The sequence below is a fragment of the Roseivirga sp. 4D4 genome (genome assembly GCF_001747095.1).
In the GTDB taxonomy this organism is placed as follows: Bacteria; Bacteroidota; Bacteroidia; order Cytophagales; family Cyclobacteriaceae; genus Roseivirga.
The window spans coordinates 1371447-1602132 of the sequence record NZ_MDGP01000001.1 but is presented as its reverse complement, the minus strand read 5'-3'; the positions used below and the strand labels follow the sequence as shown (position 1 = coordinate 1602132).

General features: G+C 41.8%; 209 protein-coding genes and 1 tRNA gene (2 of these 210 only partly in view). 76 read left to right on the top strand and 134 right to left on the bottom strand.

Annotated features, from left to right (window positions below):
- From BFP97_RS06985 to BFP97_RS06955, 7 genes are all read right to left on the bottom strand, one after another.
- On the bottom strand, window positions 1-500 hold the 5' portion of the coding sequence (locus tag BFP97_RS06985; RefSeq protein WP_069841725.1) for a LytR/AlgR family response regulator transcription factor. 232 nt of this gene lie to the left of the window's left edge; the window shows 500 of its 732 coding nt (coding positions 1-500); the start codon lies at window positions 498-500; its stop codon lies off the left edge, out of view.
- Window positions 497-2389 carry a histidine kinase gene (locus BFP97_RS06980; protein WP_069841724.1) on the bottom strand — a complete coding sequence of 631 codons (1893 nt, stop codon included), beginning with the start codon at window positions 2387-2389 and terminating at the stop codon, window positions 497-499. Before BFP97_RS06980 ends, BFP97_RS06985 begins: the two co-directional genes overlap by 4 nt.
- 176 nt (window positions 2390-2565) lie before the next feature.
- Window positions 2566-6513, bottom strand: coding sequence for a T9SS type A sorting domain-containing protein (locus BFP97_RS06975; protein ID WP_069841723.1), 3948 nt, complete (start codon window positions 6511-6513; stop codon window positions 2566-2568).
- A 2-nt stretch (window positions 6514-6515) separates the two neighbouring features.
- Window positions 6516-6950 carry a hypothetical protein gene (locus BFP97_RS06970; RefSeq protein ID WP_139135216.1) on the bottom strand — a complete coding sequence of 145 codons (435 nt, stop codon included), beginning with the start codon at window positions 6948-6950 and terminating at the stop codon, window positions 6516-6518.
- A 112-nt stretch (window positions 6951-7062) separates the two neighbouring features.
- A complete protein-coding gene (locus BFP97_RS06965; protein WP_069841721.1) occupies window positions 7063-7800 on the bottom strand; it encodes a LytR/AlgR family response regulator transcription factor in 738 nt (245 codons plus the stop codon).
- Window positions 7797-9821, bottom strand: a complete 2025-nt coding sequence (locus BFP97_RS06960) for a histidine kinase (RefSeq protein WP_069841720.1) — start codon at window positions 9819-9821, stop codon at window positions 7797-7799. The genes BFP97_RS06965 and BFP97_RS06960 overlap by 4 nt, the downstream gene beginning before the upstream one ends.
- Window positions 9822-9861: 40 nt before the next feature.
- The gene (locus BFP97_RS06955) at window positions 9862-10245 is read right to left on the bottom strand and encodes a tetratricopeptide repeat protein (RefSeq protein WP_255399387.1); all 384 of its coding nucleotides are present in this window, start codon (window positions 10243-10245) and stop codon (window positions 9862-9864) included.
- Window positions 10246-10344: 99 nt separating this feature from the next.
- Between BFP97_RS06955 and BFP97_RS06950 the strand changes: the two genes are divergently transcribed.
- The 4 genes from BFP97_RS06950 (at window position 10345) to BFP97_RS06935 (ending at window position 14081) form a co-directional block, all read left to right on the top strand.
- Window positions 10345-11082, top strand: coding sequence for an electron transfer flavoprotein subunit beta/FixA family protein (locus tag BFP97_RS06950; protein WP_069841719.1), 738 nt, complete (start codon window positions 10345-10347; stop codon window positions 11080-11082).
- 5 nt (window positions 11083-11087) lie between these two features.
- Window positions 11088-12038: an electron transfer flavoprotein subunit alpha/FixB family protein gene (locus tag BFP97_RS06945; RefSeq protein ID WP_069841718.1), complete on the top strand. Its 951-nt coding sequence runs from the start codon at window positions 11088-11090 to the stop codon at window positions 12036-12038.
- 16 nt (window positions 12039-12054) lie between these two features.
- A complete protein-coding gene (locus BFP97_RS06940; RefSeq protein WP_069841717.1) occupies window positions 12055-12642 on the top strand; it encodes a bifunctional nuclease family protein in 588 nt (195 codons plus the stop codon).
- Window positions 12643-12773: 131 nt separating this feature from the next.
- Window positions 12774-14081, top strand: coding sequence for a NupC/NupG family nucleoside CNT transporter (locus BFP97_RS06935; protein ID WP_069841716.1), 1308 nt, complete (start codon window positions 12774-12776; stop codon window positions 14079-14081).
- 398 nt (window positions 14082-14479) lie between these two features.
- On the opposite strand, the gene BFP97_RS06930 is transcribed toward BFP97_RS06935, so the two are convergent.
- From BFP97_RS06930 to BFP97_RS06900, 7 genes are all read right to left on the bottom strand, one after another.
- The gene (locus BFP97_RS06930) at window positions 14480-15034 is read right to left on the bottom strand and encodes a DUF1572 family protein (RefSeq protein WP_069841715.1); all 555 of its coding nucleotides are present in this window, start codon (window positions 15032-15034) and stop codon (window positions 14480-14482) included.
- A gap of 56 nt (window positions 15035-15090) precedes the next feature.
- Window positions 15091-15612 (bottom strand): GNAT family N-acetyltransferase, encoded by a 522-nt coding sequence (locus BFP97_RS06925; RefSeq protein ID WP_069841714.1) that lies wholly within the window; start codon window positions 15610-15612, stop codon window positions 15091-15093.
- Window positions 15597-16100: a GNAT family N-acetyltransferase gene (locus BFP97_RS06920; RefSeq protein ID WP_069841713.1), complete on the bottom strand. Its 504-nt coding sequence runs from the start codon at window positions 16098-16100 to the stop codon at window positions 15597-15599. The genes BFP97_RS06925 and BFP97_RS06920 overlap by 16 nt, the downstream gene beginning before the upstream one ends.
- A 111-nt stretch (window positions 16101-16211) precedes the next feature.
- Window positions 16212-18374 (bottom strand): xanthine dehydrogenase family protein molybdopterin-binding subunit, encoded by a 2163-nt coding sequence (locus BFP97_RS06915; protein ID WP_069841712.1) that lies wholly within the window; start codon window positions 18372-18374, stop codon window positions 16212-16214.
- 17 nt (window positions 18375-18391) lie between these two features.
- The gene (locus BFP97_RS06910) at window positions 18392-18850 is read right to left on the bottom strand and encodes a (2Fe-2S)-binding protein (RefSeq protein ID WP_069841711.1); all 459 of its coding nucleotides are present in this window, start codon (window positions 18848-18850) and stop codon (window positions 18392-18394) included.
- 111 nt (window positions 18851-18961) lie between these two features.
- Window positions 18962-21130, bottom strand: a complete 2169-nt coding sequence (locus tag BFP97_RS06905) for a xanthine dehydrogenase family protein molybdopterin-binding subunit (protein WP_069841710.1) — start codon at window positions 21128-21130, stop codon at window positions 18962-18964.
- Window positions 21127-21594: a (2Fe-2S)-binding protein gene (locus tag BFP97_RS06900; protein ID WP_069841709.1), complete on the bottom strand. Its 468-nt coding sequence runs from the start codon at window positions 21592-21594 to the stop codon at window positions 21127-21129. The genes BFP97_RS06905 and BFP97_RS06900 overlap by 4 nt, the downstream gene beginning before the upstream one ends.
- Before the next feature lie 302 nt (window positions 21595-21896).
- On the opposite strand from BFP97_RS06900, the gene BFP97_RS06895 reads away from it, so the two are divergent.
- Window positions 21897-22502, top strand: a complete 606-nt coding sequence (locus tag BFP97_RS06895; RefSeq protein ID WP_069841708.1) for a hypothetical protein — start codon at window positions 21897-21899, stop codon at window positions 22500-22502.
- 80 nt (window positions 22503-22582) lie between these two features.
- Here the strand turns inward: BFP97_RS06895 and BFP97_RS06890 are convergent, their stop codons facing one another.
- Both BFP97_RS06890 and pckA read right to left on the bottom strand, forming a co-directional pair.
- Window positions 22583-23659 carry a serine hydrolase domain-containing protein gene (locus BFP97_RS06890; protein ID WP_069841707.1) on the bottom strand — a complete coding sequence of 359 codons (1077 nt, stop codon included), beginning with the start codon at window positions 23657-23659 and terminating at the stop codon, window positions 22583-22585.
- Window positions 23660-23750: 91 nt separating this feature from the next.
- Window positions 23751-25367 (bottom strand): phosphoenolpyruvate carboxykinase (ATP), encoded by a 1617-nt coding sequence (gene pckA, locus BFP97_RS06885; RefSeq protein ID WP_069841706.1) that lies wholly within the window; start codon window positions 25365-25367, stop codon window positions 23751-23753.
- 222 nt (window positions 25368-25589) lie between these two features.
- Here pckA and BFP97_RS06880 point away from each other — a divergent pair, with 222 nt between their 5' ends.
- On the top strand, window positions 25590-27128 hold the full coding sequence (locus BFP97_RS06880; protein ID WP_069841705.1) for a peptide MFS transporter: 1539 nt from the start codon (window positions 25590-25592) through the stop codon (window positions 27126-27128).
- 57 nt (window positions 27129-27185) lie between these two features.
- Window positions 27186-30035: a M16 family metallopeptidase gene (locus BFP97_RS06875; protein WP_069841704.1), complete on the top strand. Its 2850-nt coding sequence runs from the start codon at window positions 27186-27188 to the stop codon at window positions 30033-30035.
- A 63-nt stretch (window positions 30036-30098) separates the two neighbouring features.
- Here the strand turns inward: BFP97_RS06875 and BFP97_RS06870 are convergent, their stop codons facing one another.
- The 4 genes from BFP97_RS06870 to BFP97_RS06855 form a co-directional block, all read right to left on the bottom strand.
- Window positions 30099-30683: a uracil-DNA glycosylase family protein gene (locus BFP97_RS06870; protein WP_069841703.1), complete on the bottom strand. Its 585-nt coding sequence runs from the start codon at window positions 30681-30683 to the stop codon at window positions 30099-30101.
- Window positions 30680-31987 carry an MFS transporter gene (locus BFP97_RS06865; protein WP_069841702.1) on the bottom strand — a complete coding sequence of 436 codons (1308 nt, stop codon included), beginning with the start codon at window positions 31985-31987 and terminating at the stop codon, window positions 30680-30682. The genes BFP97_RS06870 and BFP97_RS06865 overlap by 4 nt, the downstream gene beginning before the upstream one ends.
- Complete coding sequence (locus BFP97_RS06860; protein ID WP_069841701.1) at window positions 31987-32541, bottom strand: GNAT family N-acetyltransferase; 555 nt, start codon at window positions 32539-32541, stop codon at window positions 31987-31989. The genes BFP97_RS06865 and BFP97_RS06860 overlap by 1 nt, the downstream gene beginning before the upstream one ends.
- Before the next feature lie 314 nt (window positions 32542-32855).
- A complete protein-coding gene (locus BFP97_RS06855; RefSeq protein ID WP_069841700.1) occupies window positions 32856-34202 on the bottom strand; it encodes a hypothetical protein in 1347 nt (448 codons plus the stop codon).
- 146 nt (window positions 34203-34348) lie between these two features.
- Between BFP97_RS06855 and BFP97_RS06850 the strand changes: the two genes are divergently transcribed.
- Entirely contained in the window at window positions 34349-34960 is a 612-nt protein-coding gene (locus tag BFP97_RS06850; RefSeq protein WP_069841699.1) for a trimeric intracellular cation channel family protein, read from the top strand.
- Window positions 34961-34964: 4 nt separating this feature from the next.
- On the opposite strand, the gene BFP97_RS06845 is transcribed toward BFP97_RS06850, so the two are convergent.
- The 10 genes from BFP97_RS06845 to miaB form a co-directional block, all read right to left on the bottom strand.
- Complete coding sequence (locus BFP97_RS06845; RefSeq protein WP_069841698.1) at window positions 34965-36608, bottom strand: AMP-binding protein; 1644 nt, start codon at window positions 36606-36608, stop codon at window positions 34965-34967.
- Window positions 36609-36672: 64 nt separating this feature from the next.
- Window positions 36673-37683: a hypothetical protein gene (locus BFP97_RS06840; RefSeq protein ID WP_069841697.1), complete on the bottom strand. Its 1011-nt coding sequence runs from the start codon at window positions 37681-37683 to the stop codon at window positions 36673-36675.
- Window positions 37684-37765: 82 nt separating this feature from the next.
- Window positions 37766-38338 (bottom strand): hypothetical protein, encoded by a 573-nt coding sequence (locus BFP97_RS06835; RefSeq protein WP_069841696.1) that lies wholly within the window; start codon window positions 38336-38338, stop codon window positions 37766-37768.
- 90 nt (window positions 38339-38428) lie between these two features.
- Window positions 38429-40066 carry a chaperonin GroEL gene (groL, locus tag BFP97_RS06830; protein ID WP_069841695.1) on the bottom strand — a complete coding sequence of 546 codons (1638 nt, stop codon included), beginning with the start codon at window positions 40064-40066 and terminating at the stop codon, window positions 38429-38431.
- Window positions 40067-40097: 31 nt separating this feature from the next.
- Window positions 40098-40382: a co-chaperone GroES gene (gene groES, locus BFP97_RS06825; protein WP_069841694.1), complete on the bottom strand. Its 285-nt coding sequence runs from the start codon at window positions 40380-40382 to the stop codon at window positions 40098-40100.
- 219 nt (window positions 40383-40601) lie between these two features.
- On the bottom strand, window positions 40602-40958 hold the full coding sequence (secG, locus tag BFP97_RS06820) for a preprotein translocase subunit SecG (RefSeq protein ID WP_069841693.1): 357 nt from the start codon (window positions 40956-40958) through the stop codon (window positions 40602-40604).
- Complete coding sequence (locus tag BFP97_RS06815) at window positions 40951-41634, bottom strand: hypothetical protein (RefSeq protein ID WP_069841692.1); 684 nt, start codon at window positions 41632-41634, stop codon at window positions 40951-40953. Before BFP97_RS06815 ends, secG begins: the two co-directional genes overlap by 8 nt.
- Before the next feature lie 35 nt (window positions 41635-41669).
- Window positions 41670-42197 (bottom strand): LPS assembly lipoprotein LptE, encoded by a 528-nt coding sequence (gene lptE / locus BFP97_RS06810; protein WP_069841691.1) that lies wholly within the window; start codon window positions 42195-42197, stop codon window positions 41670-41672.
- On the bottom strand, window positions 42184-43452 hold the full coding sequence (locus BFP97_RS06805) for a sigma-54 interaction domain-containing protein (protein ID WP_069841690.1): 1269 nt from the start codon (window positions 43450-43452) through the stop codon (window positions 42184-42186). The genes lptE and BFP97_RS06805 overlap by 14 nt, the downstream gene beginning before the upstream one ends.
- Before the next feature lie 11 nt (window positions 43453-43463).
- On the bottom strand, window positions 43464-44933 hold the full coding sequence (miaB, locus tag BFP97_RS06800) for a tRNA (N6-isopentenyl adenosine(37)-C2)-methylthiotransferase MiaB (RefSeq protein ID WP_069841689.1): 1470 nt from the start codon (window positions 44931-44933) through the stop codon (window positions 43464-43466).
- A 176-nt stretch (window positions 44934-45109) separates the two neighbouring features.
- On the opposite strand from miaB, the gene BFP97_RS06795 reads away from it, so the two are divergent.
- Both BFP97_RS06795 and BFP97_RS06790 read left to right on the top strand, forming a co-directional pair.
- The gene (locus BFP97_RS06795; protein ID WP_069841688.1) at window positions 45110-46702 is read left to right on the top strand and encodes a hypothetical protein; all 1593 of its coding nucleotides are present in this window, start codon (window positions 45110-45112) and stop codon (window positions 46700-46702) included.
- A gap of 99 nt (window positions 46703-46801) precedes the next feature.
- Complete coding sequence (locus tag BFP97_RS06790; protein ID WP_069841687.1) at window positions 46802-47611, top strand: FKBP-type peptidyl-prolyl cis-trans isomerase; 810 nt, start codon at window positions 46802-46804, stop codon at window positions 47609-47611.
- Here BFP97_RS06790 and BFP97_RS06785 read toward each other — a convergent pair.
- Both BFP97_RS06785 and BFP97_RS06780 read right to left on the bottom strand, forming a co-directional pair.
- Window positions 47589-48908, bottom strand: coding sequence for an anthranilate synthase component I family protein (locus BFP97_RS06785; RefSeq protein ID WP_069841686.1), 1320 nt, complete (start codon window positions 48906-48908; stop codon window positions 47589-47591). The genes BFP97_RS06790 and BFP97_RS06785 overlap by 23 nt on opposite strands.
- A gap of 87 nt (window positions 48909-48995) precedes the next feature.
- Complete coding sequence (locus BFP97_RS06780; protein WP_069841685.1) at window positions 48996-49739, bottom strand: YceI family protein; 744 nt, start codon at window positions 49737-49739, stop codon at window positions 48996-48998.
- Window positions 49740-49877: 138 nt separating this feature from the next.
- On the opposite strand from BFP97_RS06780, the gene BFP97_RS06775 reads away from it, so the two are divergent.
- The 8 genes from BFP97_RS06775 to BFP97_RS06740 all read left to right on the top strand — a co-directional run bounded on the left by BFP97_RS06775 (window position 49878) and on the right by BFP97_RS06740 (window position 56601).
- Window positions 49878-50390, top strand: a complete 513-nt coding sequence (locus tag BFP97_RS06775) for a gamma carbonic anhydrase family protein (RefSeq protein ID WP_069841684.1) — start codon at window positions 49878-49880, stop codon at window positions 50388-50390.
- 31 nt (window positions 50391-50421) lie between these two features.
- Complete coding sequence (locus BFP97_RS06770) at window positions 50422-50934, top strand: DinB family protein (protein ID WP_069841683.1); 513 nt, start codon at window positions 50422-50424, stop codon at window positions 50932-50934.
- Window positions 50934-51455, top strand: a complete 522-nt coding sequence (locus BFP97_RS06765; protein ID WP_069841682.1) for an acyl-CoA thioesterase — start codon at window positions 50934-50936, stop codon at window positions 51453-51455. Before BFP97_RS06770 ends, BFP97_RS06765 begins: the two co-directional genes overlap by 1 nt.
- A 48-nt stretch (window positions 51456-51503) precedes the next feature.
- Entirely contained in the window at window positions 51504-52055 is a 552-nt protein-coding gene (locus BFP97_RS06760) for a hypothetical protein (protein ID WP_069841681.1), read from the top strand.
- Between the two features lie 66 nt (window positions 52056-52121).
- Window positions 52122-53261 (top strand): serine hydrolase domain-containing protein, encoded by a 1140-nt coding sequence (locus tag BFP97_RS06755; protein WP_069841680.1) that lies wholly within the window; start codon window positions 52122-52124, stop codon window positions 53259-53261.
- Between the two features lie 42 nt (window positions 53262-53303).
- A complete protein-coding gene (locus BFP97_RS06750; RefSeq protein WP_069841679.1) occupies window positions 53304-54206 on the top strand; it encodes a histone deacetylase in 903 nt (300 codons plus the stop codon).
- Between the two features lie 170 nt (window positions 54207-54376).
- Window positions 54377-56083 carry an OmpA family protein gene (locus BFP97_RS06745; protein WP_069841678.1) on the top strand — a complete coding sequence of 569 codons (1707 nt, stop codon included), beginning with the start codon at window positions 54377-54379 and terminating at the stop codon, window positions 56081-56083.
- An 8-nt stretch (window positions 56084-56091) separates the two neighbouring features.
- Window positions 56092-56601, top strand: a complete 510-nt coding sequence (locus tag BFP97_RS06740; RefSeq protein WP_139135215.1) for a hypothetical protein — start codon at window positions 56092-56094, stop codon at window positions 56599-56601.
- Here BFP97_RS06740 and BFP97_RS06735 read toward each other — a convergent pair.
- The 4 genes from BFP97_RS06735 to BFP97_RS06720 are packed head-to-tail and all read right to left on the bottom strand — an operon-like array spanning window position 56598 to window position 62178.
- A complete protein-coding gene (locus tag BFP97_RS06735; protein ID WP_069844230.1) occupies window positions 56598-56999 on the bottom strand; it encodes an acyl-CoA thioesterase in 402 nt (133 codons plus the stop codon). The two genes, BFP97_RS06740 and BFP97_RS06735, sit on opposite strands and share 4 nt — an antisense overlap.
- Window positions 57000-57004: 5 nt before the next feature.
- Window positions 57005-58006, bottom strand: coding sequence for a hypothetical protein (locus BFP97_RS06730; protein WP_069841676.1), 1002 nt, complete (start codon window positions 58004-58006; stop codon window positions 57005-57007).
- Window positions 58007-58056: 50 nt separating this feature from the next.
- Window positions 58057-59760: a gamma-glutamyltransferase gene (ggt, locus tag BFP97_RS06725; RefSeq protein WP_139135214.1), complete on the bottom strand. Its 1704-nt coding sequence runs from the start codon at window positions 59758-59760 to the stop codon at window positions 58057-58059.
- 21 nt (window positions 59761-59781) lie between these two features.
- Window positions 59782-62178 carry a prolyl oligopeptidase family serine peptidase gene (locus BFP97_RS06720; RefSeq protein ID WP_069841675.1) on the bottom strand — a complete coding sequence of 799 codons (2397 nt, stop codon included), beginning with the start codon at window positions 62176-62178 and terminating at the stop codon, window positions 59782-59784.
- A 245-nt stretch (window positions 62179-62423) separates the two neighbouring features.
- Here BFP97_RS06720 and BFP97_RS06715 point away from each other — a divergent pair, with 245 nt between their 5' ends.
- Window positions 62424-62804 carry a response regulator gene (locus tag BFP97_RS06715; RefSeq protein WP_069841674.1) on the top strand — a complete coding sequence of 127 codons (381 nt, stop codon included), beginning with the start codon at window positions 62424-62426 and terminating at the stop codon, window positions 62802-62804.
- Here BFP97_RS06715 and BFP97_RS06710 read toward each other — a convergent pair.
- Complete coding sequence (locus BFP97_RS06710) at window positions 62801-64162, bottom strand: sigma-54-dependent transcriptional regulator (RefSeq protein WP_069841673.1); 1362 nt, start codon at window positions 64160-64162, stop codon at window positions 62801-62803. The genes BFP97_RS06715 and BFP97_RS06710 overlap by 4 nt on opposite strands.
- A 104-nt stretch (window positions 64163-64266) precedes the next feature.
- Here BFP97_RS06710 and BFP97_RS06705 point away from each other — a divergent pair, with 104 nt between their 5' ends.
- A complete protein-coding gene (locus BFP97_RS06705; RefSeq protein ID WP_069841672.1) occupies window positions 64267-65298 on the top strand; it encodes a formimidoylglutamase in 1032 nt (343 codons plus the stop codon).
- A 30-nt stretch (window positions 65299-65328) separates the two neighbouring features.
- Here the strand turns inward: BFP97_RS06705 and BFP97_RS06700 are convergent, their stop codons facing one another.
- Window positions 65329-65760, bottom strand: a complete 432-nt coding sequence (locus BFP97_RS06700; protein ID WP_069841671.1) for a peptidylprolyl isomerase — start codon at window positions 65758-65760, stop codon at window positions 65329-65331.
- A 42-nt stretch (window positions 65761-65802) separates the two neighbouring features.
- On the opposite strand from BFP97_RS06700, the gene BFP97_RS06695 reads away from it, so the two are divergent.
- Complete coding sequence (locus tag BFP97_RS06695) at window positions 65803-66252, top strand: DUF4442 domain-containing protein (protein ID WP_069841670.1); 450 nt, start codon at window positions 65803-65805, stop codon at window positions 66250-66252.
- Between the two features lie 6 nt (window positions 66253-66258).
- Here the strand turns inward: BFP97_RS06695 and BFP97_RS06690 are convergent, their stop codons facing one another.
- Both BFP97_RS06690 and dinB read right to left on the bottom strand, forming a co-directional pair.
- Entirely contained in the window at window positions 66259-66720 is a 462-nt protein-coding gene (locus BFP97_RS06690) for a MaoC family dehydratase (protein WP_069841669.1), read from the bottom strand.
- A gap of 31 nt (window positions 66721-66751) precedes the next feature.
- A complete protein-coding gene (gene dinB, locus BFP97_RS06685) occupies window positions 66752-67810 on the bottom strand; it encodes a DNA polymerase IV (protein ID WP_069841668.1) in 1059 nt (352 codons plus the stop codon).
- Between the two features lie 6 nt (window positions 67811-67816).
- Between dinB and BFP97_RS06680 the strand changes: the two genes are divergently transcribed.
- Both BFP97_RS06680 and BFP97_RS06675 read left to right on the top strand, forming a co-directional pair.
- Window positions 67817-68083, top strand: a complete 267-nt coding sequence (locus BFP97_RS06680; protein ID WP_255399382.1) for a hypothetical protein — start codon at window positions 67817-67819, stop codon at window positions 68081-68083.
- A gap of 32 nt (window positions 68084-68115) precedes the next feature.
- Window positions 68116-68589, top strand: a complete 474-nt coding sequence (locus tag BFP97_RS06675; RefSeq protein ID WP_069841667.1) for a DUF2452 domain-containing protein — start codon at window positions 68116-68118, stop codon at window positions 68587-68589.
- Window positions 68590-68724: 135 nt separating this feature from the next.
- On the opposite strand, the gene BFP97_RS06670 is transcribed toward BFP97_RS06675, so the two are convergent.
- Together BFP97_RS06670 and BFP97_RS06665 are read right to left on the bottom strand one after the other, a co-directional pair.
- Window positions 68725-69342, bottom strand: a complete 618-nt coding sequence (locus BFP97_RS06670) for a deoxynucleoside kinase (RefSeq protein WP_069841666.1) — start codon at window positions 69340-69342, stop codon at window positions 68725-68727.
- Window positions 69343-69531: 189 nt separating this feature from the next.
- Window positions 69532-71937 (bottom strand): TonB-dependent receptor domain-containing protein, encoded by a 2406-nt coding sequence (locus BFP97_RS06665; protein WP_069844227.1) that lies wholly within the window; start codon window positions 71935-71937, stop codon window positions 69532-69534.
- 168 nt (window positions 71938-72105) lie between these two features.
- On the opposite strand from BFP97_RS06665, the gene BFP97_RS06660 reads away from it, so the two are divergent.
- Window positions 72106-72990: a YheT family hydrolase gene (locus BFP97_RS06660; RefSeq protein WP_317039314.1), complete on the top strand. Its 885-nt coding sequence runs from the start codon at window positions 72106-72108 to the stop codon at window positions 72988-72990.
- Window positions 72991-73002: 12 nt separating this feature from the next.
- Here BFP97_RS06660 and BFP97_RS06655 read toward each other — a convergent pair whose 3' ends face one another.
- The 4 genes from BFP97_RS06655 to BFP97_RS06640 form a co-directional block, all read right to left on the bottom strand.
- Entirely contained in the window at window positions 73003-73842 is an 840-nt protein-coding gene (locus BFP97_RS06655; protein WP_069841664.1) for an endonuclease/exonuclease/phosphatase family protein, read from the bottom strand.
- A gap of 86 nt (window positions 73843-73928) precedes the next feature.
- A complete protein-coding gene (locus BFP97_RS06650) occupies window positions 73929-74456 on the bottom strand; it encodes an OmpH family outer membrane protein (RefSeq protein ID WP_069841663.1) in 528 nt (175 codons plus the stop codon).
- 85 nt (window positions 74457-74541) lie between these two features.
- The gene (gene lhgO / locus BFP97_RS06645) at window positions 74542-75738 is read right to left on the bottom strand and encodes an L-2-hydroxyglutarate oxidase (RefSeq protein WP_069841662.1); all 1197 of its coding nucleotides are present in this window, start codon (window positions 75736-75738) and stop codon (window positions 74542-74544) included.
- Between the two features lie 3 nt (window positions 75739-75741).
- Window positions 75742-76122 carry a DUF3127 domain-containing protein gene (locus tag BFP97_RS06640; RefSeq protein WP_069841661.1) on the bottom strand — a complete coding sequence of 127 codons (381 nt, stop codon included), beginning with the start codon at window positions 76120-76122 and terminating at the stop codon, window positions 75742-75744.
- Window positions 76123-76332: 210 nt separating this feature from the next.
- On the opposite strand from BFP97_RS06640, the gene BFP97_RS06635 reads away from it, so the two are divergent.
- The 5 genes from BFP97_RS06635 to BFP97_RS06615 all read left to right on the top strand — a co-directional run bounded on the left by BFP97_RS06635 (window position 76333) and on the right by BFP97_RS06615 (window position 89281).
- Window positions 76333-79533, top strand: coding sequence for a gliding motility-associated C-terminal domain-containing protein (locus BFP97_RS06635; protein ID WP_170827421.1), 3201 nt, complete (start codon window positions 76333-76335; stop codon window positions 79531-79533).
- Between the two features lie 119 nt (window positions 79534-79652).
- On the top strand, window positions 79653-82799 hold the full coding sequence (locus BFP97_RS06630; RefSeq protein ID WP_139135213.1) for a gliding motility-associated C-terminal domain-containing protein: 3147 nt from the start codon (window positions 79653-79655) through the stop codon (window positions 82797-82799).
- Window positions 82800-82857: 58 nt separating this feature from the next.
- Complete coding sequence (locus tag BFP97_RS06625) at window positions 82858-85992, top strand: UvrD-helicase domain-containing protein (RefSeq protein WP_069841658.1); 3135 nt, start codon at window positions 82858-82860, stop codon at window positions 85990-85992.
- Between the two features lie 98 nt (window positions 85993-86090).
- Window positions 86091-86450 (top strand): hypothetical protein, encoded by a 360-nt coding sequence (locus tag BFP97_RS06620; protein ID WP_139135212.1) that lies wholly within the window; start codon window positions 86091-86093, stop codon window positions 86448-86450.
- Window positions 86447-89281, top strand: a complete 2835-nt coding sequence (locus tag BFP97_RS06615; RefSeq protein ID WP_069841656.1) for a PD-(D/E)XK nuclease family protein — start codon at window positions 86447-86449, stop codon at window positions 89279-89281. Before BFP97_RS06620 ends, BFP97_RS06615 begins: the two co-directional genes overlap by 4 nt.
- 148 nt (window positions 89282-89429) lie before the next feature.
- Here the strand turns inward: BFP97_RS06615 and BFP97_RS06610 are convergent, their stop codons facing one another.
- A complete protein-coding gene (locus tag BFP97_RS06610; RefSeq protein ID WP_069841655.1) occupies window positions 89430-89819 on the bottom strand; it encodes an endonuclease domain-containing protein in 390 nt (129 codons plus the stop codon).
- 34 nt (window positions 89820-89853) lie between these two features.
- The gene (locus BFP97_RS06605) at window positions 89854-90249 is read right to left on the bottom strand and encodes a hypothetical protein (protein WP_069841654.1); all 396 of its coding nucleotides are present in this window, start codon (window positions 90247-90249) and stop codon (window positions 89854-89856) included.
- Between the two features lie 232 nt (window positions 90250-90481).
- Between BFP97_RS06605 and BFP97_RS06600 the strand changes: the two genes are divergently transcribed.
- From BFP97_RS06600 to BFP97_RS06585, 4 genes are all read left to right on the top strand, one after another.
- On the top strand, window positions 90482-91393 hold the full coding sequence (locus BFP97_RS06600; protein WP_069841653.1) for a hypothetical protein: 912 nt from the start codon (window positions 90482-90484) through the stop codon (window positions 91391-91393).
- A gap of 15 nt (window positions 91394-91408) precedes the next feature.
- Window positions 91409-92509, top strand: coding sequence for a hypothetical protein (locus BFP97_RS06595; protein ID WP_069841652.1), 1101 nt, complete (start codon window positions 91409-91411; stop codon window positions 92507-92509).
- A gap of 64 nt (window positions 92510-92573) precedes the next feature.
- A complete protein-coding gene (locus tag BFP97_RS06590; RefSeq protein WP_069841651.1) occupies window positions 92574-94283 on the top strand; it encodes a hypothetical protein in 1710 nt (569 codons plus the stop codon).
- Window positions 94280-95032: a hypothetical protein gene (locus tag BFP97_RS06585; RefSeq protein WP_069841650.1), complete on the top strand. Its 753-nt coding sequence runs from the start codon at window positions 94280-94282 to the stop codon at window positions 95030-95032. The genes BFP97_RS06590 and BFP97_RS06585 overlap by 4 nt, the downstream gene beginning before the upstream one ends.
- Here BFP97_RS06585 and BFP97_RS06580 read toward each other — a convergent pair.
- Entirely contained in the window at window positions 95029-95823 is a 795-nt protein-coding gene (locus tag BFP97_RS06580; protein WP_069841649.1) for a TlpA family protein disulfide reductase, read from the bottom strand. The genes BFP97_RS06585 and BFP97_RS06580 overlap by 4 nt on opposite strands.
- A gap of 83 nt (window positions 95824-95906) precedes the next feature.
- On the opposite strand from BFP97_RS06580, the gene BFP97_RS06575 reads away from it, so the two are divergent.
- Together BFP97_RS06575 and BFP97_RS06570 are read left to right on the top strand one after the other, a co-directional pair.
- Window positions 95907-96275, top strand: coding sequence for a hypothetical protein (locus BFP97_RS06575; RefSeq protein ID WP_069841648.1), 369 nt, complete (start codon window positions 95907-95909; stop codon window positions 96273-96275).
- Window positions 96276-96424: 149 nt separating this feature from the next.
- Window positions 96425-97828 carry an IPT/TIG domain-containing protein gene (locus BFP97_RS06570; RefSeq protein ID WP_083262459.1) on the top strand — a complete coding sequence of 468 codons (1404 nt, stop codon included), beginning with the start codon at window positions 96425-96427 and terminating at the stop codon, window positions 97826-97828.
- Window positions 97829-97918: 90 nt separating this feature from the next.
- Here BFP97_RS06570 and BFP97_RS06565 read toward each other — a convergent pair whose 3' ends face one another.
- Window positions 97919-99973 (bottom strand): S9 family peptidase, encoded by a 2055-nt coding sequence (locus tag BFP97_RS06565; RefSeq protein WP_069844226.1) that lies wholly within the window; start codon window positions 99971-99973, stop codon window positions 97919-97921.
- 365 nt (window positions 99974-100338) lie between these two features.
- On the opposite strand from BFP97_RS06565, the gene BFP97_RS06560 reads away from it, so the two are divergent.
- Window positions 100339-101310 (top strand): alkaline phosphatase family protein, encoded by a 972-nt coding sequence (locus BFP97_RS06560; protein WP_069841646.1) that lies wholly within the window; start codon window positions 100339-100341, stop codon window positions 101308-101310.
- Between the two features lie 114 nt (window positions 101311-101424).
- Here the strand turns inward: BFP97_RS06560 and BFP97_RS06555 are convergent, their stop codons facing one another.
- From BFP97_RS06555 to BFP97_RS06540, 4 genes are all read right to left on the bottom strand, one after another.
- Window positions 101425-102843, bottom strand: a complete 1419-nt coding sequence (locus tag BFP97_RS06555; protein ID WP_069841645.1) for a hypothetical protein — start codon at window positions 102841-102843, stop codon at window positions 101425-101427.
- A 189-nt stretch (window positions 102844-103032) separates the two neighbouring features.
- Window positions 103033-103695, bottom strand: coding sequence for a hypothetical protein (locus BFP97_RS06550; protein WP_139135211.1), 663 nt, complete (start codon window positions 103693-103695; stop codon window positions 103033-103035).
- A 78-nt stretch (window positions 103696-103773) separates the two neighbouring features.
- Window positions 103774-104754: a CBS domain-containing protein gene (locus BFP97_RS06545; protein ID WP_069841643.1), complete on the bottom strand. Its 981-nt coding sequence runs from the start codon at window positions 104752-104754 to the stop codon at window positions 103774-103776.
- 297 nt (window positions 104755-105051) lie between these two features.
- Window positions 105052-105498: an SPFH domain-containing protein gene (locus tag BFP97_RS06540; RefSeq protein ID WP_069841642.1), complete on the bottom strand. Its 447-nt coding sequence runs from the start codon at window positions 105496-105498 to the stop codon at window positions 105052-105054.
- Between the two features lie 142 nt (window positions 105499-105640).
- On the opposite strand from BFP97_RS06540, the gene BFP97_RS06535 reads away from it, so the two are divergent.
- From BFP97_RS06535 to BFP97_RS06485, 11 genes are all read left to right on the top strand, one after another.
- Window positions 105641-106030, top strand: a complete 390-nt coding sequence (locus tag BFP97_RS06535; protein ID WP_069841641.1) for a hypothetical protein — start codon at window positions 105641-105643, stop codon at window positions 106028-106030.
- A 131-nt stretch (window positions 106031-106161) separates the two neighbouring features.
- The gene (locus BFP97_RS06530) at window positions 106162-106674 is read left to right on the top strand and encodes an RNA polymerase sigma factor (protein ID WP_069841640.1); all 513 of its coding nucleotides are present in this window, start codon (window positions 106162-106164) and stop codon (window positions 106672-106674) included.
- Between the two features lie 43 nt (window positions 106675-106717).
- Window positions 106718-107635 carry a FecR family protein gene (locus BFP97_RS06525; RefSeq protein WP_069841639.1) on the top strand — a complete coding sequence of 306 codons (918 nt, stop codon included), beginning with the start codon at window positions 106718-106720 and terminating at the stop codon, window positions 107633-107635.
- Between the two features lie 20 nt (window positions 107636-107655).
- Window positions 107656-110184, top strand: a complete 2529-nt coding sequence (locus BFP97_RS06520) for a TonB-dependent receptor plug domain-containing protein (protein WP_083262458.1) — start codon at window positions 107656-107658, stop codon at window positions 110182-110184.
- 99 nt (window positions 110185-110283) lie between these two features.
- Window positions 110284-110619, top strand: coding sequence for a PadR family transcriptional regulator (locus BFP97_RS06515; protein ID WP_069841637.1), 336 nt, complete (start codon window positions 110284-110286; stop codon window positions 110617-110619).
- Window positions 110616-113243: an ABC transporter permease gene (locus tag BFP97_RS06510; protein WP_069841636.1), complete on the top strand. Its 2628-nt coding sequence runs from the start codon at window positions 110616-110618 to the stop codon at window positions 113241-113243. Before BFP97_RS06515 ends, BFP97_RS06510 begins: the two co-directional genes overlap by 4 nt.
- 94 nt (window positions 113244-113337) lie before the next feature.
- Complete coding sequence (locus tag BFP97_RS06505) at window positions 113338-114456, top strand: pyridoxal phosphate-dependent aminotransferase (protein ID WP_069841635.1); 1119 nt, start codon at window positions 113338-113340, stop codon at window positions 114454-114456.
- A 14-nt stretch (window positions 114457-114470) separates the two neighbouring features.
- A complete protein-coding gene (locus BFP97_RS06500) occupies window positions 114471-116717 on the top strand; it encodes a c-type cytochrome (protein ID WP_069841634.1) in 2247 nt (748 codons plus the stop codon).
- Entirely contained in the window at window positions 116707-117393 is a 687-nt protein-coding gene (locus tag BFP97_RS06495; protein ID WP_069841633.1) for a DUF1080 domain-containing protein, read from the top strand. The genes BFP97_RS06500 and BFP97_RS06495 overlap by 11 nt, the downstream gene beginning before the upstream one ends.
- Before the next feature lie 5 nt (window positions 117394-117398).
- Complete coding sequence (locus BFP97_RS06490; protein ID WP_170827420.1) at window positions 117399-118592, top strand: winged helix-turn-helix domain-containing protein; 1194 nt, start codon at window positions 117399-117401, stop codon at window positions 118590-118592.
- 92 nt (window positions 118593-118684) lie between these two features.
- Window positions 118685-121999, top strand: coding sequence for a WD40/YVTN/BNR-like repeat-containing protein (locus tag BFP97_RS06485; RefSeq protein ID WP_255399376.1), 3315 nt, complete (start codon window positions 118685-118687; stop codon window positions 121997-121999).
- Window positions 122000-122187: 188 nt separating this feature from the next.
- Here the strand turns inward: BFP97_RS06485 and BFP97_RS06480 are convergent, their stop codons facing one another.
- Window positions 122188-122931, bottom strand: a complete 744-nt coding sequence (locus BFP97_RS06480) for a sulfite exporter TauE/SafE family protein (protein ID WP_069841632.1) — start codon at window positions 122929-122931, stop codon at window positions 122188-122190.
- A 153-nt stretch (window positions 122932-123084) separates the two neighbouring features.
- On the opposite strand from BFP97_RS06480, the gene BFP97_RS06475 reads away from it, so the two are divergent.
- Complete coding sequence (locus BFP97_RS06475; RefSeq protein WP_069841631.1) at window positions 123085-124224, top strand: acyltransferase family protein; 1140 nt, start codon at window positions 123085-123087, stop codon at window positions 124222-124224.
- Here the strand turns inward: BFP97_RS06475 and BFP97_RS06470 are convergent.
- Window positions 124221-125105, bottom strand: a complete 885-nt coding sequence (locus tag BFP97_RS06470) for a LytTR family DNA-binding domain-containing protein (protein WP_069841630.1) — start codon at window positions 125103-125105, stop codon at window positions 124221-124223. The two genes, BFP97_RS06475 and BFP97_RS06470, sit on opposite strands and share 4 nt — an antisense overlap.
- Window positions 125106-125562: 457 nt before the next feature.
- Between BFP97_RS06470 and BFP97_RS06465 the strand changes: the two genes are divergently transcribed.
- Window positions 125563-126789, top strand: coding sequence for a site-specific integrase (locus BFP97_RS06465; protein ID WP_069841629.1), 1227 nt, complete (start codon window positions 125563-125565; stop codon window positions 126787-126789).
- 3 nt (window positions 126790-126792) lie between these two features.
- Here the strand turns inward: BFP97_RS06465 and BFP97_RS06460 are convergent, their stop codons facing one another.
- Window positions 126793-127626, bottom strand: a complete 834-nt coding sequence (locus BFP97_RS06460) for a GNAT family N-acetyltransferase (protein ID WP_069841628.1) — start codon at window positions 127624-127626, stop codon at window positions 126793-126795.
- A 107-nt stretch (window positions 127627-127733) separates the two neighbouring features.
- A complete protein-coding gene (locus tag BFP97_RS06455) occupies window positions 127734-129542 on the bottom strand; it encodes a hypothetical protein (protein ID WP_139135210.1) in 1809 nt (602 codons plus the stop codon).
- A 282-nt stretch (window positions 129543-129824) separates the two neighbouring features.
- Between BFP97_RS06455 and BFP97_RS06445 the strand changes: the two genes are divergently transcribed.
- Window positions 129825-130589, top strand: coding sequence for a hypothetical protein (locus BFP97_RS06445; protein ID WP_069841625.1), 765 nt, complete (start codon window positions 129825-129827; stop codon window positions 130587-130589).
- A 6-nt stretch (window positions 130590-130595) separates the two neighbouring features.
- On the opposite strand, the gene BFP97_RS06440 is transcribed toward BFP97_RS06445, so the two are convergent.
- Together BFP97_RS06440 and BFP97_RS06435 are read right to left on the bottom strand one after the other, a co-directional pair.
- On the bottom strand, window positions 130596-131894 hold the full coding sequence (locus BFP97_RS06440; RefSeq protein WP_139135209.1) for a site-specific integrase: 1299 nt from the start codon (window positions 131892-131894) through the stop codon (window positions 130596-130598).
- A 185-nt stretch (window positions 131895-132079) separates the two neighbouring features.
- Entirely contained in the window at window positions 132080-132307 is a 228-nt protein-coding gene (locus BFP97_RS06435) for a hypothetical protein (protein ID WP_069841623.1), read from the bottom strand.
- Between the two features lie 110 nt (window positions 132308-132417).
- Here BFP97_RS06435 and BFP97_RS06430 point away from each other — a divergent pair, with 110 nt between their 5' ends.
- Window positions 132418-132786, top strand: a complete 369-nt coding sequence (locus BFP97_RS06430; protein WP_069841622.1) for a hypothetical protein — start codon at window positions 132418-132420, stop codon at window positions 132784-132786.
- Window positions 132787-133252: 466 nt separating this feature from the next.
- Here BFP97_RS06430 and BFP97_RS06425 read toward each other — a convergent pair whose 3' ends face one another.
- The 9 genes from BFP97_RS06425 to BFP97_RS06385 form a co-directional block, all read right to left on the bottom strand.
- Window positions 133253-133723: a hypothetical protein gene (locus BFP97_RS06425; RefSeq protein WP_069841621.1), complete on the bottom strand. Its 471-nt coding sequence runs from the start codon at window positions 133721-133723 to the stop codon at window positions 133253-133255.
- Between the two features lie 18 nt (window positions 133724-133741).
- The gene (locus BFP97_RS06420) at window positions 133742-134068 is read right to left on the bottom strand and encodes a hypothetical protein (protein ID WP_069841620.1); all 327 of its coding nucleotides are present in this window, start codon (window positions 134066-134068) and stop codon (window positions 133742-133744) included.
- A gap of 21 nt (window positions 134069-134089) precedes the next feature.
- Window positions 134090-134836 (bottom strand): N-6 DNA methylase, encoded by a 747-nt coding sequence (locus BFP97_RS06415; protein ID WP_069841619.1) that lies wholly within the window; start codon window positions 134834-134836, stop codon window positions 134090-134092.
- The gene (locus tag BFP97_RS06410) at window positions 134820-135314 is read right to left on the bottom strand and encodes a JAB domain-containing protein (protein ID WP_069841618.1); all 495 of its coding nucleotides are present in this window, start codon (window positions 135312-135314) and stop codon (window positions 134820-134822) included. Before BFP97_RS06410 ends, BFP97_RS06415 begins: the two co-directional genes overlap by 17 nt.
- Before the next feature lie 60 nt (window positions 135315-135374).
- The gene (locus BFP97_RS06405; protein WP_170827419.1) at window positions 135375-135833 is read right to left on the bottom strand and encodes a single-stranded DNA-binding protein; all 459 of its coding nucleotides are present in this window, start codon (window positions 135831-135833) and stop codon (window positions 135375-135377) included.
- Between the two features lie 75 nt (window positions 135834-135908).
- On the bottom strand, window positions 135909-136268 hold the full coding sequence (locus BFP97_RS06400) for a hypothetical protein (protein ID WP_069841616.1): 360 nt from the start codon (window positions 136266-136268) through the stop codon (window positions 135909-135911).
- Window positions 136269-136549: 281 nt separating this feature from the next.
- Complete coding sequence (locus tag BFP97_RS06395) at window positions 136550-136897, bottom strand: hypothetical protein (protein ID WP_069841615.1); 348 nt, start codon at window positions 136895-136897, stop codon at window positions 136550-136552.
- A gap of 183 nt (window positions 136898-137080) precedes the next feature.
- Window positions 137081-137575: a JAB domain-containing protein gene (locus tag BFP97_RS06390; protein WP_069841614.1), complete on the bottom strand. Its 495-nt coding sequence runs from the start codon at window positions 137573-137575 to the stop codon at window positions 137081-137083.
- A gap of 161 nt (window positions 137576-137736) precedes the next feature.
- Window positions 137737-137967: a helix-turn-helix domain-containing protein gene (locus tag BFP97_RS06385; RefSeq protein ID WP_069841613.1), complete on the bottom strand. Its 231-nt coding sequence runs from the start codon at window positions 137965-137967 to the stop codon at window positions 137737-137739.
- Between the two features lie 201 nt (window positions 137968-138168).
- Here BFP97_RS06385 and BFP97_RS06380 point away from each other — a divergent pair, with 201 nt between their 5' ends.
- Window positions 138169-138741, top strand: coding sequence for a hypothetical protein (locus tag BFP97_RS06380; RefSeq protein WP_139135208.1), 573 nt, complete (start codon window positions 138169-138171; stop codon window positions 138739-138741).
- 2 nt (window positions 138742-138743) lie between these two features.
- Here BFP97_RS06380 and BFP97_RS06375 read toward each other — a convergent pair whose 3' ends face one another.
- Entirely contained in the window at window positions 138744-139583 is an 840-nt protein-coding gene (locus BFP97_RS06375) for a hypothetical protein (protein WP_069841611.1), read from the bottom strand.
- 203 nt (window positions 139584-139786) lie between these two features.
- Between BFP97_RS06375 and BFP97_RS06370 the strand changes: the two genes are divergently transcribed.
- Entirely contained in the window at window positions 139787-140488 is a 702-nt protein-coding gene (locus BFP97_RS06370; protein ID WP_139135207.1) for a hypothetical protein, read from the top strand.
- Window positions 140489-140526: 38 nt separating this feature from the next.
- On the opposite strand, the gene BFP97_RS06365 is transcribed toward BFP97_RS06370, so the two are convergent.
- Window positions 140527-140916 carry a helix-turn-helix domain-containing protein gene (locus BFP97_RS06365; RefSeq protein ID WP_069841609.1) on the bottom strand — a complete coding sequence of 130 codons (390 nt, stop codon included), beginning with the start codon at window positions 140914-140916 and terminating at the stop codon, window positions 140527-140529.
- Between the two features lie 148 nt (window positions 140917-141064).
- On the opposite strand from BFP97_RS06365, the gene BFP97_RS06360 reads away from it, so the two are divergent.
- The 3 genes from BFP97_RS06360 to BFP97_RS20875 all read left to right on the top strand — a co-directional run bounded on the left by BFP97_RS06360 (window position 141065) and on the right by BFP97_RS20875 (window position 146324).
- The gene (locus BFP97_RS06360) at window positions 141065-141706 is read left to right on the top strand and encodes a helix-turn-helix domain-containing protein (RefSeq protein WP_170827418.1); all 642 of its coding nucleotides are present in this window, start codon (window positions 141065-141067) and stop codon (window positions 141704-141706) included.
- Window positions 141707-141733: 27 nt separating this feature from the next.
- Window positions 141734-142645, top strand: coding sequence for a hypothetical protein (locus BFP97_RS06355; protein ID WP_139135206.1), 912 nt, complete (start codon window positions 141734-141736; stop codon window positions 142643-142645).
- A 382-nt stretch (window positions 142646-143027) separates the two neighbouring features.
- Window positions 143028-146324, top strand: a complete 3297-nt coding sequence (locus BFP97_RS20875) for a calcium-binding protein (protein ID WP_069841606.1) — start codon at window positions 143028-143030, stop codon at window positions 146322-146324.
- A gap of 199 nt (window positions 146325-146523) precedes the next feature.
- On the opposite strand, the gene BFP97_RS06345 is transcribed toward BFP97_RS20875, so the two are convergent.
- The 3 genes from BFP97_RS06345 to BFP97_RS06335 form a co-directional block, all read right to left on the bottom strand.
- Window positions 146524-146745: a hypothetical protein gene (locus BFP97_RS06345; protein WP_069841605.1), complete on the bottom strand. Its 222-nt coding sequence runs from the start codon at window positions 146743-146745 to the stop codon at window positions 146524-146526.
- 308 nt (window positions 146746-147053) lie between these two features.
- Window positions 147054-147404 (bottom strand): hypothetical protein, encoded by a 351-nt coding sequence (locus BFP97_RS06340; RefSeq protein ID WP_069841604.1) that lies wholly within the window; start codon window positions 147402-147404, stop codon window positions 147054-147056.
- A complete protein-coding gene (locus BFP97_RS06335; RefSeq protein WP_069841603.1) occupies window positions 147394-147747 on the bottom strand; it encodes a hypothetical protein in 354 nt (117 codons plus the stop codon). Before BFP97_RS06335 ends, BFP97_RS06340 begins: the two co-directional genes overlap by 11 nt.
- 97 nt (window positions 147748-147844) lie before the next feature.
- Between BFP97_RS06335 and BFP97_RS06330 the strand changes: the two genes are divergently transcribed.
- Complete coding sequence (locus tag BFP97_RS06330; RefSeq protein ID WP_069841602.1) at window positions 147845-148783, top strand: SOS response-associated peptidase; 939 nt, start codon at window positions 147845-147847, stop codon at window positions 148781-148783.
- 58 nt (window positions 148784-148841) lie between these two features.
- Here BFP97_RS06330 and BFP97_RS06325 read toward each other — a convergent pair whose 3' ends face one another.
- From BFP97_RS06325 to BFP97_RS06300, 6 genes are all read right to left on the bottom strand, one after another.
- Window positions 148842-149324: a hypothetical protein gene (locus BFP97_RS06325; RefSeq protein WP_069841601.1), complete on the bottom strand. Its 483-nt coding sequence runs from the start codon at window positions 149322-149324 to the stop codon at window positions 148842-148844.
- Window positions 149325-149336: 12 nt separating this feature from the next.
- Window positions 149337-149693, bottom strand: a complete 357-nt coding sequence (locus tag BFP97_RS06320) for a hypothetical protein (RefSeq protein ID WP_069841600.1) — start codon at window positions 149691-149693, stop codon at window positions 149337-149339.
- Window positions 149680-152454, bottom strand: coding sequence for a MobF family relaxase (mobF, locus tag BFP97_RS06315; RefSeq protein WP_069841599.1), 2775 nt, complete (start codon window positions 152452-152454; stop codon window positions 149680-149682). Before mobF ends, BFP97_RS06320 begins: the two co-directional genes overlap by 14 nt.
- Window positions 152447-152668, bottom strand: coding sequence for a hypothetical protein (locus BFP97_RS06310; RefSeq protein WP_170827417.1), 222 nt, complete (start codon window positions 152666-152668; stop codon window positions 152447-152449). Before BFP97_RS06310 ends, mobF begins: the two co-directional genes overlap by 8 nt.
- Before the next feature lie 142 nt (window positions 152669-152810).
- Window positions 152811-153536, bottom strand: coding sequence for a hypothetical protein (locus tag BFP97_RS06305; protein WP_069841597.1), 726 nt, complete (start codon window positions 153534-153536; stop codon window positions 152811-152813).
- A gap of 11 nt (window positions 153537-153547) precedes the next feature.
- Window positions 153548-155494, bottom strand: a complete 1947-nt coding sequence (locus BFP97_RS06300; protein WP_069841596.1) for a hypothetical protein — start codon at window positions 155492-155494, stop codon at window positions 153548-153550.
- A gap of 243 nt (window positions 155495-155737) precedes the next feature.
- Here BFP97_RS06300 and BFP97_RS06295 point away from each other — a divergent pair, with 243 nt between their 5' ends.
- Complete coding sequence (locus BFP97_RS06295; RefSeq protein WP_069841595.1) at window positions 155738-156292, top strand: recombinase family protein; 555 nt, start codon at window positions 155738-155740, stop codon at window positions 156290-156292.
- Between the two features lie 4 nt (window positions 156293-156296).
- On the opposite strand, the gene BFP97_RS06290 is transcribed toward BFP97_RS06295, so the two are convergent.
- The 7 genes from BFP97_RS06290 to BFP97_RS06260 all read right to left on the bottom strand — a co-directional run bounded on the left by BFP97_RS06290 (window position 156297) and on the right by BFP97_RS06260 (window position 160628).
- A complete protein-coding gene (locus BFP97_RS06290; RefSeq protein ID WP_069841594.1) occupies window positions 156297-156578 on the bottom strand; it encodes a hypothetical protein in 282 nt (93 codons plus the stop codon).
- A 617-nt stretch (window positions 156579-157195) separates the two neighbouring features.
- Window positions 157196-158746: a type IV secretory system conjugative DNA transfer family protein gene (locus BFP97_RS06285; protein WP_170827415.1), complete on the bottom strand. Its 1551-nt coding sequence runs from the start codon at window positions 158744-158746 to the stop codon at window positions 157196-157198.
- 22 nt (window positions 158747-158768) lie between these two features.
- The gene (locus BFP97_RS06280) at window positions 158769-159038 is read right to left on the bottom strand and encodes a hypothetical protein (RefSeq protein WP_069841592.1); all 270 of its coding nucleotides are present in this window, start codon (window positions 159036-159038) and stop codon (window positions 158769-158771) included.
- Between the two features lie 2 nt (window positions 159039-159040).
- The gene (locus tag BFP97_RS06275; RefSeq protein ID WP_069841591.1) at window positions 159041-159310 is read right to left on the bottom strand and encodes a helix-turn-helix domain-containing protein; all 270 of its coding nucleotides are present in this window, start codon (window positions 159308-159310) and stop codon (window positions 159041-159043) included.
- A gap of 149 nt (window positions 159311-159459) precedes the next feature.
- Window positions 159460-159533, bottom strand: a tRNA-Asp gene (locus tag BFP97_RS06270).
- 196 nt (window positions 159534-159729) lie between these two features.
- Complete coding sequence (locus BFP97_RS06265; protein ID WP_139135205.1) at window positions 159730-159948, bottom strand: hypothetical protein; 219 nt, start codon at window positions 159946-159948, stop codon at window positions 159730-159732.
- A gap of 59 nt (window positions 159949-160007) precedes the next feature.
- Entirely contained in the window at window positions 160008-160628 is a 621-nt protein-coding gene (locus tag BFP97_RS06260) for a DUF6134 family protein (protein WP_069841589.1), read from the bottom strand.
- Between BFP97_RS06260 and BFP97_RS06255 the strand changes: the two genes are divergently transcribed.
- Window positions 160629-160913: a GNAT family N-acetyltransferase gene (locus BFP97_RS06255; protein WP_069841588.1), complete on the top strand. Its 285-nt coding sequence runs from the start codon at window positions 160629-160631 to the stop codon at window positions 160911-160913.
- Between the two features lie 10 nt (window positions 160914-160923).
- Here BFP97_RS06255 and BFP97_RS06250 read toward each other — a convergent pair whose 3' ends face one another.
- From BFP97_RS06250 to BFP97_RS06230, 5 genes are all read right to left on the bottom strand, one after another.
- Window positions 160924-162333, bottom strand: a complete 1410-nt coding sequence (locus tag BFP97_RS06250; RefSeq protein WP_069841587.1) for a formylglycine-generating enzyme family protein — start codon at window positions 162331-162333, stop codon at window positions 160924-160926.
- On the bottom strand, window positions 162333-164963 hold the full coding sequence (locus BFP97_RS06245; protein WP_069841586.1) for an FtsX-like permease family protein: 2631 nt from the start codon (window positions 164961-164963) through the stop codon (window positions 162333-162335). Before BFP97_RS06245 ends, BFP97_RS06250 begins: the two co-directional genes overlap by 1 nt.
- Window positions 164963-165286, bottom strand: a complete 324-nt coding sequence (locus BFP97_RS06240) for a PadR family transcriptional regulator (RefSeq protein ID WP_069841585.1) — start codon at window positions 165284-165286, stop codon at window positions 164963-164965. The genes BFP97_RS06245 and BFP97_RS06240 overlap by 1 nt, the downstream gene beginning before the upstream one ends.
- Before the next feature lie 98 nt (window positions 165287-165384).
- The gene (locus BFP97_RS06235) at window positions 165385-165843 is read right to left on the bottom strand and encodes a CBS domain-containing protein (protein WP_069841584.1); all 459 of its coding nucleotides are present in this window, start codon (window positions 165841-165843) and stop codon (window positions 165385-165387) included.
- A 144-nt stretch (window positions 165844-165987) separates the two neighbouring features.
- A complete protein-coding gene (locus BFP97_RS06230; RefSeq protein WP_069841583.1) occupies window positions 165988-166506 on the bottom strand; it encodes a DUF1905 domain-containing protein in 519 nt (172 codons plus the stop codon).
- Window positions 166507-166678: 172 nt separating this feature from the next.
- On the opposite strand from BFP97_RS06230, the gene BFP97_RS06225 reads away from it, so the two are divergent.
- The 3 genes from BFP97_RS06225 (at window position 166679) to BFP97_RS06215 (ending at window position 172820) form a co-directional block, all read left to right on the top strand.
- Window positions 166679-169876: a carboxypeptidase regulatory-like domain-containing protein gene (locus BFP97_RS06225; protein ID WP_069841582.1), complete on the top strand. Its 3198-nt coding sequence runs from the start codon at window positions 166679-166681 to the stop codon at window positions 169874-169876.
- A gap of 276 nt (window positions 169877-170152) precedes the next feature.
- Window positions 170153-171304 (top strand): serine hydrolase domain-containing protein, encoded by a 1152-nt coding sequence (locus tag BFP97_RS06220; protein WP_069841581.1) that lies wholly within the window; start codon window positions 170153-170155, stop codon window positions 171302-171304.
- Between the two features lie 115 nt (window positions 171305-171419).
- Complete coding sequence (locus tag BFP97_RS06215; RefSeq protein WP_069841580.1) at window positions 171420-172820, top strand: TIGR00341 family protein; 1401 nt, start codon at window positions 171420-171422, stop codon at window positions 172818-172820.
- A gap of 3 nt (window positions 172821-172823) precedes the next feature.
- Here the strand turns inward: BFP97_RS06215 and BFP97_RS06210 are convergent, their stop codons facing one another.
- From BFP97_RS06210 to BFP97_RS06200, 3 genes are all read right to left on the bottom strand, one after another.
- Window positions 172824-173063, bottom strand: a complete 240-nt coding sequence (locus BFP97_RS06210) for a DUF3820 family protein (RefSeq protein ID WP_069841579.1) — start codon at window positions 173061-173063, stop codon at window positions 172824-172826.
- Window positions 173064-173092: 29 nt separating this feature from the next.
- Window positions 173093-175450 (bottom strand): ABC transporter permease, encoded by a 2358-nt coding sequence (locus tag BFP97_RS06205; protein WP_069841578.1) that lies wholly within the window; start codon window positions 175448-175450, stop codon window positions 173093-173095.
- A 70-nt stretch (window positions 175451-175520) separates the two neighbouring features.
- On the bottom strand, window positions 175521-176651 hold the full coding sequence (locus tag BFP97_RS06200) for a helix-turn-helix domain-containing protein (RefSeq protein WP_170827414.1): 1131 nt from the start codon (window positions 176649-176651) through the stop codon (window positions 175521-175523).
- 218 nt (window positions 176652-176869) lie between these two features.
- Here BFP97_RS06200 and BFP97_RS06195 point away from each other — a divergent pair, with 218 nt between their 5' ends.
- Both BFP97_RS06195 and BFP97_RS06190 read left to right on the top strand, forming a co-directional pair.
- Window positions 176870-177778 (top strand): SMP-30/gluconolactonase/LRE family protein, encoded by a 909-nt coding sequence (locus BFP97_RS06195; protein ID WP_069841576.1) that lies wholly within the window; start codon window positions 176870-176872, stop codon window positions 177776-177778.
- A gap of 79 nt (window positions 177779-177857) precedes the next feature.
- Window positions 177858-178781 carry an SRPBCC family protein gene (locus BFP97_RS06190; protein ID WP_069841575.1) on the top strand — a complete coding sequence of 308 codons (924 nt, stop codon included), beginning with the start codon at window positions 177858-177860 and terminating at the stop codon, window positions 178779-178781.
- A 1-nt stretch (window position 178782) separates the two neighbouring features.
- Here BFP97_RS06190 and BFP97_RS06185 read toward each other — a convergent pair whose 3' ends face one another.
- The 4 genes from BFP97_RS06185 to BFP97_RS06170 form a co-directional block, all read right to left on the bottom strand.
- Entirely contained in the window at window positions 178783-180102 is a 1320-nt protein-coding gene (locus BFP97_RS06185; RefSeq protein WP_069841574.1) for a TolC family protein, read from the bottom strand.
- A complete protein-coding gene (locus BFP97_RS06180) occupies window positions 180095-183283 on the bottom strand; it encodes an efflux RND transporter permease subunit (RefSeq protein WP_069841573.1) in 3189 nt (1062 codons plus the stop codon). Before BFP97_RS06180 ends, BFP97_RS06185 begins: the two co-directional genes overlap by 8 nt.
- Window positions 183284-183286: 3 nt before the next feature.
- Entirely contained in the window at window positions 183287-184417 is a 1131-nt protein-coding gene (locus BFP97_RS06175; protein WP_069841572.1) for an efflux RND transporter periplasmic adaptor subunit, read from the bottom strand.
- Window positions 184418-184600: 183 nt separating this feature from the next.
- Entirely contained in the window at window positions 184601-185020 is a 420-nt protein-coding gene (locus BFP97_RS06170) for a nuclear transport factor 2 family protein (protein ID WP_083262454.1), read from the bottom strand.
- Window positions 185021-185162: 142 nt separating this feature from the next.
- Here BFP97_RS06170 and BFP97_RS06165 point away from each other — a divergent pair, with 142 nt between their 5' ends.
- The gene (locus BFP97_RS06165) at window positions 185163-185390 is read left to right on the top strand and encodes a hypothetical protein (RefSeq protein WP_069841571.1); all 228 of its coding nucleotides are present in this window, start codon (window positions 185163-185165) and stop codon (window positions 185388-185390) included.
- A 6-nt stretch (window positions 185391-185396) separates the two neighbouring features.
- Here BFP97_RS06165 and BFP97_RS06160 read toward each other — a convergent pair whose 3' ends face one another.
- Window positions 185397-186095 carry a LytR/AlgR family response regulator transcription factor gene (locus BFP97_RS06160; protein ID WP_069841570.1) on the bottom strand — a complete coding sequence of 233 codons (699 nt, stop codon included), beginning with the start codon at window positions 186093-186095 and terminating at the stop codon, window positions 185397-185399.
- Window positions 186092-186892, bottom strand: coding sequence for a sensor histidine kinase (locus BFP97_RS06155; RefSeq protein WP_069841569.1), 801 nt, complete (start codon window positions 186890-186892; stop codon window positions 186092-186094). Before BFP97_RS06155 ends, BFP97_RS06160 begins: the two co-directional genes overlap by 4 nt.
- 207 nt (window positions 186893-187099) lie before the next feature.
- Here BFP97_RS06155 and BFP97_RS06150 point away from each other — a divergent pair, with 207 nt between their 5' ends.
- Window positions 187100-188212, top strand: coding sequence for a serine hydrolase domain-containing protein (locus BFP97_RS06150; RefSeq protein WP_069841568.1), 1113 nt, complete (start codon window positions 187100-187102; stop codon window positions 188210-188212).
- On the opposite strand, the gene BFP97_RS06145 is transcribed toward BFP97_RS06150, so the two are convergent.
- From BFP97_RS06145 to BFP97_RS06135, 3 genes are all read right to left on the bottom strand, one after another.
- On the bottom strand, window positions 188202-188597 hold the full coding sequence (locus BFP97_RS06145; RefSeq protein WP_069841567.1) for a hypothetical protein: 396 nt from the start codon (window positions 188595-188597) through the stop codon (window positions 188202-188204). The genes BFP97_RS06150 and BFP97_RS06145 overlap by 11 nt on opposite strands.
- A 5-nt stretch (window positions 188598-188602) precedes the next feature.
- Entirely contained in the window at window positions 188603-188854 is a 252-nt protein-coding gene (locus tag BFP97_RS06140; RefSeq protein ID WP_069841566.1) for a hypothetical protein, read from the bottom strand.
- Window positions 188855-189124: 270 nt separating this feature from the next.
- Entirely contained in the window at window positions 189125-189814 is a 690-nt protein-coding gene (locus tag BFP97_RS06135) for an SGNH/GDSL hydrolase family protein (protein ID WP_255399370.1), read from the bottom strand.
- A gap of 129 nt (window positions 189815-189943) precedes the next feature.
- On the opposite strand from BFP97_RS06135, the gene BFP97_RS06130 reads away from it, so the two are divergent.
- Window positions 189944-190450 carry a hypothetical protein gene (locus BFP97_RS06130; protein WP_139135204.1) on the top strand — a complete coding sequence of 169 codons (507 nt, stop codon included), beginning with the start codon at window positions 189944-189946 and terminating at the stop codon, window positions 190448-190450.
- 42 nt (window positions 190451-190492) lie between these two features.
- Here the strand turns inward: BFP97_RS06130 and BFP97_RS06125 are convergent, their stop codons facing one another.
- Window positions 190493-193675 (bottom strand): AsmA-like C-terminal region-containing protein, encoded by a 3183-nt coding sequence (locus BFP97_RS06125; RefSeq protein WP_069841563.1) that lies wholly within the window; start codon window positions 193673-193675, stop codon window positions 190493-190495.
- A 132-nt stretch (window positions 193676-193807) separates the two neighbouring features.
- Between BFP97_RS06125 and BFP97_RS06120 the strand changes: the two genes are divergently transcribed.
- Window positions 193808-194347 (top strand): hypothetical protein, encoded by a 540-nt coding sequence (locus BFP97_RS06120; RefSeq protein ID WP_069841562.1) that lies wholly within the window; start codon window positions 193808-193810, stop codon window positions 194345-194347.
- Window positions 194348-194382: 35 nt separating this feature from the next.
- Window positions 194383-195123 (top strand): hypothetical protein, encoded by a 741-nt coding sequence (locus tag BFP97_RS06115; protein ID WP_069841561.1) that lies wholly within the window; start codon window positions 194383-194385, stop codon window positions 195121-195123.
- A 302-nt stretch (window positions 195124-195425) separates the two neighbouring features.
- Here BFP97_RS06115 and BFP97_RS06110 read toward each other — a convergent pair whose 3' ends face one another.
- From BFP97_RS06110 to BFP97_RS06080, 7 genes are all read right to left on the bottom strand, one after another.
- Window positions 195426-196349: an alpha/beta fold hydrolase gene (locus BFP97_RS06110; protein WP_069841560.1), complete on the bottom strand. Its 924-nt coding sequence runs from the start codon at window positions 196347-196349 to the stop codon at window positions 195426-195428.
- 4 nt (window positions 196350-196353) lie between these two features.
- A complete protein-coding gene (locus BFP97_RS06105) occupies window positions 196354-196836 on the bottom strand; it encodes an ankyrin repeat domain-containing protein (protein ID WP_221406592.1) in 483 nt (160 codons plus the stop codon).
- 8 nt (window positions 196837-196844) lie between these two features.
- Entirely contained in the window at window positions 196845-198128 is a 1284-nt protein-coding gene (locus BFP97_RS06100; RefSeq protein ID WP_069841559.1) for a hypothetical protein, read from the bottom strand.
- A gap of 49 nt (window positions 198129-198177) precedes the next feature.
- Entirely contained in the window at window positions 198178-198579 is a 402-nt protein-coding gene (locus BFP97_RS06095; protein WP_069841558.1) for a VOC family protein, read from the bottom strand.
- A 202-nt stretch (window positions 198580-198781) separates the two neighbouring features.
- Entirely contained in the window at window positions 198782-199492 is a 711-nt protein-coding gene (locus tag BFP97_RS06090; RefSeq protein ID WP_069841557.1) for a CPBP family intramembrane glutamic endopeptidase, read from the bottom strand.
- A gap of 54 nt (window positions 199493-199546) precedes the next feature.
- On the bottom strand, window positions 199547-201787 hold the full coding sequence (locus BFP97_RS06085) for a DUF2911 domain-containing protein (protein WP_139135203.1): 2241 nt from the start codon (window positions 201785-201787) through the stop codon (window positions 199547-199549).
- A gap of 83 nt (window positions 201788-201870) precedes the next feature.
- Window positions 201871-202953 (bottom strand): helix-turn-helix domain-containing protein, encoded by a 1083-nt coding sequence (locus tag BFP97_RS06080; RefSeq protein WP_069841555.1) that lies wholly within the window; start codon window positions 202951-202953, stop codon window positions 201871-201873.
- Between the two features lie 296 nt (window positions 202954-203249).
- On the opposite strand from BFP97_RS06080, the gene BFP97_RS06075 reads away from it, so the two are divergent.
- Window positions 203250-203615 (top strand): DoxX family protein, encoded by a 366-nt coding sequence (locus BFP97_RS06075; RefSeq protein WP_069841554.1) that lies wholly within the window; start codon window positions 203250-203252, stop codon window positions 203613-203615.
- Between the two features lie 101 nt (window positions 203616-203716).
- On the opposite strand, the gene BFP97_RS06070 is transcribed toward BFP97_RS06075, so the two are convergent.
- From BFP97_RS06070 to BFP97_RS06060, 3 genes are all read right to left on the bottom strand, one after another.
- Window positions 203717-204175, bottom strand: coding sequence for a nuclear transport factor 2 family protein (locus tag BFP97_RS06070; protein ID WP_069841553.1), 459 nt, complete (start codon window positions 204173-204175; stop codon window positions 203717-203719).
- 77 nt (window positions 204176-204252) lie between these two features.
- A complete protein-coding gene (locus tag BFP97_RS06065) occupies window positions 204253-204801 on the bottom strand; it encodes a GNAT family N-acetyltransferase (protein ID WP_069841552.1) in 549 nt (182 codons plus the stop codon).
- A 218-nt stretch (window positions 204802-205019) separates the two neighbouring features.
- Complete coding sequence (locus BFP97_RS06060; protein ID WP_069841551.1) at window positions 205020-205841, bottom strand: alpha/beta fold hydrolase; 822 nt, start codon at window positions 205839-205841, stop codon at window positions 205020-205022.
- 193 nt (window positions 205842-206034) lie between these two features.
- On the opposite strand from BFP97_RS06060, the gene BFP97_RS06055 reads away from it, so the two are divergent.
- Window positions 206035-206508: a cupin domain-containing protein gene (locus tag BFP97_RS06055; RefSeq protein ID WP_069841550.1), complete on the top strand. Its 474-nt coding sequence runs from the start codon at window positions 206035-206037 to the stop codon at window positions 206506-206508.
- A gap of 2 nt (window positions 206509-206510) precedes the next feature.
- Here BFP97_RS06055 and mnmE read toward each other — a convergent pair whose 3' ends face one another.
- The 8 genes from mnmE to BFP97_RS20615 all read right to left on the bottom strand — a co-directional run bounded on the left by mnmE (window position 206511) and on the right by BFP97_RS20615 (window position 213839).
- Window positions 206511-207890: a tRNA uridine-5-carboxymethylaminomethyl(34) synthesis GTPase MnmE gene (gene mnmE / locus BFP97_RS06050; RefSeq protein ID WP_069841549.1), complete on the bottom strand. Its 1380-nt coding sequence runs from the start codon at window positions 207888-207890 to the stop codon at window positions 206511-206513.
- A gap of 50 nt (window positions 207891-207940) precedes the next feature.
- Window positions 207941-208840: a metal ABC transporter permease gene (locus BFP97_RS06045; protein ID WP_069841548.1), complete on the bottom strand. Its 900-nt coding sequence runs from the start codon at window positions 208838-208840 to the stop codon at window positions 207941-207943.
- A 117-nt stretch (window positions 208841-208957) separates the two neighbouring features.
- Window positions 208958-210244, bottom strand: coding sequence for a metal ABC transporter permease (locus BFP97_RS06040; protein WP_069841547.1), 1287 nt, complete (start codon window positions 210242-210244; stop codon window positions 208958-208960).
- On the bottom strand, window positions 210245-211036 hold the full coding sequence (locus BFP97_RS06035) for a metal ABC transporter ATP-binding protein (protein ID WP_069841546.1): 792 nt from the start codon (window positions 211034-211036) through the stop codon (window positions 210245-210247).
- On the bottom strand, window positions 211033-211416 hold the full coding sequence (locus tag BFP97_RS06030) for a four helix bundle protein (RefSeq protein WP_069841545.1): 384 nt from the start codon (window positions 211414-211416) through the stop codon (window positions 211033-211035). The genes BFP97_RS06035 and BFP97_RS06030 overlap by 4 nt, the downstream gene beginning before the upstream one ends.
- 44 nt (window positions 211417-211460) lie before the next feature.
- Window positions 211461-212372 (bottom strand): metal ABC transporter solute-binding protein, Zn/Mn family, encoded by a 912-nt coding sequence (locus BFP97_RS06025; RefSeq protein ID WP_069841544.1) that lies wholly within the window; start codon window positions 212370-212372, stop codon window positions 211461-211463.
- A complete protein-coding gene (locus tag BFP97_RS06020) occupies window positions 212369-213028 on the bottom strand; it encodes a metal-dependent transcriptional regulator (protein ID WP_069841543.1) in 660 nt (219 codons plus the stop codon). The genes BFP97_RS06025 and BFP97_RS06020 overlap by 4 nt, the downstream gene beginning before the upstream one ends.
- Window positions 213029-213179: 151 nt before the next feature.
- Window positions 213180-213839 carry a glycosyltransferase family 4 protein gene (locus BFP97_RS20615; RefSeq protein WP_139135202.1) on the bottom strand — a complete coding sequence of 220 codons (660 nt, stop codon included), beginning with the start codon at window positions 213837-213839 and terminating at the stop codon, window positions 213180-213182.
- Between the two features lie 495 nt (window positions 213840-214334).
- Here BFP97_RS20615 and BFP97_RS06010 point away from each other — a divergent pair, with 495 nt between their 5' ends.
- A complete protein-coding gene (locus tag BFP97_RS06010) occupies window positions 214335-215147 on the top strand; it encodes a 2,3,4,5-tetrahydropyridine-2,6-dicarboxylate N-succinyltransferase (RefSeq protein ID WP_069841541.1) in 813 nt (270 codons plus the stop codon).
- A gap of 27 nt (window positions 215148-215174) precedes the next feature.
- Here the strand turns inward: BFP97_RS06010 and BFP97_RS06005 are convergent, their stop codons facing one another.
- From BFP97_RS06005 to BFP97_RS05985, 5 genes are read right to left on the bottom strand one after another with little or no spacing between them, the layout of a single operon-like run.
- Window positions 215175-215957 (bottom strand): LytR/AlgR family response regulator transcription factor, encoded by a 783-nt coding sequence (locus tag BFP97_RS06005; protein WP_083262452.1) that lies wholly within the window; start codon window positions 215955-215957, stop codon window positions 215175-215177.
- A gap of 4 nt (window positions 215958-215961) precedes the next feature.
- Window positions 215962-217029: a sensor histidine kinase gene (locus BFP97_RS06000; RefSeq protein ID WP_139135201.1), complete on the bottom strand. Its 1068-nt coding sequence runs from the start codon at window positions 217027-217029 to the stop codon at window positions 215962-215964.
- Between the two features lie 53 nt (window positions 217030-217082).
- Window positions 217083-217913, bottom strand: coding sequence for a hypothetical protein (locus tag BFP97_RS05995; protein WP_069841538.1), 831 nt, complete (start codon window positions 217911-217913; stop codon window positions 217083-217085).
- 23 nt (window positions 217914-217936) lie between these two features.
- Window positions 217937-218476: a DinB family protein gene (locus BFP97_RS05990; RefSeq protein ID WP_069841537.1), complete on the bottom strand. Its 540-nt coding sequence runs from the start codon at window positions 218474-218476 to the stop codon at window positions 217937-217939.
- Between the two features lie 12 nt (window positions 218477-218488).
- Complete coding sequence (locus BFP97_RS05985; RefSeq protein WP_083262451.1) at window positions 218489-219178, bottom strand: prolyl oligopeptidase family serine peptidase; 690 nt, start codon at window positions 219176-219178, stop codon at window positions 218489-218491.
- A gap of 201 nt (window positions 219179-219379) precedes the next feature.
- Between BFP97_RS05985 and BFP97_RS05980 the strand changes: the two genes are divergently transcribed.
- Window positions 219380-219982: a tetratricopeptide repeat protein gene (locus BFP97_RS05980; RefSeq protein ID WP_170827413.1), complete on the top strand. Its 603-nt coding sequence runs from the start codon at window positions 219380-219382 to the stop codon at window positions 219980-219982.
- Between the two features lie 126 nt (window positions 219983-220108).
- The gene (locus tag BFP97_RS05975) at window positions 220109-220501 is read left to right on the top strand and encodes a hypothetical protein (RefSeq protein WP_069841535.1); all 393 of its coding nucleotides are present in this window, start codon (window positions 220109-220111) and stop codon (window positions 220499-220501) included.
- Between the two features lie 72 nt (window positions 220502-220573).
- Here the strand turns inward: BFP97_RS05975 and BFP97_RS05970 are convergent, their stop codons facing one another.
- Window positions 220574-221584, bottom strand: coding sequence for a DNA/RNA non-specific endonuclease (locus tag BFP97_RS05970; protein ID WP_069841534.1), 1011 nt, complete (start codon window positions 221582-221584; stop codon window positions 220574-220576).
- Window positions 221585-221678: 94 nt separating this feature from the next.
- Between BFP97_RS05970 and BFP97_RS05965 the strand changes: the two genes are divergently transcribed.
- Window positions 221679-225179: an amidohydrolase family protein gene (locus tag BFP97_RS05965; RefSeq protein WP_083262450.1), complete on the top strand. Its 3501-nt coding sequence runs from the start codon at window positions 221679-221681 to the stop codon at window positions 225177-225179.
- Window positions 225180-225246: 67 nt separating this feature from the next.
- Here the strand turns inward: BFP97_RS05965 and BFP97_RS05960 are convergent, their stop codons facing one another.
- Together BFP97_RS05960 and BFP97_RS05955 are read right to left on the bottom strand one after the other, a co-directional pair.
- Window positions 225247-226338, bottom strand: coding sequence for a hypothetical protein (locus tag BFP97_RS05960; protein ID WP_069841533.1), 1092 nt, complete (start codon window positions 226336-226338; stop codon window positions 225247-225249).
- 396 nt (window positions 226339-226734) lie between these two features.
- Window positions 226735-228030 (bottom strand): sulfatase-like hydrolase/transferase, encoded by a 1296-nt coding sequence (locus tag BFP97_RS05955; RefSeq protein WP_069841532.1) that lies wholly within the window; start codon window positions 228028-228030, stop codon window positions 226735-226737.
- A 124-nt stretch (window positions 228031-228154) separates the two neighbouring features.
- Here BFP97_RS05955 and BFP97_RS05950 point away from each other — a divergent pair, with 124 nt between their 5' ends.
- Complete coding sequence (locus BFP97_RS05950; RefSeq protein ID WP_139135200.1) at window positions 228155-229459, top strand: hypothetical protein; 1305 nt, start codon at window positions 228155-228157, stop codon at window positions 229457-229459.
- A gap of 6 nt (window positions 229460-229465) precedes the next feature.
- Here BFP97_RS05950 and BFP97_RS05945 read toward each other — a convergent pair whose 3' ends face one another.
- The 3 genes in view from BFP97_RS05945 to BFP97_RS05935 are tightly spaced (at most 55 nt apart) and all read right to left on the bottom strand, a layout consistent with a single transcriptional unit that may run on beyond the window.
- Complete coding sequence (locus BFP97_RS05945) at window positions 229466-229912, bottom strand: SRPBCC family protein (protein ID WP_069841530.1); 447 nt, start codon at window positions 229910-229912, stop codon at window positions 229466-229468.
- A gap of 2 nt (window positions 229913-229914) precedes the next feature.
- Window positions 229915-230367, bottom strand: a complete 453-nt coding sequence (locus BFP97_RS05940) for a hypothetical protein (protein WP_069841529.1) — start codon at window positions 230365-230367, stop codon at window positions 229915-229917.
- A gap of 55 nt (window positions 230368-230422) precedes the next feature.
- Window positions 230423-230686: the final stretch of a thioredoxin domain-containing protein gene (locus tag BFP97_RS05935; RefSeq protein ID WP_069841528.1), read on the bottom strand. It continues 1881 nt past the right edge of the window; only the last 264 of its 2145 coding nucleotides appear in the window; its start codon lies beyond the right edge, outside the window — the gene reads right to left on this strand; it ends in the stop codon at window positions 230423-230425.

Sequence of the window (230686 nt, the reverse complement as noted above, 5' to 3'; positions counted from 1 at the left end):
CTGCCCTCAGCACTTAACCAAAGAATCTCCTCTATATCAAGAGCGTAGACGTTGTTCAGGTCTCGAAGTACGATTCTTGATTTTCTTTGATTTTGGCCAACGTGAGACTGGAGGTTATCCAACTGTAGTTGAAATAAACCGCTTTTGTGCCTTTCTCGTGCTTTATCGATCGCTTCTTGAAGTCTTGTGGTTTCTACTGGTTTTACAATGTAGTCAACTGCACTAAAGTTGAAAGCTTCAAGAGCATGTTCATCATGTGCTGTGATGAAGATGGTATAGGGGCAATGTCCCTTGATTTTACTCAGCAAATCGAAACCAGTACCATCTTCCATTTGAATATCCAGAAAAATCAGATCTGGATTGAATTCTTTGATCATGTTCAATCCCTCTAGCACTCCGGTAGAAGTACCCAAAATCTCAACGTCCTTGGCTACATGACTGATCAGTTTTTTCAGACTTCGATGCACATACAGTTCATCGTCAATAATCAATGCTTTCATATCGCTGGAAGGTTAAGGGTTACTCGGGTACCAGAACGCTCAATGTTCAGTCTTGAAAGATCCAAGATTTCCATGGTGGCCATCTTCCCAGTCTGTTTAGCCCAAAACTTGAGTCTTCCTTTGGTCAATTCCAATGCTTTCGACTTACCCGTCCTCTCATTTTCTCTCCTTGTCCTTTCTATACCAAGTCCATTATCCTCTATCGCCAGACTCAACCCACTTGCGGTACACTTTATATCAATGGTTATCTTGTTTGATCCTAATCGATTCTTAAAACCATGTTCTAGGGAGTTCTCAACTAGCGGCTGTGTGATAAGAGGAGGAAGGGAGAAATCGGACAAGTTTATATTTTCTAATCCCTCAAATTGGTAATCAAATTTATCACCAAACCGAAGTTTTTGAAGATCGAGGTAATTACGGCAGAAATCCAACTCGTCTTGCAATGATATGCTATCCAGTTCAGTATAATTCAACATCTGACGAGTGAGGGTTGAAAATCTGGCCAGGTAATTTGAGGTCTTTATTGGGTCTTCCTCTTGTAGTATTAATTCCTGGATGGCCCCGAGTGCATTGAATATAAAGTGTGGGTTTAGTTGAGCACTGGCTAGTTTCTGGCGTGCCATCATTTCCTTATGGAGCGCCTTTATCGTGCGTTGGCGGTAAATAAAGTAAATGAGCAAGGAGATTAACACGGCACCCAATACAGCAAGGGTAATCAATAAATTTTTCCTGCGAATCGTATCAGTTTGACTTTGAGAAATTGCCTCTAACGTTTGAATCTGTTGATTTTTCAACTCTGTATCGAAACGAAATTGCTGTTGAGCGATCAGTTGGTCGTTCCTCCTTTGGTTTAAAAGGCTAAAGGCTTCTATATAGTCTTTGTATGCAGATAGGGCTTCGGTCCGCTTACCTTGTGCTTCGAGAATATCCGCTCGAATCTGGAGAAGGTCCACATTGAGTTCTTCTAAGGAGTTCTCCTCTAAGGTCTCGTCCACCATGGATAATGCCTCTTTGAATTTGTTTGACTTAAATAAGATGCGGGCCATCAAGTAGCGTTGGCCCCGTGCGTCTCGCTCCAACTTTAGGTTTTCGTAAATACTCTCTCCTAACTGAGCCTCCTCATAAGCCCTGTCCAAATCGCCAAGAGCACTATAGGACTGGGAAAGGATGTATGTAGATTTTGCGATGCCATATTGCAGATCGACTTCTTCAGACTTTTGCTTGACCATGGATGCATAGTAAATAGCAGAATCATATCGTTCTTGCTTCAGGTAAGAGAGTGATAAGTTGGAAAGTGGCGCTAACTCAAGGGAGATGGAGTTTTCAGCAAGAGCAATATCTATGGCTTTTTGATAATAGGATCTGGCCTCTTCATGAATGGAGGCTTCCATAAGAACCATACCAACGTTACTGTAGGCTTTGCTTAGTGAAGGTTTGTCCTGAGCATTGAGTGTGATAGATAGGACTTCTTGATAGCTCTGGAGTGATAGATCGTGGAGGCCAAGATACAAATAGCAGGTTCCAAGGCCTCTAAGACTCACACTAAGGTTAGTGGTGTCTCCACTATCTGCCAAGAGATCCTTAGCTTCTTCATAGTTAGTTATAGCTGAGTCGTATTGTTCTTTAAGTTCAAAAGCCGATGCTTTTGTGTTATAAGCTATTCCAAGGTATTGCGATTGACCGATTGATTCTGCCAGATCTAACATTTCCTCGGCAAAAACCATAGTGCTGTCAGCGGCTCTAAAATTATCTCTTACTCTTTTTTCAAGAAGTCGAAACGACTCGATGAGTTCTTTGCTAGACTCCGATACATTACGAGCTCCCTGATTTTGGCATGAGAATAAGAGTGCAAATAGGATCAGTAAGTGAAATGTTTTTAGCCTAGGCATGGGGCAATTTTACGAAAAGCCTTCAAAGAAGCCATTGATAAATTGCAATTAGCCTAGATTTAATCTGTAGTTATGGGTTAAGTCAAAAGAAAAACCACCCCGATATATTGGGGTGGCCTTTGCGTGAAAAGCTATTCCATCCGAATAGCCTACTTTTGGTTCCTCAACCGAGTCAGCTAATATTTCTTAATGAATTTTTTGAAGACTGAGGGTTTGCCATTGCCACTCTCAATCCTAAGAATGAAAACACCTTCATTGAATGCTGAGATATCTATCATAAATGGTTCATCAGATTTGTTTACCTGAAATCTTTCAGAAATTTGCCGGTTGACATCGGCTATAGTGATTCTATCACCTTTTTGGACATCCTTAATTTGAATCAGGTCTTTGGCTGGGTTAGGATAAATTCGAACTATTACCGATTGCACAGGCTCGTTAACTGATGTTACTATTAAAGATTGGTCAATAGTACTAACACAGGCATTTGCATCACGGACAGTTACGGTGTAATTACCATTAGCCAAACCACTAAATGTTCCGCTGGTCTGAAAGACCAAACCATCTAGCGAATATTCATACGGACCTGTACCACCTGTCGCAGAAGCGGAAATGGTATTGTCATCTAGCAGTGAAGCAGAAACTACAAGCGCATCAGGCTGGGAGACTGTAATCGCTGTGGTTATTGTGCAATTATTGGCATCCCTTGTGATTACGCTATAACTGCGTGCTGCCAACATGGTAAACTCCGGAGAGCTTTGAAAGCTTGATCCGTCCAATGAGTATTGATATGGTGAGGTGCCTCCCATTGATGTAAGCGTAATTGTGCCGTTGGCCTCATTGTGACAAATAGCATTGGTCGTACTAAAGCTGGTTGTTAATATATTAGGTTCAGTAATATTGACTGTCGTGGTTTCAATACATTCATTGGCATCTTTCAGAGTCAAAGTATAACTGCCAGGGCTTAACCCTTGAAATACCGTTGTTTGAAAATTTGTTCCATCAAGACTATACGAATAGGGTGCTGTACCACCAGAGCCTATTCCGGCAATTTGTCCATCACTAGCCCCATTACAACTGACGTCTACTTGTTCGAACTGTACTTGTAAAGGAGTCGGTTGATTTACTGTGGCGTTCAATTGGATTGAACATCCAAATTGGTCCATAGCAACAATGGTATAAGATCCTGCAACCAGATTTGTAAAACTACCTGAAGACTGAAAATTTGTGCCATCGATGGAATATGTGACACCACTCCATCCTCCAGAAGCATTTACTATAATCGCGCCATTAGACTCACCATGACAAGTGACGTCTGTCACTGTTTGTACAGAACCTGAAAATAGGGGCGGTTCTGTTATGCTGAAATCCCTTGTTGTGGTACAGCCATTTGCGTCCATAATGGTGATGGTATAATCCCCAGGCGATAGACTCCCGAAACTAGCAGGGTTTTGAAAGTTCGTGCCATCAATTGAATATTGATACGGACTCGTGCCTCCTTGTACTTGATCAATAGTGATTACTCCATTGGCATCTCCATTACACGTTATGGGTGTAATAGTTGATGATATAGAAAAAGGAGCTGGCTCACTTAATGTTATGTCTGCAGTATGGGTACAACCATTTGCATCTTGAATTGTAAAAGTGTGAGTTCCTGCCGCTAAGCCTGTGAAGGCCCCACTCGATTGTAAACTACCTCCATTTATTGCGTATTGGTATCCAGGAGTGCCACCTTGTCCTTGTATTGTAATGCCACCAGTCGATGCACCATTACAGTCGATGGGAGTGATCGCAGATTGTACTATGACCAGTGGAGATGGGTCGGTTAGTGTGATTTGCAAAGTGCTCGTACAATTGTTGGCATCTTTAACAGTAACTGAATAGTCGCCCGAGTTAAGGCTACCAAAGGTATTCGAATTTGAGAAATTAGTGCCATCAATACTGTAGGTGTATGGGCCAGTACCACCCGTGGCGAATACATCTATTAACCCATCTGAACTGCCCATACATTTTGGATCTATCTTAGTGTCTTCCAAAAGTGTTAGTGCCGTGGGTGCCCCAACCGTGACTTGCCCTGAAACAGTACAATCATTGGCATCCTTGACTGTAATATCATAATCACCAGTAGCCAGATTATCGAATACATTGGACGCCTGAAAATTTGTCCCATCGATGCTGTACATAAGCGTGCCGGTACCTCCAGTCACATTGATGGTAATTTGGCCGCTGGTACCATCGCTGCACACGTTATCAATGACAGAAGGTGCTCCGCTAAAAGGACTTGGCTCGTTTATAGTGAGGTTAATGTTGGCACTGCAACTGTCGGAGTCTTTGGCTATGATCGTGTAATTCCCAGCACTCAGATTATCAAAAGTAGGAGAGGTCTGAAAGGCGCTTCCATCGATACTGTAGGTGTAATTTCTGGTGTTATTGTCACTCGCTACCACGGTAGCAGAACCATTACTTTCTCCATTACATAGATTGTCCGTTGTGCTTACAGTAAGGGTAATCGGTGGAAGTATACTCATGATATTAGTGTTCACAATGGAGTCATTACCCGAAACGGAGCCTGCAGTAAAGAGGTCTTGGTAAGTGCCAATCTGGTTGTATGAATTACCACCGACTTGTACTGACTGTCCATCACAGAGATTGATCTCCTGATTGAAAACTGAGACACTGTTGATACTTGCAACGAACATGTCTCTGCCTCCTTGCGTGCTCAGTACAGTATTTCCTGGCCCAAATTCGACATCAATTCCACCTTCATGATATCCAGCTACATAAATATTCCCATTCTTTTCAGCTAGTCCTTCTGCGCGATCCAGTAGGCTATTTCCAATAAATCCGTCCGCCCATTGAAAGTTGAGCAAACTGTCATATTTGGCTACAAAGATATCTCGTTCGGCTGAGCTGAATGATACACTATGGGTGTCAGAACCCAGGTCAAAATCATTGTTGCTGTCTTGGCCATTACCAATGATAATATAGTTGTCATTGTCATCTACCGCATGTCTTACTCCAGTGAGTGTACCAGGAGCACCTATGTGATTCATGCTTATCGGCGAACCATTTGACGTGAATTTTACAATGAAAATATCAGTAGTTGAATTTTGAGTGTTGAGGATGGAACTAAAAGGATCCATTCTGACATCGAAAGTGACGTGACCTACACCTGAGACGTTTCCATGGCTATCTATCTCGATAGAATTTATTGTTGAAGGAGAGAAAAGAGAACCGGGCAGATCAGTACGTCTGGTTCTCCTGAACCATTTTAGACTACCTGCTGTATCAAGTTTGGTAATGAAGCCTTTGTTTATAGGATCAAAAGCGGCCGAGAGATTGATGCCTGTGTCAAAGTTTAGATTTTCTCTTAGTATTCCACCTAGATAAAGACCACCATCATTATCCAGCTCTATCTCTTCAATTCTGTTTGCTCCCCCATTTGTGGCTACAGTTTTGGCCCAGTCAATACCTCCAGTGTTATTGAACCTCGCTATGAAGAAGTCTTTGGCATTACCACGTTGTGTAGATTCACCAGCGGATAGGGCTGAACCGAGATTTATCGTATTGGTAAAAGAACCAGCAAGGTAGATAAAACCGTCTTTAGCCTTTATATCAAAGGTTTCCTGAACTCCGGTCCCCTCAATTACGCGACCACCTTGATAGCTACCGTTACTAGTGTCAAAGCCAGCGATGAAACTGGCCGTGGCAGTGTTAGATTCCGTATTCGTCAAAGTGATACTTCCTATGGTCGCTGACCCAATGAGCGTGCCGGTAACAATAATACTCCCACTGCCATTTAGGGCAAGATCAGTACCAGATTCGGCCTCTATTACGGTACTCCACTGGAATACACCGTTCTTATCATATTTGGTTAAATACACGGCCTTGCCACCAACTGGTGAGACATTATTGGTTGCAGTCGTAGGGTTCATATCTATTGTCCCTTCCAACGTACCAATGATATATACATTTTCACTGTCATCGACAGCTAGGTCGCTTACTTCATTTTCGTTTACATTTCCTAAGGATATTCCCCAGTTGAAATAGTTTTGACCCATTAAAGACTGTGTAGTACAGACTAGAAGGATCATATAGATTACTCTTATAATGTAGATATTCTTCATGTCTATTGTTTTGAAAGTGAAAAGGTGAAGTTTCCGGTGATTCCGTCTATGCCACTTCTGACGGAGTTAATTGAAAAGGAGAGAGACAATGTGGTGGCTGAGATTTCCACTATTCTTACCTCAACCCCGTCACTTCTTCTGATAACATCAAGATTAGTCTCATCTATAAATGAAAAAGTGCCTGAAGCTGGCCAGGGGTTACCTCCATTAACGGTGCTGAATGTTCTTTCCGAACTCAGTGTTAACTCAAAATCGCTGAATTGAGCAGTAACGTCAACCGCGTCATTAGTGACTCTTGTGGTTTCCCAAGTAGCCGTCAGTTCTTTTAATCTCTCTTCCTGAGGATTAGGATCATCTTTGCAACCGTAAAAAAGTAGGCCGCTAAACAAAAGTAGGATGCAGCACCAAAGGCGCTTCGTAAAAGTTATAGTCATCATTTCACACAATTTTATTGTGCTTAAGATGACCCATAAGGTTATGGGAAAATGGAATTATTGACGTTGCTACCCCGTTTGTTGATAAGCACCGTTCTTTTTTTGGTAAAGGAGCTTAAGTGCTAGAAAGAAGCTTAAGTAATTGTTCCTTCTTTATTGATATAGGCAGACGAGCGCCTCCCTTCAGGATAAGGTTTCCTTCCGCTTTATCGTACCTACTAACTTCAAGACCATTGATAATATAGGATCGATGTATTCTCAAAAATTGAAATTGAAGTAGCAATGATTCATATTCCTTTAAGTGCCTTGATACAATGATTTTGGAGTCATCTTTGAGATGAAAAGCAGTGTAGCTTCCTTCTGCACTGCAGTACTGAATATCGCTTGTGTCAACAAAGTGGATACTCTCTGCATCTCTTAGGACGATTCTCTTGCCCAACTTATTAGATCGCAATGATTCGTTCAATAACTCTAACTGTTCATGAACTATATTAAAGTCATATTGATTTTTTGCTCTATCAATCGCTTGTTTGAATAGGCTATGATCAAGGGGTTTGACAAGGTAATCGATGGCATTGAACTGAAATGCCTGAACAGCAAAGTGGTTATAAGCCGTGATAAAAATTACATTGGGGTAAGGAGTCCCTATTTTATTCAAAAGGTCAAAACCTGTTCCATCTTCCATTTCAATGTCCAAGAAGATTAGGTCTGGAGCTGCCTTTTTGATTAAAGCCACCCCTTCGTGAACACTAAATGCAGAACCTATGATTTCTATAGGGTAGGGCTCAAGCGCTAGGTAATTCTTAATAATGGCATGAGCATGCTGTTCATCATCAATGATAATCGCTTTCATAAACCGGGAAATGTTAGTGTGATTCTCGTTCCATGAGCTCCAGGAATAATATTAGAGAGATCAGAGATGTCCATAGAGGTTGTCATTCCTGTTTTTCGTTCCCAGAATTTAATCCGCCCTTTGGTCAAGCTCAGCGCTTTGGATTCTTTTAATTCACTCTTTAGGTGCAGGGTTGAATCAATGCCAACACCATTGTCTTCAATCACAAGCTGAATTCCCCTTTGAGTCTCAATAATGTTAATTGTAATCTTATTATTGTCTTTTGATCCTCTGAAACCATGTTCAAGGGAATTCTCCACGAATGGTTGTGTGATTAATGGTGGAATGTAAAAGTTACTTGTGAACAGGTCTTTTGGAGTATTGATTTCAAACTCAAACCGCTCTCCAAACCTCAGTTTTTGTAGAGAAAGGTAGTTCTCCAAAAAGGTCAATTCATCTTCTAGGCTAATGCTCTCCAATTCGGTAAACTCTAGCATTTTTCTCGTAAGTCTTGAAAATTTGGAGAGGTAATCTGCCGTTTCCAGTGGTTTGTGGTTTTCCAAGACGAGCTGTTGAATTGCACTCAACGAGTTAAAGAGAAAATGCGGGCTCAGTTGTGCATTTGATAGTTTTAGTTTGGCAAGTAGTTCATTACTCTTAGCATGATCGACTTTCTGTTTGTAGATAACATAGATCAGACTTATCAAAAGGGCAAAGGCAATTACCGAAATGAGTATTAGCTTATTCTTGCTCCGAATCTGGATGGTTTGATTATTTGCTAATTGTTCCAGGTTTGTGATTTTCTGATTTTTTATTTCGGTGTCAAACTGATACTGTATAGAGTTAATACTATGCAAGTTTTTTGAGCTGAAGATGCTGTCATCCAATACTTTAAATGCTTTGAAGTATTTATAGCTCGTTCGAAAATCTTCCTTTTGGGCGTATAGATCTGAAAGTAACTCTAGTATTACTGCTTCCTGATTTGGTAATACTTTTTCCTGTGTCTTAACTAGTGCTTCTTCTAATTTTTTTTGGGCTGCACTAAGGTTTTCATTTGCCATGTCAACATAAGATCGAGCTATTCTTAATTCTATATAATAGGCGTCATTCTTATCTTCGACTACAAGTGTTTCTGCAAGGTCTATGTAAAAGTTGGCACTGTCTAACTGTCCAAGCTTTGTAAAAACATTGCCAATTTGAAGTGAGATTTCTCTGAGACTGGTGTTTTTATCTCTTTTTGAGATTTTTATAGCTTGCCTGTAATAGTCTAAGGATTTATTGTAATCTAAATCCATGGCGCTTAACTCTGCTAGGCCTAGAAAAGACCAGGTTTTGAGTTGTGCATTATCAACCGAATCGGAATATGCCACCACCTTACCATAATGAATTTTAGCCTCTTCAAAACGGCCCATCGACCTGTTGGTTGAGGCGATGTTTAGTTTGGCATAGTTGGCAAGATTAATATGACCGTATTTGAGGGCCAAGGCATATGCATCAGTGAAAGCCTTCATTGACTTAACAAAGTCCGTTTTATTTCTGTAGATGACCCCAAGGCTATTATGGGACTTTACTAATTCTCTAAATTTTTTCTCGGAGTCTGGGAAACTATTGAGAATCTCTGTACTTCTATGTTCGTAAAGCAGTGCACTGTCATATTGCCCTCGGTTGACCATTAGCTTGCTTAATGAACTGTAGGCAAGCATTTCTCCCACCTTATAATCCACCTTTTTGGAGATTGACAAGGCTGTATCCAAGTATTGCTTCGAAACAATAGGAGACTCATATCGATAAATTGCTCCAAGCATATAATTGAAATAGGCTAACTCGTTTTGATTCCCAAGCTTCAAGGCCAAGTCCTTACCCGCGAAACCAAGCTTCTTGACAGTATCGGCCTTCCCAGAGTTCACAAGGTTTGAAATATCCCTATGCATTCTGGACAATAGTTCCTGCTCATCTATTTCTTGAGCATAGGATAGGTGACTGATAATCAGTAGGGTTAGTGCGGAGAGTATCCAGCGACATGTTTTTCCAAATTCCATCATGTATTGTCCCAATGACTTATCTAGAAGGAATCAATTATAGTTAATCCATTTCAAAGAGCAAATTCTGGTGTACAGAGTTGAGCTCTTGAAAGGTTTTAGAATTGTTTTGTGCTTTGGCCAAAGTCATACCCAGTTCATAGACTTTCAGTGCTTCTTCCTCTTCTTCAAAAGCTTCCAAGAGCTGGCCTGCTTGATAATAGGTGGGGAGATAATCGGCATGATGGGCCAGCAATTCTCGAAAAATTTTTAAGGCTTCTTCCGGTTTGTTAGATAGGTATTCACAGGCCAAACCATAATGATTAAAGGGATCATTTGGCTCTTCTTCGATGTACTTTTTCAGTAAGTCTATTCGGGTTTGATTCATTCGGCCTACTCCGTTTTTATTTACTTGTTTATTGGCTATCTTCGGGGCAAATTTAGGCATCTAGCTTGTCTTTATTCGTCATTTGTCTGATTAACTGCTTTCGAGCTAAACCAGAATGACAATCATACAGTTGATACTAAAATCATTAAACAAGTAAGCATGAACATATTAGTTTGTATCACACATGTTCCTGACACTACTTCACGCATTGCGTTTACCAATGACAACACCGAATTCGATAAGAATGGTGTACAGTTTATCATAGGTCCTTATGATGATTATGCATTGGCAAGAGCTGTTGAGTTGAAAGAGCAGAACGGAGGGAAAATTACAGTATTGAACGTTGGTGAAGCGGATAGCGATCCAACCATTAGAAAAGCTTTGGCAATTGGAGCTGATGAGGCCATTCGTGTGAATGCCTTTCCATCGGATTCATTCTTTGTGGCAAATCAGATTGCGGCTATTGCTAAAGAAGGAGATTATGATTTGATTTTGATGGGTCGTGAGTCTATCGATTTCAACGGAGGTATGGTGCATGGTATGGTTGGAGAGCTGTTGGGATTGCCTTCATTCTCACCAGTGATGCAACTTGAAGTTGAGGGAGGTAATGCAAAGATTACCAGAGAGATAGAAGGGGGTAAAGAGAAGTTAGAAGTCTCGCTACCATTTGTAGCAGGCTGTCAAGAGCCGATCGCTGAGTGGAAGATCCCTAATATGAGAGGAATTATGTCGGCTAGAACCAAACCATTGAATGTGGTTGAGCCTTCAGATGCAACTGTTCATAGCGCGATTTCTGCCTATGAGTTGCCACCAGCAAAAGGAGCGGTGAAAATGATTGATGCCGACAATGTAAGTGAGTTGGTTGACCTATTGAAAAACGAAGCCAAAGTAATCTAAGAGATATGTCAGTTTTAGTATTTATAGAAACAGAAGACGGTAAGATTAAAAAATCTTCAAGAGAAGCTATCTCTTATGGAGCAGCCTTAGGTGATGTTACAGCTTTGGCATTGGGTACAGTAAGTGCTGATGAACTAGCAACTGCAGGGCAGAATGGTGCATTGAAAGTATTACACGTTGCGGACGAAAGGTTAAATGCTGGGCTTATTCAGCCATACGCTGAGGCAATAGCAGCAGCTGCAAATGAAACAGGTGCTGATGTAGTTGTTACTGCTAAGTCTTCCTTGGCAGATGCTGTAGTTGGAAGAGTGTCTATGAAATTAGGTGCTTCTCTAGTATCAAATGTCGTTTCATTGCCTGATACTTCAAATGGTTTTCAGGTGAAGCGAAGCATTTACACAGGTAAAGCTTTCGCAAACGTGAGTATGACTACGGATAAGAAAGTTTTGGCCATTAAGAAGAATGCAGTAGAGATCAAAGAGGATGGCGGATCCGCTTCAGTCGAAGCCTTTAGTGTAAGCCTTGATGATAGCTTGTTTGGTGCAAAAATCACATCGACTGAAAAGGCAGAAGGTGATGTGTTACTTCCAGAAGCTGATATAGTAGTATCAGGAGGACGTGGTCTAAAAGGACCTGAAAACTGGGGGATTATTGAAGACCTCGCGGGTACTTTAGGTGCAGCGACTGGTTGTTCAAAACCAGTATCAGATATGGACTGGAGACCTCACCATGAGCACGTTGGTCAAACTGGTGTGAAGGTAAGTCCGACACTATATGTTGCTGTTGGTATTTCAGGCGCTATTCAGCACTTGGCAGGTGTCAATTCTTCTAAGTATATTGTCGTAATTAATAAAGACGAAGAAGCTCCTTTCTTCAAAGCTGCCGATTATGGTATTGTAGGAGACGCTTTTGATGTCTTACCTAAATTGAATGAGGCGCTGAAAGCGGCACAATAGCTTAGATTTTTTAGCATTGAGTAAGGTACAGATTGAAATTCTTGGGCTTTCTTCAAGCCAGTCCCAAACTACGGGCTCTTTTGCCCTGGTACTAGGTGAGGTCGAAGGAGAAAGAAGACTACCAATTATCATCGGTATGTTTGAGGCGCAAGCGATTGCCCTTGAAATTGAGAAAATAACACCAAATAGACCCATGACACACGACTTGTTTAAGTCGTTTGCTCATGGGTTTAACTTTGAAGTGACAGAGATCATTATCTCCGACCTCAAGGAAGGTGTTTTCTTTGCCAAAATTGTTTGTACGGATGGAATCAAGACAATTGAAGTAGATGCCAGACCGTCAGATGCAATCGCCATTGGTATTCGATTCGAAGTACCTTTTTATACCCATGAATCTGTTTTGGCTGAAGCGGGAATCATTTTGACAGATGAGGAAGAGCTGTTGGAAGAGGAGAGTGAAGAACCTATTCTTGTTTCTAAATCTGATGAAAGACTTCAGGACTTTTCATTAGAAAAGCTAAATGAGATGTTGGATGAGGCATTGAATGCTGAAGATTATGAACGTGCTGCCAAAATCAGAGACGAGATAAATAAGAGAAGTTAATCCTGAAAGGGTTGTAATAGAACGTCATCCTGAATTGATTTCAGGATCTACCGAATTTTGTAAATAAGATTCTGAAACGAGTTCAGAATGACGTCATTTTATTTAATACACCTTTCCATGCCCTAATAAAAATGGATATCATAAGAGCGATTATTGGCCTTTTAGTGTTGATCGGAATAGCCTATTTGCTATCCGGCAATAAAAAGGCCATCAGTTGGCGACTTGTTGGAGTAGGCATTGCTATGCAAGTAGTTATTGCCCTCTTGATTGCAGAAGTGCCCTTTGTCAAGAACATGTTCGACTTCGTCAGTCGGGGTTTTGTATCCTTTTTGAGCTTCGCGCTGAATGGAGCTGAGTTTCTTTATGGTGATTTGGCTAAGAACAGTGACGCTGTGGAGGGAGTAAGCCATAGCTTGGGTTTTCTTTTTGTCTTTCAGGCCCTTCCTACTGTGATTTTCTTTTCTGCGATCACAGCGGGTCTTTATTATTTGGGCATTCTTCAGAAAATCGTTTATGTTTTCGCCTGGGTAATGGCTAAGACGATGCGCTTATCAGGAGCGGAGTCAATGTCTGCTGCGGGTAATGTCTTCCTTGGACAGACGGAAGCCCCGCTGCTCGTCAAACCATTTATTGGTAAAATGACCAAGTCTGAGCTTCTCTGTCTGATGACAGGAGGGATGGCAACTATCGCAGGTTCTGTGCTTGGCGCTTATGTGTCTTTTCTTGGTGGAGGGGATCCAGAACAGCAGGCCAAGTTTGCTACCTATCTTCTGAGTGCTTCAATTATGAATGCACCTGCCGCCATTCTGATGGCTAAGATTTTCCTTCCAGAGCAGGAAGAGGTGGATGAAGAATTAAAAGTGAGCAAAGACCAGATTGGTGTTAATGTAATTGACGCATTGGCGGGTGGAGCGAGCGATGGTTTAAAGCTTGCAGCCAATATTGGTGCAATGCTATTGGCCTTTATTGCAGTGATCTATTCTGTAAACTGGATTCTAGTAGATGGTGTTGGTGAATGGACTGGCCTTAACAGTTTTGTAGTAGAGTCGACTAATGGCGTCTTCGATGGCTTTAGCCTTCAATATATTTTGGGACAGGGTTTTAGACTCTTTGCCTTTGCCATGGGAGTAGACTGGGCTGAGACATTGCAAGTAGGAAGTTTGATAGGGCAAAAGACTGTGATCAATGAATTTGTGGCTTACCTAAGCCTTGCAGAAATGAAAGAGGCAGGCGTCTTGAGTCAAAAGGCCATAGTGATTTCTACTTATGCACTTTGCGGTTTTGCGAACTTTTCATCCATTGCCATTCAAATAGGAGGGATTGGTAGTTTGGCGCCTTCGCGTCAGGGAGATCTTTCTAAACTGGGAATGCGTGCCTTAATGGCTGCAACACTGGCCACTATGATGACGGCTACGATTGCAGGGGCATTGTTTGGGTAATCTTCTCTACCTAGCGCTCAATTGTAGTGAGTGCTGTTTTTATCTTATAAATTATATCTAAGGTGGGTCCGCACTACAAGTGCGAACCAGGGGGAGGCGCAGCAGGGGGAGGATTAATAGTCCCAAGAAACCCCTTGGGTTTTATATACTGCCTAGCGCTCACCTGTCTGCCGTCAGGCAGACTTGTATTGAGTGCTGTTCTTATCTATCACTTGAAGTGTTTTAATTATATAACTAAGGTAGGTCCGCACTACAAGTGCGAACCAGGGGGGAGTACTTAAGAAGGTTAACCTCCTCCGTCCTTCGGACACCCTGCTTGCGGCAGGCAGGCTCCTCCAAGAGGAGGACAGTTTTAGCAATTAGTTCAGCTCACACGATGTAGTATTTCTCTGTCAAATCTACTTTATATCATCAGTAAAATGACCATCATGCTTGCCTTTGGCAAATTTGGCCTGATTGAATTCTTTCGATTTGCCTTTTGGGATTGTAAGACTATTCCAGTCTTTAGATAGCATTCTGCCTACGTAGACAATCTGCCCAATGTGATAGGCATAGTGAGCGAGTTGGCGCAGTGCTGCATCCATAATGCTATGTGCTTGATTGCGGATGTAGACTTTGGTGTCAAAGTTATCTTCATTGACTGAGTCCAAGGCGTTAAAGACACAAGCCCACCCTTCGTTCCATTTATCTAAGAGTTCTTCTTTGGTCTTAATGATAGATTCAAATTCTTGATCCCGATTACGCCATTCCTTCTCCCCATCACTTGTCAAAAAATCTGTCCAACGTGAGAGCATATTGCCCCAAAGATGATTGACAGTGACAGCTATTGAATTACTGTGTTCGTTGTACTCGAAAAAGAGATCATCATCGCTGATTTGGGCGAAGGTTTTTTCACCGAGTGATTTATAGTATTCGAACTGTTTCTTTACTGATTTTAGATTGGTGAGAGACATACTTATGATCGTAAAATGAGTTTTATCGATAAGTTAAATGATTCTTTTATAATAATTTAGACCAGGGACTTTCGCATGACTTTATTTTCATAAGTATTAGTTTCCATTGGGAATAGGGCATTACCAATCCACTGGAACCCATGTTTCTCGTAGAAGGAGATTGCTCTTTGATTTGAAACTAATACCCATAGCCAGATATGTTTTATTCCCCTTGAAACAATCAATTCTTCAACAGCCGCCATGAGCTTTGATCCGACACCTTTTCCACAGAACCAGTCAAGTATGTAAAGTTTATTTAGTTCAGGTGCTTCAAAGTCACCGACAGGACTCGTTTTGTCAAATTCAATTTCCGCTACACCAACAATGTTGTTGTTAAACTCAGCGACTATTATGCACTCAGAATCTTCTATGATAACCTTCTCAATTCTTTGGGGATCAAATTGTACTGTGATAAAGTTGGCAAACTCATCTGAGACTCCCTCAGTGCCGTATGTTTGAATGTATACGGTTTTATAGAGTATTGAGAGCTTCTTACTATCTGAGACTCTGGCCTGTCTAATGACTATTTTGTTTTCCATTTCGATTTTTGAAGTTTATAGACTGCGCAATGACTGCTATCAAAATCACGATGTTCCACAAATTCAAAGCCCATTCGCTCATAGAATCGAATGGCTTTAACATTTGTAACCAATGGATCAATTAGTATCCCTGTCACCTTGGGCGATGCAAAGCACCTTTCAATGGCTTGTCGCATCATTTCTGTCCCATAACCTTTACCCAGGTCATCAGCTTCACCAATCCAGATATCGATGGCTCTTAGGTTCTGATCTACATCGCCCCAGTAATGGGTATCCTCTAAATATGGGTCTATGATTTGAAGAAAGCCCAGAGGTCGTCCATCCAACTCGACCAAGAGTTGCTCTCTCCACGCTGGATATCTTCTGAGCTCATTGGCCCAATCCCAATCGTCATCCGGATCAGCATCAATTACATGTTGTTGCTGATCCCAGTGTAAAAGAATATCTAAATCCTCAATAGTAGCGGTTCGGAAGGTGATCTGATTCATGAAGATGGTTACTCAGTTTTTAGACCTGAAAAGTAAACAAATGGTTGGAAGCTCAATAATAAAAAAGACCAGCACAAGGCTGGTCTTTTTTATTCGATATTTAGAGGGTTTTTAGCCCATAGCAATGTCTTGCTTGGTAAATGGAATCTTGTAGACCCTTCTACCTGTGGCACCCGCAATGGCATTAGCTAATGCGCCACCTGCTGGTGGGAGAGAAGGCTCACCTAGTCCTGTTGGATCATTCAAGCTTTCTACAAAGTGGACATCCACTTTTGGAGCCTCTTTTGATCTGATCAATCTGAACTTGTCAAAATTCGCTGCCTGAGGAGCTCCATCCACAAAGGCAAAGTCTCCGTACATGGCATGGCCAATTCCATCAACTACACCACCTTGAATCTGGTTAATTGCCGCTTCAGGATTAATGATAATTCCACAGTCGACCGCAGCGGTCATTTTCGTGATTTTCGGTTGCCCATTTTCGGTGGTTACATCGGCTACTTCCGCCACGTAGGTATTATGTGAATAGTAGCAGCTAAAACCCTTGCTTACGCCAGCTTCAGGGTTGCTCCAATTGCCTTTTTCTGCTGCCAGTTTGATCACTCCAATCATTTTTTCAGGATCGTAGTCGATCTCACCCACTGGGTTAGACTTCGCTCTTTCCAGTATGTCTAATCGTACTTGTACGGCATCGAGGTTCATCTCTTTTGCGAGTTCATCGAAGAAGCTTTGTTCAGCGATCGCCAGGAAGTTGGTGATCGGTGCACGCCACGCCCCCGTAGTGATATTACTATTCAGGTTGTGAGATTCTATTTTATAGTTTTCGATTCCGCCAGCTGGGAACCAGTTTTCTCTTGTTGAATTACCCATTTGAATACCGGCACCGGTTAAGTAATAGCCTGTAATCTTACCGTCCTTGTAGGCAGCTCTAAACTTGTATTTTGAAGCCGGCCTGTAGGTACCGGCCATCATGTCATCCTCTCTGGAGAATTGTACCTTCACTGGCTTTCTGATCTTATCAGAAATAGCAGCGGCTTCTAGTGCAAAATCTCCGTAGAGCCTACGGCCAAAGCCTCCACCCATACGGGTCATTTCGCAGCTAATCGTAGCGCGATCTCTTTTTAGTATCCCAGCAACTCTTCCTTGTGTCCAGTCCGGTGTTTGGGTTGGACCTGCCAACTCAACCTTATCATCAGTTACATTGGCGAAGAAGTTCATGGGTTCTAAGGTGTTGTGGGGTAGGAAAGGTGCTTCATAAGTTCTTTCCAATGTTCCATCAGCATCTGCGAAAGCTTTCTTAATGTCGCCATCAGATCTTTTGAGCGATTCACTGTTGGATACATTCAGCAATCTGTTCAATTCACGATCGTGATTCGTAGTGCTTTCAAGCTTAGAAGATCTTTCCCATTCGGCCTGCAAGGCTTTTTTGCCTTTAAAGGCAGCCCAAGTATTTGTGGCGATAACAGCAATTTTTTCACCTCTAATTTCTCTTTGGTCTGGTCTTTCGTTGTCGTCAAAAGTGATCACATCTAAAACGCCATTGACTTTTCTGGCCTCACTATCGTCAAAAGACTTCAATTTAGTTCCGAAAGCCGGTGGTCTCATCACAGCAGCATAAACCATTCCTTCGGCAGTATAATCAACCCCGAAAAGTGGCTTGCCGGTAACAATATCATCCATATCGACATTGGTTTTGCTCTTACCAATGATTTTAAAATTCTTAGGGTCCTTTAATGGCACTTCCTCCGGAATGGTTTCTCCTACTGCCTTGGATGCTAACTCCCCATAAGAGAGTTTTTTCCTTCCGTTCATTACATAGCCATCCTTGGTCGTGAGTCCGGCTGCATCAACTCCCCACTCTTTGGCGGCTGTATTGATCATCAATTGCCTTGTGGTAGCACCAACCATTCTCAGACTGGCCCATCCTTGACGAATGGACTGGCTACCGCCCGCCACTTGCCTTTGAAAGGAGATGCTGTTCAATGGTGCTTGTTTTACGATTACATCTTCCCAGGCAATGTCTAGCTCTTCAGCTATGATCATCGGCATGGATGTTTTCACATTTTGACCAATCTCAGGGTTAGGAGACATTATGGTTACCTGACCATTGTCTGCAATGGAAAGGAAGGCATTCATATCGAACCACTCTTTTGGTGCGGCCTTTTCCGCTTCCATCGGGTTACAACCCCAAGAAAAGCCTATCATTAAGCCACCGCCCGCTAGCGCTGAGGCCTTCAAGAATGATCTTCTGTTGACTTGTGTTTTTACTATCGTCATCTCTTCAGTCTTTAAGGTTATAGTTGCTCAGCAGCCGTAGAAATGGCAGCCTTGATTTTATTGTAAGTCCCACATCGGCAAATGTTGCCATGTGTTGCATCTTCTATTTCCTGATAAGAAGGGTTAGAATTCTTGTTGAGCAGTGCAGCAGCGTTCATGATTTGACCTGCCTGGCAATAGCCACACTGTGGTACATCATGTTCTTTCCAAGCTTCTTGAAGAGGATGATCTCCTTTTTCGGAGAGCCCTTCGATGGTAGTGATATCACTTTCACCAACAGCCGAAACAGGAATCTGGCAAGACCTTACGGCATTACCATTAAGGTGAACCGTGCATGCACCACATTGGCCAATACCACAGCCGAACTTGGTGCCTTTCATATCGAGCTCATCTCTGAGTACCCAGAGCATTGGGGTATCAGCGTCTGCTTCTACAGCGCGAGCCTTTCCGTTGATTTTTATATTATATGATGCCATAATGGATTGATTCTGTTTTGAAGATTAATATACTGTTATTCGTTTCAACTTCATAGTTGAAATAGAGTAGTGGTTATATCACTAATTGATCTGTCATCTTTTAATTCTTGATTATACCAAATTGTGCTTTTTGAGTGGAAGCTCTCGCACTCTTTGCCCAGTAGCCTGATAAACAGCATTGATAAGCGCTGGAAAAAGAATCGGATACGATGGTTCTCCCAAACCTTGAGGAGCTTCTTCACTATTAATAAAATGAACATCCACCTCAGGTGATTCGGTCATTCTAAGCTTTTCATACCGATCGAAGTTCTGTCCAATGGGTGCACCATTCTGTAATTCTAACGACTCATAAAGTGCAGCGCTAATGGCATCCGTGATACCTCCTTGTACCTGCGCATTGGCCCCAACTGGATTGATTACCCTTCCGCAATCAACAGCAATATTCACTTTGTCTATCTTGATCTTACCATCCACAAGACTAACGTCAACAATGCAGGCTACATAGCTGCCAAAGACCATTTGCGCAGCAAAACCCTGATAAGAGCCCTCTCCCCAGCCGGATTTATCTCTGACGAGTTCAATTACATTTCTTAGGCGTACTGTATTATAGGTAGGTCCTCCATGATCGTCATATGGCATATCCCTGTCTTCTGTTCCTATTAGGTTTAGTTGGAATTCAATGGGATCTATTCCAGCCTTTTCAGCCAACTCGTCCATAAAACTCTGATAGGCATATGTGGTCGCATTGACCCCTGGGGTTCTTAAAGCCCCAACAGGAATATTAGACTTAAGGGGACTGTAGGTTACTTTGAAGTTTGGAACCATGCCTGCAGGTTGTTGGTCTGGAAAAGCTTCGGTTCCATGCGCAGGGGTAGACTGTCTATATAGGTAGCGGGATGTGGTACATATATTCACTTCCATGGCCTCAATACCCTTATCAGATAAAGCTGCTTTGAAATGGTAGGCACCCGCTGGGCGGTAATAGTCTGATAAGAAATCGGACTCTCTCGTCCATACTAGCTTGACGGGTTTTTGAATCTTTTGCGATATGATGACTGCCTCATTCGCATAATCATTCAATAATCGTCTGCCGAATCCTCCTCCAATTCGGGTGAACTTCATTTGGATTTGTTCTCGAGGAACGCCAGTAATATTACTTGCAGATGCTGCAGCGCTTCCCGGAGTCTGTGTCGGACCGATTAATATGACCTTATCTTTTTGAACATCGGCTATGAAATTCATGGGCTCCATTTGGCTGTGGCTGATAAAGGGTACATGATATTTTGCCTCTATCAACTCATCAGTATTTCTGAAAATATTGCTGACATTCCCTTCATCCTTCAAGGTTGTGCTTTTAGAAGATGCGCCTTGATCTAGTGCCCTTTTCAATTGTTCATTTGAGGCGATGAATCCCTTTGGCGAAGTCCATTCTGCTTTGACGAGCCCCTTTGCTTTAAAAGCTGCCCATTGGTTCTCTGCAACAATGGCTATGCCGCCAAGCCCATTTGCAGGGTTATCGGATTGATTGATTTCGAAAACATCAATGACTCCAGTCACCTTCTTTGCTTCTGAGGCGTCAATACTCACTGCCTTAGAACCGAAGACTTGTGGTTTCAATATGGTGGCATAAACCATTCCCTCAATTTCTTGGTCAATACCATATAAAGCTTGGCCAGTTACAATTTCCTTTAAGTCAACATCTGGCTGAGACTTTCCAATGATGTCAAATTGACTAGGGTCTTTTAGAGGTGGGTCTTCATTTAGTTCTAATTGAGCAGCTGCTTCAGCTAAGTGTCCATAGTGGAGACGTTTACTGGCATGCATGACAAAACCGTCCGCTGTTTTACAATCTGATGGCTGCACTTCCCACTGGTCAGCTGCTGCTCTGATGAGTACATCTTTTACGGCAGCTCCGGCTTTTCTGAGGTTTTCATAGTTCGTCTTGACACCTGTACTTCCACCGGCAAACTGGGAGCCCAGACGGCCGTCCAATTCTGCCTGTTCCACCTTGACCTTCTTCCATGGAATGTCTAACTCTTCCGCGAGTATCATGGGCAATGATGTTTTTACACCCTGCCCAATGTCCGGGTTCTTGGCTCTAAGGGTTACAGTTCCGTCTCCGTTGATTAGAATGAATGCGTTGATCTCGAGATTGACGAAATCAGGGTTTTCAGGTAGGCTGTCACACCCAGACAGATTAAAGCCCAGCATTAAACCGCCACCTGCGATTCCTGTTAGCTTAAGAAAGCCCCTGCGAGATGTTGTTAATTGCTCTTTCATTCCGTAACTCCTTCCTTAGCCGCTCTGTATATGGCCTTCTTAATTCGGGGATAGGTTCCACATCGACAAATGTTACCAGACATCCACTGGTGAATGTCTTCTTCGGAAGGGTTCTCTACTTTAGATAAAAAAGAAGCAGCAGACATTATTTGTCCGGCTTGACAATAGCCACACTGAGGTACATTTTCTTCCATCCATGCCAATTGAACCGGGTGATTTCCGTCTTCCGACAGCCCCTCGATGGTGATAATTTCAGCATTGCCGATAGAGGAAATGCGTAGTGAGCAAGATCTTGCCGCATTACCATTTAAGTGAACTGTACAAGCCCCACATTGACCAATACCACAGCCAAATTTGGTTCCCTTCATTTTGAGTTGATCTCTTAGAATCCAAAGTAGTGGAGTATCGGCTTCGGCTTCTACGGAGAGTGACTTGCCGTTAACCTTTATATCATATGATGGCATAGCAGAATAATTAGTAACTAATTTCAATAGAAGATAAGCCCTAATACGCCAAAATCATAGATGATAATCGTGAGTGGGGTTGATGTTTATATTTCATAGACGAAAAGCTCGGTTTTCTCGATGAAAGTATAGGGCAATAGAAAGTATGTAAAAACTGGTTTTCTATTATAAAACTTTGATCCACAGTCTTTACAAGTCACTTTTTTGACTGATGATATCAGAAAAATGCTTTGTACACCAGAATGCAAATAGTGTGTTTTTCATTCGTTAACTTGGTATCGATTTCACCTAAATACAATACTATGAATCAACCTAAGCATGCCAAGTGGGCAGGAGTTTTTGTACTACTCCTGTCGCTCAGTTTCACAGTATACGCACAAGAAAACAGACCCCTACGTAACATCCTTTCTGACATCATGTCTGAGTCAGAATCCTACGAAGAGTATAAGGTAATTAAGACTTCTAAGCTGTTGAATTTCAGGACGGCCATGATAGACAGTATTAGTGCCTATCAGCTGCAAATCAAGAACCTTGAGATGTCATCCATCGAAACAAAGGCCGAACTTAAGACTATTCAAACTGAGTTCGATCTGATCAAAGAGAAGCTGCAAATCAGCGAAGACCAAAACGCGAAGATTGGATTTTTAGGATTATCAGTGAAAAAAGGATTTTACAATGCCCTTGTATGGTCACTCATCGCCTTATTAGCCACTATTGTCGTGGTGGTTTATACACGTATCAAGCATGTATGTAGTGTGGTAAAACGCGTTAAATCAGCCTACTCGAAAATTGTAGAAGAGTATCGGCATCAGCGTTTTCAGGCTACTGAAAAGCAAATCACGCTTAGAAGAGAATTACAAACTGCTCTCAATAGACTTGAGTCTTTGGAGAGTGGGGTAGAACAATAAAAGTAAAGATCATTAGTAGTGTCGAAGATGCAGCTAATCCCTGCATCAAAAAAGCCTGTTCGGACGGAACGGGCTTTTTTTTAGAATATATCTATCAGTCTCTTCCACAATTCATCTTGATAAGTAAAAGGTACTAGGTCATTTTGAGGGTTATCACCCATTCGAATCATCACAACTCCCAGACTTGGGACAACATTAATAAGTTGTCCATTACGACCCATCGCAGCAAACATGTCAGGTGGCGCATTAGGGGTAATACTTCCATTAAAACTGGTTTGGAGACCAGGAATCTTAAAGGAGCTCTTACCGTTGAGCCAGGTAAGGTAGCCATAGGCTGGATTCAGAGACTGTGTGCTGTTCGTCATTGCCGAGAAATAGGCATCATTACTTAAAATGGGGTCATCTTGCCAAGTGCCTTTGTTCAGCAGGAGTAAACCAAACCTGGCCATACTTCGGGCATTGCTTACAAATATATTGTTGAAACCAAACTTGAGCCATGTGCCTTGCATGCCTACTTTGTCTAATACTCTATTGGCAGTAAAGTTATTGTAGCTCTCACCACTGACCGAGGCAATTACATCTCCCAGTTTTGTGTAAGGTCCATTGTGATATGCCCAGCGATTATTAGGTGTGGTAAGAAATTTTAGACAATCGGGATCTGTACAATTAGGGTCTGCGACACGGTCATCCAAGCCTGTAGTCATCGTTAGGTGATTAATGATTTGAATACTCGATTCTTGTTCTAGGGTAAGTGATGTCCAAGCCAGATCTAGATGATTGTTACTGGCTTCTCGGATACTGAGTAGGCCTTCTTCTTCTGCTATGCCTGTCAGTAGGGCCGTGAAGGTTTTTGCCGCTGAAAACCATGGGAGGTTATCAGTCGGGCTTGTATCCTGAAAGTACTCCTCGATTGCTATTTTTCCATCTTTAAGGAGAATAAATGCTTTTGTGTTTGTGGTCGCTAAATACTCGCTGAGTGTGGCAATAGCCTCTTCATTCCATGCCAGTTCAGCAGTATTTACCGTTTCCCAAGAGGTGGTGGCAGGAGGGAAGTATATCACAGGGTCATTACCCTCAGGGGCGTCATCCTTAGGATCACAGTTAGTCAAGAGTATCAGTGTTACGAGTGTGACTAACTGTTTTAGATAAGACCGCATGATGCTTTGACACTTAAAACGCCTTATTGTTTAAATGGCAATAAAAAAGGCCCGTTAACCGGGCCTTTTTCAATATTCATTCTAAAAGAGATTACTTATAATCTTCTCTGGGCTTTGGTGCACCTGCCATGATCTCCTCATTGGCATAAGACTCAAACTTACTAAAGTTGTTCTGGAACATTCTAGCCAACTTGTTTGACGTTTCGTAGAAACCATCATCATTCTTCCAAGTCTCTCTTGCGCTTAAGATTTCACTTGGAACATCTGGACAAGTCATTGGAATTTCAGCACCAAAAATTGAGTGTTTTCTGTAGCCAACGTTGTCCAATACACCTGAAAGTGCTGCAGAAATCATAGCTCTGGTATATCTCAGTTTAATTCTTGAACCAACGCCATAAGGGCCTCCTGTCCAGCCTGTGTTGATTAACCAGACATTAACTGAGTGTTCTTCCATTTTCTTACCCAACATTTCCGCATACTCGGTAGGGTGGAGTGGCATAAATGGCGCACCGAAACATGCTGAGAATACAGGTTGAGGCTCAGTGACACCAGCTTCAGTACCTGCTACTTTTGAGGTGTAGCCCGAAATGAAGTGATACATGGCCTGTCCTTTATTCAATCTCAAGATGGGAGGCATCACACCAAAGGCATCACAAGTCAGGAAGAAAATATTCTTCGGAATCCCGCCAATAGATGGTTCAGCAATATTGTTGATATGATGAAGCGGGTAGGAGACACGTGTGTTTTCCGTTACCTCAGTATTAGTATAGTCAACATTTCTGGTGCCCGGGTGGAACCTGGTGTTTTCTACAATTGCTCCATACTTTATAGCTCTATATATATCTGGTTCGTTTTCTTCCGTTAGGTCGATCGCTTTAGCATAACAACCACCTTCAAAGTTGAAAACGTTTTTAGATGTCCAGCCATGCTCGTCATCACCGATCAATAGTCTATTTGGGTCTGCTGAAAGAGTCGTTTTTCCAGTTCCTGAGAGACCAAAGAATACCGCAGTATCTCTTTTCTTAATGCCCATGTTAGATGAACAGTGCATTGGCAGTACACCATCTTCAGTCGGTAATAGGAAGTTCAGAACCGAGAAGATACCTTTTTTCATCTCACCAGAGTACTCAGTTCCTCCGATAAGGATCATTCTCTTGGTGAAGTTTACAATAGCAAAATTGTCTTGTCTGGTACCGTCCGTAGCAGGATCTGCTTTGAACTCTGGGCAACAAATGATCGTGAAATTAGGATCGAAGTCAGGAAGCTTATATGCCTCAGGTCGGATAAACATGTTATAGCAGAAGAGATTGTGCCATGCCATGGTGTTAACGACTCTTAATTTAAGTCGATGAGTTTTATCAGCTCCAGCGTAAGCATCTCTTACATAAACTTTGCGATCCTCAAGATGAGCAATCATCTTCTTGTATATCTTATCGAAAGACTCAGGAGAAATTCCAATATTGATATCACCCCACCAGACCTTTTCTTCTGTTGACTCATCTCTAACAATGAATCTGTCTTTAGGTGAACGTCCTGTGAATTTCCCAGTGTCGCACATCAGTGCGCCTGTATCTGTCAAATTTCCTTCACCGTTTTTGATGGCCTCTTCGATCAGTTCGGTAGGCCCAAGGTTCCAGTGTGCTTCTTTAACTTTGATTCCGGCTGTTTCAAGCCCAGCCTTATTGGATTTTATTCCAGTTTCTAGCATGATTTTTGGTTAATTTTCTCTCTTTGTGAAAACGATTGCAAAGGTAAGTATTGCGAATGTAAATACCTTTTAAATGAACCTGAAATAAGCCTTAATGTTCGACTTTTTGATCAGTGGAACCTATGTGTAAGGGAAGGATTGGACCATTTGTTGAAATACGATTTGTAAAATGCTTTCACTCATGTTAGATTCAAAGGTTATTCTAAAACGAAAAATTCAACTATGTCAGATCAGAAGACGATTTGGGGCCACCCTAGAGGGCTAGCCACGCTTTTCTTTACGGAAATGTGGGAGCGGTTTAGCTACTATGGTATGCGGGCTCTACTTATTTTATTTATGGCCACTGCCGTTACGGAAGGTGGTTTAGGTTTTGATGATAAAACCTCCGGAGCCATTTATGGCCTCTATACCATGGGTGTGTATTTGCTAGCACTACCTGGTGGTTGGTTAGCCGATCGTTTATTTGGTCTTAAAAAGTCAGTTTGGTATGGTGGTATCATTATAGCATTGGGCCACTTTACGATGGGAATACCTGGGATAATGCAGCTCTTTTCTGGTGCTGCTGAGAAAGCTGAGTTGACTGCCTTGGATACCAATGCTTTTTTCTTGGGACTGATTCTTATTGTTATCGGTACGGGTCTTCTAAAACCGAATATCAGCTCAATTGTCGGACAGCTTTATGCACCTGGAGATAGCAAGAGGGATGCAGGCTTTTCTATATTTTATATGGGTATCAACATAGGAGCCTTTGCAGCGCCATTGCTTACGAGTGCCGTTGCAGAAGTGAATTGGCATTTAGGTTTTGGTCTTGCCGGTTTTGGTATGGTCTTAGGCCTTATTCAATATAAATTGACTTCTAATAGCCTTTCTGATGTGGGAAATGCTCCTGTTATCGAAACACCGGAGGAGCAAGAATCGCAAAGTAGCCTGAAAAAAACGACTACTACTATTGTAGGTGTATTAGGCATTCTTCTCGTGTTAATGTTCGCTGGAGTAATTCCAGTAAATGCAAGTGCTATTGCCAATGTTTCAGGAGTTGTAATTGCTATCGTAGCCTTTTCTTATCTCGGTTACATTATTCTTTTGGGTAAACTGGAAGCCAGTGATCGTAAGAAGGTGATTGCAATGGGTGTTGTCTTTGTTTTCTCAGCTATCTTTTGGTCAGGCTTTGAACAGGCAGGATCTACTCTCAATTTATTCGCAGAGCGATTTACGGATAGATCCATCTTCGGCTGGGAGATGCCAGCAGGATGGTTCCAATCTGTTAACTCAACCTTCATTATCCTGTTTGCCCCATTCTTTGGTGCGATGTGGATTTGGTTGGCCAAAAGAAATCTTGAGCCAAGCTCACCTTTGAAATTCTTCTTCGGACTATTTGGTGTGGCGGCAGGCTTCTTCGTGATGTACTTTGCAGCAAAAATTGCTGCTTCAGGAGACATGGCAGCACCTACTTGGTTGATCTTTACTTACCTCTTCCATACTTGGGGAGAGTTGAGTTTAAGTCCGGTAGGCTTGAGTTTGACAACCAAATTGGCCCCTAAAGGCTATCAAGGGCAAATGATGGGAATCTGGTTCCTTTCTGTATCACTCGGTAACCTATTGGCCGGGCTGATCGCTGGAGAAGCAAGTGGGGGAGATGCCGAAGCATTGGCCAATATGCCTTCTCAGTATATGACCATTGTACTAACCACTTTTGGTGCAGCCTTGCTGTTATTGGCATTTAACAAACCATTGAGGAAACTCATGGGTGATGTACATTAAAGAATTGAAGCCCCGATTTGATCGGGGCTTTTTTATACCATTTAAACCCTAATCAATATGAAATACAATTTGAAGAAACTAGGCAGCTTACTCGTATTGTTTTTGTTTGTTACAACGGCCTGTGATGTATCGGTCAACTCATCATCTGATGATTTTAGTATCGATTATAAGAAGTACACCTTAGAAAATGGCCTTGAGGTAGTTTTGCATCAAGATACTTCAGATCCAATGGTGGCCGTAGCGGTACTCTACCATGTAGGTTCTAATCGTGAGAAGGTTGGTAAGACAGGTTTTGCCCATTTCTTTGAGCATATGTTGTTTCAGAATTCTGAAAATGTGGGGGCGGGTAACTTCATCAAAAACATGAATGACCTTGGTGGCTCTTTCAATGGAGGAACGTGGACCGATGGAACGGTTTATTTCGAAACAGTTCCTAGTGATGCGCTAGAACAAGTACTTTGGATGGAGTCTGACAGAATGGGCTTCTTTATCAATACTGTTTCAGAATGGGGGCTTGAAAACGAAAAGCAAGTTGTAAAGAACGAAAAAAGACAAGGTGTCGATAACAGACCCTATGGACACAAAGAGTATGTTCAACTAACCAATCTTTATCCTGAGGGGCATCCTTATAGCTGGGATGTTATCGGTAGTCTGGAAGATCTTCAAAACGCCACTATTGATGATGTTAGAGAGTTTTATGAAAAGTGGTATGGAGTGAACAATGCCACTCTTGTTATCGCTGGAGATATTGACGAAGCGGATGCCGAGGCTCTAGTAGAAAAGTACTTCGGGGAATTGGAGCCACGCGAAGAGGTTGAAGCAATTGAGCCCATGCCTGCTGTATTGAATGCCAATAAGCTACTTTTTCATGAAGATAAGTTCGCTAACCTACCTGATCTGGAAATGGTATGGCCAACAGTGGAAAAGTACCACCCAGATATGTGGGCGCTTGATCTTCTAGGTCAAATATTGACTGATGGAAAGAAGTCAGCCTTATATAAAGTGATCGTGGAAGAAAAGAAACTAGCGCCCTCTGTCTATACTTTTAATAGTTCTAATGAGATCGCTGGAACATTTAAGTTAGGTGCTCGAGCTTTCGATGGTACTAACCTCAATGATCTGAAAGCTGCTTTTGATGAAGCTTTTGAGCGGTTCGAAACAGAAGGATTCTCGGATGCTGATTTGGACAGGATTAAGATTGGCTTGGAAACTAACGTTTATAACTCTGCCTCAAGTGTATTCAATAAAGCATATCAGCTTGCTGATTATAATACTTTTGCTGGTGATCCAGGATACATAACAACAGACCTACAGAACAGCTTGGCTGTTACGCGTGAAGACATCATGCGTGTCTACAACCAATACATTAAGGATCAGAATTTCTTGGCGACCAGCTTTGTGCCAGTAGGACAAGGGGATTTAGTACTGGATGGTTCCGTAAAGGCATCTGTGGTGGAGGAGGCCATTGTTCAAGGTGCTGAAGGTAATCTTGACAAGTATGAAAAGGATGTTGAGTTTGTTAAAACGGCATCTAAAATAGATAGGAGTACCGCACCTCCATTGAAAGGAGAGTTGAGTTTTACTCCACCATCCATCTCGAAAGCAGCCTTAGCGAATGGGATGAACGTACTGCACATTTATCAAGATGAGCTTCCAATGGCACAATTCAGCATTCGTATCAAAGGAGGAATGCTACTGGATCAGCCAGAAAAAGTTGGAACCTCAGCATTATTGGATAACATGATGATGGAGGGTACAGCGAATAGAACTCCTCAAGAACTTCAAGAGGCAATTGGTCAATTGGGTGCAAGTGTCAGAGTATTCACATCTCAAGAGTATATGACCATTTCTGGGAACTGCTTGGCTAAGAACTATGATAAAGTACTGGCTTTGGTTCATGAGGTGATTACCCAGCCTCGTTGGGATGAAGCTGAATTCGAGAGAATCAAAAGCTCTGCATTGAATTCTATCCAACAACGCAATGCCAATCCCAATGCGATTGCTTCAAAAGTTTTTAATAAAGTATTGTATGGTGAAGACCATATCTTCGCAAACCCAGTTTCTGGTACTGCAAGTTCTGTGAGTGGAATTACATTGGAAGACTTAAAGGCATATTACAACACTAACTTTTCTCCGTCTATCGCTTCTTTTCATTTTGTAGGAGCTATTAGTGAAGAGGACGTGGTTGGGTCTCTAGATATTTTTAACGATTGGGAGCGCAAAGAAGTAAACTTTCCTTCATATGAGATCAAGGCGCCATCGTTAGATTCGCGCATTTACTTTGTGGATTACCCGGATGCAAAACAGTCGGTTATCAATATCGGGCGTGTGAGTATGGAGGGCGATAATAGTGACTATGCTGCGGCCACCATGGCTAACTACAAGTTGGGGTCAGGTTCTGGTTCCATACTCTTCAAGAAGCTCAGATTAGAAAAAGGGTATACCTACGGTGCCTTCTCTAACTATTCAAGAAAGCAGAATGGTACCGCGTTTACGGCAGCTTCGAGTGTAAGGAGTAATGTGACAAAAGAGTCAGTAGAACTCTTCAAAGAGATTTTGGACAACTACGGTACAGAGTTTTCTGAGGAGGATATGAACTCGACCAAGACTTCCATTTTAAGAAGTAATACGCAGTCTTATGAGACTTTGGGTAGTTTGGTAGGAATACTACAGAACATTTCTACTTATGACCTTCCTTTGGATTATGTGCAAAAGGACGAAGCTACACTTAAGTCAATGGACGTAGCTGAGGCCAAAAGACTAATTGCCGAATATATGAACCCTGATAAGTTAATCTATGTAGTAGTGGGAGATGGTAAAACACAGCTTAAAAGATTGAATAATGTAGGTCTTGGTAAACCAGTTTTGGTCAATAAAGACGATGAGAGCTTAGTAATCAAGAAATAGAATAATAGCAGTAAATGAAAAGCTCTTTCAGTATATGAAGGAGCTTTTTTTATGTCCTAATAATCAGTGGATAATCTCTTTGACGGTGTGCTGCAATTCCGGAACAACCAATTCTTCAAACCAAGGGTTCTTTCGCATCCAAATGCCATTTCGAGGTGAGGGGTGAACTAAACAGAAGTAGTTTGGTAAATAGACTTCAAAGTTCTTGACAGTTTCAGTCAAGGTTGATTCGATGCGGTTACCTAAATAATACTTCTGGGCATACTGACCGATCAGCAAGGTGAGTTTTATGTTTTTGAGGTGGTCAAAGATTTTTGTGTGCCATTCTGGAGCGCACTCTGGTCTTGGCGGGAGGTCTCCAGACTTACCTTTTCCAGGATAACAAAAACCCATTGGCACAATTCCAAATAGATCTGTATCGTAGAACTGATCGTCAGTCACTCCGAGCCACTTTCTTAAGTTTCTGCCAGATGCATCATCCCAGGGAATTCCTGAAGCATGCACTTTGGTTCCTGGTGCCTGGCCAATGACTAGAATTCGTGATTTCTCACTCAGCGAAACTACCGGATTAGGTTCATGTGGAAATTTGCCTTCACAAATGCGACAGGCTTTGATATCTGATAATAGGGTTTCGAAGGGTTGGCTCACTTAGGATCAACTTGATTTCGTTGCATCGTAAATAAACGAAATGATAAGAGAAAGATCAGGAATAAAAGAGCCGCAGCAGTGTAGAAGGTTATGTTGCCGACACTTCCATATAACCAACCGCCAATAAGCAGGCCTAAGATACTCGCTAGACTTCCTGCACTATTGGCTACACCCTGAACAGCACCTTGCTGCTCATTGCCGGCATATTTGGATAATAATGATAAGAAAGAGGGCCACATCAGACCATTACCCAAGGCAAAGAAGACCAGGGCACTGTAAGTCAATACCACATTAGAAGAACTTATCAGTAGAAAGTTTCCAACCAGCATAAGACTACCAATGGCGATGAGAAGTTCATCGGAGGCGTGTTTAGAAAGCCTACTGAGCAATGGGCCCTGAACTAAAATCAAGAGACCACTCATGATGGAGAAGAAGATGCCCAGTTCGAATGCTGTCCATTCTAACACCTTTAGGGCATGCATTGGAAACGATACATAGAAGAAACTAAAACCCAGAAATGTGATGAAGTAGATCAACAGCATAAAAGGAATATGCTTGACTTTTAACACTGCCTTCAACCCTTTGTCTGGACAGTCTTTTACTTCATAACAGTCTTTTTGCTCCGTAGCGAAAAGCTTGCTGAGTTTAAATTGTTTCAGATCAGGCTTAACCAAATCCGGTTTGGATTCTGGAAGTCTAAACCAAATTACATAGAGCGCGACCATGGAAATAAGCATGGCGGCACCCACAGGTAGGGCTTCTTCGAATTGTGTAGCCCCCAGGAGCCCTGCAATTGTAGGACCGAGAATGAATCCTAGGCTTGATGACATAGCCATTTTCCCGAAGTTGGCTTTTCTGGTTTCATCTGTGGAGACGTCAGATAGGTAAGCATTAGCCACGGAAATATTTCCTCCAGTAATACCGTCTAGCGCTCTAGCGGCAAAGAGAACAATAAGAGGGACTGTCAATGCAAAACTGCCGATAGTCGTGCTTTCGGCTTCCCATAATATGGTTTTGGGGGCAAAAAGAGCTACCATAAAAATTGCCCAGGCCAATAAGGTTCCTGCCTGGCTTAAAAACAGAATTCTCTTCCTTCCATACTTGTCTGACCATCTGCCCAACACAGGTGCACCGAAAAATTGGAAAGCGGGATATACGGAACCCATAATACCATAGATAAACTCATTTCCACCGAAATCATTGACCAGGAATACTAGAAAGGGCAAAACAATACTGTAACCCAGCGTTCCAATGAAGTTGACAGTTAATACCGGGAATAGTGTGGGCTTTGCATCTACAGACATCAAAGTAGGTGGTTTATGGACGACATGACTTTAATTTCTTCGGGTTCATTGCTGGCAGCATTTAATTCTAAATCCCACCAACTGGTACTGTGCCATTGTCCTAGTTTGAAACCTACATTTTGCATTTCTCCAATGTGCTTGAAACCCATGCTTGTATGGAACTTGATACTTGCATCATTGGGTATGGTGATCACGGCTATTGCTTTTCGAAAGCCCATGAACTTAAGTAGCTCAAGTAGTTTAGTATAGAGCTTACGAGCAATGCCTTGCCTTTGAAAGTTTGGGTGCACATAAACGGTTACTTCTTGATTCCACTGATAAGCCTGTCTTGATCTATGCGCTGTACCATAAGCATAACCAGCAATTTGCCCATTGACTTCGGCTACAAGCCAGGGCGATTTTGAGGAATACGCTTTGATCCGATCAGAGAAGTTTGAAACAGTGGGTACCTCTGTTTCAAAAGAGGTAGCGGTCTCTAGAACAATAGGTGCATATATTTTCAACAAGTCTGGTGCGTCCGATGGTTGCACAAATCGAATGTTGATTGAAGGCATAAACCAATTTAGAAAATTTCACTAAACGGGAACATCACTTTTGTAAAATGGATCGATATACTTTTTGATTTTCAGGTGTTTTCTAATTTTTTCAATAAGCGTAGTGATGTGTACGAACAGAGTTTGTCGTCTAGAGATCAATGATGGCTTCGCACAAAATGGACAAGTATGGAGACTATGATCTGATATATGTAGTTGATTTGGCCGGTACCGACTTTTTTTCCATTAGCATTGGGTACCTTTTCCATGAAACTTAAATGCGCTGTAGAAATAGATATTTTTTTATGAATTTTGGAGATCTAATAGGCTTCGATTTATTTATCTAAATCGTTCGGTACCGTATATAAATCTAAGCCATTTGGCGTGACATTTATATAATGATCATCATCTATCCAAAAAGTGTTATGCTTGCTTTCAGGTTCAGATAGTAGTAATTGTCCGGAAGGGTTACTCGCACTAAACCAATAAAACCCATCATTAGCACCATAAGAATTATCATGAAATTGTTGATAAATTATAATTGGCTTTTCAGCGGGATTTTTTCCATTAACCACTGACATCGATTTTCGTTGCTTTTCAGGTTCTTCAAGAATGATATTTCCATTTTCATATACTACTAATTTTTGAAAACTGAAAAAATCATCGTCTTCGAAAGAATAAAGTGTTCCTTGTACCTGCTCCTTCACATTATCATAGGCTATAATGTTAAAGTCTTGCTCACCGGCCAAGTCAAATTCTTGTAAACCAGAGTTTGGTAATACACGAGAATTACCTAGCCAAATGTGGTCTATTCTAGGTTCTCTCATTCTGAAAAAGTCAAAACTGACTTCAGTTAATTCATCGTTGGTTGTGTTGATATGGTATGAGGCAGGCTCAGTTTGCACAGGACGAGCCACTAGTATTCGGTCGTCAATTACTCTTGAAAAACGACCATAACTATAAGATACTTCCGTTATCCTTTTCTCTTCTTTGGTTAATAAATTTTTACGTACTAGGAGTGCTGAATCTGAGGTAAGAAATTTATCTCCATCATACTTTGTCACATAGTAATACTCATAGTTAGAAATAGCGCGAATGTCACTTGCTCTAAAGTTTTCTTCTAACAAATTATTTTCTCTAGTCCGCAAATTGTAACTATATAACCGAGCATTGGAAATACCATCAGAAGGATGAATCGAATAAAAAAAGGTAGACCCATCAGGAGAAAGGTCATATTCGTACAGAAAGTCATCGAACTCAATTAATCGCTCGCTTTGAATATCATTTACATACCGGTGGGTATAGTTAAGTACAGGTATTTGATAAATAGTATCATTATACTCTCTTCTTACCTCAAGTAATAGGTCAATTTCATTTTGAGGAAAGGCGTGTTCTATATTGATCGTTAGCAAAGACCTGTTAAGTGATTCTGGCGTAAAAACTGCTAACTCGGTGGTATCTTGTCCTGAAGTAATATAAACCTTTGCTGTCTGTTGTAAGTCGCTTTCATTCAAACGGATGTCGAGTTTGTCTTTTCCTTTTACTAATAGACGAAAAGGAATGCTTTCATCTATTTTGACAGGGTTCATGTCTTCTGTAATTGGCTCAATTTCCTGTTTCTGACAGGCCCAAAACAGACAAAGAAGTATACTCAGAAGAAAATAGGGTCTAATCTTTAGCATAATGATCTTTCTGTTGTCATGACTAAATTAAAGTAAACTTATTCATGAAATTAAGCAATAAATGTACCAGAATTGTTTCTCTTTGTAAAAGGCTGTTTGTCTGATTGCGAAGAGAATAATCATATCTTCGCGGAAAAATCTGTGTCATGGAGACTGTTGACTTAGTCTATATTGTTGACCTGGCAGGAACCTGTGTTTTTGCTATCAGTGGTTGGTTACTGGCTTCAAAAAAGCAGCTGGACTTTTTTGGAGCTTCTGTGATTGCCTTTGTGACCGCAATTGGTGGAGGCACTATTCGAGATTTACTGATTGGTAGTCAGCCTGTTGGCTGGTTGCAGGATGCAAATTACCTGATCGTTATTGCGGTGGGTATTCTTGCCGGAATGTTCTTTAGAAAGGTCTTTGAAAGGTTGAGAAAGACAATGTTTCTTTTTGACTCGATAGGAATTGGACTGTTTACCATATTAGGAATACAAAAGACATTGGCCCTTGGGCTGTCTCCCGTGGTCGCTTTGATCATGGGTACGATTTCGGCAGTCTTTGGAGGTGTTCTCCGAGACACTTTTGTTAACGAAATCCCTCTGATCTTTCGTAAGGAGATATATGCCACCGTTTGTCTAGCGGGTGGAGGTCTCTATCTCTTACTTCAACAGTCTACTATTGACCCGGGCGTTCAAATGATAGTCACAATTACTTTTATCATTGCTATTAGAATCTTGGTAGTAGTAAAGAACTGGTCTTTACCTTCGGTAAAGTGAAACTCTACTCATATACCACCTTGTCTGATAATTCAAACCACTGTGCATACATTTCCATATGAATGGCTTCCACACGATTACGTTTTACCTTTAGTGTAGGTGTCAATAGTCCATTGTCAACTGACCAATCCTCTTTCATGATGATGGCTTTTGCGATTTTCTCAAACTTCTCAAGCTTAGGATTAAGTTCATTAATTGTGTTTTGAAGGGATGCTTCCAGTTCAGCTTTGCTTTTTGGCTTGCCCAACTCAGAGACGACAATAAGGGCGATAGGTTGAGGAATTCCCGTACCAACCACACAGACTTGATCGATGTCACCGTTCTTTAGTAGCTCCAGTTCAATAGGAGCTGGACTAATATACTTACCCTTATCAGTCTTGAATTGGTCTTTTACACGGCCTGTAATGGACAAGAATCCATCATGATCAAACTCTCCGATGTCTCCGGTCTTTAGAAAACCATCTTCCGTGAACATCTCCGCTGTTTTTTCGGGTTCCTTATAGTAACCTTTCATCAAACAGTCATTCTTGATCAGTATTTCTCCTTCTTCCGAGAGTTTTGAAGTTACCCCTGGCAGTGGTCGGCCGACAGTTCCAAATTTATTAGCACCAGGCAGGTTAAAGTGGGAGAGTATACAATCTTCCGTCATCCCATAGGCCTGATTGATTTCAATACCGAGTTTTCTATACCACTCCTGCAAACTTTTAGCAATAGGCGCAGCGCCTGAGAAGTTAGCTACTGAAGCATTGAGCCCTAGTTTTTGCCTGATTTTCTTTTTGATGATATTTCCCAGGATTGGTAAGCCGGTCAATCGATCCAACTTCTTCTGAGGCATTTTTTCAAGCAGTTTCTCCTGAAACTTCTGCCAAATTCTGGGTACTCCAAAGAAGGTTTCAGGTTGTACGGAAGCTAGATCTTCTCCAAATGTATCAAGCGATTCTGGGAAACTGACTTCGGCACCCCGATATATAGCAGACAGCTCTATTCCGGCTCTTTCAGCAATATGTGTCATGGGCAAGTAAGAGAAGTAACGCGGTTGGCTTGGCATTTTGATCGCTTCTACCGCGGTATTAATTAAGGTGTTAAAAGAGCCAACAGTATGCATAACACCCTTAGGATTTCCGGTGGTCCCGGAGGTATACATGATGGTCATCAACTCTTCTGGATTTTGGGCAGTCAAACCTTCCAAAGCCTCATGTGAATTGATCAGTTGATCCCAACCATGTTGCTCATTCACACCATACATTTCGACACCAATAATCGGGATATCTGGGATGCCTGATTTCTGTTGGCTGTAATCATCGAGCTTACCTACAAAGATTGCCTTAGACCCGCTATGGATAAGGATTTCGTTGATAGAATCAGCACCAAGTGTGGGGTAGATTGGGATGGAGATACATCCGGCCATCATAATGGCCAAGTCCGCCATGATCCAGTGTGCACAATTTTTGGAAAGAAGGGCCACGTGGCTACCTTGCTGGAGTCCCATTCGCTCTAATGCGGAGGCAATCTTCCGGATTTCCTGATCGGCTTGTTCATAAGTATATTCCTTAAAAACCCGATTGATGGGTTGTCTTAAGAAGGTTTTTTGAGGCGTGGTATTTACCCAATGGGCAAAGGCCTCCAATGGAGTATTGAATCTTTCCATAGATGAGTCAGAGTTTGGCTAACAGAAATATAGCGAAAAACTGCGGACACCTGTAAAGAATGCCTTAGAAAACCCAACCGATTCTGAAGTTGAGATCGAGGTTGGCCGATATTCTGTTACTGGGCCTATTTGAGTCATATTCTACATCAAACCATTCCCAATTACCGTCACTGAATACATAGTCTGGGTTGGCTCCAATCACGTTCGTTCTACGGTATCGTAAGCCAACTCCGAAGAATGCATCGATGACAAGTCTGTCTGAGAAATAATGCTCTACACCGATTCTTGGCGTGAAGGAGATAAACCTTTTTTCTACAGGTAGTAACTGTAAGACTTGGTCATTCTCGAAGTTATCATCATCAAAATTCTCAGGAATCAAAAAGGTATACTCTGCCTCATGATCCTTTTTGAGATATTGAAAACTCAACGAAGTATAGATTCGGGAACGCTCTTGGTTTCTCAAATAGTATTTGGGGTTGAGTTCTATCCTGAAGCCATCGGCATTCCTTGAATAGTTGGTGTTGGCAGCTAGTAAGTATCGCAGGTTTGTTTGTATCGCAAAGCGATGACCAATGAGCCTTTGATAACCAACTTCTATTCCCGGATGGTATGTTCCACTAACCGAAGTAGGTGTAATGGAAATGCGATTTTTTAGTGCTATGCGTGTTTTCGGCATTGGAAAATAGGGAAGGTAACTGACGCTTGACTCATCCATATCCACGAAAACTCGCTTGGGATAACTGAACTTTTTACCGCTGATTTCATCTACCAAGAAACCACCGAAATAGGGGGAGAATAGATTGAGCCCGTAGGTCCAATTCTTTTTTGACCCAATACCAAGTGCGCGCGAGGTTGAATCATTGAAAATCACTATATCAAGTGGGCGTTTTTCTTTTTTGACGACTATTTGAAAGTCCGTTTTAGGAGTCTCCGTTGTATCACCTTGGTAGATATAATTTACGGCCTTTGTCGACCTGACTGTTACGACCTGATGTGATTTATTAAACAGGGTTGCACAAGAAGAGCAGGAGAGGACCAGAGCAATAAAGATTAATAGTTGTTTCGGGTGCTTCATATTGAAAAATTGAATGCAACATTGTTGCAATATATCTTACTTAACCTAAAATCAAGGTATTAAGTATACAGTTAACAATAACTTAATCTTGATGTGCCGCTTTATAGAGGTTTATGGCCTTTAAGTAATTGATGCCTCCTTGTTTGGTTTGGTCATAGAGAAACCCATCCAATTCAGGCTGATTGTCCTTTATGTAGTTTACTATTTTTGATCTGTTTTCGTCCCATAGATCCCAATTGAACAGGATAAATTCTACGGTTTCAATACTATGAATTTTACCATTTTTAAAGCTAAACCGATCACGGTAGATAGTAGGTTCTTCATTGAGGAACAGAATTCGAGGATCGGACTTAGATACTTCTACCATAATATCATCGCTTGCTTCTTCTATTGCTATGACCTTATACTTTGGTCGAAATACGGAATCCCATTGGAGTTTTAGATAGAAGCTGTCTTTTGAGGCTATATAACGATAGTCGTTCTCTTTCATTCTGACGCTATCGTAGAAGTAGTCTGAGACGACTTGCAATTGAAAATTATTAAGCGATGCGTAGTAAGCCTTAATTAAGTCTTTTTCATTTGACTGTTGAACCCTTGAGTTGCAAGAGAGTAGTGTCAAAGCAATACAACTAATCACTAGGCATATTCTTTTCATAGGGAAGAGGGTTGTCTATTGAATGATTGGGCATTAAAAAAGCCCACCCGATATAGGGTGGGCTTTTGATAAATCTATTGTGAGATGTGATTACATCATGCCTGGCATTCCACCGCCACCCATTGGAGGCATTGGCATTCCTGCACCACCTTCTTCTTTCTCTTCAGCAATTACGCACTCTGTAGTGAGTAATAGGGCTGAGATAGAAGCAGCGTTCTCAAGTGCCAAACGTGTCACCTTAGTTGGGTCAATTACACCCGCAGCGATCATGTTTTCGTACTTGTCTTCTCTTGCGTTGTAACCGTAATCAGCTTTACCACCTTTTACTTCGTTTACAACCACAGAACCTTCTCCACCAGCGTTGGCAACAATTGTTCTAAGAGGAGCTTCAACAGCAATTCTAATGATGTTTACACCAGTTGCTTCGTCTTCGTTTGCTACTTCTACTTTATCAAGTGCAGATGAAGCTCTGATCAAAGCAACACCACCACCAGCAACTACACCTTCTTGAACCGCAGCTCTGGTTGCATGTAGTGCATCGTCAACTCTGTCTTTCTTCTCTTTCATTTCTACTTCAGTAGCAGCACCAATGTAAAGGATAGCTACACCGCCAGAAAGCTTAGCTAAACGCTCTTGAAGCTTTTCTTTGTCGTAGTCAGAAGTAGTGTTTTCAATTTGAGTTTGGATTTCCTTAACTCTTGCTTCGATGTTAGCAGAATCGCCAGCACCGTTAACAACAGTTGTGTTGTCCTTATCGATGTTTACTTTTTCAGCTGTACCTAAGTACTCAATCGTAGCATTTTCTAGCTTGTAACCTCTTTCTTCAGAGATAACAGTTCCGCCAGTCAATACCGCGATGTCTTCCAACATAGCTTTTCTTCTGTCACCGAAACCTGGGGCTTTAACAGCAGCAATTTTCAATGAACCTCTGATTTTGTTTACTACCAAAGTAGCAAGTGCTTCGCCATCAACATCTTCAGCAATGATCACAAGACCTTTTCCGCTTTGCGCTACTGGCTCTAATACAGGAAGTAATTCTTTCATTGAAGAAATCTTCTTGTCATAGATTAAGATGTATGGGTTCTCCATTTCAACTTCCATTTTCTCTGTGTTAGTCACAAAGTATGGAGAAAGGTAACCTCTGTCGAACTGCATACCTTCTACAGTTTTTACTTCGGTTTCAGTACCTCTAGCTTCTTCAACAGTGATTACACCATCTTTACCCACTTTATCCATGGCGTCAGCAATCATTTTACCGATTTCAGCGTCATTGTTAGCAGAGATAGTACCCACTTGCTCTATTTCTTTAGAGTCCTTGATTGGCTTAGACTGTCCTTTAAGGTCAGCTACAACAGCAGATACAGCTTTGTCAATACCTCTTTTAAGATCCATTGGGTTAGCACCTGCAGCTACGTTTTTGATACCAGCACCGTAGATGGCTTGTGCCAAAACGGTAGCAGTAGTAGTACCATCACCCGCATCATCAGCAGTTTTAGAAGCTACTTCTTTCACCAGTTGAGCACCCATGTTTTCGATTGGCTCAGTAAGCTCAATTTCTTTTGCTACAGAAACACCATCTTTAGTCACGGTAGGGGCACCGAACTTTTTGTCAATGATGACATTTCTACCCTTAGGACCAAGGGTTACTTTTACAGCATCAGCTAATGTATCAACGCCTTTTTTCAGTTGATCTCTGGCGTCATTGTTAAAGAATAATTCTTTAGCCATTTCTTTATTGGTTTAGATTTTCAGTTTAAGATTAAGAATTGATGATTGCGAATAAGTCAGACTCCTTCATGATCAAGTAGTCATTTCCTTCAACTGAAAGCTCAGTTCCGGCATATTTACCATACAATACAGTGTCACCAACTTTCACCGTCATCGGCTCGTCTTTTTTACCACTTCCTGCAGCTACAATAGTTCCTCTTTGTGGTTTCTCTTTAGCAGTATCAGGAATGATGATACCTGAAGCAGTTTTTTCTTCTGCAGCAGCTGGTTCTACAAGAACTCTGTCTGCAAGTGGAGTAATGTTTACTTTAGACATTTTTACTTATTGTTTTAAGGTTTTTGTTTCACAATACGGATCGGCCTATTGCACTTAATGTGCCAATTCGTTTTTAAGAACTTTTGTCAGTTTATTGGTCAATTCTTGTCAGTATGGACTGTCAGAATTACTGTCATGCTATCGCTAGAGCTGACAAAAGTAAAGGGTATAAAAAAAGCCCCTGTTTTCGGGGCTCTCTTAATAAAGTTTTTTTTGCGATTACTGACCAGTAGTATCTGGCGTAACAGGCTGCAATCCACTAGTCGTATCAGCTACAGCTGGAACACTAGTACTTGGCAGTGATTGTTGTGCGGCATCAATGTTAGGGTTTGTCAGCTGCTGAGTACCGTCACTCAAGGTAAGACTTGATGCAAGGCTGAAAACAACCAGTGCAATGATGAATACCCAAGTGGCTTTCTCTAACAAATCGGTAGTCTTTTTAACACCTATGATCTGCTGGGCTCCGCCTCCGCCAAATTGGCTTGACAAACCACCACCTTTTGAATTCTGCATCAAAACGATCAAAATCAACAAGATTGCTATGATGATCGCTAGTATAATAAATAACTTAAACATTCTTTTTGGACTTTACTTCCTCAATTCGGCCTGCAAAGTAAGTGCTTTTTTCAGGAAACTTCAAACTGAGCTTTTTATAAATATTAATGGCCTTTTTATGCTTGCCTTGCATCATCATTAATTGCGCGAGCGTTTCCGTTTCAAACGCCTCTACACCCTTTAAGGCTTTGCTTGCCAAATCTTCCTGATGACTAGGTAGTTCACTTTGCGAAATCTTCTGTCTTTCAATGGAAGGTTGATCTTTAATGAACTTTTCTATGATCTCGACTTGGCTTGCAGTAGGCTTACTTTTTTTTGTGCTATCAACTTCCGCTGTACTTTCGGTACTCGCCAAAAGCGCCTCTATGCGATCTTTGGTAGCCTTTATTTCAGCAACAGTCTCTTCAGAAACTGGCTTTTTTTCACTAGGAGTACCTGGATTATCTTCCTTCTCAGGAAACTTGAAATCACCATCGATAATCTGTTGGAGATAATCAGGGTTGGTTGAATAAGCTGCTGTCTTTTTTATGAAAGCTTCTGTCTTCGGGTGATCACGCTCTTTCAAGGCCTTGGCGACTACTACATAGAGACTCTGAAAGTAGGGGTACTTTTTTCGGTAATCATTTAAGGCCTTAATGTCAGCATTAGTGACTAGAGAAGGGTCAGACAGTAAGGTATTAAATCGTTCGCGATCCACTTTTTCGTATTAGGGCGACTAAATTAGAATGAATATTACCACTGGGCAACAGAGGCCTGAAAAATATCAAAATATAACTGCTCAAAAATTTCTTCTACCAAGTCATCCTCTACAGCATTCAAAGTAGTCGTAGCGGGATCGTAATCTGAATAGAAGGAAAAAGACTGTTGAAGATTTTCCTCTTCTTTTTTGGTGTTGGTAAAAACCAATTGAACAGAAATGGTCAATCGCATTAGGCCTGTACCATCAGCCTGCGTGTTACTTCCTGATGAACTAATCGCTTGAGGCCTTACAGTGTAATTGGCAATGGCACCTTCAAACTGTAGATCGCCTTGTCTTTGTACCAATTCTAATTTGGTCCTTCGCTGAAAGTAGTCTTTTAGCCCTTCAGTAAAGGTGTTCGCCATATTTGGAGGTCCACCACCTGATTCATTAATGAAGTTAGCGATGGAAATAGTCTTGGTTTGGTCATAGTCGATTGAGGCGCCATCAAAGGAATAAATACCACATGAAGTGACCAGAACGAACAAAGAGAGTAGAAGGGGAAGCTTAATCGATTTCATACTGCTTGATCTTTCTATAGAGTGTACGTTCCGATATCCCCAAATCTTGTGCCGCGTATTTCCTTTTGTTATTATTTTTTCGAAGTGCCTTAATGATTAATTCCTTTTCTTTCTCTTCTATAGAAAGTGATTCGTCTTCTTCGTGTGTGATATCATGTACGCTATCATAACCATAAGGGCTTGGTTCTTCCACAGTGGGTTGAAGGTAGATCGGTTCTGAAAAATCTTTTGGTTCTGATGCCTCCGACAGGTTGGGCTTCTCATCAAGATTTTGAAAAAGGTTAGGGTTGTCACTAATCACTTGCTTGTCAAATGAACCCGTTTCGATCATGCCATTGACGAGCTTCTTTAGGTCGTTCATGTCCTTTTTCATATCAAAAAGGACCTTGTACAGTAAGTCTCGTTCATTCAGGCTATCAGCACCAGAATCATCACCACCCTTGTAAATAGCAGGTAGGTTACTGTTGTTCTGAGGGATGTATTTGAGTAGGGTTTCAGCAGTAATGTCCCGTTCCATTTCTAGTGCCGAAATCTGCTCAACCAAGTTTTTCAACTGTCGGATATTCCCTGGGAAACGATACCTGATCAATACTTCTTTGGCTTCATCATTGAGTTTGATGCTATCCACACGATATTTTTCTGCGAAATCTGAGGCAAACTTTCTGAAAAGTAGATCTGCATCGTAACCTCTTTCTCTCAAAGGAGGAACAAAAATTGGAACTGTACTCAATCGATAATAGAGGTCTTCTCTAAACTTTCCTTTTTCTACGGCTTGAATAAGGTTAACATTAGTAGCCGCTACAACGCGAACATCAGTTTTCTGAACTTTCGATGAACCCACCTTGATGAATTCTCCGTTTTCTAGCACACGCAATAACCTGGCTTGCGTTTGGAGCGGCATTTCTCCAATTTCATCAAGGAAAATTGTTCCTCCATTAGTGCCTTCAAAATATCCTTTTCGGGCCTCGTAGGCACCCGTAAAAGAGCCTTTTTCATGCCCGAAGAGTTCTGAGTCAATCGTTCCTTCAGGAATCGCACCGCAGTTGATCGCAATGAATTTGCCGTGCTTACGCGGACTGAGCTGGTGGATGATTTTAGAAAAGGATTCCTTACCACTACCACTCTCGCCAGTAATGAGTACCGTCATATCGGTAGGGGCCACCTGTGCAGCTACCTGAATGGCATGGTTAAGCTTAGGGCTATTACCGATAATGCCGAAGCGTTGTTTTATACTTAGTAACTCTTTGTTGTTCAAATCTTTTGGGTTTATGAAACGACCTTACCAAATAGGGTAGCTGCTGTACAATCCTCAATGAGGACATTGACATACTGACCTTTTTGGTACTTCTCCCTTGAAAAAATAACGACCTTGTTGGCAGAATTTCGACCTTGAAGCTGTTGGTCAGACCTTTTGGATCTTCCTTCGATTAAGACTTTCTGTACTTGTCCTACATCCATTTTATTTCTCTTTAAAGAAATAGCCTGTTGTTTGGCAATGATTTCCTGAAGGCGTTTCTTTTTAACATCCAGAGGAATGTCGTCTTCGAATTTCTTCGCTGCTAGCGTGCCTGGTCTTTCAGAATAGAAGAACATATAAGAGAAGTCGTATTGTACATAATCCATGAGGGTCAAAGTGTCTTGGTGCTCTTCCTCTGTTTCGGTACAAAAACCCGCGATCATATCGGACGAAATACCACATTCTTCTCCTAGGATTTCTCTAATGGCATCCACGCGATTGATATACCACTCACGGGTATAGGTTCTGTTCATTAAATCAAGCACGCGAGAATTACCACTCTGGGCCGGTAAATGAATGTATTTGCAAATGTTTTCGTAGCGCTTCATGGTATGGAGCACCTCGTCCGTAATGTCCTTGGGGTGAGATGTAGAGAATCTAACGCGAAGCTCAGGAGAGACCTTTGCCACCATTTCCAACAAGTTGGCGAAGTTCACGACCTGCACTTCCTCGCCCTGTTTTTCCTTCTTCTCTAACCATGCTTTATTATTCTCATCCTCTGACCATTTGTAAGAGTCAACATTCTGTCCGAGTAGTGTGACTTCCTTGTACCCTTGATCAAAAAGGTCCTGCGCTTCTTTTACAATAGAATGTGGATCTCTGCTTCGTTCTCTTCCTCGAGTAAAAGGGACCACGCAGAATGAACACATGTTATCACAACCGCGCATAATGGATACAAATGCGGTTACGCCATTAGAATTGAGCCTTACAGGAGAGATATCAGCATAGGTTTCTTCCCTTGACAGGAAGGTATTAACGGCCTTCAATCCATCTTCAGCTGTCTCCACCAGTTTAGGCAAGTCTCTATAGGCATCTGGACCAACAACTACATCGACAATCTTTTCTTCTTCGAGCAATTTGTCCTTAAGTCGTTCTGCCATACAACCCAATACACCAATTGTCATTTCAGGCTTTGCCTTCTTGACTTTGTTGAATTGGCTAAGTCTCTTTCTTACAGTTTGTTCTGCCTTTTCTCTAATTGAGCATGTGTTAAGAAACACAACATCAGCACTTTCAAAGTCTGACGTGGTGTCATAACCATTGTCTTTCATAATGGAAGTCACCACTTCACTATCAGCGAAGTTCATCTGGCAACCATAGCTTTCTATATAAAGCTTCTTCTTTTGACCTGTATTTTCCTCCTTAGAAGTTTTTACAGTGTCCATCGCCTCCTGGCTATTTCTATCTAGAATGTCTATATCTTGAATGATCTTCTCCATCAATCTTTCTGCTCAATTTCGAGCGGCAAATATAATGCTTTTACTCCAAAAGGTGACAGATTGGCAGTCTTACTTTGCGGTTTCGGACGGACTAGCTGGTTACAGCTATTTTTAAATTTCATTTTGCCTTAGAGTAGTTCCCTTATTTATATTGCTTAAGACCAAATACACATGTTATGAAAAAACTAACCTTACACTTAATCTTTTTTTGTACTCTGATTTTCACGATCTCTTCGTGTAATAAGCCTGCCAAAGAGGAGGCTTATCCTACCGAATATTTTTATGAAGTATCCGTAAGTCTGATGGATAATCTAGACCAGGCACCGGCTTTACAGTCTTTCGCACATGGTGTTGATGGTGAGACTTGGCTTTTATTTGCCGGTCGTACCAATCAAGACCTTGATGACGGAGGTCTCCACGACATGAATGGGAACTATGCAACAACCTCGTTTGTGCCATGGTCTTTTAATGAGAATATCCTGGTATATAACACTGCAACTGATCAGCTTTCCGGAATGCCTTTTCAAGACCTTGTCGGTGCCGTTAAAACTAATTTGTCGAAGCACACAGGGCTTGTGACTCAGTTAAATACGTTCGCTACCGTTTTTCGAAATACAAATCCTTTGGTGATGCAAGAGGGCGGCTATCTATATTTAGTAGGAGGGTACGGAACTCCACTTGCTTCTACACAAAACAGTAGTGCTTACCAGACCTTTGGCCATGTTGCCAAAATCAATATTTCAGGGTTAATTAAGCTGGTCACGGGTAAGAACCTTGACAAAATCGACTGGGAGGACCTGTTTGCTTTTGGAAGTAATGATGAATTAATAAGTACCGGAGCTGAAATGTTTAAAATTGATGATACATTCTATGTAGCCGGAGGCCATAATTTTGGCAGTTCTGTAACTAATTCAGCGTTTCAAGGCCAGAAGTATTTGGATGCCGTCTATCCGTTCACTATGGTGAAGAAAGATTCTTTTTCGCTTGATATCAGTGTTGGGACCCCAATTTCGGATATCGCCCCAACTAAGCTTAATACTGTTACTGCCGATGCTACCTCAAAATTTAGGAGACGAGACGGTCCTGTAGTTTCAGGTTTGTTTTATGATCAAAATAAAAACCTAACGGAAGGTTTGACGTTCTATGGCGGTGTTTTTAAACCAAGTTACAAGAAGGATGGTCAAGAGATTAATGATGCCTGGAACAGTGCCATTTATGTGCATCCTGGAGTCAAAGTGAATAGCGCTTCACAAGCGAGTCCGTACTATACCTTAGATGAGGCCTACAATCAAAATAATTTGAACGTTTATGCATGTGCCGATTTTGAGATTTTTGATGCAGGGACTGAGACGGTGCAGACGTTCCTATTTGGCGGAATTGGTAATGGCACTTATCAGAGTGACAGGTCTTTGCTTTCTGGTTTTACCGACAGCTTGATGCACATTACTTATGATTTGAATACAGGTACAAGTACACCGAAAGTTGGCAATACCAATATATTTGGTAACACCAGTAGCTTCTATGGAGCCGAATCAACTTTTATCTTTAATTCTCAAACAAACATTGTTTTCAAAAAGGCGGGCAATGATGTGACAGAAGTTGTCGATGCAGATGCGACATTTGGTGAGTCTAACAGTATAGATATTGGGTATATCTACGGGGGTATTGAGGCATTTAATTCAATACCTGGTACTTTTGGCCCGGGTAAATCAAGAGCTTCCAACAAAGTATGGAAGGTTACCTTAAATAGATCTCCGCTGAAGTATTAGTGTATCAAGCAGGCTTTTCTAAGGGTAAGCATTTTATGATGCTTACCCTTTTTTATGGTCAAAAATATTCTTTAGTACATTTGGGGCAAACCTTAACCTATGTCAAAGAAGACACTTACTTTTTGCCTTATCCTTCCATTTCTTGCTACCACAGTACTTTTAAATAGCTGTGGTGGGGAAAGCGCTTCAGAATCAAACCAAGACACTGTTTTCTTGGCCAGTGGTGTCAAGTACCTCTATTTAGAGAGAGGCGATGGGCCAAAGATCGATTCGCTAAGTCGTGTATCTACCCATATTAATTTGATGGTTGCCGGTGATACGGTGTGGTCTACCTACAATGAGGGGGAACAAATTTTCGAATTTGATGCAAAGCGTACCTCACTGATCAAAGGCTTTGATGAGGTGGTAATGTATGGTAGGGAAGGAGACCGGATTCTGGCAATAATACCCCCAGAACTGGGATATGGAACCCGCGGTGCGGGAGATGATATTCCCCCAAATGCTACCTTGTTTTTTGATTTGAATATGGTGAAGGTAGGTGAACCGAAGATTTTCTTAGCTGATGTACTTTACCCTGTTTATGAAGAAGGTGGCATAGAAGAAATGGTAAGCCACTACCAAGGTCTTGACTTGGATACTGCTACCTACAGATACGAAATTGCAGAATGGTATAACCTGCACCGAAGAATGATGCGGGATGAGAAATTTGAAGATGCCGTGGCACTCTGGGATTTTAAACTTACGGAAACCGCTGATTTGGGAGGATTCTTTTCAAAAGCGCAGGCACAAGAGAGACTGGGACAAAAAGAAGAAGCAATATCCACTCTAAATACGGGCTTAGCTACTGCCTCAGACACCACAAATGCAGACGCCTTGAGGTCTTATATCATACGCCTACAGGGGAACTAGGTACGCGCTGTTTTTCAATCAGTGCAAAGATTGCCTTGGCTTTGACTAAGCACTCTTCATACTCTTTTTCAGGAATGGAGTCATAAGTAATGGCTCCACCAACCTGGAAGGCATACTTACCAGTTTCTTGATTGATGAAGAGGCTTCGGATCAGAACGTTAAAGTCAAATGATTCACTGCCGTCAAAGTAACCAGCGGCTCCAGAGAATGGGCCTCGTTTGGTGTTTTCGTACTTTTCAATCAGTTCCATAACCTTCACCTTTGGAGCGCCTGTCATGCTACCCATCGGGAAGGCCTTTTCAATTACTTCTACAGCATCAATGTCGTCTCTGATTTCGGAGGTGATTGTGGAAATCATCTGGTGCACTTGTGGGAAGGAGTAAATACCAAAAATCTCTTCGACCTTAACCGAACCCGTCTTTGCTGTTCTGGCTAAGTCATTTCTAACCAGATCGACAATCATCATATTCTCAGCCTGTTCTTTAGGATCGTTTCTTAGGTCGGTTTTGAGTCTGATGTCTTCATTCGAATTATTACTACGCGGCCGAGTGCCTTTAATAGGTTGTGATATGATGGTCTGCCCTTCCTTTTTCATAAATCGTTCTGGTGAAGCAGAGATGATATAATGCTCACCAAACTTTTGCAAACAAGAAAAGGGGTTGGGAGAAATTGCGTTTAGACTATGATATAATCCGATTGGATTCAGGCGATGAACATCACCATGAAACTCTTGGCAGTAGTTTACCTCATAGCAATCACCTTCTTCGATGTGTTGCCTTAATCGATCGACATTTGAAAGGTACTGATCCTTGCTTACGGATGGCTTCGGTTCGGTTAGTTCACTTTCAATAAGGGTGACTTGAATATCTAATATAGTCTCTAAAATCCCTTCCTGCTTACTCTCGATCTCTAAGTGATTACCCCGAAAATGGAGTAGGTGGGTTGGATTAAAGAACTGGGTTTGAGGGAAACCGAGGCGATCCACATTGGTGCTGGTCAGTTTTTCAATCTCGTTTTTTAAGTCATATCCCAGGTAGCCTACCAGCCAGTCATTAGAGGTATCACTTGTAGTGATGCCTTCGAGAAAGGTCCTTAGGTCATTGAAGATGCTCCCTTCCGTAGAAGCCAATTTACTATGGGCACCGATGGCAAGCACATGGTGAAAACCCTCATGCGGATAATTGACTTGATTATTGTTGAAGTAAGCAAAATGGCTATGCTCATTGGCCCAGTTTAATGCTTTAAGTATAAACTCATCTCGGCTTATGCCTAAGTATGGAAAATCAACAATTGTCATATCGAAGGGTGCAAAAATGCATAAAGCCTAGGGCATAAAAAAGCCCCAGGCATCGATACCCAGGGCTCATGTCTTTTTTAAGAAAACTTATTCAGTTCCTTTTTGAGTACCAGCCTCTAATTCAAAGCCAACATTCACTGTATTGTAAATAAAATCGTCCTTAAGCTTTTCAGCCAATGAAGCTCTCTCTTTGAATTTCAAGCCCCATTCTGTTCTGTCGATGTTAAAGTTGGCTATTGCTTTGATAACACCATTTTCTAAAGAAACGGATGCAGGAAATGAGATGTTCTTAGTTGTGCCTCTCATCGTTAAGTTACCTGAAATGATGTGGGTTGGGTTTTCAACCATTACATCAGCAAGTGATGCAGGTGTATAATCAGTCTGAGGCTCATCAAGGTCAGCCACTAAACTACCAGCATTGAAAGCTTCCGCACCAGTGATTTCAAATTTAGCGGTCGGGAAGTTCTCTGCTTCAAAGAAGTCAGCAGACATCAAATGACCTCTCAGTTTAGCATTCCACTCAGAATCAGCAGGCATATCTAAAACGACTAATGAGTTAATATCTATGTCAAAGTTTCCACCAACTACCGCGTCACCTTTCACAAGTACCTCGCCACCAGTGATTCCAATTGTTCCATTATGCTTACCAGCCGGCTTTGAGCCAATCCAAGTTACGATACTGTTGGCTGTATTCACTTGAATGCTAGTCGCTTCAGTATTGGTGGCAACAGCTTTAGCCTCAGAGGTTTCAACTGTAGAGCCTTTAGGGCCACAGGCCCAAACAAGTGTTGCAAGTAGCAATAGGCCTAGAGTAGATTTTAAATTTTTCATTTTTGTCAATTTGTAGGGTTATTTTCTTTTCTTTAATCGGACATTCCACTAACATGATTTGGAGTGAATTGTTTCGAGTTGTGAGTTAAACTCTGAAGCATTCTAAAAAGTTCAATGTACGTACATATATTTTTATAAATGCCTATAATAAAAGGAGTAAAGGGAGTTCAACCCAAGATTTCAAAGTCTTGTTGGTTGGCCGATAATGCCACGGTTATCGGTGATGTTACGCTAGCTGACAACTGTAACGTCTGGTTTAATGCTGTGATTCGCGGAGACGTATGCTCTATTGAGATGGGAGAGAACTGTAATATTCAGGATGGAGCCGTTATACATGGAACTTTGAATCATTCAAAAACCGTTTTTGGCAAGAATGTATCTGTCGGTCATAATGCCATTGTTCATGGCTGTATTGTTGAAGACAGTGTTCTGATAGGGATGGGAGCCATCGTTATGGATAATGCCGTGATCAAATCTGGTTCTATGATTGCTGCTGGAGCTGTTGTTCTTGCCAATACTGTTGTAGAAGAGAATTCACTTTATGCCGGAACTCCCGCCAGAAAAGTAAAAGATATTGATGAAAAACTGAGACAAGTAATTGACCGAACTCCGGAGCACTATATCATGTATACTTCATGGATAGACGATTAGTCTTCAGTTCGAGATTTTTATAAATTCAAGCATGATTCAAAAGCCACAAGCATCAGAGTACAATCCGTTTTATGAACCCTACGTCAGTAAGCTTCCCGATGAGGATCTTTATGTCGTTTTAGAACGTCAATTGACGTCTGTTGCAGATTTTTTTAGCACTATTCCAGATGATAAAATGGATTATCGTTATGCCCCAGGGAAGTGGTCAGTCAAAGAGGTTTTCAATCATTTAAACGATGCTGAACGTGTGTTTTCATATCGTGCCCTGAGCATTGTTAGAGGTCATGATGTGGAGCTTCCCGGAATGGATCAGGACATTTATCAGGAAAACAGCCGTATGGAAACAAGGTCGATGAGTTCATTGGTTGATGAATTCAAAGCAATCCGCACAGCGACACTTGCATTGCTTCAAGATGTGACGGAGGAGGAGGCGATGAGAGAAGGGATTGCCAGTGGCTCGAGAATCACCGTGCGTGCATTGGCGGCTCTCACCGCAGGTCACTACGCACATCATATTATGATTATCAAAGAAAAGTATTTGTAATGTTCATTGTCGATCCGCACAGAGAGTACGCTAAACAAACTGAGTCAAGGGTAATTATCCGTTTTCAGGACTGTGATCCCCTCAGACATCTTAATAATGCTAAGTATCTAGATTATTTTTTTAATGCCCGAGAAGATCAGGTACCTAAGTTATATGGGGTGGAAATCATGGATTTGATCAAATCCTACGAGGCATTTTGGGTAGTTTATAACCACCATATTGCATACTTAAAACCGGCTAATCTTGGTGAATGGGTCAGGATAATCACGCGATTAGTGTGGTTTGACGATAATACAATAGTGGTAGAGTACTTAATGCTTGACGACTATAAAAGCCACCTAAAAACACTGATGTGGACCACCTTCAAGTATGTTGGTATGAATACCAGTAGAACGATTGTACACTCTGATGAAGTAAAGGCATATCTTGGTGCCATGAAGTTTGAGGGTGTGAATTATGACCCAACCTTGTTTGATGATCGAGTGAAGGAGGTCAAACAACTTATCCAAACTGAAGTTTAGAATACAAGATTTTTTCGGCAGCAGCCAAATACTTTATAAGAATAGCATATGAAAAACAATGATGGATTCGATCCAGCAGAAATCGCCAAGATAAAATCAGAAATTGGTGAAGATCAATCTTACGTAGTCATAGAATCTGAGGACAACTCTGATGACTTTATGAATTTCTACTTTATTGGGAAATATGAAGGCAAAGAAGTGATCTATGATGCTGCGATCTATACCCTTAGGTTACAACATAGCAGTGAGATTCATGAATTAGCAGAGCACAAGGTGGCGCAAAAGTTCCCTGACTATAAGTCTATCTCGTATGAGGAAGATGAGAATGGAGATATTGAGCCCTTGGATGATTTGGAGGAAGAAATTGGCCTTTACTTGACCGAAGTAATGGATGAGTTAGAAGAAGAGGAAGCGGTGAAAGTTCAGGAGCATGTGGATTTAGACGAGCACGCTGACTTTGGTATCGGCTTGGATGTGGGACTTCATGTAGACGCGATCACTCATGATGTTATTGAGAAATTCATCAAAGCATTCAATGAAGACACCCTTAAATTAGACAAGACGCATTACTCTTTCCAGTTTGACGATGGCGAAGAGTAAGAAATTTCGCAATAATGACATCAGAGGCCGCTACTAAACTAGCGGCCTTTTTTATTAATTTCCGATATGATCCAAAGAACCATCACAGTACTGTTTTTTTTGTTGGCATGCGGCCTGACGAACCTTAAATCACAAGAGAAGAATGATTTAGCTGTTAAGCTGAAAGACAAATTGACCGAGATTTATGAGGCTTCCAACGTTCCAGGGGTAAGCTTTTCAGCAGCACTACCCGGTGGAAGAGAGATAACCCTCACAGCCGGGTATGCCGATCTTGAGAATGAAATAGAGATGGAATTTGATCATAAGATGCTTGGTGGCAGCACCGGTAAAGTATTCTATTCCGTTGTTGTCATGCAATTGGTAGAAGAAGGTAAGCTGGATTTAGATCAACCCATAAAAAAGTACTTAGGCCAAAACGATTGGTTTAAAAGATTACCAAATGCCAATCAACTCACACTCCGAAACCTGATGAGACATGAGAGTGGTATACCGCGCTATGTATTCAAAGAGGCATTCCAAAAGGATGTAGTGGCCGATGTCGATCGTACCTGGAAGCCTGAAGAATTACTCTCTTATGTCTTTGACGATAAGCCACTGTTTAATGCAGGGACTCAGTTCGCCTATTCCGATACCAACTACATTATCGTAGCTATGGCCGTAGAGGCCGTGACTGGAAACGATCTTTATGATGAAGTGCAAACAAGAGTTTTGGATAGGGCAGGTTTGAAGCATGTGGTGCGACAAACAGGTAGGAGCTATGAGAAGTTGGCTCAGGGCTATAATGGAGAAGATCCTTTCTTCCCTGGAAAGGCGCTGAATGAAAATGGACAAAGTCGATACAATTGGCAGTTTGAGTGGGCCGGAGGAGGTTTGGTCATTACCACCAGAGATTTGGCGGTGCTAGCAAAGAAAATCTACGAGGGAGAAATGTTCGACAAGGCATTGCTCAAAGAGTATTTTAATGGACGTGAAGCTACCGGAATGGGTGGTGATTGGGGTTTGGGGGTCCACATGAGAAACTCACCCAATGGCAGGGTAATGGGACACAGTGGATTTATGCCTGGTTATATCACCAATATGATGTATTTCGAAGACCTTGGGTTCTCCATCTGCTATCAAATCAATGCATCGGATGCTCCACGAAGAGGAATTATGAGGCAATTACCTCAAATGGCTAATATTATTCGTGCCGAAATTGGAAATTGAAAACATCTTTGCTGAGTTTTAGCTTTTACGCTAAAAGTCCCAATGCTCAAGATCGCCTGGTCCGAAATTTACGCGCATCCCTTACCGAAGAACCATCGTTTCCCGATGGAAAAGTACAACCTGTTGCCTGAGCAGTTGCTTTATGAGGGTACAGTGAATCAAGATAATTTCTTTGCCCCTGAATCTTTAACAGATACTGAAGTGGTCCGCACGCATGATCCAGTCTACTGGCAAAAACTCAAAGATCAGACATTGACCAGGCAAGAAGAGCGGAGAACTGGTTTTCCACTGTCTAATGAATTGGTAGCGCGCGAAATCTTGATCATGGATGGAAGCGTGAAATGTGCTCAGTATGCCTTAACTAATGGTGTCGCAATGAATGTAGCGGGAGGAACGCATCACGCTTTTACAGATCGTGGAGAAGGCTTCTGCTTACTCAACGACATTGCGATTGCGGCTCACCATCTTTTGGACAAGGGTCTGGCATACAAGATACTTGTTGTGGATTTAGATGTGCATCAAGGCAATGGTACTGCCGAAATCTTCGCTAATGAAGATCGGGTCTTTACCTTCAGTATGCATGGCAAGTCCAATTATCCCATGCACAAAGAGCAGTCCGATTTGGATATTGGCTTGCTTGATGGCACCGATGATGAAACCTATCTGAAAACTCTGGACCGTCATTTAAATGAAGTCTTTGATCACTTCGAACCCGATTTTATCTGTTTTCAATCAGGCGTGGATGTACTGGCAACCGACAAACTAGGAAGGCTCGGTATGAGCCTAGATGGTTGTAAGAAAAGAGATCGTATGGTGCTGGAGCTTTGTCACAGGAATAAGGTTCCAGTAATGGCTTGCATGGGTGGGGGGTACTCTGAAAAAATAGCTCACATAGTCGAAGCACACGCTAATACTTACAGGCTAGCGCAAGAAATATATTTCTAGTTTTCCTTTAGCCGTAGGGTGTAAAAAGGCCTTGAATAGACACTCTTTCTGGTCAGCTAGCCTTTCTGATTTCATTTTATTTAATTTGTGCTGAGCAGGATAGCATGGTCTATCCAGATATGATTGTCTCAATCATGTCGATGTTCAATAATTTTAATTCGACATAACTCATGTATAAGCGTGTTGCGATAATCATCTCGATGATTTTTTCAGGCTGTTTTGCCTTATCAGGACAAGAACTAGCCCATATTCGAATCGATGGAATCAACTCGTCTTATGATGAGCATAGTCCTATGCTGAGCCCAGATGGGCAAACCCTCTTCTTTACAAGAGTAGGCCACCCTGCCAATATTGGTGGAGTACTTGACCAAGGAGATATTTGGTATAGTCAAAAGACTGGTGATGGCTGGTCACAGCCTGTACATGCGGGTGCTGATATCAATCACCCCGGACTGAATGGTGTTGTAGGCTTTAGTGCTGATGGTCAGCGCATGTATCTTCTCAATTTCTTTGACCCTGAAGGAAGAGGTATAAGTAAACTCAAGAATGGAATTTCAGTCTCCAGCCTGAAGGATGGTGTATGGGCAGTGCCCAAAAAGCTCCCTATTCAGTTTTTTTCTAATGAATCTGCGCACATCAGTGCTACAATCTCTAAGGATGAGAAAGTCATTATTATGGCCATTCAATCTTATGAAACCGAAGGCAATGAGGATCTATACATCTCTTATAAGGGAGATAATGGTGAATGGAGTCAGCCTAAGAATATGGGAAATGTGCTCAATACCTATGCTCAGGAATGGGCACCCTTCCTTTCTAGTGATATGAAGTCATTGTACTTCACTTCCAACGGTCATGGTGGATCAGGCGGACGAGATATTTTTATGTCTGAACGAAAGAGTGATAGTTCATGGATGGAGTGGACTACACCACAAAATTTAGGTGAAGCTTTAAATACAGTAGGTGCCGAACAAGGACTCTCATTTATTGGAGGAGACGAAGTAGCCTATTTCTCCTCTACTCAAAACAGCGAAGGCTTTGGAGATATATTCGCTTATTCAATGGCTGATGGTATTCCTGAGGCGGAAGAAGTAGAAGTTACCGTTCCAGTGGTCCAAGCAGAAGAAGAGAAAGTTGTAGAAGAGAAGTCAGAAGAAGTAGGAGCAGAAGAGAAAAAGGAAGAAGAGGTAATCGAAAAGCCCAAGGAAGAAGTGAAAGAGGAGGTGGTTATACCTGTTGAAGAACCTAAGAAGCAGATATTGATGGTTTTTGAGGTGTTGGACAATCGCACAGAAGCTTTGATAGATGCCGATGTGGTCTTGACCTATAATGGTGAAGAAAGGACTATTAAGACTGCTGACATTGCTTCTCCTTCAAAGCGTTTTGAGCTTACCCTAGAAGAAGGCACAGATTTGAAGGTGTCTATTGAGTTGGGAGGATATCTTAAGTATCAAAAGCTGTTCAAGGCAGGTCAGGCATCCTCGAATGCAGCAGATGGAATTGAACGATTGCTACTTACGAGAGAAGAGGTAGGTACTACAGTTGAAATCGAGAATATTCTATTCAACCGAGCCAGGGCTTCATTTGCAAATCCGGAAGAGGCAACAAAACAAATTGATGAATTGATCCAACTGATGAAGGACAATCCAGGCATGGCGATACGTCTTGAAGGTCATACAGACAATCGAGGTGATGAAAAACTCTTGCAAGAGCTGTCAGAGGCGCGTGTCAAAACAGTGAGAGACTATATGCTTTCAAAGGGAATTGACGGAAGCAGAATTGATTATGTTGGGTATGGAGGAACCAAACCTTTAAGCGATAACAAGAGCCCTGAGGGTATCGAAATCAATCGTAGGGTGGAGTTTGTCATTATCAAGTAAAAGCACCTATGTGTCTTCGTAGCTACCTGAGGACTTTTCTACTTATATCAGTTGTTACTATTACATCCTCTTGTGGCATTGATCAGAAGAGTAAAACACGAAATCGGGCTGAAAAATACTTTGAAATGTATGCCGATCGATCTGATTGGCCTGGGTTCATTAATCAATATGCTGATGACCTGGTTTTTGAAGATGTTGTCTTTGCACTAAGTTATGATAAGAATCAGTTCATAGATTTTTACAATTGGCCCGATACTGCATTTCGGAAGCATCCTGATTACCCCAAAACACTTATTGTTGAAGATTTAGCAGTAACTGATAGTTCTGCCGTAGGTCGAGGCTATTTCACCCCCTTTTACTTTGGAGGTGAGTTGATGGCAAAGGAACATCAGTGGCGTTTTACGATTTGGCTGTACTTCAATGAGCACGGAAAGATTACAAGGCATATCGACTATATCGATTACCCTGCAAGGTTTATGAAATTAGCTGTAGAAAGCCGAACGGAGAAAACCAATTAGTCCGAAAAAGCTTTAACCATCGCTTCTAAAACTCTTGTGGGCTTGTTTCTATCACGATCGATAACGCACCAAGACGTACTTGATTGTACTAGGAGGTCTCCAGTTTCCTGATTGCTAATTCTCACCAACCGATTGGACTTGACACCCTCAAACTCATGTACATGTGTTTGCAATAACAGATTTTCACCAAGGAAAGCGGGTTTCTTGTATTCAATGAAGTGGTTTAAAGCGACCCAAGCGTATTTTTCTAGCCATATTTTATCCGCTCGGGCTTCCCAGTGATGCTTGGCAATGTCCTGAATCCATTGTAAGTACTGAACGTTGTTGACATGATTGAGCTCATCTAAATGATCCTTTTCAACAATAACGGTCTCAGTGAAGATGTTAGGCTTATCCATGATCATCAGTAGAGAATGGTTCTTTCTTCCTTTTTGATTACTACACCATTGGAGTAGGTAGTTTTCTTGATCCAGTTACCCATTTCATCATATTCATAGAAGGTGGTGAAACGATCCACATAGGTGCCTCGGATCGTCCTGCTTTCGTATTCTACTAAGTCCCCATAAAGGTAGATTTCCTTAAAGCGAGACCTGAAATTTACGGTATCACCATTTTGGAAAAAACCTCTTACCATCACCCTTAAGGAGTCTTGTTTTACTTCAAGGTGCCTTTCTTTTGGCACACCATCAAAACTGAAGAAAGTAGTCTGCTTGACAGCAGAATCAGGAAAATACGCGTAATCTGTTCTTGATTCCAGATGGTTGGTTCTGTAATCATGCCTGGAAATCTTGCGTTGAAAATCATCATAGCGATATTCAACCTTTAAAGAGTCGGTTGGCTTGTCAATACCATTGTATGCATCATAGAATTCATCAGCAATAAGGTCATTGTGTTCGTTGTAGTGGTATTTCCAGAAACGATTCAATTTGTCTTTCCCACGATACTCTTCTTTGGCCACAACCTGCAATTGTGTATTGTATTTGATCACCGATTTAGAGTGTACACGATCCCCAAGTCTATAGATAGTTTCAATCGCCTCAAATGAATCATCATGATACTCATAGGTTATTTTGGGCATGTTCTCCTGAAAGCCAAACCTCCTTTGAACTACTATCCGGCCATGGCTATCAAAGAAATGAGATTTTAAAACCTCATTTTTCTCTCTAAACTGGACCTCTTTGACCTGTCCATTTTCCAAAAGGTAATAGGGGATAATCGGTGATTTGATTAATCGTGCTGAATCTTTGTTGTACTCATAAATCTTGATGAAGTACTCCTTAGGCGCATTACGAAGGTTGTCGTCAATATATACCGATTCTATTAGCTCTGAGTCAAAGCTTGGCAGCAATTGTTGGCTGTAGACTGTTGTTGTGGTGAGTAAAAGGAATGCAATAATGCATCGCATACCTTAAAGATAACCAAAAAGAAAATTACCTAAATCGACTAGGAGGAAAATTAATATCCGGCCGCGGTATCATCTCCACGCGGGTCTGCACCAGCTTCTAATTTACCATTCGGAAGTACTAAGATGGCATCTACTCTGCCGATTGTTCCTCTTGACCTAAGTTTATGCCCTTTTGCTTCGAGATTGCTTGTAAGTAGACTGTCAAAAGCATTTCTTTCCGCCTGGATAACATCTGGTAACCATTGATGATGAAAGCGAGGTGCTGTAACAGCTTGTTGCATTGTCATGTCAAAGTCAACCACATTAATTATCGTCTGAAAGACGGAGGTAATAATTGTCGATCCACCTGGAGTACCAACTACCATAAAAAGCTCTCCATCTTTCGATACGATGGAAGGTGTCATAGAGCTCAGCATGCGCTTTCCGGGTTCTATGGCATTGGCTTCTCCGCCAACCAAACCATACATGTTAGGTGTACCTGGCTTAGCGCTAAAATCGTCCATCTCATTATTGAGTAGAAAACCAGCTCCTCCTACAAATACTTTGCTTCCCATACCACCATTTAGGGTTGTGGTCACGGAAACCGCATTTCCCCATTTATCTACAACTGATAGATGAGTAGTTTCTTCACTCTCTTTGGGTGCAGGGGTGCCTGCATTTATTTCCGAGCTTGGCGTAGCATTATTGGGGTCAAAGGATGCCATTCGAGCTGTTGTATAGTTTTTATCTAGGAGCCCTTCTCTAGGTACATCGTAAAAGTCCGGATCCCCCAAGTGAGCTGCTCTATCGGCATAGGCCCTTCTTTCCGCTTCTGCAATTAAATGGATCGCTTCTGGACTATGAAAGCCCATTGTACTCAAGTCAAAAGGCTCAACTGCGTGGAAGAGCTGTGAAAGAGCGATACCTCCACTGGAAGGAGGGGGCATGGAAATGAACTCGTAACCCCTGTATTCTCCAGAAACAGGAGTACGCCAAACTGCATCATAGTCTTCGAGATCCTTGAGTGAGATTAGACCATTGCCTCTTTCCATTTCGGCAACGATCAGTTTAGCGGTTTCGCCTTTGTAAAAACCATCTCTGCCATTATCTCTGATCCTTTCCAAGGTTTTTGCCAGGTCAGGAATGCTTACAATATCACCTTCCTTCCATTCTGAACCTTCCTCTGCCAAAAAGAAGTCTGGTTGGACGGTATTGTATTCTATGAATACTTTTCGATTCCCGTTCAGACCTCTAGCTTCTCTTGCAGTCAGTTCCCATCCATTTGCAGCAAGATCAATGGCTGGTTGTACCAGGCTAGCCCAATCTAACTTGCCATATTTCTTGTGGGCAGCCTCCAAGCCTGCTACGGTTCCAGGTACACCGGCTGCCAAATGACCACGAACACTTGCCATTGGGATGACATCACCATTGGCATCTAGATACATATCACGTCCTCCGGCTAGAGGCGCCTTTTCACGGTAGTCGAGCGCTGCAATTTCTCCATTCGCCATTCTGCTCACCATAAAACCACCACCGCCAATATTGCCTGCGCCCGGGTATACTACTGCCAAAGCAAACTGTGTAGCGATTGCTGCATCTACCGCATTGCCACCTTGTTCCATAATCTCTTTGCCTACTTTGGAAGCCAATGGGTGAGCTGAGACCACCATTGCCTGCTCGGCAATGAGTCCTCTGTTCTCAAATGAGACTTTGACTGGTGGCTTTTGGCAAGTAAATACTGCTAATAGAAGTAATAGCGATAGGAACTTTTTCATGATATACTCAGGCTTTAAGGTCTATTTTTTACCGATCGTATTTTGGAAGAGTTTATAAATTCTCTTGTACTCATCGGTCCAGCTGGAAGGTGTTGTAAACCCATGATTTTCAACGGGGTAAAGTGCCATTTCCCAGTTGTCTTTTCCTAATTCTATAAGCTTTTGAGCAAGTCTGACAACATCTTGGAAATGCACATTAGTGTCTACCATTCCATGAGCGATCAACAAGTCTCCTTCAAGGCCGTCAGCAAAGTAGATAGGAGAGCTTCTCTTGTAAGCAATAGGATCTTCGACTGGTGTATTAAGAATGTTAGAAGTATACCCATGATTGTAATGTGCCCAGTCAGTGACAGACCTTAATGCAGCACCGGCACTAATTACATCTGGATGCTGGAACATCGCGAAGAGTGTAATGAAGCCACCATAAGAACCACCATACATTCCGATTCTATCCGCTTCGACTCCATGCTCTTCTCTGAGGTATTTTGCACCATCAATCTGGTCAGAAAGGTCTTTTCCTCCCATGTGTCGGTAAATTCCAGTTCTCCAGTCTCTTCCATAACCTGAACTAGCGCGATAATCTATATCCAATACGGTATAGCCTTGTGCTCTGAGCATATTATTGAACATGAACTCTCTCTGGTAAGTACTCCACCAGTAATGCACATTTTGTAAGTAACCTGCTCCGTGCACGAAGATCACACCCGCTCCATTCGGATTCTCAGGTTTGTATAGTCTTGCATGAACTGTAGCGCCATCTTCAGCAGTGAATGTCACAATTTCGGGCTGATACCAATCGTACTGCTTAAATCCATCTTGCAAACTCTCAGTTAGCTGTGTTCTCTTTGCTCCTGGTTTGTTGGCTTGTACAAAGAGCTCATTAGGTCGGTCAATATAGGAGTGAAGCACAGCCAAAGTCTTTTCGTCTGGAGATAGTGTGACTTGATTATTACCATCCTCAGTAGTGATTTGAGTGATTTTACCTCCCTTAACTGGCATGCTGTAGAAATGCCTGATGCCAGGGTGCTTCATATTTGCCGTGAAGTACCACTTAGAGCCATCTTTGGAAAGCGAAGGGCTATACACCTCGTAATTTCCTGAAGTAAGTTGTGTTTGTACACCATTTGAAAAGTCGTGTAAATAGAGGTGGGAGTAACCGGATTTTTCCGACTGGAAGTAAATGGTTTTGTTGTCTGGAAGGAACCCTAGTGTACCCGAACCGAACTCACTGCCAATACCTGGGCCTGCAATCCATGCCTCATCTCTTTGTCTATCAACTTCGATCAAATCTCCCGAATCAGGAAGTAATCGCATGATCCAACGGTCTTTATTGTCATGAGAGGCAAAGTGCACTACAGTGTACTGCCCATCTTTCGACCATAGAATGGTATTAGCAGAAACCAATCTTGGTTTAGCCTCAACCTCACGATCAGGGTAGTCTTTTACATAATCAGGGAGATCAGATATGCCTGGTAGCTTTTCTGTATCTAACATGTAATGCTCATCCTCACCAATGTTATAGATGCCAATCTTACTATGACCTTGTTCTCCTCCAACTTTACTTCTTGCACGAATATCTGTGGTGTAACCGGTAGAAGTCACATAATTGGGTACAATAGTGTTTTTTGCCCCTTTTTCTGGAGCATAATAGACACTGAAGCTCACATAGTTGCCGTCAGGCGAGAGTCTTAAGTTTCTAACGTTAGGAAGCTTAATAGAGCTCCGTCTACTAGCAGGGCTTTGTGCCTGATTTGAAAAGTTACGGAAGCGATTTTGATTACGCGGTCGATTTCTACGCTCCTCAAGAATGCTTGAGGTCACCAATTGATCCTTTCTCAACCAACTGTCTTGTTCACTATTCCCTGAGTTTTGGTTCCTGGTAGTTCTTCTTGGGGAGTCATCATTTTCTGACTCAATAATGATGTTGGTCAACTGAGTAATCAAACCAGTTTTTGTATTAACCGAAAACAGATTATTCTCCGATACAAATGTGATTACATCATTGTTGTGAAATCTTGCATTACTCTCTCTGGCATTAGTTGCTGTGATTTGAGTTTCTGCTTTGGATTTGACATCCATAGTATAGACATCTCCGCCTTTAACAAAGACAATCTTACTCTCATTGTCATTATAGACATATGACGAAGGCCAGCCCTCATTTCTGTCGTCAGCCTTTTCTGGGGTGCCACCATTTTTGCCAACCTTATAAGTAGTTGCGCGACCAGAATCTTCCGGGTTCCAATTGAAGAAGATGGATTTACTGTCTTTTGACCAACTCACCCGAGATGGGGGAGTTCCGACAAATTTTGATTGCGATTGCATGATCTCCTCGACTGTGAGATCGGTGAGTGGTTTGTTCTGGGCAAATGAACTGGTAACCCAAAGCACTATGGATAGAGATAAGAGAATCTTACGCATAACTTTTCTAAATGATTTTTTCAAACATAAATAAAAACCAGAGTAAAGTAATACCAAATATTATGGATGGTCGGCAGGAATGATTCTCCCTATTTGGGATAGATAATTATCATTTTGGGATAAACTACTTAATGAAAAATACTCTGCATGCATAATAAATTGCGTTAGCGGTCTCTATTCGCATAAATCACTTGAACAACGGTTTTTGGTACACTTTCGGCATTAGTTGTGTCAAACATCAGCATATGAAAAGGCAACTGTTAGTAGTAGATGACGAACAAAGCTCTAGAAGACTTTTAGAATTTCTTTTGGCACCCTACTACGAAGTGGTATGTATGAGTAACGGAAGCGATGCCTTGAAGTGGTTGAATGAGGGGAATAGTGCTGATGTGATTATAACTGATTATGAAATGCCAGAGATGAATGGAGTAGAGTTGGTTACTGCCATAAGAAAAAGCGCAAGACTTTACGACATGTCGGTGATTGTACTCTCAAGTGAAGCACCAAATGCACTTAACACCCAATTCAGTCATTTGGAGGTAAAGGCATTTCTAACTAAACCGGTTGACCCTAAGTCTCTCTTCTGGCGTGTGGAAGAGAGCTTAGGACAGCTGGTAAAGTTCTAATCTTCGCCCTCCATTTCTTTCAAGTAGCGATAAATGCTTGACTTACCGATATCTAGTTTTTCAGCTACCAGAAGCACATTATTATCATACTTGTCCAGGAAGTGCTTGATGATCTTAAAAGTGTAATCGCGCAAAGTCATTTCTTCAAATAAGAATTGGCCTTCCTTCTGAAGCGTATTGAAAGTAATGTCTGCCTCTTCGATTACGTTATCATCGCACATTACGGCTGCCAGTTCAATGATCGATTTCAATTCTCTAACATTTCCAGGAAATGGGTAATTCATCAGCTTTGTCTGCGCCTCCTTGCTCATTTTGACTTTACCCATTTTATTCTCCTTAGTAAAGGCGTTCAGAAAATGGGTGGCAATGAGTAAAATGTCTTTTCCACGATCGCGGAGTGGGGGGAGTTCAATTGGAATTCCTAATAAACGATAGTACAGGTCTTCACGGAAATTTCCAGCTTTGACTTCTTCAGCCAGATTTCTATGAGTAGCTACGATCACCCGAGTTTCAAACTTAACTACTTCGTTTCCTCCGATCCTAGTTACCTCTCGCTCTTGTAGTGCTCTCAGGAGTTTGGCTTGCAGGTTAATGTCCATTTCACCAATTTCATCAAGGAAAATAGTGCCAGTATGGGCCTCTTCAAACTTCCCTTTCCTTCTAGCCAGTGCTCCTGTAAAAGCACCTTTTTCATGTCCGAAGAGTTCGCTTTCGATGAGGTTTTCCGGAATACTTGCGATGTTGACCGCTATAAAAGGCTTGTCTTTTCGCTCCGAGTTATAGTGAATGGCCTTGGCGACCACTTCTTTTCCAGTACCCGTTTCTCCAGTAATCGAAACAGTGATATTAGTCTTGACGGCTTTGGTCAGTAGTTTGAAGATTTTCTGTATCGCTGGACTTTCTCCAATGATGCTGTTGTCAAACTCATATTTTTGTCCGACTTCCTCTCTCAAGTGACTTACCTCTTTCGTCAGTGCATCATGCTTTTTGGCATTGTTGATAGAATTAAGAAGTCTTTCGCGCGTCTCATTATCCTTTGTAATGTAATCGTAGGCACCATGCTTTAGGAGTTCTACCGCGGTATTAATGCTTTCTTGTGATGAAACTACGATGACAGGAATCTCAGGATTATAAGCTTTTATGGCTTTGAGCACTTCTTCTCCCGTGGTATCAGGTAAAGAGTAATCTAAGGTGACGAGTGCGGGATTCTCATGCAAATGGTCAATGCAGTCTTTGCCATTGGTAAAGGTTCTTACAACATGGTCAGGATTCAGCTCTGCTACATACTGGACTAGTTTCATGTATACAGGGTCATCTTCGACCACGAAAATCTTTACCGGCTCGGGTATATATTCCATCTATTATGATTGATTGGGCACTAGCGGGTGAAGATATCAATTATTGGAAGTTTAAAAAAGTGCATCGATGGAAGGAGTAATCTCTTTTTGCTAATTTGAACGACATGTCAATTAATCGGTTAACCATACAGCAAGTCCAAAGACTCATCAGTACCAGAAAGGGTGAGGTTAAGATTGGCGAACGGATGCAAATGCTGAGTTCCGATAATCTTGCATCACTTGAGGCTTTTCGTAAAAATGGAGCTAAGTTTTGTCTACTAGGTATACCCGAATGCATTGGAGTTTTGGGGAATCATGGTAAGCCCGGTGCCCAAAATGCCTGGAGCGCTTTCTTGGCCACTTTCTTAAATGTTCAGAGCAACAGGTTTCTTTCAGGGAATGAGTTTTTAGTATTGGGGGAAATCGATGTTCGTGAGCTTCAAGAGCAGGCTATGAATGTTGATTTGGGCTCAGACTATTTTATGCAGAAGATGCACGTGTTGTGTCAGCACTTGGATGCACTTGTTTCACCGGTTATTCAATCGATTGTCGATGCTGGGCTTACACCGATTGTGATTGGCGGTGGACATAATAATGCCTATCCAATCCTAAAAGGAGTAACTGAAGGGCTCGGTCTAAGAAATGGAGTGCATTGTATCAATTTAGATGCGCATGCCGATTATAGGGCCATGGAAGGGAGGCATAGTGGAAATGGATTTTCATATGCTAAAAATGATGGCTTCTTAGATAAGTACTTCGCTTTTGGGCTTCATCAATCGTACAATGGAGAAAACATGCTTAAGGCCTTGGATACAGCTGAAAGTGTGGGATGTCATTTCTTAGAAGACATCGATTATCTAGATCAGGATTTGGCAAAAGCCTTGGCATTCGTTTATGATGATCAGGTGCCTTGTGGAATAGAACTAGACATGGATGCTATCCGCATGATGCCCAGTAGTGCTATCTCGCCCACAGGGTTTTCACTGGAGCAAGCCAGGCAGTTTGTCCGAAGAAGTGCTGAAGCCCTTGATGTTGCCTATTTACATTTACCTGAAGCAGCGCCTCAAAATGACCTCGAATCTAAAATGGTGGGTAAGTCCCTGGCATATTTGGTGACCGATTTTGTGAAGGCTGTAAACAAAAAAGCCCAAAGATAAACTTTGGGCTAATGTTGATGTGACTTTTATTTAGTCTATAATCACAATCTTTTCGATTTTGTCGCCTTGTCGAACGTCATCAATCACATCTAGTCCTTCGGTTACTTTTCCGAAGCAGGTGTGGTTACGATCCAGGTGAGCAGTATTGGTTCTGCTGTGACAGATGAAGAACTGCGATCCTCCAGTATTTCTGCCGGCATGTGCCATCGACAACACGCCTCTGTCGTGATACTGATTATCACCATCTAATTCACAGTCGATAGAATAGCCTGGTCCACCGTTACCGATGCCATTAGGACATCCACCTTGTATCACAAAGTCAGGAAGTACTCTGTGAAAAGTAAGCCCATCGTAGAACCCTTTTTTCGATAGATCAACAAAGTTTTTAACGGTATTGGGAGCATCATTTTCGTAAAACTCCACTTTCATCAAACCTTTTTCAGTATGGATTTCTGCTGTCATTTTTATTTCGTTATTTGACGCAAAAGTAACCTTTTCAACAGAATGTTTAGACTATCCAGGCGACAGAAAATCAAGTTGATGAACTTTTATCCGCCTTACCTTGGTGCAGGTATTCGCGTAAAGCATATCAGCGCAGATTTTTTACGGGCTGAGATTGAAATGAAGCTCCGATGGTGGAATAAAAACCTGGTAGGAACTCATTTTGGAGGTTCACTTATGTCCATGTCAGACCCGTTCTATATGTTGCTTTTGGTTCAGAACCTGGGGCGTGATTATATTGTTTGGGACAAGGCTTCTAGTATTAAGTTCAAGAAGCCGGGTACAGGGAAGGTCACCTGCGTATTTGAAATCACATCAGAATTTGTCGATCAAATTAAAACTGATGTGGCCGAACTGGGCAAGAAAGACTATGTACTGCCACTCACCATTACTAATGAAGAGGGTGAGATCATCTGCGAGCTTGAAAAAACGGTTTACGTGAGAAAGAAGTAGTGAGCTCTACTTGAAGTGGTATAAGAAGATAAACTCTCCTGAAAATGCAGGTTTCGGATTGTCTTTAATTTCTAACTTCACATTCAATTGACATTTGGTTATTCCTCTCAAATCTGCCAGTGAAGTGAGTTTTACCTTTAGCCTTACTTCGTCATTTACTTTGACAGGCTGGTTAAACTTCAACTTTTCAATACCGTAATTAATCATCATTTTGATGTTGTTAATCTCGGCTATTTGTTCCCATAAATAGGGTAGAAGAGAAACGGTCAGGTAACCGTGAGCTATGGTTGTTCCGAAAGCACTTTCAGCTGCCCTCTCAGGGTTGGTATGTATCCATTGATGGTCAATAGTGGCTTCTGCAAAAGCATTGATTCGTTCCTGATCAATCTTGAGATATTCCGAAACACCGAGTTCTTGCCCAATGTATTCCTCAAATTCTGCATGACTTCCAATTACTACTTTCGCCATTTGTCTGTATTAATAATAGTCTAAGATAATTCTAAAAATCCAAAGTCAATTGATGACCTTCCTTTAAAAGTGGTTCTATTTCCTTGTTCTCGAAATTTGAGCAAGTTATTCCCAGCAACCTAACACCTTCAGGAAATTCTTGCCAATTGATTTGCTCCAAAAGGTTAAAGGAAATAGACACTATCTGATCCAGTGTACGGATTTCTTCTGTAAGTGATTGGCTTCTCGTGATTTGAGAAAAGTCCTTGAATTTGACTTTTAACGTTAATGTTTTGCCAAAGGTATTTGCCTTTTCCAATCGCTTCATCACAGTGACGGCAATCGGTTCTAAGGCAAGCTTCATATCGACCAATTCTATTAGGTCGTAGTCAAATGTATTTTCGGCACCCAGAGATTTTCTGATTCTGTTGGGGTTAACAGGCCTATTATCATTACCTCTTACTATTTCGTAATAGAAACCTCCTGATTTTCCAAAGTTTGCTTTGAGGTCTTCTTTCGACCAGGCCTTTAAGTCTTTTCCATTGTTAATACCCAAGTTTCGCATCTTCTCAGCGGTTACCTTCCCAACGCCAAAGAACTTCTCAATGGAGAGTTGTTCCAGGAAAGTATCGGTCTTTTCAGGTCCTACAAGGGTGATGCCGTCAGGTTTGTTATAGTCGCTAGCTATTTTGGCGATAAACTTATTGGTGGATATGCCCGCAGAGGCGGTAAGGCCGGTCTTTGATTTAATGTCAGCTCTGATGGCTTTTGCAATCAAGGTTGCTGAGGGGATTCCTTTCTTGTTTTGGGTAACATCCAAATATGCTTCATCAAGAGATAGAGGCTCAATCAGATCCGTATAATCATGAAATACTTCGTGAATCTGATTGGAAACTTCTTTATACCGATCGAAGCGTGGCTTGACAAACACAATTTGAGGGCACTTCTGATAAGCTGTAACAGATGGCATAGCAGACCTGACACCAAATTTCCTTGCCTCATAGCTCGCTGCCGCAACAACGCCTCGCTCTTTGCTGCCACCAACTGCCACTGGCTTTCCTCTGAGTTCAGGATTGTCATGCTGCTCTACGGAGGCATAGAATGCATCCATATCGATATGAATTATTTTGCGGTGACTTTCCAAGGGTTTTTAAGATACGATACCGAATTTAGTAGGGAAATACAGAAGTTTGTATTCGAAGGTATGAAACGTAAAAAGAAGATTTTTGTGGCGGTGGCCATTCTGTTTTTTATAGCGACAATTATTGTTGGTTATGATATTTCCACCAAGACGTCCTTCCCAGGGTCGAAGAAGTATTTGAAGGAGTCAATCGCTCCGTCAGAAAAAGAGGTAAAAGATTCCCTTAATACCGAAACAAAGTAGTACTGGAACTGCTTTAACAAAATAAAAAACTAGTGAGCAAACCGGGTAAGAAAATAGATGTAGATCAGATTGATATGGATAAGATGGCGGAGATGACTACGCCAAATCCTGGGACCATTGAGTTTCCTCATACTGTTGGGGCTGCTATGATTAAGCCTGAAGACAAAGGGAAGATCAAAGGGAGGTCACTATCTGCTATGTATGAGCAGACTGACATGGATATGAAACAGATCTATGATCAGATGCAGTTACTGGCACAACAAGCCAAAACCATAAAAGATAGAGTAGACGTGTCTGAGCGAATCTATCAAGCTCAAATGGCTTTTCAACCTTTGATCGGAAAGGTGTATCACCTCTACATGAAAAAGGACCAAACGGATACACTATCACTAATAGGTCCCAAGGAGTGGGGTAGATCCAAACCTTTCGAAAAATATATCGCTACAGTCAAACTACTTGCTGACCATACCTGGGACATACTTGAGAAGGGAGAAGAAGAAATCTAACTAAGGTCAAAAAAAATGTCCTGTTTGCGATAATTATCACGAACAGGACTGTTAAAGTTTTGATTAAAAAGTAGAGTGTTGTTAAATAACTCTTGTAAGGTAGTAAAATTAATTCACTCTTGATCGAAAAGAAGGTCAAGAAAATAGTCCATTTACCTCCAAGTCTACTTTTTCAAGGATATAGGCTTCGTCCTCTACATTTTTGACAAAGTCCATATCATTCACGTCAATTACCAAGAGTTTCCCCAATTTGTAGTTGCCAATCCATTCTTCGTAATGTTGATTGAGGTTTTTTAGGTATTCAATTCTTATCAACTCTTCATAATCTCGCCCCCTTTTCTGAATGTTGGCGACCAATCTTGGAATATCGGCTTTCAAATAAATGAGTAGGTCAGGGGGTTGTACATGCTTGATCATCGATTTGAAGAGCTCTAAATAGTTTTGATAGTCCCTTTCTGCAATGTAGCCCGACTTGTACAAGTTAGCCGCGAAGATATAGCAGTCTTCATAGATTGTTCTGTCCTGGATAGTCCCACCATTTGACTCTCGAATTCGAGATACTTGGTTGAACCGGCTATTAAGAAAATATACTTGCAAGTGGAAAGACCACCTAGGCATGTCTTCATAGAAGTCCTTCAAATAGGGGTTGTCTTCCACTGATTCAAGCTGAACATCCCAATTGTACTGCTTGCCCAATTTTTTTGCTAGGGTGGTCTTGCCAGAGCCTATATTTCCTGCAATCGCTACGTGCATTTCATCGTTTAAATAAGGCCTGCAAGTTATGGGATTTGGTGGCTTAAGAGAACCCAAGACATAAAAAAAGCCTGACAGACAGACCTTTTTTATTAACACCCAATAAATATGATTTGATAAGAATCAATACTAATGTATGATTCCAATTTATCTTAATGATAACGTGAAGATTAACAAAGTGTTATGATGCTAGAAGTTGGCTCTAACTGAAAAAACGGCATTAAATCCGGGAGCGCTGATTCCTGAGGAATAAGGTCTATAGTGTGTATCTAACAAGTTCTCTAAATTCAGATTGATGCTCAACCGATCGTTCAACCGGTAAGAATTGTTGATGTTGACAATGGCCCAAGGCAAGGCACCATCTGTGGTATAGAGCTGAGGCTTATTTTGTTCAGAAGGGGCAAGGTCTTCAAAGTCAATTCCGCCACTGTACCTGACGATAAAACTAGAAGTGAATTTTTGCTGCTTAAGGCTAATACTCGTCTCCCCAAAGAGGGGAGTAACGTGGCGCAATGGTAGATTTTCAATGGTGTCTTCTCCCTCTGTGTAAGTCAGGCTACTTTTAAGCGTTATGCCAGGGTAAAGCTCCGCAGAAAGATTAAATGTCAATCCCCAAATAAATGCTTCCCCTACATTGACCTCTGCAAATACATTGCTCAGGGTGCCATCGTAGATGATTTGTGATTGGCCATCGAAAGTAAAAGGCCGCCTAACGAGAGCATCTCTAAGGAAAGAGAAATAATTCACTACTTCAACTTTCAGTTTATTACTTACCTGTCTACTGATGCCATACTCAATGTTGTAGCTGGTTTCTGGCTTCAAGTCAGGGTTTGGAACAACCACTGTTCCCGGTTCAGAATCAAATACCTTACCTGCATCATCGATATTCGGTGATCTAAAACCGCTTGACAACAGTACATTTGCTTTCCATCCTGGCCTTGGTAAATAAACTAAACCAATGTTTCCGGTAACGCCTCCATTATCAATCGATAATTCGTTAAAAGGGAAATTAAAGAAGGTTTTATCATCAAACCTAGACTTTAGCCTCACATAGCTATAACGAATTCCGGTATTGAGAATCAGCTGATCGCCTAAGTGGTTCTTAGTACTTACATAAGCCGCGAGGGAATTGTAATCGCTACCACCATCGGGATATCTGGTGCTGGTTGGGTTTTGCTCATTGGTGTCTAGATCAGTCGTAAAGGCAGATGACGCAACATTGTTGTTTACTGCTTCAAGTCCATAATACAATTCGCCATTCAGACCGAAGACCTTTTCAAAGTCAAGATTGAAGGAGAAAACGTCTACTTCCTCAATCCTGCTTCTTAAGATGTCGCTGGTATATCTACGATCATGTCTACTCTCTTCAATGGTCTGATAAGCCGTAGTCATTTTCATTTGGTCGAAAAACTGATTGGGGTAGAAGAACCTCATTTGTAAAGAGTGCATTTGCCAAGCCTGTGGTCCGTAGTACCACTCTGCATTCCTTAAAGTATTGCCATCTCTCAAGGTAAGCCGATCATACCGTGGCACATCAGATGAGTTTGAATAATGGAATGCATAGGTGAAGTCAGAAAATGATCCTAATCGCCACCTGAACTTCTGAAGTAGATTGTATTGATCATAAGCCGATCTCACTTGGCGATTGACATTTTTATTTTGGACAATGACATCCTGACCATTTACTCGCTCAATATATTCGAGGTGTTTACCAAAATCTGGAAAATCATCGGTACGATTCGCTCCGGTCCTTAAATCTCCAAAGTCACTGTAGGTGAAACTAGTAAACGAAGCAAATTTGGGTTGATTGATTTCAAATTGGATATTGCCTGTGCTGGCATTTGCAGCGGACGCATATCTTACAAAGGCCGACCCTTTGAAACCTAATCCACTATTAGAAAAGCTAGGCGTTTTTGTGTGAAAGTCCATGACACCACCCAAAGCATCACTTCCATAGATTACGGAACTAGGTCCAAATACCACTTCAGCACCTTGTAGGTTATTGGGGTCAATTGTGATTACATTTTGAAGGTTTCCGCTTCTGTAAATGGCATTATTCATTCTAACACCATCTACAACGATCAATACTGAATTAGCTGAAAAACCACGGATAATGGGGCTTCCACCACCCAACTGACTTCTTTGAACGAATACCTGGCCATTCATACTGAGAATGTCAGCAGCTGTGGCTGGTTCGGCAAGGGCAATTTCTTCGGCTTCAAACTCTGCAATTTGCTGAGGGATTTCAACTTTGTTCTGTTCCCACTTATTGGCTGAAACGACCACATCATCCATCTGGAAGAATTCTTCGGTCAGACTAATGGTAAAATTCAGTTTTGCCAAATCTGAATATTTGACCTCACGTGGTCGAAAGGAAGGGTGCCTAAATAGGAGTGTGCCGGTCTGAGAAAAGCCTTTTAAATCAGCAAAGCCTTGAGCATCTGTTATGGCGCCTCTGTCTGTCTCTTTTTCTTGTATGGTTGCTTGACTGATCGGGGTATTGTCCGCTTGATTGACCACTTTGACCCTTTGACCCCACAGAGAAAGACTAATGATGGAGAATGCGATCAATACAAAATATTTTCTCGAACTCACAGTGCCCCTTGTTTTCAATAGAATTTTAATCAATTAACTTTCTCGTCAAGTTTCAGTTTAAAAGATAGTCCCAAATATACCCCATTAAACATGCCCATAGTCTCCTCTAATTATAAGGGACCTCCTTTTTTTTATTTGAATGGCCATTTTGAGACCATCATTCCAAGTATGACCCGAAAAATTAAGGGAATCCGCTATCAGCGTGAACAAATTGAAACACCAGATGATGATTTTTTAAATCTTGATTGGATCAAGAAAGGTAATAATCGATTACTGATCATCTCACACGGACTGGAGGGGGGCTCAGACAGGCATTATGTAATGGCTATGGCCAAACTGTTCTCATCCAATGGATGGGATGTGCTTGCATGGAACAACCGAAGTTGTAATGGTGAAATGAATCGACAAAGGATTCTCTATCATCATGCGGCAAGTTATGACGTGCGCACGGTGGTCGATCATGCCCTGTCAAATGGGGATTATAAAGAAGTCACCATGGTTGGGATGAGTATGGGAGGGGGACAAACGATTAGGTATCTGGGAGAGGAACCAGAATTTGGTCTGCCTGATGAAGTTAAGAAGGCGGTCGTGATTTCGGTTCCCTGTTCTTTGCCAGAGAGTGTGGATACGCTCAGCCTCAGAAGTAATGCAGTGTATGAGAGAAGGTTTCTCGGAAAGTTGAAGGATAAGCTAAAGAGGAAAGCCGAGCAATACCCAGATATTGATGTTTCAGCCTTAGCGGATATCAAGAAGTTGGAGTTGTTTGATGAGATGTATTCAGCACCATTGCATGGCTTTGAGAGCAGGAAGGCTTTCTACGAACATTGTAATCCATTGCCTTTTATACCCAAAATCTCAAGGGATCTGTTGATCCTGAATGCCCTTAACGACCCTTTGCTCATTGGTGATTGTTTTCCATATCATTTGGCAAAAGACAGTTCGAATGTTCATTTAGAGACACCTAGAAGAGGAGGTCATGTGGGCTTTGTGGCATCAGGTAGTGAGTATACTTATTCGGAGCTGAGGACTTTGGAGTTTTTGACGAAAGAATGAATCCTTTATCGATTAGAACTTTACTTTGAATAAAACAGGTAAGTGATCGGAAACCCAAAGCCCGTTTTGCCTCCTGTCGTCAATATGAGATAGACTGATAGCGTTTAAGTTTCTAAAGAAGATGTAGTCAATTCTATCATCCAATTTGGCGTTAACATCAAAGCCACTGAAAGTGCCAACAGGACCATAGAATCCATTTTTAGAATTGGAGAAGCCGTCTTTCATATACTTTGTAATATTTAAAATAGGCGGATTCTCGGGTGTTGCATTAAAGTCTCCAGAAAGAATAACTGGAGTTTCAGACCCAGCAATTTCCTTAATCTTTTCAACGATTAGACTCGCAGAATTGGCCCTGGCTACTTTTCCAATGTGATCAAAATGAGTATTAAAAAACCAGAAGGTCTTTCCCGAGTCATTGATTTTGAATTGTGCATATGAGCAAATTCTTGGCAAGGCAGCGTCCCAACCTTTACTGACTACCTCAGGTGTCTCTGACAACCAAAAGGTGCCTTCATCAATTAGAGTGAGTTTCTCCTTGTCATAGAGTATTGCAGTGAATTCGCCTTTGTTCTTTCCATCATCGCGTCCGACTCCGGTGTAGCTATATTTGCCTGATTCATCACTGATAAACTGAACTTGATCCTTCAATCCTTCCTGAATACCGAAGACCAGTGGTTCGTAGTGATTAATTAGAGCAAGAACCTCATGCTTTCTTTTATGCCATTGATTCACTCCATCATTCGGATTGTTGTACCGAATATTATAGGATAGAAAGGAATGGGTTTGTGATTGCGCAGTCTTACTAACTAAAAAAGTTAGTGCAATAAAAGATAGTAGTAGGCATTTCTTCATTTCCTCAATATTTCTAGCCTGTAATGTATACGGTCAATCTCAAATGATTGACTTTTGAATATTCCAAATGGTTCTTCTACAAATTTTTATGGAACTTCCTCAGTTAAGGTAAACCCCAACTTTTGGGCAACTTTATAGGAGATATCACCTGATTTATCGGATGTAAACAGCAAAGAAGATCCGTAGCTAAGTATATGAGTGTATCCGTTTTCCTTCGCCACTTGGTCTATAGTTTCCTTTAATTTGTTTTGTAATGGGTTGAGTAAACTCACATTCCTTTCTGCTATAGACTGTTCAGAATTGGCTTCAAACTGTTGTATTTGAGTTTGAAGATTTTGTAATTCGGTTTCAGCGTCTCGTTTTGTTAATGCGTCCATGCTGGGTCCATTGTTTTGGTAATTTGCTAGCTTAGTTTGAAAATCCTTGACTTTGGCTTGAAGTCGACTAGCCAATCTATCCTCATATTCTGCGAGTTCTTTTTGTGCACTCTTTGTTTCTGGCCATTGTGCAAAGATTTTTTCTACATGTACATAGCCTATTTTTAGGTTTTGTGCCTGTGTGATAAGCGAGAGTGTTATTAAACATGACACTACTATAAACAATCTGATTTTCATTTCAAGTCATTTAATTTCTTACTTGGAAAGTAATAATTAAATGCCAGTTCCTAAATTAAGGCAGATTGTTTCTGGTACTTTCGGCTCAAAACCGTTTGATCACCAGGTCACTGACGGTATCTCCTATAGAAAGTGATGAAGTAGCAGCAGGAGATGGTGCGTTACATACATTGATTGCATACTGTGCTTCGATGATAGAGAAGTCATCTAATAAACCACCATTTCGATCACATGCTTGTGCACGCACCCCGGCACCTCCATCAACCAGGTCAGATTCCTGTATTTCGGGAATCAGCTTTTGCAATGCTTTTGTAAAGGCTGCCTTCGAAAAGGATCTGTAAAGCTCGCCAAATCCAGTTCTCCAGTATTTCTTGGCCACTTTTTGAAAACCAGGCCACATCAGAGATTCGGCTAACTCTCCCAAATGAATTTGAGACTTTTTATAACCCTCTCTTCTAAAGGCAAGGACAGCATTAGGTCCTGCTTCGATACCACCCTTCATCATTCGAGTAAAATGGACACCCAAAAAGGGGAAGTTTGGATCAGGTACTGGGTAAATTAGGTGCTTAACCAGATATTCCTTCTCTGGAATCAGCTTGAAATACTCACCTCGGAATGGGATAATCTTCAGATCCACTTCATCGGAGGTTTTTCGCGCCAGTCGATCGGAGTATAAGCCACCACAATTAACGACTAGCTTGGTGTCGAAGGTCTGTTGGGTAGTTTCCACAATCGATCCCTCCGAAGACGCCTCGATCCCCGTGACTTTTTGTCCTAAGAATATCTCACCTCCAGCTTCACGAATCTTGTCTGCGTACTTTTCAGCGACAGCTACATAATCAACAATACCAGTATAGGGTACTTTCAGCGCAGCGATGCCATTGACGTGAGGCTCTATTTCCTTTAATTCCTCAATACTGATTTTGGAGATTTCGTCCAGACCATTTTCCAAACCTCTTTTATAAAGGTTTTCCAATAATGGTTTTTGAAAATCATCGGTGGCGACTACTACTTTACCACAGAGGTCATATTCAATTTCTTCATCTTTACAGAACTGCAGCAACATATTATAACCGTTAATGCAGTTGGTCGCCTTAAGACTCCCAGGCTTGTAGTAAAGACCTGAGTGTATCACCCCACTATTGTTACCCGTTTGGTGCTTACACAACTCCGTTTCCTTCTCTATAAGAGCAAGCTTCAGTCTTGGGTTTTTTTGAAGGCTTTTATAGGCCGTTGCCAGCCCCACAATTCCCCCTCCGATGATAGTTAAGTCGTATTTCATCGGTTAGAATGGTAAGTCATCAGATTCATCAGCGTTAAGCCAATCAGGCTCATCATTCGAAGCGGGTGGAGGAGGTGTTGCGCCTGCCGGGGCAGTGCTCTGTGCCTGCTCTGCCGTAACTCTCCAAGCCTGGAGTGAATTGAAGTACTTATCAACTCCCTGTGGGTCAGTCCACTTTCTGCCTTTCAAATTAAAGCTAACGTTTACGTCCTGCCCCTCAGAGAAGCTGTCAAGTTGATCACATTTGTCTTGAATACATTCGAATTTGATAAATTCTGGGTATTGAGGGTTGTCAGCATATTCGACTACAAATTCCCTCTTCTTGAAACTTGCTGTGACTTGTTGAGAAGGAAAAATTTTGAGGATTTTGGCTTTGATTTCCATGGGGTAAAAATTTTGCCCAAAGCAATTGAATAATCAGTGAAGAAGCAAATTCATTGAGGGTAGAATGCGACTTTCATCAAACTTTTCGTTATCCCGGTTGTCATACATCTGATTAATCAGAGGATTTGGCTGATCAAGTCATTTGAGAAATCGAAAATATGACCATCTTTGATGTTTCGTATTAAGCATCTCTGTAGAGCGTTTAATAAATTGAGGAGATTACTACTAACTTTCTTACTGGCCATTTGCAGCCTATCGGCCTTTTCTCAGGTGACCACTGAGGGAAGAGAATTCTGGTTTGGCTTTATGGAAAATATCGTCAATAGCCCAGATGGCTTATCGACCACAGAAATCTTCATTACCAGTAAGACCAATACGCAGGGTACTATCACAATTTTTGCCAATAGCACCGAGATAGATTTCACAGTGACAGCAGGACAAACGGAGAAGTTCGTTCTGAATGATTTCTTCCCCAACATACAGGCAGCCACTTCCGGAAATAATGAAAGGCGAGGTATTCAGATCGTATCTGACGATGATATATCCGTCTATGCCTTGGCGAATGAACCTTTTAGTGCTGATGCGGCCGTTATCCTTCCCAAGTTGACCTTGGGGAATTCCTATGTTGTATCTTCTTATTATGAAGCCCTGGATCCTCAATCCATTTCTTCTATGTTGATCGTGGCGACAGAAAACGGAACTGAAATTGATGTTACCCCATCAGTCAGGACATTAGATAACAAACTTCCTGATCAAACTTTCAGAATTATCCTTAATCAAGGAGATGTCTATCAACTCCAGGCCAATGCTGGTGACTTGACAGGTTCTTTGGTGTCAATAGCGCCAGGTAGTGACGGTTGTAAGAATTTTGCTGTATTTGGTGGCAATCGATGGACGAGAGTAACTGCCGGACAAGATTGTTCAGGTGTAAGAAATGGGAACTTTCGGGCCGATGGGTTTGCAGGAGATCATTTATATGAGCAGATGTTTCCGGTATCGACCTTGGGTACGGACTACATTGCAGTACCATTCGAAGAGAGAGAGTCATATGGTCTCAGGGTGATTGCGACTGAGGACGACACGGAAGTATTTATTACCGGAGAAGGAGCATTACCTCCAATGGCAAGAGGTGAGTATATGACTTTTGTTTTTGACGAAGTGAAGTCTATCAGCTCAAACAAGCCCCTTCAGGTTGCACAGTTTAGTCAGTCGTTGAGTTGTGATTTTCCAGCAGGATCGAATATTCCAAATGATTTAGGGGATCCTTTTATGATTATGCTAAGCCCTAACCAGCAGCTGCTTGATCAGGTTACATTTAATACCCTCCAGGTTTCACAGATTCAAGTGTTCTTTACCAACCTGATCGTACAGACTTCTAGTGTTAATGATGTATTTATTAACGGTGCTCAAGTTGACCCGACAACATTTACGCCTGTACCCAGTAATCCAATTTATTCCCATACCACGGTTACACTGCAAGGAGGTACCGATTATACAACTATTGTTGATGGTGGGTTTATCGCTTATATCTACGGATATGGAGATATAGAGTCATTTGGTTATGTAGCTGGGGCTTCATTGGCTAATCTAAACCTCCAGATTGTAGGGGATGATCCTGACATTGATATTATAGCAGATGAGGCTTGTGTGAATAACGAGATTGAATTCACTGCTGATTTTGAAGTTCCGGCAGGGGAGGCACCTAGATTTACGGAGTTTGAATGGGATTTCGGGGATGGCAATATGGCGACTGGTAAGGATACTGTTCATACATACACCCAACCGGGAGATTATATTATCACATTGTTTGCGTCAGATGGCGGGGATGAATGTGGAGAGAATTCAGAGACTATTACTAAGACCATTACGGTTACCCCGAATGAAATCACTAATATCAATGGACCGGCCTCTGTATGCCCTGACGTGACTGGTATCGCATATTCGGTTGAAGGTACGCCAGGAAATACCTATCAGTGGATTATTGATGGAGGGACCATTGTGGGCTCTGCTATGGGAGATGCCATCTCTGTAGACTGGGGAGCGGCTAGACCGGATGCTTCATTGAAAATTATATCCACCAATACCATTGGTTGTATTGCCGATACTGTCACTTTCGATGTCATCATCAATAAGCGATTAGAGCCAGCTTTACCACAAAGCAATGGGTTTACGGACACAGAAGTATGCTTCACTGAACTAGGAGATGTTACCTATTTCACGCCTCAAACTGCCGGTTCTGAATATGAGTGGTTCGTTCAGGGTGGAACATTTATTGGTACTAACACTACCAATGAAGTAAGAATCCAGTGGGATGGGCCAGGTGCTGGTCAAGTGTGGTACAGAGAGTTCAATCCCTTGATTTCAGATTGCGAAGGGTTTTCTGAAAGGCTAGATGTTGTCATTTATCCGGAAATATTATCTACCCCAACTATACAAGACGTGCTTTGTAACGGAGAAGCTAACGGTACGATTAGCATTGCATTGACGGGAGGGAAGCCAGGTTATTCAGTGTCTTGGAGCAACGGTATGATGGGTCAAGACATTAATGGTCTGGCAGCAGGAGATTATACTGCGACAGTGACAGATGATCTAGGTTGCGAAGTGATGTTCACCTACACGGTAGGAGAGCCGGATGTGCTGGAAGTTGCTGATAGTCAATTGACGGATGTCAGATGCTTTCAAGAGTCCAATGGTGCTGCTACAGTTTTGGTAGTGGGTGGAACCACTTTTCCGAATGGTGATTATGTCTACAACTGGACTGGAAGTAATGGCTTCGTACGAAGTACAAATACAGGGACAATTGATAACCTAGCCGCTGGCAGTTATGAAGTGGCCATTCGCGATGCTAATGGCTGTGAAACATCAACAACTTTTGTTATTAACCAACCTTTAATGCTAGAAGCAGACCTAGAGTCGCTAATCAATGATCCTATCTGCCCACAAGCATCTGATGGTACAGCATTTATAGATGCAAAAGGAGGGACACCAGATTATCAGTTCTTCTGGAGTAATAATCCTTCTCAGAACGATCCTAATGCAGCAAACCTTAGCAAAGGAAATTATACCGTTAGAATCGTTGATGCTAATGGTTGCGAGACTTCTTTGGCAATAGAGGTAACTGAGAGGTTCCCTAGAATATTTATTCCCTCTGCCTTCAGTCCAAATGGTGATCGGACCAATGATACATTTCAACCAGTAGCGGATTGTTCTATCAGGTTCTCAATGCAGGTGTATAATAAATGGGGCTCAGTAGTCTTCTCGACAGAAGATGTTAATGTCGGTTGGGATGGAACTTTCGAAGGTCAACCAGCACCTGATGGGAAATACTCCTACGTGATCTTTTATGCTGGCAGCCTGAATGATGTAGCTTTTGAAGAAACCTTTAGAGGCTCTATCAGGTTGATCAGGTAGGTAAATCCATTAAATTATTATCTCAGTTATATCCGTTGCTTTCGTAGGGAAGTACGTTTCTTAATTGTTATTCTTATATCGGTTTTTACCGTTTTTCGACCTACTAAAACCTGTTTGAAGTGCATAAAAGGAACGTTTCCTTCTTAGCTCTATTTACATGGAAAAGCTTTAGGCTTGTTCTGGTTATGCTTCTGTGGTCAATTGTTGAGGTGGTGTCTCTTGCACAAGTGACGACCCAAGGCAAAGATTTTTGGTTGGGTTTCTCCGAAAATGAACCAACACCCGGCTTGTCTCTGGAGATTTATATCAATGCCGATGAGCAGGCGAATGTAACCTTGAGAACACCTCTTGGGAATTTCTTCAATACCAAACTCATAGAACCAGGAAAGACCACACTAGTCATTCTTCCAGATGAGTTAATGGCCGATGGAGTCGGTAAGAATAATCATGGCGTCCATATCACTTCTGATAAAGACATATCTGTGCATGTATTGAATAAGGTAATTCGAGGTGCTGATGCATCAGTGATTATCCCGACTAGAGCACTTGATACTGACTATTATGTGATGGCGCATGTAAAGTCCGATACGCTGGACAATGATGCCCGAGAGTCCAATTTGCTTATTGTCGCGACAGAGGATAGTACGCAAGTAGAAATCATTCCCTCGGTGGATACCTTTCAGGGTTGGCGTCCAGGACAATCCAATATTATTACCCTAGATGCGGGGCAAACCTATCAAGTGAAGTCTAGAGGCGATCTGACAGGAACCTTAGTGAGGTCGATTATTGAAGCAGGTATTGTTTGTAAGAAGATTGCAGTTTTTTCCGGCAATAAATCGACTAATATATCAGGCTGTGGTGAGACCAAGGACCATTTGGTAGAGCAAATGTTTCCTATTTCCACTTGGGGAGATGACTTTCTTTATGTGCCATTTCAAGACAGAACCTCTGGAGATTTGGTGAAGATTTTGGCCTCAGTAGATGGTACTACGGTAAAGATTGATGGAATGAGTGACATTCTGCTCGATGCCGGAGAATACGAAGTGCTTGATTCCATGTATGCAGTTAGTTTTATCGATGCGGATAAACCCATTGCTATCGGGCAGTTCAGTAAAAGCGAAGGTTGTGATGGAGTGCCGTCAGATCCTTTGATGATTATGGTAAGCCCATTACAGCAGGGTATTCAACAGGTCACCTTCAATTCTATGCCATTATTTAATTCCCTGACCTACCACCTGACAGTGGTCACGCGAAAGGAGGACTTGAATAATATCATACTTGATAATGTGGACATCACAGATCAATTTGAAGTAGTAGGCGAAGCCGCCTATGCCACGATAGTCTTTACCCAAGGAAATCATACCATTAGTTCGCCTGGAGGAGTAATTCCTTATGTATATGCTTTTGGTCAAGAAGAGTCATATGGCTATATGGCAGGTTCTAGCCTGAGCCGAATTCTCAATGAACGGATCAGAGAAAGTGTTGAATTGATTAGTCTTGATGCCATATGCATTGAGTCTTCTTTGGATATGAGGGTTGAGTTTGAAATGCTCCCCGGAACTGATCCGGTCTTCGATACCTTTTTCTGGGACTTTGGCGATGGAACAACCCTCTTGGGTGAGGAAGGTGCACTTCAGCAAGTAACCCACAAATATGACGCACCAGGCGAGTATGAAGTGATTATGGTAGCTTCTGATGGTGGCAGCCTTTGTAATAATGCAGTGGTGATTCGCAAGACCGTGTCGGTAACCGAATTTGCGGTTAACGAAGTAAGTGGTCCTGTATCCGTATGTCCTGATATCAAGGGCATTGAATATGCCATTACTGGCACCAATCATGAAAGTTATCAATGGTTTATAAATGGAGGTGTAATTGTCTCTGATGATACCGCACCGACTGTAACGGTTGAATGGGGAGGTATCAGTAACGAAGCTTTCATTAAGGTTTTGCCGGTTACAGCGTCTAACCAATGTGCCATTGATACAATTACTGTTGCGGTTACTATTGATAACTTGTTGGAGCCCGATAAGCCGATGAGTAGTGGTCCGGTAGATGATCAGGTGTGTGCTGATGCCAATCGACCTATTACCTATTTCACACCTCAAGCGAGTGGTTCTCAGTATGAGTGGTTTGTAAATGACAAAGGACAGTTCGTGGGATCCAATACAGGGAATTCGGTAGAGATAGTTTGGAATGAGGAGGGGATTGGACAAGTTTGGTTTAGAGAGTTTAATCCTCAAAGTCCTGGTTGTGAGGGCTTTTCAGAAGTGTTAGATGTGACCATTAATCCTCCCTTAACAGTCGATGCTACGCTAGTACCGCCAGTTTGTAGGGGTGAGGCAAATGGAAGAATTAACCTCAATGTCACCGGAAGCAATGGAAGCCCTCTCGATATCGTATGGGATAACGGTATGACAGGTGCCAATATTGGCAATTTGGCCGCGGGTGATTACACGGCAACGGTGACCGATGAAATTGGGTGTGTAAATGTGTCGACCTTCACCTTGGTAGACCCTGAAGAACTTGTCGCCACATTGGAGGTTGAGGGTACTCGGTGTAATGGTAGCAGTGATGGTCTTGCAAATGTACTTATCGAAGGTGGTGTAGCCCCATATCAAGTTTTTTTAGATGGGGGTAATATTGATCTTGGAAACTCGATTTCGGGCCTATCTGTCGGAGCGCATAAAGTACAGATAAGAGACAGCGCAGGTTGTGAAATTGAAGTGGACTTTGATGTCTCAGAGCCGGAGCCACTTACAGCCATAACTACCGATGATCCAACCTGTCCCAACATTCCTTCAGGTTCTATTTTTGTTGAGGCTCAGGGCGGCACAAGGCCATATACCTATCGCTGGAATACTAGCCCACCTCAAGATGCGCAATTGATTCAAGGCCTATCTGCTGGGACCTATTCGGTTACTGTTACCGATGCTAATGGTTGTACGTTTACCTTTCCAAATGAGGAAATCTCCGAACGCTACCCGCGAATCAGTGTTCCGAATGCCTTCAGTCCGAATGGTGATGGGAGAAATGACACTTTCCATGTGGTCTACGATTGTGCAACGAGTTTCCAGATGAAAGTTTATTCTGAATGGGGAGGCGAAGTACTGTTTAGTACCAATGATATTACAGAGGGCTGGGATGGTACATTCAGGGGGCAAAAAGTACAAAGTGGGGCCTATTCCTATGTGCTGAGTTATTGGGGAGAGGTGAATGGATTTCCCTTCGAAGAAATTGTTCGGGGAACTGTCAAGTTAATCCGTTAATCCCTTCTGATTTCTTTGGCATTGATTAATTTCATCCTTGGTCTAAATCAAAGCCGAATTGCCACTAACCGTTTACAAATCTTCTGCCGGATCAGGCAAGACATTTACCCTTGTCAGGGAGTACTTGAAGTTGGTACTACTGAATCCAGGGGACTTCAAGCATATTCTGGCGATCACCTTCACCAATAAGGCAACAGAAGAGATGAAACGCAGGATTCTAACAGCCTTGTTAGAGATCGCTGAGGGTAGTGAAGGACCAATGTTTCAAAGTATTAAGGAGTCTCTGGGCGATCGGTTGGATGACAAAGGAATTCGTTCCCGAGCCAGTGAGGCTTACGAATTGATCATTCATAACTACGGCAGGTTTGAGATTTCTACTATCGATAGCTTCTTCTCTAAAGTACTTCGCTCATTTGCTCGAGAACTTGATTTACCACTGAGTTATGAATTAGAGATGAATGTTTCGCTTGCCTTGAGCGAATCGATAGATCAGCTCTTTCGCAGCTTGGATGATAACAAACAGGTAAGAGATTGGCTAGTCTCATTTGCTAATGAGCAAATGGAAAATGATAAGTCTTGGAATGTAGATCAGAATATGGAGAAACTAGGCAAGAGCCTCTTTTCCGAAGCATTTCAAGATGGTTTTCGTGAAGTTGATCTAGATCTAGACAGAGTCAAAGAACTCATTGCCAAAATGAGCAGGACAGTCAAGGTGTATGAACAGCAACTGAAAGCCTACGGCAATGAAGCCCTTGATCTTTTGACACAAGATGGTCTCGTTGTGGAGGACTTCAAAGGTGGATCGCGTAGTGTAGCCAATACCTTCAAAAAACTGGTCAGAGGTGACTTTTCTCTTACCGCCTCATTCCTCAAAACCGTTAGCGGAGATGATACCTGGTATACCAAGACTTCACCAAAGGTTGCAGAAATCGATACACTTGTTGCCGGTAGGTTTGGCCAAATAGGCTTGGATATAGTCAAGTATATTGATGATTACCAAATTGAATACAATACGGCAAGGGTACTTTTGAAGAACATGTTCTCCTATGGTCTATTAGAAGAACTTAATAAGCACCTAAAAGACTATCGCGATGAGCACAATGTGATGCTTATCTCTGATAATAACCTGATTCTCAAGGATATTCTGGCCGAAGCAGACGCGCCCTTCATTTTTGAGAAGCTTGGTAGCTTTTTTAAACACATCATGATCGATGAGTTTCAGGATACCTCTAACTTTCAGTGGAGTAATCTTCAGCCCTTGGTCATCAATGCCCTTTCGGAAGACAATAATGTGTTGATTGTGGGTGATGTAAAGCAGTCCATCTATCGTTTTCGTGGTGGGAACATGAATCTACTGCTGAGCGAGTTGAAAAGGGATTTGGGTGCCTTTTACACAAGAGATTCAGAGCAGAATTTGGCCGATAATTATCGTAGTCTAGGGCAGGTGGTGAATTTCAATAACCAGTTGTTCGAAGAATTACCTAAGGCGATTGGTCAACACGAATCAATTACAGATACAGAACTTTTTGAACGAGCCTATGCCCATCATCACCAAGAAGCCAAAGGAGAGGATGGAGGCTTTGTGCGCGTGCGCTTCTATGAGAAAGACGAAATGCCTTGGAAAGCCGCTTCACTCAGCGATCTGATAGGGATTATTCAAACCAATCAGTCTCAAGGTTTTGAGCTGAGCGACTTTCTAATTCTCGTAAACGCCAATGGTGAAATTCCGGATATAGCCAATGCACTTTTAGCGGAGAACATTCCCTTTATTAACGGAGAGTCACTAAGGATCACACAAAGCGACTTGGTGGTATTTGTACTTGAAGTATTCCGATATCTGCAGTCAGACTATGATGAGATACTCTCGCTCAATCTAATCCGACTCTATCATCAATTGAGCGGACAGGATGCCCAACAGGTCTTGTTAAGGTCGCGTGATGATAGAATGAGTCTGGAAGAAGCGGCTTTTCCTAAGAAGTTTTTAGACCAAAAGCACCACCTAAGACAGCAGTCCCTTTTTGACTTAGTCAGTGAGGTGCTTTTGACATTCGGCTTTACCGATCATGCTGATATCTATATTCAGCAGTTTCAAGATGTAGTTTTAGAACAAACGCAGAAAGGCATCAACTCCATTAACACCTTTATGGAATGGTGGGATAATGAAGGCTATGATACCACGGTTTCGGCTAACGAAAAGACCAATGCGGTTCGGATTATGTCCATTCATAAATCAAAGGGCCTGGAGGCTCCGATAGTTTTAATTCCCTTTGCGCATTGGAGTATCTTGCCACCTGTTAGACATCAATTCTGGACGCATGACTTGCCGATCGATTATCAAGACTTACAGTTTGTTCCACTGGATTATTCTAAGCGTTCTCTTTCTAATTCACATTTTGCCGAAGCATTCTACCAAGAGTCAAAAGAGTTTGTATTAGATGTACTCAACAAAACTTATGTGGCATTCACCAGAGCCAGAGAGAAACTATATATCGGTGCCCCTAATGGTGAATTGAAGGTAAGAAATGCCGTGCCATCTAACATCCAGTCATTGCTTTGGCAGATACTTCCTGGTTTGGAAAGTCAGGAAAATCAAGAGACTACACATGTGGACTATTCTTTTGGTATATCAGGGGCTAAATCAGGTGCAAATGAGGACAAGGGAGATGCCATTGGAATGCGGGTTTACCCTAACTCGTCCTATTTGCAGAAGCTTACCATTCGAAACGATTCGGAACGCTTCTTTATGCTTCAGGAAACCGAAGATGCTCAGAACATTACCATAGGGAATCAGGTACATGAAGTGCTATCGGCCATCAGCATAGTAGAAGACCTTGAGCCCGTCTTAAAGCAAATGAAACAGGCAGGAGAGCTAGATGAACAGGCAGCGGCAAATGTGTCTTCAAGAATCAAAAAACTCTTCAGCGATCCTTTGATAGCGCCTTGGTTCTCAGACGGTTTTGAAGTACTCAATGAGCGAGAGATTTGGTATGACAGTCGAATTCATAAGCCAGATCGAATATTGACTCAAGGCAAGAAGGCCATTGTGATCGATTATAAGAAGGAAAAGGAAGGTGAGTCACATCACGATCAAGTCAGGCGCTATATGAAGGCCATGAAAGCTTTAGGTTTCGAGGAGGTCGAAGGTCATTTGATCTATGTTGAACCAGTGATTGTTAGGGAGGTTTCAGAATGAAGAAGAAAAGTATGCTTTTCATAAAACCCAAGGTTCAAATTTGGCTTGCCTCAATAACTTTACTTTTTATAATTCTTTTGAATACCAGCTGCGATCCTTTGATTTATACAGACATCAAAAAAGGTAGGGTTGGCATTTGCCAACTCCCAGAATATGTGGGTGATACAGTTCGCATCTCTGGAGTTTATTCGGGTTTTGAGGAGTACTGGAGATTAAGTGACCACAGATGCCCAAGCTTAAAAATTGAATTAGATATTTCTGCTTTTGAAACACTTCCTAAGACAATTGATAAGGCTTTTACGGATGCTTATGACAACTATGTTAATTCGAGTTTATTACTAGATGTCAAAGGAGTCTTTTCACAAGGAGGTTCAAATGGATATGGACATTTAGGTTCGAATAATGCTGAATTTAGAGTAATAGAGTTTGTTTCTGTGAAGAAAGTAAAGAGTCTATGAAAACCTTCCACGAATCTTTAGTCGATCATATAGATGAGGGTGCTTTGCAAGTACTGAAATCTCATTGCTATGTCTTCCCTACAAAACGGGGAGGAGTTTTCTTTAAACGAGCGCTTTTGAATCGCTTTGGCGATCAGCACTTTATTCTTCCAACCATCCTCAGTATTGAAGATTTGGTGCAGCAAATGACAGGTTTCACCATTACAGATGAACTGACTTTGCTCTTCAACCTTTTCCAGGTCTATCAAAAGCGCGACAAGGACCTTGAGTTCGATAAGTTCTACGCTTGGGGTAAGGTAATTCTCAAAGATTATGATGAGATCGATCGCTATATGGCTGACGCCAAACAGATCTATTCGGCCTTACAGAATATAAAGGAGATCGATCATGTCTTTGGTTATAATGATGAGCTAAGGGGTATAATTGAGCGCTACAGAACACTTACGGAGAAGCAGGAGAAGACCAAGCTGCTGACTGAGTTTCTAAAGATCTGGCAAGAAGTGGGCAATGTGTATGCTGAATATCAAGATACATTACTCAAAGAGGAGAAGGCTTATGGAGGGATGCTGTATAGGAACCTAGCTGAAATCTTGAAGCAAGAGCATTTCGATCATGAATATGATCACTACCATATTTGCGGGTTCAATGCCCTTTCAAAATCTGAAGAAGTGATCTTCGATGCTTTGGTTAAAGCTAAGATCGGGACGCTTTACTGGGATGTGGACACCTACTACCTCAGAGATAAACATGAAGAGGCAGGCGACTTTGTTCGAGAGTATGAGCAAAAGTGGCCGGATGCGGTTTGGATCAATGCCAATTCTTTGGATGAGCCTAAACAAGTCACCGTGCATGCTGTACCGCAACTGATGGGACAGGCTCATTTGGCAGCCGAATTAATGGCGGATACCGTAGCCAAGGGCGCCAAGCCTGAAGAATCTGCCATAGTATTGGCCGATGAAAAGTTGCTTTTGCCATTGCTTTATGCCATTCCCATGGCGGATCACAAACTGAACGTCACGATGGGTTATCCGATGAAGTCTACGGTGGTGTATGACTTCGCCTTAAGCTACCTGGAGTTGATGAGACGGGCCAAGGAAGTGGATGGCGATGTTATCTTTCACGTTTATGATTTAAGACCTTTTCTTTCCAATGCCTATACAGCCATTTTTCATGAGGGCATTTACGATCACCTTAACCAATGGTTTGTACAAGAAAAGAAGAACAAAGTCGGTCTCAAAGCGCTCTTAGAGCGAATTAAATCCCCGGAACTAAGGACCTTACTCGGCTCGAAAACCGAATGGCAGACACTAAGTCACTCTTTCAAAACCTATTTGACCAAGGTCTTCTATCATTTCAAAGCCAACGAAAGTGGCGTTGCTGATAAAGAATTTATCTACTTCTTCCTCAAATCACTCAATCAGCTGAATGATTACTTGAAAACCCGAGAAGGGTTCTCATTGCGCTTGATCAAGAAGATCATCCAAGAACACTTTAGATCGATCAAAATACCTTTCGAAGGAGAACCCGTTAGAGGCTTTCAGATCATGGGTTTCCTGGAAACAAGGACCCTGGATTTCAAAAATGTCATTGTCCTTTCTACCAATGAAGGAAAGATTCCTGCAGGACGAAGCCTTAATTCTTACATTCCCTATGGTCTTCGGAAGGTATTTGAATTGCCGACTTTCGAAGAGCAGGATGCCATTTATGCCTATCACTTCAAGCGACTGATCCAGCGAGCAGAAAACGTGCATTTTATCTATGATAATACCGTGGCTGCTGATTCTACAGGGGAAGTGAGCCGCTTCGTTTTGCAACAGCTTAGACGTTATAAAAAGCACTCAAATTATCAGATCGAGGAGAAGACTTACGAGGGGATTATTCCACCTCAGACAGATAAAGGAGCTATCCGCATTGAAAAGGACTCCAAAGTCATGGATATGCTCCAACGATATGTTGATGGGAATGAAGCAGAGAAATTCCTTTCTCCGACTTCCCTGACCACCTATGTGAGCTGTCCACTGAAGTTCTACTTTCAATATGTAGCACGATTCAGTGAGCAAGATCAGGTAGAAGAGGATATCGATGCCCGAAACCTGGGTATTGTAGTACATGAGGTGCTGGAAAAACTTTACATGCCCTATTTAGGTAAAGAGGTTTCAGCTGATCAAATCAAGCTCTTGAAAGGCTTTGTGGAGAAGCAACTGATGGTCTCTCTGGAAGAGAATAAGATCATCCAACCCAACCAGCAGTTGGCGGGTAGAGATCTGGTTACCAAAAGAGTGATGGAGCAAATGGTACTCAAGGTACTCGACCTGGATATGAAACAGGCACCTTTCAAGATGGTTGGTCTTGAACGAAATGATTTCCAGTACTACGTCTCTTTACCCAGAGGAGAACAGGTGAAAATAGGTGGAACGATCGATCGTATTGATGAAAAGGATGGCGTTACTCAGATCATCGATTATAAAACAGGAAAAGTAGAATTAGCCAGTAGGACCAGTCTTAAGCTAGGGGCGGAGGAGTACATAGAAGCCTATTACGAAAACCCGAAGCTTAAATCAGGCTTTCAAGGTTACCTCTATGCTTTACTCACTAAAGGACACTTGTCTGATCAGGTGAGGATTGGTATTCTCAGCATGAGACACCTGAGTCAGGGTACCCAATGGTTAAGGGCAGGGCACTTGGTTCCGGAAGAAGTCATTGAGGCCTTTGATACCAAGCTCAAGGCAATGGTCCATGAAATCTATGACCCAAATACAGCCTTTACTCAAACTGAAGACCTGAAGCAGTGCGAGTACTGTGCCTTTAATCGGGTTTGTAGGAGAGTGTAATCCCCCGCTTCGCACCCCCTTTACCAAAGGGGGACACTATCGAAGTTAGTGACTGCAAAAACTAATGAATTCACCTAGGAATGCAGTTAATGGGGCTGACAACTATTCAAACTTTCACCTTTTGATTTAGAACTAATTCCCCCTTTGGCTAAAGGGGGCTAGGGGGATTCGACCGTTCCCGCTCATCCATAAAATCCTCCAAAATTCTTATGACGCCTGACATATTCACTTTGACATCCATATCGTCAAACCTCAAGAATTGAAGCCCCATATTCTCAAGTATATCCTGCCTTTCCTTATCTCTAATGGGAGCATCACCTATGAAGTGACTTGCACCGTCTACTTCAATCACCAGGTTTAACTTCTTACAATAGAAGTCAACAATGTAATTACCCAGAGGCTTTTGCCTATTGAACTTATATCCACGAATCTGTCCTGCTCTAAGCTTTTGCCAGAGCAATACCTCAGAAAGGGTACTATTGTTCCTCAGGTTTCTTGAAAACTGTTTCAGGTTCTTATTGTAGGGTAGATAGTACACCTATTCAAGATAGTGAATACTTCAAATACCGCCTTCAATCCCCAGCCCGTTGCCCGACCATCGGGAAAGTCGTTTCTCCAGCAACAACGGCTCCGGTGAAGTCATCACCATCAAACTCACATTTGATGATGGCAGGGGTGCCACCAACATCCAGATCAGCAGTTAGGACATTCTCTTCAATTTTTAAGTTCATCAAATCAAGGGTGCCGAAGACTTCGGTGGTCATGACGGCCTTAAAGGTGTTGCCTGATTTTGAGATATCAATTTCACCATAGCTTACATCGGTGGTGACTTTGTACTCCCATTTACCAACGGGATTAAAGGGCCTATCACTATTCGAGCTTTCAGAGTTACCCGATCCACAGGAAACAGCAAAGGACAACATGACCAATGTGAGAATGACTTTTAAGGAAGTATTTGAGCTTTTCATAATCGATTGGGTTTGATTCCCGAATTAGCAGATTAGCCGAAACTCAAGGAATGATTCGATACAGGAAAAGGCTGAACTGCCTATAATTTCATCTTGAGCTGCTTCACTGATCAAGTTCTGCTAACCAGAAAGGACCTTTGGTTGGCCCACCATTTTTAATTCTCAATGAATTCAGCTAGAGAAATGCGCTATCTCTATCACTAAATTGAATCCACACTAAAACACACAGTACATGTCTAACACTACACTTTATGCTGTGCAAACCGCCACAGCCTCTTCTGATGGTCAGTTTTCAGCTGATCAAGTCGACCCCGCAATGGTCAACAATTTGCCTGCGGGCACCTCGGCCGTTGCCAACTATCAATTGAATGGCGAAACCTATATTGTCGCTTTTAATGCCACAAACAGTACTGCCACTACTTTTCAGGCCTATGACGAAAAGAGTGGGAAATACTTAATTCAGGTGGCCACGCAAAAGATTGATTTCGGGTGTGCCATTGTAGAACCTTTCTATATGGCCAACAGTCCCATGCTCATCTGCTATGATGGCACGCAATCGGAGTATGCAGACTTTATTCAGGTCGCTGATGACTTTAGCCTTACTTCTGTTTATGGTGCTAAAATTGGTGAGGGGAATACCACCGTAAAACCTTTCGCATGGCGATACGGACTGTTCTTTATCGCCTATAATATGAATACAGGAGATGTTGCCAAGTATCAGCTTTCTGTTCCTTCATCGCAGGCGCTCTATTCTGAAACGGTATGGACAGATGGTTGGGCGCAAGGGTGGACAAGGTTTTCCTTCTTTCAAATGGGAGGAGAGAACTTCTTTATCAAAACCAATGTGAAATACAACAAGGTGAATGTAGATCACTTTATGGATGGCGCGGATGAACCATCCCACCCTGTCTTGAACATTGATGCACCAGATCAAATGCGCGGGCTCACAGCCGTTTCTGCTTTTACTGATGCCAAAGGCTTTCCATACTTCGCCACTTACCGTGATACAGGAGAAATGACCTTTAACGGTATCTACGGCAGTGTTTTAGGCTGGGATGTTGAAGCAACTGTCACAGCTGAAAAGGGCCTGAGTGTACTCAATACATTCATAATAAAAGATCAGAATTATACTTTAGTCTGCTAATTAAACCACACGTAAATGTCTAGAATCAACACTAAAACCTATAAGCACGAAGCCTATCTACCGGATTTACCGATCGTTGATTGGAAATCGATCGGCCAGAGTGCGCCTAAAATTATTCCCTTCAATTATAGCGGCCCTGATGCACCATTGCCTTCGGCAGATATAGTGGTCATCACTTGGACAAGTGCCGAATGGTCTGCGCTGGATCACGTTTTTGTTAACAGTGGCACCACCAGAGGGCCATACGCTTCAACTTCTTGGAGAGACGCCTGGAAATTGTATAGTCGCAATGTGCCGAAATCTTCTGCCGAAGACCTTTGGGGTTACTATCTCCTGGTAGGTATTACCGATAAATCAGGTAAGGAAAAGACGGTTTTACTTTTTAAGTCTGAAACCCATTTGTCTCACCCTCCATATATCACTGGACTGACGGAAATGACGAAATGCATTATCGAAGATGCTAAACCATCTCAGGTATTCTCGATCGGCACAGCAGGAGGCCCAACAACAAAGACAGTTTTAGGAGATGTGGCACTAACCAATTCTGGGCATATCGAGCTAAAGCTTCCAGAGAATACGGGAGTCGATTATAACAACCAGACCTTTACTTCTTCATTCTATCCATACTTGGACATGATCCCTTCAGCTGAAAAGTTATTTATGCCTTTGAGTTCGGTGATGACCGAGGATGAGTTGAACTACCTCATAGGGAAACTTCATGAGGAGAAGAAGGATTCGGCACCTTTTGGTTATAAGGATTTGGTGAACTATCCACTGGAGCCTTCCAATACGGACAACCCTAAAGTCATTGAAGCGAAGGATGTCCCACTCTTGACCACTGACTACTATTTCATTGCCAAAGGTGATGATTCAGCGCAGTATTCGGCCCTAGAGATGGACGATACTGTTATCGGTCATCAGGCCGGCTTGATGGGCGTAGACTATTGCTACGTGAGGAATATATCAGATCCTGTCGTAGCGGATAAAGCACAGGACGGCACGCCAATCCCAGATGACGTAAGGGAAGAATGGTCGAGCTTGATTTATGAAACTGCTGGATTCTATACCAGTTTTAATGGTGCCCTAACAACATGGGCAGCGATTTCCGGTCAGTAAACCACACGTGAAGCCGGCTTGCATTTGCGAGCCGGCTTTATTTATTACTCTTAAATATCCACACATGAATACTCCTCAGTACAACCCACCCAGGGCGGTCAATGTCGATTCGAAAGATCCATTAGAAATAGATTTGGTTTACAATGTCAGATCATGTGGAACCTGCAAGTTCTTTTGGCCGGATAACCCACTAAAACAACCCTATGGTCCTTATCCGACCTTTGACTTTGATAGCAGTATTCCAAAAGAAAATAAACCTGAGGGTAGCCCTGAAGATTATCTATGGCTAAAAGGAAAGACTAGGGAAGAAGCCTTCCCTAACGGGGAAGTGATGGACGGCTGTCGCAAGGCACCGATCATGACCATTGGCATCAATCCTAATATGACGGCATTTGCTCCTGGACTCCAAGGGACAAGTTGGGCTTACCCCAACTTTACCAGTGATGACAAAACCGATGCCTGGACGAAATATGCCTATTACTATCGATATCGATCAGTATACCAGGAGCATCTCGATTTGGACTTCGTGAAGCAATACTTGCTACCTGAGGGCCAGATTATTGCGGAGAAGGATGGTCAGGTAATGAGTGCCGAAAGAACCAACCAAGGACCTGACTATTCCATCGAAGTATTATATGATGGAGATAGCGAGAATACCGTCATTCCCCTGAATAGAAGTACAGGAACCCCGCGTTATGTGCTCTTATACAATCACTATGGCCCTGATAATGTCTTCAAGAAAGGAGATGTGATTGCAGCTAGACTAAATGTGCCTGCTGGGATTTCTACCGATGTGTATCAGGAACAGATCGGTTATTATGAGCAGTTTGTACCAACACTGAAGATGTTTTCAGACTTCCTGAAAGCCAAGGGCATGAAAGACGCAGACATTCAAATCGGGGAGGATGTCGGTCAGTTGGATATGGTCGCTTGCGCTTCACCGCATTGGAATGAAGACTATCTGGGGAATCAGGAAGAAACCATTGTCAATAACTGTGTTTCCAAAAACTCTTGGGCCATCAAGCAGATGGTTCAGACCAAGCCGGTAGTGCTCTACCTAGTGGGAGAGTCTTCATGGAACATGTTTAGAGATGCCTTTGATGGGTTAATCGATCAGAAGTATCCTATGCCGAAATATCCCAAGGATGGTGCTTTTACACTCTTCAAAGAAACAATCGATGATAATAACCCATGTTACTTTAAATTCTCCACGGAAATTGATGGTCGTAAATATGAGTTGACTACCCGGCTGATTGTAACCCCACATTTTTCCTATAACACGAACTTCTTGCCTCAGTTCAGAATGAGCGGCAGCGACTTCGATGCCTTTAAAAAGGACTATGCCGATTGCTACGCCTACTTTGAGCAGAGCAAGGATATTGACATCGTTCCGGGGGAAGAATCAGAAGATTATACAGCGATTCAAATCACATCGAATACCTATCAGGTCTTTGAGGAACTTGAGAAGCAGTTTTCAGATGCATTAAAAGTGCTTAGTCCTGATTACTACAATCCACATCGACAGATGGCCGAAGTACTGGAAGGCTTGTACAATCATGGCAACCTGTCCTATAAGGAGGGTGAATCAGGAGAAAAAGGCTATTTGACTCGTTCGGAAGGAGCTTGCAGCTTTTGTGTCAATGACCACTGGAAGTTTCCATTAGGTTGCCCCTATAAAAAGCCAGAGGAGCCTGCACCGCCAGTTGGGTTTTTGAAGAAAGTAGCCGCACAAATTGTGGCTGCAGGTAAAACCGATCAAAAGAAATCATCATGAATAGACAGACACCACCACCGCCCAATGCCGTCAGAGTATGGAGAGGGTATAGATCACCATCGCTCAAGGTATCGGACTTCTACGACAAGCTTTGCACCGTTTTTGTGCCTGCTACGGTAGAAATGCAGACGCCTATTGGTCTTTGCGCCTATATTCCGACCATTCCTTGCGACCTGCCTAACAAGCCGGATACCGTGCCGGATGAAACGGCCATTTTGTACTGGGAATCACAGGATACCTATCACAATGGCTTCAATACCTTAGGCGTAAGAACCTACACCTTAACCCATGGCTCTGTTTATACCGATGATAGTCGAGCTGATTTTCCGACTCTTTTCCAAGGTACCCTCACTTCAGAACAACCTTGCTATTTGATTGATAAGGCGGTTGAGTGGATGGCCGGAGAAGTGCGTCATTTGGTAGCCAGTAGGCCGTCAGGACTAAGCTCGGATAGTTTTATGAGCCAGGTCGCTGAGATCATGACCGAGATTCAAACTGAGGGAGTGATTGACGGAGGCGTAATTTGCGTGGGAGAGGACTACCTCGTCTATTGGGAACTAGGAACTGAAAGTGCTGGATATGAAAAACTGGTGGCGCTAGTGGACTGGAAGCTTGATGCTGAGCCGGAATCCAATACGCTGACGGCAAAGCTTTGGGACGACTGGCCAGGGATGAAAATCGTACCTGGAAGTAGTTTCAATATGCAGTTCGAGCGAGACTCCTATGAATATGCCTGTCCTGATGGCTAAATGCCCATAGCAATTCGGGCTAAATCCAGTTCTTCGAAGTTTTGGGTTACCTTCTTGACTTTACCGTCAGGGCCTATGATGTAATGTGTGGGATAAGCCAGATTGACAAGGTTTTCGACAATGAAATCACCCTGAAGGGCTACGACTTTGTAGTCAAACTGGGTTTCGCTGAGAAACTTTTTCAAAGCCTCAGGTTTGTCAAGGGCAAGACTAATGAAGATGACATCTTCTCTGTTTTGGTAAGAGGTCACCATCTCATTGAGGTGTGGCATTTCTTCAATACACGGGGCACAGGCGATAAACCAGGTTTTTAAGAATATGGTCTTTCCGGCCAGATCCTGACGTGTAAAGTGATTGCCTTCCAGGTCAGTAAAGTCAAAATCGGCAAAGTCTTTTCCTTCTTGAAGAAAGTGCTCCAGCGCGGAATAGCCATCTACCTCAACCATACCACTGATAGATTCATCGGCATCTTCGGAGATGGGTAGAAGGTGATAATAGGATTCCTTCGCTTCATCTTCAACTTCCAGTGTGATGAAGTCACCCGTATTGAGCTTTTCCAAAAAGGCCTTCTTAGTGATTTCAGTCCCATCGATATCCAATGCATTGAATTCTTTGGAAAGAACGATATGCCCTTTGTGGTAAGTCCACCAAGTCATCTTGTCCTGCTCCAGATGAGCCTGAAGGGCCTTCATACTCCCATACTGGGTGGTGAACGTCTTCTTTTCTGAAGCGCTGCTGCAGCCCATAATGATGGAAATGAACAGAATAGAAGCTATGATCTGAGTTCGCATGATGCTATAAAGATAATTCAGCGGTTTTGTTAGTCGATGTTTCTTTTCAGAAAAGACTATCTTATATCTGAAACGAAGAAGCTATGCATATTAATCCGACACCAGAACAGCAACAACAGTTTATGGAAATGCCTGATATTGGGCCCTTGTTTATGATCAATATGCTCAAGTTCAAAACCGCAGGGCTCAGTAAGTATCAGGCTTATATCAAAGCGGTGGCCCCCTTGATTGTTGAAGTAGGGGCTGAATTGGTGTGGTCGGGTCAACCGATGGGTATGCTAATTGGTCCGCATGACGCACGACTTTGGGATGCAGTGCTCATCGTGAAGTATCCCAATAAAATGGCTTTGGCCCAACTCGGTGGCCACCCTGACTATCCTGGGCATCTAAGAACAGAAGCACTTGCCGATAGCAGGTTAATAGCCTGTACGGAGATGGACTTCCTGTCTTAACCTGAACTACGTTTCCATAAGTGCTTTTGTAATCAATTCTCACTCGCTTTCTGTTTATCACATGATCATGTGAAATTCAAAAAACGGTTGTTTCTTCTTGTTAAACCATGGTTTCTTGGGTAAGTGTTTACACATAAACCAAAGAGAAAATGAGATCAATTCGGCCGTTTCTAACCCTAATATTTTGTTTCCCATTATTAGTCTTTTCCGCCTGTGGCGATAAAGAGTCTGGGGCTAATTTAATGGAGATATCCTCCTTGGAACCACCCGCATTGTATTGTGGGGACCTACTTACCATCAGCGGCAATAACTTCAGTAATCGTGTCAGTGAGATGAAGGTGTTATTGCAGGGCAAGAATTTGAGGATTACCAATCTTTCAACGAGTAGCATAGAGGTAGAAATACCCAATGGAGTGACTTCTGGCCCTGTTACTGTTCAGAAAAATAATGAGGAAGTACTCAGTAGTCAGGATTTGACCATTTTGGTAGCTGATCCACCAGTGATCACCGCCATTTCAAAGGACGAGGGCTTCTTAGGCGAAGAAATAGAGATTACAGGAGAGAATTTCGGAGATGACCCGATCGATGTATCGGTTAACTTCTTTGGTGTTATAGGAGAGGTGACAGCCGCCAATAGTACCTCCATCAGAGTGAAAGTACCACTTAAATTCAATAGCGTAGGGAAGTTGACGGTAAGGGTCAAGGGACAAAGCGTAACCAGCGAGAGCGATTTCAAAATCAATACCTCAAGAGGATCATGGGGTCTTCCGGGATGGGATACACGTTATCACGATGATAACCCTGTTGAATCAGAGCACTTTATGGTCTACAGTGATCAAGCCAGCCAGGAGATGCGCAGAACGATATCCGAGGAGGCTGAAACGGCTTTGGAAGATATCAAATCGATCATTGATTATCAGGAAGGGGACTTTGATTTCCAACCAGAATGGGCTTCTCTATGGGGAGCGAACAAGATTCATATCATGGCAGACTATAATCAGGCGTCATTTTCCGGTTTGGCCTACCGTGATGGCTGCATAATTCGGTCTAGAGATTCGCCTCGCTATGACGGAGACTTGGATCGTTGGTGGAAGGTTTTTCAACATGAAATCACTCATGTGACCGAGTTTTTAATGATTGGCGAGTACACAAACCGACAAGCCAATACCGTTTGGATGCGAGAGGGCTTCGCCAACTATGGCGCACGTAATCACCGTATTCAAACCTTACAACAATTGGATGACTGGCAAAGACTGATGGCCAACGTACCTGGAGGAGGAAATCCCATCCAGATTAAGGTTTGGGGAGACTTTCCGCAGGAGATTATAGATTCCTTTAGAACCGTGGAGTACTATGGCTTTTTCGAACTAGTGGTCCGTTACTTGTTGGAAGATGGTGAACTTGACAATGACATCCATGACATGAAAAACTACTATGATGACCTGGGTGCTGGAATGCCTCAGCCAGAAGCATTCTTAAAGCACTTTGGAGTGGATATGGATGATTTGGAAGCGAACTTCTGGACCATTATGCGAGACTTCGTTCAAAATTGATTCATACAATTATTTAATTGAGGCACTGGGTCAAATAAAAAGGCCTCGAATCGTAGTGGATCGAGGCCTTTGACTTTTCTTGTGTTAGGATTATCGCCTGATATCCACCGACACTGATTCGGTTCTATACTTATCAAACCAGCCCAGTATGGACGATACCTTGGCAATCAGGTTACTTGGTCGTGCCGCAATGCCGTGATATGCCCCTGGAATCCTCACCATAGCAGTTTCCACACCTTGTAGCTTCAGCGCGGTGTAATACTGCTCGGATTCGTGGATCGGTGTTCTTAAATCTGCTTCTCCCGTCAATAGCATGGTGGGTGTGGTCACATTACCGATCAATGAGATAGGAGAGTGCTTCATATACTTTTCAGGATCTTCCCAAGGCTTCTTGTCAAACCAGTAGCGGGTAGCAAAGGCCGACATATCAGAATACAATGCCCAGCTATACCAGTTGATCACAGGCTTAGCTACTACAGCTGCTTTAAAGCGATCTGTTTTACCGACAATCCAGGAAGTCAATACACCACCACCAGATCCACCAGTGACGAATAACTGGCTTTCATCGATGTAACCACGGCTGATCACTTCGTCTACGCCAGACATTAAATCATCATAATCCTTACTAGGGTAGTTTTTGTCAATCTCATTGCCGAAATCAAAGCCGTAACTGGTACTACCTCTCGGGTTAGTGTAAAGCACCACATAGCCTGCAGCCGCCATGAGTTGGATTTCTCCGGAAAAGACCGGCCCATAGCTCGAAAATGGTCCGCCATGAATTTCCAGAATCAAAGGATATTTCTTGCCAGGGTCAAAATCTGGGGGCGTTACGATCCATCCGTTGATATCAAGTCCATCTACAGACGACTTGTACCAAATCTCTTCTACTTTGCCCAGTTGCTTATAGTCAAACAGGTCTTCGTTCACCTTAGTGACCCTGCGGTTCTTTCCACCATTACCAACACCCAGATCTGAAGGTTCATGTGTTTCTGCCCAGGTATAGGCATAATTGCCGTTGTCGGCAATAGAATAGGCACCTGAGGTATAAGGCCTTCCTAAGGATACACCACCCAAGCCCTCGGTAATATCCGTGACTTTCCCTTTTAGGGTCATATAGGCAATTTTAGTATGGGCTTTATCAATGTATTGGAAGTAAAGTCCTTTGCCATCGGCAGACCATTTGATATTGTTCACATCGCGATCCAGCTTACCTGAGATCAGTTGACTATTGGAGCCATCCACATTGGCTACATAGAGACGACTAATCTGATAGCCATTGTACTTATCATCAAAACCGAGGTAAGCCATTTTCTTTCCGTCAGGGGAGATAGTCGGACTTCTGTCGGGGCCATAGCGGTCTGTTAGCTTGGTCAATGTGCCATCACTAAGCGATAGGCTGTAGATATCCGAGTCTGTGCCCTCAAACTCTCTGTCATCCCGCATGTTGGCACTGAAGTAAAGATGTTTGCCATCCTTAGCCCAAACCGCATTGCCATGATTGAAAGGACCGTCTGTTAGCTGTCTTGGGGTGCCTCCCGATACCGGAACAGTGAATAACTGCTGGTTGCCAGGAGTTACCTCGCCAACACCATCGCGTCTCCAGCCCAGGTCATCAACATACTTTGGTGGTGCATTCCAGGTAGCGCCTTTCGGCTTGGCTGGCATCTTAATGGGAGAAGGCTTTACTTTCGGAACAAACATATTAAAAGCCAGATGTTTATCATCAGGAGACCAAGTAATACTTGAAGGTGATTTCTCTGAATTGACAAGCACCATTTCATCCCCAGAATCCATCCAACGCAGGTAGATTTCTGACTTGCCTGACTTGTTGGAAGTATAGACAATGCGGCTGCCATCATGCGACCATCGTGGGGAACGATCGTTTTGCTCACCTGTCGTTAAGGGTCTGTTTTGTGTTCCATCAAAGTTGGCAATCCAGAGGTTTGATAGGCCTCTGTCGGTCATAATGTCTTTGAAGTTTCGTACATAAATAACCTTTTGTCCATCGGGTGAAATCTGGGGGTCTGAGACAAACTCCAAATTGAAAATGTCGAGCATTTCCATCTTGTTGGATACCTGAGCATTGACAGAAAGCGATAAAAAGAGGAGTAAGCTAAATAGCGAGAGTTGCTTGAATGGCTTCATGGTTTTGAGGTTGATTTGAGGATTAAGATAACCAAATCCCATATCACTTTAAAAGCTGATTTGATAAGTGGATGTTGAAGGGTCAAGGTTGAAGGATGAAGGGTGAAGGAGGGAGAATTAAGGATTTAGAATTAGGAATGAAGAATTTAGAATTTTGAATGGATAGTCCAGTGCTAGACTAGTAATACTGGTTCGCACTACATTGCGAACCAGGCGGGCCAAAGGGCTTCATACCTCTTTCTACCCTGAGCGGAGCCGAAGGGCCTTCTCAAGTAATCGTTTTACTATATTGGGTGAGTTCCCTCGACTTCGCTCGGGATAAAAAGGGAGGTAGTATCAAGGGATTATTTGAAAACGATATGAGTATGAATAGGTTTTTAGTGCTAGCATTGATTAGTACACTTTTTGCATCCGCCTGCCAAAGCCCATCCAAGGAAAGAAAAGTAGTCTTTATATTACTAGATGGTATCCCAGCGGATGTACTCGAATCCACCAACACACCTTATCTCGATGAGATTGCAGGCCAAACAGGCTATACGCGCGTTTATGTAGGCGGAGAGAAGGGTGGTGTCTCCGAATCGCCCACGATCTCCGCTGTAGGCTATAATAGCCTGCTGACAGGCACCTGGGCCAACAAGCACAATGTCTGGGGCAATAGCATAAAAGAACCGAACTACGACTACTGGAGCATTTTCAGGGTAGCCAAGGAACATGACTCAGACTTGCAAACCGCCATCTTCTCTACGTGGTTGGATAACCGGACCAAGCTGATCGGAGAGGGGCTTCCCGAAACAGGGAATCTCAAAATGGATTATGCCTTCGATGGCTTTGAATTGGATACCGTGCGCTTTCCGCATGATGAGGAGCGCCAATTTATCAGGGATATCGATGAAATGGTAGCCAATAAAGCGGCAGCGTATATTGCCAGCGATGCACCAGACCTTTCTTGGGTGTATTTAGAATACCCAGACGATATGGGCCATCGTTATGGGGACAGTCCACAGATGACCCAGGCAGTCGAGTTAGCCGATGCACAGGTAGGCCGCATTTGGAAGGCCATTCAACAACGGGAAGCTCAACATGATGAAGACTGGCTAATCATCATCACTACCGACCATGGTAGAACTGCTTCGAATGGCAAAGGACATGGTGGTCAGTCCGACCGAGAACGCACCACATGGATAGTCACCAATTACCCAGCACCATTACCATCCTTCTATCAAAACCCAGGCATTGTGGATATTATGCCCTCAATTGTGAATTATATGGGTTTGAAGATGCCTAAAGAAATAGAGGTAGGGATTGATGGGAAGGCTTTTGTTGGGAGGCGAGAGTGAGGTTACTCAAACAATCCTAGCGCTCACCTGTCTGCCGATAGGCAGGCTTGCAGTGAGTGCTGATCTTGTAAGACGGGTCCGCACTACATTGCGAACCAGAGGGGTAGGAGTTTTTCAATAATAGTCAACACTTCTATTTAGTGAGTTTTCAGTATTTAGTATTGGTTTCAAACTCAACAGGATGTGCGTGATGATACCAATTACAATGAATACACTTAGAAAAGAATAAATGCCTTGTAAGAAAATGTATGTTATTGTTGGTACAATTATTCCAAAGGCTAGAAGCAAAATGAACATTGAAACGAAATAATTCATGGTCAAGGGTAATTTGGATTCATTTAGTCTTATCAATCTAAATAATTCTGGTATAACCCTATATTGAAAATCAAGACTTAATCTTTCGAATAATTCACTTGTCAAGGTATTCTCTTCTCTATCGGGATAGATTCGATTTATATCCTTCAGTATTTCATTTGTTGCATGTGAAGAAATGAATTTCTCAGGAAATATTTTCATTTGAGAAGAGCAGTACCAAATCTCATTTGAATCATGAAAAAGAATGAAGTTCTCCATTTCGTTGAGAGAATAGATGTAATTGGGAGGAAAATCTGTAAAGGATAATCCGGAGTTTAAAAAATTTCTTCCTGTAAACATTTCCATTTGAAGAATAAGAGTTACCACCCCATTAGAAACGTCTCTGTTGTAGTGAGATTGATATTTGGCATATTTTATATCATCATCATAATTCGGATAGCGGTAGTCTTCATAAGTTATTTTATCCTTAATCGAATTTGCATGTTGGTAGGCATTATAGTACTTATTGCTGGGAGACCAATAAGTATAATTGTCTAAGAAATTAGAGCAAATACTTCTAAAATATGTCAATTGGTTAGAGAGTTCCTTGATTTTACCAGTTCGGTTTAATTTTTCACTTCTCAAGCTTATTACCTTACTGGTAATAAACGCCAAAGCAAATGAGGCAATTATTCCACTTGCTATATTGACATAATCGAATGATTTAGCTAAACGAACCTCAAAGTTGGGATCTAAGGAGTTTATGCGAATGCTTATCAAAATGAGAGTTATAGAGAGAGTTGAAACTATAATAGTATTTCTTAAGATGGTATTGTACCAGGTTTTTAGAAGCCATATTCGGGTTGGTGAAAGAGGCTTTAATTTCTTTAGATGATTTGCGTAATAATAATCAGGTACATGAAATAAGGTTATACTCTTTGACTGATTTTGATTAGCACCGCCTTTTTCAGGTAGTAAATATTCGATAGTTAAGTTTGACAAAGCGACATAGTTATCAAACACCTTTCCATTTACTTTTACCCAATTCGATAGGTGTTTGGAAAGGCATTGGTGAATTTTATCTATATCCTCTTCGTAGCCTGTTTCAGTTAAGTTAACACTGAAATAGTTTATGTCTTCAAGCCTTTCACTCTTGACATTTCCTGACATTTCTATTGTGTCAAAATATTGAACCAGAAACAGTTCAATCACATCTCTTATTAAATCACTATCCTTCATTCTAGATTCGTTGAATTAGATATTGCTGCTAACGTACGGTAGCGATGAGTGTGGATAAGAATTTCGTCTTGCAAATAGCCCTGTCTGTTGACAGGTAGGCACGCTTGGCGGACTTTCCAATCCCCACAAAATATCCTGACCAATGAAACCCCATTCATTCATAGCATTTGTAAGACGATTTTTATCGTCTTACAAAAGACCAGTGTTTTTGAGAATATCTCTAATTTCTCTTATCGTTTCATCCCGAGCGTCAAAAAATTTGTAGTCTATCTCAATTTGTTGTTTAGGTAAGTTTTTAACGAATCCTTCTTTATCGTTTATATATGTACTAATGTGGTCCGTAACAGAGAATGCCGGTCCGTATATTGTTTTAATCTCATTTTGTAGTTGAACCATTAATATAGATGCCTCTTGAATAGAGTCTCTAAGAGATTTCGGAGATTTTATATGTTGAGAATAGTGTTCTAAAAGAAGTCTAGTTCTTGCCAATACGAATAAAAAGTATTCCCAGTTCTCCTCTCTTATCCCGTAGAAAGCAGGTCTAGTGAATAACGGGCTAAGAGCAGTTATTAGAGTACTCTGGTTTAAGCTATCCGCTGCTTCCATCTTGTTAAGATTAGTAATAACATCATCTATTACTCTATCTCCGGTTCTAGACCATTTCATATTTTGTTCTTGATTTAAAGGTTCATTCTTTGTTTCATTTGGGACAGGTGAACGATTACCAAAGAGTAATGCAACCAAGATACCAGCTGTTACTAGAATCCATACTGATACTAGCCACTTAACCCAAGGGTCATAAGGTTGCAGAAACGGTATAGCAGATTCAATTGATTCTATAATTTTTTTCATAGGTAAGATATTGTGTCTAACTTTTTGGCTATGCGCAGCGTCCCGAAGAGCATTGCATATAGGTGTTATTGGCAATAGTTATTTTGTTAATACTTCTTTCAAGAATTGAGCAGTAAGCTTTAAAGTATTTTGCTGTTCAGGGTCTAGATTGTCAGAGGAAAAATGCATAACATCATTCCTTATCTCTCTCACTTCATCAAGCCTTTTAGTGAATTCGTCTTTATCAAGTGGGATTTGAATTTTCTTCCAATTATCACCTTTTCTCATAAGCTGTATATATTCACTGAAGGTCAAATCTGATACAGAACTAATATCTCTATCATCATCACCATGTTTTATTTCACTTAATTCTTCAATGGTAAACTTGTCTTCTAGTAATACTCTAATGCTTGTTTCTATTTGTCCGATTAGCAAAAATGGTTCCGCTAACTCAAAAAATTCATCCGCTATATCGGTTACTGTGAGTAATCCAGAAATTGATTGATCTATCTTTTGAACAAGTACAACCTCATTTTCTTTAATTACATGTATTGCTTCTAATATTGGAGTGTCATACGAAATGATTGTACAATCCGTCTTCATGCAGTCTTGAACTTTTTCTGCCTTTTTGCCTTTGGCGGTTGTCCAGCCAATTGAATGCCAACTTATCATTCCATCAACTCTCTTTGAACTTGGTCCATTCATTACAGGAAGTTGCGAAAAATCATTTGTCATCATCAACGTCATTGCCTTTTCAATTGAGTCGTTTTTAGTGACCGACTTGGGCTCTCTATTGGCTGCATCTAACAACCTTACTCTTTGTACAAAATCTTCCTGCTCTGTCGCATCCCTCTGTCTTTTCAAATGAATTTCACCATACAGATAGGCCGTTTTATAGTCGGGTTGGGTTTTTAATTTAAGTTCCCTTAACGCTTTATCAATCCACCATTTAACATGAGTTTTTCTCCTACTCGTACCGAAATATTCAAGCAACTTTTTAGGTGTTATTTTAACTGCCTTGCCATTTTTGTTTATCAGTTTGGCTAATTCGGTAATTTCCTTATTCGGTAGATAAGCCATTTTTGTCTTTATAATTATTGACAACGTTATACAAGGCTCGCTTTATGAGCGCTATATCTCTAATAGTTCACAAAAAATGAGCGTTAGCCAACCAATTATAGGATGCTATAGGCACATTTACCTTGTATAGAAAAGCACAGAGAGTATATGGTATTGTTGTGTTTTATCTATTATGAAGAAAAGAAAATATGAGTATAATCACAAATGGAAAATTTGGAAGGCGGTTTGTGGTGATAAATGGGGGATAGAATGTTAAAGGCTGAATGATGAATATAGAGTTACCTCATACTCTTATGATTAGTTTTTACCCTTTCTTTCGAGGTGCTCTTGTTCGAGCCTCTTCATTAAATCATCGGGTATTTCTATTGTGGTAATGAAAAACCTTGTCACTTCAATGTCAATTGAATCGAACGCCAATTTTGTTTGGTCTAGGATTTTTCTCTCAATTTCAGGACGTTGGTAGTTGTAAATTTCTCCTGCTGAGTAGTTTTTCAAGTTCGTCCGTGCAATACGTTTGAAAATGGGGATGAGAAAGGCATCCTTATACTCTGAGCCGTACTCTTTTTCAAAATTAGCTTCAGTACTCTCTGTATAAACGAGATCCGATCTGATGCCAATGTTAAACGAATTTGCCTTCTTATCGAGTGCGTTGAACAACATATCAAAACCATGAGTAACAGGTTCGTCCTTCTTTGCACATGAGAAGAGGATGAGAGTAACTAGTATTACTAAGGGTTTTCTCATTGTCGGTTTAGAATCAAATCTAATTACGAAATGTGTTTAAAAGTTCTTCAATAACCAACTCTTTGCAAATTGGCCGCTAAGACCCTAGGGGCTTTGATCAAAGAATACTTATAATTGCTTATTAATCTAGTCTTTCGTCCTTATGCATAAAACCTTCGCTTTGGCACTATTTTTTTTGGTAGTCCTACCTAATACTCCTCAAATTGACCACTTGGATTTAGAAGGTAAATGGAAAGAAGTAAAAAGAAAATGGGTGACTGGTAGGGAACGAGATGCATGGGGTGACCTCTTTAAACCACTTTATGAGGTTCGATTCGACCTGAAGAAAAAGAAAGCACATATTAGGTATGCAGGGGTGGTTAATAGAGACAGTGATATGCTAATACAGAATGATAGCTTGCTGTTTTTTGATAATACAAGGTTTGTGATCAAAGAGCTCTCATCTAATAAAATGGTGTTGAAAGAATGGCCAGTGGAGAACCCAGAAGATCCTACCGCTAAGTTGTTATTCTTCGATGCTGTGAAAGAATAGTCCTAGACTTACCAGACCCCAAATAATTCCACTCCATCTTTCCATGGCAAATAATCAAACCTAAGTTTATGCCTTGGCTACGGAATAGATTTTCTAATGCAAATTCCGGGTAATTATGTACTTTCAGGGCAATGCAGGAATCAGTCTGTCAAGAGGAGGTTTATAACAGCTTATACCGCAAGCATTTTACGGGTTTAAGGAACTACGTCTATTATAAATGTGGTGACTTAGACCAGGCGGAGGATATCGCGCAGGAGAGCTTTATCCGCCTTTGGCAAAAGTGTGCGGATGTACTTTTTGAAAAGGTGACGGGCTTTGTCCATACCGTGGCCAATCGCTTGTTTCTGGATCAGGTACGTTCCAAAAAGGTCTCTCTCAAATTCGAGAAGGATCAAATCACCCAGCAGAATAATGAAGACCCTTACCATATCCTGAGAACAGAAGAGTTCCGTCAGCGGATAGAGGAGGTGATCTCAGATTTGCCCGAAGGGCAGCGTGAGGTATTCTTACTGAATAGAATCGAGAAGCATACGTATAAGGAAATCGCTGAAATGCTGGGAGTGAGCCAGACGGCAGTGGAGAAACGCATGGCCAAGGCTTTGGTCAAACTAAAAGACAGAATAGAAGAATTTAAAAATATTTAAGCCTGGGGGTTGGGTGAGCCTGAAAGTCCCTCGTTAGTTAATTGTGAGCGCAGAACTCGAAAATAAAGAAATTATTGCCCGCTGGCTTAGCGGAGACCTCTCCGAAGAGGAGAAGGCTACTCTCGCACAAAGAGATGATCTGGGTGATCTCAAAGCGGTGCTGGATGATGTTAGCACCTGGTCACTGCCTCCGGTGGATACCGAAGCAAGTCTCCAAAGACTTCGAGCAAAAACCGCTGCGCCTAAACCCGAAACCAAGGTCATCAGCTTTAGACCTTTCCTCAGAGTTGCTGCGGCCATTGCCTTATTGGCTACCGTTTGGTTTGTCTATGACGCTAACACCAATAGTGGTTTGGTAGACCTCAATACTGGCTTGGCAGAAACTATTGAGCACGAATTGCCTAATGGCTCTATCATTACTTTGGGTGCCGTTTCCAGTGCCAGCTATGATAAAGGTGCCTGGGAAGATGAAAGACTGATTGATCTGGAAGGTCAGGCCTTCTTTGACGTAGAGTCTGGGGCTAAGTTTACCGTGAATACGGCCTATGGCGATGTCACCGTGCTGGGTACCGAGTTCGATGTGCAAACGATCAATGGTGCCCTGAAAGTCAATTGCTTCGAGGGAAGTGTTGCGGTGATCTCAAGCGATCGGCAAGAAATACTGAAACCGGGTGAGGGAATTTTGTTCGAAAACGGAACCTTTGAAAGGGTTTCCTTCAATAACAGAACACCCAACTGGACGGGGGCTTTGAGTATTTATGAATTAACAGACCTCGATGATGTCGTCAATGACCTCAAGAGATACTATCAGGTGGAGATCAATCTGCCGGACGACCTTGCCGATGAAAGCTATTCGGGTAGCTTCTCGCATAACAACCTGGAGGAAGCCTTACGCTCCATATTCACTCCTTTAGAGATCGCATATACCCTTGGTGCTGACGGAACAGTTGTTTTTGAATAAAAGCCGCTTCATCTTTGAATATGCTCAAAAGCCTTAGGTCGACTTGTTTTGTATGGACATGCTGTTTGCTATTGGGGGCTGGACAATGGGGTGTAGCCCAATCCCGAGCATCGATCATTGAGGTTTTCAAAAGCCTGGAACAGAAACACAAGGTTGTTTTTTCCTACAATCCAAGGCTGATACAAGCACTTCAATTGCGCTTTGATAATACGAGTGAGTCTTTAGAGGCATCCTTGGAAAGAATCAGTGATGGACTTCCTTTAAGTTTCGAACGGGTCGGGTCGAATGGTATTCTGGTGATCCCCATTCGTTCAAACCTTGAATTCAGCGCACGAGATATCGATGATCAACGGCCGATCGATTTGATCTACGTGTCGCTCAACAATGAATCGCCTACCTATTTACTTCCTCAGGAAGGTCGCTATACGGTTCAAAACACCTTTATAACGGACTCTATTACCATCAATACCTCTTTCTACCACCCGGTGGCAACTACTGTTGGGGACTTAAAGTCCAAAGGCGGTGTGGTGGAAATGAAGGCCGAAACCACCGATTTGGGGGATGTTACCATCCTGTCTTATATCACCACAGGAGTTAATTCCGTCTTGGGAGATCATCGCATCGAAGTCGATATGACGGACCTCAGCCTGATCGCGGGAGAAACGGATGGAGATGTTTATCAGGTGCTGCAGGCTATCCCCGGCATTCGATCACCCAATGGCAAGCCCGGTAGTCTTAATCTAAGGGGAGGACCTTTCGACCAAAACCTGACCCTTTTCGATAATATCCCCATTTACCATACAGGACATTTCTTCGGGACCTTTTCGCCCTATAACCCGGGGATCGTAGATAAGATCAGCATTTACAGAAGTGGATTGCCTGCTTCCTGGGGCGGTCGTGTAGGAGGGGTGATCGATATCAAAACCCAGCAACATGTGCCTGATTCGGCAAGTATTGGCCTGATGACCAATACGGTGACTTCAGGCTTGGAATTGAGGCTGCCCATCGTGAAAGATAAGTTAGGGCTTATCCTGTCGGGAAGAGCGAATGTATTCGGCAATATGCCTCCAAAACTGGAAGCTTATTATGACCTGAACTTTCAAGGAAGCAGAATTTCAGATATTGCGCTGAATGGGCCTATAGAGCTCCGAAACCTGAATATTGGCTTTAGTGATATCAATGGTAAGCTCATTTATAAACCTGGCCAGCGACATCATTTAAGCTTGAGTTTCCTCAATATCGGCAATGACTTTTCCTATGACCTGTTCTCGCCCAACCAGAACCGATTGGAAACGGAAACGTCCGAGCTAGACAACTGGGGGCTGACCCTGGAGTGGCAGGGGCAACTCTCTGATGCCGTCAATTTGAGAACACGATATACTTCTTCGCAATTCAGATTGGAGGAGCAACGTACCGAACCCAGGAACAATGGCAATGGTGTAAACAGGGAGTTTGTCAAAAATGGAATTGACGATCAAAGGTTAGATGTAGCACTCAATGTAGAGCTCGATCAAAAGACAGATTTGAATGCGGGATATGAGTTCTCGAACCATGATATCACTTTCGATGATACGATCGATGGAGACAACCCTCAGGTGGTCGATAGACGAAGTGGTAATGGTGATATCAACGCCTTATACCTCAGTTTAAAACATCAGTTTAGCGATAAGCTGATCGTGGATGCGGGTATCCGATCCAATCATTTTTCGGTGGGTGATCAGTCGTTTTTTGCACCTAAACTATTTGTTACTTATTTGGTGTCTAAGTCATTGTTCTTCAAGGGTTCAGCGACAGGTTCTTATCAATATGTGAGGCAGAATTTCGCCAATGACTTCGATGACTTTAGGATTCAGAATCAGTTCTGGTTATTGGTCGATGAGAACATTCCAGTGCTAAGGGGGAAGCAATATATGATGGGTGCCTTGCTCGATCATGGTAGCTGGCTTTTCGATATCGAACTGTACGACAAGGACGTCAAAAATGTGATTCGACCTGGTACCGGTCAGGTCCCCATTATTACAGGAGATCTCAATGTGAAAGGCATCGATTTTCTGGCGAAGAAACGATGGAGAGGTTTCGAGTCCTGGCTAAGCTATTCTTTGAGTCATGCAGAAGAAACCTTTAGAGTCGAGCAGCAGCAGGGACCCAGAAGATTGGTCACCAGAGATGCCTTCTATGACCAGCGCCATGTACTCAATCTGAAGTTCCTTGCACCTGTGGGTCGATGGAATTTGGCGGCATCGTGGAGCCTGATGTCGGGTGTGCCGGTCTATGAGGCCGACAGGGATGAGGTGCTGGACAATAATGGTAACCAATACGATATTGAGTATACGGGCAATTTTCCAGCGCAGCATCAATTGGATTTGTCTGCCTCTTATAGATTTTCTAAGCCTAATGCACCGTGGAGAGGCATTTTGGGCTTTTCCATATTGAATGTTTATGATCGGCAAAACATCATCAATGCCTTTCAGGAGAATGTCAATATCAATAATACCATTCGCTACGGCCTGGGCTTTTCTCCCAATATCCAGTTGAAAGTAACCTTCTAGGTCCTTCAAGGCGCCTTACCGTATCATCACAATCTTCAAGATAACCTTTTCTTTTCCCCTTCGTTTCTTTAGTTGTTTTACAAAATAGTAAAAACCTATATGAGACAGGCTATTGGAGAATTTGAGGAGATCGTCCTACTGGTGGTAGCGGCTCAGCATGACCAGGCTTATGGGCTATCGGTTACGGAAGCCATCGAGGAGCAGTTAAAGCGATCGGTCAAATTGAGCAGTGTACATACTTCTTTGTATCGCCTCGAAGAGAAAGGGCTTGTGGAGTCGAGGATAGGGGATACATCCACTTTAAGAGGAGGCAGAAAGAAGCGCCACTTTACCATTACCACTTTGGGCAAGCGGGCCCTAGTCGAAACTCAGGAAGCCCGAAAGATACTGTGGAACCAGATTCCAAATAACGTATTAGACATTCCAAAAGGTTGAGCAAGAACACTCCCATAAAGCCTCCCAAGCTGGCCACGCGCATTTTCAAGGCCTATTGTAAGAATGAATTGGCCGATAGCATATTAGGCGATATGCAGGAGCAATTCTTTAAACAGGCTCAGCAGGGAAAGCTGCTACGTGCCAGGCTTCACTACTGGCAGAACGTCTTCACTTTTGTCAATCGCCATACTTTGAAATCAAGCAAACCGAGCACCTGGTATGCTAAAAACCATACGGCTATGCTGAGAAATTACACTTTGATCACCCTCAGAAACCTCAAAAAGAACCCACTCTTTTCTTTGATCAACTTATTGGGACTGGCAGTCGGTTTAGTCAGTAGCTTGATCATTTTTATCTATATACAGCAGGAGCTGAGTTTTGATAACTTCCATCAAAATGCTGATAACATTTATCGGGTGACGAGTACCTATGAACGACCCACAGCGACTTACAATTGGGTGAGAACTCCGCCCGCATTAGCGCCTGCCATTAAGGAGAACTTTCCGGGCATTGGTAAGGTCACGCGCTTGAGGACAACCGATGAGCACCTCTATTTCATTGAAGATGATCCCTTCGTGCTGGAACGCGGCTTCTATGCTGATTCAATGTTCCTGGAAATGATGGATTATCGATTGGCTCTGGGCGATCCGTTGACCGCACTGGATGAACCTAATTCCATCGTTATTTCCCCGGATTTGGCCACCAGGTTTTTTGGCAATGAAAACCCAATGGGCAGAATCATTCGCTTCGACAATGAACTGCCTCTCCGGGTGACAGGAGTCTTCGAAGAGCTGCCCACTAATACGCATTTAGACTTCGAGCTATTGATCTCATTTAATACCTATGTAGTGCCAGAGGGCTATTTGGCCAATTTGAATAGCTGGGCATGGGGAGGTTTTTACACTTATGTCTCGCTTGATACAGAGCTTGATGTAAAGCAGTTAGAAGCAAGAGTAACCGAGCTCTATGAAGAAAACTATACCAGAACCGATACCAAAGTGACGGCTCACTTTCAACCCTTGAAAAACCTCTATCTGGATTATGGACATTTTACAAATCAGGGAGATGGAGTCAGGCTGGGAGACAAAAGCACGATTTTCACTTTGATGGCCATTGCCATCCTGGTACTTGTAGTAGCCAGTCTCAATTACATGAATCTCTCTACTGCAATTTCTCTCAATCGCGGTAAGGAAATAGGTATGAGAAAGGTAATGGGGGCGGTAAGTGCAAGAATCAAGAGTCAGTTTCTTTGGGAATCGATATTACTCGCCTTAACCAGCATGTTCATCGCGATAGGACTTACCTGGTTGGCGCAACCCTTATTTGCGGACCTGTTACAGATTACTCTCCCAACCGACATTGGCGGTCTGCTGAAGATTCTTCCGGTATTATTGGCTGTGACCTTGTTGATCGGATTCTTAGCAGGGCTTTATCCTTCATTCGTACTCTCCACTTTTAGTCCCATCAAGGCACTAAGAGGCAAATTAAAGACTTCTGCTACGGGCAATACCGTGCGGAAAGCGCTTACCATCTTTCAATTTGTAGTTTCCATCGTCTTGCTGACAGGTAGCTTCCTGATCATTAAGCAGACACAGTATATGAGAGAGCAACCACTGGGTTTTGAAACGGAGAATGTCCTCATATTAGATGTGCTCGGTGTGGATATGAATGAGCGTAATGATGTTTTGAGGAATACCATGCTGAGAAACCCTTATGTCACAGGCTTTAGCTCGTCATCACATCAGTTTAGCAATTCATCGAGCAGCGGCCCTGCACATTTAGAAGGGGCTTCGGATGATGAAAGCTTCCAATTGAATTACTACCAGACCGGCCATGACTTTATAGACTTAATGGACCTGGAAATCACACAAGGGCGCTTTTTCTCCAAGGAGTTTCCCAATGACACGGCAGTGGCCATGGTACTTAACGAAACCGCAGTCGCACAGATGAAGCTGGATGACCCGGTAGGACAAAGAATGCAGTTTAACAACCGTGACCGGGTAGTAGTGGGTGTGGTGAAGGATTTTAACTACAGTTCCTTACATACACCAATAGCACCTATGGCCATTGTGATGCCGTTTACGGTACCTTCCACCTTCCTGATCAAAACTCAGGGCAATGACCTGACCCAGGTAATATCGTCTATTGAAAAGGACTACAAAGCGATTATTCCGGAGGCGCCTTTCAATATTAGCTTTCTCAACGATGACATTGCCAGAATGTACGATCAAGAAATCAGGCTTTCGAGATTGGTGGGGCTCTTTTCATCCCTTGCGGTAATTTTGGCCTGTTTAGGCTTATACGGTCTTGTGACTTACTCGGTACAGGCCAGACTATCTGAGGTGGGTATTAGAAAGGTGCTGGGAGGCTCTTTGAGCAAGATTATGATCCTACTTTCCAGGCAATTCTTCGGGCTCGTATTGGTTGCAAATCTTGTGGCTTTGCCATTAATCTTTTGGTTGGGCAATGACTGGTTAAATAACTTTCACTATCGCATAGATATGAGTCTGGATATCTTTCTCTGGCCAACCTTAAGTCTGTTGTTGATTGCCATCATCACCATAAGTCATCAAGTGATCAAGGCGGCATCGACCAACCCTGTGAAAATTTTAAGGAGTGAGTAAAGATTATATCAGGGTAGTTCAAATAGCACGCCTCTTACCCTGATTCAACTTTCTAAAGATTTCATTAACTTCCATGTAATCAACCTTAGATAGCATGGACAGAAGAGAATGGATGAGACGAGGCAGTGCCTTGGGCGCCTTGTCACTCCTCAGCGGAGGCAGTATCATATCATCAATCACGGCCGAAGAGAAGGCCAAATTCAACCCCAGAGACCTAGAATACCCCATTCAACTTAACTTCAACGAGAACCCCTTTGGTCCATCAGAGAAGATGCGGCAAGCCATGGTCGATGCCTTCAAAATTGGCTGTCGTTATCCTGATACTTATTCTCAGGAGCTCTTGGATATGGTTTCAGAGAAGGAAGGTGTGCCCAGAGATCACATTGTCATCACGGGTGGATCGACTGAAGGTCTGAAAATTACGGGTTTGACCTTCGCCAATAATGGGGGAGAAATCATTGCTGCCCGACCGACTTTCCTGGCTATGATGATGTATGCCAAGCAATGGGGTGCGACCATCAATTGGGTAGATCTGGACGAATCACTGACCCATGATGTGGATGAGATGTACAGGAGGATATCGTCCAAAACCAAGCTGGTCTTCCTTTGTAACCCCAATAACCCGACTTCCACTATCCTTCCTAAAGAGAAATTATTGGACTTCTGTAAATCGGCTTCCAAAAAGGCCATTGTGTTCAGCGATGAGGCCTATTATGACTTTATTGAAGAAAAGGACTATCCTTCGATGACCACTTTGGTGAAGCAAGGGGAGAACGTGATCGTTTCCAGAACTTTTTCAAAGGTCTATGGCCTGGCGGGCATCCGCATTGGTTATCTGATTGCCAAGCCAGAATTAGCCAATACTATTCGAGACAATGTTGTGGCCTACACCAATGTGCTGGCCCTTAAGGCTGCCGCGGCTGCTATGCAGGATGATGAATTCTATCAGTTTAGTTTGTCCAAGGTGAAGGCCTGTAAGGATATTATGTATAGCGCCATGGACGATCTGGATCTGGAGTATATCAAGTCGAGTACCAACTTCATCTTCTTCAAGACCGGCAGGGATATCAATACTTTCAATAAGCAGATGCTTGCCGAGGGTGTGAGGGTTGGAAGGGCATTTCCTCCCTATACCGACTGGTGCCGTATCAGCACAGGCACCATCGAAGAGGTACAGTATTTCGCGGAGAAACTCAAAAAAGTATTGTCTTAAACCACAGCCTAAATATGCAAAATCAATCCATTGGCCCTGGGGCTAAGACTATTCTCGGGCTTTTGACATGCATTCTGTTTTCTGCCTGTCAGACGGATTATGAAGAACCTGTCGTCTCGCTTGAAGATTATGTGGTCGAACCTGGTTTTAAACTGGAAGTGATTGCTTCGGAACCCTTTCTCGAAGCGCCAGTTGCCATAGATTTTGATAATCAGGGAAGAATCTGGACCGTTGAAATGAGGGGTTATATGCAGACCCTAACGGGCGAAAGTGAGAGCATGCCCAATGGAGTGATCTCCATATTGGAAGATAAGGACGGAGACGGCAAAGTGGATCATTCAAAAGTCTTTTTGGATAGCCTCGTATTGCCGAGAGCCATTGCCCATGTCTATGGAGGCCTCCTATATGCCGAACCACCCAACCTTTGGTTTGTCGAGATCGAGAATGATAAACCAGGAGATCTGGTCTTGGTAGACTCACTGTATGCAGATGAAGGCAATGTAGAACACCAGCCTAATGGTTTGATGATGAACATTGACAATTGGATTTATAATGCCAGATCACATTTCAGGTATAAAAGGGAGAATGGTGTTTGGTTGAAAGAGCCCACAGCTTTCCGGGGGCAATGGGGAATTACGAAAGACAATTTCGGTAGGCTTTATTATAACAATAACTCCACCCAAATCATGGGTGATTATGTTTTGCCCAATGTGCTCACCAGAAATCAATACTATGAGCCTAAGGATGGTTTGGGGAAGGTCTTAACCCGAAACCAGAGGGTTTATCCATTGCACGCTACGTTGGTGAATAGAGGGTATGAACCCGGTGTTTTAGATCAGGACAGCGTATTAAGAAATGTGACTTCATCATGCGGACCGTTGGTATATCGGGGTGGCCAATTTCCACTGGATTATACCGAAAACGCCTTTGTATGTGCACCTGAAGCAAACCTGATTAAGCGAAACCTCTTAATGTTCGATGGACCTATCACCACAGCTAAGCAGGCTTATGACGATCGCGAATTTATCGCCTCAACGGATGAAGGTTTTCGTCCCGTAAACCTATCCAGTGGCCCTGATGGAGGGATGTATGTGGTAGACATGCACCGGGGGATCATTCAGCATGGAGCGTATATGACTTCTTATTTAAGAGAGCGTCTGGCTGCTGCCGGTATGGATAAGATGGTGGGGATGGGCCGAATCCTTAGGGTCAAAAGTACTGACAAAGCCCTTAACACGATATCAGGTTTTGAAAGTAAGTCTGCCGAAGGTATGGTCGATCTATTAAGCCATAAAAACGGATGGGTCAGAGACAGGGCCCAGCAACTCATCATTCAACATGGGCAAAAGGAAGCTATACCTCACCTACAGGCTTTATTAGAAAAAGCCGAGCCATTGGCTTCTATGCATGCTTTCTATGCCCTAGAAGGATTGGATGCCATTGATTCAGGCGTATTGATCAAAGCCGCAAGGAGTAACAATGTGAACCTTGCTGCTCATGCACTTCAAATGGCATACAATCGAGGTAACCAGAATGAGCAGATCGATATGATTAAGGAGGTGATGGCTCGGGATAATGCCATACTAGACCTTTACTTGCTTTCCTACCTGGGGCAATCTATTACAGCGGGCTATGCGGATCTCTCAACATATGCTGGATACGCTGATGAAATCTTGAGAAGAAATCCTTCAGCGCTCTATGAAGATGCATTCGCCAGCGCCTTGACCGATGCCGCTGGTGCTTTCTTGAGACTTGCTGATCACAAAGTTCAACCTGACTTAAAGACTAAGTTGGAGGGAGTAGTAGCTGATCAAAACGACAATAAGAAATTCTGGATTTACGCACAAGAGTCTTTGCCTTTGGACGATCGAACACACGGTCTCCAATTGTACAGAGAGACCTGTTCGGCCTGTCATGGAGGCAGTGGAAGAGGAATAGAAGGTTTGGCGCCACCTTTGGACAATTCAGATTGGATCAAAGGTCCGGTGGAGAGGCTGGCACTAGTCTTATTGCATGGCCTAAAAGGTCCGGTTGATGTCAACGGAAAAGGATATGAATTTAATGCTCAAATGCCCGGCATTGCCAGTAATCCTGATTTTAGCGATCAGGACATCACAGACTTGATTACCTATCTCAGCAACGCATTCGGCACTTCAAGTCGTGGAGCGAATGCTGATATGATCAAGAAGCTGAGGAAAGTGACACCAAAAGATGGAGCATTTACACAAGAAGAAGTAAACGATGTTGCCAATGAAAACTAGGTTGATTTTACTGCTAGCCGTTATCATAGTTTCGGCTTGTTCCAATAACCAAGACGAATGGACAAAACCCTTCAATGGAGTAGATCTAGAAGGTTGGAAGATACTCGGTGGAGAAGGAACGTACTCGGTTATTGATGAAGAAATCATAGGAACAACTAAAGGCACTGCGAATACTTTTCTAGCCACAGAAAAACCATATGGCGATTTCATCCTGGAACTCGAGGTTTTCGTAGATCCAAGAATGAATTCCGGCATTCAGTTTAGAAGCGCACAAAAGGAAAATGGTACCGTGTTCGGTTATCAGGCAGAGATTGATCCTTCAGACAGAAAATGGAGTGGCGGACTCTATGATGAATCAAGAAGAGGATGGCTTTACCCTTTGGACTTAAACGAGGCTGGTAAATCGGCCTTTCAGAATAACACTTGGAACAAATACAGGATCGAGGCAGTGGGTGACTTGATTCATATTTGGGTGAATGACATTTGTACTGCTGCTGTAAAAGATAGTGTCTCAGGAAGTGGTTTTATAGCACTTCAGGTGCATGGTGTGGGTACAAAAGAAGAAGAGGGCAGGCGAGTGAAGTGGAGAAATATCCGCCTAAAGACCACTGGTCAAAAGGAAAGCATGAAGGAAGTGCCCACTTCAGTTGAGATACTTAATTTGCTCGAAAAATAAGAGTTTTGAGTTCTAAAGTGCAGCGTATCGAGATCACCCAGGATCAGGCTAGAAAGCTTGTCTTAAAATCACAAGGTCTAAACGGGGTTCAAGAATCTTCTATTGATGCCATCAAGCGACTCAGTTATGTCCAGATTGATACCATTTCGGTAGCCGAAAGAGCACATCATCATGTCTTCTTCACCAGAAATCCTGACTACCAGAAAGAGGACCTAGGCAAGATGGTTTCTGACAGATCAATTTTTGAGTACTGGAGTCATGCTGCGGCATTTCTACCGATCGAGGATTTTCAATTCAGTCTCTATCACAAGTCGGAGGTACAAAAGGCGGATAAATTCTGGTTTGAGAAGGACAAGAAAGTAATGCGTAAGGTATTGAAACGCATTAAAGAAGAAGGTCCTTTGGGGTCCAAAGATTTTGAGAAGGCATCTAAAGTAACGCAAGGTTGGAGTGATTGGAAACCAGCTAAAGTAGCTCTGCAGTTACTGTTCATGGAAGGGAAAGTGATGATTTCTGAACGGCAGGGTTTTCAGAAGCTTTTCGATTTAACGGAACGCGTTTATCCTGAAGCTTTAGATCTAAAGAAACCAACTCAAAAAGGCTATTGTAATTACTTGATCGATAGAGCAATCAGTTCGCAGGGCATGGTTACCGAAGCCGAAATGGGCTATTTGAGAAAGGGACTTAAGAAACCCATTCAGCTGGCTTTAAAACAGAGGGTCAGTAAGAAAGAAGTTTTGCCACTGAGCATAGAAGGAAAGCCCGAAGTGTACTATACATTTCAAGAAAAGATCGATCAACTGGATTATCATCTCGGACTCAACCTTCACCTCCTGTCCCCATTCGACAACCTGGTGATTCAACGCAATAGGGTAAAGCAGATTTTCGATTTTGACTACCTGATTGAGTGCTATGTGCCAGAGAAAAAGAGAAAGTATGGCTACTACACCCTGCCGATACTTTATGGCGATCGGTTTGTTGGGAGACTTGATCCTAAGGCGGATCGCAAAACCGGGATGTTTCAAATAAAGAAACTATGGTTCGAGCCTGACTTTCATCCTGATGAGCACTTTTGCAATCAGTTCGCCACCGAAATCAAAGCATTTGCTCATTTCTGTGGCTGCAATAAGCTGGCACTTGATAAAGTATACCCAACTAAATACAAAGCACTGCTTAAAAGACACTTAAAAGGGGGTTAGGCGCCCAGTAGTAACCGTTCATGTAAGTCTCTGCATGCTTGCTAAACCTTTCCGATATTCAGTAATCAAACACTGAAATCAACCATTAAAATATGCAGACTAGTAACTATGCCAGTGCCAAAGGTATGAGGATCATGCTTTTAGCACTATCTGCCATGCTTGTGACCTTCTTGTCACAAGGGCAACAAATCGACTTTTCTAAAATGGAATCCATGAAACCACGGAATGTCGGCCCCGCCAGTATGAGTGGGCGTGTCACTTCCATTGATGTCGTAAGGGATAATCCTGAGATTATTTATGCAGGTACTGCTTCCGGAGGACTTTGGAAGTCTGAAAGTGGAGGAATTGCCTGGGAGCCCATATTTGATGGCAATTTGGTCTTGTCCGTAGGGGCAGTGGCCGTTTCTCAAAAGAATCCTGACGTGGTTTGGGTAGGTACGGGAGAAGGAAACCCAAGAAACAGTTTAACAGGTGGTTATGGAGTCTATCGAAGCCTTGATGCAGGTGCTACCTGGGAGCTGATGGGCCTTGAGCAAACCAGAAATGTCCATAGAATCATTATCCATCCAGATGATCCGAATACGGTGTATATCGGTGCCATTGGTTCGCCCTGGGGAGATCATCCAGAGCGTGGTGTTTACAAAACGACTGATGCAGGAAAAACATGGAATAAAATCCTCTACATAGACGAAATGACTGGTGTGGGCGACATGGTTATGGACCCTTCCAACCCCGATAAATTATTGGTGAATATGTGGCAACACAGACGTGAACCATGGTTTTTCACCTCTGGTGGACCAAGCTCCGGACTCTATATGACAATGGACGGAGGTCAAAACTGGACCAAGCAATCGGCCGAAGAAAATGGACTTCCTGAAGGGGATGTGGGTCGTATGGGACTGGCCTTCGCCACTAATAATCCAGATCGGGTTTACGCGATCATTGAGGCGAAGGATAACGCCCTCTATCGCTCAGAAAATGGCGGTAAGAATTGGACCATGATCAACGATAAGTCCGAGATCGGCAATCGACCTTTCTACTACTTCGATATTTATGTCGATCCAAAAAACGAGAACAGACTGTATAGCATTTTCACCAATGTGAATGTAAGTGAAGATGGCGGTAAGTCTTTCACTGGTCTAATTCCTAGAAACCTCATTCATGTCGATAATCATGCCCTTTATATCCATCCAGATAATCCAAAGTACATGATTCTGGGTAATGATGGCGGTATGGCCATTACCCGTGATATGGGCAAGACTTGGCAGTTTGTAGAGAACCTGCCTCTGGGTCAGTTCTATCATATTGCAGTAGATGATGAAGTGCCTTATAACGTTTATGGAGGCCTTCAGGATAATGGAAGCTGGACAGGTCCTGCATACAATTGGACAAGAGGAGGCCTGAGAAATGACTACTACCACTCGATTGGTGGAGGAGATGGTTTCGATGTGGTACCGGATAAGGATGATTCACGCTACGGATATTCCATGTCGCAACAAGGTAATGTCAATCGCTATGATAAATTGACAGGCCGATCTAAAGCCGTCAAGCCGAACCATCCTGATCCAAATGTAAAATTAAGGTTTAACTGGAATGCGGCTATCGCACAAGACCCGTTCGACAATTCGACAATCTACTTCGGTAGTCAGTTTGTCCACAAGAGTGTCGATAAAGGAGATAGCTGGGATGTAATATCACCTGATTTAACTACTAATGACACCACGAAACAAAAGCAAAACGAGAGTGGTGGACTCACGAGAGATGCCACGGGTGCGGAAAACTTCACCACGATTTTGGCAATTGAGCCGAGTCCTACAGAACAAGGTGTGATTTGGGTAGGTACAGATGACGGTAATGTGCAAGTCACCAGGGATGGAGGAAGTACCTGGACCAATGTGGCTAAGAATATAAAAGGCGTTCCAGCGGGCAGTTGGGTGGCACAGATCAAGGCATCCAGATATAATAATGGCGAAGCGGTGGCTGTAATTAATAACTACAGACGCTTTGACTTTAAGCCATACCTTATGAGAACTACGAACTATGGTCGATCATGGGAGGCATTGGCTAGCGAAGATCAAGTTTTTGGTTATGCGTTGTCATTTGTACAAGACCCAGTGGAACCGAACTTAATGTTCTTTGGAACTGAGCACGGTTTGTACATTTCCATTGATGGCGCCAAAAACTGGAGCAAGTTTGAGAACGGATACCCAAGTGTTTCTACTATGGACCTGGTGATCCAGGAAAGAGAGAGCGATCTTGTTATTGGAACCTTCGGTCGTGCCATTTGGGTCTTAGATGATATTCAGCCTTTGAGAGTTTTGGCCAGCAATGGACAGCAGTCTGTTATCGATGCTTCCGTTACGGCTATACCAACCAAAACAGCATACATTACGAGTTCACGATCGGCAAGCGGACCAGCCAACCCTGGTAGTGCCACATTCGAAGGTCAAAACAGACCTTCAGGGTCGGCAATCATCAAATTCTTCGCTAAGAAACCAGAAGTGACCACACCGCAGCGTAGGGCTGAAGGTGCTGGCAATGGCAGGTTTGCGAATTTGAGTCCGGAACAAAGACAGGCTGCTGTCGGAAGAGCCAGACAGGGCGGAGGTCGCTTTGCTGCCATTAGAGGTGCCAGAGGTGGAGCTGCTAGAGGCCCACAGGCGAAAATCGAGATCTCTGATTTGAGTGGAACTGTGGTTAGAAACCTGAGTACTCCGGTTGAAGATGGCTTAAACCAGGTTTCATGGAGGTTCGATGAAGATCCACCAAAGGACACTGAGCAACCTGCCTTACCAGCGGGTATTCCTGCACAATTTGCCCGAAGATTCCAGAGAGGTGGTGCTCCAATTTTACCAGGCACTTATAATGTCAAGATTACTGTCGGTGATCAAAGTGCTGAAACCCAGATTGAAGTGAAAATGGACCCTAGGCAAGAAGTGGATATGGACATCCTTATTGCCAGAAGAGACATGATTCGTGACGTGAATAAGATGACGAATGAGGCGACCAAAATCTCTTCTAAGCTGACCAGAGACATGGCAACTGTGGACAAGGTGATTGCAGCCTTACAAGGGAAGAGAGGACGCGATGTGCTCACGTTGAGAAATAAGAGCAATGATGTCAAAAAGGAAATGCAGGCTTTATCTGCCTTGGTTGGCAGTGGTAGACGCTTCGGTGGTGGAGGAGATGGTCCAACACCGCTACAGAACAGAGGCTTCAGCCTTTCAAGAAGTGTGAGTGGTTCCTATGATATGCCTGGCAGAACACAGGAGATGTTGATGAAGCAATTCCAAGACCAGTTGAAGGAAGTTCAGGGGAAAGTAGATGCCTGGTATAGCGAAAACTGGGAGGCTTATATGGAAGAAGTGAAGAAAGTAGATTTCTCACCAATAGGAAGCTCCAATTAAGATTTGAGTAGATGTGTTGTTAAAACCACTCCGATTTATCGGGGTGGTTTTTTTGATTTATACCAATAAAAAAAGCCTCCCCATTGGGAAGGCTCATCTCAATTAATGTTCAAAATATCGACTATGTTTAAGTGAACTGTCTGTAAGTTAGTTAATTAACTATAAATACCAAAGCCGAAAACGTACTGTTATGTGAAGAAGATAATGATCGCGCCTAGACCTGTCATGACCAGAATAAAGCGCCTGAAAAGTTTGTCGTTAACCCTTTTGAGAATCCGTATGCCGAAGAACAAGCCTACGAAAATTGCTGGAATGGTGACCGCACTGACCTGAATAGTTTGCAACGTAATGGTTTCCCAACTCCAGATATGAAAGGGGACTTTAAAAAGATTGATAATCAGGAAAAGCCATGCCGTAGTGCTGATAAAGGCATCTTTGGGAAGCCGCATCGCCAGGAAGAAGATATTGGCAAATGAACCTGCTAAGTTCCCTACCATGGTTGTAAACCCAGCAGTAAGCCCCATAATGCCGGCAAAGCCTAAGTGCTTTGGAACATGTTTTGAGCTTCTCTGATCCCACCAAAACATCACTAACACTGAAAAGAGAATGACACCTGCCATGCTCTTTCTAAAAATCTCTTCAGTTAACGAGTCTCCAATCCAAGTGCCTAATATGACACCAAACATCATAAAGGGCAGCAGTCGAATGAGGTACTTCCATTGCGCATGCCTATGGTAATAGATGACGGCAAAGATGTCACCTATGATAAGCATGGGCAGGAGTATGCCAGTAGAACTCTTGGCGCCAAAAACAAATACTAACATAGCCACGATGATAATGCTGATGCCCTTAATACCTGACTTAGATAGGCCCAGCACAAAGGCGGCTGAAAAGAGTATGAAAAGGTCCAGCGCGTTGAGTTGTCCAAGCATCGCCCGAAGATAAAAAATACTTGTTCAAAAGGTCTGGGGTCTACCAAGCATTCATTTCATCAATCAATTTATAGCAGTTCGGGTGATAAAAAGCCAATACATTCATTAGAAACGTGAATTCTGACTTGATTGAGGCAACTCAAAAATATCAAAATGAAGGTCAGTCACTTAAAAAGTCAAAGGTTACACTCTCTAGATGCGCTCAGAGCGATCATGATGCTGCTCGGTATCGTGTTACATGCAACAGAACCTTACAGTCTAGGGGAGGATGCCTCCTGGGCAAAGGACCCGAATGGGACTCACATATCGATGAACTATATCTTTGGTATCATCCATATTTTCAGAATGCCAATTTTCTTTATGGTTGCTGGCTTCTTTGGATCTATGCTCTTTTATGAACGAGGCCCACGTGCTATGATGAAAAACAGGTTGAGACGTATACTGATGCCTTTTGGAGTTTTCTTATTGCTATTACATCCCATCATAATTTCTGCTTGGACCTATACCTCCGAAACCATGGGTGTGAGTGTTAGTCGAATGCTAACTACCATGACATGGCTTCCCGGCATGACTTATCATCTATGGTTTCTTTATTACTTATTGATGATCACAGCCATTTCATTCTGTCTAGCCAGCGCGTTGAAACATACTCCTCGATTTACCCAATGGATTACCAGGGCTTTTGAATGGTTGATGAGAAGAAAGATGGTGTTTATACTGGTGTTCTCCATTGTTGTCTTCTTGTTGTTGGTCTGGATGTGGGATACCTGGATATCGACCCCTTTGTCATTCACTCCAGATCTTCCTGTACTTGTCGCCTATAGCCTCTTCTACTTTATTGGATGGGTGCTCTTTAAGTCCAAACACTTCTTGGATAATATGATGAGAAACGACTGGGTTTTTGCCATTTCAGGGCTAGTCATATTTACACTAAGGTTCATATTCAGACCTTATATTGATGATGTATTGTACGGAGCTCTGAATGCCATTATGGTCTGGTTCTTTGTCTTCGGTATAACGGGACTATTTATTCGCTATGCAAGTCGATATTCGGCCCGAATGAGATATGTGTCAGATGCTTCTTACTGGGTTTATTTGATTCATCTTCCGCTAACAGGCCTCATTCCAGCCTTTATTTTCAATTGGCCAATACCAGTCTTCCTGAAATTTCTGATCGTGGTGGTTATTACCACAATAGTGTGTTTTACTACCTACCATTTTATGGTCCGTTCTACCTTTATTGGCAAGTTTTTAAATGGAAGAAGATACCCAAGAAGAGGAAACCCTAGTTAGACAGTTTTGGATTTTAGCCAACTCCTAAAGGCTGAGGCACGGGTTCTGCTTATGGTTATGGTCTCAATGCTTCTACAGGAAGGAGAGAGGCTGGCTTCAATTTTACCATGATCGAGTGCCTTGATGCTTTTTACAATCTTATGACTCAAGATCGTTTGGCGGTTAGCTCTAAAGAAGTTCTGATCATCCAGATTCTTCATCAGTGCATCCAGAGAATGCGGATAAACCAATTTACGGTCTTCATCTGTCATAATAATTACGGAGCCAGATTCGCTGACCGCACATCGAATGCTTTCCTGCTTGATGAGGTGTCTCACTTTACCCAGCGTCACATAGATAGGTTTGGTCGATAGTGATGCATCACGATTGGACTTAGTGCCTGTAATGGCCCAGTTCCTTGAGAAATCCATTCCTGTATCTATCAAGGTAAAAATGACCGTAAGGGTAACCATACTAAGGTTTATGACCATCAACTCATCAAATGAATAGAAACCGCCATAGAAGAAATAGGTGATTCCGATGACAAGTGCATTCAACAATACAATGACCAGTAAGAATTGTAAGGAAACCTGCCTTACCAATCTCCTTGTAATGCCTTCTCTCCAAGGGAACTTGACTTCCACTTTTTTAGAAACCCATCGTGTGGTCGAAAGTAAGATCCAGGAGGCTATTATGGCATTAACATATTCTTCAAAGCTGACAGAAACGAGAGGGCGCTGGTATTTATAATCAAAAATCACATTGACCAGGGTATTGCAACTGATGCCGAGCAGTACAATGCTGACCCATTTCCACTTGAATGTCTTGAGGAATGACGCAATTATCGATTGGGAGAAAATCTTGGTTTTGGCAAGAAAAGGAGAAAAGGCTCTGGTATGCATAAATCAACGTTTAGTAAAAACTTTTACTAAAGATTTGAAATACAGGCTAAGGATGCACGGGGAAGGAGTTTATTACCATTAGGTATTTACTTCTCATGAAAAGAACAAGGCATATTGGGCGTGGTGAATTATGCCTTTTTGATAATTTTTGAAATGATAATAGTTACCAGAGGTTGCGATCAGGTAGAGAAGGTTTGGGTAACAATTTGGGTAACATTTGGCCAAAATCCATAAAAAAAGCCCCGTACTCAATGTACGAGGCTATTATTGCGGAACGGACGGGACTCGAACCCGCGACCTCCTGCGTGACAGGCAGGCGATATCATATAACAAGTTGGTTGAAGTTGGCTTAAAGTGGCTTTTTAGGGCGATTTTAGACTCGTTTTACTAGGACTTGAGCCAAGAAAATGCGATATTTGTTTATAAATAGTTTATAAATTTATAAACACGTAAAGCATTGAGTCTCACTACAAAAGTACTTCTAAATAAGGTTCGTCAAAAGCAAGATGGCTCCTATCCTTTAGTAATCCGAGTGACCTACAATCGTAAGATTGCATATATCCCTTTAGGCTACACATTTCAGGAAAAGGATTTCGATCAAAAAAATCAGGGCTTAAAAACAGCCTCAAAAGCCGTAGATAACGTGACTAGGTTTAACAATCAGGTTAAGGATGCGGTCAAGAATGTTTATACTGTAATCTCCAAGCTTGAAGAAGATGGCTCCGTTCGTGGCATGACGATGACGGACATTAAGAAAGCTATCCTAAATGAAGGTGAAGAAAACGGTGATGTTACTGTTTTTCAATTCATGGAAACCATCATTGACAATCTTAAGGCAGTTGGCAAATTCGGTAATGCCAGAATCTATAAGGACTCGCTCAATGCCTGGAAGAATTTCAGAAATGGTAAAGACCTTCTTTTCCAGCAGATCACTTACAAAACCTTAAAAGACTTCGAGAGATTTTTCCTTAAACGTGGTAGTAAAGAGAACACCATTTCTGTATATCTCAGGACTTTTAGAAGTGCCTACAATCAGGCAGTGAATGAGGGCTTGGTAAGCAAGGACAATTACCCTTTCGACAAGTATAAAATACCAAGCAATAAGACCAGGAAGCGTGCTGTTACTCTTGATGTAATAAGCATGATTGAGGCATATGAGCCTGAACCACATACGCGCCTGTGGAATAGTAAGAATTATTTCCTGTTTAGTTTCTATACACGAGGCATGAACTTCATTGATATGGCTAGTATCAAACTGGAAAACATCGTCAACGGACGAATTTTTTATACAAGGCAGAAAACTGGTGGTGAGTTTACAATTCAGATACACCCCAAAGCTCAGGCCATAATAGACTTGTACAGTGAAGGAAAAAAGAGAAGCGATTATCTTTTCCCGATTGTCAAAACCCCAAACAATCCTTCACAGACTTTTACAGAAATTAAGAATGGGCTGAATTATTTCAATAAGGCACTAAAGACGATTTCTAAGCATCTGGAGCTTGATGTGAAGCTTAGTACCTATGTTGCAAGACATACTTACGCCACGGGGCTTAAAATGCATGGCATGTCAACTGAGGTTATTAAAGAATCTCTAGGTCATACCAATGTTGCCATTACTGAGGACTATTTGAAGTCTTTTGAAAACTCCGTTGTTGATGATGCGGATAATGCCTTGTTTGGATGAGGATTACTGACCTTCGTTTATTGAAACCGATAGCTGATTATAGATAGGTACGTAGCCAACCTTTACGAATACTCTATTTGATGCTTCATTGACCGCATCTGACATAAGCCCACACTTTTCACTCCCACCATCTATTAATGTACTGGTAAGCTTATGAACTAAAGAGGTTGCATGGCCTTGCCCTCTGAAATCAGGTTTTGTAAAAAGCATACCGATTAGTGGTGGCCCAGGCTCGTTGTAGATAACTTGTGCCATAGAATAAATCACACCACCCTCGACAAGCTTATAGATATTCCCATTCTCGATTCCAGCTTCAACAAGTTCTCTCATATACATTTCATCACGGAAGGCCTCTTCCTCATATTCTGCCTGATGGTATTCAAAGCTCATGGTTCCGAGCTCATCAAGGTCTTCAGGAGATGCAAGGACTAAATTACCAGGTAGGTTATCAAGTGCGTTTGGTTCCAAGCATTCATATATAATTCTGTCCTTAAGAACCCTGTACTCTGCATTATTCACCTCTAAAAAACTTAGAAGTAAATCCTTATGACCAGTAAAGACGAAGTTCCTAAATTGAGCTATCTCTATTTGCTCATTCAAAGCTTCTATAATTTCTTCACTCCAGCCAAAACTAACAATGTAATAGTTTCCCGATAACCAAATACAGTAGGCATGTGATCCTTCATCGCCAATTAAGTTATACAATCGAAAAACATCAATGCCTTCTGTAAACATTAACCTCAAGGGGTTATGAAAGACAAAGTAATTTTGTTCGATTACAGCTCCATTTTGCTCAAAGAAATCGTCTGTGTTGTTGAATGGTTCGTACCTGACCATAGTCAAAGTTGATGAATTAATGACAAAGGTAAAAAGACTAACTTAATGCTTGTTGTTCAAGCCACATCATCGGCAATACGCTATCTTAATGTTTCAAAAACATTGAGTTAATCTAATAATTCAGGAATGAGACTCTTGAAATCTATGAGCCATTTGACAAATGACTTGTTGTCCTCCCAGGTTTGAAAAGCTCTCTTTAATTCGTCTGGCCTGTGTCCTTTGTAGATGTGATTTTCAACTCCATAAAAGAATATCTTCATCGATATTGCTATTGATACTTCTTCGTCATTGAACTGAAAGAAATCTTTGGAATTTTCTTTAAACTTTTCTTCAAGTAAGAGTTTTTGAAGTTTCGGTTTATTAATGGCTCTCCAACTAACAATATTTTGAAACTCTGGAATTGAAGATTTACATCTAGACCATAGATCGGAAAAACCAAAGTCAATATTTGCCTCAGCATTTCGAACAATTCCTTCAATTGAGCATGCCTCTCTCAAAAAATTTTGATTGAAATTATCTAGTGCAATCTTCAAATCAGGTTTTGATTTATGTTCTTTAGGAAGTGCATTTAGTAGATTGAAGTACTTGGCAAAGCCCTTAAAATCTGTGAAATCCTTCAAGTTTCTGTTTCTAAGGGTTTTATGAATTGCTACCAGTGGATTCTCTAATGAAGCATAAACAGATAAGATATGTTCCAAATCAATAAGGGTGTCATAAGCCTTTAATTTGGCATTTTGAACAACTCCCGTATGAGAGAATGAATTCCGTTGCTTAGGCAGCTCGTATTCATAATAATCAAAGTACACATCGCTCAATTCGTAATCTGGTCTAACTGACCTGACTTTATCAGAGAGCGCCTTAGTAATGACGCCTGATCTTGGATTAGCACTTTTAACCATTTCAGCAAAAACCCCCTCTACCTGTGGTAATGCCAATGCATAAAAAGCGAGCCATTGCTTTTTCTTGAATACTGCTCGGAGCTCCTCAAAAATATGGCTTCTGTTGTTTGTCATCGGAAGGTATTCAAAGTTTGAGCACATGCCCTCAAAGATTTTCTCCAAAGGCCTCAGTTTGAAATACTCTTTATAAAATTGCTCTTTATTCTCCTGATATAATATTTTCAGTTCTCCATTAAAACGAACCGGAACTTCTGATAACCTGTGAGATACATGGTCAATTTCTCTATAATCCAAAGCTCTTCCATATGGATGACGTCCCAATTCATATGGGTAATCTTTCCAAAAATCTAAAGACTGCAACCCAAGACCTGGGAAGATATGTGCTCTTGATTTTGCGATGGCTCTTTCATAAACCCCTTCAAGGTAATAGTCCAAAATCTTCTGGCGTTCTTCTTGGCATCTAGAGTAGAAATCAAGTATGGTTCTAGTATCATGAAATGGTCTGACTTTACGGGTGACAAGGAAGTCTTTGACTTCCTCCAGACCTTCATAAAATTTGATCAGCTTGTTGATCTCCTTTAAATCTTCTTCTACTTGTGGTTTTAGGTAATTCAGATGGTGATTGGGGATTTGGCTGAAGCCAGATACCCATCTTTGAAACATTTCCTCAGAGTCCTCTTGTTCATCATGCTTCTTACCTACAGGTGTCATGGTTCCATCCGAGTTTATGCGATGTACCTGTACCTTTTTACGGTTTCCAAAAAAATGATCGACAACTTTTGTAATGCCCTTATGAATAGATGACGGATTGTTCTGTAAAGACTTATTTATAGGCTTGATATGTTTAAGAGCCTCATACTGGAGTTCTTTAATTGATTCAAAAGAGAAGATTAACGGCATTAATCTTAACGATAATTCAACACGAAATGCATCAAGGTCTTTTCCCGTCTGACCATAACTTTTTAAGTCAATTAGTTTTCTTCTTGGAGACATACAGACTAATATAGGACTATCCATTTATAGTTTTTATGAATGAACTCAGCGTTATAAAGGCTGTTTTAAAATACATGATCATAAAACACATAAGAATGACTTGGACTTCTCTCTTAAACAGCCTTCATAGGTGGGCGCAGCGGCTGCCAGGTGGTGGCTTGAAAGCCTTAAGCTTTCAAAAGTCGCAAGCGAAGCCCTGGCAGTCAAGCGAAGCGAAGGGTAGGTTTTTTTGAGATTAACGTTGCTAATCATCCAATGTGAATTTCTTATATAAGTTGTTTTAGGTTTGTCTTAGAGAAATTAATAATGCAAATGATAACCTTACATTCTGAAGAAACATGGCCTGCTAGTTTAAAGAGCTACCTTGAAAGGAACCTCCAACTGTTTGCTTCTTGGGAATTCAGGGATACCAAACATGCTTTTCAAAAGGTGCAGACATGGGAATATGATTCAGCAATTTATGGGTTAAGGGATGTTTTAAATAATCATGCGTTACATGGATACCATTGTACGAGATTAACTGATGTTGAAATCGATGGAATACTTAGTGAAGGCATGTCTCTTCAAAATAAAGACACATTATCTGCGCGGATAAATCAGCTCCTTTTAGAAGGAAAAATATCAGAACACATAGGCCATCGACTTAAGAATGAAAATCAGGCTAATGAAGAATATCGCTCCCACATGCTATGGTTTTGTTTTTTTGAACCACAGCTAGCAGGAGAAAGTGGAATAAAGCGTTTCTTTAGATCTTGGGGCGGAGAAGCACTCTATAACTCTCATGAGAGTGATCCTGAGACAGGTATTGTTCTTAGTGCCATCGGAACACCCTGCTTGATAGAAGCTGAGGTTCCGATTTCCATTTTAAATCAGCATAGTTTTTTAGCTATGAAAGTAGTTCGCAATTTCTTGAAAAATAGAGATTATGATATGAAAGAATGTATAGACCACGAAGGTTATGCGACAAACAACCTCGATAGTTGTTTTATAAAAAGAGTGATGAAATATCCAGATTCAGACTTCATTCGTTTAACCGGATGTGATGAATGGGATGATCCGAATTTACTATAATCTTTTCTAACTCTCGGTTCGGTAAGCGATTTTTTCCAACCATTTGAGTTTTGTTTCAAGTCTGTGTCCCCTTCCATATTTAGGGCCACTCTTTTTATGCCCCATAAGGTCATCTATTATCTCCTCAGGAGCCTCAATATCTCTTAAACGGTCTTTGAATGTGTGCCTAAGAGAATAAATAGAATGTTGTGGTGTCGGTCTAAGCCCATGATTTGAAAGTCGCTTGTTAACGTTCCCAGAGAATGAGTCCGGGTTTCCAGAGTGATTAAATCCACCTGGTGAGTTGGAGAAAGCTTGAAGCGCTGTTCCTACTAATGGAATTTTACGTTCGGAACTCTCAGTTTTTAATTCATAACCTTTTCTAGCCCTTATCCAGATAAAAGGAATGTCTTCTTCTAATCTAATGTCCTCGGGTCGGAGACCAAAAACCTCTGAAATTCTAGCACCCGTGTCGGCAATTGCCATTACCACCAATCTATCTCTTTCATTCAAGAAACCGAGGTTGGGCAGTAATTTGTTTTGCACGTAGCTGGCTTCGAACGGTGGTCGTGAAATATTTGAGAGTTTAAAATTCAGTTTGGCAAATAAGGGATCAAAATCAATTTCGAGTTCCTGAGAAATTGCAATCTGTTGAATTATGTGCCGGACAAACCTCATCTGTTTGTTGGCACTTGAAGGGCTGAAACCAAGTCTTAATTTATCATTCAACCATGAACGAAAAGACAGTATATCCTTACGAGTTATCTGCTGAAGGTACTTATCGCCAACTACACTTATGAAACTATCTAGTGCAGCCTTGCGGGGGTTCTTCCATTTGCGGATTTGATGGGGAGACTTATTTACAAGTTGATCGTGTACCAAACCCCAGTAGAGTTCGCTGCATTGGGTTAACTTGACTTTACTTGACCCGGCTCCACCAAGTAGCGCTTCAGCTTTTTCCTTTTGATCAATGTCAACCAAAAGCCGTTCGACAATTTCGTTGAGATCCAGAGTTGCCAACTCCTCAATTGATTTATAAGAAAAACCATTGGCTCTAGCAGTTCGAACTGCTTTTTTGTAACGTGACTCTAGGTTGTTTGATGATTGTGTCTCAATGAGATCATTCCAAAATTTTTGAACTTGTCTATCGTAGATCGTGGAACGAATGACCGCTTCTTGGTAGCTGTGTGTCTTGAGAGAAATTTTTACTTCTTTTCTAGTGTCAAGATGAGACACCTCACTTGGAACTCTTCTTCTGTAAATGAATTTCCCGCCTCTTTGATAAACATAATTTTTACCCAAACCAATACTCCTTCTGTGTACCAAAATGTGTACCGTTTTGTGTACCAATTTTAGGAGCTATTGACAAGCCGAAAAGTTGATGGAATTGAGAATAATAATTATATCAACGACTTAGATAAAGTTAATCATGAAGAAGGTATGATATAGTGGTGCTCTCCGGAGGCACCATTTAAACTTTGAGCACCTATTAAGTTATTGAAATATTTAGATTATTGAGATGCTTTGTAAAACTGCTGTTTAAATTGTGTACCAAAATGTGTACCACTTTGTGTACCAATTTTGAGCGCTTTTGCTAACAACTTATTTTGATGTTCACGTTGCTCGATTTCTGTTTCGAGGCGCTGGAAAATTGGGAGAAATTTATCTCCATAGAGTGCTATTATTCGTGCACATTCATCACGTGCTTCTTTGATTTTTTCAAGTTGAATTTCACTCATATTTGAACCACCTTGATTGCATGTATATAGGAAAATAAACCTAATTCATTTTGGTGTCAATAGAGTGTTCATGCTTTGTTCCTAAAGATGAACTTTGATAAATTGAGGATATGAATCAGGAATCACTTAAGGCAATCCAAGACACGATTGCAGAATGGAAAAGTAAGAGAAACTTAACATACGAAAACAAGGATGTTGGCGCTCGGAAAAGCCCAATAACATCGGGAGAATATTTATTGTTCTTTAGTAATTCAGTATTCTTTTTTTGTGGTAATGAAAAGGTCACAATACGTGAGGAAATGGGTGTGTTTCAGACGATGACACTTGGGAATAATTCATATTCGGAAAACTCTGAAGCGGATGCACACAGGTTGAAAGAGAAACTGGATAACTTCGATGCTGACTTTGATGAAATAGTAAAAAGGAAGCTGGATGAATGCTCCGAAAGTCTTGGTTCGACCGATCCAATATTCTTTTAAATATGGTACATCTTGGACTCATTGAACCATGGTGGTTCTAAGAGGATTGATCCTCTTAGACATGATGTCTGATAGAAAAATGATAAGGATTTTATTCTTATAGAAATTGAGATTTGATCCATGTTAATCACTGTCGAAGTTCAAACTAGAACCTGTTGTAACCTTAGGAATTGAGCTTTGGGGTGAATACGGTATAGCTTCACTTTAAATGGGTTATATGCTCTTGACAGCAAGCTAAAAGCTGGCTCGTCATGTGCATAAAAATGAGTTGGCGGAGAAGTGTAAAGCGCTCATGCGTTTTACTTTTCGGAGCAAGTCTAGACTGGGGGGGGCTTAGTGGAGTTTATTCAAACTTTGGAAGTTGAGAATAGGCGGCCCCGATAGTAGCAATTGTTTGAGCCAAGTTGGACTTTGTGCGGTGGTTGGCGAGTGCGGATAGCGGGATAAGCCGCCCGAAAAAACATACTTAAAACAAGTCTAGTTGAGGTGCCCGTTCGCCTCTCAGTAGCTCTACTACTCTTTGACAATTTGCCTTTGTTGTTGCGCTTGAACATGAGTTGCTTGTGACAACTCGAGCACTGAAAAACTTAATCAATTTTTCAACACCAAAAGCTCGTGCATCCCAGTAGGAAGCAAAGCCAAAATTATCCCAAACAGAGGGTGCATAGCCAAACCCAGAAACGGACGTTTGAGCACTTATTCCTAAAAGCCAATACCCTTTGCTTGTTTCAACAAATTGAAGCTCACCAATACAAGAAGCGACTTGGATAATCACCTCTTTCTTGCGGTTTAATGCCACACCACAATCGTTACATTCAGCGCCCCATAATAGGGCCGCTTCCTTGTGTGCTTCAGGGTTGAAATAGTAACGACTACCAAACTTGGATTTGATACTTTGAATTTCCTTAGATTTGTCAATTTTTGGTGGAGCTGACATTATCTTTCGCACTCCTGATTAATCGTACTTATACTTGGTATATACATTCTGAATTTGTTTCCACCTGAGTGGTTCTTGATCCTCCTCACTATCATCTGCCACTAATTGAGATATCCAGTCTAAAGCTTGGCCAAGAGCTTCTGTAAGCTCATCGTTCGAATACTTTTCCACGACCAAATCTGCTTCCTCAACATTGTAGATTTCCCAAATTCTTGTTCCCTCAATTTCAGTAAAATCACTTTGGCTCATTTGTGAAGCCAGCCTTTCAGCTTCTTTCTCAGAGCATGCCTTGATTGATACTTGTAAGTAGGTGCACATTTCAGCTTTGACTACGTATGTTTTCATTTTTGCTTCCTTTCAATTGGGCTAAAAAAGTGTGAGTTGTTCTGTCGTCTGGTTGCCAAGATTCTTTAGTGATCTATCAAACTCTGGAGTCTGAGGTTTTGGCTTAGGTTTAGGAGCCTCAGTCCAAATCTGAGAATGCTCTTTTTCAATGGGAAGAATGCCCAATCCGAACTTGTTGATTTGCCATCCTCCATACCATTCCATGGACAGACTGTTCATCCATGCAACCTCCCCCTGAAGGCCATTCAAGAAGAAGTTCAGCGTGGCCATTTTTGCGCATGTCTGGCTACTGTCTGCTCCAAAGAAATAATTGCGATGGTTGATTTTGGCTGCACTTAAAAGCATCCGGCCTGAACCGCAAGCTGGGTCAAGAATACGCTGGTCTTCCTTACGCGAATTTTCGAGGGTCATTTGTGCCATCATTTCGCAAACCGGAGTAGGTGTGAAGTATTGGCCGTTCTGACCTTTGGTGATGTGCTCCATAAAGAACTCGCCTAAAACATCGGAGTAGGGATCATCAAGAACATTGAGTTGCAGTATGCCAATAGCTTTGCCTAAATCGTTTAAATTTTCTCGACTGTAAGGTTTGATAGTCTCCATGTAGAGGGCTTCGTTTTGCTCATCTTTTTCCTGTAGTCGGCTCTGAATATTGGTACTATGAAAAGAACATATAGCAATGGTCAAAAGATCATTGAAAGCTCTCGATAGATCATGTCTTCGGCCCAGTTTTTCAAGGGGTTTTGCAAATTCTTTATACTGGTGCTGCATTGCTGGGTGCCTCCATGTAGCCATCAGAAGCCAATGAACAATAGTGATCGGATGTTACGATTAAGTGATCAATTAGTTGAATGCCCAGAACCTTTCCAGAGGCGGCAATTGTATCTGATAATTTGATGTCTGCGTGGCTCGGTTTTAAGTTCCCAGTTGGGTGATTGTGAGCCATTATGATGGCGTGTGACCTACGCTTTAAGGCTGTGGCAAAGATCATGCGTGGATCAACTAAAGCACCTGTCATACCGCCTTTGGAGATAGCGGCAATTGACATTAATTTCATAGAGTTATCTAAGAGCAGAATTTTGACTTCTTCGAGTAAACTGATCTGATCTAGATTCCAGTTCTGTATGAAAATCTCGTAGGCTTGCTCTGGTGTTTTGACGCTAGGGCGATCTTTTGCAAGTGTCTTATTTTTATATATAAGTTGAACTTCTTCAAACTTGGTTGAAAGTCTCTTACTGCTTGGGGTCATGTATTTGTCCTTAAAAGAAAAAGGGAAAGCATGAATGCTTTCCCTATAGTTTGGGTTGAATTATTGCTGATCCAAGGATGCACCGTTTACACTTTGATCTATCTCCAATTGGTTGGAATTGGCTGTTGTCTCAAGCTTTGGTTTTTTTAGGACTACTTTATAGGCAAAGGTTGTCACGCCTGTTTCTTTGTAGCCTTCTACAGTGTCGATGGAACGTGTTGCGTCCTCGCCTTTGAAGTATACCCAGTCACCTTTTTTAAGTTCTTGGGCTACATTAAATGCATCTGTCAGATTGTTAGATACAAGAGCGTTAAAGTAGTTGGTTGTGGTTTTGAGTTCACCACTTTGTGTATCAATGTACTCCTTGTTGGAAGCAATTCTGAACTTAACAAATTTACCATCCTTGATAAGCTCTGCATCTTTGGTTAATCGGCCTGATCTCTGAGTGATATTTGTATCAGCGAACAAGTCTTCTTGAGTTTTGGTTGTTACGGTAGTGTTTTCTGTAGTGTTTGACATGATCTTTTCTCCTTTCGTGTCAGTTGGTGAAATGCACCATCGAAGCCAACCCCGGGGCTGGCTTCTGTGCTGCATTCAGTCTGTGGTGTTGGTTTCTTTTTCCTCATAAAAAGCTTTGGCTTCAGCTATAATTTTTGGCATCTGAAGAAGGGCAAATTTATGAGCTTGGGAAACCGCTTGTTCGGTAACTCGATTGCAGTCTGTAAAGGCTATTTTTGATTTTGAAAAATCTCCGAAAATTACGGTGGATTTTGTGGTGAAGCCTTGACTTTGTTTGTAAACGAAAACATTTGCGCTTGTAGTGATACCCCCTCTATCCTTATAAGTGGCTAGTTCTAAGAAGCGTTTTCCTTCTTCTGTTTCGGCCAATAAAGCTTGGCTTTCAGCCCTCCATGATCCATCGTATGATTTGGTTGTCTTGGTTTCGTAAGTCATAACTTATCCTTTCTAAGTAAGAGTTTTCTTGACGTGCTTGTCATGCGTTCTTGCGCATGACGGGGCGCGCCATGAAAATTGTGGTAGCAATTCGGAAAGTGTTTTGATCGTCAGTCAAATCTTTGGAACCCAGCTTTAGCAGGGCGCATTTATGCGGGCTGATAAATTTTAAAAATAGGACTCTACGACCCGCATTTTTATAAATTTTGAAGGCTTCCGATTTGACTTACAGAGAGGAATACTTTCCATTTCCAGATGTAAAGTGAACAAGCATTGTTCTCCTATTTTCTAGAAACTTGAAAGTGGCTGTCTCTTGCCTGTTCGATACTACGGGCCACCATTGAAATCATATCTACGATATGAGGCTTGCTTCCCGCTAAGAGGTGATCAAGAAGTTGGTTCGCGTAATTGTCACTAGCTAAGTGCCAATCTATTAGGTGCTCACTTGATAGATCTTCGATTTGATCAAAGACACGTGCGGCCTCTGCACAGACTGTCAGTATGGTGTCATCTGAGCCGTATTTCTGTTTATCCATTATTTGAGATATTCTGGTGACATGATCAGGGTTTTTATGCAGATGTGCTGAAAGTTTGGCCGCGATTTCGCCATAATACGCAGTGTTGGTCATGATGTGTTTCCTTGTAAGTTTGATTTAAAATCCGAACTAAGATTATATTCCTAATTCAGTTAACAGTTGTTGGGATTACAGAAGGTTTATGAGGTGGTCAACTGAAAAAGGAATAAATGCCTATCATGGTGTGTCTTTGAGCCAGTTTTGAGTAGAACCCTTGATTTGTAACGCTTTTGCTCATTACTGTGGGGAAGGTGGTATTTGAGTAAACCCCTTCCGGGCATCTTTGAGATGTGAATAATAACCATCTGGCGTAACCACCATGTAGTCAATCAGGGGGATATCCAGAATAAAGCCACCTTCCGATAACTGGTTGATTTGGCCATTATCCAAGTAGGAAGGATCAAACACGCCACCAGGGTAATTCTGAGCAAGGACGATTTGGTGGGCTTTCCTGATAAGCGCTGCCGCATAGATCACTTTGGGGTCAAGTGTGAGGTTGTCTTTGTCCATACCGCCTCTACAGAGGGAGTAAATAGACATTAATCTGCTTGAGCGATCCAATAGCAAAAGTTTGACTTCTTCAATCAGGTCAATTTCACCTTGATCCCAGCTTCTCATTAACTGGTGATAGGCTTCTTGAGGATTGGAAATGTCAGGCCGATCCTTGGCCGGTGTCTTGTGTTGATAGGTGAGTTTAATTTTTTCGAATTGATCTTTAATTGATGGGGACATGGTGGTTACTCCTACTCATTGATTGGTGTGTAGAGGTAGGCAAAGACAGCTCCTTGATCAAGAAAAAAGGAAATAATTCCTATGATAGTATGTAAAGCGGCTGGTTATCTCATGTTTGGCTGAGTTGAGTGCACGCAATTGTATGCAGGATTAGCTTAAAACTATTTCACTCCAGCAAAGAATTCCTGAATAGTTATGCCATGAATTTCTGCAAGCCGTAGCAGGGTGGTCATGTTCAAATTATGGCCAGCCTCAATGCGCCAGATTTGTTTTCTCTGAAAGCCATGGGTATCAGCAAAGGCATCCTGACTGCTAAAACCCGCATCAATCCTGAGTTGTCTGATACGCGCAGCAATTGCCTTAAGCTCTTTGTCATAGCCGTCTTTTTCCATGACCTGAATGTCAGGAAGTCTATAATATTTAAACACGTCATATATGACGGGATGGGTTTTTTCATTACATTTAACCCGTCATATATGACGGGAATAGCTCAATGCGTTAAGAATTTAACGAATTGTGCATCAATTACTTGTCTAATCTAAGCAAATGGTGGTATAAAATACTGCTGAAATAGGACTTTAAATATGAATTCTTTGAAAAAGACATTTGAAAATTCCTCGACCCGAGCTAAAGCTGGCCTCGTGGGTCTTTTTGCTGTGTTCGCTCTTACAGTAGCGAACAGCAACGAACTTCAAGCACAAAACAATGCGCTAGCTTTAAACAATAAAGCCAAAACAGCAGAAGTTGTTAACAACGACAAGCTTACTGCGCCAAGAGTTACAAGAGGCGATGCTGATGCTGCTAGCGATGCCTCAAAGAACAAGAGGTTATCTATTTATGTGACTGGTGGAGACGAGGGCAGAATGAGCGTTGAGGAATATGCGAATGTTTTAGCCAAGTCTTTCGCTGATACACGCTTTACAGATAAGCCGATGAATATTGATGTGAAGTTTCTAAAGACATCAGGCCCAGTGAAGGCCAGCCTATATATGGACGAAAATATATATACGCATGGAAAAACGTACGTATTTACACCTGAGCAAATAGGTGGAGCTATTCAGGTCATAGGAGATCACTTTGTTGCTACATATGGTGATCACTTGGTGATTTTAGGAAAAGTGTCTTCAAATGCAATTGCAGGCATTAACCCACCAGAAAACAACTAAACCTATCCGAACGGATTTGGCGCTTGAGAAGGCTCGTCACTGAACGGGCTTTTTTCTTGTCCATCATTTTCTAAATCAAATGGATTTGAAGCCACTGTATCGTTAGAGGCCGTGTTGAATGGGTCAGTTATGCTTATTTCACCGTCATCTACAATGAACTTTTTTGCTCGCTGGTAAAAATTAGATTGTCCATCATCACTCTCTAGTTCGCTGAGCAACTTATTGAAATTAACGCCTTCAAGCTCAAAGGCACGCCTTTTAATATCCTTAAGTTCTTCTAGATGTTCCCCTGCAATTTCTGTGAGTCCGCGCTCCTTGGCTATTTTATTGTATTCGCCTTCTAATGTTTTAATGTCACTTTTAAGCTTGGCAATCTCAACATCCAGTGTATCTACAGCGGCCTCATTCGCACCTACCGTACTTTGAGCCTTTTGCATGACTTCTTCTGGTGTTGTTTCGTCATTTAAGCCTAATAAAATCCTTAGCTCCGCGATATCACCGTTGGCCATCGCATCCTTGAGCTTCCTATTGTTATCTAGGATGTCTCTGCGCTCTTTTTCTTTTTCTCCTAATTCATCGTATTTCCTATTCAGCTCATCGAGAAGGTCGCCAAGCTCTTTATCAAGCTGGCGTGCGCGCTCAATTAAATCCAAAATCTTTTTGGTTTTAGCGTCCTTTTCTTCTTCAGCACTGTTGCCATAGACATTATCAGGATTGGCGCTGTTGCGCGCCATTAAGCCAACATTTGCACCTTGTTTGGTGTAATTGATAGCATCCTTCTCAAGCTTCTCCGCCTGTTCATGTACCTTGTTTACGGCATCTTTTGTGTGGTCGTCTGACACTGGTTTTATCCCCTTATTAACCAAGCCGCATTGCTTGCGGACATGATTATTCTGACAGGAAAAAATGAAATCAGAGTAAATTATGTAAACTAGTTTTAGATAAATTTTATGGGTATTTGAGGCAATTTTAAGACTTGATTAACCATTAGCAGGGATGATCAAATAAAGTGTGATTTATAAGGGAGTTATGAGTCTTGCCCAAATTGCCAGGCCCTCACGATATAGACCTAAAAGAGAGACCAGACTTCATTGTTTTTCTGGAAGAAGAGAAGGAAAGAACGGGAATAGGGAGCAATTTAATTCGCAAACTCGTACCCAATCTACCTGACAGCCTGACCCGTATTCGATGTCATAATATCTACACACGTAGAATTCGCTTCATCACCCCAGAAGAATATAATTTTTTGGTTAGCGGTTATGCCCAGCTTCCCACTGTAGAGCGCGTTGATTTGACCGAAGAGGTTTTGGTTAAAATAGAAGCTTTAATGGAAGAAAAGCGCGTAGGACCCTCTCAGATATCCAAAGCACTGCCAAGATCATTGGGGTTTAACGTGAATATATTTCGGACATGGATTGTCAGGGAAATAAGGACAGCAGACAAAAGACATTTAAAGGGCGTTATGGATTTTTTGGAAACCTATAGCCCAAAACCGCAAGCACCGAAACCGAAGCCAACACCTCCCAAATTAACGCCTATTACACAGGAATACTTGACCAAGCTTGAGGCAGAAATTGAACGCACGAATGTGACACCGAGCAAGATGGTCAAGATATTGGGCGAAAGTAAATCATTGGCCAGTCGGATCACAAGTTGGCGCAAGGGAGAGAATAAGGAAGCACATCCGCATGTAATGGAATATGTGCTTGAGCTCTATTCAAAACTACCTGATCCTAGGCAGTGGTAGAGCGCAGGGGCGCACCCCACACATGCGCCCCCAGCGCTCTATCTTATCTCCGTCTTGGAAATTTTCAGATGTATGAGCGTTTCAACTAAGGAGTAGAGGCTGTTCTTTATGATACCATCCGGGAGCTTTGCCCATAGCTGTTCTATTGGCTCTGTTTTTTTCGGAGCTTGATAATAACGATCAAAGGGGTTTTCAACTTCAGAGAAGAAATACTCCATTTGTACTTTGAATATTTTAGAAATTGTATTCAACCGACTACTTGAAATACGGTTTACACCTTTCTCATATTTTTGAACCTGTTGCCATGTAATGCCCAGCAAATGACCCAGATCTTCAAGTGTGAATTTATACTGTTCTCTAATTTCTCTTAGTCTTTTACCGACTTCAATATCAATTTCTGATGCTTTACCCTTTTTAGCTGTATTCATGTTTACCCCACATAATGTTACACAGTTGTATTTAAATATGACTGAGTAAATGCACAAGAGAGAATCGCTGTCAACAAAAATGTTTACAAAGTGAATGAATCAGTTTACAAAGTAACTTTTTAGGTATATATGGGCATAAATTATGCTGTTGAGCAATAAACAAGCACGGTCGGCAAGAGTGCATCTGGGTCTTAACCAAGAGAATGTTGGTAAGGCCATTGGGGTGCATAAACAACAACTGTCACGGTTTGAAAAAGGACATCAGGAACTCTCAACCAAGAACCTTAATAAACTGACCAAATTCTTTGAAGAAAGAGGTTTGGAATTTTTAGAGAATAATGGGTTAAGAGAAAAGCATTCCTACGTTAAAAATTATTTGGGTAAGGAAGGTTTTAAGATGTTCATGGATGATGTGTATGAGGTTGCAAGTCATGAAGGCGGGGATATCTGCATATTCAATTCAAAACCTGAGCTTTGGTATGAATGGCTGACAAGAGAATGGTATGAGGATGTGCATGCCGCGCGCATGAAGAAACTTGGCGATAAAATCAGGATTAGGATAATCGTTCAGAAAGATGAGGACTTATTAATCCTGAATAGCGCAGAGCATCGCTATTACCCAAAGGCGCTGCACAATGAGAAAATATTCTATATCTACGGCTCAAACTCGGCTTACCTGAGTTTTGCCAATAACAATGTTGAGATTAGGGTATTCAAGCAAAAAGAGTTTGCTGACATACATAGGGAGTTGTTCGAATTGTCTTGGGATCATAGTGAGCATATAAACTAAGAAAGGAATATGTAGAAAGAGGTTTAGATGACAGACATTAATTCAGTTCTAAGAACGCATTATATGCGCGCTTTGATCGAAAATGTTTGTGGGGGAAATATTGAGATTATTAAAAGGCCAGCGTCTTTCATTGTTAAAAACAAGGATGAGGGTGCGCGGACTATTGAGCGTTTAATTGTACTGCCGCCAAAGGGCTATACTGCGGACACACCAACCCAGACCAATTCTCATGATGAAGCGGAAAGGGCAACTATTGAGATCAAAGGTGGAGTTAGACCGGATAAAAACGGGTTTAGCACCTTAAAGCACTGTCTTTTGGTTGCCTCTTTTAACAAGGAAAGCGGCTTTAGCGATTTGGATAAGCCGTATATGACTTATAGCGCTGATCTTAAGAGCACGCCCGGTCTGTTCACAGAATTTCATTCTGCAGGTGAATCACCATTTACAGTCGTAAAGCCGAATGGCTACGGATTTTATCACAATCTGGTGAATGTAACTGATGATTGGCTTGTTTTGAAACTGAATAAAAGACTTAGACTTCAAAAAGGAGTTGAACTGGACCCGTTTTTAGAAAACCTTACAGATAAGCAGGCCAAAGCAGTAAGCACGCTTCATGATAATATCTTAGCGGACGGGGATGCCTTATTTAAGAAATACCCTGATCTGGTTGATGAGGTCGCGAGCATGCCACCTCAAACCATACTGCCTGCACTGGGTGAAATGCTTTTTGTCTATGATTCGGGGAAGCATGAAGCATGCAGCGTATTTGCTTTGATTTTAAAAATCGGCAAACTCCATATGGATAAAACCAAGGAGTTTTTGACGGATGCTTTAGAAAAAAATGCTATTCCGGCTTATTACGGTGAACAGTTAATTGGAAAACTCATGAAACATAGGCAGGGGCTCGAGTCTTCAGGCGATAGTCCAGAGTTTGGTTAAGTCTATCGGACAACCGCCAGTTACCTGAAAGCGTCTAAATCATACAACCACAAGTTATATCAATGACTTAATTCAAAATTTGTGGTTGATTTTTGTTTTTGGATGCTCTAGGAATCAAAATCAATCGAACATAACTATTTAGGAATGCCCATTTAAAAGTGGTTTTTATCACTGGTGTTTGGGCGGGAGTTTTAGATGAAAAAAGTACTTTTCGGGGTCGTATTCGCAATGACAATTGTTCTGCTTTTGCTTCTTCTTGCAGGCCCAGCCATTTCACCTAAGTCGAAGGATCATTCCACACTTAGTGACGGTACAAAGATTTATCACGATTCCCGATAACTAAATTAATCTCAATCTAACTTTTATCAACGTGGGGGAAAATATGTCTGGTAAAATATACATCACTTCAACTTCAGCGGGAATTGTACCGAACGCTCACACCTATCTAGTGTATGACTTGGACGGTGATCTTAGCACATTTAATGATCAAACTATGATCAATGCCGGGCCTGACAATCAGAACATTTTTGATTGGGGTGATATTTTCATTGATTCGGATTTGGACGTACAAGACCCACTGTCCTTGTATAAAGTTGATACAGATGGAGATGGAGTTGTCGATAACGATCCTTTAACAGACTATAATTATACTGAGCTTGATTTAGGTGGTGCATCGGCAGCGCTTAAATGGTCTGACATGGTAGCATTTGCTAACCAACTAGCTCTTTCTGACCCAATCTCTTACAATCCTATAGGGGCGAATAGTAATTCAATCACAAGCTCTGTTTTGGCAAAAATAGGGCTGGATTTTGAGTTTAATACACCTCATGAAGACGGTACAGGTGCAGCGTTTTCGGCATCGAATTACCCAGGCTACAATATTCTGTTTAGCGGCATAGAAGGAGATGTTCTGCATGGCTATGGCGGTGATGATACTATCACTGATGTTGGGGGCGGTAATGACACATTTTTTGGTGATGAAGGTGATGATGAGCTTTACGGGGAAGATGGAAACGACACGCTCAATGGCGGCACAGGCGATGATGAATTGTTCGGTGGTGCAGACAATGATACCCTTAATGGTGGCTTAGGTACAGACCTTCTGGAGGGTGGTACGGGTGATGATGAATATATCTTTAATGTGGGTCATGGTCAGGATGAGATTGATGATAGTGCAGGAACAAATGACACCATCACCATTGGGGCAGGGATATCCGTTGCTGATGTTGATTTTACGCAGTTAGGGCTTGACCTAAAAATCACGTTTGATGGCTCTACTGATGAAATTCTAATCAAAGACCATCTGTCAACGGGTAAAATTGAAAACATTCAGTTTGAAGACGAATTAATCTCTAATCCTTCTGCTGGTGCCTACAACGTGGTCAATGGCACGAGTGGAAATAACTTCTTCCTCAATGGTAGCACTGGCAAGGATATTATCAATGGTTTCCAAGGAGATGATAAGCTTTATGGTGACGATGGAGATGACATTTTAAATGGTGGTGATGGGTTTGATCAGCTTTATGGTGGTGCAGGTAATGACATTCTGCGAGGTGGCACCGATAATAAACAAAACTGGTTTAATGATGGATATGGAGATGATGAATCCTATGGTGGCGCGGGGTCTGACGTATTCATAGTGGCTCCTGGGTCTGATTATTATGATGGTGGTGCTGGGTTTGACAGTTTTACCGCTGATGATCAAAATGCAACGACTATTGCGCGTGGACTTCTTCCTTTACTGAATGGTATCAACGTTGATCTTTCTCAAGGACTAATCATTGATGATGGGTACGGCACCTCTGACACTGTAGTAAGCGTTCGGGACGTAACCGGGTCAAGCTTTAGCGATACATTAACAGCCACGAGTGTTGCATCATCAGGTAATTTTGGATCGCGCTTCTTCGCGCGTGGTGGAGATGACACATTAAATGGAAACATTCGCAATGACCAATTAAGCGGTGAGGCAGGAAATGATGTGCTATACGGTGCTGGCGGCAATGATTCCCTCAGTGGTGGCACGGGGAATGATGAATTCATTTTTAATTCCGGTGATGGACAGGATTTCCTTGTTGATGAAGATGGTAATGATTTCATCAGACTTGGGGCAGGGATCACGCAGAGTGACATCACATTAACGCAGGTTGGCGATGATTTGGAAATTACTTTTGCGAATAACGCATCTGATAAAATCACGGTGTTCAAGCATTATGATACGAGCTTTCCTTGGGCGATTGAAAAAATCGTCTTCAATGATAATTCAGAAATGGCTTTGGTTGGCCCAGTGCCGATCCAAGGTACAAGCGGAGATGATACGCTTGTTGGAACAACAGGTGATGACCTGTTCGAAGGCAGTCTTGGCAATGACAGTATTGATGGCCTTGGCGGTATAGATACGGTGTCCTATGCCTCTGCGGCAAATGCTGTTATCGCGAATTTGAATAACGGTACAGTGACCGGAAGCGGGACTGACACTTTAAGCAATATCGAGAACCTTGAAGGCTCTGATTACAACGACACGATATTTGGCAGTAGCGGATCAAACGAGCTATTTGGTGGCGCTGGTAACGACAACCTAAAAAGCTATGCCGGGGACGATATTGCCTTTGGTGGTGAAGGTGCTGATAAGGTTTACGGACATGGTGGCAACGACATTCTTTATGGTGATGGTGATGGCACAGAAACTTATGCAGGTGGCAATGATACGCTTTATGGCAGTTCCGGTAATGACACGCTTTATGGCGGTGGCGGTAATGATGATCTGAGAGGTGAACTAGATCATGACACCATTTATGGCGGTGATGGCAACGACAGAATATATGGTGAGAAGTCAGGCAATACAAGCTGGATCGGTCACGACTTCCTCTATGGAGAAGGGGGCAATGATACTATCTACGGTAATAGTGGTGATGATTATCTATCTGGTGGAACTGGTGATGATGGGTTGCATGGTGATGCAGGTAATGACACGCTTGAAGGTGGGGATGGTAACGACAACCTAAAAGGTGGAGCTGGCAATGATATTTTGCGTGGCCAGGATGGGAACGACATTCTCTTTGGCGGTGCTGGTGATGACACATTAGATGGTGGTGCAGGTACGGACATTGCCGATTTCGGTAGCTCTAACGCTGCTGTGACTGTCAATCTGATCAATGGTACGGCCACAGGTGAAGGCACGGACACTTTAACGAATATTGAAGGTGTCTACGGTAGTGACTTCAATGATACTATTACTGGAAATAGCAGTGATAACGACCTAAGAGGCGAGGCCGGAAACGATGTAATCAACGGAGAAGCTGGTAATGATAATTTACGCGGTGGCGCAGGAAATGACTTCATTACGGGCGGTGCAGGGAATGATGAGCTTCGCGGTGATGGTGGTGCGGATACCTTTATTTTTGAAGCAGGCACTTCTTTTGGATTTACTGATATCATCCGATCATTTGAAACCTCTCAAAATGATGCGATTGATATTGCCGATCTTCTTATGGGTTATGATCCCTTAACTGATCTAATCACAGACTTTGTAGAAATTACCGATAACGGTACAGATTCAACATTGAAGGTTGATAGTGATGGTGGTGCGGATAATTTCGTTGCAATCGCTGAAATCTATGGCGTAACAGGTTGGACGGATGAAGCTGCGTTAGAAACAGCGGGTACATTGATTACGGTTTAGCGAAGTTAAAACTCTATACCTCAGACTTACACTGATGAGTTCAATAAAAAAGCGGAAGCTTAACTTCCGCTTTTACCTCAACTTATAAACACACACAACTTATATGTTATTTTTTTAACATCTAAAAATAAGCATTTCAGATACAAAAAAACGCATTTCAAGGTATTTTTGTGATACCTGGCTTGGCAGGAAGTTGCGGTCAAGTTGTTTTCAGAATGAACCCGTATTCACTTTTGAAGTCATTGGCACGTATCAATCCGTAAAATGGAAATACTTGGTCATATGTTGTATGGATGTAGATACCACCGCCAAAAACATCATTTCCTTCTGAATTCAAAGATGATAGATCAACATTTCTGACCGTTCTATAGAACTTCTTTGGATCTGTGATTTGGATAACTACCTCAGCGTCATCATTCATAGATAGTTCATTGTTTGTGTCGATTGTATTTCCTATTATAGTGAAAGATATTATTTTAATTCTTACAGGCTTGAATTTTATCAGGTTTTTCGTGTGAAGCAGATTTTGAATGATTTTATCGGTATGATATTTGGGCCAAAGAAATACTCAAATATGGAACTCGCCTTCGCCTATAGTACTCTGCTATTTATTGTTATAATGCTTGCAATCGTATCAATTTAAATTCCTGATCATGAAGAACCTACTAGATATGCTCGTGCAAAGAGAGGAAGTATTAATCTTAGAGATACAAGCTACGACCGAATTCTCTAGGCTTTCTTTTTAAGATTAATTCCCAATGCCTTTGCAAGACTGGGAGTTGAGTTGAGAATTTCTCTAAATCGTAGTAAGTCTCTTGCTCCATATTCCATTTGATGACCGAATTGATTGGTGGCGGTCACAGATATGGAAGCGTTTGTGAACTCTGGTTCAAATTTACTTGAAAGAGTTTCAACGATCTCATAGCGCTCAAGATCATCAATTGCACCTCTTTCAAGATATTGTCTTAATGAGTTGTTTAACTCATAGTAATAACCGCGCTCATCCTGTCCCACTTTCATGAAACTGTATTCTTTATTCCACGAATTACGCACATAATATCTACCTGTCTCAATTTCCATTGCTCTCAAGATTGGTTTTAATCCCTGGGAATTTCCCGATGAAATGCTCCCAGTCCTTCCATGTTTTGAACTTGTATTTGAACTCACAGACTCCGCAGGAAGTTCTTAAATAGATTTTTGTCCCTTGGAAAGTGGGTCGTTCGTCTACATCAAAAGCGCGCCTGATATGGGCGTATCTCAAGTCATCAACAGCGTCCTTATCAAGCAATTGAGATGGACGATCATCAATCTGAAACCATTTTTGATTTCCCTTTTTGAACACCCTCATGAAATGATGGTCAATTGAAAGACCCGAATTGCCTTCGAACTGAATGATGTAGCGACCGTAATCCCACTTCGACATGAAAGTAAAACTAATAAATTTAGTATGTTGAATTTATAGTTTATAAACTAAATATTTTAGTAAGTCTTAAAAGCGTGCTAATTCCTATATTTAGCATATGTGCGTAGATGCTGAATACAATCTTAAGAGCCAAATCAAACAAGCTATTCATGACGGTCTTCCAGAAGAAGAGATTGAGGATATGAAGCGTGAGTTATGGATTTTGACAGGAGATCCTTTTTACGACCCTGATGAAGAACTCGATATTGCTCAAGTCGATGTTTGGCCTGGCCTAGAAGAATACGAATATTATCATGTGAATGGATATGCCAAGCCAACACTTCTCAGTTACACTGGAATGACTCCCTTGAAAATCGCCTTTGCAGAATGGGGTTTCGTGCCGTTTTGGGTTGAAACAATGCAGGAGAGAAACAGCTACAAGGCCAAAAGCAATAACAATCTTAATGCTCAAAGTGGGCATATGTTCACCAATCGCACTTTTGCTGATGGGGCAAAATGGGGGCGCTGCGTAGTGATGCTTGATGCTTACTATGAACATCACGACTATGGATCAAAGAAATACCCTTTTAGAATATTTCGAAAAGATGGGAAGCCAATGTATATAGGCTGTATCTCACGCAAGGCAGATTTATACGATGAGGAATCTGGTGAGGAAATGACAATTAATACTTTGGCCTTTTTGACATGTAAGGCCAATCCCATGATGGCCAAAATTCATAACAATGAAGAGATGGTCAAAAGAACGGGTCACAGAATGCTTGTTATTTTGGAAGAGGATCAAATAAGTGATTTCCTTAAGCCTTATCCGGTATCACATCTTGAAAAAGGAGACCCACAAGAGGAGAAATTATTTCAGGAAGAAATTTTAAATCTATGCCAACCATTTCCACAAGAAAAGATGGGGTATCATTCTGTTATTAATCTTAGAAAAAGAAAAGAGATGCCATATATCGGTAATACACCAGAGATTACGAAAGTATATGTATGGGAAGATTTAGACTATGAGGCAATAAAGGTAGAAGGAAAAAAAGAGTGACATACCTTCATTTAATCTTATAGAACGTGGTTTTATCACCATTCTTAAAAGCAATTGCTCACCTGTCTATGTCGATATCTTTACTTTCATCCCTAAGCTTTTCGAAAGTTTCTCTGAGCTGACCAGGACCAAGCTGCTTATCTTTGAATGCTCTACTAAGGCTGTTTTCATCTTTGTAATAGTCCTTTGCATCCTTGGTTACCATGTTTCTTAATTGCTGATCGTATTGCTCATGCTTTTGCCTAATGCTTTCAATGTTTGCATGTGGTAAATCTGTTCTTATGCCTTGGGCATAATGAAGATCGGCAATGGTGCGGGTTTGGTGCAGTTCATTTTTAAGGTTCAAGTATCTCTGCTTAATACGCTGAATTTCAAAGTATTGATCCATCTTTCCACCGATCTTGCTGTAAAGCTCAAGCCTGTTTTGAAGTTCGTTGTCTGACAGATTAGCGTTTGGTATTTCTTCATTGCTTTTAGGTAGTGGTGTAGGCGCTAAGTGATCTTCTTTGTCCGGTTTACTCCAATTGTTTTCTCCTTTCATACCTCAGGTTGTTTAATTTATTTCGCCTTCATCTACTGCTTTGCCGCGTGCAACAATGTCTGAGATAAAGACTTTACTTGCCCCATCATCTTTTCCTGATGGGCTTTCCTTCAACCACAGAAGCGTTTCACTTTTTAAGTGATCGCGAATTTTTATAAGATTACGCCCCTCAACGTGTACATGCAGTTCGTAAGCTATGAGCTTTAAAGTATCTCCTTCAAGAACAGAAACTGGAAGCAGGGAATATGGGAGCGTATATTCTTTACCAGAACGTAGTATAAGGTCAAAGTGCCTTACCTGTTCCTGGCTCACGGCATAGAACTGTGTAGGAGATAAATTAGGTAATTCACCCTCTTTAGTCGCGCTCATGCTTGATACCTGGAATGTCCCGTTTAGGGGATTTTTCCTGTCGTTTGGCTTTTCCATGTTCTCTTAATTTCTCGTTTAAGGATTTGTGATGTGCGCGCTGTTTTTGCTGCAATAATCTGCGCCCATGATCATCCGCGACTTCTCGTGCCGTTGGTTCTTCACTACTTCGGACAATGCTTTTCTTTAATTCCTCTTTGCTGTCAGTCATAATCTTTATGGTATGGGTGCCACGACTTACAGACACGTAGAACTGCTCCTGACCTGCGGCCTGAAAACTTAGCTCTGACATGCTGACTATCGTGTCCTGAACGTCCCGACCTTGAGAACTATATGATGTCTCTACATAGGCCGTGGTGATGTGCTGAATATCTTTAGGTATGGTTCTGTTTGCGCCTAATTTGATATCACCTGATTTGGTGAATCCTGTAATGGTGTACCTGTTACCATTGTTGATTTTGGAGCCTTCATTTGATTTTGAATTGCAGGTTATTTTTATCAAATCGCCTTTGGCCAAGTCAGATTCCGTCTTTCGATAAACTTCATATCTGTCGTATAGGTCATTCGGCAAGGGGTGCACATCTCCGGTTTTTAAATTCCGTATTTTGATGTCTTTGTTTTCTTTAAAAGGTAGAACCTCATAATGAGAACCTGCCTTAAAACCACCTTTTGAATTCTTGGTGAATCGCAATACTTGATTGTCCTGATAACTCACCAGATCTTTTTTCTTGGCATCGGTTAAAGACAGGTTCTTGAGGGTATTAAAAGTTCTTTCTTTGCCGGTAATTCGGCCTTCTTTTTTTAGCTCTTCACGTACTCGCCCAGTTAACAATCCAATCTCAAAATGGGTTGGAGAAACAATCAAAGCACTTCGTTTTGCTTTGATAGATTTCACGTATTCTTTGGCAATTTCATCAAAGCGTTTTTCATGATCCGGGATTTCCTGGATGGCTCCCATTTTATCAAGTGCTTGATAACCCTCTAAGGTGTGGCCACGCCCTAATTTGTCTACCGCCTTACGGTAGTCTTCAGTTTTTTGTCTGACGTTCTCAGTTACGGTTGCCGTTTTAACTCCTGCGTTTTTCAAAGATTTTAGAAAGTTTCCGGCATCAATTGCACCGTGTTGTCGTGTGTCTCCACCGACTATTACGCGTCCTCCATGTTTATTCGCAAGTTGTAATAGTTGAAGCCCTTTTCGCAAATCAACTTGTCCACCTTCCTCAATGAACAAAGTGCTATTGGTAAGCTTTTCTTGCAATTTTGGGTTTGTTAAAAGGGCACTGATCGTGTCGGATTCGAAGCCTTTTTTTCGCAATACATCGTGGCTAGTACGGGCAGTTGTCGAGACCGCAAAAAGCGATGAACCTCCTTCATGTATTCCGCTACGAACTTCAGTCATCAGAGTGCTTTTTCCAACACCAGCTCGGCCCTCCAAAACGGTAACAAAATCACGTGAATCTTTTAAGATCAAATCAATCGCACTCAATTGCTGCTCGTTTAAAAAGTCATGCTTGGGTTTGTAATCCTCATTGAGTGGTTTGAATTGGCCTTTCCCTTTAGTGGTCAAATCGAATACTTTATCCTCAAGCATGACCATTTCTCTTGTTGTTATGATTGGTATTGTTTCAATTTCTGTGCTGAGGATATCGTCTTTTTTTGCTAGTGCTTGCTCTACATCATTTGGGAGTAGGGTGCCATAACCGTAAGAAAGTGCCGTTGCTAATACTTTGTGTTTGGGTACAGTCGAGTTCCTCTGAAGATGGTGCTGCAGCGATAAGTCTATCGCATCCTTTGGAGATATAGGCTTGTCTGTCGCGAATTTGCCCCCCTTTAATTGTTGAAGGGCTTCAAATTCGGCTGGAGTCAATCTGTCTTTCCAGTGTTTGTAGAGTTCTTGGTCACTGAGTTTGGCAGAACTTTTTGACTTTCTCGTCTTTGCACCTAGTTCTGCCTTTGCTTTAGCATCAATTATGCCTTGTTCTTTTGCTATTTTCTCAATGTGAGTTGTCCTGTTCGAAAACCTGTCGATTAAATCTCTGGAGTCGGCCCCTCGTATTTCCCAACGATCAGGCGTGCGGACTATAGAGTAGCCTGCTTGTGAAAGTGCGTGTGAAAATACGGAATGGTAGACCGCTTCAAAATAGGTCGCCCTTTGGTATATGTTACGTATCTCGAGGGCCTGATATCTTTGGTTTTCTTCGTGCCAGGTGATATTGGGCATGTATAAATGAGAGTGCAGTTGAGGATCGCTTATGAGCATCACTTTCCCGTCAACTTCCATTTCTGTTGGTCTACTTAAGAAGTGATCAAAGGCGGCATAAATATGATTACCTGTGGTATCGAAGAAGCGACCATATTGTGTGTTGGCTTGGCTCTGTATAGTCTTTTCGATAGCTTCGGCAGCGGCTGTATAACCTTTTTGATGACTTTCAAGCAAAACGGGGTCCTGTGTAAGAGCGCTTAAAATTGACGCGCTCTTTGGCGCAGAAAAAACATTGTCAAAACCAGCTCTAGAATTTTCTACTCTACGGACACATAAATCTGCGTCTGTTTTGGGGTGAAGCTTATTGACCAGCTTAGTAAAATTCTCCTTTGTGACTTCTTGTCCATATATTTCTAGGTGTTTTGCGGTTTCACCTTTCCAATGCGCAATAACTTCTTGGTCTATATAATAGTGGCCTTCATTTTGTCCCTCTTTGGACAGCCCCTGATCAAAATAAATGACAGCGGCTTCTCCGTTGTATGAATTGTGAATTCTATACACGTTTGGGTCGTTTCTTGTTGACTAGACCAGCAAATACCTCTCTGGTCACTTGCTTATCATGGACGCCTAGGTGCTTTGCGGTTTCACCTTCCCTCTGAGCTACAATCTTCTGGCCCACATAATAGTGGTCTTCTTTTTGTCCATCTTTGGAAAGCCCCTGATCAAAATAAATGACAACCGCTTTCCTCTTATATGAATTATGAATTCTATACATCTGGTGGTTTCTGTGATTTTTTGAAATTTTTAGAGGCCAAGGAAGCATGCGAATGGCATTTTTTTCTTCCATTGGCCCTGTTGCATTATGTATGCCTGATTTTTCTCATTTTGTCTAGGATTATATTCCTCAAAAACAAAATTCACATATCAAGAATGGCCTGATCTTTCATCTGAGCAGACTTATCGGTAAGTTGCATAATAGCTACGCATGATGCGCTGATCCACAAATAGACTGCTGCCCATAAATCACCGGCAAGCTCCCAAAAAACAAAACCAATGATGATGGTAAGAATAGGTTCAATCACACCCTGAACCGTGAAGTTGTCTATACTTCTGTATTTAGATATCCAAGTATAAATCCAACTCTCTCCACGGGTTGTCATTTTCTTATTTCCAAAACCTGCATATATCATAGTTGTATGTATGAGGGACAAGGTGGCTAACAGTGCGGCTACATAAATTAATATTTGTGAATGCACTTCAACGAAGACTAAATCGTACAACTCTTCTCCACTTTTAAAAAAAACGAGCAACGGAGAGAATAGGGCCACTATCGGTTTGAATATGATTGGAATATTGATCGAATTAAAAACAAGGATAAAGTTCAACCCACAGAGCGTAGTCAAAAACCCGCATGTTTCCGCTCCGAAAAGTCTTCGAAAGAATACAGACGGGCTTAGCGCAAGCAATGCTGTCATAAACTGCCTGTAGTATTGCAATTGCTCATACCACGCTTTAGCCCCTTCTTTAAGGATGATCATACGGAGAAACTGTGAATTTACGATCCCGTAAATAATAGAGGTGTCACCGATTTTCCTGTTCCTTGATATCTTAATATCATCGTAATTTGATTCTTCAGTTCTCATAGCTTTTTATTTTAGGTCATCACTATGAATGAAATCCGAGCACCATGGCTTTCGATCCATTTCCTGAAAAGTTTCCGCGCTGAGGTGTATAATTGATCTAATGCCTTATTGGGGTTGTAATAGACGGTAATGTTTATCCCATCCCAGTTCTCGTATGCTTCTTCATCAAAGTATTTGTCTAGAGTTTTTATAATCTCTTCATCCTTGCCGTTGTCAAACATGGATCGTGGGTTGTGCAGGTAGTCATATATTCGAAACGGTGGCGAATTCTCACACATGTCGCTCCAAATTTTCAAACTCTTGACATCGGCTGATGACCTTGCCAATTCGTTCGCATTTGTTTTAATCGCTTGGAAAACAAAGCTTTCTCTAAGGCCACTGTCAAGAGCTTGTGGTAGAGTAGAAATGTTATCTTCAAGCCTTGCGATAAACGCAGTTTGTTGTGTAATCCTATCTTGCTCTGTTCGGCTCATATACGAACCTGCAAAGGCAATGGAGTCAATGGAGTACGTTTGCAAATGCTTGTCATCGATCTGGGAAAACTTCACTTTGTATTTATGCGGACTTACTTCCTCAGAGCTTGGCAGGGTCAGTTTTTCCATGATCTTGGCATCAATAAGAACTTTCCCGTGAGAAGGAGTAATATCCTCAAGGGTAATCTGGAAAGTGAATTGTGGGTCGGGGTCTGGCGAGCAAGCGGCTAAAAGTGAAGCAGCAAGCAGCAAGATAGAAACGCCAATATTGGCAGATTTTGCTTTCCCATTACTTCTGAATTTTAGATTTATATCCTCATTGATATGGTTGGTTGGTGCATTGTCCGTTGCTTTTTGGATCGCGAGCTTAGAAACAGTTTTGACCTTCTTTAAAGAGTTTCTTTTTTCAGACTTGAGAGATTTATATAGACTTTGAGCTTCTCCCAGATCTTCTTCCATTCTGTCAGTATTAGCATCAATTACAGCTTGGGTGTCGTAAGAGTCTTTTGCTCGCTCCCTATCTCTTTTAGCCCGATTGTTGATCTCTAAAACTTCTGCATCATAGGCATCACGTTGCTGATAAAGGTCATCGGATAGCTGCATCCAGATAAAATAATTGTACCATCTTCTTTGAAGGCCAAGGCTTATTCCTACAGCAAAGAGCGTGAAGGCAATAATGGTTAGAAATGTGCCTCCTGAAGAATAGAATATTCGAAGAATTAGCAGCACAGATAAGGCAGACCCTCCGATAAAGGAAGATATCCAGAGTTCTTTGCGACTTCGTTCAATAATGCTTTTAGCGATGGCATGAGCTGAATATGCCATGACCAATGAAATGCCACCGACCAATATATAGATCATGCCGTTGCTTACCGTGCCTGATTCCTGGACTAGATAAAAGTTGACCACACATTCTATTCCACCTAACAGGCACTGGAGGAAGATATAGACCTTATTATTGTTCAGGCGGCTGTTTTGTGGAACACCTTTCTGTTGTTTCTTAAAATTCTCTGCCGTTTTTTCGTATTGACGAGCTTTTTTGCCAGTCGCTTCGCTCTTGGCCTCTAGAGTCTTCGCTTTCTGCTCATCTTTTTCAATGCTCTCTATCTTCTCATCGTACTCTTGTTTTGAGTTGTTTTTTGCTTCCTGAATCCTATCTCTTTCTGGTTTGTTGATAAGGCCCGGATAACTCTTAATCTTCTGGGCAATTGGTGCCATCAACTGATTATAAAGCTGTTTAAGCTTAATCTCTGTTATGTCATCGATTTGATTGATTTGTTTGATGACACTTTGAAGGGGTGAAGCTTTCGCATCGCCTGCCAATTCGTTCACTTTTATTTCATGATTATCTTCAGTGTCTTGAATTTGGTTTTTGACCGAAACTTCAAATGGCACTACATTTTCATTATTCTCGATTTTAGACGGGTTCTTATCAATTAAGAACCGCATAAATGGGAAGGTTACTCGTTTCTTCTTTTTCATCATTCTTTGGTTTAGTTATGAATTTCACTTCTATCATTGTTGGGATTTTGTCTTTGAAATAAGGTTAACTCTAAATATGTAATTGTACATGTATAGTTACAAATCGAATAAAAAAAAAGACTATGATGGTTGTAAGTATGAATGTTATGTTACAACTTCATTAACTCATAAGTACCCTTGTATTTATACATGTATAGTTACAAGATAGGAATTCTATCGGGTTTTTCAAATTGAAACTCAAGAAATATGGCTAAGAAGAAGGGAAATCAAAAAAAGTTGCGATCCGATACTGGTTCTGATATGTTAAATCGGGTTGTCGGACTGAATGAAATTTTGAAATCTGAGCCAGTCGACCCATTTATTGCATTGGCACCGAGCTTAGCTGAGAAAAAGGGAGACAAGCTTTTGGATTTTGTCGAAGATGAATCTGACAAAAAGCAGCTTAAGAACGTTATTGATTTGCTTGAAAAGGAACATCCGGAAACGCAAGGAATTTGGGCGCACCTAATAGAATCTGGTATTAAATCAGATTTTCAGGCTGTTGCCACAGTTTTAAATGAACTGCGAGGAAAACTTAAGACAGGTTATGACCCGGCAGAGTTTAATAGGCTTAAAGCTGATCAATTCGCGATCAATATGGGTAAACATCTAGAAGCTGTTAGGAAGGATGGTAAGTCAACTATGCGAGATATTGCTGATCGTTTTAACGAGTTGCAGATTCCTTCATTTCATAATAAGACTTGGAGTCATTCTACAGTTATGAAACTGCTTCATAGAAGGCGAGATATGGGCTTGGAATAAGACTTTAATTCAAACGAATAAAGTCTTGATTGATTACTATAAAAGCTCCATGATATTTCTTCCCTAGAGGTGTTAGTGTGCAGCACCCACAGACTTTTCCTTCATAACTCCGTAGTACCATAATTTCTGGAAAGAATATCGCAGCCAATTTTGGAGAGAGAGCCTTCCTTTGATCTTTCTTCTCTTCGATAAACGCTTCAAACAGCTGTGAGGCTTGTATGAAACCTAAACCCATTTCGTCCTCAGGTTCGTTAACAAAAGGTAATTTATCTTCATTATCTTTCATAGCAGTAGATTTATTTTTAACTAATTTCTAATCTCATATTTATTCAAACATTGTTCATCAGAACCAATTTTCTCATTTAGTTACGCCCTTTATGTTTAAGCTAAAAGTGACTTTCATCAAACGCAAACTTAATTGGACTAAATATTTGCCCGTTTTGCATTCTAGCCAATAGAGTTACATTTTTTTTCCCTACTCAACAATAATGTCCTCCTTCCTCCTGCATTTTAATATGAAATATGCTAATCCTCAGCTTATTTGCTTAGTGCACAAATCCGACTCTTTGAGGTCTGGCATTGGTAAGTTATCTAAAACCACAAAAAATAAAATTTGTGTTACCCCAATTGGGGTAACTTTTATTGGTTTAAATCGCAGAATTGGCTCTTTTAGGTTGCTTTAAGCGGGAACGGCATGGACTGATTTTCAACACTTATTCGTGTTATTGATTTGACGAGGTTATGTTTGGGACATATCACGTACATTTGATGGAGTCACCTTTTTAACACCACCAATTTAGGCGGCTAGGATGCCAGAATTATCATTGGCTGAAACGACCGACCAGAAATCAAAGTTCACGCATCGTGGATGCACATTGAGAGGGCTCGTAACATGTATCACATCTAAATTCTCTGATCAAACCTCACAATCGAATAGTTTTCTTCATTCTTCCCCCAAGTTTTACCTGCCTTAAAGACAACAGCTTCAACAATAAACTTGTTTGCCTTTCTGCCTGTTTTGAGTTTGGTAAATTCATCAGGTGAAATGCGATCCATCAACTGCTGGTTTTTGGATTTTGAAAGCTGTTTTTTTGGATCCATGCTGACACGCTCTACAATTGACAAGTGCTGCCCGATCATTTCGGAAGCCCATTTGTTGGTGTCAAAATCAGATTGAGAGCAAAAGTATTTTAAGTTTAGGTTTCCCAATAAACTTTTTGCTTTTGGCAAAGGGTTGGTGCTTCCCATGACAAAATGAATGTTGTTGATGTTTTGGGTGATATACAGACAGGCCACCCAAGAACTCCTCGCAGTGACTTGAAACAAACTATCTGTTAGGGGGCTAACGAAGCTCTGATATTCGTCTATAATCAACCCTACAGGTTTTGGATTTGTCTCTCTCTTGATGTCTCTGCGCTCCATTGCTGCCTGAAAAGCAGTTTTGTAGATTGAAGCGGCATAAATACCAGCAAGGCCATATTCTTTGAGGGGATAGTCAATTACCACAATGGAGTTCCTCTTGATAATGTCTTCTGGCCAGAGTTCATCACTTAACCCTCCTGAAAATTTCTCTTGAAGAATGCCAGAACCAAACCAAGGCTCGATAACTCCATTATAGCTTTCAATAATTATACTTTGAGTCCTTTCAGAGATATTTGGAAATTCTTTGCTCCAATAGTCAAGAACGAAGCGTGCTTCTTCCGTCTTAGTAGGGGATTCAAAATCTTTGAGATTGACTTTATGATAGACATCGAGAAAAAAACTTGCCTGTATCCAGGTCTCCAGGTCATGAACAGCTTGCTTTCGAAGCTTTGGATCAACTTCGTCATTGCTTATTAGATTAATGATCTCGTTATAGACCTTAAAGTCATCAGACCTGAAGCACCCGGAAACAAGTTTGCGCATGTTGTGAATGCTCACTTCTTTTCCTGCGAGAATTAGAAGCATAATAGACCGACTGATAAGGCGGCGCAGGGAGTTATCCCAAAATTTCTCTTCTTTACCATCACCACCAGATTGATGAATACGGTTTTGCTCATTGAGGTTCATCAATATATTAACCATATTGATCATTTCACCTGCACCATCACCTGTGCGATCTAGCTCATATTGCAAGAAATTGAAATTTAAATCGCTGTCCTTGTTAAAGATCACAAGGTCTTTACTTCGGCCTGTCTGTTCGGCATAGCGAACCCAGCGGTCTTTTTCTTCAGGTTTGGCGCACAGAATGCACATACCCCAGCCTTTTGATAGCATGGCTTTTCCAGCATACTGAGCTGGGCCGCTAGTTTTTCCACTACCCGTACTGCCTAGGACTAAAGTGGCTTCTATTGCATCAGCCCAAGTGATTTTCGTTTTAGTACCCGGAACTGTGTAGAGTTCTTGATCTAGGATGGATTCAAAGTCGTTGTGGTGATCACTGTCTTTGGTAGATGATTGCTTGAATAGTGACATGTATATTTTTGGTTTTACGTGGCTAGTCTTTTTCCATGTCTCTTTTTTGATCTTTCTCTTGAACATCACGGCCTTTTGAATATCTGTCCCTAAGTCTATCTACTGAGAAGAGCTTAATTGCATCCTTTTCTTTTTCAAACTGTGCAACTCTATCTTGAAACCCGCGAGTGTATTCGCTTGGCTCATTTTCTGGTAGGGTCATGCCTTTTAGTAAATGGGGCATATGTGTGCAAATCATGTCAGCATGGTTGTATGCTTTTTTATATTCTTCTGATACTTTGAGTTCCTCCATTTCTAAAAAGTGTCTTTGGCATTTTTGTCTAAGAATTCGTTAATAGACTCTCGGTCATAAAGAATGAATCTCTTATTGGGTTGTGAGAATCTTATCTTGCCTTCATCACGATATTTCTGAAGGGTAGAAGAAGAAGTAATGCGTAGCATGCGCATCGCTTCTTCACCATCAATCCATTTGTCCTTTGGGGTGCTTTGCTTCTCACTAAGACGCTCTACGACTTGTTCAATCAACTCGTAAAAAGCAGGTTCATCTAAGCAAATGACGTTCATTCACTTAAGTTTGTGAATTTAGATGTGCTTTCAAAGCATTGCTGCAAAAGCTTGTTATGGCATTTAAAGATAGAAGTGGTTGTTTATAAATAGTTTATAAACGAAAAAGGAGTTACAAATTTTACTTTGTAACCCCTTGATAATGAGTGCGGAACGGACGGGACTCGAACCCGCGACCTCCTGCGTGACAGGCAGGCATTCTAACCAGCTGAACTACCGCTCCAATATTTATATTTGGCAGCTATTCTTAAACCAGCCTGTCTGCCGACAGGCAGGCTGAACTACCGCTCCAAAATGTCTTTTTGTGTGCCTTTCGTTTAAGGTGATGCAAAAGTAGTATGCTTCTTTTGATTTGCAAACATCAAGCAAAAAAATATTGCTTGATGAGTGCCACTTTTAGAGAGTGGTCTGGGGTTCAGTTACTTCTGATTTTTCCTTCTGACATCTTTACCTCCATACCAATCTTCAAAAGTTCGTTGAGTTTGATATTTGTCCGTCAAAATTCTGTAGATCATATAGACAAGCACAATCTGACTGACGATAAACAGCATAAATACTATAGGGAAAGAAACACCCATTTGGGTTAGCAGTGTATATAGAACTACAACAGCAGTAGTTAGATATATTGAGAACTTCATTGTTTTCATGCATGGAAAACGAAGTCCATAATGCTATTGTTTGGAAAAGCTAGTGCCTGCTAATCTCTGAGCTTAAAAGTAATGGTATAAAGTCGATGACTAATCTCTAGTTCCTGAAGTACACCATTCTTAAAAGTGTGGAGTTCTTTCTTTTTATCATGTTCAAAATAGAAGCTGTTTTGGTCCTTGCGAACCATTTCTAGCATACCACCAGTGGCCAGGGCATAGGATTCAGTACCATTATCAGGTACTTCAAAGTAATAATAGTCAGCACCAACCAAGTCGTTTCGGTTGAGCTTTGAGATCTTACCGTCTTTATTCAGCTCGTAGTGTTGATCTTTAAAGGTGGTGTGTACCGAAGACTTTAAATGTCCGTTTGTCCGTGACTCAGCTTCTCCGATAAGCAATTTGTTATTCATATAGGTCGAACTACTCTTAAAATCAACCGTGATCTTAACGATCATATGGGCTTCTATGTGGGTGTCCACCGTAATTTTCGTGGCCTCATCATTCACTTCCCTAATGACTTTCATTTCACCCACATTATCGCCTCGAATATAGGCGTCATAGATAAGCGTTTGCCCATAAGCCGTAGTGTTGAGCAAAAGACCAATAACAGCGACTGATAACAAAGCAGACAGTCTTGGAAACTTTGTGAAGAATTGTATGTTTGCTCTCATATGGAATACAATATACTGGAGAAAGCAAGCGAAACCAAAGGGAGCTTTTACATCGAAGAGAATGGTGAAGTCATGGCTGAAATGACTTACTCTATTGCAGGGCCTGAAAGAATTATCATTGACCATACAGAGGTGAGCGAAGCATTACGTGGCAAAGGAGCAGGGGTCCAACTCGTTGCATATGCAGTTGAATTTGTAAGACAAAAAGGCATTAAAATGCTTCCGCTTTGTCCGTTTGCTAAAGCCACTTTACTGCGCCATCCTGAATGGAAGGACGTTTGGTAGTGATGAAACCTTAATTTCCTGATGCAGTTCTCACATAGCGCTGGCTATAGGCGATTGACCTTTTTCCACCAGCCCAGCTGCCATAAGGTCGATAGGCGATAGGACTATGTGGGTTGAAATCACCAAACTTCATGTCGTGCTGATAGTATCCGCCTCCTCGATAACCATAACCACCCTCTTCGGCAATGCCTTTGGGCCAATCTTCGTTTGTAGCACTTCCGTTTTCGCTGATGACACCATCACCGTGCGTTCCTTTGAAGTTTCTACCTATCGGATGACCGATCGTTACGCATTTCTCCCATAAACTTCCAGCCAGGTCCATTACCCAGTAGTAGGATGCACCATATACATGACGAGTGTCATTGGTCAAACCTTCTTCGGTTTTTCCATCTCTGAGTTTTAGGTTATCGTCCAGATCCACGAATCTTGCCAGGTCATTGGTGTTGTCTGTTCCCCAAGGGAATTCATGTGCCAAGGGCGTTTCTGGACCTCTGGCAGCCTTTGTAAACTCCAATTCGGTCATGGGCCTTAAACCAGCCCAGTCGGCAAGAGCTGCACCATCATCCCAAGTGATGTAGTTACAAGGTCTGTCTGGATTTTCCGTCTTATAGGTACCTGATACCAATTGTATGCTACCACGGCCTTCATAATATTTCTCGGTCTTATGTGGACTTAATGATTCAGCGAGGTCTGATGGTAGGCTGTTTAAAAAGCTGGTATAGAAGCCCTGAGAGGTTTCATACTTCATCATATAATAGGGTTGTACTCCCTTTGGAAAGGTGGAAGGGACTGTACCTGTTCTATCTCCCGTATATTGTGGTTGTCGTCCAGACTTATGATAGAGCTTATTATTTGAAGGACCGATTTCAATGGTCTGATCCTCAGATTGGATTTTATATAAGCCATTCGGGTTTCCCTGGTCATCCGATTTATAGAAGGAAGCGAAGCTCAGTGCTAATGGATCGGGATCTCCAAGGGTAAAGCCTCCTTCCGGAATATAAACCATTTCCAACGCAAAAACTTCTATGGATGCATTGGCATTTAGGCCTTCCAGTGAGCTAGCATCTACTTTTAAAGTGACATTCAGGTTCATATCACCTCGATATTGGCTTGCTGGTTCTATAAAACTACCGACCCGATCTGAAGGAACAACCACACGGGATTGAGGGCTATTGTTCTGACTTCTAACGGTATGACCGTTGGTAGAGAGTTTTACATGTTGATATCCAGAACCTGAGGATTTGACCTTAAGGAATACCCAGGCGGCATCATGGTTTCTGTTATTCTTCCAGCCGTTTTTCCATGATAAATTGAATGTCACTTCATGAGTTGCTTTCTTCCAGGTGATCTGACTGACAGAGATGTCATTGGCAAAGGAACTAATGGGGGCAAGGAGTAATATGATAATCAGTTTTTTCATTATTCGCTTCTTAAAGAGGTAGATGGATTAACCAAGGCTGTTTTAAGGCCTTGGAAACAAATGGTAACTATGGAAAGGAATAGCGAGGCCACTCCAGCTAATACAAAGATCCATAGGTTCAAATCGATTTTGAAGGTGAAATTGGCAAGCCATTCTCGAGAAAAATACCAGGCTGCCGGCCATGCAATCAGGTTGGCGATAATCACCAATAGGGCATAGTCTTTAGATAGCAATTTCAATATGCTGAAAACAGAGGCACCAAGGACTTTCCGCACTCCAATCTCTTTCACACGTAGCAGAGTGGAATAGTTTGTCAAGCCCAGGAGACCAAGGGCGGCAAGGAAAATCGAAATCACGGAGAAGTAGCCCACCATTTGACTGATTTTTCGCTCACTTTCATATATCTGATTCAGGCGATCGTCCAGAAAGAAAGGGGTAAAAGGACGATCTGGTTCGAATTGATTCCATGTGGCTTCAAGGTCCTCTATGGATTGGAAGATGTTCTCAGGACGTATCCTGATGGCCATATAGGCATACCAGCCCGGACTGTAGGTGATGACAAGCGGTCTGATTTCCTGCTTTAAGTCTGCAAAGTGAAAGTCTTCGACTACTCCGATAACCGGCCTTCCTTTTCGAGCCCAGCCTATATGCTTGCCCTCCCAGGCTGCGCTGTCCCATTGGTTAGCTGCAGACTCATTGATCAAAAAGGCTTCTTTGTCAGTTTCCAGGTCAATAGAGAAATCCCGCCCTTCCTTAATCTTCAAATCAAAGGTTTTAACAAAGTCAAAATCAGCAAATAGGCCAGGGATGTTTTGTGATTTCTGTTGACCTTCAAATCGGAAAGGCCTGAGTGGTACATCATTGCCCAATATATCAGACATAGCAGAGGCGCTAACAACCGAACTGTTTTTGAATAGCTCTGCTTTGAATTCTTCCGATTGGCGTTTAATGCTCGTGCCTCTAATCGGAACCATCACAACTTGTTCCTTAGTAAAACCCATGTCTTTGTTGAGTAGGAAGAGATGCTGTTGGTTTACTACTATGGCACCAATGATCAGAATAATAGAAGTGGCAAACTGAAAGATCACCAGGCTCTTCCATATCCATGGAGATTTTTTGCCAGTGAGCTTTACGTTGCCAATTTTCAAGGCGTCCACAGGTTTAAATGAAGTGACCAAAAATGCAGGGTAGACGCCTGCGATTAAGCCGATGAGCATAGTGAATGCAATTACCACTGTAATGAAAAGCGGGCTTAGCAGAATAGACAGATTCACAGGAGAGTTTGTGATTTGCTCGAAGGGTTGAATCAGCATTGCTACGAGTCCTATGGCTATGATTAAAGAGATTAAGCTTGTCAACAGAGATTCAGTCAGGAACTGATCCAATAACTGTCTTTTGCTTGACCCCATCACTTTTCTGACTGCTACTTCTTTGGCGCGTTGAGATGATCGTGCAGCACTCAGGTTCATGAAATTGATGACCGCGATAATGATGATAAAAACAGCAATGGCAATGGCGATGTAAATTGACTTATAGTCACGATTCACCTCAATTTCCTGATAGAGCTGTGACTTCAAATGGATATCTGTGAGGCGCTGCATAGGGAATTCCAGAAAAGGAGCCATGCTTTGAGGAAAGTGCTTGGGTATAAATTCATCAATATAGGTCTGAAGTTGAGCTTGTGTGAATCCTGGAGGTACCTTGGCATAAGTATGGCAAGGGTTCCAATACCATCCCTTGTCTCCAAACCGATTGCCGGTTGCCTCAAATACCTCATCGATGCTCAGTAGGGTTGAAAGAAAATCAAAATGAAAGTGAGAATTAACAGGAACGTCTTTGGCAATTCCAGTAATGATCAATGGAAGTTTGTTCTCGAAATGAATAGTCTTGCCCATGGCTGATTCATTGCCAAAGTACTTTTTGGCCATACTTTCGGTAATGATCAAAGACCTTGGGTTATCAAGAGCTGTTTCACGATCGCCTTGTATAAGCTCAAAAGAAAAGATATCAAAGAAGGTAGAGTCGGTGAAGAAGAGCTTGTCTTCATAAAAAGATTTTTCTTCCTCACGATAGGTCATTAGAGGTACCTTCTGGAAGGTCTGATACAAACGTGTGGTGATAATGTCGGGGTAGTCAACTGAGAATGTTGGACCAAAAGGGAAGGGGATACTCGCTGATTTTTCTTCGACCACGCCTTCCTCATTGCTGAAGATTTCGGAGAAGCGATAGATATTGTCGGCATTCGCATGAAACTGATCGTAAGTCAGCTCATTGAATACGAAAGAGCTAATCAAAATAACGGAGGCTAGGCCAATGGCCAGTCCTGAGATCTTGATGAGAGAATAGAACTTGTTCTTGACTAGGTTTCGCATTGAAACCCTATAGTTGTTCCTAAGCATGTTGAAATAGTTTAAGTTTTTGTACCTACTAGTTTTCTTTATGTTAGCCGATTTGAAGGACCTGATAACCTCCCAGACAAAGAGCAATTGAGCCCTGACCGGCCCAATTTTCTCAGCTCTTAAATGGTAGATTTCATGCAGGTCACCCTGAATCTCGTTGACCAGAGATTTGTCACAATACCATTCTAGAAACTTGTCCGCCCATTTTGGAGGGGAGTTGCGCTTTTTCATTATTCAAAAGATAATTTTGGTGCCATGCTCCAAAGTGTTTCTCTCTGCTTGTTCAAATCTCTGGCGAGCTGATAGCCCACATTGGTAATTGAATAAATCCGTTTGCTGCGCCCACCTCGAAGGTTAGTGGAACCACCAACCCTTGACTTAATAAGTCCTTTCTCTTCAAGCCTCCTTAATACTGTGTGAATGGCAGGGATTGATATCGTTTTGTTGAATTGCTTGGAATACTCCTCTGAGATGGACACCGCATAAGCACTATCATTGAGCACAATGACAATTAGAAGTATTATTTCTTCTAGTGAACCAATGGATTTATTCATTGTCTTTTTATTTAATAAATATTTGTATAACAAATAAATCGAAAAAAGCAGAAATCACAAAGTTTCTGCTGATTTGAGTATGCTTACGTGAAAGGGGACTACCAGGTTGAGGTTTTTAAGTCTCTGGTAGCCTTTAAGATATCTCTTCGACTTACCTGACCAATGAGTTTGCCATTATGGTCTACTACTGGGAACCTTCTAAAGTGAGTTCTAAGGAATTTTGAGGCAATATCTAGAACATCAGCGTCCATGGATACTGTTGCAACTTCTTCGCTCATATAATTTTCCACATTAATTCTGCCATGAGGTAAATTGTGATAAGCTTCGTCTACCATAATCTTTAGGCAGTCAACCTCTGAGAGAATTCCTGCAAGGCGCCCGTTGTCATCGACAACAGGTGCTCCTGAAATTCTAAGATCAAGGAAGGTGTCCATTGCTTCGGCAATGCTCTGATCCTTATGGAAAGTGATCACTTCTTTAGTCATGTAATCTGTGACAGGTCGGTACTGATTAACTGTCTTCGGTGGTTCGGGTGTTTTTACGCCTGTGAAATTCATGATGCCTTTTGTTTATCTACTGAAAAATTACTGGGAAAGGGTATAGAAATTACGGATTATTTTGCTATTGACAAAATAATTTTCTGATTAAATCAGTGTTTGTAAAATAAAAGGTGGTTTATGAGTATTAGTGCAGAATAATAGTTAAATGTGATTTCTGTTCTGATTGTAATGTTTAATCTTTTCATTGAGCAGCTTGCCGTCTAATCTTCCCTGAACATCCCGTAAATGTTCCAATATGGCCAAGCCTTTATTGATTTGCTTGTCTATACTTTTCACTTTACTCACCAGATAGATAAGACTCCGTTGTTTGCCGGGTGTCAATTCATGAAAGTACTTGCTTCCCACTTCATCCTGATCGAGCAAGACCATAAGACTTTCGGGCATGGGCAGACCATACTCTGAGGTGTCTTTCTCCAATATTAGCTCAACACTTTCGCCTAGATTAATCCCCAGCTTTTTTCGGTTTGACTTGTTAACCATGATGTAGCTAGCATCATTAAGCGGTACAAGGGCACTATGCATAGTGACAACTCCATTTACTTGACAGATAACACGCTTGTGATTCTCACTCGACATTTGCTCGGTCACTTCTTGGCTTATCGGGAAGTGGTAACCCCATATGCCTTGATCGAATTTTTCAAGAGTGGTGATAACCTTCATGCTGGGTAAAGATAAGTGCTCAGAAGGATTGCCCAATAGATTTTGACTTATGTGAACTTGCGATTAAGCCATTTGGCATCCGATTGCTCATTTTCGCATAAAATTCCTGTTAAGGTAAGGTTGTGACACCTACTTTCGTGTTGTAAAGTAGATCAATCAAAACTCACATCAAATGAAACAGCCTCTCCGATATTTCCTCAGTCTTATTCTGTTCCTCACCCTTGGTCTTGGGTTTGCTAACGCGCAGGTTACCACATCCTCGATGAGTGGAACGGTTTCTGACGCCAATGGCGAACTACTCGAAGGAGCTACTATATTAGCCATTCACGAACCAACGGGTACTAGATATGGTGTTATTACACGATCTAACGGACGCTATAATATTGCCAACCTAAGGATTGGAGGCCCGTACCGAGTAGAGGCCTCTTTCATTGGCTTTGAAACCCAAATTAAGCAGGGGTTCTTTCTAACACTTGGTAAGAACCAAACCATAAACTTTGAAATGAAGGAGAGTGCAACGGCACTCGAAGATGTTGTGGTTACGGCAGGCTCGACCGAAATCAACACAGATAGAACGGGTGCAGCCACGGTTATCGATAATGAGAGGCTCAAGATAATACCTACCATTACGCGATCGGCATCTGATATTTATCGCTTGAACCCGGCTTCAGACGGTAATTCCTTTGGAGGACGAAATGACCAATTCAACAATTTCTCGCTAGACGGATCCATTTTTAATAACCCCTTTGGTTTAGATGCAGCTACTCCCGGTGGACAATCCAATGCCCAGCCCATATCACTTGACGCGATTGATCAGATTCAAGTATCAATTGCTCCATACGATGTAACGCAGGCCGGTTTTACGGGAGCCGCTGTGAATGCTGTGACCAAGAGTGGTACCAATGAATTTAAGGGTACCGCTTTCTCATTTTTCCGTAATCAAGGAATGACAGGAAGCAAGGTGAGAGGCGAAGAGATATTCGTTCCAGACCTTAATCAGTTTCAGGCTGGTTTCAGCCTAGGAGGACCAATCATCAAAGACAAGCTGTTCTTCTTTGCCAATTTTGAATTAGAAAGAAGAGAGGACTTAGGTTCTAACTTCAGAGCAACGGGTTCTGGTGGTACAGGTGACAATGTTTCTCGAGTCTTGGCCTCAGATTTAGATGCAGTGAGTGATATATTAAGATCGCGATTTGGTTATGAGACGGGTGTTTACGAAGGTTATACACATAACACAGACAACCAAAAGGGTATACTAAAACTTGATTGGAATATTAACGACAAACATTCTTTGACGGCTACTTATAACTTTTTGGATGCCTTTAGAGAGCAAAACGCACACCCTTCGGCTTTGGGACAAAGAGGGCCTGATGCCAATACACTGCAGTTCTTCAACTCAGGATATAGAATCAATAACAAAATACATTCGGGAATTTTGGAGCTGAGATCTCTTTTTAGCAGTCAGTTCTCTAATAAACTGCAAGTGGGTTATACTACATTTGAAGATAGCAGAGATCCATTTAGTGATCCTTTTCCAGTGCTTAATATCCTTCAGGGAGGCTCGCGCTATATTATAGCAGGGCATGAGCCTTTTTCTATCAATAATAGGCTTGACCAAAACGTATTTCAAGTCACCGATAACTTCGAGATTTATAAAGGCGATCACACGATCACTATAGGGACTTCATTCGAGAAGTTTCAATTCGATAACTCCTTTAACCTGGGAGTGTATGAACCATTTGGGGTGAATTACCCTGGAGGAACATTTGGACAAGGCTTTGCCAGTGTTTCTGACTTTTTGAACTTTGTGAATGCTGGTAGCATGGATGCTGTTGTCGATCATGCGCGTACCACCTTTGCAGATAATAATGCGAGTAACAGTTGGGCATTGGCTGAAACGAATGTAGGTCAGCTATCCTTTTATGTTCAGGATAAATGGGCCGTTAACGATCGGTTCACGCTGACTTATGGGTTGAGAGCAGACAAACCCTTGTTCTTCGATACTGAGGATAAAATTCTTGAAAATATCGCGCGTAAGGGTGGCTTGTTAGATCCGGCAAACGGTATTTTTGATGGTAACTATGCCCCGAGTGTTATCTACTATGATGAGAATAATGAGGAGGTGATGTTTGATCATACAGTGCTTCCTACGAACGACATTCTCTGGTCTCCAAGAATCGGCTTCAACTGGGACGTTAATGGCGACCAAACCTTCCAACTAAGAGGAGGGTCAGGTTTATTCACAGGGCGTTTCCCATTTGTTTGGTTAGGTAATCAGGTAGCAAACCCAGATTTCTTCTTCTATACCATTACAGATCCTGACTTCCAGTTCCCGCAGGTTTGGAGAACCAATATTGGCTATGACAGGACTTTCGGTGATGGATGGTTTGTGTCAACAGACGTAATTTATACTAAGGACATCAACGCCATGATGGTGAGAAACTTCGGGTTGAGAACGCCAACAGGCTTCTTGTCAGGAGTGGACAATAGAGCTTATTATTTGCCTGGAGATAGATCAATAGACCCTTTTGGTAACCCAGGTCAAAATGCTTATGTATTTACTAGTGAAGACCTGGGACGCAGCATTAATGTAACCGTTGAAGTAAAGAAGCAGTTTTCCAATGGAATCTATGCAACCTTCGGTTATAACTATTTGGATGCAAAGGACATTAGTTCCATCGAAGCAGAGATATCAGGTGATGCTTTCGAAAGAAATGCCGCTGTAAACAATGTAAATGAAGCAGTGCTTCAACCTTCATTGTATGGTAACAGACATAGGTTTATCGCTACCGCGAATAAAGCCTTTGAGTATGGAGGTAAGTGGAAAACAACAATTTCATTATTTGCCGAGTATGCCGAAGGAGGTCGTTTTAGCTACACCTACGCTGGTGATGCTAACGGAGACGGGTCAGCGATCAATGATTTGATTTATGTACCAACTGCCGCAGAACTTTCTAATTACACATTTGTAGGGTCTGCAGTTCTCCAGGATATCCAAAGATCGAGGTTCAACGATTTAATCAATCAGGATCCTTACCTAAACGGCAGAAGAGGGCAATATGCTGAGCGTAACGCAGCTTTAAGCCCTTGGTATGGTAGATGGGATATGAGAATACTCCAAGACTTGACATTGGCGAATGGAAATAAGGTGCAGTTCTCTCTGGATATCCTGAATGTGGGCAATTTGATCAGCTCAGATTGGGGGGTAAGACAGAATCCTCGAAACATTCAACCACTTTCTATTTCGGTTAACCCTGCAACATTTGAACCTACCTACACATACACGAATACAGAGCCGACCTCTTTTGTAGATGATTTCAGTCTATTGTCCAGATGGCAAATGCAAGTTGGACTGCGCTATATCTTCTAGTTTACACGGTTTTGATGAAGTATTCATTCACAAGGGGGAGTCATGAGATTCCCCTTTGTTAGTTAAAATATTGTTTGGTTTGCTTTACATAGACCGATGGTATGTTACCTTTGTACCACCCAATAGGGATAAAAGCATTCTAAGACATGATTTAACATCATGTTTTTGATTAGGTTGAAAGGAGGTGTCATGGCCTCCTTTCATGTTTTAGTCCACTCATCAAACCTTGCTTGAATAATTTGAGATTACTCCCTATCTCGTTCCAAAATCTGTTGTATGAAATCCTCCAAAATCAAACTCACATTGCTGGTCATAGCTTGTATTGTCCAGACCACTTTTGCTCAAGACTACTTTCCTAAAAGAGGAGAGTGGGAAACCAAAGCTGCTCGATCCGTTGGTTTGATTCAAAGCAAGCTTGATGAAGCTGTCAAATTTGCGGAGGAGAATGAGTACAGCGGCTCAAAAGACCTTCGTATTGCGATCGCTCAGGGATTTCGCGCAGAGCCTTTCCATCAAATATTGGGTCCAACTAAGAAAAGAGGCGGCCCTGCAGGTATGATTATCAAGAATGGCTATGTCGTGGCTCAATGGGGAGATGTCGATCGAGTAGACATGACATTTAGTGTCACAAAGAGTTATCTGTCCACCGTTGCTGGTTTGGCCGTTGACAGAGGCCTTATTGGTGATGTCAAGGACAAAGTAGGAGACTATGTGTGGGATGGGACCTTTGGTGGGAGGCATAATTCAAAAATTGATTGGCATACTTTGCTAAATCAATCTTCGGCTTGGTCTGGGGAGCTTTTTGGCATAAAAGACTGGGCCGATAGACCTCCAAGACAAGGAGATATTGATGATTGGAAATTCAAGGCACCTGTTGAGCCAGGTACTGTAATGGAGTATAATGACGTACGTGTGAACGTATTGGCTTACTCTCTATTACATGTTTGGAGAAAACCCATGCCACAAGTATTGAAAGAACATATCATGGATCCAATCGGTGCCTCTACTACCTGGCGTTGGTTTGGTTATAATGATGCTTGGGTAACAATTGATGGCCAACAAATGAAATCTGTGACAGGAGGTGGGCACTCTGGGGCGGGTATTTTTATTAGTGCGGCTGATCATGCCAGATTTGGACTTCTCTTTCTGAATGAAGGCAATTGGAATGGCAAGCAACTTATATCAAGGGACTGGGTGAATGCTGTGCAGGTTTCCTCCGAAGCCAATGCAAGTTATGGCTATATGTGGTGGCTCAACCGCGGCCCTAGAAAATGGAGAGGTGTAGATGATGAATCAATCTATTATGCTGCCGGCTTTGGCGGGAACTTCATTGTGGTAGATAAAACCAATGATATGGTGATTGTCACGCGTTGGTTAGAACCGAATAAGATTGGAGAATTTGTAAGATTAGTTCAAGAGGCTCTTTAAGAGCCTTTTTTATTTATTCTCTAGAAATCAGTAGGTTGCGGTAAAAATATTTTTGCCTGCCAAGTATTGCGCGAATAGAATTTAGTGATACATTCGCGCACTTTTTTTAATAAGAATGGAAAAAACAACAAATGACATACACTCAACTCGGGTGTTGGGTAGTGTCAGAGCTTTCTTAAAGGATCGCTTCAATTTGAAACTTGATCAGGAACGAGAAAGCGTCACCAAAGCCGATATTGAAAAAGGGGCAGAGTTTAAGGGGGCAAACCTTTGGATTTTGATGTTTGCCATCTTAATCGCTTCGATTGGTCTTAATGTAAACTCACCGGCAATCATTATCGGTGCCATGCTTATCTCTCCTTTAATGGGACCGATCATTGGTATCGGTCTGGGAGCGGGCGTTTATGATATGCCTTTGATTAGAAAGGGTGCACGAAACCTCCTGATCGCTATGGTCATTAGTATTTTGACCTCAACGGTTTACTTCTTGATTACACCTTTGGCTGAAGCTCAGTCTGAACTGCTTTCTCGTACACAACCATCTCTGTGGGATGTATTGATTGCCTTTTGTGGCGGTATGGCGGGAATTATTGCAGGTTCACGAAAGGAGAAGTCAAATGCGATTCCAGGTGTTGCCATTGCTACGGCTTTGATGCCTCCTTTATGTACCGCAGGCTACGCCTTGGCACATGCCAATTGGGCCTTTTTCTTCGGTGCCTTGTTCTTGTTTTTCATCAACTGTGTGTTCATCAGTGTAAGTACATTTTTGGTAGTAAGAGCTCTTAAATACAGAAAGAAAAAGTTCGATAGCCCAGTCATTGAGAAAAGAGTTCGCCAGTTGGTTACTGCTTTTGTGGTGATCACGATTATCCCCAGTGTGTATCTTGCTTATAACCTTGTACGCAAGTCGATCTTTGAGCAAAAAGCCAGGACATTCATCATTCAGGAATTTGATTTCCCTGAAACTCAGGTGATCAAGTCAGAAAGTGTCTTTGATAAGAATGGTGGAAGAATGGAAGTAACGCTTTTTGGTAAAAAATTGGGTGATGATATAATCGAAAAGCTGAATGTTGATTTGGCTGACTATGGTTTGGAAAAATGCCAATTGACGGTTAGGCAGGCTTATCAAGAAGAAAACTTGGCCAGTCGTGAGGAGATGGAAAAGATGAGTCTATCGCTGAAATCAGGCCTTATAGAGGACTTGTATAAAAAGAACGAGGAGGTCTTAAATAGTAAGACAGCACAAATCGAACTACTTGAAAATCAAATCAGACAGATGCAGTCTCGACAGTATCCTGTCAATGATATTTCTGAGGAGTTAAGAATTCAATACGATGATTTAAACGAATTCAGTTTAATGGATGGCTACGTGAGAAACTTGAGTAATGATAAAATAGATACCATCTGTTTTGCCATGGTTAATTTTACCAACGACCACCCTAAATCAGATTATCAGAAGGTTTCACGCTGGTTAAAACAGCGCCTCAAGGTAGATTCGGTAAGAATCATCAATTAGGTTTTATCGCCTCTGGTGAATCTGTCTTTTGATGGGTTCTAACAGTTGCTCCAAGCCATTTAGCTTGATTTCATAGATGGTAGAGAGCAACATGCCTAGTTTTCCCTTTGGAAAACCCTTTCCGGCAAACCATTCGAGGTAAGAAATAGGGAGATCGCATAGCGTTCTCCCTTTATATTTTCCAAAAGGCATTCTCATGATGACGAGTTCCTTGAGAATATTACCATTTGCCTGTGCTTCCATCTCAGCCCAAAGATGTAAACTTCGGATGGCTATTCAAACCGTAAATGTTCTACTGGATTTTCCCGAGCTGACTGCCATGTTCTATAACCGATGGCCATAATAACGATGGCTGTGACAACTAGAATAGGTAGCACAAAATTGTTAAGTGATGTTTCAGTATGATACGCGTATACAATGTCTAGAATCATATTAATGACAAAGTAGCCCAAGGTTACGCCACCAATACTGGCAATACTGAGCATTACAATTACCTCACGATTGATCAAGTAGAGAATTTGCTTGACTGATGCCCCAAGTACTTTCCTGACACCAAACTCCTTGATTCGACTTTGAATGTTCAAGAAAACCATCGCGTAGAGACCAAGCGCTGAAATGATGAGTGTAACTACCGCAACGAATGAATTGATGCTTAACATGATGTTATTGGTCTGTCTTACCGGCTTCAACACATCTTCCTGAAGGAAACCAAGATACTGTTCTTCAGGAAATAGTTTATTCCAGCCATCCTCCAAGATCCGATTGGCCTCTAAAGGATCATTGGTGCTGAGAAGCACATTTGCATATTTATAGTTGGATTCGGGACTAAAGAATATAACCGAAGGCCTGATTTTATTATCAAGCATGATGGTCCTTAGGTTAAAATCATCCACAACACCAATTATGGTGAATCGCTGCCTGTCGTTGGTAATCTGTTGTCCAAGCACATCATTGCCAAGTTTTTCGGCAAACATCTGATTGACAATGACAAAGTTATCTTCCTCATTTTCACCAAAGAAATCACCTCGACTAAGTCTGATATCGAGGTTCTCCAGGTAACCATTTCCTACCTGTAGACTTGCCACATCATGGGACTCTCCAAGGTAATCAACCCTTATGTTTTCACTTTGAAAACCAATGGGATGGACGGTGCCTGTCACATCTTTAACAGTACTAATTCCTTCGAATTCGGACTTTAAAACCTGAAATTGATTGAAGTCATTAATCGGTACGTTGATCGATGTTTTTACGGAATAGCCTCTGTCCAAACCTTCCTGATACTGGGTGTTTTGAATAAAGAGAATGAGCGAAAACACATTGTAGACACATACCATCAGCTGAAATGTCAACAGCGATTTGGTGAATAGATTGCGTTTCGAGAATCTCACCTTGTTTTTCAATACCTGAAGTGGTGAAAACCGACTGATATAGAAAGCAGGATATATGCCGGCTAGCAAGCCAGTGATCAACCAGACGCCTAGCATAAATGCTAGAAATGGCCCCAATGAAATTCGGCTGAACTCGACTATTTCAAATTCAAACATGGAGTTGTAGGCGTCAGTCAGGAAATAGGTAATGAGTCCAGATAGCAGCACTGCAATAAGCATTTGAACCAGACTTTCGACCAAGAACTGGACTTTCAAGTCTTGTTTTCTTCCTCCAAGCACTTTGCGCATACCGATCTCTTTCAGACGCTTGCGAGAAATAGCAATACTGGTATTGATAAAGTTAAAGGAAGCCAAAAGAAGTACCGCGATGGCCGAAGACAGCGTACCTAAGACAGATGCAGGGTGGAGGTGTCCCATGAAGTTCGACTTCTCCATGCTGTTTTCAAAAGCTGGCCATTCGAGAATGGAAGAGACGGAATAACTCGCAAGTTCCTGCCCTTGATTCGACTCATTTTGCGCCTCAATGTAGCGCTTAAGGCTACTCACAACCTGATCAGTATCTATGGTGCTCCCATATAGGAAAGTACCATCAATCCATTGTGACCAATCATTTTCCTTGAATCCATTAATGTCCGTGTAGGTTTCGAATGGAATAATGATGTCATACATGAAGCTCGTGTTCTTGGGAAGGTCTACCACCACGCCTTTCACAGTAAAACCAAGTGTTCTACCATTGGACATGACCAATTTGAGTTCTTTGCCGATGGGGTCTTCCTTGCCAAAGTATTTAATCGCCACATCAGGATTTATGAACATGTCTTGTTGTCCTGAAAACTGGGCATTTGATCCAGAAATAGTTGGTATTTCGAAGAAATCGAGGAATTCAGGGTCTACAAAACCTATCGATTGCCGAAAGAATTGGTCTTCCAACTTGATCATTTTGTTTTGCCGATGGTATCGAACGGCCTTAACGTTGGCTATATCATCATTTATCGATTGAGCGAGTGGGAGCGGAGTAGTCCCTTGCATGACCGTGCCATCTGCCGTAAGTCGATTGCTGTTGACTTTGTATAAGTCTTGGGCTTTTGAAAAGAACGTATTGAAGTCCGAATTGAACTGAACATTAAAGTATGCAATGGTGCATAGCGAAAAGGCCAGTGCAATGGAGATTAAGTTGATGCCCACAAAAAGCTTGTTCTTTTTGATGGTTCTTAAGGAAGTGAGGATATAATTTGACCACATAATATTTGAGTTTGCCCAAATATGGTCTTGGCTTAGGGTCCAAACGTCTTATCCGATCAATATGGACATGTTAATTAGATTGTTTAAGGCTGTTTTTGTAAGCACCAGGTGTAATACCTTCTAATTTTTTGAATACTCCGTTAAATGATGACTTCGAGTTGAATCCGGACTCAAGGGCTACACCCAGTATGGTGAGGTGGGCATTCTTGGGCTGTTGTATGAGCTGTTTGAACTCTGATATGCGATACTCATTCACAAAGGTGAAGAAGTTAATCCCGAGCTGCTCATTAATCACTTGAGATAGGTCATGTTTACTCAATCCGAGTTTAAAAGCAAGAGACTCTAAACTCAATTGACTATCCAGATAGGGCTTGTCTGATTCCATAGCCGCCTGTACCTTCTTTAGGATTTCTGCTGACTCATCTTTCGTCAGCCTGGACCTTTCATATTTGTTTTCCGAGGTTTCTTTTTGGGCACCCTGTTGTATCCGTTCGTTGGTAAAAATGGAAGTCTGCTTGAGTCCGTAGAACCCAATGATGGCAATATTAAGTGTAATCAGACTTGCCACTGCTTTGAAAGAAGTTTCAAATTCAATCCACCGAAATGCTCCTGACCATATCAAGATAAAACTTAGCCAAAAACCGATAAAGGAAAGAATGATCCAGTTTCTCAACCAGTCCATATTTACTCCAGATAGATTAGAGAACTTATCGGTAAGGGTCTTCTTATGTCTGAAGAGTGAGTAGAGACTTAGCACCGGGTAGAGGAAGCTGAAAAAGGCCATGATCATCCCATAATTCCTCATTTGGAAGGCTTTGATGCCATACATCTGAATGAAGCCATCGTCCACGACCAAACGTTGACTATCCTCCAAATTGTAATAGAAGTAGAGCATGGACCCGGCAAGAAAGAAGAATGGAATAAAGTGAAACCAATACCTTCTTAATTTGAAAGGCCTCGAACGGACAAGTGAGCAAACATAGAAATACAGAATGGGTGCAGCAGCTGGAGGCAGCACCATGCCTACGAGCTGCAGCGCTTCATACTTTCTTGTGGTATAATTGAAATCATAGTAGAAAGAAAAAAGTAGTAATGCACTGATTATCAGCCATGCCACAAGAATGTGGTCATGGGTGGTTCGATTGTTCTTGGCAAATATCAGCAGGGACAGAAAGCCAGCTAAGAATATGCCGATGTACATCACTGCATTCATCGATTCTAAACTGCCAAATAAATCTTATGGGTCAAAACCTTTTGAGCGGTTAGTCAATATAACCCACTAACCGATCAGGCGCATCAAAGCCTCACATAGATATGTGATTTTTGAACTTTTTGAGTCAAAGAAAGACTATGGACATAGGCAATCAACAACCTTAGTTGTTATTGTTGACGTATTAACTCTGAACTCATTTTTTGATTATGCGACTTAAACTTCTCTCTCTCGCCATTTTAGCAAGCCTATCTCTCACATTGCAGGCACAAAAGCCCAAAGTAACCAAAGTGACCACCTTGGGTGATCCAATTCAGGCCGGTAGTGGCGGAATGGAAGTGGATGCCGCTGGTAATATCTACGTGAGCAATTTTGGACTGCAACTGGGCAGGGCTGGTGGCGCGGAAATCTTTAAGATGACGCCCGAAGGAGAAATAAGTCTATTCGCTGAAGGTATCAATGGAGCTTCAGGTAGTGATATTGGACCTGACGGGCTCTTTTATCAGAGTAATGTGAGCGGAAGAAAAATTAGTGTGGTTCAAAAAGACGGGAGTGTGAGCGATTTTGCCACAGAAGGCTTCTTTTCTCCTGTTGGACTTGTTAAAACCAAAGATGCCCTTTTTGTAGCCAATTGTGGCAGCGGTACCATCCAGAAGGTCGATAAAGACGGTAACTCGAAGGTTTTCGCGAAAAGTGATCTATTGAAGTGTCCTAATGGATTGGAAATGGATGATCAAGGCAATCTTTACACGGCCAATTTTTCAAGCAGTAACATTGTGAAAATCGATCCAGAAGGAAATGCTTCTGTCTTGGCCAGTTTGCCGGGTAGTAATAATGGCCACCTTGTATTTAGAAATGGGCTCTTTTATGTAGTTGCGCGGGGTGTACATCAAATATATACCATCGATTTAGCCGGTAATGTTGAACTGCTGGCGGGTTCAGGAAAGAAAGGCAATCTAGATGGAAGTGCCTCTGAGGCTACCTTCACTTTCCCGAATGATTTGGCCTTCAGCCCAGACGGTTCGAAGCTTTATGTCAATGATGTTGGGGCCGAAACACAGGATGGTAGACTTTTGGGCCCAGTCCTCATAAGGGTATTACACCTTACATACAACTAGATAGAAGGCATTGTTGGCTCGTTAGGCTTTACTATTAAAGCCTAATTGACTAATTTTCTATGCACTAAATTTTTTGATCATGCCTAAGATGAGTATTAATCGGTCCGTTATGATTAACGCACCGATAGAAAAGATTTTTTCAACATTGAATGACTTCAACCACTGGCAAGCCTGGTCGCCATGGTTAATAATGGACCCTGATACCAAGGTGGCCGTTCGCGAAGATGCGAAATATTATGAGTGGAATGGAAAGCGAACGGGCGAGGGCAACATGACCATTCTGAATGAAAAAGAGAATGAGTCTATCGATTACGATCTCATGTTTTTAAAGCCATGGAAGTCACAAGCCAAGGTGAGTTTCTACTTCAAACCGGTTGGTGATGCCGTTCAGGTGACATGGACAATGGATAGCGGTCTTCCTTTCTTTTTGTTTTGGATGAAGAAGCAAATGGAGGCGTTCGTAGGTATGGATTATGAGCGTGGTTTAAATATGCTCAAAGAATACGTTGAAAAAGGTGAAATAGACTCTAAACTTGAGTTCAAAGGCGCTTCAGACTTCCCTCATACACATTATGTAGGCATTAAGACTTTATGCAATATGGATCAAATGGGCGACCATATGACGGAGGACTTTAAAAAACTGGAGGCATATGCAAAGGACAATGAAGGAGAGCTTACAGGTCAGGCTTTTTCGATTTATCACAAATGGGATATGGTCAAAAGAGTTGCTGAATATTCAGCTTGTCTGGGTGTAAAGAGTAAACCGAATGGGTTATCTGGAGATTTTGTTGCCGGAGAAATACCTGCTACAAAAGTGAATACAGTTAGGCATATTGGTACTTATGAGCACTTGGGTAATGCCTGGAGCACGCTTTACAATATGCAACGTGGCAAAGAGTTTAAAATGGTCAAAGGAATTCACCCCTTCGAAATGTATGTCAACAATCCTCAAGAGGTGGCCCCAAAAGACTTAATTACTGATATTAATTTCGCAGTAAAGTAGTTTAGAAAAGAGCGTCCTGAATCTTACCAGCAAGTTGAAATAGCGTTAGTTCCGCCAGTTTTGCGTCATACTTAGCCTGTATCAGATTGATACGGGCATTAAGCAGGTTGCTTTGGGCAGTTCTGAAATCAATGGAGGTTACTCTACCTAACCTGAACTGCTCTTCAGTACGTTCAAAATTCAATTGATTCGTCTTCAGGTTGTTTTCTTGGGCCCGGACATTGAAAAGTCGATTTTCATAATCCGCCCATGCATTTTCAAAGTTTAGGCTGACTTGCTCTGTAGTTTGCTCCAACAATAGCTCTTGAGAACTTCGATTGACTCTTGTGTTTTTAACTGCTGTTTGTGCAGCACCGCCATCGAACAGGTTCCAAGAGAGGTTAGCGCCATAGGAGAGCCCTTTAGTAGTACTAGAGGTAAGAAATGATGCCGGGTTATTATTCCCCAAGCGGTAGTTATAAGCTCCATTGATGCTCAGGGTAGGTAAGAAGCGGGCTTTGTTGATTTGTTCATCGTATTCTGTGATCAGAATACCAGCGCGAGCCAGGGCTAATTGAACATTTCCTTTTGAAAGTGCTTCCGTTAATTCTGTCTTTTGAAGGTTACTTTGAAACAACAGGGTAGTGTCTACATCAAAGTCATCAGTGATGCCATTGGCTAAAACTAAGTTGAGATTACGTTTCGCATTGCCTAGTGTTTGAATGGCATTCAAATAGCTTATGCTGTCATTGTTAATATCAACTTCAGCATTAGAAACGTCTAACCTCGAGTTTCTACCATAATCAAAACCATAATTAGTCCGAACAAGACGATCCTTAGAAATCTCCAAAGTCTCTTTTAGGCTTTCCACTTGAAGCTGATTCCGTGCTACATCATAATATGCATTGAAAAGTGTGAAGAGCGTGGTCTCCAGAGTAGCCTTTGCATTGAGCTGGGCAATGTTCAGGTTCTCCTTGTTACGCTCCATATTATACTTTCTGTTGAAGCCATCAAAAAGGACATAGTTAAGGTTTAATCCGGCTGTGCGACTGTCTGATTTGGCACCATTGATATTAGTGTCATTTCCATCTCTGAATACCGCATTAATGTTGTCGCTATTATAGGTAATGCCTGCAGTACCACTTAATGTGGGTAGGTATCCCGAGTTCAATAGGTTCGTATTGTTTTCAGCCACCTTGATATCATTCTTCGACAGGCGAATATCGAAGTTGTTTTCCATCAACTGACGGATGGCTTCAGCTTTAGAGAGCGATTGCTGTGCAATTAAATGCACGCCTATGCCCATTAACAGGCAAAAAAGTATGGTGCGCTGCTTAGTCATGAACTTCAGTTTTTAATTCGATAATGGCTCTTTCAACTTGTTCTTTTGGTACTTTTTCCCCACTTGATAACCATTTGACGCCCACCTTTAAGTTGTTGGCTAAGGACAAATAGATGGGTAGTATCACCAGTGTCAATACCGTGGCAACGCCTATACCATAGGCAATAGAAATGGCCATTGGAATCAGGAATTGCGCCTGACGGCTTGTTTCAAATATTAGTGGAGCAAGTCCGGCTATGGTGGTTAGTGATGTTAAGAATATGGCTCTAAATCTGGACTTTGAAGCCTCATAAAGTGCTACATCGAAGGACATACCGTCTTTTAGGTAACTGTTGAATTTGCCGATAAGGACCAATCCATCATTGACCATAATCCCAATCAGAGCGATGATCCCCAACCAAGAGAGGATATTAATCGGGAAACCATGAATGTAGTGCCCCCACACCACACCGATTAAACTCAGTGGGATGAGTAACAATAGCAGTAGTGGTTGATCATAGGATCGGAAAGTAAAAGCGATCGTCATGTAAATTAGAATGACTACGATCGGCACGACCGTATTGACAGAGGCGAGTAGTTTATTCTGTTCTCGTTTCTGTCCATCAAACTGAGCCGAAACCGAGGGGTACTGAGAAAATATCGCTGGCATTACATTTTCCCGAATGTCAGCAAGTATTTCAGGAGCACTCTCTGATGGATCTGACAAGTCTGCAAGAATTTGCACCTCGCGCCTTCCGTTTACGTGGTTTATGGAGATTTCCCCTCTTTCAATACTGTAATTGGCAATTTCTGCGAAAGGTACTCTGTTGCCATCGGGAGTAGCTATTTTCATTTCATCAAGCCTAGTGAGGCTCGACCTGTTTTCTTCGTCATAGCGCACCCATACTCTGATTTCATCCTGTCCTCGCTGGAACCTTTGGGCTTGAAAACCAAAGAAGCCATTACGCACCTGGCTCATTACATCCTGAGTATTTAAACCCAGTAAATAAGCCTTTTCCTTTAACACGATATTGATCTCCTTAATACCGAGTGGGTCATTATCTGTAATGTCCTTCAGCAAGGCGTTGTTCTCCATTGCCTGCTTTAATTGGGCCTTGGCAGCTTTTAGTTCTGGAATGTTACTGCCAAGGAGGGAAATCGAAATCGGGCTTCCTCCAAAGTTTCTACCACCTCCATAGGTAAGGGCCTCAACGCCATAAACGGGTCCCATGGATTTACGAATCGCATTGCCGATGTCTGTTGATGGAAAGTCCCTCAACTCACCCGGTAGTAGGTTAATTGTTAATGCTCCATTTCCAGTACCGGGACCGAGACGTTTAATCACGTTCTGAATCACCTGACGGTTTTCAGTTTGCCTGGCCGTAAAGTCTTCATTGACTTCCCATGCTTTGGCCTCAATGACTGTCAAAATAGAGTCGGTAATACTTACGCTCGTGCCTTCAGGCATCTTCAGGGTGATGCTTACCTGATCACTGGCAATCTGTGGAAAGAAAGTCGTTCGGACCATTCCACCACCAATGGCACCGATAGTCAGTATCAGTATAGAAAAGGCCATTGCAAGGGTTAGGAACCTGTTTTTTAGGGCAAATCGCAGAAATTTAGCATAGGTACGATCGCGAAGGAAAGTGATGATGGCATCACCTACTTTGTTTACCTCACGTAGTTTGCTGAATACTTTGCTCAGTCCACCTTTTTTCTCCTCAGGGTTCTCCTTGGTCAGCGCCTTTGAGTGAGCAATGTGAGCCGGAAGAATGATAAGTGCTTCTACTAATGAAACAGACAAGGTTAGAATAACCACGACTGAAACCTCACCGAAAAACTCTCCGATTCTTCCATCAAGAAAAAGGAAAGTACTAAATGCCAAAAGTGTTGTCAGAATAGCAGAAACGATAGGAGGAACAACTTCCATAGTACCGTCAATCGCTGCTTGTACACGGTTCTTTCCTTTTTCGTAATGCTGATAGATGTTTTCGGCAATCACGATTCCATCATCTACCAGAATACCGATTACAATGATCATCCCGAATAGCGAGAGGATATTAATCGTCACTGAAAGCCCTGGCGCAAAGATGAACATCCCCAAGAAAGCCACTGGTATTCCGATGGCTACCCAAAAGGCAAGTCTCGTGTTTAGGAATAGTGATAGGAAAATGAGTACCAAAGCAACTCCCATACCCGCATTTTCGATCAATAGCCATGTTCTTTGAGATAGGCTGATTGAAGTATCATTAACAATGTCGAGACGGGCGTTTGTATACCGCTGATTGAATTCGCTGGCGTAAGTGCGTACAGCTTCTGCTGTGGAGAGCAGGTCTTCATCATTCGTATTACTGATGCTGATATTGACAGAAACTTCTCCATTAAAGAAACTGGCATTAGGACTTTCGGCAAAACGATCTCGTACTTCTGCTACGTCTCTAAGTCGAATTACATTTCCTGTTGGGTCAGCCCTTACAATCAGGAAATCGAGTTCGTTAGCGAGATAGGACCTTGTATTTGCCCGAATTAAATACTCTTCGATGTCTGTTTTGATATTTCCACCCGAAACCAGAATGTTTTCACGTGCTACTGTTTGTGCAACTTCCTGGAAGGTCAGGTTGTAAGCCAGTAAGTCCTTCTCACGCACGGCAATCTCAATTTCTTCGGCAGGATAACCACTGATGGATACTTGAGAGATTCCTTCAATTCCTCTTAAGTCATTTTCAATCTCGCGAGCGATCGCTTTGAGCGTAATCAGTGGGATGTCATCACCGCTCAACGCAAAAGAAACTGTGGGCCGAATGTTCACCGTTTTATTCACGACTAGTGGTTCCATTCCCGTAGGGTAGGAAGGTACACGATCCACGGCATTCTTCACTTCTTGGACCATCAGGTCGATATCCTGACCCTTTTCAATTTCTACCGAGATGGTACCTGAGTTTTCATTACTCACAGAAGTCACGCGATCAATGCCGACAACTCCCTTGAGGTTATCTTCGATTTTTAGGACAATCCCTTCTTCAACCTCTAGAGGAGAAGCCCCTGGATAGGTGATAGAGACATTGATGATCTTAGACTCATTCAATGGAAAGAATGAAGATTTCATCTTCAGCATTCCGAAAATCCCGAAGGCAATGATGGCAAGCATAAGAATATTCACTGCCACGGAATACTTGATAAAGTAGGAGATAACTCTTCTCATGATTTACCTTTCAATATTTCCTGAACTCTGTGCAACTTTTACCAACATGCCGCTGTAAGCTCCTGGCAATGGACGACTCACATACTGTGCTCCATCATCAAGTCCTTTGACGATGGCTGTACGATCAGTGAAGTAGACTGGGTTAACCTGCTTAATGGCTAGTTTATCATCTTCCACCACAAACAGCTCTGTTTCGTTATTGAGCAGGCTTCTTGGTATTTCTATGGCGTTCTTCTCTGACCTGGCTTCTATGTTCGCTTCCAGGTACATGCCCTCTATCAGGTCTTTTCCTTGTAAGCCAATAAATACTTTGACGGTTTGTGTACTTTGATCGAGCCTACCATTAACTCTTCTGACTATGCCTTTCCAGTTTCGTTCTCCAGATAGGTCATTCAATAAAACTGATTCGCCCACTCTAAGAATATCGATGTATTCTTCGTTGACGTCCACTTCGAGTTCAAAATCATTCATGGATACGAATTCGCCCAGCTTCTGGCCCGAACGTATCAATGTGCCAGGATTGACCAATGATTCGGTGATGACTCCATTGAATGGGGCTGTGATTTGATACTTTTTAAATCGCTCCTCAAGGTTTTTGATGTTGTAGTATGTAGTGACGATTTGTCGCCCATTGACGAAGTAGCGTTCCTTATCATTGATTGGTTCTGGTAATACCTTCAGATCGGACTTTAAGTCAAAGGTTTTCAGGTACTTTTCCCAATGATCAAATGACTCAGGGTAATCAAACTTGAGATCAGGCATCATACCCGTGATCAAGTCATATAACGTACTCCTTTGGGCCAAAAGACTGGTATAAAACTCCTGACTGTCAATGTCTAGCAAAACTTCACCCTTGCGATAGGGTTGTCCTGATTTAAAGGGTTTGCTCCCTTCCTTAAAGATGCCTTGTACTTCGGCATAGAGTTCAATCTTTCTTGATGCTACAAGATTGCCACTTGCCTTGACTACTATCGGAATGTCTCCGTTTAGTGCTGTTTCTGTAAATACAGTCTTGATTGTTTTGGGAACTTCTCTGACAGGCCTTGTATTACTATCGATGAGGGACTTGGCTACATAGCCAGCTCCAGCCAAAAAAATAAGTCCGAGGACGAATCCTAAAATCTTTCTTGTCATAGTTTAACGTTAACTGAAGTTTACAATGCAATTCCTTCACTTATTGTTCAGCGAAATATCATTTTTTATGTGAACAGCATTGATTATAGAGTTGAATGGACTTCGATGGTTTAAAAGTGACCTCAAGGACTTGATAAATGGTGAAATACTCGTAGGAAAGGTTGTTGTTCACGTATACCGTAATCATTCACGAATCACCGTGATTTTATGGATTTTTTGACCCTCTACTTCGTAGATGACCACGAGTTCCAAGATGTCATCGTTTCCCATTCTTCCAGTGATTTTCTCATGGTCTATGACCTTGTTTCCCATTACAATGCGATCGGCCAAGACAGAGTTTAGTTTAGGAGATTTTTCGAATAGGTTCTTGTAGATTGCTCTTACCGCTTTATATCCGGATGATATAGGTTCAGACTGCCCTAGGTTATATAAACTCACATCATCGGCCATAACACTCATAAATCCATCAATATCTCTTGCATTATAGGTGTCTAGTTGCTTTTGGACTATTTCTTCTGGAGACATGTGCTGAGATTTAGGAAGGATTAAGGCAGTGAGTAAGGAGAGCGTTAAAGCAATAGTTTTCATGTCTATTAAATCCATAAGCTCAACGAATTGTTTGAGCTTCGCTTCGTTAAGATTATCAAGTTCTACAATGATCTAAACTGATTTTTGATTACCTTTTGAGCCATCGGACTTCATTGCATCAAAAATGAAGTCGCATTGAAGAGAATCAAACATATAGATGGAGAAAAAGGGAAGACCAGCAACTAAACCACCTACCTTAAAAGAAGGTTTTTATTTAGAAGTAAGAAGTAAAGGCTCCAGTACTGGAGTAAAAATAAGAAGGGACACGAAGGCCGAAATGGAATTTGCTGTCCGTCAGTATGAAAAGAGTAAGACTGTAACTTATCTGGGCGAGGTAAAAGCCGGAAGATGGGTTGACGGTAAGAATGCAGGAAAGAAAACCTAGCGTTACCTACTCACTTTTCAATAATCGCTTTACAGCATTGGCATAAGTCTGTCCAATCGGTACAAACCTATTGCCTATTTGAATTTTGGTTCCAGCGATTGCTTCTATGTAGGAGCTGGCCACGATAAAAGATTTATGAACCCTTAGAAAGGATTTCTGTGGAAGTAAAGATTCCAGTGCAGAAATCCTTTCTGGTGTTATAAGCACCTCTTCCTCCAGGTGAACCTTACAATAGTTTCCATAGGCTTCTACATAGCGTATTTGATTCAGCCAAACTTTCCTTTGTTTTCGATCCTGTTTCAGAAAGATGCTCTCGTCAGCTTGCTCATCTACATTTTCTCTGACGGCCTTCTTTGAAGATGTCTTGACTTTATTAACGGCTTTTAGAAAGCGCTCGAATGAAAAGGGCTTGAGCAGGTAGTCAATCACGTTTAATTCATAACCTTCCAGTGCGAACTCCTGGTATGCTGTAGTGACAATGACTTTTGGTGGATTGGATAAGGTCTTTAAAAGATCAAAACCACTGAGTTGAGGCATGTTAATATCAAGAAAGATAAGGTCTACCGTTTGGCTTTGAAGTAGATCAAGTGCTTCAAAGGCACTATGGCAATTGCCGACTTTGGTCAACTGGCTGAGGTTTTTAGCATACCCCTCAATGATTCGATGGGCGATGGGTTCATCGTCTATGATCAGGTATCTTATCATAAAGTATCTAGTTCTAACCTCACGCTAAAAGTATTTTCGGTACGCTCAATCTTCAAATTATGCTTTTTAGGGTAAACAAGGCTTAGCCTTTCTTTTAAATAGGTTAGTCCCCGTCCACTTTCTTTGGAGATACCGGGAAGCCTATTGTTTTCAATGGAGAGGAGCACTTTTCTTCCATGAGCCTTGATGTCAATTTTGATGTATGCACCTTTGGTTAAGGCCTCAATGCCATGCTTGAAAGCATTCTCTAATAGGTTAATGAGGATCATCGGAGCGATCCGTATTTCTGTACTAGGTAATTCTTCTTTGAATTCTATGTCAAGATTGTGCTTATGCCGAATTCTATGGATCTCGATATACTGTTTCAAATAGTCGATTTCTTCCCTTAACGTGACAAACTCTTTTTCACCATTGTAGATGGTATAGCGCATGACTTCAGAAAGTTTCAGGATAATCAGAGCAGTATCATCCGATTTTTCTATCGCCAATCCATAGAGATTATTGAGTGTATTAAAGAAGAAGTGTGGATCCATTTTGCTCTTGAGCAGCTCCAGTTGTGCTTTGCTATGCGCATTCTTAAGGCTTCTGTATTCCTTCCATTTGTTAAATAGAAAAGTGAATACCACATAAGCCACGGTGAGAAAAAAGACAAGCTGCGCAAACTTGAAAGCATTCTCGTAATTGGAATCTCGGTCTAACTCGTAGGCTTGTTTGAACTGAGCCATGGCTATACTGGAACCAATCAATATGATTATTACGATAACAGTCCTTACATACCTTTTCAGCCACTGCGTCATGGGCTAAAAGTAAAACTTGACATACGATCTAACAAAGATCAATGACCAACTGGAGCAAATCGATGACGAACCCTTCATTTTCCTTTTGAAACGCATTTGTCAATACCTCATTCATTTTCGTCATCTAGCCTCAGCAGATGGTCATTTAAAATGACTTCTTAATTCTGGTGTGCACAGTTTCGAGAATCATTTACAAAGAAATAAATCATGTCAATTACTCGAAAAATTTATGTTGTAACTCTAATACTGATCACTACAGTACTGGGCCATGCACAAAGTCAAGATGATTATAAGGCCTTAAAGGCTCTGCTGGAAAAGGAGGTGCCACCACTCATGGAGCAAAAGAATGTTCCGGGGATGGCGATCGCTATTTTTGATAAAGGCGAAGTGGTCTATCAAAAAGGTTTAGGGCTTGCCAATGTTTCTTCAAAAAGGCCTGTGACTATGGAGACAGGCTTCAATATTGGGTCCATTTCAAAATTATATACAGCATGGGGTGTGATGCGTCTGGTTCAGGATGGAAAGATCGATCTGGAAACACCTGTGGAGGAGTATATCAGTCGATGGAAGATTCCCGCTTCATCCTTTGATAGCAAAAAAGTAACCGTTAGGGCTTTACTAAGTCATACTGCTGGGCTTTCAGTTCATGGATATCCTGGGTTTAGCCCGAGACAGAAGTTACCAAGTTTGGAGGCGTCATTGAATGGGGATAATGGTGATGTCCGAGCTGACGAACCAGTTGAGGTTGTTATAGAACCCAGAACCAAATTTCAATATTCAGGAGGTGGATATACGGTACTTCAATTGATGATTGAGGAGGTGACAGGTAAATCCTTTGCTCAATATATGGAGCGGACGGTATTCAGACCATTGGATCTTCAGCACACCAGCTTTACAATTGACCGTCATGTGCTGCAACATACCGCTACGCCCTATAATGAGGCAGGAGAGAAGATTTACTTAGAACGGTTCACTGCAAAAGCTGCTGCTGGATTGCACACGACTTTGGAGGATATGATCAAGTTTACCAGGGCGGCTTTAAAGGGTAATACTGTTTTGGCACAAGAGACTTTAGCCTCTATGAGAAGGCCTGATCCAGTTACCAATGGGCAATATGGTTTAGGGTATATGACACTCAAAATGGGTCCGGTAACCGTACAAGGGCATGCAGGATCCAACGATGGATGGGAATCGGGCTTTTTGCTGGACTATGAAGACCAGAGCGGTGTGATTATCTTGACCAATGGGTCGCTAGGAAAGGATGTGGCCATAGCTACACTTAGAAAGTGGGCCATGTGGAAGACCAAAGCTAGCCGCTAATAGAAGATAATTTAATGTGGACAGCCTTTAGCGGCTGTTCACCAATGACTTCAGCCTTGTGACCATGGATCGATTCGTCAAATTGGATCTCAGGAGGTAAATAATCTTTCGCAATAAACATGCTGCCCGCTCCAAAATCTTTTGAGTCACCATTTTGCAGAGAAACCCGAAGTGTTCCTTGTTGAACAATGATGAGAGTAGGATCACCAGCCACATGGAAATTTGTTGAGTACCCTTGAGCGCTCTCCCTGAGTCTAAAATTTAGAGCATCAATCCGATCGGTCAGTAACATGCCACCTCGATTATGTTTTGGGTGAGATGCCTCAGAGAATACTGAGATGAAATCTTCATCCACTTCAATGGTTGTGATCAAGAAAGGGGTCATGATATTTATTCTGTGCTCTTTTTCTTCTTTTTGTCAAAGAGCTTATCTACGGCATCGGATCCGGCTTGAGACGCCTTTCGTTTCAACCCCTGGAACCATCCATAAAGTCTTATTGCGATAGGAAGGAGAACGAAGAACCACCAAAAGGATTCTATAAACTCGATTGTCGATTCTTTTCCAGCCTGGAAATAGTTTATGGTAATGATAATAACAAAGAGGATAACGCTGAAAATAGCGTTCTTCAATAGCTTTTGCATTCTAGTCTTCTTGGTTGAGGATAATCAAGATAATAAACGCAGATGGCTATTCATAATCAGCTAAACAGCTGGTCAATTTTCATCCAATTATGATATGAAGTACTTGGAAAAAGGCAATACCTGCTGCAAGAATTGTCACGGCTGCTAAAGTGTTTTTGGTTTCTACGATTACTGTTTTCATAACTTTTTTGTTTTGTTATTATAGTAATGCGTTTGAGGTAGGTTTACCCAACCCCCTAACCAATAAAAAGAGTATAATCCTTGAATAGACTAGCGCAGAAGGCTTTGGTAGATGTCTTCGAACATCAAGTCAACCCACAGCTTGTACATCTTGCCAGAGGGGTGGAAGTTATCAGACCCTAAGAGACTGGTGTCATTGATTACCTCTTCTGAAATTGGGGTGATGTTGAAGTATCTGATATTGAGGTTATCACATACCTCTCTGATCACAGCATTGAATTGAGCGATTTCCTGACTGATTGCCTCACCACCCAAATAGATGCCAAACTGCGTTTTACCATAATTGGGGATAGACAGAACGAATACACGAGTCATATCACCATCGGCTAGATTGATCGCCATTTGGATTAATTCAATTAATTCAGTCTCGAAACGATCTAGTGTTCTTCCTTGTACTTGATTGTTCACTCCGATTAAGAGACTTACAAGATCATATTTTCGGAACCTACCTGGATCAATTTGTAGGGAGTCTTTCAATTGATCCGTTCTCCAACCAGTTTTGGCAATAATTCTGGGCCTTTCTATGGTAATACCTGATGTGATCAGTGTATCCACTAGTTGTTCCGGCCACCGATCTGCTTCATTAACACTTTCTCCAATCGTATAAGAGTCCCCCAATGCCAAATAGCTTAATTCTTTTTGAGGTTCCTCTGTATTATCACAGCTAACGAGTGATATGGAGAATGCTAACAACAAGACTTTGGATAATCTGAATAACACAAATGAAAGACCCTTTGCCTCAGTAATTTGTTTTGAGTCGAATTATTTAGCGGTGAATATATTACCTGCAACAATGTTGCGTATTTGAATATTTACTGCTTACTTCCCGCTCCATATCTTATGAATGCTATGAAGGTTTACGGACTTGTCTCAACTATGATTTTGATGTTTTCCATGCTGTCTGTAACTGCTCAGGCACAGGAAAAGAAACTGGAACTTTCGGTTACAACCGGTTTTGCCACAAAGCTGTCAATAAATGATCCATTGAATTCAGAAGCAGGTAATGGCTTTCATATTGGTGCTAATTTTTATAAACGAGATGCTCAGACATGGTCTTGGGATACACAGTTGTCGATGAATTTCACTTCAGAGACTAATTCGTCCAGTGATCATTTTACCTTTAATTCGCTCTTCGGAGGACGATACTACTTCAGTAAGCCCGAAAATCTAACCAGACTTTTCTTCAGTCTTTTGGGGGGCATAGCACTCAGAAGCGAAACCGGAGATGATTTTACAGATACATTTATTGATGTAGGATATTCTGGAGGTCTTTATCTGGAGAGAGATCGCTTCCTCTTCGGAATTTCCATCGATGCTCCGCAAAACTTCATATTTAAGTTGGGCTACACATTTTAATAATTCACCACATCCTTAACAGGGAATTGAACAGATGCTTTGTTAGTTCCTTTCCCTTTTTCTTCCCAGGGAGACATCATAATCTTCTGCTGTTCCTTTAACTCTTACACTGAGAAAGGTTGTTCTGCGAGATTCGTCTCTATATTGAATTTCATCTACCTGATCCGAATTATCACGATTCTTACGACCAAATAATTTCCTTAAACCTGCACGGGTAACCACCTTCAATGGTATTCTCATTACATAGTCCATATTTAGGTCGAGACTCTGAGTACCAGAGATTTCGAAATAGCCCAGGCTGGTATTGATATTCATGTTGGGAATTACAAGGTCTCCATTGCTTAGTGTAAGCTTATTTTGGAGTGTATCGAATCTTACGAGTTTCAGATTCTTATCCGTAAAATAACTCGAGAGTGCCTCAAAAGGAGTGAAGTCTACCAGGCTTCCATCTAAGACTTGAATATCCATTTCTAACTCCGAAACATCAGTTGCAGGAACCAAATCAGGATGCATGTGTATTTTCCCTTTGAGTGACCCACTCAATCGCCCATGGAGATTGTCCGAGATTAATTGGTCTTGACCAAAATTGTCAAACTTGAAAAGTAGCTTATCCAGATCGACATCTTTCAAATTCATATTGGGACTGAAGTAAATTTGTTCAGGATCAGAGCCATTGAAATAGCCATTTAGGTTCATTTCTCCGCCAGCGGCTTTAAGCGACATGGTGTCTATATAGATATAGTGGTCTCTTTGCATTCTTCCCTCCAGCATAAAGTCATCCAGCAGGTATTTGTGGTAGTTCATTTCGGCTATGTCAAAGCTGAAATCCATATTGGCAAATGGCAGATCAAAAAGGTTAAACCCTGCTTCGTGGTCTACTTGACTGCTTCCGGTGTCAGTTTGAGCAGGCACATAGGAGAACAGTTGGTCGAAGTCTAGCTTTGGACTTTTGAATGAAAAGGAGTGAGCGGCACTAGTGCTGTCCTGTTTTAGGTAATAAGTAAGGTCAGTAACGAATTCTGAGTTACCCACTTTCCCGCCAAGGTCTTCAATCAAGAGCTTGGAACTATCTGCCCATATTTTACCGGCAAAGTTTTCCAGCGTCATTCCATGAACTTTCATAGAAGCACTCAAGTGATCAAGCTCCAGGCCAACTGCTGTTAATTCTTTATCAAACTCCAACTTGGAGAGCCCATGAAACCTCAGGTTTCTAAACTCTTCATGGCGATAATCTTCCGGTACGTAGTTTTCACCACCATATGAAAATAGGTCCTCTAGTTGAATGCGTTCAGCATCTAAATCGAAATCAATCTCTGAAACGCCATGTGGGTCATCTTGAAACCATAAGTCATAATGGGTGAGTTTACCGTCAAAATGAAAATCACTTTGGTCCAACATTCCGGTAAAATCTATGACCTTAAAATCTGTTGAATCTATGATGATGTCCGCATTGAAGTCGTGCAACTGATGCGGATAGTGAGTTAAATCCGCTTTTAGTTGAGTAATGAAGAACTCACCTAATGGTAAATAAGGTGACTCAGTGAAGGCTTTTGCGCTGCTTTTAAATTTGAAGCCGAGTGATAGGTCACGAATTTGTTCATCGAAGCCGTCTGTTAGACTATCCATCCGAGTGATTTCCAATAGGTCAATCATTTTGGATTGAATATCCATATTCACATCCACGGGTAAACTGGTATGATGAATAATAGCCGGCAAATCTGATATGTCTGCCGTAAATGAAATGTTTGAATTACCTGCCTTTAACTCAAACTGATCTATTTCAGCCCGATGCCCATCCATGGAAGCATGGATGTTAATGTCTTGAAGTGGCAAGTGAAAATTAGGGCTCCTGAAGTTTAGATCTTCTACTTTGAGCTCTGTATAATAACTTTCGTTTAGTCGTTCAATAGCCTTTGAAGGATCATCCAGGTCAACAATGTCATGGAAGTTCATATCTAGGGCTATTTTTCCGCTCACATCTTCCAGCCCTTGGATATTGAAAAACTCGGCTAAAAAATCAAGGTTAAACTCTGAGTTAACTTTCATTTCAATATCAGGTGAATCGAAATTTTCTATCCTGACATCTCCGCGGAATGTCCCAGTTTCTGGCTTGGCTGTAAAGTCTTGTATGGTGAGTAACATGGTTTCCGGAGAATTCTGTGCTCCGGTGGTAAAATGTCCTTTAAAGAATAAGTCATTTATCTCCTTATCGGCTTCGAGGTTTTCAACAAAGGCTTCTTCGCAGCCAAAGTCTATTTCCAGGTGTGGGCTCTTTCCAAAAGCAGCAGGTCCTTTGATATCTGCATCGAAATAAACCGTCCCCCCGTTGTCGTATCTCTGAATTAGCGGGTTGTACTCTTCAGGAACAAAGGCTAAGAACAGATCGAAATTAGGCTTCTGTCCGCTGAATTGAAGGTCTAGGTTGAGACTATCTGCTACATCTATCTTCCCATCCATAAGAAAGGAAGCTTTTTCAATTAATAATTCAGAGGGGTCCAGATCAAGTATTCCGGTATTGAGGTCATAATCAATACCAGTAGTCAAAGAAAGGTGTTTGTCGTGTAGAAAAGAGGTGTCCCCATCTAGCACTAGGTTGAAAAGCATACGGCTATCAAACTTAGCTTTGATGTGTTCTTCCGACATGGATAAACTGGAATTTATCTCCTCTACAAATACCTCAGCCAATAGGTTGTTGGCTTCATTGATCTTTAGTAGGTCAATGTTCTTCAGTTCAACGGCTTCAAGGCTAAGGTTTAAAGGAGCGCTCTCGGATGAAGGGGGCTTTTCCTCAACCACCTGATCACTTGAAAGTGCATTTAATACGTTCAGATTCCCATCTGTATGTTGAATGAGTTTAATAAAGCCATCACTGAGTTTTAGCTTTTTAACCTGATAATCTCCTTTAATGATAGAAATGAGATCGAAGCCTACGTATACATCTTGAATGCTAACCAGGGCTTTAGCACTGTCTGACTTAGTTTCATATATGGCGACATTTTCTAAGTCAATTGATACATAGGGGAAGTTGGCGAAAGGAGAGATGTGTGAGCCTTCAACACTGAAGAGGCCAGTAAAATCTTCATTTAGACTGGTGAGTCCCTTTTGAATGAGCTTATCTTGTTGATTGTAGACAATGCCGATAACGGTTGTGATCAGTAGAACCAAAACAAGTCCAATGATCATCAGGGTTTTGATCCACCGCTTCAACTTGTGTGTTTTTTTCATAAGCCCTTGAAAATACACTTCAATGCTCAGAAGGACTATGAATTGATTCAGTTTTTAAAAGAAAATGAAATGTTGTATGGGCTAATAGCGGGTAGATTAGAATTTCATAATGCTATTTGATATCTTTCTCACATGCGTCTGCTACTTGTCCTAATTACCTCTGTTGTCACTTCTGTTATTTCATCTAACACCCAGAGTGAAGGCTATGTCTACAAAAGCGAGTTGGCATCGCTCACTATTGAATTTCCGGGGAAACCTGAGTTTAGAGTGAAGGAAGTGGAGGGTGGAAGCGTGGAAGAGGCGCTATTTGTAGCTGATGATGTTGAGTATGCTTTAATGATCTCTAAATCCAATGAGAATGTGTCAATCGAGAAGGAGTTGGAGAAATTTGGTTCACGCCTAGGTATGGCCAAGAAGTTGTCTGCCGATTTTCACAGAAGGAGTCAAGGCTATATAGAGGGCTTGACTAGGGAGGAGTGGGAGCTTGGCGCCAATAAAGGCGCGAAAATGACCTTCAAATCAAGGCGTCATGATTTTCATTACAGAGCCATTATCATAGCATCCACTGTCATTGAAGTTTTTGTTAAAGCTGATGCAAACCGCAAAGAGGAAACTACCCAATATGACCAGACAAAGGTCGATCGCTTTACCGGGTCATTGAAGTTAAACTGATGACAAAGGCCTTTCAATTCATTTAACCATTATTTATGAGATTTTTATTTATCAGTTTCTGTTCACTGTTTGTATCACTTGCCGTCTTTGCTCAATCGACCGATGAGCTAATCGCGAAGAACCTGGAGGCTATGGGGGGTATGCCCAAATTAAAGTCTACTGAGAACATCGCTTTTTTTGGGACAGTTACAATAAAACAGGGCGGTAGGTCGACTGACTTTATCTTCTCACAAGTCATGACTAAGGATGGTAAAATGCTGTTTCGCTTGTCAAACCAGCTTGGAAGAATCGTAAACCTTCAGGGCTTTGATGGAGTAGACGCCTGGGTTGGAACAGAAACAAGGTCTAAATTGATGCAAGGGGAAGCGAAGTTAGACTTTATACATAACGCTTTCCTCACCCGGTTTATGGACAGAGAGCGGCATGCAAAGGATATTAAGCTAGTAAGTCGCATTAAGCAGGAAACAGAGCTTTCTATGCGCGACTTGCTTGACCGCAGGGTTACCATAGTCTTGGACAATGCCACGAACCTGATTACTAAAGAGTCATATCAGGACTTACAGGGTAATTTTCATGTGATCCGTAATAGCAATTTTAAGACCTATGATGGACTGGTGCTACCTTCAAGCATACGAGTGACACAGTTACCCAATTGTAAAGGTTGTTCGGATGTCGAAAGCGATAACAAAATCGTCACGATGAATTACACCGTAAATGAAATAGTGGTGAATGCCACTGGCATTGACCCGAAAATGTTTCAACGAACTGGGGGGTGATTGGTAAATGCCACTTCTCAATACCTTCCTTCACCAAAGTGTATGGATATAGATGTATCCTGCCACAACTATAAACGTTCAATATTAACCAAGCCGTCTATTACGAAGTACTCGCTGAATCCATTCGCCTTCGGTGAAAACTCATAACCCTTTAGAAGAGCATTATTCTTATCTGCATAGTAAGACCATACGCTGTGATCATTGTTTGCTGTGAGTTTACATGCTTTATTATTGTTGAAGCTTACAGGTTCGAATTCGTTAGAAAGGGAGTGCCTTCAGTAGAATAACTACATGTTTTATCTCTAGTTTGAGGTTTGAATTTCTTCCATGAAACTCATAATGGCTTTCTCGAATGAACGATAGGATTCAATAAATGGAAAATGTCCCGATTCTAATTCAATTAGATTAGCACCAGTTATTTCTGCCAATGCTGAGTCAGCCTCATAAACAGATAAATCATATTTACCCCTCAAAATCAATGCATTTATTGGTATATTTTCTAACTCAGCAAGTAAATTTCTACGGTTATCTACAGAAAACCCTTGAAGTAATTCTTGTGATTTGATAAAGTCAGTTGGGAGGTTCAGAGATAATAAGTCAACTTTTTCCTTTTTCTTAAATAATAATGAAAAGGAAAGGATAAACAGATTTTCATATGCCTCAACATTTCCATTTTTAAATTCGAGTGAACTCATTAACCTCTCTCTTTTGGAAAGAAATGAGCTGTCCATTGCAGACATTTGCATATTATTGACTTCATTCTCAAAGTCATTGGCCAGATGTACAGGACTACAATAAATGAGGCTTGATACATTTTGAGGATATCTTATGGCATATTCACTTGCTATTTTGGCTCCCCACGAATGTGAAAATAAATGAATTCTCCCTAAGCTAAATTCATTGCGAATAGCCTCAATATCCTCTGCAAATGTTTTCAGATTTATAGTTTCAGGAGATTGATTTTTGGATGATTTACCAGCTCCCCTTTGGTCGTAAAAGATCAACCGATATTCTTTGGAAAGTTTTCCTAAGTGAGGGAGGAAATAATCATGACTTAATCCTGGGCCTCCATGAATAATTATCAGAGGTTCACCACTTCCTAATGTTTTGATATAGAGATTTGTATCATTAATCTTTTTGATGCCTTCGAAATCGGACATATTCTGTGAACATCCAATTAGCGCAGTAAGGATGATAAGTGGAAAGAACATTCTTACTATTTTCATATACCTACTTGTCGATTCCCTTGGATTTTAAATACTCAACCACCTCCAGAGAGTCCTCGCCTCCTTTTTGAGCATGCATTAGTAGGGTTATTCCATGTGGACCTTTGCTATATATAGACTTTGGATGATTGGAAACTATTGACTTGATAATTTCAATTTCACCTAGCATCGCAGCTGAAAAAATATCCATCCTTGCACCATTATCTATTAAATACCTAGCAATTTTTTGCTCTCCCATATGGGAAGCTCCTCCTAAGGCAGTTTCAAAATCTCCACCTCCCCAATCCCAGCATGCGTTTATCAATGATGGAGTTTCTTCAAGCATTTGCTTTACAGCAGGTAAGTCAAAATGGCCATTTCTGACAAATTGCATTACCATTTCATCTTTTAATTTTGGTGGTCTTTCTTGTTGAGCGAGAGCTCCGGGAGCAAGAATTGAGGAGGCAATGCCTAAGGCACTGGCTTTTATAAATTGTTTTCTTTTCATAGTAATATTTATTTTTGGTAAGGTTTAAAATTCTTTTTGTCTCTTATCAAATACCACCCATTATTAAGTTTTAGCGTCCACCCATCACCTGAAATAATAGAATTTAGTTCTTCGTATGGAGTAGTTATCATTACCGTATCATTTGAAGTAAAGAGGGCTTCCTTGTTTATTTCCAACAGTCCCCAATGAGCAATTACAGACGCTTTTCCATATACCTTACCGTATGGATTAAATTGATAAATCCTATTGGGGTCGAATGAACCTGTGGAACCAGAGGTTGGTAGCCTAACAGTAGGGCTCTTTATGAACAAGTCTTGATACCTATCTACTCGTTGCCGGTTTTCATGGCTGAATAGTTTTTCTTCGGAAACAATAGTAGCATAGTCGTACTCTTCAGAGTTTGGTATTAGTAGAGCACTTAATGTTTTTAAATTGAAGGACTCAATGATTAGATCGGTGAGCATCGACTCGTCAGTCAGTTTTTTATGCCAGTCATTATCTCGATCATTTAGAAGAAATCCATACATAGGCAATGTTAGATAGGCGAAGGATTTTTGAAACGAATTGCTTTTAGTAAATTTTTCTGCCTGATTGATGAGGAATTCAATTGCTTCTTTTCTGTTAAAACCATTTAACATTAGAGCAGTATACTCGGCCAGCCCTTCATTTAACTCATGCCTATTTTCGTTAATTTGAGCCTTTGGGTATAAGTGTCTTGCTCTTCTATAGTGTATTGCTGCCTGAAGGTGTTTTTTTAGTTCAGTGTCATCTGACGATAGAAGAGCCAGTTTTAGGGCTGCAATTTCAAGCCTCATGTTTACTCTTCCCTCGAAAAGATCTAGATGGGCGTTTTCAGGGTTAGTGCTGTTAAAGCCAAGAGATGGTTGTATCCTATGAAATGATTCGTGTATCAGTAATCTGTTTCTATTCTTAACATTTTCCGATAGTGGTAGCATTGCCATTGTCCACCTTTTTTTATTCCAAGTCAAAGCAGTGTTGGCTATAGGAATGTCATCAGGTAATGTATCTGCATAAATTCTTCCGATTTTGCTAAAAGTCTTCAATGCATCATTTTCATTTGAATAGAACAATCGGGTCGTAGGATTTACTAAAATGACTGGTCCTTTAAGCGTTTGCCCCCAAAAGTGATTTTGATCAATAGTGAGCTGACTATCTAATGATTGAAAATACTTTTCTGCTATTCTAGATTCTTTATTTGCTGGTAGTAAATCATTTGAAGATGAGCAGGCCAGTGCCATGATCAGCCAAAAAAAGTTGAGACTACTTTTCATAATTAATTATATCTTTTTGCGTCAACCCAGCCCAAACAATTATTTCCTTTCAGAAGGAGGTGGGGGGTTCCCAAAGTTCAATCTTGTTATTGTCACTATCGAGGACATGAACGAACTTTCCGTAAGGGTAACTCTGAATGGAATCGACTATCTGAACTCCTTTTTCCCTTAATGATTCTACCAAGGTTTCAATGTTTTGCACTCTGTAATTGATCATAAAGCCAGAATTGGAGGGGGCAAAATAGTCTGAATTCTCAGAGAAAATACTCCATTGAATGATACCTTCTTTGTCAGGATCATCATGTTCTCTAAACCTGAATTGGATCCCATGTTCATCAAGGTCCAGGCCAAGGTTTTTGGTGTACCATTCTTTGAGTTTGTTAGGGTTGGAGCTAGTGAAGAAAACTCCACCAATCCCGGTTACCTCTGAAGTATTATCTTTTTTATCCATATCAATTGTTATTGTTGGTTGTCGGTTATCCTTCGAGCATGAAGAAATGATAACCGTAAGTAAAAGGCTTGTTAGGCAAATATGTAATCGCATGGTGTAAACTAACTAGACTGGATCCTTTAATAGGTTTCAAAAGCATAGTTGAAACCTAATTTCATTGGCTAGCCGTCAATAGTTTTAGCATAAGGTTCTTGTGATACATTTATTGACCAGTTTGTGCTTGTGACATCTGTTGCATTATAATGTGGCCAAGTGTAATACCGATTACATCATAGATGGCATGTGCGGTAAATGCTTCGAGGAACGAACGTTTTCGCAAATAGATCAAAGCGAAGATCAGACCTGAAATAGCTGCAGATATGGCACCGCTGAGTCCCTGGTACAAGTGTCCTATTCCAAAGGAGATAATATCGATAAGAACAACCCAGGCAATAATCCCTTTGCCTTTCCACTTTTCGAAAGTGCTGAAAATGAAAACTCGCTGTAATTCTTCCACAAAGCCACCTCCAATAATGCCAAAAAGCAGCCATATCCAAAGGTTGGACATGTTGGTGAAATGAGCCATAATCCCTGGGCCTTGGTCGTCACGAGGGAAAATAGAATTAAGCATTGGGTCGATAAGCATGCGCGTTAGGGCAAATGTGATTATTCCAAATAAAGTACCTATCAGCAGTTGTTTTGAGCACTTTTGACTTTTCCAACCTAAAAACGACAAGTTGTGGCCTTGGCCGAAGACCAAAATTGTGATCACTGAAAAGACGGCAATTTTGAGAAAGGCTATTCTTGTGAGTAGCGCTGTTGTGTCGCTAGGTATTTCAACAGGTGGTTGGGTCAGTTTAAAAACATCATATAGCCAATAGGCAACTATGATAACTAGAGATAATTGAAAAATTCGTTTTTGAATATTATTCATACAAATAGGACTGATAGAATTAATAATGAAATGTCTTAGGCTTCGAAATTGTGTTTACCGCTTGATGCTAATAAGTGCAGACTGACTATCGCCAATGTCATCGTTCCATGTTTGAAATTCACCGACTGCTCCAATCACCCGTATCTTCTTACTTTTTAACTCTAGGTCCTTGATTGGCACACCGACTATGTAGTATTTGTCTTCCATTGAGAGGTAGTAAGTGAGGTTGTTCATGTAGGCGAGATTCTGGTTACCGGTGGTAAAGTCTTCTGGATTCATAATTCCATTGATTCCTTGAAATCCATTGCTAGACTTTTGCATCCATAAGGTCAGGGCTTTGTCGAAAGTGAACTCTGTGTTTTGACCAAACCAGGCATTTCCTGTACTTTGATCGTTGTCACTATCAATCAATAAATTGAGTGCAAAGGCTTTCCGATTGTTATAGGCATGAAGATCATACCTTAGCCATAGGGTATCTGTTTTTTGAAAGTATGACAGTGACTTGCCATCTGTCAATCTGGCGTTGACTCCATCGCCCAGTTCATCATCTAGAATCTTTGTCCACATGGAATGGTCAAATCCCTCCGGTGCCTTGGGCAAATCGAAGTTTTCATTAATGGTGAATGAGATACGACTGTTCTCCCAATGCATTGATACTTCAACCTTGTCTATTGCAGTCCTGTTGATCTGATAGGAGAGGTATTCTTGCATATCTTTTGTAGTTTCAGGTGTTACCTTGAACCGAAGAGCGTCAAAACTCTTTTTGTAATTAAATGCCCCCCATTGATCGGCAATATGATTGAATACAACTTCCCATGTGCCTTTTTTAGGAATTAGGAAAACGCTGTACCGACCTTTTTCAAGTTTGAATTTCTCGTTGAGCACTACATCATTTGTCACCTCTATGGTTGTGGCATTATTGGCTCCTGCTCTCCATATTTGGCCAAAGGGAACAAGCTCGCCAAATACCTTTCGGCCATTGACTGCTGGCTGATGGTAGTCGATTCTTATCAGTGTAGTCTCAATGGTCTGACTTATGGAAGCAAAGGGACTGGCAGGTTCAACATTGACTTTGTTCTCAGAGGGAATCTGTGATATTGGCTTTCTAGGCTGGTTTATAAATTGGGAAAAGTAGTAATCAAATAATTGGGGTTGATCTGTAAACACCAAGTCCTGACTCTCCCAAACTCTAACAATTGAAATGGGTAAATCGGGATGGTTGGAATTTAGCTCTTGCCAAGAACGCAAGGTTGCGAGGTCACTAGCCTTAGAAGACTGATCGTTGTGAACAGGTACAATGTTCAGGATGGGGATGTCAATTTGACGGATTTCATCTATCACGTCTTGAGCAGCAAACTCTCGACTATAGCGAAAAATTGTGTTGACATTGTCTGGGGTTATTTGATTTAAGTATTGCTGATTTTTGACCAAGTCTTTAGAGAAGGCATAGCTACTTGATAAGTTGGATGGACTTACCTGGATGACCATGGAAGTAGGGAAGGCCGTCTTGGAAAGAACCTTCCTGCGAGCTGCAGTCGCATCTTTTCCTGTCAATGGGTCAATAAGGCTGGATTGATATCTGCCATTGATGCTTACTATGCCTTTAACCTTGTTGCTCTTGCTAGCGACTTTTATGGCGAGTTGCGTACCAGAACCAATGGCTACAACTGTGAGTTCTTTATTTCCAAGCTTGTTGAGGTAATCGAGAATCAAAGATTCTATCGAAGAGAGCCAAACGGCTTTTGAATATTCAGACCTGCTTGGGTACTTCAAAGTGTTGTTTCCGCTAGGGAATGAGACTTCATGGAATGTAAAACCGCTCTTATAAAGCTGTCTGAAATCATCAAACAATGATTTATCGAAACCGAGTTCCGGAATGAGGAGCAAATGCTTGGAACCATTACCAAAGGTGGATAATACATCTGTAGATGAGATATCGGACTTCCCTATACTTTTAAAATCAAGGATTCTACCTTTGAGAAATGGAAAGGTCAAGTATTGAGAGAGTCCTCGAAGGGTTGCCTCGCTCATACTAGGGCTGTCCATAGTACCAAGGTGTCTATAATAGCTGGTAAGAAAGTTTTCCCATGCCTTGTTGCGTTTTGGAATTTCCTCCTCTCCTGATTCTCCAGTTTCTACCCATTCGATCCAATTTTTTAGTGTATCTGGCAAAATTGAAATGGATGAATAGCTGATGAGATTTTCGAGTCTTTCCTTGACTGGCTTAGCCTCTTGAGCATACGTAGCGTTGATTGAAAAAAAGAGGATTAGTAGTAAAAAGAGTTTTTTGACCATTGTTTTTTTCTTCAATGGTACTGTGGAATTGCTTCACAAAGGTTTCACAGGAGTTGGTGAAACCTTTTTAAGGGTAAGAAAATCTAGCTAGAGGCCTTTAAACCTTTAACATATTCTGAAGGAGAGACACCTTCATGCTTTTTAAAGGCACGATAGAAAGTCACTTTGTTGTTGAAGCCAGAGTCTAATGCTATACCCAATAGGTAAATGGATTTGTCTTTCGACTCATTTTGAATTAGAGACTTTGCCTCTTTTATTCTCAATTTGTTGATGGTCTCCTTGAAGGTGTCTTTATAATGAAGGCGTATTAGTTCGGTAAGTCGGTCTTGCTTGATTTTACTCAAAAGGGCCAGTTTCTTAATGGTAATCTCATCGTCCAAGAAAGCCTTTTCTGTTTCCAAAGCTGTAATGAGACGCTCGATTTCCTCCGAATCTGCAGGGACGACCGGATTGAACGAAGGCCACTTGGCATTAGCAAGTAGGAACCATGCGATCAATTGGACTGTGAAACTGGATACAAGCATTACAATGGTTCCGAAGCTTACTGAGGAGAGTAGATGAAATCCATTCAGTATGTAGAGCAACAGTTTGAAAAGATAGAACGCTAAGAAAAAACTGATTAAGTAGGCTACCCATTTCGACTGTGAGCTCTTATCTAGTTTGATATTGGGAGTCAGTTTCTTTAGAAGCTTCCAGGCCTTTATGTAGTAGCAGAGATAAATAAGATTATTAAAAAGGAAGAAAAGAATGCCTTGTGTTGTATCAGACCAGACACCACCCTTGATGTCATTTAAATAAGTGATTTTCTCTGCATTGCTTGAAAAGATAAGTGGCGCAAACAAAAGCAGGTAAATAGCAAAAGGTAGTAAATGAAGAAGGTGAGACTTCTTGAGGGACGGCAGTCCAGAAAAATAGGCTTGAGCAAACCCAAAGATTAAAAGAGGTCTCAATACGGACAGGGGATATGAAACCCCTAGGATCTGGGGATAATTATAAATTAGTCCACTGTAGTAAAGCGACTGTTCATTCAAACCAATTGCTTCTATGAAGAGTAGCAGCGCTAGAAATATTGGTGCGTGCCTCTTATTAGACTTAAATAAGAGTAAGGTACCTAAGAAGGCTGCCTGCAATACACCAAAAAATACTATGAGTGTTAACCAGTCCAAACTATATGTTTACGATTACAATGTTCTTAATCTCAAACTTCGAAAAAAAATGATTTTTCAAGTATCCATAATAAATACCAGAAAGACCAGTGAAGATGAGGAGGGTTTCCTTTTCTATATATAAGCAAGGTATACTTAAATCAGTGTTGCCTGGTTTAAAAAAAAATCATCCATGGCTTCTCTTTTGCGAGATATCCATTGCTATCTGTATCAAAAATTGCAGTCTGAAACCTTGTGAGTAGAAAATTAGAACCAAAGAAGGTCGAGTTCGTCCAACCAGAGTAAAACTCAACCTCATGAAGACGAAAGAAAAGGGAATAGCAGTTTGGAGTATCAGTATAGTAGTTGCTGTATACCTTATTTTAAAAGGGATTCAAAAGGTTTCACCAAGTCCGGGCATGGTAAGTTTCTTTGCTGACTGGGGCTATAGCGAGACATTTCTCAGGATTTTGGGTGTATTGGAAGTGCTAGGTGGGCTCTTACTTTTTATTCCTAAGGCGGCCTTTTATGGAGGCGTCCTTCTGAGCGGTATTCTGTTAGGAGCAACTTATACATTGCTCATTAATCACAGCGCAGGGTTGGCGGAACCTCTTGTATTCCTTTTCCTATCAGTGACCATCATCATTATGAGATTTGAAGATCGACTTGGTCAAAGGGTGTAGTTTCAAAGAATTCTTTAGGGAGTTGATAGTTAGAGATAATTCTGACTTGAGGAGTATGGACCAGGTGTTAAATCGCGGTGGAATCGTTCTTCTGAGACATTTTACTCTCTTAACTGTTTGAGCGCAGATTCATAATCGGCATATTCAATATGTTTCTTGATCTTATTATTTTCATCCAATTCTATAATTGATAATACTTTATAGCTGACTTTACGCTGTCCATTGTCATCAGAGCTATTGTAGGATATAATACCTGCTGATACACCAAATTGAGCAGAAATAAAACTGAACTCCGATTTAAACTGAAGGTTTGATACTCCAGAGAAAAGGCTTCGAAGTGTATTTGTAGTAGCTTTTTTTCCTTCTAATATTAGTTCCTGCCCGACAATCGTTGAGGTCAAATCTTTAAAAAAGACATTTTCAGATAGAAGATCACCCAACGTCTTAATGTCACCTGAATGATAGGCATCGAAGTAAAGTCTAATATTGTCTTCCTTTGCTGACTGTGCTTGACATAACAATGTAGGGAGTAGGAATAAAAATGTAGTTATATGTTTCATGCTCTAGCTTATGATAAATTCAAGGCATGAAGGTTTCATATTCACAAATGTAACCTAATAAGGGAGTGCTTTTTTATCTATGGCTTAGCTGGACTTGATGACTCTTTGAACATTTCTTTTGAAAGCTTAAATATTAGGTGTTCAACTTTCAAGTTATTACAAAAGCTTTTAATAAGTTTTCCGTCAGATATCATTCCTAGTTTTCTTGCTAGTTGTTGTGCGGGTACGTTATCAATAGAGGTTATGATATAAATGTTCTGTAATTCCAAAGTGTTAAAACCATATTTTATACAGCTCTGTGAGGCCTCAAAGGCAAAGCCCTTTCTCCAATACAGTTCATCGATATGAAAACCTAATTCTTGAACTGTCCTGTCATTAATTTTTTGATTAGATATTCCACACTGACCAATAAAGGCTCCGTCTTTTTCTACAGCCCACAGTCCATAGCAGTGCTTTTCATAGCTTTCAATGTTCCTTAGGATCCAATTCTCACTGTCTTCTCTTGTGTATGTTTTTGGGTAATACTTCATTACCCTTTGGTTTGAGAGAATCTTATGCAAACTGTCAAGATCAGTAAGTCTTTGTGGACGAAGGATTATTCGATTGGCATGAAGAATTGTAGACATATGATTCTTAAAAGAGGACTCAATTAGTATTTACCTAAAACTAATGCTAAGGGTTTTGCTCATGTTATTTCCCAATACCAAATTACACTGCTATGCAGTTTCATTTGCCGATGCAGATCTTTGAGAAGATATCTGCTTCTTTGCAGACATGTTCGCTAGCAAATTATCCGAGATGACTTCTTCCGTAATCTCATCCAGATAGTTAACGATCCTTAGTTTCACTTTATACGCGCAATCAAATCAGTAATGGCCCAAATGACCACTTGGGGTTGATTCCAATGAATGTTGTGCCCTGAGGTTACTAGGGTTTGTTTGAAGTTATTTTGACTAAGTCCTGTACCTAGGGATTGGTGATGTTCAATCCATTCCGATGGATTAGCGAAGTCAGTATTGGTAAGGACATTAACCGGAATATCTGGTAGATTGGGAAGCGTGGTCATGTATTCAACACCTTCTATTAATTGTTCTGCCTCCTTCATAGCTCCAATGAGTCTGGCATAACCTTGCGCAATGTCATCTTCCTCAGGTTGAGTCAAAATCAGTTGATTTTCATGACTGGGATCTACAAAAACAAGACCGTGAACATCTTCCGGAAATCGGATGGCATAAGCCCTTATGATGGCACCTCCCCATGAATGCCCCACAAGAATTACCTTTTCGTTGGGTGATACTATTTGCTTCAGATCTCTTAATTCATCAGATAATCGTAATAAGTCTCGAGGTTCTGGCCCCAATTCAGATAACCCGTAGCCACCTCTGCTGTAGGATACAACTTTGTGTTCTTTACCAACCGCTCGCATGACATTCGTCCAGGAAGTAGCATCATGTCCTAAACCGGATTCATAGATAATGGTAAAACCTTTTTCTCCACCGACTCTGCCGTTGAGTCTAAAGTCACCAAGATCGAACCACCGCTCTGTGATCACCACCTCGGCTGGTGTGTCGTCAACAGACTCATTATTGTCACAGCTGGAAGTCGTCAGTGTAAGCGCCACAGCTAGCAATACAAGGCAAGAATATCGTGCTTTCCAGGTTTTCAATACTTTAAAGTAATGATAATCTATGAGTTATGACGGTAGGAGGCCTTGTTGGAATAGCGTCTCTATAAAAAGACCAACACTTGAGTTAGCATCTACATTTGATTACTTTCCAATACAGAACAGCAAAAGATGTTGTTGAGTAGGTGATTTTGAATCTTACAGTTTGATTAAATTGTGGTTCAAATTAAACGGTATGAGAAACTTCTTAATGACGATTTTATTAGCTACCTCTCTTAATGTAGCAGCACAGGATTCAACTTATTCAGTCAATTCATATTTGAATGAGGGAATGAAAGCACCAAATACACATCATATAGGTGATGCCTGGTTGAACTTTTTGACTCAAGCTGATGAAGACTTTACGTATAACATCACTCAAGCCAAATTTGCTGCGAATGCGACATTAGATTGGCATAAACACTCTACACCTCAAGTGTTGATTGTTACAGAAGGTACTGGTTACTATCAAGAGAAGGGTAAAGAGGCTATTAAAATCAAAAAGGGTGATGTGATAAAATGTGATAAGGATGTAGAACATTGGCACACTTCATCAGCAAATAGTATGGTCTCTTATATAGCTATTTATGGAAGTTCACCCACCGTTTGGACTGAGAAACTAACTTTAGACTATTACAACAAAATTGCTCGACAATTGGGTGATAAGTAGTATCATTTCCCAATACAGAACTTACTAAAGATATTGGCTAGCAAATCATCAGAGGTGATCTCACCTGTGATCTCACCAAGGTAGTGGAGGGCGCGCCTGATGTCCATAGCCACAAAGTCATTAGTGACAGAGCCATCAATCCCGTTGATTACATCTTGTAGGGAGTTTTGGGTTTGCAGTAGGGAGTCGTAGTGACGGACATTGGTGACTACTGTGTCGCCACGCTTGAATTTGTCTAAGTTGACAAGTTCGAGGATTCTTTCTTTCAGTTTCTCCACTTGCTCTGGCTCTTTGGCGGAGAGGAATAGCATATCAGGGTGTTGCTTTTGTAAGTCTTCGATAACTGATTGATCCACCTTGTCGATTTTGTTCCCCAGCTTTAGGAAAGGCACCCCTGTATTCTCTAGTCGATTGATCTCCTTGTTCATTTCCACGATATCGAGATCGGATAGGTCGAAAAGGTAGATGATCAACGAGGCTTGCTTCATCTTAGCCTGAGTGCGTTCCACCCCGATAGCTTCAATGGTATCGGTCGTTTCCCGTAGCCCTGCGGTATCGATAAAGCGAAAAGCTACGCCTCCAATGATGATTTCGTCCTCAATAAAGTCTCTTGTGGTTCCGGCAATATCTGAGACAATGGCCTTGTCTTCGTTGAGTAGGGCATTGAGTAGGGTAGATTTCCCTGCATTGGGTTTACCAGCAATAACGGTCGGTACACCGTTCTTAATAACATTACCTAAGTCAAAGGAGTGGATCAGGGCATTGATGACTTCCTGCAGGCGATTAACGAGCTTCTTTAGATCATCGCGACTGGCAAACTCCACATCTTCTTCGCCAAAATCGAGTTCTAATTCGATCATAGAAGCAAAATGGATTAACTCTTCTCTGAGATGCTTGATTTCCCCTGAAAAACCGCCACGCATTTGATTCAGAGCCGCATGGTGTGCCGCTTCTGAGTCGGCATTGATGAGGTCGGCAACAGCTTCGGCTTGGGCTAGGTCAAATTGCCCATTCATAAAGGCTCGTTTGGTGAACTCACCTGGTTTGGCAGGCCGAGCGCCCTTACGAATAAAAAGCTGGATAATTTGACGGATAATGAAGTTTGATCCGTGGCAGGAGATCTCAACTACGTTCTCCTTGGTAAAGGATTTTGGGGCAATAAAGAGGGATATCAGTACTTCGTCAAGAATTTTGTCTCCATCCCTTATTGTGCCAAAATGAATCGTATGACTCTCTTGTTGCTCAAGGTCTTTCCCTTTGAAAACCTTATTTACAAGCTTAATCGCATCATTTCCACTAAGTCTAATCACACCTATGGCACCAACACCTTGAGGTGTGGCCAGTGCAATAATGGTGTCTTCGTTTTGGGATAATGCCTGCATAGGCCTGCAAAGATATGCTTAGGGATTTGAACTAAAAAGAGAAGGCTTAATTACCCCTTGGTCATGGCTAGTTTTTCGGCTTCCTGCTTTTGTTTGATTCTCTTTAATAGAATGCCATTACTTGGAGAAAAGAGGTAGGCCAATCCGAATAATAGACCTGCTACAGCTACAACAGCACCTGCTATGGACCCATCGAGCATTACTGCTAAGTGGTAACCCAATATGCTAATAATAATAGCTATAAGACAGGTGATTAGCAGCATCTTCTTAAAGTTATCAGTTAATAAGTAAGCGGTAGCTGGAGGCGCTACTAAAAGGGCCACAACTAGAATAGCCCCGACAGAGTCAAAGGCCGCTACAGTAGTCATGGAAACGGACCCCATTAATAAGTAATTCCACAGCGCTACGGAGATGCCGGTCGTAGCTGCAAAAGCCGGATCAAAGGTGGTTAGGTAGAGCTGTTTGAAGCCCACTCTAATGAATAGGATATTGACGATCAGGGTTAGGGCCGAAACATACAGGGCTTTAGGTCCCATGTTTTGACCAGAATCAGAAATCCATAGGTCGATCGGTACGTAGGCAATTTCTCCATAGAGTACACATTCCTGGTCTAGGTCGACCTGACCCGCAAAGACAGAGATAAGGATAACGCCTAAGGCAAAGAGTGAGGTAAAGGTCACACCGATCGCTGCGTCTGTTTGAAGTTTGGCCTTTTTGTGGAAGAACTCGATAAAGAATGTACATAATATACCTAGTAAAGCTGCCCCAAGAATCATTTCAAAGGAGTCCCTGGTTCCCGTAATAAGAAAAGCAATCACAATGCCTGGGAGGACGGCATGGGAAATAGCATCACCTACCATAGCCATCTTTCTCAAGATTAAGAAACAGCCCAGTAAGCCACAGGATATGGCAAATAGGGAAGAGGTCAGTATGATGTAAAGGGCATCCATCTTTTGAATTACGAATTAGGAATTTTGAATGTGGAATTAGACTTCCATTGGTTTGGTTGATGCGGGTTTTTAATAGCCATATTTAATTGAACATTCATCATTCTACACTTAACATTCCTAATAAGGGATTTTCTCTTCGTGCGGATCAAACTCTGGATACTCCAGCATCTTCTCCAATTGGGCCTCTAGTTCTGGTGTAATGATGTGCTCCACAGTCTCTGCATCTTCATGCACATGATCAGGCGCAATTTTCATGTATTTAGACAGGTAGAGTTCCCACAGCCTGTGAAGTTTCACTACACGTTGTCCTTTCACCTTACCCGCTTCGGTATAACTCCAGTACCCATTCGTTTTTGTAAGGAAACCCTGTCGTCTTAGGCGTCTCAGTGCTGTTTTCAATGCCTTCTTTGGGAAGAATCGCTCTTCAATGATCTCGTCCACTGTTCGGCCTTTGTAAGGGTCCTTATCCTTTTCTCCTAAATGGTAGAGCTCCTTCAATAGGTTTTCATCCATGATCAAGCGTTGAAGTCTTCTTTGCTGAATACCTCTGGCGAAGATGCCTCGTTTAGGTGCAATGAAGAAAGACACGATGGCAATCGCTGAGATGATCATCACAATCCAGGGCCCCGTAGGCATGGCTGGAGCTACATAACTCACATAAGCCCCTGAAAGCCCTGAAATACCACCCATGATCGCGGCAATCAATGTCATTTTAAAAACGTCATTGGTCCAAAAGCGTGCCGCAGCAGCTGGCGTGATCAGCATGGCCGCCATCAATACTACACCAACGGCCTGAATGCCTGTAACAACAGCTAAGACCGTCAAGGAAGTCAGTAACAGATCGATCCACTTGACGGGTAGTCCCAATGCTTTGGCATAATTGCTATCAAATGCAATGAGTTTCAACTCCTTGAAGAATAGTCCCACCGTTACGATCAGAATGACTGCAACAATACCAAAAACGATCAAGTCCTGACCCACTAGGGCGGCAGCTTTTCCAAACAAAAAGGAATCTAACCCGGTTTGGGCAGCATTGCCTGAATGTTGAATGTTGGTCAGCATTAGAATGCCAATGCCGAAGAAGACTGAGAGGATCAGTGCGATTGCGGTGTCCTCCTTGATCTTAGATTTAGTGGTGATGTTGTCAATAATGACTAATGATATCCAGCCAGTCAAAAAGGCTCCAAGGATCATCCAAATAGGGTTTTTAGTGCCGGATAGAATGAAGGCTAGGCAAATGCCCGGTAGTACAGAATGTGCTACGGCATCACCCACTAAGGCTTTCTTCTTTAGGAAAGTGAATGTACCTACTACGGCAGAAGATGCTGTCAATAGGACTGCACCCACTACCACAGAAACGATACTTGGATCACTGAAAGAAAAGAACTCCTTAAAAGTTTCCATCTAATATTTCTCTCTGCTGGGCATTTGACGTTTTCGAACCAGTTCACCTACTTCGGCTAACACGGTTAGCTTACCTCCATAGGTTTCTTGGAGCATATCATTGTTAAACACCTTGTCAATAGGTCCTGAAGCAACTAGTCTCATGTTGAGTAAGACAATCCAGTCGAAGAACTCAGCTGCAGATTGCAAATCATGATGCACGACAATCACAGTCTTGCCGCTGGCCGTCATTTCCTGCATAATGGCCAATATGGCTGCTTCAGTGGCTGCATCAACGCCTGCGAATGGTTCGTCCATAAAGTAGAGGTCAGCCTCTTGTGCCAAGGCACGTGCCAGGAATACCCTTTGTTGTTGGCCACCCGAAAGCTGAGAGATTTGCCGATCAGTATAAGCTTCCATTCCCACCTTGCGCAAGCAATTCATGGCCATTTCTTTGTCTGCCTTTCTAGGGCGGGTGAGGAGCCCAAGCTTTGAGTATCTGCCCATCATAACCACATCGAGTACCGAAGTAGGGAAGTCCCAGTCCACAGTCTCACGTTGAGGTACGTAACTTACCTTATGACGCACCTTGTCCAGCGGTTCGTCAAACATTCTCACATAGCCCGATCCCAATGGCAAAAGTCCCATAGCCGCTTTAATCAGCGTAGACTTTCCGGCTCCATTCGGACCTATAACACCAATAAGTGCTCCTTGGGGTAGCGTCATGTCAATATTCCAAAGCACTGGTTTCTTGTGATAAGACACCGTCAGGTCATGGAATTCTACTACTGGATTTTTAGCATCAATCTTCATTGCTGAGACTTTAGGTTTTTGGGCAATTGGGTTTTTAGGTACTGAATAAAGGCATTCAGTTTTCTCTTGAGGATCAATAATTCATTTACAGCGCCTTCATAGACATCGTCAGTTATTATTTTCAAATCTTTGGTAAGTAATGATTGATATTCTAGCTCTGAAGCTGAGCCCATCGCAATACTACAAAACCTGATTAATTCTTTTTGACTCTCTCTTCCACAGCCTTCGGCAATATTCGTGGGAATAGACTCAGAGCTGCGCCTCATTTGACTAATGAGTCCAAATTGTTCGTGTTTGGGGAATTGTTCAGTCATTTTGAAAATGTCCAGTGCCATTTGATGACCTCTTTCCCAAACTTCCAATTCTTTAAAATCTCTCATTTTTGAATTCCCATTAACCTAATTGCCCAATCACCCAAGATCCATCACTTCAAAGCCTCTACGATCGTCCTCACATTCGCTCTTACCATGCCGATATAGTTGCCTTCAGGTGTACCCTCTGCACCCATGGCATCGGAGAACAGGTTACCTCCAATGATCACGTTATGTCCCTTTTGGCGACAGCCTTCTACAATCGCATTGATGTTCTTTTCTGAGACCGAGGTTTCCACAAAAACTGCCTTAATCTTTTTTTCAACGATGAAATTGACCAAATCGACCCTGTCCTTCAGTCCAAACTCTGATAGGGTAGAAATGCCCTGTAGCCCACGAACTTCAATGTCATAGGCCCTGCCGAAATAATTGAAGGCATCGTGGGCGGTGATCATGATGCGTTCGTCTTCTGGAATCGTTGCAATTTCAGTTTTCACCCATTCATGAAGGCTTAACAGCTGCTCTGTGTAGGCCGAAGCATTCTTTTCGTAGTATGAGGCATTATCTGGGTCTGTTTCAATCAGTGTGCTGGTAACTTCACCAATGGTCGATGCCCAAAGGCTGATATCAAACCAGATATGGGGATCGAAGGCATTTTGGTAGATAGGATCGTCCAAAAGGAAGGTAGAATCTATTCCTCTAGCGACTGGAATGACCGTTTTGATGCGTTGCAGCTTTTCGAAGACTTCACCCATTTTGCCCTCTAGATGAAGTCCATTGTAAAAGATGATATCTGCGCCTTGAAGTCTGCCGAGGTCTCCCTGAGTAGCCTTATAAAGGTGCGGATCAACTCCGGGTCCCATAAGTGCACTTACTGAAACCGAATCCTTGCCCACGTTTTTCGCTACGTCTGCGATCATACCAGTGGTGGTCACTATGCTCAGTTTGCCCTCTTGAGAGGTGGTATTGCTGTCACAAGACCAAAGGACAGCCGCCAAAATGATAATTGCTATTAATCTTTTCATAGGTTAGCAACAAGGATGTTTTGAGCAGCGGTTTGTGAAATGGTCAAGCTTTTTTGCTGATTAACCGTAATGTCTAAGGATCCATCGAACTCATTGGTGTCCTCTACTTTGAGTTTGGTGCCGATAGAGATCCCTACTTTATCCAAATATTTTAGGAATGCCCCACTAGAGTCGTTTACAGCGACCACTTGCGCTGGAACGTTCATTTCCAGCTCTGTGAGAGCAACTTTCTTGACAGTTGAGAATACACCATTCTCGTCAGGGATTGGGTCGCCATGCGGATCGTGTTTCGGAAAGCCTAGAAATTCGTCCAGTCGACTAATGAGTAGGGGGGATTTAATATGTTCAAGCTGTTCGGCAATTTCATGTACCTCATCCCAATGAAACTTTAGCTTGTCTACCAGGAAAACTTCCCAAAGGCGATGCTTTCTGATAACCCTAAGGGCAACTTCCTTTCCTTTACCCGATACGTTTACGCCTTTGTATTTCTGATAGTCGACAGCCTTCTTTTTAGAAAGTTTTGCAACCATGTCGCTCACAGATGCAGCTGTGGTCTGCATCTCTTCGGCCAAGGCATTAGTGCTTACGCTCTTTCGCCCATGGTCTGATAAATGATAAATAGCTTTTAAATAATTCTCTTCAACAAAGCTGAACATGATACTGATTTGAGTTCTTTGTAAAGATAGTATTTAGATTTGTCTAAAAAAAATAATAGCCCTATCTAAACCCAATTAGAAAAGCCTCAATTGACATATATTCAGTGTGTTGGCTTGGTAAAATTATTTTTTTAGAGATGTCTAAAATGTATTAATTGATCTCCCTGATTAGGTTAAGGAGCTTGGGCTCTTCGTTTTTCCATAGGCTCGATTCGGAGTTGCCACGATCATAAAACTCGGTCTTGCTCATGGTTTCCAGGGTGTGGTCTGGCATAAAGTTTTCTGGATCAATTACGATAGCGGCATTAAACTGATCACAAAATGCTACCCAGGTTGGGTTGTTTAAAAGCAGGATGGGTAATTTGTTTGCTGTATACTCGAAAAGCCTGGTAAGCAACTTTTCCTCATTCATACCTTTATTAGGCTTCTTAAGGACAAAACCGAAATCTGCTTTTTGGATGGCTTCGATTATTTCGGCATGAGGAACCAAGTGGTCACCGCCATTTAACTCTATAAAGTCGTAGTCTTTAATTTCCTCCTTCAAACGGATCAAATCCTTCTTCAGAGCACAATAACCCACAATTCTGAGTCTTATTCGCTGATCGAGCTCATGGAGTTTTTTAGTAATGTCTATAGCTTCGAAAATACCGTTTGAAGCTCCTATGGTACCTGTATAGGCAAGGTCTATGTAACTTGGGTCGGGGTTTCGATAAGCAGTTCGTTCTTCGGCATGAGGAGCATACTTGTTTTCAACAACGGTTCTTTGACTTGACAGAAAGGGGAGCTGTTGCTCGTAGATTCTTTCTGCCATTATGTAGTGTCTTATGAAGGGTTTTGAACACCATTCTTTAAGCCGAACCCAGGTTGAAAGAAGAGGTCTTACAGCCCGTGGAAATACTTCTGTACTGGATATATTTTTGGCATAGTTTTCCCGAATATCATATACTATTTTGCACCCAAATAATATTTTGTATATACACGTAACTATCAGTAATTCATGTGTATTAAATATGATTACTTGAGGTTTTACTTTAATATAATTTTTATAAACTTTCCAAGGCCGACTTAAGCGTGCAAAGCTCAGTCTTTCAAAGGGTTTTAGGGGGTGGAAGGTAATGTCTTGAGTCGACTTGACATTTTTTGAATCAAAGCCTATGATATTAATATCATATTCGTTTGTTTCGGCCAAAGAAAAACCAAATTTCTCAAGCATGCGTGTGTCATCGATTGGCTTGAGCAGGGATGCAATGACTACTTTGGTTTTTTTCATTAGTGTACATGAAGTTAAAAATTTTCTGAAGGAATTATGGAATTGAGGGATATCATCGAACGGGCATGGAATGATCGCAGCTTGCTCAAGGATAAGGAAGTGATTTTAGCTGTCAAGACGATTATCGAAGATTTAGATAGCGGTGATCGTAGAGTGGCTGAGCCAACAGCAGAGGGGTGGGTCGTGAACGAATGGATCAAAAAGGCCGTGATTCTTTATTTCCCAATTCAGAAAATGCAAACCATCGAGGTTGGACCTTTCGAGTTTCATGACAAGATGAAACTTAAGAACGGTTATGCTAAAAAGGGTGTTAGAGTTGTGCCTCACGCCATTGCACGCTATGGCGCTTATGTAAGCAAAGGAGTGATCATGATGCCTTCTTATGTGAATATTGGTGCCTATGTAGATGAAGGAACCATGGTAGACACTTGGGCGACTGTTGGAAGCTGCGCTCAGGTTGGCAAAAATGTACATTTGAGTGGAGGAGTGGGAATTGGGGGTGTCTTAGAGCCATTACAAGCTGCTCCTGTGATCATTGAGGATAATGCCTTTATCGGCTCAAGATGTATTGTGGTGGAGGGTGTAAGAATTGGAAAAGAAGCCGTACTTGGTGCCAATGTGACCCTAACAGGCAGTTCTAAGATTATTGATGTTACGGGTGATAAACCTGTCGAGTATAAAGGTTACGTACCTGAGAGGTCCGTGGTGATCCCTGGAAGCTATGTCAAGAAATTCCCTGCAGGAGAGTTCAATGTACCAGCTGCCTTGATCATTGGTCAAAGGAAGGCGAGTACTGATCTTAAAACCTCCTTAAACGATGCTCTGAGGGAAAACGATGTGGCTGTTTAGTCAAACAGTGTCTCTTCAAGTACTAACTTAGAGGCTGCCTAGGAAGTCATCCATCGGCAGCTTATAGCTTCTACTGACCTTCACCTGTGCGTTGTTGTTCAGTGTAACCATGTACTCTGCATTCTGTAGGTGTTCAAGGCTGGCAATTTGTTTGGTATTAATTATCGCTGATTTGTGTACTCTCAGAAAGCTATTGGAGGGCAGCTTTACCAAAACACCCTTGAGGCTGCCATTAATAAGGTGGTGCGTATCTTGTAAGTGGATTTTGATGCAATAGTCATGTGCTTCTACCCAGAAAATGTCTTTTGTATCAAGCAACAATATCTTTCCTGAGGCCTTAATGACCAGTCTTTCTATGTTATTAGAGTGAATTATACCACTCTGTTCTCCGTTGGACTCTAATTGCTTTAGTAGCTTGTCCATCTGGGAGGAGAGGGCAGTGTTATCGTTTCTAATCAACTGTTTTGCACGGGTTATGGCATCAAAGAACCTTTGATTCGAAAAAGGTTTTAATAGGTAATCCAAGGCGTGAAACTCGAAAGCCTTGAGTGCATATTCATCATACGCAGTAATGAATATTGTAAACGGTGGCTTTCTGATGGATTTCAGTACGTCAAATCCTGATACAGCAGGCATTTGGATGTCCAGAAGCAGTAAATCGCAGGGTTCTTCCTTTAAGAATTCGATGGCTTCAATCCCGTTTTTGCATGTCTTAATTAATTCAATTTCCGGGTCTTGGGCTAGCAAAGTTTGTAACCCTTCTCTGGCCTTTTTCTCATCATCAACGATTACTGTCCTGAACCTTTTCAAAATCTTATGTATCTAATGGAAGACGAATTTCAACTTTAACACCTGAGTCGCTATTCTTGATTTCAAAGCTATGGTCAGGGCCGTACAGCTTGTTCAGTCTTTCAATTACGTTATTCAGGCCTATCCCAGTGACTTCTTCAATTTTAAAATCTAAAGGTAAGTTGGGCCCCGTATTATGAACTGTCATTATCAGTTTATCACTGTCTAAAGTACTTTCAATGCTGAGTTTGGCCTCGTCTAAATTCTTTGATATGCCATGTTTGAAAGCATTTTCTATCAATGGCTGCAGTAACAAGTTGGGGACTAAGTAGTCAAGGGTATTGGGATCTATTCGGAAGTCAACCTTCAAATGGTCTTCAAAGCGAACTTCTTCTATTTCCAGATAATTCTTAATCAACTCTATCTCTTGGTGTAGCGTGATTAACTGTCGCTCTTCCCGTTTTAAAGAATTTCGCAAAAGATCGCTGATCTTAGAAATCATCTCAGTAGCCTGATCGTATTTTTTGGTACGAATGAGCATCGAAACGGTATTATGGGCATTAAACAGAAAGTGGGGTTGTAATTGCATTCGCAAAGATTCCAATTGTGCGTTTGCCAGTTGTGACGCTAACTGAGCTGTTTCAAGGCTTTTTTCTTGATAATTCTTATAGAGTTCCAACATGTAGAATATGATCAGCAGCACCCATGTAATGATGATCGCTTCCATATAATAGAATAGGGTAATGTAGCTGTAGAATTTCTGGAGAGAGAACCAAGTGGCGGAATATGATCCTGAAGAAACACCCACGATAAAGACTACGAACCAAGTCACGAAATTCTTGAATACTCCTACTGCAATACCCAAAAGAATAAGGGCCAGTGCCCTTTTGGTAAGTTTCAGGTCAGAGGTTTTCTCAAAAATCCTGAATAGGGGGAATGTAAGCAATATCCAAATGCTGGTACCTGCAATGTACCTCAATACCTGAATGCTTTCCATAGACAAGATATTGCCCTTTTTAAGCAGGTCAATAACAACGAAAAGCAGCCAGCATAAGATGACGGCCGCTATATTACTCAGGGTACGTTTATTCACTTGAGCTAGATTCAATAGCAATACCAATGATACGCCATTTTTTTAAGCTGGTTTTATCCACCATATAATTCTAGAGCTCTCGAAATGGATTGAATAAGTGCTTCAAATTTATCATTCATCTGAGTATGGCTCAATTTTGAAGTCATGATGGTCTCCATACTGGCCACAGGTCTGGAATGAGCTACATATTGAAATTCTTCATTTGAAGTCTTCTTCTGTTTTCTTTTATCCAATGTCTCCATTAATCCGGCCTTGGCCTTTTTCAGTGCTGTTACAGCTTCGTCAACTTTACCTAAGCTTCTGTAGGACGCATGGAAATATGCTGGTAAAAGCAGAGAATTGTAGGCTCCGCCATAATTAATGTATGCTAGCTCTTCATTGATAAGCTCAAGTACTTTTTCGTGTTCGCCACGTTCTAGATAAAGGTTTGCCACGTTGATGACTTGTCCATAAATACCATATCTGTCGTCAGGAGTGGGTTTAAACTTCTTTCGATACTCCGATAACTTTTCTTCAACGAAATCGTGTTTGTCAAAGGCCCTGAATTGTATTTGTAGGTACCGTTGCCAGGAAGCTCTTCCTCGAGGCGAGTCTTCTTCCAAAAACTGACTGTAGGCTTCAGCAGCCTCTTTTGGCATAAAATTCCAAAAATAGGTCTCGCCTAAGTAAAAGATCTCATCTCCTTGCAAGCCTTCTGTGATGACTCGTGACTGGTAGGGCTTGGTATTTTCGATACGTTTTTTATCGGGGTTGAGGTCAACGGCATTGTACATTAATACCAAGGCTTCAGATGGTAGTAACTTGCTGTCATTGGTCTGCGCATTGGATTTTGAATTCAGTGCAACAAGACTTATCGCTAGTAATATGATTGAGAACTTCTTCATTTTCAAATCGGGTTTATAATAGGTTAATCGATGAATCCGGGAGGCGTTATGCCATTTAATCTTAGGTAGACAGTCATGGCTCCCCGATGATGGGCTGCATGTTCGCGCATTACATGAAATATTTCTTTAAAGGTGCGTGTCGTACTTTGTTCAATAGGGTTTCCCCAAGGAGCCGTTTTTTTGAGCGTTTCTTCATTAACATTGAGTACAGCATTCAGTGAGTAGTCAAATGATTCTGTCAACATTTTGACAATCTGTTCTTTTGTCTTTCCATCAGCATTAAGCATAGTTCGGTCAACGGGAGAATCTTGACTACTTGCAATTGATGCGAACATGTAGTTGGCACCAACTAAGTGCATGGCCATTTCCTTAAATGACCTGGCATTGTCTTCAGGTTTATAATCATAGCTCTTCTCAGGCATGGCCTCAACGAGTCTCAGGGTGTATATTTTGTGGCGTTTCCATGCTTTGGCAAAGTCGCTGCCAAACCTCGTTTCAGATTTTTCTTGAGCTGCAATAGACGTCCAAAGGAATAGACAGAGTAGGGTCGAAAGAATTCGCATAGTGTTGAAGGTTTAGTGAGATTGAGTATTGGTCTGTTTTGAAAGCCAATCGTAAAGTCTTTGATCCTTGTAGATCGCTGGCCAAATCCAATGGTCGGCACCCTCAAAGGTTTCTAGTTTGGCTTTGGCTTCGCAGGTCTGGAGCTTTTCTATAAGCCTTTTCGATTGAGTATATGAGGTTACACTGTCTTTATCTCCATGAAAGGCCCAGACCGCAACATTCTTTGCATTGCACACAACATCTGTGTTGCCACCTCCGGCAATTGGAACTGCTGCGGCAAACCATTGAGGGTGTCTGGATATGGCACTCCAAGTACCATAACCTCCATAGCTATAGCCGGTGACATAAATCCGCTCTTTGTCCACATTAAACTGATCAGTTACTTCCGTCAGAAGGGCATCGAAATTAAAGGAAGACCAATTGCAGCCAGAGGCACATTTAGGGGCAACAACCATGAAGTCCATTTCTATACCTGCCTCGGCTGCATATTTCTTTGGGTGATGTTTTGTGTTTGAGCCATCTCCACCGTGTAGGAATAGTATCATGGCCGATCCATTTCCATCCGTCTGGTAGCCCTTGGGCAGGGAGACTAAGTATTCAACATTCGTGCTTTCAGATATTCTTTTTTCGCCTAAACTCGACTGAGCTTTGCAGAAAGGAAAAGAAAGCAGCAGCAAAATGGCCGTCAGATGATAATGCATAGTGATAGCATACCATAGGTAGGGGTGAATGTTCTAAATTTTCAGTGAAGCGAGACGAAAACCCCGTAAAGCGAAATTTCGTTAACCGTGAGGTCGATTTAATTCCGATCCATAACATTTGGTTTAATTTGGTGTTGTTAGTTCTCCAACTAACAGAAAACCCTACCTTTGCGGTCGCATATTTGAGGAGATATGAAAAAAATGAAAAAAACACTGAGTTTCTTACTTGTAATGGTCTTTGTGGCAGTTCTAAGTGCTTGTAATTCAGGCCTGACTAAGGAAGCAGATGGACTATTTCGTGATGGAAAGTATCGTGAAGCAGTGGAGGCTTACAATGAATATTTGTCGACCAAACCAAAAGATATTAAGTCGATTTATAATCGTGGTAGGGCCTACGAGGAGCTTGGAGACATTGAGAGCGCAAGAAAAGATTTTATCAGGGTTTTAGATTTGGATAATGAAAACCTGAATGCCAATCTCAGTATGGCGCAATACTGGTATAACAAGAAAGACTACAATAAGGCTATTGCATTTTGTGATAAAGTGATAGCAACAGACGGGAGAGAATCTACGGCCTATTTGATCAAAGGACGTTGTTTGCATCAGAAATCACTTTTTGATGATGCTAAGAAGAACTATGACCTTGCTATTGAGTTTGATAGAAAAAATGCCGAAGCATTTTTGTATAGAGGTGCCTTAAAGATTGTTTTCAACCAGAAATCTGGAGCGTGTAATGATCTCAATAGAGCACTTGCTCTGGGTGCAGAAGAGGCTAAAGCTGCCTTGGCCAAGCACTGTAGATAGAAATTTATCATGTTTCTTGTCTAGGTTTACTCTGAAGAATTCATTTTTTTTATGAAGTATAAACGGAAGCAACCTTTTGCAGGCGGTTAGCATCTTATATTAGTAAAACAAAAAACTCAAATCAAAATGAAAAATTTATCAACTATTCTTAAAGCCTCTGCTGTCGCTATGTTGTTCTTAGTAGCTGTATCTCTTAATGCAGAAGAGTGGGCACAAACTAAATATGATCCAACAGGTACGTGGGATTATGAGGTGGAAACTCCTGACGGAAATGTTACAGGTGAAATGATTGTGGCAATGGAAGATGGAGAATACTCAGTGACTATCAAAAGTGATATCTATGGAGATATGACCCTTGAAGATATTACGTTTGAAAAGAATGTAATGGAGGGTACCATTTCGGTTGAAGGTCAGTCCATGGAAATGGAATTGAAATTTGACGGAGATGAAATGGAAGGTGCAGTTTATACTGGCGAAGATGAGCTTGCCATTACTGCCGAAAGACAAAAAAAGAACTAGAATCCAATCTTTGGAATTAAAAAGGAGCCATTAAATGGCTCCTTTTTTTGTGCTTTCTACTCTGTAAGGTAGCTAGTCAAACCAAGAGCTCTTCTCAATATTGCCTTCCAGTGCATCTTCAAGGTCATCAGGCATAGAAGGGAAGAAATCCAAGCCTGATAGTGCCTCAATTTGATCAATGGTCACAACAAAGGTTTCCAGTGAAGCGCTGCTCTTTTCATTTTTGAGTAAGAAAGCAATCGCCTTAATTTCCGGTTTATGGACATCCAAAATGATCTTATAATATTGCTCCGGTACTGAAACCTCATTGCTTCCAATCGTAATAAACTCTTTATTTAATATAGGTCCTGTAACTACATATACTTCAGACTCTTCTATGGACCATTTTCTAACCTGTTCTTCAAGTTTTTTCCAAACTCCTCTGTTAAAAGAAGCTACCTGAGGACTCATGTTGCTCATATAGAATGTTTGTGAAAGCGCAAATTCATCATAAGAGAAATCAGCTGCTGGAGCCAAGTGCCCTCGGTCATAGCCTGATCCTTTATAATCAGATAATTCGGCCGAACCAGTTCTGACTCTGGGGTCCTTTCTGAAATTATCTTTACGTGGAAACTTTTCTTGTTTTAAACTATCTGCGGAAAGCTTATAAGCAACCCACATCGCTTGCTCATGTTCTTCGCTATAGCGAAGCGTATAGTAAGGCCTTTCGATAATCGCTTGACCAGAGGAGTAGGCTGGCCACATAAAGTCAAAAGCCTTGGTAAAGTATAAATCAAAGTCTTCGAAGTCGAGTTCGATTTTTGCGTCATTTTCCGTGGGAATAGGTTCCTCAGTGGCTTGAATGGGTTCAGATTCACCCTCTGGTTCCGAATCCTGAATGGCCGGCAGCTCGAAGTTCTCAATAACCTCCGGAACTAGCTTTCCTTCATTTATCGCAAGTCCTGCATAGCCCAGAGCGACCAGTATTAGCAGACCTAAGGTGATCCTACCGAGGCTCGTGCCTTTTCCTTTTGTTGATTTTTTGCGAGTAGGAGCTCTTTTTGAAGAGGCTTTGCGACTTCCAGATGATGTCCTTTTGGCCATGTGGTTTTTTTACAATGATAAGGATATTCAGCCTCTTTGGGAGCCAGTATTTTGTTAAATTACGAGTCATTTTTAATCCAAAACCAAACCTCCTATGCAAACCACCTTCAATCAAAAGGTTAGAAGGAAACTCATGGCTTACTTAGCACTGGGTATTTTTTTCGCCATTCAACCCGCTATGGCCATGCCATGGCAAGATGACAAAGACACAACAAAAAAAGGACAAGAGACCTTCAAGGACTTGCCGCTTAAAGCAGAAAGAACACTTAAATTTAATACAACAGAGGGCACCTGGGTATCAGTTGACATTAGTCCAGATGGCAGTACCATCATTTTTGACATGTTAGGTGATATCTATACCATGCCATTTGCCGGTGGTAAGGCTACACGCCTGACAGAAGGTATGGCTTATGATACCCACCCAAGATATAGTCCTGACGGAAAACACATTGCCTTTACGTCTGACAGAAGTGGGAGCGAGAATGCCTGGATCATGGAGCTAGATTCCAAAGAAACGACACAAATCACCAAAGGAAATAACGAGTGGGTTCAGTCTGTGGAGTGGAGCCCTGACGGAGACTATGTGGTGGTTTCAAAGGGCAGAAGAAGTTTTAAGCTCTTTATGTATCACAAAGATGGAGGCGGGGGCTTTCAGCTTATTAAGAATCCTTCTAACCTCAAAACTGTAGAGCCAGCCTTTAGTGCTGATGGGCGTTTCATTTATTACTCACAGCGAAATGGTGCCTGGAATTACAATGCGCAGCTACCACAGTATCAAATTGGAGTTTATGATCGAGAGAATGGACAAAATGCAACGGTGACTTCTCGTTATGGTTCAGCTTTTACACCAACCCTTTCTCCTGATGGAAAATGGATGGTATACGGTTCGCGATACGAAGATGAAACGGGCCTTATTCTAAGAGATCTGAATACAGGTGATGAGAAATGGTTAGCCTATCCAGTACAAAGAGACGAGCAAGAATCGATAGCTCCTCTAGGTGTCTTACCCGCCATGTCTTTTACACCTGATAGTAAGCAAGTGGTAGCCTCATGGGGAGGTAAACTATATAGAATTGCTGTTTCTGGTGGTACTGCAGTCGAAATTCCGATGGACGTAGATGTGGAACTTGAAATGGGGCCACGCTTGAAGTTCGAATATCCAATATCTGATGACAAGGAAATGATAGTGACTCAAATCAGAGATGGTGTGCCGTCTCCTGATGGATCAAAACTAGCATTCACTTCTTTGAATAAGCTATACGTGATGAACCTACCTGATGGTGAACCAAGGCGTCTAACGGACATGAACATGACTGAGGCACAGCCTACTTGGTCTCCGGATGGCTCTTCAGTAGCTTTTGTCACTTGGTCAGATGCAGAGGGCGGTTCTATGTACAAAGTGAACGTAGATGGAAGGCCTCGACCAGTGAAGCTGACAAAGACATCAGCCATTTATGGTACTCCTGCCTGGAATAAGAACGGTAAAATAGTATTTACTCGAGGTAGTGCTCAGAATCTAAAAGATGCTGCCGGTCCAGGGGCACCACGCTCCACGGAAGACCTTTGCTGGATTTCTGCTGATGGCGGAGATGTCAATTTCATTATGAAGACACGGGGCAAGGGCAATCCTCACTTTGTGAATAGTAATGATCGGATCTACCTTAGTGGATTTCAAGGTTTGAGTTCTGTGCGTTGGGATGGTACTGACGAAAAAAGAGTAATTGCAATCACAGGAATCAGAACTTACGGTTCTAATCCTGCCGATGGGCATGGCAATGATCATATTATCGACCCATGGGCTGATGGACAGAACTCATCATTGCAGGAAGGAGAGGGCTGGAGAGAAAACAATCCGCCTTCAAGAGCTGCGGCAATTTTTATGGCTCCAGAAGGTGACAGGGCTATGGCTCAGATCAACAATCACATTTATGTAGTGACTGTGCCCAAGTTGGGTCAAACACCTACTATTTCTGTGGCAAATCCTTCAAGTGCTCAGTTTCCTTCATGGCAATTGACCGAGATTGGTGGGGAGTTTCCAGCATGGTCAAGTGATGCTAAGAAGGTCCACTGGTCTCTTGGTAAATCTCATTTTATCTATGATTTAGATGAGTCGAAGGCTTATGCTGATAGTGTCTCTGCTGCTAAGAAGGCGAAGGAGAAGGCAGAAAAGGAGATGACAAAGGAAGAGAAGGAAAAGCAAAAAGCTGATAAAGAGGCTGCTGAAAAAGCTAAAACAGACGAAGAAAAAGCAGCTGACAAAGCCAAGAAAGAGAATGAAGGCTATCGTGCCGAAGAGATTGAAGTGGTGATGAAAGCTACTAAAGACATTCCTGAAGGAAGAGCTCTATTGAAGGGAGCAAGAATCATTACAATGAATGGTGATGAGGTCATTGAAAATGGTGATATCCTGATCGAGAATGCGAGAATCAAGGCTGTCGGTCCTTCTGGATCGCTCACAGTACCGAGAAGAACCGAAGTGATAGATGTCTCTGGTAAGACGATTATCCCGGGTATGGTTGACACACATGCACATATGTGGCCTGCATGGGGATTGCATAAAAACCAAGTTTGGGTGTATGCGGCAAACCTTGCTTATGGTGTTACCGCCACTAGAGATCCTCAAACTGCCACAACAGATGTATTGACTTATTCTGACATGGTTGAAACGGGTGATATTTTAGGCCCAAGAGTATACTCTACAGGCCCTGGTGTAGGTTTCTGGTCATATAACCTGAAGAGCTTGGATCAGACCAAGAAGATCCTCAAGCAATACAGTGAGTACTATAATACCAAGACGATCAAGATGTATTTGGTAGGAAACCGTAAGCACAGGCAGTGGATTATTCAGGCGGCTAAAGAGCAGAAGTTAATGCCTACTACCGAAGGTGGACTCGATTTCAAACTGAATATGACTCAGATGATCGATGGCTATCCCGGACATGAGCATTCATTGCCGATTGCACCTCTTTACAAGGATGTGATCCACTCTGTGGCTGAATCCAAGATGGCTTATACGTCTACACTTTTGGTGGCTTATGGCGGTCCTTGGGCTGAGAACTACTATTACTCTAGAGAGAACCCATATCATGATGAGAAGCTATCACGGTTTACGCCATACGCTGAATTAGCGCAAAAGTCGAGAAGAAGACCAGGGTGGTTCATGGATGAAGAGCATGTCTTTAAGAAGCACGCTGAAGGTGTCAATGCTGTCGTAGAAGCAGGTGGGCTTGCAGGTGTGGGTAGTCACGGACAGTTACAAGGCCTTGGTTACCATTGGGAATTATGGTCAGTAGCCTCTGGCGGAATGTCTAACCTTAATGCGCTTAAAACGGCAACTATTCTTGGAGCCACAGCGATTGGTCTTGAAGGCGATATCGGGTCTATTGAAGCTGGAAAGTTGGCCGACCTTGTGATTTTAGATGCCAATCCATTGGATAACATCAGAAATACGAATAAGATCAGTCATGTGATGAAAAACGGTCGCCTTTATAATGCTAATACTTTGGATGAAGAATATCCAAGGAAGAAAAAGGCGGGACCATTCTATTGGCACTCTGAAAAACCCCAAGGTTTACCAGGGTTGAAGAAGAAATAGTTCAAAGCTTAGATATAATATAAAAGCCCGACATTTGGTTGGGCTTTTATATTATTTGACTCGGCTGTTAATCAACAAAATAAACACAAGTCCAAGTATCCACATTCCAGACAGCTTGACTATTGGGTGCTACTTTGGTAGACCAGAAGGTTTTCACGTCACTTAAGAAATCCATTTCAGTAGATTTATTTCCAGACCTCACCCTTCTTATCGCACCCCAAAGGTATGTTTGAGTATATGCAGTATTTTTCCAGTGCTCAAGTCCGTTAAGGTTGTTCCTATGGTCCATTTCACGTACGTGATCAGCCGCATCACTACAGATTTGCTCTTCTCTGAAATATAGAAAAGCCCAAGTCTTATCGTAAACATTTTGAATGTTACCTTGAAATAGTCCCTTTGCATAATAATAACCTAACAGCCAAGAACCAGCTAAGTGTCTCATGACATCTTCTCTGTCATCTGAACCGGTTCCAGGCCACCGTTGCTTTGATATCGACTTTGCCTCAGATTTAGCACGTCTTGCAGCATTAGCTAAGGCCCATCTAGAGGCTAAATAAGCGAATTCACAAATAGATAGACCATTAGTTAAGGAACCGTCATAGCTGGAAGATGACTTCAAGTCAGTTATCTCTTTTTCTGAGTTTTTATTGGGGTTAGAATATATGCCTGGACTTCCAGGTCCTTCATTTATTGTCCCAACTTCATCCAGCCTTTGAGTAACATTGTACTGAACAACGTCATTATAGTAGTCTCCAATGATTTCCCAGTTTGCCTCAATTTGTTGCAATGTATTTATTGTTGGGAAGTCCTGATAAATCTTAGCTGTTATTTGAGTATCTGACCATGTGTCATTAGGTACGAATACTTCTTCTTCTTGAGCAATGTCTGATAGGTCTTCTAAAGAATAAGTGACGGATTGCCCATTAGATGTTCGTATTTGTGCATCATTTATGATCGACTGAGTCTGCTCATTAATGATTGTACTGAAATTGGCATTCGTAATTACATCTGCAGGAACAGAGTAGGTGTGGTTTACTTTTAGTCCCTTGTAATAGATTACCTGACTTTGGGTATCTATATCGTCTTCGCAGGAGTAGGTGAAAATAAGCGCTACTAACAAGGCCAAGCTCAGAATGCGTGTTTTTGTTTTTCTCATCATATTATAAATATATTTTTAATTATTTGTGCTGGTAATATTGAATATATTTTTAATAATTAAAAATATAAACAAATTAATTTAAAATTTGTTGCTATAGATATGGGAAGCATCTATTGACAAGACGAGTATGTGCTAGCAAATCGAGGGATTAATCACAATAGCCTCAAATGAAAAACTAAAAAGTCACTGGCATTTATGCTGATAGATTATCTGGGTTTTTCAGAGACAGGTTACTGTGTATCGTGCATAGCCATCAATGCTATTTCCTTTTGGAATTGGACCTTGTTTATGGAAGTGAGAAGGGCCTCTCGGTTTGACAAGAAACAACTGCTTACCGAATGTTTGTGGAAAGTCGGCCCACTTAGATAGGACTTTGACAGTTTAGGTTCTTACAATCTATTGCCTGATCTCTGATAGCTTATTTGTCAACCAGTCCAGTGCAGTTTGCGCATCAAAAGACAGTGTATTATTTAAAAGGTTGTCATTTTCATAGGGATCATCATCAAGGAAATACAATTCCTGGCTTCTATCTGTATTTACAATGAGTTTGTAGTTGGCATTCCTTATGCACCATTCGTCTTCGGTGCCATCATTGTATTCTGCATAGGTAAACTCCCTAAAATCGTTTTGAGGATTACTTAAAAGAGGAGAGATGTCTTTGCCGTCATTGATCTCACTCACGTTAACTCCTGTGAGGGACGCAATTGTAGCGAATAGGTCAGTCGAATTGATAAGATTACTGTCTGTGCCCGTCCTCATTACACCTTTTCCACTGACAATCATGGGGGTATTGATACCGCCCTGATACATCGTGCCCTTGGCTTTTCTTCTGCCATAAGGAGCTTGAGATACCAGACCAGGAGTGCCATTATCACCAATAAAGATAATCACGGTGTTTTCCCGCTCAGTTTGATCCATGCTGGATAGGAGTCTACCAATTTGAAAATCCATCGCTTCGATACTTGCTATATAATAGGGCATTGGATTAGCATCAATTGATGCCTGATCCATGGCCAAAGTACCTTGGGAATGCATTCCTGATGGAGGAGCATGAAAGGGCGTATGTGGAGCATTGTACGCTAGCCATAAAAACCAAGGTTTGGTTTGCTGACTAAGCCAATCGATGGCCATTGTAGTAAACTGAGTAGTGATATACTCTGTTTGCACAGTGACATTACCATCTTCTGTAAGGTTCCAGTTATAATAGTCACTCACTGCTCCTGAATAGAGTCCGGCATAATGATCTATGCCCATATCCTCAGGATTGAGGGAAAACATATTACCCGACAAGTGCCACTTACCGATAATGGCAGTAGCATAGTCGTTCGACTGGTTAATATAGGTTTGCAGGGAGGTCTCGTTGACTGAAATCTCATCACCTTGCGAGCGCACCCCTGTACGTATGCCGTATTTCCCGGTAAGAATGGTGGAACGAGTAGGAGAGCATACTGAATTGGTCCACAGATTATTAAAAATCAAACCACTACTCGCCAGCGCATCAATATTCGGTGTATTGGCCTTGACTGATCCTTCGCTATAACCGTTGAGTGCATCCAGGCCTAAATCATCGGCAATGATCAAAAGAATATTTTTCTGATCATCTGGGGCTGGGCCATCTGTATTATCATCTGATGTGGAGCAGCTAAAAAGAATAACCAAAAGAAGTAGGCAGCTTAAAAAGTGTTTAGGCATGTAGAATTTTGAATTTGGACATGGGCAAGTTTGAAAGGTTTAATCTATCCGATTTAGATTCTGGAGGTGTTTTAAGTTATGAAGGAATTTGTATTTTTAGTTGTCACGCACAATGAACATTAAAATGTCTAAACCTGGATTAAGTACAGTTACGCTAGATACTTCGGAATTGATCAAGGGCCTTGAGGCACTTGCATTCCCGCGTTCTCGATGGAGTCTCAAAGATGGGACTAACATGTATTCTGCATTGAGGCTAAGTTATCACTTAATGACTAGGGACTCCGTTTATTATGATGGAAAGGTACGCAGTGAAAATCAGGAGAGGATAGATGCGGCTTTCGATGAAATCAAAAAAAAGTCGAATACAGATCTTATCGAAGGTCTTCAAGGGCGGATTCTCCCGAAGTCTTTTGAGAAGGAAGAAGAGAAGGCCTTTGCCCGTCAAGCTATAAAAGATGCTATCCGATACTTTCAAGATGGTCATTCTCATGGATTATTAAAGCGGTTTAATGATTTCCAATTTGGTTCAGGTCTTGAAGGAATTGATCAATATTTACTTGCACCGATTCGAGGAGGTTACTCCTCTAAGCAGTTGCTAGACAATATTTTCGAACAACGCCAAATAACAGGTAGGCGTTTTTATGTGTCGATATTTGAAAGTGAGGGATTACTTGACAGCTTGAAAAATTGGATCAGGAATAATGCAGTAGCTGCGGATGACTTTAACCTCCTTTTTACCTTGTTTAGGACAAAACTGGCGGAAACTAAGTGTATAAATCTTTGGCAAAAAGATGAAGATGGAGAATATTTCTATGAGCCCGACTATTTCCGAGGTGCGCTTCTGAAGAGCATTCCTATGCAGAACGAGGGACGCGTCAATTATGCGAAGGTATTAGATGAGGCGATGCATAAGGTTTGGTTATCGAAGAATAATTTTGTTCTTAAGAGCGAAGATATTGAGGTGCCATCTATTTTAAACCTCCCCTTGAATGAAGACAATAGGGTCGGTTTTTTGGAAGCAGTGCTTGACTTTAGCCGGTCTGAGTTTCGTAAGCAATATGAGGCTGCTAAGGAATTAATATCCAGAACAAAAATTCAGAACATGGAAGAAACTCAGAAAAACCTGGAGGTGGCATTACGCAGTGCCAATGGAAAAAGTAAGGTGCTGACGGACTCCGGTAATTGGGTCTTCTTGTCTGAAGGTCAAGACCTAGCTAAATTTCTAATGTCAACCACAAAAGAGCTCGGAGAGGACCTAGCGACTGAGGGTTCGGTCACAGGGTTGTTAGGCGCAATCACACGATTAACTGTAAAACTAAGAGGCAACGGAATTAGAGCTGGTACTCGGATTTATAAATCATTTGGTGATGATATTGTGAGCATGTCCAGTGAGGACAGGAACATTAAGCTTTATGAGATATTCTCATAAAGCCTACTAAGTCTCTGCGACAGCCTTAATGTCCTCCAAATCCTTCTTCAATGCCTTGACGGTTGCATTTTTGAACATCCAACCCATCACTGCCGACATGAACTTAGCCCCGAAGGTTACTGGTGTCCCGTTAAAACTCATGTTCAGTGTTGAACCCTTCTCATTTTCCTCTATCCAGAGTTTGGAAATATAAATGGCACCATGGCTTTCGGCTCGTGTTTGATAATATTCGTTTTCGGTAGCCTCCGTAATCCACATGATCTCAGTGGCCTGTTTGCCAAACATGGTTCGGGTTTCCTTCCATTTAAGACCAACCATTCCATCAGTGGGTTGCTCCAATACTTCTATGGATTGGATGGCCTCAATATTGTCCTTGGCATTCTCAATATCACTGATCACGGACCATACCTTTTCTTTACTTGCATTGATTTGAATATCTGTCTTGAATTCCATGGTTATACTTTCTTATAATGATGATGAACGATTTGATTCCAGCCTTTCTTAGTCTTTGATTGGACTACCCAGTAGTAGCCTCCTTCTTCGTCAGGCCAATATACTTGGCGGGCAATTCCAGCTGGCATGTTAGCCACAAAGGCAACAGCTTCAGGATGAACATCTGTTGCCTCAGTTAATTCGCCCTGGGCTTGTTTGCCATCCGATTGGAATGACCAAAAACAGACTTTCTTATCTGAGTTTACGCCAAAAAGCGTGAGGTCTTCATATACTTTGTTACCAAGGTCCCAGTCTGCTTTGAGTTGAATGTATTTGCCATCAAGGGTTTTTGAAAAGCTGCGATCGCATCGACAGTTCATCCTGTCAGGGCTATTTTCGTTGGCGACCCAGTTGCCCATTAGAGGCTCGAATATCCCGAGCTTGCCTCTTCCTTTTTTCCAGTGTTTGCTAGACATAGTTTTTAATTTGTTGGTCGAATGTCTGGAAACAAGGAAAAATGACACTCATACTTTAGTCTGAAATTGATAGTTTATTACTGTATTTTTCCGGAATCATCATTTCGTAAGCCTTTTCCGTATCGTCTGTTGGGAACTTGCATGTTTTATTTTGGCACACGTAGATCACAGTTCTACCATCCTGCAACTTGTAAGCGAGTAGGGGAATACTACCTTCGGAATTACCTCCCAAGAAGATGACATCGGGCCGGAAGCCTATGTCAAGTTGATTGCGCATGGATAGAGCTTCTTCGCCTAAGATGGCGACTTCGAATGGCGG

Coding starts and splice junctions, on each gene's coding strand:
- BFP97_RS06980 (WP_069841724.1), bottom strand. CDS start 2,389: ATGCCTAGGCTAAAAACATTTCACTTACTGATCCTATTTGCACTCTTA.
- BFP97_RS06975 (WP_069841723.1), bottom strand. CDS start 6,513: ATGAAGAATATCTACATTATAAGAGTAATCTATATGATCCTTCTAGTC.
- BFP97_RS06970 (WP_139135216.1), bottom strand. CDS start 6,950: ATGATGACTATAACTTTTACGAAGCGCCTTTGGTGCTGCATCCTACTT.
- BFP97_RS06965 (WP_069841721.1), bottom strand. CDS start 7,800: ATGAAAGCGATTATCATTGATGATGAACAGCATGCTCATGCCATTATT.
- BFP97_RS06960 (WP_069841720.1), bottom strand. CDS start 9,821: ATGATGGAATTTGGAAAAACATGTCGCTGGATACTCTCCGCACTAACC.
- BFP97_RS06955 (WP_255399387.1), bottom strand. CDS start 10,245: ATGCCTAAATTTGCCCCGAAGATAGCCAATAAACAAGTAAATAAAAAC.
- BFP97_RS06950 (WP_069841719.1), top strand. CDS start 10,345: ATGAACATATTAGTTTGTATCACACATGTTCCTGACACTACTTCACGC.
- BFP97_RS06945 (WP_069841718.1), top strand. CDS start 11,088: ATGTCAGTTTTAGTATTTATAGAAACAGAAGACGGTAAGATTAAAAAA.
- BFP97_RS06935 (WP_069841716.1), top strand. CDS start 12,774: ATGGATATCATAAGAGCGATTATTGGCCTTTTAGTGTTGATCGGAATA.
- BFP97_RS06930 (WP_069841715.1), bottom strand. CDS start 15,034: ATGTCTCTCACCAATCTAAAATCAGTAAAGAAACAGTTCGAATACTAT.
- BFP97_RS06925 (WP_069841714.1), bottom strand. CDS start 15,612: ATGGAAAACAAAATAGTCATTAGACAGGCCAGAGTCTCAGATAGTAAG.
- BFP97_RS06920 (WP_069841713.1), bottom strand. CDS start 16,100: ATGAATCAGATCACCTTCCGAACCGCTACTATTGAGGATTTAGATATT.
- BFP97_RS06915 (WP_069841712.1), bottom strand. CDS start 18,374: ATGACGATAGTAAAAACACAAGTCAACAGAAGATCATTCTTGAAGGCC.
- BFP97_RS06910 (WP_069841711.1), bottom strand. CDS start 18,850: ATGGCATCATATAATATAAAAATCAACGGAAAGGCTCGCGCTGTAGAA.
- BFP97_RS06905 (WP_069841710.1), bottom strand. CDS start 21,130: ATGAAAGAGCAATTAACAACATCTCGCAGGGGCTTTCTTAAGCTAACA.
- BFP97_RS06900 (WP_069841709.1), bottom strand. CDS start 21,594: ATGCCATCATATGATATAAAGGTTAACGGCAAGTCACTCTCCGTAGAA.
- BFP97_RS06895 (WP_069841708.1), top strand. CDS start 21,897: ATGAATCAACCTAAGCATGCCAAGTGGGCAGGAGTTTTTGTACTACTC.
- BFP97_RS06890 (WP_069841707.1), bottom strand. CDS start 23,659: ATGCGGTCTTATCTAAAACAGTTAGTCACACTCGTAACACTGATACTC.
- pckA (WP_069841706.1), bottom strand. CDS start 25,367: ATGCTAGAAACTGGAATAAAATCCAATAAGGCTGGGCTTGAAACAGCC.
- BFP97_RS06880 (WP_069841705.1), top strand. CDS start 25,590: ATGTCAGATCAGAAGACGATTTGGGGCCACCCTAGAGGGCTAGCCACG.
- BFP97_RS06875 (WP_069841704.1), top strand. CDS start 27,186: ATGAAATACAATTTGAAGAAACTAGGCAGCTTACTCGTATTGTTTTTG.
- BFP97_RS06865 (WP_069841702.1), bottom strand. CDS start 31,987: ATGTCTGTAGATGCAAAGCCCACACTATTCCCGGTATTAACTGTCAAC.
- BFP97_RS06860 (WP_069841701.1), bottom strand. CDS start 32,541: ATGCCTTCAATCAACATTCGATTTGTGCAACCATCGGACGCACCAGAC.
- BFP97_RS06855 (WP_069841700.1), bottom strand. CDS start 34,202: ATGCTAAAGATTAGACCCTATTTTCTTCTGAGTATACTTCTTTGTCTG.
- BFP97_RS06850 (WP_069841699.1), top strand. CDS start 34,349: ATGGAGACTGTTGACTTAGTCTATATTGTTGACCTGGCAGGAACCTGT.
- BFP97_RS06845 (WP_069841698.1), bottom strand. CDS start 36,608: ATGGAAAGATTCAATACTCCATTGGAGGCCTTTGCCCATTGGGTAAAT.
- BFP97_RS06840 (WP_069841697.1), bottom strand. CDS start 37,683: ATGAAGCACCCGAAACAACTATTAATCTTTATTGCTCTGGTCCTCTCC.
- BFP97_RS06835 (WP_069841696.1), bottom strand. CDS start 38,338: ATGAAAAGAATATGCCTAGTGATTAGTTGTATTGCTTTGACACTACTC.
- groL (WP_069841695.1), bottom strand. CDS start 40,066: ATGGCTAAAGAATTATTCTTTAACAATGACGCCAGAGATCAACTGAAA.
- groES (WP_069841694.1), bottom strand. CDS start 40,382: ATGTCTAAAGTAAACATTACTCCACTTGCAGACAGAGTTCTTGTAGAA.
- secG (WP_069841693.1), bottom strand. CDS start 40,958: ATGTTTAAGTTATTTATTATACTAGCGATCATCATAGCAATCTTGTTG.
- lptE (WP_069841691.1), bottom strand. CDS start 42,197: ATGAAATCGATTAAGCTTCCCCTTCTACTCTCTTTGTTCGTTCTGGTC.
- miaB (WP_069841689.1), bottom strand. CDS start 44,933: ATGGAGAAGATCATTCAAGATATAGACATTCTAGATAGAAATAGCCAG.
- BFP97_RS06795 (WP_069841688.1), top strand. CDS start 45,110: ATGAAAAAACTAACCTTACACTTAATCTTTTTTTGTACTCTGATTTTC.
- BFP97_RS06790 (WP_069841687.1), top strand. CDS start 46,802: ATGTCAAAGAAGACACTTACTTTTTGCCTTATCCTTCCATTTCTTGCT.
- BFP97_RS06785 (WP_069841686.1), bottom strand. CDS start 48,908: ATGACAATTGTTGATTTTCCATACTTAGGCATAAGCCGAGATGAGTTT.
- BFP97_RS06780 (WP_069841685.1), bottom strand. CDS start 49,739: ATGAAAAATTTAAAATCTACTCTAGGCCTATTGCTACTTGCAACACTT.
- BFP97_RS06775 (WP_069841684.1), top strand. CDS start 49,878: ATGCCTATAATAAAAGGAGTAAAGGGAGTTCAACCCAAGATTTCAAAG.
- BFP97_RS06770 (WP_069841683.1), top strand. CDS start 50,422: ATGATTCAAAAGCCACAAGCATCAGAGTACAATCCGTTTTATGAACCC.
- BFP97_RS06765 (WP_069841682.1), top strand. CDS start 50,934: ATGTTCATTGTCGATCCGCACAGAGAGTACGCTAAACAAACTGAGTCA.
- BFP97_RS06760 (WP_069841681.1), top strand. CDS start 51,504: ATGAAAAACAATGATGGATTCGATCCAGCAGAAATCGCCAAGATAAAA.
- BFP97_RS06755 (WP_069841680.1), top strand. CDS start 52,122: ATGATCCAAAGAACCATCACAGTACTGTTTTTTTTGTTGGCATGCGGC.
- BFP97_RS06750 (WP_069841679.1), top strand. CDS start 53,304: ATGCTCAAGATCGCCTGGTCCGAAATTTACGCGCATCCCTTACCGAAG.
- BFP97_RS06745 (WP_069841678.1), top strand. CDS start 54,377: ATGTATAAGCGTGTTGCGATAATCATCTCGATGATTTTTTCAGGCTGT.
- BFP97_RS06740 (WP_139135215.1), top strand. CDS start 56,092: ATGTGTCTTCGTAGCTACCTGAGGACTTTTCTACTTATATCAGTTGTT.
- BFP97_RS06735 (WP_069844230.1), bottom strand. CDS start 56,999: ATGGATAAGCCTAACATCTTCACTGAGACCGTTATTGTTGAAAAGGAT.
- BFP97_RS06730 (WP_069841676.1), bottom strand. CDS start 58,006: ATGCGATGCATTATTGCATTCCTTTTACTCACCACAACAACAGTCTAC.
- ggt (WP_139135214.1), bottom strand. CDS start 59,760: ATGAAAAAGTTCCTATCGCTATTACTTCTATTAGCAGTATTTACTTGC.
- BFP97_RS06720 (WP_069841675.1), bottom strand. CDS start 62,178: ATGCGTAAGATTCTCTTATCTCTATCCATAGTGCTTTGGGTTACCAGT.
- BFP97_RS06715 (WP_069841674.1), top strand. CDS start 62,424: ATGAAAAGGCAACTGTTAGTAGTAGATGACGAACAAAGCTCTAGAAGA.
- BFP97_RS06710 (WP_069841673.1), bottom strand. CDS start 64,162: ATGGAATATATACCCGAGCCGGTAAAGATTTTCGTGGTCGAAGATGAC.
- BFP97_RS06705 (WP_069841672.1), top strand. CDS start 64,267: ATGTCAATTAATCGGTTAACCATACAGCAAGTCCAAAGACTCATCAGT.
- BFP97_RS06700 (WP_069841671.1), bottom strand. CDS start 65,760: ATGACAGCAGAAATCCATACTGAAAAAGGTTTGATGAAAGTGGAGTTT.
- BFP97_RS06695 (WP_069841670.1), top strand. CDS start 65,803: ATGTTTAGACTATCCAGGCGACAGAAAATCAAGTTGATGAACTTTTAT.
- BFP97_RS06690 (WP_069841669.1), bottom strand. CDS start 66,720: ATGGCGAAAGTAGTAATTGGAAGTCATGCAGAATTTGAGGAATACATT.
- dinB (WP_069841668.1), bottom strand. CDS start 67,810: ATGGATGCATTCTATGCCTCCGTAGAGCAGCATGACAATCCTGAACTC.
- BFP97_RS06680 (WP_255399382.1), top strand. CDS start 67,817: ATGAATTATTTTGCGGTGACTTTCCAAGGGTTTTTAAGATACGATACC.
- BFP97_RS06670 (WP_069841666.1), bottom strand. CDS start 69,342: ATGCACGTAGCGATTGCAGGAAATATAGGCTCTGGCAAGACCACCCTA.
- BFP97_RS06660 (WP_317039314.1), top strand. CDS start 72,106: ATGACCCGAAAAATTAAGGGAATCCGCTATCAGCGTGAACAAATTGAA.
- BFP97_RS06655 (WP_069841664.1), bottom strand. CDS start 73,842: ATGAAGAAATGCCTACTACTATCTTTTATTGCACTAACTTTTTTAGTT.
- BFP97_RS06650 (WP_069841663.1), bottom strand. CDS start 74,456: ATGAAAATCAGATTGTTTATAGTAGTGTCATGTTTAATAACACTCTCG.
- lhgO (WP_069841662.1), bottom strand. CDS start 75,738: ATGAAATACGACTTAACTATCATCGGAGGGGGAATTGTGGGGCTGGCA.
- BFP97_RS06640 (WP_069841661.1), bottom strand. CDS start 76,122: ATGGAAATCAAAGCCAAAATCCTCAAAATTTTTCCTTCTCAACAAGTC.
- BFP97_RS06615 (WP_069841656.1), top strand. CDS start 86,447: ATGAAAACCTTCCACGAATCTTTAGTCGATCATATAGATGAGGGTGCT.
- BFP97_RS06605 (WP_069841654.1), bottom strand. CDS start 90,249: ATGAAAAGCTCAAATACTTCCTTAAAAGTCATTCTCACATTGGTCATG.
- BFP97_RS06600 (WP_069841653.1), top strand. CDS start 90,482: ATGTCTAACACTACACTTTATGCTGTGCAAACCGCCACAGCCTCTTCT.
- BFP97_RS06595 (WP_069841652.1), top strand. CDS start 91,409: ATGTCTAGAATCAACACTAAAACCTATAAGCACGAAGCCTATCTACCG.
- BFP97_RS06590 (WP_069841651.1), top strand. CDS start 92,574: ATGAATACTCCTCAGTACAACCCACCCAGGGCGGTCAATGTCGATTCG.
- BFP97_RS06585 (WP_069841650.1), top strand. CDS start 94,280: ATGAATAGACAGACACCACCACCGCCCAATGCCGTCAGAGTATGGAGA.
- BFP97_RS06580 (WP_069841649.1), bottom strand. CDS start 95,823: ATGCGAACTCAGATCATAGCTTCTATTCTGTTCATTTCCATCATTATG.
- BFP97_RS06575 (WP_069841648.1), top strand. CDS start 95,907: ATGCATATTAATCCGACACCAGAACAGCAACAACAGTTTATGGAAATG.
- BFP97_RS06570 (WP_083262459.1), top strand. CDS start 96,425: ATGAGATCAATTCGGCCGTTTCTAACCCTAATATTTTGTTTCCCATTA.
- BFP97_RS06565 (WP_069844226.1), bottom strand. CDS start 99,973: ATGAAGCCATTCAAGCAACTCTCGCTATTTAGCTTACTCCTCTTTTTA.
- BFP97_RS06560 (WP_069841646.1), top strand. CDS start 100,339: ATGAATAGGTTTTTAGTGCTAGCATTGATTAGTACACTTTTTGCATCC.
- BFP97_RS06555 (WP_069841645.1), bottom strand. CDS start 102,843: ATGAAGGATAGTGATTTAATAAGAGATGTGATTGAACTGTTTCTGGTT.
- BFP97_RS06550 (WP_139135211.1), bottom strand. CDS start 103,695: ATGAAAAAAATTATAGAATCAATTGAATCTGCTATACCGTTTCTGCAA.
- BFP97_RS06545 (WP_069841643.1), bottom strand. CDS start 104,754: ATGGCTTATCTACCGAATAAGGAAATTACCGAATTAGCCAAACTGATA.
- BFP97_RS06540 (WP_069841642.1), bottom strand. CDS start 105,498: ATGAGAAAACCCTTAGTAATACTAGTTACTCTCATCCTCTTCTCATGT.
- BFP97_RS06535 (WP_069841641.1), top strand. CDS start 105,641: ATGCATAAAACCTTCGCTTTGGCACTATTTTTTTTGGTAGTCCTACCT.
- BFP97_RS06530 (WP_069841640.1), top strand. CDS start 106,162: ATGCAGGAATCAGTCTGTCAAGAGGAGGTTTATAACAGCTTATACCGC.
- BFP97_RS06520 (WP_083262458.1), top strand. CDS start 107,656: ATGCTCAAAAGCCTTAGGTCGACTTGTTTTGTATGGACATGCTGTTTG.
- BFP97_RS06515 (WP_069841637.1), top strand. CDS start 110,284: ATGAGACAGGCTATTGGAGAATTTGAGGAGATCGTCCTACTGGTGGTA.
- BFP97_RS06505 (WP_069841635.1), top strand. CDS start 113,338: ATGGACAGAAGAGAATGGATGAGACGAGGCAGTGCCTTGGGCGCCTTG.
- BFP97_RS06500 (WP_069841634.1), top strand. CDS start 114,471: ATGCAAAATCAATCCATTGGCCCTGGGGCTAAGACTATTCTCGGGCTT.
- BFP97_RS06495 (WP_069841633.1), top strand. CDS start 116,707: ATGAAAACTAGGTTGATTTTACTGCTAGCCGTTATCATAGTTTCGGCT.
- BFP97_RS06485 (WP_255399376.1), top strand. CDS start 118,685: ATGCAGACTAGTAACTATGCCAGTGCCAAAGGTATGAGGATCATGCTT.
- BFP97_RS06480 (WP_069841632.1), bottom strand. CDS start 122,931: ATGCTTGGACAACTCAACGCGCTGGACCTTTTCATACTCTTTTCAGCC.
- BFP97_RS06475 (WP_069841631.1), top strand. CDS start 123,085: ATGAAGGTCAGTCACTTAAAAAGTCAAAGGTTACACTCTCTAGATGCG.
- BFP97_RS06470 (WP_069841630.1), bottom strand. CDS start 125,105: ATGCATACCAGAGCCTTTTCTCCTTTTCTTGCCAAAACCAAGATTTTC.
- BFP97_RS06460 (WP_069841628.1), bottom strand. CDS start 127,626: ATGGTCAGGTACGAACCATTCAACAACACAGACGATTTCTTTGAGCAA.
- BFP97_RS06455 (WP_139135210.1), bottom strand. CDS start 129,542: ATGGATAGTCCTATATTAGTCTGTATGTCTCCAAGAAGAAAACTAATT.
- BFP97_RS06445 (WP_069841625.1), top strand. CDS start 129,825: ATGCAAATGATAACCTTACATTCTGAAGAAACATGGCCTGCTAGTTTA.
- BFP97_RS06435 (WP_069841623.1), bottom strand. CDS start 132,307: ATGAGTGAAATTCAACTTGAAAAAATCAAAGAAGCACGTGATGAATGT.
- BFP97_RS06430 (WP_069841622.1), top strand. CDS start 132,418: ATGAATCAGGAATCACTTAAGGCAATCCAAGACACGATTGCAGAATGG.
- BFP97_RS06425 (WP_069841621.1), bottom strand. CDS start 133,723: ATGTCAGCTCCACCAAAAATTGACAAATCTAAGGAAATTCAAAGTATC.
- BFP97_RS06420 (WP_069841620.1), bottom strand. CDS start 134,068: ATGAAAACATACGTAGTCAAAGCTGAAATGTGCACCTACTTACAAGTA.
- BFP97_RS06415 (WP_069841619.1), bottom strand. CDS start 134,836: ATGCAGCACCAGTATAAAGAATTTGCAAAACCCCTTGAAAAACTGGGC.
- BFP97_RS06410 (WP_069841618.1), bottom strand. CDS start 135,314: ATGACCCCAAGCAGTAAGAGACTTTCAACCAAGTTTGAAGAAGTTCAA.
- BFP97_RS06405 (WP_170827419.1), bottom strand. CDS start 135,833: ATGTCAAACACTACAGAAAACACTACCGTAACAACCAAAACTCAAGAA.
- BFP97_RS06400 (WP_069841616.1), bottom strand. CDS start 136,268: ATGACTTACGAAACCAAGACAACCAAATCATACGATGGATCATGGAGG.
- BFP97_RS06395 (WP_069841615.1), bottom strand. CDS start 136,897: ATGACCAACACTGCGTATTATGGCGAAATCGCGGCCAAACTTTCAGCA.
- BFP97_RS06390 (WP_069841614.1), bottom strand. CDS start 137,575: ATGTCCCCATCAATTAAAGATCAATTCGAAAAAATTAAACTCACCTAT.
- BFP97_RS06385 (WP_069841613.1), bottom strand. CDS start 137,967: ATGGAAAAAGACGGCTATGACAAAGAGCTTAAGGCAATTGCTGCGCGT.
- BFP97_RS06365 (WP_069841609.1), bottom strand. CDS start 140,916: ATGAATACAGCTAAAAAGGGTAAAGCATCAGAAATTGATATTGAAGTC.
- BFP97_RS06355 (WP_139135206.1), top strand. CDS start 141,734: ATGACAGACATTAATTCAGTTCTAAGAACGCATTATATGCGCGCTTTG.
- BFP97_RS20875 (WP_069841606.1), top strand. CDS start 143,028: ATGTCTGGTAAAATATACATCACTTCAACTTCAGCGGGAATTGTACCG.
- BFP97_RS06345 (WP_069841605.1), bottom strand. CDS start 146,745: ATGAATGATGACGCTGAGGTAGTTATCCAAATCACAGATCCAAAGAAG.
- BFP97_RS06340 (WP_069841604.1), bottom strand. CDS start 147,404: ATGGAAATTGAGACAGGTAGATATTATGTGCGTAATTCGTGGAATAAA.
- BFP97_RS06335 (WP_069841603.1), bottom strand. CDS start 147,747: ATGTCGAAGTGGGATTACGGTCGCTACATCATTCAGTTCGAAGGCAAT.
- BFP97_RS06330 (WP_069841602.1), top strand. CDS start 147,845: ATGTGCGTAGATGCTGAATACAATCTTAAGAGCCAAATCAAACAAGCT.
- BFP97_RS06325 (WP_069841601.1), bottom strand. CDS start 149,324: ATGAAAGGAGAAAACAATTGGAGTAAACCGGACAAAGAAGATCACTTA.
- BFP97_RS06320 (WP_069841600.1), bottom strand. CDS start 149,693: ATGAGCGCGACTAAAGAGGGTGAATTACCTAATTTATCTCCTACACAG.
- BFP97_RS06310 (WP_170827417.1), bottom strand. CDS start 152,668: ATGTATAGAATTCATAATTCATATAAGAGGAAAGCGGTTGTCATTTAT.
- BFP97_RS06305 (WP_069841597.1), bottom strand. CDS start 153,536: ATGAGAACTGAAGAATCAAATTACGATGATATTAAGATATCAAGGAAC.
- BFP97_RS06300 (WP_069841596.1), bottom strand. CDS start 155,494: ATGATGAAAAAGAAGAAACGAGTAACCTTCCCATTTATGCGGTTCTTA.
- BFP97_RS06295 (WP_069841595.1), top strand. CDS start 155,738: ATGGCTAAGAAGAAGGGAAATCAAAAAAAGTTGCGATCCGATACTGGT.
- BFP97_RS06290 (WP_069841594.1), bottom strand. CDS start 156,578: ATGAAAGATAATGAAGATAAATTACCTTTTGTTAACGAACCTGAGGAC.
- BFP97_RS06285 (WP_170827415.1), bottom strand. CDS start 158,746: ATGTCACTATTCAAGCAATCATCTACCAAAGACAGTGATCACCACAAC.
- BFP97_RS06280 (WP_069841592.1), bottom strand. CDS start 159,038: ATGGAGGAACTCAAAGTATCAGAAGAATATAAAAAAGCATACAACCAT.
- BFP97_RS06275 (WP_069841591.1), bottom strand. CDS start 159,310: ATGAACGTCATTTGCTTAGATGAACCTGCTTTTTACGAGTTGATTGAA.
- BFP97_RS06265 (WP_139135205.1), bottom strand. CDS start 159,948: ATGAAGTTCTCAATATATCTAACTACTGCTGTTGTAGTTCTATATACA.
- BFP97_RS06260 (WP_069841589.1), bottom strand. CDS start 160,628: ATGAGAGCAAACATACAATTCTTCACAAAGTTTCCAAGACTGTCTGCT.
- BFP97_RS06255 (WP_069841588.1), top strand. CDS start 160,629: ATGGAATACAATATACTGGAGAAAGCAAGCGAAACCAAAGGGAGCTTT.
- BFP97_RS06250 (WP_069841587.1), bottom strand. CDS start 162,333: ATGAAAAAACTGATTATCATATTACTCCTTGCCCCCATTAGTTCCTTT.
- BFP97_RS06245 (WP_069841586.1), bottom strand. CDS start 164,963: ATGAAAAAGCGCAACTCCCCTCCAAAATGGGCGGACAAGTTTCTAGAA.
- BFP97_RS06240 (WP_069841585.1), bottom strand. CDS start 165,286: ATGAATAAATCCATTGGTTCACTAGAAGAAATAATACTTCTAATTGTC.
- BFP97_RS06235 (WP_069841584.1), bottom strand. CDS start 165,843: ATGAATTTCACAGGCGTAAAAACACCCGAACCACCGAAGACAGTTAAT.
- BFP97_RS06230 (WP_069841583.1), bottom strand. CDS start 166,506: ATGAAGGTTATCACCACTCTTGAAAAATTCGATCAAGGCATATGGGGT.
- BFP97_RS06225 (WP_069841582.1), top strand. CDS start 166,679: ATGAAACAGCCTCTCCGATATTTCCTCAGTCTTATTCTGTTCCTCACC.
- BFP97_RS06220 (WP_069841581.1), top strand. CDS start 170,153: ATGAAATCCTCCAAAATCAAACTCACATTGCTGGTCATAGCTTGTATT.
- BFP97_RS06215 (WP_069841580.1), top strand. CDS start 171,420: ATGGAAAAAACAACAAATGACATACACTCAACTCGGGTGTTGGGTAGT.
- BFP97_RS06210 (WP_069841579.1), bottom strand. CDS start 173,063: ATGGAAGCACAGGCAAATGGTAATATTCTCAAGGAACTCGTCATCATG.
- BFP97_RS06205 (WP_069841578.1), bottom strand. CDS start 175,450: ATGTGGTCAAATTATATCCTCACTTCCTTAAGAACCATCAAAAAGAAC.
- BFP97_RS06200 (WP_170827414.1), bottom strand. CDS start 176,651: ATGTACATCGGCATATTCTTAGCTGGCTTTCTGTCCCTGCTGATATTT.
- BFP97_RS06195 (WP_069841576.1), top strand. CDS start 176,870: ATGCGACTTAAACTTCTCTCTCTCGCCATTTTAGCAAGCCTATCTCTC.
- BFP97_RS06190 (WP_069841575.1), top strand. CDS start 177,858: ATGCCTAAGATGAGTATTAATCGGTCCGTTATGATTAACGCACCGATA.
- BFP97_RS06185 (WP_069841574.1), bottom strand. CDS start 180,102: ATGACTAAGCAGCGCACCATACTTTTTTGCCTGTTAATGGGCATAGGC.
- BFP97_RS06180 (WP_069841573.1), bottom strand. CDS start 183,283: ATGAGAAGAGTTATCTCCTACTTTATCAAGTATTCCGTGGCAGTGAAT.
- BFP97_RS06175 (WP_069841572.1), bottom strand. CDS start 184,417: ATGACAAGAAAGATTTTAGGATTCGTCCTCGGACTTATTTTTTTGGCT.
- BFP97_RS06170 (WP_083262454.1), bottom strand. CDS start 185,020: ATGGATTTAATAGACATGAAAACTATTGCTTTAACGCTCTCCTTACTC.
- BFP97_RS06165 (WP_069841571.1), top strand. CDS start 185,163: ATGGAGAAAAAGGGAAGACCAGCAACTAAACCACCTACCTTAAAAGAA.
- BFP97_RS06160 (WP_069841570.1), bottom strand. CDS start 186,095: ATGATAAGATACCTGATCATAGACGATGAACCCATCGCCCATCGAATC.
- BFP97_RS06155 (WP_069841569.1), bottom strand. CDS start 186,892: ATGACGCAGTGGCTGAAAAGGTATGTAAGGACTGTTATCGTAATAATC.
- BFP97_RS06150 (WP_069841568.1), top strand. CDS start 187,100: ATGTCAATTACTCGAAAAATTTATGTTGTAACTCTAATACTGATCACT.
- BFP97_RS06145 (WP_069841567.1), bottom strand. CDS start 188,597: ATGACCCCTTTCTTGATCACAACCATTGAAGTGGATGAAGATTTCATC.
- BFP97_RS06140 (WP_069841566.1), bottom strand. CDS start 188,854: ATGCAAAAGCTATTGAAGAACGCTATTTTCAGCGTTATCCTCTTTGTT.
- BFP97_RS06130 (WP_139135204.1), top strand. CDS start 189,944: ATGAAGGTTTACGGACTTGTCTCAACTATGATTTTGATGTTTTCCATG.
- BFP97_RS06125 (WP_069841563.1), bottom strand. CDS start 193,675: ATGAAAAAAACACACAAGTTGAAGCGGTGGATCAAAACCCTGATGATC.
- BFP97_RS06120 (WP_069841562.1), top strand. CDS start 193,808: ATGCGTCTGCTACTTGTCCTAATTACCTCTGTTGTCACTTCTGTTATT.
- BFP97_RS06115 (WP_069841561.1), top strand. CDS start 194,383: ATGAGATTTTTATTTATCAGTTTCTGTTCACTGTTTGTATCACTTGCC.
- BFP97_RS06110 (WP_069841560.1), bottom strand. CDS start 196,349: ATGAAAATAGTAAGAATGTTCTTTCCACTTATCATCCTTACTGCGCTA.
- BFP97_RS06105 (WP_221406592.1), bottom strand. CDS start 196,836: ATGAAAAGAAAACAATTTATAAAAGCCAGTGCCTTAGGCATTGCCTCC.
- BFP97_RS06100 (WP_069841559.1), bottom strand. CDS start 198,128: ATGAAAAGTAGTCTCAACTTTTTTTGGCTGATCATGGCACTGGCCTGC.
- BFP97_RS06095 (WP_069841558.1), bottom strand. CDS start 198,579: ATGGATAAAAAAGATAATACTTCAGAGGTAACCGGGATTGGTGGAGTT.
- BFP97_RS06090 (WP_069841557.1), bottom strand. CDS start 199,492: ATGAATAATATTCAAAAACGAATTTTTCAATTATCTCTAGTTATCATA.
- BFP97_RS06085 (WP_139135203.1), bottom strand. CDS start 201,787: ATGGTCAAAAAACTCTTTTTACTACTAATCCTCTTTTTTTCAATCAAC.
- BFP97_RS06075 (WP_069841554.1), top strand. CDS start 203,250: ATGAAGACGAAAGAAAAGGGAATAGCAGTTTGGAGTATCAGTATAGTA.
- BFP97_RS06070 (WP_069841553.1), bottom strand. CDS start 204,175: ATGAAACATATAACTACATTTTTATTCCTACTCCCTACATTGTTATGT.
- BFP97_RS06065 (WP_069841552.1), bottom strand. CDS start 204,801: ATGTCTACAATTCTTCATGCCAATCGAATAATCCTTCGTCCACAAAGA.
- BFP97_RS06055 (WP_069841550.1), top strand. CDS start 206,035: ATGAGAAACTTCTTAATGACGATTTTATTAGCTACCTCTCTTAATGTA.
- mnmE (WP_069841549.1), bottom strand. CDS start 207,890: ATGCAGGCATTATCCCAAAACGAAGACACCATTATTGCACTGGCCACA.
- BFP97_RS06045 (WP_069841548.1), bottom strand. CDS start 208,840: ATGGATGCCCTTTACATCATACTGACCTCTTCCCTATTTGCCATATCC.
- BFP97_RS06040 (WP_069841547.1), bottom strand. CDS start 210,244: ATGGAAACTTTTAAGGAGTTCTTTTCTTTCAGTGATCCAAGTATCGTT.
- BFP97_RS06035 (WP_069841546.1), bottom strand. CDS start 211,036: ATGAAGATTGATGCTAAAAATCCAGTAGTAGAATTCCATGACCTGACG.
- BFP97_RS06030 (WP_069841545.1), bottom strand. CDS start 211,416: ATGAGAGATTTTAAAGAATTGGAAGTTTGGGAAAGAGGTCATCAAATG.
- BFP97_RS06025 (WP_069841544.1), bottom strand. CDS start 212,372: ATGAAAAGATTAATAGCAATTATCATTTTGGCGGCTGTCCTTTGGTCT.
- BFP97_RS06020 (WP_069841543.1), bottom strand. CDS start 213,028: ATGTTCAGCTTTGTTGAAGAGAATTATTTAAAAGCTATTTATCATTTA.
- BFP97_RS20615 (WP_139135202.1), bottom strand. CDS start 213,839: ATGGCAGAAAGAATCTACGAGCAACAGCTCCCCTTTCTGTCAAGTCAA.
- BFP97_RS06010 (WP_069841541.1), top strand. CDS start 214,335: ATGGAATTGAGGGATATCATCGAACGGGCATGGAATGATCGCAGCTTG.
- BFP97_RS05995 (WP_069841538.1), bottom strand. CDS start 217,913: ATGAAGAAGTTCTCAATCATATTACTAGCGATAAGTCTTGTTGCACTG.
- BFP97_RS05990 (WP_069841537.1), bottom strand. CDS start 218,476: ATGCGAATTCTTTCGACCCTACTCTGTCTATTCCTTTGGACGTCTATT.
- BFP97_RS05985 (WP_083262451.1), bottom strand. CDS start 219,178: ATGCATTATCATCTGACGGCCATTTTGCTGCTGCTTTCTTTTCCTTTC.
- BFP97_RS05980 (WP_170827413.1), top strand. CDS start 219,380: ATGAAAAAAACACTGAGTTTCTTACTTGTAATGGTCTTTGTGGCAGTT.
- BFP97_RS05975 (WP_069841535.1), top strand. CDS start 220,109: ATGAAAAATTTATCAACTATTCTTAAAGCCTCTGCTGTCGCTATGTTG.
- BFP97_RS05970 (WP_069841534.1), bottom strand. CDS start 221,584: ATGGCCAAAAGGACATCATCTGGAAGTCGCAAAGCCTCTTCAAAAAGA.
- BFP97_RS05965 (WP_083262450.1), top strand. CDS start 221,679: ATGCAAACCACCTTCAATCAAAAGGTTAGAAGGAAACTCATGGCTTAC.
- BFP97_RS05960 (WP_069841533.1), bottom strand. CDS start 226,338: ATGATGAGAAAAACAAAAACACGCATTCTGAGCTTGGCCTTGTTAGTA.
- BFP97_RS05955 (WP_069841532.1), bottom strand. CDS start 228,030: ATGCCTAAACACTTTTTAAGCTGCCTACTTCTTTTGGTTATTCTTTTT.
- BFP97_RS05950 (WP_139135200.1), top strand. CDS start 228,155: ATGTCTAAACCTGGATTAAGTACAGTTACGCTAGATACTTCGGAATTG.
- BFP97_RS05945 (WP_069841530.1), bottom strand. CDS start 229,912: ATGGAATTCAAGACAGATATTCAAATCAATGCAAGTAAAGAAAAGGTA.
- BFP97_RS05940 (WP_069841529.1), bottom strand. CDS start 230,367: ATGTCTAGCAAACACTGGAAAAAAGGAAGAGGCAAGCTCGGGATATTC.